Raw genomic sequence first — 199,400 nt, 5'->3', positions numbered from 1 at the left:
ACATGAGTCTGTATCTACATCATTACAATGTAGCTTTCGCTTTTTCCGACCTCCTATACCTGCATCACTATCGGCCACTAAGGCTTTCCCAAAGGGAATGATACAGGCTTACCCTGTTCCGTATGTCACGTAAAATGTCAGCTTAGATGCCCACTATAGTGCGGAGAGTACTGCGATCACGAAAGAATACTGTCCAACTTCTTTCCGACTCTCATTGCCATTTTGGCCACAGCGTATTAACCACTTCCGCTGCTTCATCACATAACGCACCTTGGATGGATTCACATACGTTCATCATACTGACTACCTAGCACTCACCCGACTTGTGGTTTTCAGGAGGAACGTCCTCTCACGATTCTTTTCCCACTCAGCCCAACGGCCAAGTTTCGTTACATTGTCCGAGCCGCTGCTTTATTCAGGCTCGTAGGTTCATCTGGTGATACAGACGGTTCACTCATAAAGCGGTGAACAACGCTTCATACGACTTCAGGTCGCACGGACAGAAACGAGTTAGTCAATTTGCCCTCTTTAAGCTGGTAGGTACTAGAAAAAGTATTGATAATTTTTTAATGAAGTAACTTTAGGGTATAAAAAGACCGCCACTATGGGCGGTCATTTAACAGTAATTCTATTAAAGAGATCTAATTCGTGGTGGCGAAAAGAATACTGTATTTATTCTTACAGTACTCATTGGTTATTTTAGTTCTTTGTATAGGTCTTATATACGCCCATATTAGTGTACTTCGTTTTGACTGAGTACCCTTCAGACAAAAGTCGATCATTGATAATAAAATAGGTGAGGGCTGTAACAATAAAACTGACGATAAAGAAAAATAACATTATTCGGTTTTGTACTTTTATTTTTCTTTTTGACCATGAGTATTTTGTTGCCTTTCCTGTTTTTATTATAGTAAAAAACATAGACCACGCATGTATCACTAAACCAATAATCATGATGCCACCAAGTGCATCTCCAATTGATAACTTAATGATAGGAGATAGGTTATAAGCAGAACTTAATGTATCTATCCATGAAGATAACAACCAACAAGACCCAGCAGTAAAAAAAACACAGATAAAGAAAAATTTTATCTTGGTTATTATCGATACCACTTCATCATTATGATTGCATTTTTCTAAGCGCATTAGTCAATTCTCCTGATACGTTTTTAACTTCAAAGAATCTATCAAGAATAAGACTTAGACCGATAGAAATTGCTGCAATTGCTACAATTGCAATTGCTCCACTGCCAACAGCAACAAACATTCCAACAATAAATTCCGCTCCATAAAGTGCGATAGCAGTTTTAATGAAGTCAGTCCCTACATTTCCGAACCAATCATAAAAATCATAATCATCATTAAAAATTAGATCATTAGTATTTATAGCGGCTGAAATAATCATGGTCATAGTACCAGCTTTTAAACCCGCACTAATACGCTGCGTTGGCGCTATCCCTAATTGAACAACTTTCGGATTATCTATCGCATAGGTCTTTTTTCCATTAACCTTGAAACGCATTCCTTTAATAAGAACATGCCGTAACATCTGCTGTCCATTATTTCGAGTGGCAATTGATACACGTGTTTTCCCTTTAATCACTGAATATCGCGCTGTCACACCAAAATCGCCAAAGGCTTGGGCTAACTTAACAGCCCCAAAACCAGTTGCTAAGTATTCGGCCCATGTTTTCGTTTTATCAATATCTTTCAGAATCAATGTTGATGGTATTTGACCTTTTTGATGATATCGATCATCAATCAAGTTTTTAATGGTATGGAATGAATCTTCTTCAGTGAGAAGCAACACAGCTTGATGATTCTTTTCTAATTCTTCTTGAAGTGTACATTGCCCAGTAAACACTTCATTCCCAGAGATATCATTCATTAGTTGTTCATGCTTGAGTGAACTTTTAGCATTGATTCGCTCAATTTCTTCAAGTGTTTTTTTCGCCCTAGCTTCTTTGGCTAGTTCAGATTGCTTAGCGCGTTCAGCCTGTTTTACTAAGCTGTCATGACGATTAAATTCTGTTGGCGGAGATAGCCATGTGAGAGAGTTAGCCATGTAAATTGAGAAGTTTGTTGAATTTGAATCATTATAAAGAATAAAGTGGCTAGGCAATAATTTGCCCAAAATTTTAATGTTAGAAAGATTTGAGCTAATTAATGCATGGTATAGCCATGATAACTTGCTCATTTTTGGACAGAAACTGCTTAGGTGATTTGCTCTATTTAGGCTTACATTTCACTTCGAATATGTGCCGCTGAGCGACACATATCCTTCTCTTTTTCTTTACAGCTCAAAGCCTAAAGAAACTTTTCAATAAGGATTTCATCTACATACTCCCCACGAACTTTTGCATGTTTTTTTGCAGTACCAACAACTTCAAACCCTTGTTTAAGGTAAGCAGTTAAAGCTCGCTCATTATCGCTACGAACGTACGCGAATAGCTTTTCATAACCCTTTTGTTTTGCAACTTCGAAAGTCGAGTTAAAAAGCTGTTTAGAGATACCTTTACCACGAGCACTTTCACAAACAAAAGTACCAATAATGCCTACGTGATCAAAAGATTTTGTATATTGTGCGAACGGCTCGATATTTTGAAATCCAATAACCTTTGAGTCACTCTCGGAAAAAGCAACTGTAAACACTCCATTCTCTGGGAAGTGAGTAATAAAATCTTTCTCTTCTTCAGGTGTAAAGGTCGTATCCAATACAGTGTATAAACCTTCAACAATGATTGGGTTGAGAACATTTGTGATCCCTTCAGCATCATCCAAAGTCACCTGACGTACAACTAATCCCATATAACTCAACTCCATATTATAATTTGAGTTATTTTTTACATGAGCTCATAACTATCAGCAACAATTAATTCCTTTTAAATATAAGCTCGATGTTATTTTCGGCTCATAACGCTTTTTGAAATTAAGAAATGCCTTTATTCAGTCTTATTAAAAACGAAATTCAATAGATAAAATCAGCATAATTCGTTATATGAGATAAAAAATAAACAATAGAAACTAATCAAAAATCACGTTAATACAATATGAATGAGTAATAGTTCTAACAAGAAATGGGGCACTTCTGATTTATGAAGTGCCAACGGTGCATTGTGATCACCAAGCGATTCTGTCGTCCCCTAACTACCAAGCGACTTTGCGCTTGCTTTATTACCGAGGGGAATTGACGGTCTCCACTTTACGTAATTCTTTGACTATCAATATGGGCTAGTCAGAGGTGTGTTGGATGCTAAGCTTCGCGCCTGCCGTCATGATCCCATTGCTGTCGTTATTGTTATATAGCGCACAACTTTCCATTGATAAACAGCCACACTGAATACAACTGCCTAACTGAGTTTGAAGTTGTTTTAACTCATGCATTTTATCTTCAAGCTTTTGATGCCAAAGGGTTGAAAGTTGTTCCCATTGTTCTTTTTTCACATTTTCGTTTAAGGGAATATGCGCCAAGGCTTGCTTGATTTCTTGTAATGTTAAGCCAACATTTTGCGCTGCTTTAATTACCGCTATACGGCGCAGAACAGAGCGCTTATAACGGCGCTGATTGCTCGCGGTTCTATAACTAAGAATGAGTTCTTTTTGTTCGTAAAAATGTAATGCCGAAACACTCACGCCTGCGCGTTTCGCAACTTGTCCTACACTCAATTCCATTTGATTCTCCACATTACATCGTTATTTGTTCTTGCAGCCAGCTTTTAAAGGCTCGATATTTAGGCCGTGTTTCCATTCCTTTCATGTAGGCAATATAGTAGCTTAAATCTGATGCTATCGCTGAAAAGGGGGTCACAAGTTGGCCTGTTGCTAATGGTTTTTTATTAACCGTTGGCGTCCGATAGTAATGCCTAATGAGTTTATTGCTGCTGTTATATACAAGTTACGGTGATTAAAGCGATAGGTTTTTCGGTAATAATCAATATCACTATTATTTACTGTTAGCTATGAGGGCCACGCTTTCGATTGTGTTCGATGTATAAATGTTGCAGCTTATAAGCCCGTTATATCTTTTTTAATTAATCCTAACTCTAAATATTTAATTCGATGGCTTACCGCACTTTGAGATACAGTTAAATATGATGCCGCTTTGGTAAAACAGAGCTCTCTGGCAGCAATATTAACCACATGCATATTTGCCATTTATTTATTGCTCAATCGTGATAGTTGATGCTGGGATTGCACAACAGCGAGTATTACCCCTTATTTTTTTTCTTGCTCTTTTCAGACAGATCCGTTGTCTTGTCTTTTATCTGATTGACACAACAGTTGCCAATCACGCCGTCTTTTTTCGCTTTAATAGAAAGTTGAATATATAAAAATATGATGAAAAACAGGAATAACACCAAAGAAATAACAATATAGAGTGGAAGTAATTCATCGTTACTCATTGCTTTACCTCATTAAATTAAAGTGAATATCATTTAATATAATAGATAAATGTAATAATGTTAGTTTATATTTACTGTAAAAGTGCAAACATAAAAATTAATTTTTTTAAATAGCTTTAGCTTTCATTATTAATAGGCTTGATGCCTAAACCGTCAAAATATGAAAAATATAGATGAGCATTGTGCTATCGCAACTTATTTAAGAAATGAAGTTATAAACTCGTACTACGGAAATATTGACTTTATCTAAGTAAATATCAAATAAGAGTGAATGGCGTTAATCGAGGGTATTTCTTATGTTTTGATTGTTTCTCGTCAGAACCATGTTGACAAGAAAAGCCGATCTTACGATCGGCTTTTTAAATAAAGGGCGAATCAGTTAAAGCTTGCCTTTAGCCACACCATACGGTGGTCGGAAGAAATATCTTTGCCTTTTCCTTTACCAATGCGTTCATCGTTCATCAGTAAGTATCCAGCTTCATTCGGTGCTGGCCAGTAAACACCAGAATCAACAATGTTTAGATTACTTGATGGGATAGCGTGATCCACTTGTAAACCAAACGTACTGGTTATGCGCTCTGGGTGTGGGTTATCTTGGCGACATTCACCACTTGGGAAGCAGTATTCAGCACCAAAGCTTGTCGGAACGTAAGCGCCATTAGTGGCTTCTTGATTCACACGCTGGTGCTTTAATAGGGTATCAATGGTTTCGATAAAACCGTCACCCGCTTCAGGATCGGCATTAAGATCACCCACAATAACAAACTTGGCATTATCAGCTAAACCGCCTTTTGTGCCTTTGTCATCATAAATAAACTCTGCACCATCAATGTAATCGGTCCAGAATTGAATTTCATCGCGGTTTTTTTGTTTATTGTTTTCTGTCACTGTGTCAAATACCGGTGGCGTTGGGTGCGACATTAAAATATGTACCACTTGCTCGCCTGATGCTGTCGGAATGATAACGGGTGCATCAACATGGTTTTTCGATGATAAACGGACTTGATTCCATTCAGCATCGGTGTACCAGTTATCACCACAACTCATACCTGCCGGAATTTTATTTTTATCATCGTTGCAGTTAGTAATGGTTGGGTTCGTTGCCGTTGGTAAGTCTTTCCACTTAAAGGTTTGGAATGTACGGGTATTCGCATCATCAATTTTAAATTGAGACATAAGCGCAAACGCATACTGACCATGATATTGACCAAAGCCCCACGCATCATTTGGACCGCTATTTATTTTACCGTCGTTATTAAGATCTAAGCCGCTCATTAAACCTGTGTTCGTGGCATAACTTTGGCTAAACGGGTAGTGAATGGGTGATAACGTATCGCCGCCATCAATGCTATTAAGGCTTTGTCCTACCGCTAAGTAGTTATTTTGGAATCCATTTAAAGCGGTAAGATCATCACCAGTACCGTCGTTATTGTATTCAGCCAGTAAAATAATATCAGGACGTTGGCTTTGAATAATGGCTGCAATGTTTCTGATTTGAATGATCTTTAGTGCTTTCGCTTTGTCGGCTTCACTTAGCGTATTTGCATTAAACCCATCGACTAATGTTTGTTGCTCCGAAGGCGTGGTTAGCATTTCATCGACCAGTTGTTCAAACGTAAAACGGTCGAATGATAAGTTGAATGTAGCAATAGAAACGTTGTTAACAGGGATAACATCATCATTGCTCTCAAATACACAGCCTGTAAGAAGAGCAGATGAAATAGCAACAGCAGCAAGAGTCTTAATTAGTTTCATTCAATAATCCATATTGTTGAAAGGAATTTAGGCGGTAAAGCGTCGAGCAGCATAGTACCTATTTAGTGATAAATAAGTGTGACAAGGGCACGATACTATGTAACTAATAGTGATGATTTGCTTTGTTTTTTCTTAAATTATGCTCGGTATCTCAAAAATGTTGTGAGGGGGGATAGTATGTGCGTCTTCGAATACTTAAAGAGATAAATATTTTGTGTCGTTTAAAACCGGAACAGTCTCTTTTTTTGTTCCGTTTTTAAATGGCGTAAAGCTCCTAAAATAAAATCATCAAATAACAGGAGCTAAATCATGAAATTTTATAACCAAATTAAAGAAATCATTAACTCATCAAAACGTCACGATAAAAAAACAGGATGGCTTGCTCGTTTGATATATATTAGTCCTGCACAGCGATTAGAAAGGCTGAACACTATTTTTGGCTCAGATCAGTTTTCTAAAGCCAGACCACTAACGCTTAGCCAGCAAAAGAAGTTTAATGATAATTATCTAAAGTAATGTAAGGATCTCTCTGTATGAGCCGACGAAAACTGGAACTATATGAAAATATATTTAATCGTGTCGGTCCTGGTAAAAGCAAGGTCACTATTGTAGAGATCGCCGCTTACCTTCATTGCAGTGAGCGTCATGCGAGAACCTTATTAAATCAAATGACAATATTAGGTTGGTTAACCTGGTCACCGACTGTGGGGCGAGGTAATAAAGGGATCCTCAATTGTTTACTGGAACCGATACAGGCGTGCCACAAAGAGATTGATAAAGCGAATGACAACAGCAATCTCGATTTGGTTTATAAGCTGGTAGGGTTTAATGGACGAGATACCGCCGCTGGCTTATGGCAATATTTATCACAAGCGGTGACAGAGAAACACAACACGATCCTGGCGCCTTTTCATCGTTGTATGAAAACGTTACATCCCCATTTTATTACCGAGCGTACTGAGCGCCACTTTATCTCTGAGGTTTACCAAACGTTAGTTGAAGATAAAGCGAATAAGCTGACAGGTAATCTTGCTCATTTTTGGGAAAGTAATAGCAATCATACCGTTTGGACTTTCTATCTTCGGCCTGAAACCCTGTTTCATGATTTATCTGTTCTGACGGCAGATGATGTTGTTGCAAGTTTTAAAGGGCTTATCCATTCAGCGCAATGGCAACGATTGTATGATCATATCGAAAAGGTTATTGCTGTTTCTTTTGATGTGGTTGAAATTCATTTATCTACCCCAGATCCTCTTTTTATTAAATTACTGTGTCGTGCTGAAACCGCGATCATGCCAAAACAGTTCGTATTTGCTAATGAATCACATTTTAGAGCCATTGGCTCGGGACCTTTCTTGTTAGCGGTAAATTCGAACAAACTATTACGCTTGCAACGCTTTTCACAATATAACCGTACATCAGCATTAATTGAGAAAATTGAATTTTGGATCCACGAGAGTTGGGCAGAAAGAAAGAAGTGTTATCAGAACTTTTTCTTTTTAAATGACAGTTTAAACGTGTATGAGACGGCCTGTGATTATGTCGGATCGTTTTATTGCTTGATTACAAATAAGCAATTACAAACGCAAGACGTTAAACAAAATCTAGCAGCGGCATTTTTAGGCGATCATAATCAAGCCGGTAAAAAATACCCTGTTTATACGATAAGTCATGAGAATAATCGAGAATGTCGAGAGTATTCAAAACAGTTAATGTCCTATTTTGATAAGCCTGAAATATTGCAGACGAAAGAAGTAAAGTTTGGTCAGTTTCTTGATGGCGTTGATGTGTCGATTTTAGGAATAAGAAAGGAAGATAACAAGTACACCAGTTGGTTTGCTTTTTTAACGTTATATCCGCACTGGGCATCGGTATTGACCTTTACCCAGCAAGATTATTTACAACAGCAGATTGCTGCGATCCGTATTGAAGTGGATGTGTTACGTCAACAAGCACTGATTAGTCACGTTATGACGTGGTTAGAGCAACAAAATATTTTATTTGAAATAAAGCGTGAAGGCTTAACCCTCTCGGTACCAGAGCAAATTCGAGGTGTGGAGATCAACGCCAATGGATGGTGCGATTTTTCTAAGTTGTGGATCAAACCAATGAAAGTGAAATCGGTTGTTACAGCGTCAATGGAAAGTCTGATCGCTAAATATTAATCAAAGAGTTATTAAGTAATAAATACATAATTATTTCTTCTTGACCTCAAGCTTACTTGAGGAATTAAAGTGCTCACATATTTTTAAACAAGAAGGAAAAAACAATGAAAGGATATGTAGAGCACATCAATATAAAAGTATCTCAGCCAGAAAAAACGATTCATTTTTTATTAACAGCGTTACCTGAATGGACGATTCGCGGGGAAGGGAAAATTGATAACTGGTTTGGTCAACCGATGCATTGGTATCACATTGGCGATCAGGATAGCTATGTGGCGATAGGATCTGGGGGGGAAGGCCAGGTTCCTGATTGGCAGGGAAATGCATCAGGCATTAAGCATGTTGGTATTGTAGTTGAACGTATTGATGATACGGTTGCAAAGCTGAAAAGTGCCGGTTATGAAGTGGATCATTGGAGTGCAGAGCATCCTTATCGTCGCAGTGTTTATTTTATCGATGATAACAATTTAGAGATCGAGTTTATTGAATATTTGACTGATGATCGTGCACTTAGAAATGATTACAGCCAATAAAGGTGAAATGAAATAAGAAAGGAGAGACCTTTCTCTCCTTTATGGATTGAATATAAGTAAAGCGTTATAAGTATACCTTTCCACGCAGATATAAAACCGCTGATCCGGCAATAATAATGCGATCATTATCGATCATTTTACACTGTAAAACCCCACCTCGTTGTGAGGCTTGGTAAGCGGTTAATTCTCGTTTACCAAGCTGTTTAGCCCAATATGGCGCTAAAGCTGTGTGGATTGAACCTGTCACTGGATCTTCATAACCGCCATTGGCTGGCCAGAAATAACGAGACACAAAATCGTATTGTGTCGATTGTGCAGTGACAACGATATCGTGAGGGGCGAGCTGTTTAAGCTGCTCTGCATCGCAAACCACATTTTGTACTGCTTGTTCATTGGGTAAAACAGCAATATAGGCCTGGCGATTTTTTAGCACCTTGGTGGGCGTAATAGATAATCCCTTGAGTAAGGCGGCTGGTGGTTCAACGTCTTCACCAGGTTGGCAAGGGAAGTTCATTTCAATATTGCCATTTGGGGCTTGTTTTACTGTCAGTGTGCCAACTTGCTCTGTGGTAAAAGTGATCTCGCCTTTAAGCTGGTAAAACTGATACAGAACAAAGGCAGAGGCAAGCGTTGCATGACCACAAAAGTCAATTTCAGTCAGAGGAGAAAACCAACGGATCGCATAAGTATTATCGCCCGTTGGTTTAATAAACGCCGTTTCAGACAGGTTATTTTCAGCAGCAATACGCTGCATTAATGAGACGTCTGGAAAAGTGGCAACGGGCATGATTGCCGCAGAATTGCCTTTGAAATGTTGGTCGGTAAAAGTATCGACAACGAAAATATCCATATCGTGTTTATCCTGCGTGTGCGTTAAGAATTGACCAGTATGTCTTGTCGGATCAATTTTTTGTTAATTTTAAATAAAAGTTCGCGTTCTTCATTTGTGAGTGGCGCAAAGAAGTCTTGATTGAGATTAGCAATACATACGGTGGCTTTTTGCTCGATATCTTTACCTTTATCAGTAATCACAAGATAGCGGGCTTTTTTGTTTTGCTCTGATTTATGCACGGTGATTAAGTCACGTTTAATACAGTTATCGATTAAACGTTTAGTCACTGAACGTTCACGGTGTAGTGCATCAGAGACGGCTTGCTGCGGCACTTCGCCCAAATAACTGAGCACGCGTAGTGCACCTAACATTTCTAACGTAATATCAAATTCCGTCGCCAAGGCTGAATTGGCAATACTACGAAATTGCTTGTAGGCTAATCCCATCGTAAAAGAGACACTCTCATTAAGAGAAGGGATATCAGTGTAGTTCTGTGACATGACGTTTCTTCGCCGTAGTAATGAAATAAAACAGAGCCAATATACCTAAAGTACAGCTAAGTTCCCATCCTCGAAGGAAAGTACTACTTAATCCTAACTCACTGTTGGTCATATAAAGTTGGATCGGTAGCATGGTTGCGAGCAAAATATCGGGATGTAACTCTTGGTGTGGCCCTTCATCGGTATAAATTTTGTGACTGATCATGTAAATCAGTACAAATAACCCCAAACCATAAACAATAATATTACTTTGATAACCAGCGATAAGTAACATAAATATCGCCGCAATAGCACACCCGCCGACTTGCGTAATAAAACGAGATTTAACGATTTTTAAATAGGCTTCTCGACTGGTTTGAGTTGCTGCTGCAATGACTGGCACCATACAAAATGCGCCAGAAATTAGATTTACAATCATTAAAAAACCCAGTCCTAAACCAATCAAACTCACTGATATCAAGCGTTGTTGAGCGGTGACAGGGGTTGTTTTCGGTTTGAAAAAGCCCGATTTTGGTTTCGGTGGTAGTAGCCAAAAAAACAGCTTGGTTACACAGATACTAACCACAATCGCTAACCCCACTTCGTGTAAACGTTGCGGCATATCCATATTGGTGTGTAGCGCAAAAACAATATTTAAAATCCAGTTAATTGTCGGCATAAACAATGCGCCCACTTTAGCGGGAGAATCTGCCCTTTTTCTTAGTTGGTCGAACAGTACGATACTGATCGTCCAAATAATAAAAGGGTGATCACTAAAAACTTCAGACACGAAAACCGCACTGTAAGCAGAGAGCAATACCAAAGCGAACGTTTTGCTTAATCCTTTCCAACTGTAGTCTTTTACTTTCGTTGCGATGATGATCGGAAATAAAGCAAAGTAAACATGTGAATTTACATGGAAAAGCTTTCCGAACATCATACAAATACACACAATTAAGCTAGTGCGTAGTGCATCTGTACTGATTAACTGTTTCATACTTTACTCACCTGAGTTGCTTCTTAGTAGATGTAGCGGAATAGGGCGATGAGATGGATCCAAGCATTGCTAAGCACATCTAAAATAGGATTACCATTAAGCACAATGACACTTGCGCGAGAGCCTGAAATCACATCTTGCTGTGGTACGTTGACGGCAATGCGAGTACGGATTTTTTGTTGTTCGCGGATCCAACGTGTGTCATTAGTAACGGTTGATAGTTGTGTCAATGGATTGCTCGCATCAAAAATAGCACGATCTTGATTTTCGATTTCGCCTTTAAATACTCGACCAGGTTGAGAATCAAAACTGATCAAGACATGATTTTTAGGTTGTAAATGGGCAATGCCTTTTTCGTTAAAGTCCGCACTTAGCCAACTGTTTTTTGCATTCACAAGAAAAAGGATCGGGGTACCTTTATTAACATAAGTCCCTGCATCTAATTGTAAATTGCTCACAGTGCCAGCTGTCTGTGCAACAACTGTAGTATTGGATAAATCCCATTCAGCGCGTGCTAATTTTGCTTGTGCGAGTTCAACGGCTGCGGTGTTTTCCTTACCTGATAGTGTCGCTTTGATTTTTAGCACATCAGCTTGTGCGGCAGAAATAGCACTTTTAGCGACATCAGCAGTACTGATCGCATCATCAAGCTCTTGTTGGGTCGTTAACCCTTTACGGCTTAATGCTTGGTAGCGATCCAATTTAATTTGCGCATTTTTCCACAATGTTTTTTTCTGTAGTACCACTTGCTGTGCAGCGACGAGTTGCTGCCATGTTCCTATATTGGCTTCTTTTGCTTGTTGCAATTCGGCTTGTGCTTGATCGACTGCAATTTGATAAGGCTTTGGATCAATAGAAAATAAAGGTTGGTTAGCATTAACGTGTTGACCGTTACTGATATAAACATGGGTGATATTTCCTGATACTTCAGGAGCAATGTTCACCACTGATTTATAGAAAGTGGCTTGTGTGGTAAATGGCGACACATTATCAGCCATTAAAAGGAAAGCTGATAATGATAAAGCGAAGCCGATTACGGTATATAAGAGAATAGAGTAAATGTTCGTTTTCATCACTTTTGTTACCTATACAACAAAACTATGAGGCGATTGTATACTTAGTAATGTTGTATGTGCAACATTAATTAGTGTTATTTATTTTAGTGATGGTGTTGAAAGAGGAGTTTTTGAGTGTGGGGGCGTAATAAATAGGATTCTAGCTGCTATATTTAATTGGGTAATTTGTTTTATAAATAGGACGTTAATAGCGTTTGAGTTTATTTTTGCATTTTTTTCTATATGTGAATTTGCCTAATTGGCGTTTATCTACCATATTTAACTTAACCTGTATTGAGATAGTTACTCGAGCTTACGGAGGATTGGAGCTGTTTTTAAAGACTCACGGATACAGGTATCAGTGATTATTAATAGACCTCTTAGACCCGTTATTGGTAGTCACTCAGTTGCATCGCGCAACATGTGAAAAGTAGACAAAGTAATACATGTAAGAGCAACAAAGTAACACCGTAAAAATTACACACGTAAAAGCTACATACGTAAAAGCTACACATGTAAAAGCTTCTAAGTGACTACTTAGTTGTTAACAATTTGGTAAGTGACACCTTTTAAAAATTTGCTTCTTCGCCAATATATAGCGGTCCGCACAAATATTGTGGGACACGGCAAGCTCAACGTAATGAGTGGCGAAGCGTAACAATATTGGTGTGCCGAGTAAGTACACTAATAGCAACACCAAGCCGCACTGCAATAGTGCGGCTTTTTATGTTTAGCGACTTATTAATAATTCATAAAATTACAATAATTATTAACTCTTCCTATTGAAAATTATAAGATATTGAAAATAAACTTAAAATAAATGTTATCCACAAATTCAGTGGGTAACTCTGAACTGTGGTTGTTTAAGGTGGTTGTTTTTTTGCCATTTAACATGACAATTTTAGTATGTTAAATGGCGTAATAGTTAGGAGCGAAATCTCGATGCGTATGGCGAGTAAAGGTAAGTGTGAATTGTCATAAAGATAAGTTGTGATGACCGTATAAGGCTTTTGCTTGTAAGTATTCTTGATTACCTTCTTTGATGTGTACTTGAGTCTTAATCACTTCTACTATCTGAATATTATGTTGAGATAAGTCTTTAACTTTTTTAGGATTATTGGTAATTAAGCGGACTTTGTTGATACCCAGTGCGTGTAATGCGTCGGCGGCTTCCTTGAAATCACGAAGATCATCATCAAAACCTAAATGGTTATTTGCTTCATAGGTATTCATGCCTTGGCTTTGTAATTGATAAGCATCGAGTTTATTGTATAAACCAATCCCACGGCCTTCTTGACGTAGATACAAAAGAATCCCACCAGATTGGCGCATTTTTTCTATCGTTTCATTGAGCTGCTCACCACAATCACAGCGAGAAGAATGAAAAACATCACCGGTTAAGCATTCAGAGTGCAGACGAACTAAAGGAACGCTTGCCGCAGTATCTGCTTGTTTAAAAATAATTGCGACGTGTTCTTTACCTGAGTTAAAGCCATGAAATGACAATAATTCAGCAGGGATATCACTTCGTTGCCCTATTTTAAAAGGAACTCGGGCTCTTACTGTGACCATAATATCCTCGTACTTCTATTTGAGTTAATTACTTTGGAAGGAAAATGGCTATGATTCAGTAGGTATAATAGCCATCATAATGTGTGAAGATAAGGTATCTAAGGTTCTATCTCTGCTAACACGTTGATCATTTCGAGTGCACTGAGGGCGGCTTCTGCACCTTTATTTCCCATTTTTGTTCCAGCACGTTCAATGGCTTGTTCGATGGAATCTACCGTAAGGACACCAAACGCGACTGGAATTTGATGTTCTAATGCAACTTGCGCTAAACCTTTATTGCATTCACCTGCAACATATTCAAAATGAGGAGTACCGCCACGAATCACAGAACCTAAAGCGATGATGGCATCATAACTACCTTGTTTCGCAAGTTGTTGAGCCAATAAAGGCAGCTCATAAGCCCCTGGACAATGTACAATGGTAATATTGGTTTCTTTAACAAGACCTTGGCGTTGTAGGGCATCTAATGCACCAGACAATAGGTTGTCATTGATAAAACTATTAAAACGAGAAACGATGATGACAACATTTGCGTGGGGTGCTGTGATCGCACCTTCAATAATATTCATGAAGCTTCCTAAGTGTATTTATAAAAACGAACGATGAATCAATAACATTTGAGTGTTTACTAGTTACAAATATATTCAACAACCTCAAGATCAAATCCTGATAAAGAACGATATTGTTGGTTTTGTGAAGACAGTAAACGAATTTTGCGTAGCCCTAGTTCAGATAAAATTTGCGATCCTAAACCAATTTGTCGGGACTGCGGTGTGGTAGGCAAGGGAGCAATCGCTTGGTGCTCTGAAGCTAACTGGTTTACTTGATTGATGATCATCGTAGAGGGTTCTATTTGGCTGATGATCACTAATACGCCACCGTCGGCTTGAATACGCTGCATGGCCGCTTGTAGGGACCATTGTGTGGCGCCAGTATGTAAAATATCTTTCAGTGTATCTTTGACATGCACACGGACTAAGGTTTCAGTATCAGGGTTAATATCACCTTTACATAAGGCGTAATGGAGTTGATTGTCAATGGTGTCACGGTAGGTGATCAAGTTGAACACACCATATTCAGTGCATAATTCACTCTCTGATAAACGTTCAATATGACTTTCTAGTTGGGTTCGATACTCGATTAAATCGGCAATTGTCCCCAGCTTTAAATTGTGCTTTTGCGCAAACACTTCAAGTTGAGGTCGGCGTGCCATTGTGCCGTCTTCATTAAGAATTTCCACAATAACACTAGAGGCTTCAAGCCCTGCTAAGCGTGCAACATCACAGCCTGCTTCAGTGTGACCGGCACGAATTAATACGCCACCATCTTGCGCCATTAATGGAAAAATATGCCCCGGCGAAACAATATTATCAGCACTGGCATTAGGAGCAACTGCTGCTTGTACTGTCTTCGCTCGATCACTGGCAGAGATCCCAGTCGTAACATCGGTGGCGGCTTCTATTGAAACGGTAAATGCAGTTGAGAATTTATCGTGATTATTTTGTACCATTAGCGGTAAATTTAACGTTTTACAGCGATCTTTGGTTAACGTTAAGCAGATCAACCCACGCCCATGTGTTGCCATGAAATTAATCGCTTCGGGAGTAATCATTTCAGAGGCAATGATCAGATCGCCTTCATTTTCACGATTTTCATCATCCATCAAGATAACCATTTTCCCCTGACGGATATCATTAATGATTTCTTGGGCGCTACTTAAAGTCATAACTGGTCCTTTTTATCAACAGCGTAAATGAGTTATACGATAAAACCGTGCTTCTCTAATAAAGACATAGAGACGTTAGTGTTTTTTTTGGATTCTTGCTTATCAATGCTGACTAATCGTTCGAGGTAACGTGCCACCATATCAGCTTCAATATTGACCTTTTGACCAATGGTTGCATTAGCAAGTGTTGTATTGGTTAACGTATGAGGAATAATGGTTAATTTAATGACATTCTGATAGACAGCATTGATGGTTAAGCTCGTTCCATCAATACAAATTGAACCTTTCTCTGCAACAAACTTCTTCAGGTGTATCGGTACCGTTATCCAAACCTCAATGGTGCGACCCTTTTGCTTTAATTCAATAATGTCGCCAATACCATCAACATGTCCGGAAACAATATGACCGCCTAAGCGTGTAGTGGGTAACATGGCTTTTTCTAGGTTGATATTTTGTCCGACGTGGTAGCTGTGAAATGCGGTACGCTTTAACGTCTCTTTTGAAAGATCGGCAACAAACCCAGTTGGAGTTAATTTAGATACGGTTAAACAAACGCCATTACTAGCAATGCTATCACCAAGTTTTACGTCCGAAATATCAAGCTTATTGGTATTGATAACCATTGAAATATCGTCATTATTACGAATAATGGCGCTGATATTTCCAATTGCTTCTATTATTCCTGTGAACATACTATACCTACAAAAAAACTCTATTTATCAGGTGCAAGCCAACTGTTACCCAATAAATAGAGTAAATATAATGAGTAATGACTGATTTAGATAAAAACCATCAGTAATGATATGAACGATTTTTAACTACATATAACTAAACGCATCAGAATACATTTTCCCGACATTGGCTTTTTTCTGAGTTGTAAAAATATCTTTTGCATTTCGGCTCATACCGAATGGCCCGCAAACATAAATATCAAATTCAGATAAGTCGGCAAAATCATCCATTACAGCATCAATAACATTGCCGATTTTACCGTCCCACTCTGTGTGTACATGCTCGACAACGGGCACATATTTCACATTGGGAAGCTGGGCTTCTAATGACTTAAGTTTTTGATCTGCATAAAGCAATTGGCGATTGTTCACACCCCAGTAAAGGTAGATAGGTTGTGATAGTTGCTTGTCAATACAATGATGAAGGATACTATTGATATATGATAAGCCTGTGCCGCCAGCGATAAGTAGCAGTGGCGATTCACTTTCATCACGTAACCAAGCATCACCATGTGGCGAATCTATCTTAAACTCGGTTTGATGAATAAACGCATCGTTAAAATACGAAATTGCTTCTATAGCAGTTTCTTTGACTGAGCCGCCAACATGCAATTCAATTAATTCATTACAGTTTGGGCTGTTAGCAATAGAAAAAGGCAGCTGTTTATTATTCAAATAGATAATAGCGTATTGCCCGGCTTTGAATTGAAAGCATTGGTCTGGTTTGATAAACACTTTAAAAACATGGCTATCAGATGCTTCAATTTTTGTAATTTTGCAATTAAAAATCATCATTCAGTCCTGCTACTTATTTCAAGCTGGTCGCCATCGATAATGAACAGCCTTTTTGTTCACGGGTATTTAAACGGCGAACAATTTCCACGGTTGTTCCTTGGTGTGGATCGGGCTCTTTGATGTTGTGCACAATGCCAATATCGTCTGTAACAATAAAGGTTGGGTAACTCGTCGATGATGCATCCATGTAGCTCATTAAGCCTTCCTGACCATCTTCAACAGGCGTCATAGTGACAGGATCAAGTGCACGAGCATATACCCATGGTGGAACATGTTTGCGTTGGCGGTTATCTTCAAAGAAGCAAGTATTTAGTTCTACTTGGTTAAAGGTGTCACGAATTTGGCTTTCGTGGAAAAGGTTGAAAGTTTCCATTAATAACTGATTAAAATCTTGACGATTAAGTGCTTCTTTTTGTTTTGTTTTCCAGCCGCCACCAGTGATGATGAACATGTGAGCGCCAGCATTAAATTCAATGTTGTGCTCTTTCATATAAAGCGCTAATAAATAAATAAAGTATGGAGGGCCAATTAAACAAATGCCTTTTCCTTTACGTTGAATAGCCTTTAACGACGTGATGGTTTGTTCAAAATCAATTTCATCTTCGTCTACTGTAAACGTCGTTGGGTATAACAATTCAACTAGGCTCATGACATATTTGAACCAAACATTTTTGGCGCTGAAGCGATCAGGTCCCATATTAACTAGCTCTAGTTGGTGTTCATGGAACTCACCTAGATACTTCATGCCGTAATTTACAGAGCCAAGCAGGCGTTCGATGCTTTGGCGATCACGGGCAATATGGCTTTTTATTCCACTTGTGCCGCTACTGGTGAACCAATTTTCAATATTAGCTTCATCGGCAGTATGTAGCTTAGCGTATTTGAACATCGAAGTAGGGAATACCGGAATATCATCGATTGATGTAATTTTTTCGTCTACACCTTGGGCATTACAATAATAACGGTAATCTTCATTATTTTTATAATGGTAGTGGAATGATTCCATTATAAATTTCTGCTTTAATTTTTCTTGTTCATCATAGGTTAAGTTAAGTGGTGATGATGAGAAAATAATATCATCAAGTTCTGAACTAACAATAATATCGTTAGTATCAACATTTAATAATGTAGTCATATTAAACCTTAATAAAAAAAATAATGGCAGTGTAATAAATCACACTGCCATTTATAATGACAATGATTGGCGAAGTCTTAATTTAAATTAACTTAATTAGTTAAGATTGTAATCTTTTCGATAATTGATAACTTGTTTATCAAAATTAATCATTAATGATTTTTTATCCTCTTGAACTTTCATTGATTCAAAACAAAATAAGAAATCGACTTTATTATCTAAACCTTGAGCAATATCAACAACGTGAGATAAGCACGTATCGTAATTTCCTGCCGCATTACTATTGATGATTTCATCAATCGATGCCTCTGCTTGGGTGTAACAGAGGTAATTTTCTAAGTAAATGCTTAGCTCAGCTTTGGCTTGCGTTGGGTTCTCATTCACATTGATAAATAACATTAATCGATGACGAATATCGGTGATATTGATATTAAACTTAGCCGCGGTTGTCTCGTAATGTTTTAATAAATCAATGCGCTTTTTTTGGTTATCATCCCACTTAAACAGAAGTGGCACCCCATATTTAGCTGCTTTTTCAACGGTTTCGTTGCTGGTGGCTAAAATATGAACGTTATTACCAATACTAACAAGTGGAGCTAGTTTCGTTTCATCATGATAACTTTTATCTATGTGGTATTCGCTAAATGCAACAACATCATAGATGGATGTATCTTCATGAATAATACGTAATGTTTCTAACGCATTATTCATGGTTAATGATGGATCTTGCTGTCCTACATGATAAAAATTAAGGAAGAAGACGCCATAATTCCATTTTGTCATTTTATTATCCTGAGACTTATTATTATAGATTTTTCTTGATTTTGTTATTAACCATATTAATAAGGTCGATGACAGCTGCTTTATTTTTCATAGATTCAAAAGATAACAATACATTCTTTGAACCTGTTATTTCTAAAGCATATTTAGTGGAGTCATAATATTCATCTTCTGTACCTACCGCGTGTTGCTTAATTAGCTCTTCAATTTTTTCTTCTTGATCTGCATTTGGGTAAGCTTCTGCAATATAATCGCGGATATAGTCACGCATTTCTTGTTTAGCAATATCGCTATCTGTATTTAGATTAACAAGTAATGGGAATTGGTGATCAATATTAGTAATATCGACATTATTTTCAGCCGCGACAGCTAAATAATGTTGATAGTAATTTTCTTTTTCAGCTAGGGTGTCACTCCAGCGGTAAGTCAGCGGCAGGCCTTTGATCGCTGCCCACTCAACCACGCCCATACTTGTAGCTAAGATATACTGTTTTAGGTTTTCTTTACTAATACAGTGTGGGTTGATAGAGATTTTTGGGAAGTTATAAAAGTCATTATTAGCATGACAGTAGTTAGTAGTAATACCATCATTTAAAATGTCATAACAAGCTTCAAATTGCTGTTGTTGACTATCGCGTTGGCGCTTAAAGAAGTCCATCTCGAAATCATTAACACAATCACTTAATCCTAGAATAAAACGTCCATCAGACATTTGATCAAGCAAGCTTGTTTCTTCTGCAATACGTACCGGATGGTGAGTTGTGATAACTTGATTCAATGAACCAATATGAAGACGTTCGGTTAAACCGAGTAAAAAACTTGCAGCTGTTATAGGAGCACCTACGATACCGTTTTTAGAAAAATGGTGTTCGTTAATGAAAGCGGTATTGAAGTGGTACTCGTCTTTATCGACCAATGCAACAGTGTTGATCATGTTGTCGAGTACGTCTTCAGATGTCATACCTTTAAGCTGAAAGTTTAGAAAGAATAATCCAAAATTCATGTTATTTTCCTTATTTATCATTTAATTCAAGATGTTAAATCTAGTGGTTTATTTCGGATCTTTTAGGTATGGTGCCACTTGTGTCATAAAGCGTTCCATAGAAGCAATGATTTCTTGCTCTGAACCGTTTGCTTCAAAACCAAGGGTAATATTTTTGATCCCTGTTGCATCAATATCGCGTTGCATGATTTCAATACATTTTTCAGGTGTGCCAACAGGGTTAAGGTTATTACTGTAATCAAGACGACGGCGGCTATCGGTATGGCCTTGTAATACAAAGTCACGCCATTGACCTTTGTGGTAGTCATAGCCACGAGTTTGGTTACTGTCTTTAAAGATATTTGTCGCATTTGTGTAAGAGTCATACCAGTTTGATAAGAAGTCACGACATGCACTTTCTGCTTTTTCTTGATCGTCATTAACAGAACAGATGAAGGTCATACTGTGGTCGATATTCTTAATATCGTGACCATGTTCAGTTGCAATTTCATTGTACAGTTCCATCTGTGCTTTTTTCTCGCTGGTCGTGATGATCCAACTTAGCACCATAGGCAAACCACGTTCTGCTAACCAAGTTGTTGTCGCGGCAGATTCGGCTGTCATACAAGTAGGGATTTTGTCTGAGTAGGCTTCTGGATAGACATTTACATCTTGGAATTCAATATTTTTACCATCAGTGTGTAAAACACCTGATTTTGAGCCGTCCATGATCATTTTATGGAAATCTTCAGTGATCGAACGGGAATCTTCCATCGTAACACCGAATACCCGGAAATCTTTATGGTATAAACCACGGACTACGCCAAAGTTAAAACGACCTTTTGACATTTGATCCAGTAGCATTAGATCTTCCATTTGACGGGCAGGGTGAGCTGTTGGAAGTACGATACCCATTGTGCCAACGTTGAGTTTTTTGGTACGACCAAGAATATTGGCACAAGCAACATATAGGTTACCGGTTAGGCCAAATTCAGTGAAATGGTGTTCAAGCGTCCAGAAGGTATCGAAGTTTAATTCTTCTGAAGCAACGCCAAGTCGAACAAAGCGATCCATGACTTCTTTATGAGATTCACCTGGTGGCTGGTATGAGAAACAAATATTGCCAAATTTCATTATATTTTCCTTTTAATGAATAAAATATGTATTGGTTTAAGCGCTAGCGAACATTTCGTTTTCAATTTTATTTTTTAAACGACGTTCATTAACTGTAATAATGGTGAGATCTTCAAAGTTTGGTTCACTAATATCGTCCGCTAAATCGAGTACTTCACTGTCTAAGCCTATTGCGGCTTTGGTTACCGATTGGTAGAAATTACGCAGGACGATCAGGTTCTCACCTAAATCATGTGATGAACCAATTAATGAGTAAATTTTGGTTTTATCTGAGTTGATATTTCCGATTAAGTGTTTCACTTCTTCTTTGCAGACCCAATTATCGCCATTTGAAACAAAGGCAATAAAAGGAATATCTAGATCTTTAGTTTTATTTACTGTTGAATCTAAAGTATCCCAACTATTATCAAAACAGTCAGTCACAAAGACTTTTGAGCCTAAGTTATAACCTTCGAAATTTAAATCTTCAGGGATATCATTAATTTCCATTTGTAGATAATCATAATCAAGTGCTTTCTCAAGTGTGCTTCTTAAATTAACAACACCAACAGCCGTAATGAGGAATGATAATTTAATCTCAGTAGCAACATCATAGGCAATACGAGCAGAAAGACTTGAAGCAATTAGTCCAATTTCATTAATACCACGATCATTTAGCCAATCAATGACTGTTAATAAACTTTGTTTGCCAACAGACATAGAAAACTGATTAATTTCACCACTACTTAAGCCAACATGATTTAATGAATCATAACGAATAACATGAAAACCATTATTTGCTAAATATTCAGCAAGGCCAGCGAAATGGTCCATTCGACGGGCAAAACCAGCTGCAATAACAATCGTATTATTGCGCTTAACCTCTTGATTTTTAGGCAGAGTTTCCCATACGCGGATGTGACGATTATCACCTAGGTTAATAACGTGATCAATAGGTGCTGAGGTTTGAGTATTGTTCATAATATTTCTCTTTTATGGTACAAAAACGAGGAATTTATCTTCTTCTAGGTAACGCGTTTGTTCTATTTTGACTGCGACATCTTTAGTGGTATAAGTCGATGGTCTTTCATGTGAAATATATTTAACAAGACGCTGAAGTGGACGCATACCGTCATGTGCGCCACCCACTCGAAATATATTATTCATACCTGATTCAATAATACGTTCCGCACCGTGTGCCGCTAATGTATCTCTATATTTAAATGATGCTTCCCATGGTGTAATTGAAACTGTTTGGGTTACATTATTTTGAAGATAGGGAGTAATTTCCGAAATATCTTTCACGTGATGAATATACGCAGAACGAGATAATGGTTGATTACCGAATGAACCCGCTGGAGATTGCGTTAATAACCAAGACTGCTCGTCACCTTTTTGCACTTTATATTTGGCAAATAAACATTCTCTTTCTGTTAAAGAAAATGCGCCCTTTTCATCGAAAGATTGATCGCCTTTGGGCAGTATGTCTTTATAGATGTTTAATTGCTGAGTTAGCTCTGCAAAAAAAGTATCGATATTGTCACCCATGTAATAGATATCTTGGGTAGAGAAACAAGCTTGTTGATCATAAAAACAGATGTCGTGAGCAACACCAATGGCAGCTGCTTTAATATCTGTTGGGTTATCAACAATCGAAATACTTTTCTTTGGACCAAATTTAAGAATATCAACGTGTGCTGGGGTATGTTTTGTTGCCCATTTGATTGCATCGTTACCCCCCCAAGCCACAACCACATCTGCACAGCTCATGATTTTTTGTGGAATAGTGATATCTTCACTATGTGACCAATACATGACTGACATAGATCGAGTTATTGGGTGGTCGGCATCGGTATCAATAAAACTTGAAGCCAGTGCGGTTGCGGTAAATGGATCAGCAGACGATGTTTTAATGATGCATTCGTTTTTAGTTAGAATAGCGCGCAGGATAGATGTCACACCAGACAGCGGAACGTTACCCGCTAATAAATGGATAGACTTGCCTTTTGGCAGCGCCTTGACATAGCAATCACCTTGGGGGAGCCATTCATCAACGATATGGCGAGAACTGAGATCATTTTCAACAATGTCATACAGCGCACTTTTGCTACATAGGATCATCGAAATCCAGTTCGCTTCTAGTTTTGCCATCTCAGGAGAGTAGCCCATGAATTTGACTAGATCGCGAATATAAGTAAGGCGACGGCTATAGTTTTCACTCTTCCATTTTTGCCCTACAGTATACAAGAAGTTAACTATCTTGTTGATATTTAAGTTATTTTCTATTTTTAGTGAGGTGATCGCCTCAGCATCAATGTCTGTAATGATAGGTACATTGACGGTGTTATTGTTAAGCGTAAGTTCGCGGACTTCATGTTCTGACGTGTCTCGAACTTCGCCTCCAATAATCAATGGGATCTTCTTAATCATGCAATCTCCGTTAACATGCTGTTAAATTCTATTCCTTTTAGGGATGCGTTAATGCCCCTTAGGAACAAAAATAAGGCTAGATGAATAATTATTACCATGTAAGTTGATTTTTATTTGTTTATAAATATTCGAGATTTTGATCACACTATAAAAACAATTATTTTTAACTCTTCATATCCACATCTATTATGTCTAGCTTTTTCGACATTTTTTCCGTCTTTTTTTTGGTCAATAATTGCTCATTTCTTGGTTTTTAATATTTTTACGGAGTGAGTTTAGGTATGTTTATTTGTGTTTTTTTATCGTTGAAATTTTATTTTTTTTTGTTTTTTTTTATTTTTACTCCGATATTTATCGAATTAAAATGTATTTCATTTTTTGTTTGTTGATAGGTTTGTATTTGTGGGGATAAATATTGCTACAAGTAAATAAAAAAGCAATATTTTGCCAATAATCACTGCTTTTTATTGCTTTGTTTTTTATTAACTATATGTTTTGTTGGGGTTTATTTTTGCTTAGTGTGCATGTTGTGGGGTTGAGGGGGTTATCATGCTCTGATATTTAAATGTGTAAAAAAAGCGGTGTGATAAATGGGTGATATTGATATTTCCCATTTTAATGTTATTGGTGATTTATAATTAATACAAGTGTGTGAATTATATTTCTATATTTAAATTTTTGTGATGATATTAAAAAAAATCTTGTGCTTTATTTGTATTTTAATCTCAAATTACTAAACTCTTGATGAATCTATTGGCATACATTAAGAAAAAATATAAGAGTCTAGAAAAGGAGACATTGATGTTTAGAGGTATTGTTCAAGGTCGTGGTGTTATTAAATCCATATCAAAAAGTGAAGATAGTCAACGACATGGTATTGTATTCCCTGAGGGTATGCTTGAGCTTGTTGACATAGATACTGTAATGTTAGTAAATGGTTGCTCCTTGACTGTCGTGCGTATTTTAAACGATACGGTGTACTTTGATATTGACCAAGCATTGGGTACGACAACATTTGAGAGTTTAAAGGAAGGTGATCAGGTAAATCTTGAGATCCACCCTAAATTTGGTGAAGTGGTTGGTCGTGGCGGATTAACAGGGAACATTAAAAGCACGGCATTAGTGACTGGGGTAGAAGAGGATGAAGCGGGTTTTTCAGTATTTATTGATATTCCTAAATCGTTATCTGAAAACTTAATGGTACAAGACGACATTGGTATCGATGGCGTTTCTTCGCCGATCACTGATATGTCAAACAGTGTTATTACATTGCATTACCCTCGTGATTTACTAGCCAATACTAACCTTGCGATGTTAAAAAAAGACGTGAAAGTGAACGTTGAAATTTTAAATGAATGGTAGTGATTAAATTCTGCTATTAAATATAAGCGCATTATTTTAATGCGCTTATTTGTTTTATTTTAAAGCAGTTGGCGCAGTATATAAGTACCACATACTTTGTGGTGTACAAAAAAAGGAGGTGGTGTATGGAAAAAAAAATGCCGACATTCCATGTCGAAACGTTAGACGAATCAAAAACATACCATCATCATGATTATCCTCAGATTATTATAGGATTAATGGGGCAAAGTGAACTGTCGATAGAAGATAGTTCACTTTGTCTTTCTTCTGGTATGGGATGCCGAATTAATGCCAATGTTAACCATGGTTTTTGTGGCGGACCTAACAACCAAGTTTTAGTGATGAATTTACCACCATTGATATCAATGACTGATGTGGAACAGTTCAGTAATGGCAATTTCAGCTTAGATGCACGTACTCATCAGCTTATTTCATTGTTAGCGATTGAATTAAAAGAACATGCTCAGGATAGTGTGTTATCACAATCGATCAGTAACACCTTACAGTGCTTAATTAATCGTAGCTTAATGAGCTTTGATGAAAAAAAAGTAACACGTCTAAATATGGCGCTTATTGATAGTTATATCCAGCAGAATATTCAGAAGAAGATCTCAGTGGCTGATCTATCCAGCATTGCTTTTTTAGCACAAAGCCAATTTTATGTCTTATTTAGAAAGCAAATGGGGATAACGCCACATCAATATGTATTGCGAAAACGATTAGAGTTAGCAAAGCAATTGATTGCAGAAACTCAAAAACCGTTATCGGAAGTTGCACAATTATGCGGATTCTCAAGTCAAAGCAGCTTTAGTCAAGCTTTTCGCCGTCTATACGGGACATCTCCCATACGATATCAGTTCTTTATTCAATAAGTTATAAGTAGCACTTAGCAGTAATATCGCGCTATATGGGTTAACTATATAGCGCTTTTTTATGTGTGAGATCTCGTATTATTCATTGTTGGAGAAAAAATAAAACATCCCGTAGGAATTCATAAGACGAGATAAAATTTTATCCATACTATCTACAGGCAATAACAGATTAATAACATGACAGTGTTGTTTATTATCATCTCACTGAGATGCCATAGAGGAAACCTGATGTTTAAAGCCGTTGATGTACTCCATTCTTCCTTTATAGAGAAGCCGTTAGCTCAATTATGGGCATTAATTTCACCACTGTATGCTGTTGATGAGTCTGAGTGGTTAACACAGTTGCTACCCTTAGCAGAACCTACCGATGAAGAACGTACGTATAGTGCAGCGCAAGCCAGTGAGCTTATTGCTCGTGTCCGTGCCGATAAAAATGCGGTGCAAATGATTGACGCACTGCTATTGGAATATAGCCTAGAGACCAAAGAAGGGATCTTATTAATGTGCTTAGCTGAAGCACTGATGCGTATTCCTGATCCGGCTACTGCTGATGCCCTAATTCGCGATAAATTAAGTGTTGCTGATTGGAAATCTCACCTTAAAAACTCTGATTCATTATTTGTGAATGCCTCAACATGGGGGCTCATGCTAACAGGGAAAGTAGTAACGTTAGATGCAAAACAAGACGGTACACCTACGAATGTAATTAACCGCTTGGTTAATAAAATGTCAGAGCCAATGATCAGACAAGCTATGCACCAAGCGATGAAAATCATGGGGCATCAATTTGTTCTAGGGCGAGATATTTCTGAGGCGATGAAAAACGGCAAACCTAAACGAGAGCAAGGGTTTACTTATTCATTCGACATGCTAGGTGAAGCGGCACTCACCGCTCAAGATGCCGAAAAATATTACCAAGACTACCTAACGGCGATTAAAGCGGTAGGCAAGGTCAATAGTGCCATTTCAGCTCAATCGGCTGGTCAATCATCAGATCCTACCGTATCCATTAAGTTATCTGCTTTGCATCCTCGTTACGAAGTCGCCAATGAAGCGCGTGTGTTAGAGGAAATGTACCATTCCGTACTTGAGCTATTAATTTTTGCCCGCGAGCATAACGTTGGGATCACGATTGATGCTGAAGAAGCAGACAGATTAGAATTATCATTAAAGCTATTTGAAAAACTGTATCGCGCAAAAGAAGTAAAAGGTTGGGGGCGTTTCGGTTTAGTTGTACAAGCGTATTCGAAACGTGCTCTACCTGTATTAGCGTGGCTTGCTGCCCTTTCTAAACAACAAGGTGATGTGATTCCACTTCGATTAGTAAAAGGCGCCTATTGGGATAGTGAACTGAAACTTTGTCAGCAAGCAGGCTTCAATGGCTACCCAGTTTTTACTCGTAAAGAAGCGACAGACAGCTCTTATTTAGCCTGTGCGAGATTTCTACTATCTGAGCCTTTAAAAGGGCTGATCTACCCACAATTTGCGACTCATAATGCTCACACGATCAGTGCTATTGTCGCGATGGCGAAGCATTCTTACTTTGAATTCCAACGCCTGCATGGCATGGGAGATGCGCTATATAACCATGTGATGGATATGCATAAAACACAGGTACGTATTTATGCACCAGTGGGAAGCCATAAAGACTTACTGCCATACCTTGTTCGTCGTTTATTAGAAAATGGTGCCAATAGTTCGTTTGTTCATCGCTTGGTTGATGCTAATTGTCCAATTGCCGATCTCACACAACACCCTGTTGATGTGCTTAAGCAACGTAAGACATTGCACAATAGCTTGATCCCATTACCGAAAGATATTTTTGGTTCTGAACGTAAAAACTCATCAAGTATCAATATTGATATTGAATCACAGTGGCAGCCATTTCATCAGGCAGTACGTGCCTTTGATAAGGTGAAGTGGAAAGCCTCGCCTATTTTAAATGGAAAACCAAAGGCTATTTTAGCTGCCGAGCGAGTTTGCGTGACGGCACCTTATGATCGTGAGGAAGTGGTGGGTGAGCTGATCTATGCCACACCATCACAAGTGGATACCGCAATGGCATCTGCCCATGACGCTTATGCTGATTGGTCACAACGTTCAGCAAGTGAGCGTGCAAATTACTTATTGCTATTGGCCGATAAACTTGAATTACATCAAGCAGAATTAGTGGCGTTGTGTCACCGTGAAGCAGGTAAAACCATCCACGATGCCATTGATGAAATTCGTGAAGCGGTAGATTTTTGTCGTTATTACGCAGAGCAGGCACAAACTAATTTTGCTAAGCCTAAACGCATCACTAGCTTTGATGGTGTCGATCAAGAGATGACCTATCATGGGCGTGGTGTCTTTGTTTGTATTAGCCCTTGGAATTTCCCGTTGGCCATTTTCTTAGGTCAAGTGTGTGCCGCTTTAGTTGCAGGTAATACCGTCGTGGCGAAACCTGCAGAGCAAACCTCATTAATTGCTTGCCGTGCTATTGAATTACTTCTGCTTACTGGCATTCCACAAGGTGTTATTCAAGTCGTAACGGGATTGGGGCGTGAGATAGGCCATCAGTTGACGTCAGATGAGCGTGTTGCTGGTATCGCCTTTACAGGTTCCACACCCACAGCGCAATTAATTAATCGTACCTTAATGGCACGTGACTGTGCGCCAGTCCCATTCATTGCCGAAACGGGCGGTCAAAATGCAATGATCGTTGATAGTACAGCACTACCGGAACAAGTCGTACGTGATGTATTACGTTCCGCGTTTGCCTCTGCCGGTCAACGTTGCTCAGCATTACGCGTCCTCTTTATTCAGCAAGATATTGCCGAACGTGTGATCACGTTAATCAAAGGGGCGATGGCTGAACTTAAGGTTGGGGATCCGCAATTACATGCTACCGATGTGGGGCCTGTCATTGATCGTGCGGCAAAGCAAAAGCTGCTTACTCATATTGAATCGTTAAAAAACCAAGCACGATTGATTTGCCAAACGCCGCTGTCAGAAAGCTGTGCGAATGGCGATTTTGTTCCGCCGACGGCCATTGAAATTAAACATATTAACCTATTAGAGCAAGAGCACTTTGGCCCAATTCTGCATATTGTGCGTTTTAAGGCGAGCGAGATTGATCAAGTCGTTAATCAAATTAATCAAACAGGATTTGGTTTAACAATGGGAATACATAGTCGAAATGAGCGTACCTATAGTGAAATAGCGTCACGCGCCAAAGTCGGTAATTGTTATATCAATCGCGATCAAGTAGGCGCCGTTGTTGGCGTCCAGCCTTTTGGTGGTCGAGGGTTATCAGGAACAGGACCAAAAGCGGGCGGGCCTCATTATTTGTATCGTTTTATGCAGTCAACGATTGCGCCAATCAATGTTACTCATCAATGCGAGATGGAAGGAGTAAACGATGAAAAATAATTCACAGTTAATGGCGTTATCTCCGCAATTACAAAAATCACTACAAAGTAGCATTTTTGCGTTTTCGGTATGGAATGATCTGGACTTTGAAACGCGAATCGCTATTCTACGCCGCTGGGCAAAATCGCTAGATAATCAATCTGCGATGATGGTGAATTTTCAGTGTAACAATGCACTGGAAATGGTGGCTGAAATGCAAGTAATGCCAGGGCCAACAGGTGAAAGTAACACGCTTTATTGTGTTGGACGCGGCGTATTTGTTGTCACTGCAAGCGATGACGTCGCTAACCATGTGGTGATTGCTCAAATCGCCACTGCATTGGTGTGTGGTAACAGCGTTATGTTGTGTTTATCGCCTGATCACCCTTTAAATACTGGTGCCATTCTCAGTCAGCTAGAGCCGGCAGGATGTGTCGCCAATGTACTTAGTGTTATTGAGGACATTGAGCTTGAATCGTTAATTCAAAGTGAAGAGGTTGCAGCAGTTGCTTATAGCGGTACTGCTGAACGTGCGTTGAGCTTAGCGCGTCAATTAGCGGCGAGAAGCGGACAGTTAGCGCAATTAGTGGCAGAAACCGATTTTGATCATCTACCTGTCATTGGTAGCCCAAGTTACTGTTTACGCTTTATCACTGAACGTACCAGAACCATCAATATTACAGCCGTCGGCGGTAATGCAACGTTATTAGAGCTTGGTTGTGGAGAAACCGACTGACCAGACCTTGCTTAATATGATAATAGGCCTTTGCCATGAACAAAGGCCACTTAACAGGAAGTACAACTTATGATTGAAAATAACTTCGCGATTACAGCGACCTTTGTAGCGTATCTACTAGGGATGCTAGCGATTGGTTATATCGCCTATAAACGCACATCGAGCTCCAGTGATTACTTTCTCGGTGGGCGTTCATTAGGTCCTTGGCCTTCTGCGATATCTGCAGGAGCATCGGATATGAGTGGTTGGTTATTATTAGGATTACCGGGATATGCATATATCGCTGGTTTTGAGTCATTATGGCTAGCTGGTGGCCTATTACTGGGGACGTGGTTGAACTGGCTGATCTGTGCTAAACGCCTGCGCACTTATAGTATAACAGCAGACAACTCACTGACTTTACCTGAGTTTTTATCACGTCGATTTGATGATAATTCAAAGCTTATCCAAACGATTTCCGCCTTCTTTATTTTGCTCTTTTTCCTTTTCTATACCAGTGCTGGTTTAGTGGCAGGCGGAAAACTATTTGAAACCGTCTTCGGTTTAGATTACACGCTCGCGCTATTTATCGGTACTTTGTGTGTTGTAACGTATACCTTATTTGGGGGGTTCCTGGCGGTATCTTGGACTGATTTAGTGCAAGGCCTATTGATGTCAGCTGCATTGCTTATTGTGCCGATCGCAGCGATGAATGCCGATCCCGTTCAGCTAATAGAAACGCTTCATAACAAGAACCCTGAATTATTAACGCTCTGGCATGATATTAAAGGCCAGCCATTATCATTTATGGTTATTTTGTCACTATTAGGTTGGGGGCTTGGTTACTTTGGTCAGCCTCATATCCTTGCGCGTTTTAAAGCGACACGTTCAAATAAAGACATTGGTACGGCGCGTCGTATTGCCGTGGTGTGGACGGCTCTGTCGATGATTGGTGCGTTGTTAGTCGGCTTAACGGGTATTGTTTATGTTGATGGCAACCTTGGTGGTGAGTTAGCGGATAGTGAAAAAGTCTTCATGTTGCTAGTGAATGCGATTTTCCATCCCGTGATGGCCGGTATTTTACTAGCGGCAATCTTAGCGGCGATCATGAGTACTGCGGACTCTCAGTTGTTAGTCTCTTCATCGGCATTGGCTGAAGATTTCTATAAACAAGTATTTCGTCCACAAGCGTCAAGCAACGAAATTGTTATGGTTGGGCGTATTGCGGTTATTGCATTATCAATTGTTGCCTTCGTTTTAGCATTAAACCCTGATAGCTCCGTTTTAGGTCTTGTGTCTTATGCTTGGGCGGGGTTTGGTGCGGCATTTGGCCCTGTATTGCTATTAAGTTTGTACTGGAGTGGGATGAACCGTTATGGTGCGATTGCAGGTATCGTGACAGGTGCGGTCACCGTTGTGGTATGGAAGCAACTAACAGGTGGAATGTTTGACTTATATGAGATCATTCCTGGCTTTATTTTTGCCACTGTTGCGGTTGTGGTGGTAAGTAAAGCAACGGGTCGTCCGTCAGAAGCGGTACAACAGCAACATCAGCAATATCAAAAAAATCTGGTTGAATTCGATTAATATTATCTAATATTACGCAAGAAAAATCCCTGTATCAGCTTTGCTATACAGGGATTTTTTTTTCGCTGAAAGTGCGCTGGCTATACACGTAATGTTTTAGTCAACGAGTGGATAAACACCGTTTTCATCATGTGTTTCTTTGCCTGTGATTGGCGGATTAAACACACAAGCCATCACCATTTCTTTGTCTTTATAAGCACGTAAATAATGCTCATCGTGTTTATCAAGAATGTATAGTGTACCTGGTTTAATTGGGTAAGTTTCGCCCCCAACAACTTCAATTTCACCTTCACCACTCATGCAGTAAACAGACTCTAAGTGATTTTGATAATGAATATGGGTTTCAGTGTTCTCAAAGATTGTCGTGATGTGAAAAGAAAACCCCATCTTGTCATCTTTAAGAAGCATACGAACACTTTCCCAAGTTTCAGAAGCTACACGGCGTTCACTGTCTCGACATTCATCTAATGTTCTAACAATCATTTTTCGTCCTTAAATTACGATGCTTTTCTAAAGTTTTTAGCAACAACGTGCTCAACCGCATTTTCAAAAATTGCTAAGCCTTGCTCAAGCTCTGCCGTTGTAATGGTGAGTGGGCTAAAGAACTTCACGACTTCATCATTAGGACCCGCGGTTTCAATCACTAATCCATTTTCAAAACAGGCTTTGGTGATTTGGCTAGACAGATCGCCATCATTACACTCAATACCAATCATCATGCCTCGCCCCTTTCTTTGCACAAACATATCAGGATGGTCGTGTAGGCATTTATCAATGACGTTAGCAATAATGTTTGAGCATGTTGCAACGTGTTTTTCTAGTTGGTCATCAGCCCAATAGGTTTCGAGTGCTTTCGTTGCTGTAATGAATGCGTGATTGTTGCCACGGAATGTGCCGTTATGCTCACCTGGGTTCCAAATATCGAGCTCTGGTTTGAATAGCACGATTGCCATTGGTAAGCCGTAACCACCAATTGATTTAGAGAGGGTAACCATATCTGGTTTAATACCTGACGGCTCAAAGCTAAAGAAGGTACCAGTACGGCCACAGCCTGCTTGAATATCATCAACAATCAATAAAATATCATTTTGTTTACAGACTTTTTCTAATCGTTGTAACCACTGGTTAGACGCAACGTTTAAGCCGCCTTCGCCCTGTACTGTTTCAATCAAGACAGCGGCTGGCTTGTCCATACCTGCTGAATTATCCGCTAGCATAGTTTCAAACAATTTAAGGCCATCAATGTCCGCATAACCTTCAAATGGAATACGAGTAACATTGTTTAAACTTGTCCCTGCACCTTGACGGTGATGTTGATTGCCTGTTGCAGCTAGCGCTCCAGCTGTACAACCATGAAAACCATTGGTGAAAGCCACAATAGAGCTACGTTTTTTCACTTTACGCGCAAGTTTTAGTGCCGCTTCTACAGCGTTAGTACCCGTTGGGCCGGTAAATTGAGTAACGTAATTAAGTTGACGAGGAGCTAAAATATTGCGTTCTAATGCTTCAAGGAAATTAGCCTTTGCTGTCGAGTGCATATCTAAACCATGAGTGATCCCATCTTGTTCGATATAGTCGAGCAAAGCCTGTTTTAAAGTAGGGTTATTATGGCCGTAGTTCAGTGATCCAGCACCGGCTAGAAAATCTAAGTAACGATCTCCTTGTTCGGTTTCAAGCCAACTCCCTTTTGCTTTAGTAAAAACGACGGGAAAACTGTTTGAGTAAGAACGAACTTTAGATTCCTGCTTCTTAAAAATATCCATGATATGGCCGTTATAATCCTTTCTGTTTAATTTGAATTAAAGGGATGCGATACAACAATTCCGTATCGTGCTTGCCTTTAAAATGTATATTCTTGTCTAAAAATGTACTGACTTCGCCATTGTTACCATTACGTGCATCAAGTTTATTAAATAACGCCCACGAAGCATTATTCTCTTCCGTAATGGTTGTTTCTATAGCGGTAATATTATTTAGAGAGTCTCGACTTAACAGGTTATCTAACATGGTAAAAGCGAGCCCTTTTCCTCGAAATTGAGGAGCTACGGCAACTTGCCATATAAATAAAGTATTTGGCTGATTAGGTTTTGGGTAACCAGAGATAAAACCTGCTATTTCACCACCATCATCTTTTGCTATAACACACGTATTACTAAAGTGAGTTGTTTGAAGAAAATTACAATAAGATGAATTGGTATCGAGAGGAGGACTGTTTGCGATCAACGTAAAAACGTCATCGCCATCATGAGCTGTTGGTGTTGAAAAAGTCCACTTTTGTATCTGGTCTTCACCTGTATCGGAAGTCATTACCGAAGGTGTTGATATGTCCATATTAAGAGTCTATTCCTTTGAGCTCTAAATAATTTGGTGGGTATTATTACCTATCAGGATGATAATTATCTGAATAAAAGTTGAATAATCGTAATTTATTTGAGCAAGATCTCGTTTATTAATGTACATAAATGAAAGTTAAGTGATTAGAGCTCTAAATTGTTTTGGTTGTTAAAGTATTCACGAAGAACCTTTTTAAAGACTTAAAAGCAATATTATGCATCTTGTTTTCTATTATTATGCTGTAACTAAGCTCGGCATGGTGTGACAGTTTGTGTCGTTATTTACTGATGGGGATATAAATAATAAATAGTGATTATACTTATGATGTTGATATTTATATGTCGTTGTGAGTGCATTTATATATAGATATATACCTTCAGGTATTGATTGAATATTTACTATTCTATTTAACGTTTATCGTTCTCTTGAATATACGATCATTCTGAAATGTCATTTCCCTTAATTATGCTCTTTAATTACTGTCGTTTTCATTTAAAAAGCGCATAGTATTTTCATCATTTCTTGATGGATTAAGGAAACTTATAATGTTAACTATGATTAACTTAGATATTGATAATGCCGTGGCTTTTTCAATTGATGGCAAAGTGACTGAAGATGATATGAAACGTATTTTGTTTGATGCTCAGGCGAAGACAGAATTACACGGTAAAGTTGTTATCTTTGAGCAGATTGACAATTTTGATGGGATTGAATTTTCAGCATTGCTAGAAGAAGTGCGCTATTTGTTTCATGCGGGAATATCACATGTAGCAAAAGTGGCTGTTGTTGCAGAGAAAAAATGGATAGAAAAAATCGTAAAAGTGGAAGATAATCTGTTTCGTAAAATAGACATTAAATTCTTCCTGCCAGAAGAAAAAGATCAGGCAATTACGTTTTTAAAACAGCAATAATACGATTGAAATTAACCATGCTTGAGAAGTGATAAAATGTTCAAGCATGGTTATTTATAATGGTATAGATACGGTATCGTTAGAGTATCTTAAGTTACATTCGCTTAAAGATAATGGAAGTGTTAATCCCGCCAAACGCAAAGTTGTTGCTCATAATATATTGGCAATCAAGGTTGCGACCTTCGCCACGAATGTAGTCTAAATCACCACATTCAGGATCAACGTTCTCAAGGTTAAGCGTTGGGCTGAACCAGCCGCCATGCATCATTTCTAAACTTAGCCACGCTTCAATCGCACCACAGGCCCCAAGGGTATGGCCTAAATAGCTTTTCAGAGAGCTAATTGGAGTGTTGTTGCCAAAGATACTCGCTGTTGCTTGGCTTTCTGCAATATCACCTTTTTCGGTTGCAGTACCATGTGCTGAAATGTAACTAATTTCACTTGGCGATAAATTTGCCTGTTGCAGTGCCATCTCCATACAAAGCTGCATGGTTTCTTTTTGTGGCTGTGTTACATGGGCGGCATCACAGTTACTCGCAAATCCTACCACTTCGGCATAGATCTTAGCGCCACGTGCAACGGCATGCTCGTATTCTTCTAACACTAATGTGCCAGCACCTTCACCAATTACCAAGCCATCACGATCCGTATCATAAGGTCGTGGTGTTGATTTTGGTTCATCGTTTTTAAGGCTCGTTGCAAACAGGGTATCAAATACCGCCGATTCTGTTGGGCAAAGCTCTTCTGCGCCACCTGCAACCATCACGGTTTGATAACCGTGTTTAATCGCTTCATAGGCGTAACCAATCGCTTGGCTTCCTGAAGTACATGCACTACTTGTGGGAATAACACGGCCACGTAATTCAAAAAATAAGCCGACATTGACAGCTGTTGTATGTGGCATCATTTGAACATAAGTTGTCGCGGTGATAGCACGGGTACTTTTCTCATTTAGCATTACACCAAATGCACTGATTGCAGGCGTACTACCGGTTGATGAGCCATAGGCAATACCCGTTTGACCGTTTGTCAGTACCTCATTGTTCAGTAACCCAGCTTGAGTCAGTGCATTTTCAGTCGCCAGTGTTGATAGTTTAGAAACACGCCCCATTGAACGGATTTTTTTACGGGTGTAATGCTTCGGTAATGTAAAATTTTCAATAGGAGCTGCAAGTTTGGTATTTAAGCCGTCATAAAGCTCATAATCTTGCATATAAATAGTGGCGTTTTCACAAGCACGAAGTTTAGGTTCGATATGTTCCCAATCGTTACCAAAGGCTGTTACACCCGACATACCAGTGACAACAACGCGACGACTCATACTAAACCTCCGTTTACCGAAATCACTTGGCGAGTCACATAGCCTGCAATATCAGACATTAAGTAACTCACCAGTCCTGCTACTTCTTCAGGCTCTCCCATACGACGAAGAGGCACTTGTGGGAGTGCGTGTTCTTTTACGTGCTCATCGACCATACCGGTATCAATCAGGCCGGGCGCGACACAGTTAACTGTAATTTTACGCTTAGCAAGCTCTAGCGCTAATGACTTAGTTGCGCCAATCACCCCCGCTTTTGCGGCACTGTAATTGGTTTGCCCTCGGTTACCGGTGATCCCTGAAACCGATGCTAAGGTTACAATACGGCCGCCTTTACGCTTTTGCACCATAGGCATTACACAAGGGTGTAACACGTTGTAGAAGCTATCAAGGTTCGTGTGGATCACGCCATCCCATTCTTGTTCTGTCATCGCAGGGAAGGCGGTATCTCGGGTGATCCCTGCGTTACTGACGACACCGTAATAAGCACCATGCTCGGCGATATCGGCTTCAAGCTGCTCGCGGCATTGCTGACGATCACTGATATCAAATTGAATAAGGCGACCATGGCCGCCAGCGTCAGTAATTGAGGCTAATGTTGCTTCTGCGCCTGGTTTATCACTCATGTAGTGAACGGCGATAGTGAAACCATCTTTAGCGAGCTGTATAGCAATTGCGCGACCGATCCCCTTACTGGCACCTGTTACGAGTACGTGTTGAGTCATGCGTTTTTCCTATTATTGTTATCTAGTTGCATTTGTTCTAATTGTGATTTTGAGGGAACAAAGGCATTGAGTTGACTGCTTGCGACGATTTGCTGATGACAAATGATTTTGCAGTCAAAAACAGCCATACCGTTATTTTCCATAATTTGTTCGGCATGAATGTCTAAAATTTCGTGTTCTTGAAATGCACTACATTCACTGTGGTAGCGACGGCAACCTAGCAGAAAACCAATGGGGGCATCTTCACCTTTTTTCCATGCGTGGAAACCAGACCAACCTGCGACGGTTTGCGCCATAAACTCGATCCCAACATAAGCGGGGATCGACTGTGTTTCTGAATCAAAGTAGAGGCAATGGCGACTGATCGCGACACGACAATGAATATGTTTTTCGCCCACATCAATCAGATCATCAACAAGGATCATCGGTGCTTCATGGGGTAAAAGTTGATGTAATGGAGGGCAATTAGTCATCGGTACGTCCAATAATAAGGCTGATGTTGTTACCACCAAATGCAAATGAGTTACTTAACATGACAGGTTTGGTGAATGCCGTATTTACAGGTGCTAATTGGATTGGCAGATCGTCTGCGACAGCACCATCATTAATTTGTGTTGGTAGCGGTAAGTCGTAACGCAGTAAATGCCAACAAATGGCTGCTTCAACTGCGCTAGCGGCACCTAGCGTGTGTCCTGTTAATGGTTTGGTTGAACTCACAGGGACTTGATTGCCAAAAACGCGTGCAATCGCTTTTGCTTCCATTGCATCATTTAACGGGGTTGCTGTTCCATGGGCGTTGATATAACCAATATCTTCAGGGGTAAGTTTGGCATCTTTAAGGGCTTTTCGCATTGCCATTTCTGCACCAGTACCTTCTGGGTGTGGTGCTGAAATATGGTGAGCATCAGAGCTATCACCGATACCGAGTAACGCAATATGAGGAGCGGGTTGGCGTTCATCAGGCGTGCGAGCTAGCAACATAAAAGCGGCACCTTCACCAATATTTATGCCGTTACGGTTATCACTAAAGGGGTTACATAAGGTGCTAGAGAGTGAATCTAAACCATGAAAACCGTTAAGCGTTAAACGACAGAGAGTATCTGCGCCACCGACAATAACAGCATCCACTACCCCAGCTTTTAACATACGCTTGGCAGATAAAAATACCCGCCCACTAGACGAGCAAGCGGTTGATAAGGTGTAACAAGGACCGGTTAACTGATAATAGTCAGCGATAAATTGCCCTGTATTAGAAGGCTCTTGCTGGTGGTAGTGATAGTCGGTTGGAAAATTTTGGGTGTTTTTTTGGCTGGTTAACGCTTGTTCACCATCGCTGATCCCTGAGGTGGTTGTTCCAACAATGACGGCAATACGATCATGACCATACTGGGTAATTGCGCCATGAATATCAGCTTCAATTTGCTGTAAGGCCGATAAAACTAAACGATTATTTTCAGTATTCTGATGCGGAAAAACGTTGTCATCAATGGTAGGTAATGGTGATGATACTTTACCTATGACAGTCTCAGAGCCGTCATTTAACCAGCCCTGAACTGGTTGCATATCAGGGCTCATTCCCTGACGTAAGCGTTGGTGGATAATGTCGTTACTACAGCCTAACGCTGAGTTAAACCCACACCCTCGAATATAGATTGGCTGTTTGTCGGCTATCTTTTGCATAGTGCTCGTATTCGGTTATTCAATGATGGCTGAGAGTTCGTTATTTTTCCGTCGATTGTAGTGTTTTAATGTCAATCGTATAGTGCTGTTGATGATGGGTGAAGATAATCTCACCTTTTAAAGGATTGGCATTTTTATAATCAATGTCCGCGATTATATCACCTTTACTATCAATTAGTTGTCGATGGTTTGGTGTTTGTTTTAATTGCCAACCTACTTGCTCTAATGGGGCTTGCCAAGCATTGATTGGCCACAGCGTGATCATGATATTAAATAATACTTGTTTGGGATCGGGTAATGTTGCTCCTAGCCCTGGCATCACGTACGTCTCAACTTTCTGATCTTGGTAATCTAAACTTAAAATACGCGTTCCCCACGAGGAAAAACCAGCTAAAGCGACACGTTTAGGATCAACTTGTAATTGGACGGGCAGTTGATGGCTTTTTTTATTCCATGTCGCAGTGATTAATTGGCTCGCCGTTAATGAGTAACCCAGTTGAGCAGGCGTCGGTAAGGTCACAAGCGTATTAGGTGCAATCTCAACTTGGTTTTGTTGCACCATTGGTTTAGTCGCACATCCCACTAACATCAGGCTAGCTATTAATAAAGTAAGCATACTGGTTGTACGTTTTCTTCTGTTTTTCATCGCTCGTTGCCTTACTTATTTGGGTGTTTGTGGTGTTCTTACTCGAGTCATTGCCAGTGGCGCGAGTAGCCAAGCGATAATGATACCTGTTAACACCGTGATACCAAAGCTGTGGATGGCTTGGGTTTCACTCAGTGCTAATAAGCCAAACGATAAGACCGTTGTTAATGCTGACAAGGTGATCGCGAGCAATGTCGTGATCCCTTGTTGGTGTCCTGTGTTAGGTTTTAGTTCAGCAAAAAAGAGGCTGTAATCAATACCGATACCCAAAATTAATATCAAGGCTAATAGGTTGAACAAGTTAAGTGGGGTGCCTGTTAAGCTAGTGATCGCAATGCCTGCTATCCCTGCAATTAATGATGGCGCGATCATTTTTACCCCTTGCTTTATGCCATAACGCCATGCAAGTAACAGATAAATGGCAAAGCTTGCCGCAATCAGTAGCCATGTGACATGTTCTCTATATTGACCAAAGAGCGATGAAATTTCATCGGCTTTATTGAGATATGTTAACCCATTATCGTGTTGTGCTAACTCTGCTATGGTGTGCTGTTGCTTGATGTCGTGCAGTAAAATGACAGCGCTATATTTACTTACACCTTGCTGATCTTTGAGTGAACCTAACCACATGAAGCGAAGAGGGGCAGAAACAGATGAGGCGAGGAAGTGCGTCATCGTTAACGGTTCAAAGGTTGCTGAAAACGTAACAGGTTTCGCAAGGTTTAAGCGTTGACTTAGTATTGCACCTTGTTCCTGATAAAGCTGTTTGACTAGTGCGAAATTGGCTTTTTGTTGGTCAAGTGTGGGGATATATTGGCCAAGGCTTTGGTAGCTTTTTAATGCTCCTTGTTGAATTAATCCATCCAAGGTGTGATCGGTTGAGGCAATTTTATTAAGCAGCGCTTGTTCACTATCCGCTTTCACTAACAGCATTTGTTGACTACTGCTTACTCCCGTAATCGCCTTAATGGTGGCTTCTTGTTGTTGTAATGATTCTGGAAGCGCTTGTAGCTGGCGAATGTCATCGTTGTAGCTCGCTTTAGTTAAACCATAGAGGGCTAACAGTGCTAATAGGATCGGTGTTACCCAGCGAACACTCGGCTGTTGCCAAATATGTAGCCAGCGACCTAATACGCTAGCAAAGGGAATCGACCGAGGTGGGCTAGGTTTAGCGGCAAGGGTTGGATACCAACACACCACAGTGGCGTAGGCGGCAGTTAAACCAATGGCTGAGAATAAAGAGAGTTGCTGCAACCCAGGGAAAGGGGCGACCAACATACCCAAATAACCAATTAGGCTCGTAATTAAACCGAGCGTTATCGCGCTAAAGATATGTTTTAAGCCTTGCTGTGAATCCCAGTGCTTACCTGCGGCTAACCTGTCGGTGAGGTAATGAAAAGCATAATCAATCGATACCCCAATTAAACTTGCGCCAAACACCAAACTAAACAGATGCACTTTGCCAAAAATAGCCACGGTTGTGACAAAGGCGGCAACTAAACCACAGGTGATAGATAACAGGGCAAGGGCTAAAGGCAAGGTGCTGCGATAGACCGCGATCAATAACACGATAATGCCCAGTAGTGAGCCTAATCCAATCGTACTGATTTCATCTTCAGCACTTTTTGTCCCGTGGGCGGCATAGAAAATCACGCCAGTTTGCTGAATATCTAATGCGGAACCTGCAAGTGAATACTTACTTTCTATTTGTTTTTCTAAAGCGTGTAAAGCGGGAAGTTTATCTTGTAATTCAATGTTATAGGCTGAGCCAGCGAGATTAGCGGTAATTAACGCGTAATGCTTACCTTGATACTCCGTGGTGAGAAAACCTTGTTTGAGACTGAATTTTCCCGCTTTGGCAGTGAGCTCGGTAAGGTATTCACGAAATAATAAGAATGGGTCGTTAGTAAGCTCTGTGCCTGTAATGCCAGAAAACGGGTTATACATGGCATTTAATACGTTTTGTGTTTGTTGCTCGGGATGTTCTCGCAGTCGCGTTTGTTGCTCTGGCGTGAGCAATTGAAAGCGTTTGGGGTAATACAGTTTGGCCCATGCTTGTTGCTGATCTTGACTGACTTTGGCATCAATATGGCTAAAGAGTTTTAGCGAAGGTAGTGCTTGGCTAAAATCGTTGGCAGCTTTAATCATGGTATCGCTGTTTTTACTGCCGACAACAAAGACGACTTTGTCGCTCATGCTGGTGGCGATATGATCAAACGCTTGTTGAGCAATAGGATCTTGGCGATTTTCAGGGAGCAGTGCCAAGATGTTCGTTTCGATAGGGAGCTGTTTACGCGCGGTGAGTTGGTAGCCAAGTGCGGCTACCAAAATCAACATAATCGCGAGCCATAAGCTGGCTAACTTAGAATTGGAAAACACGTTTTTCTTCTGATGTCAGAGTCGTTGGGGTGGTGGTTTGTTGGCTAAAGGTGATGAGGGTTTTATCTCCTCGAATTTCGTCTAGCTCTAGCTTATTAATAAACTGACCACCTTCAATTGAAATTTGACTAAAGACTTTATTTAACGGGGCTGCTTTAGGCGTAAGCACTAACTGCCATTGTTCATGGGTTTTACTGTCTTTTAAGGTTTTCAGTGATAAATCAAACTGCTCTTTAAGCTGTGAAGTATCGCCTTTAAACAGTGATAAGAATACGTGGCTAAAGTAAAATACCATTGGATTTTTACTGGCAGCCAGCACTTGTGCAGGTTGATTATCAAATTGTTGGCTGAGTTTATCTTGTGTTAGCACTAAAGAAACAGGCATAGGGGCTGTTTGATGCCACCATAATCCCTTTTTGGCTGATAAGAGAAACTGACCGCTAGAGATGAGTGGTTGATCAAACATGGCCATTTCACGTTGTTGGCTAAAATCACCGCGCACTAAAGGCTCTGAAGATAACTTTGTTTGTAATTGTTCTAGCGTTATTGCATGAGCTGAAATGCTGGTAAGTGCTAACATACACATAGTAAAGGATGCTTTTACCACGCGTTTTAAATGGGCACTAAAGCGAGAATGACTACACATTGTTGGCATGATATGCCTCCACTTTGTCGGTAAATATTTTAGGCGAAACAAAACACATTTCACGTTTGTCTATACTAACAGCCACTTGCATGGTGTATCCCTTCGTCATACGTGCGCCAGTTTCACCATCATAAATGACGTAATCAACCCGCAGACGATTTTCCCATTCAGTTAATGTTGCCGTCACTCGAATGGGGTGATCATAGGGAATCGCTTTTACGTATTTAACTCGGGTATCAATGATAGGCCACACATAGCCAGATGCTTCCATTTCACGATAACTGTAGTGCAATTTGTTCATTAACTGATGACGTGCTTCTTCAAAATAGCGAAAGTAGTTACCGTGATAAATAACGCCCATTGGATCGGCATCTTGAAAGTTTGTGGTGAGTGATAGCTCTGCACTAATCAATATCGGTTTACCTACTGTCATTTATTGATTTCCCAACACACATAAAATAAGAAAATATAAGTTATCAAGATGATAGTTTAAAAAACTATACTCACTCTGTATGTAGAGTGAGTATTTGGTTAATTTTTTACACGTGATAGAGGTTAGTAATACAACGCCCAGTGCTGCTGCTGAATCATATCAATGAACAGACGTAAATCATGTTCAAGCGGGCGATCTTCAATCACAGGTTCAAAGTGCTCTAACACGGATTGATTCATCTTTGTTAATGCAGGACTGAGGTGTGAAGCGTTAAGTTCATCATCACGTTTTCTCAGTTCAATGGCTTGGGTTGCTGCCAGTAACGAAGCGGCAGTCACCTGCTCTGTTAACTGTAATACACGTAAACAGTCACGTGATGCAATGGTTCCCATACTGACTTTATCTTGGTTATGACACTCCGTTGAGCGAGAGAAAACACTGGCTGGCATGGTGTGTTTTAATGCTTCTGCGGTCCATGCTGAAATCCCAATTTGCACGGCTTTAAAGCCATGGTTGATCGGCTTACGTTCACCAACGGCACCGGTTAAGTTAAAGGGTAAGCCATTATTAAACTTATAATCCATTAGTTGAGCCATTTGACGATCGAGTAGATCGGCAATATTAGCGACGGCTGTTTTTAGCGTATCCATTGCCATCGCAATATGACCGCCATAGAAGTGACCACCATGCAGAACACGCTCGTTATCACCGTCAATAATTGGGTTATCGTTGGCGCTGTTGAGTTCGTTTTCAATCATTTGGCGTAGCCAAGGCAGGCTGTCTTGTAAAACCCCAATAACATGCGGCGCACAACGGAGAGAGTAGCGATCTTGTAAGCGATCACTGTTACGAGGTGGACGTTCAGCTTGCAGATCAGAGCGTAACCAACTTGCGATTTGTTGTTGACCCGGGTGAGGTTTTACCGCAAACAGTGCCTCATCAAAGTGGAAATCATTACCTTGCATGGCAACAGAAACCATCGCGGTGATTTTGGTTGCCATTTGCGCAAGATATTCGGCGCGTTTGTAGGCGAGGCAGGCCAATGCGGTCATCACAGATGTGCCATTCATTAACGCTAACCCTTCTTTAGGGCGTAATTGGATTGGCGAAATGCCAAGCTCTGCAAACACTTCAGCGGTGGGGCGAATTTCACCTTTGTAGATAACATCACGCTCACCAATTAAGGTCGCTGCAACATAAGACAGTGGTGTTAAGTCACCACTAGCACCCACAGATCCTTCTTCTGGAATACGTGGCACGATGTCATGATTAATCAGCGTGACTAACTGGTTGAGCAACTCATGACTCACGCCTGAAACGCCTTGTGACAGAGAACATAAACGTGTGGCAAGGACTGCGCGAGCTTGAGGTTGCTGTAGCACTTCACCTAAACCACAACCATGAAAGCGTGTAAGGTGCAGTGGCAATTCGTCAACCAATTTAGGTGGGATCGCCACAGTACAAGAGTCACCATAGCCTGTGGTGACACCATAAATGACGCCTTCATCTTTTAATAAGCGTTCAAGAAATGCCACGCCACGATCAATCTTTTCATTAAATGCCGTGTCGTTGTTCATTTCTGCATGAGCACCATTGGCAATCGCGCAAACATCTTCAATTGTGAGGCGTTCAGCACCAAACTTAATGGTTTGTTGAGTTGTTGTTGAATTAGTCGTTGTCATTATTTTTTCCACTAAGCTGCCAAAAATTAAAAAAGTTATACCACTGCAATGGGGCTTGAATTGTGTAAGATTCTAGCCGTGATGCATAGTCTTGAACTGTTTGTTGTAATGCCGTTTCTCGTGTTTTACGAGGTAAGATCAAAGCATCGCTGAAGGGTTCGAAGTAAATATCAAAATGGGGATCTGCTTGGCTGTCATCACGTAAACCAAAGAGTAAATACACTGGCGCTTTCATGACCGAAGCCAGAATAAACGGGCCTTGTGGAAACGGGGCGGGTTTACCTAAGAAATCGGCCCATACCACACGTTGCTCTTTGGTGACCGACGTTCTATCACCGACAATCACCACCCATTCGCCTTGCTCAATTTTTTGCTGCAACATGATGGCAGTACTTGCGCTGAGCTCATTGACTTGAATAAGGTTCAGATCGGAATCAGGGTTAATGGCTTTTAATACCGCATTAAAGCGCTCTGCGTGTTCGGTAAAGACCAAAGCATTAACTTTTATATCGGGATGACGAGAACTTAACGCACGACAAAGTTCTAGATTTCCAAGGTGAGAGCCTAAAATGATGGCACCTTGTTTTCGTTTGGCGAGATCATCAAAATGTTCACTACCATGAATGGTTAAGTGTTGCTCTGAATAATCCCCTTTCCATGCCACAAGTTTGTCGAGCATGGTATGACCAAACGATAATAAATGATCATAGCTGTTGAGCTTTTTCGGCAAGGAAAGCTGATTTTCACTGGCGTAATGTTCAAGTTGCTCTAGATAATCTTCAGATGCTTTGCGAGCCGCTTTCCCTGTTAAGTAGTAATAGCCCATCACAGCTTTTAAGATCAGATTAAATGCTTTTCGTCCGAGCAGAGAATACACCGCAAGTAATGTTTTGATCCCTACAATGGTGCCGCGCTCGGCATGGGATGACCAATGTTGTTGATCGGGTGACTTTCGTTTAATCAGCTTAGGGATACGTGGCAACATGCCAAAAAATAGCTTGGTATGCATCCAACTAATTTTGACGTTATCCCACAATGCATCAAAGTGAGAGATGCCATCTTTTGGATAAATAACTTTGGTATCAATAAAACGAATATCGCCGTTATCCCAGTAAAAACGCACCATGATTTCAGTATCAAAATCCATTCTTAAACCAAGCTTGTTGTGATTAATCACATTCATCACGGCATCGATAGGGTATGAGCGAAAACCACACATACTGTCTTTGATAGCAAACGAAAGGGTTTCAATCCAGACCCAAATATGGGTGGCATAACGGCCATAAAGTCGCGATTTAGGGATTGATTCATCGTAAATCGGTTGGCCTGAAATCAGTGAATCAGGATAGTTTTTTGATTCATTGAGCAGCTTAGGTAACGCAGATAAATCGTGCTGACCATCGGCATCAATTTGAATTGCATGGGTAAAGCCAAGTGCTTGTGCCTGTTTTATGCCAGCGATAACCGCCCCCCCTTTACCTTGGTTTTGCGGCAGGGTGACAATGTTAATATTGGGGCGTTTGGCTTGTTCCGATAAAATTTTACGGGTGGCTAATTCACTACCGTCATCAACAATGACAATGGGATAATCATAATTTATCAACCCATTCACAACGGCAGGCACCGTTGCGCCATGGTTATAGCAAGGGATCAGAAAACAGGGCTTAAATTCACACATGTTGACGACCTAGCTTAATTTTACCTGATGAATGTTTATGTAGCGTGTTACTAGCATCGATTGAGGTATAGCTAAAATGCAGTTTTTGCTGATCGTCACGCCATTCAAGTGTGAGCGTGATGGTGCTATCTGGCAAGATTGGCTCTTGGAATTTAATCACATCCATACCGTTAAATAAGGTCGGCATATCAGAAAAGCATTGCTTGGCAAAATGTACTGCCCAGTCAATTTGGCTCACACCGGGTAATAACGGAAAAGCTGGGAAGTGCCCTTGAAAATCAGAGAGTTGGTTGTCAGGGCGCAAGGTGATCTCGGCCTTATAACCATCAATATGTTGAGCGAGTAATGTGGGTGTTCTATTGGTCATCATTATTATGCTTACTATGTCGAGGCGTCATCAGTAAATAACGATTCTAGATCGCTAACTAAACGCTTTCCTTGCGTATTTAAAGGAATGCTATCAACAAGGCGATAGCTGCGCGGAATACCAACCGGCTCAATCCATTGGCGAAGTTGTTGGCGCAGGAGCAACCAAAATTTCCCTTTTCCACGTTGCTGAATGTCTTTTTTTCCTTCATTTGAGAGTGTAATCACTGCGCCTAAAATAAGACGATTATTTTGCTCTAAGGGTAATACTGCGGCTTCTTCAATCCATGGTAACGAACACAGGCGCTGCTCAACATCGGTTAACGAAATACGTTTTTCTTCTATTTTAATAATGCGGTCGGTACGACCTTTTAAAATGAAATGATCGTTATCGATTTGTTCACAATGATCACTGGTTTGATACCACCGTTCTTGATCAATAAACGGCGATAAGATCTTAAGGCATTGCTCTGCATTCAGTGCGATGTCAATGACAGGGAAGCGTTGCCACGGCGTCGAAGCATCATGTTGCTGACGATAAGCAATCCCTCCGGTTTCCGTACTACCAAAGACTTCAAAAGGTAACTGGTTAAATAGTGTTTGGCATTGTTGAGCTGCCGCTAAGGGTAGCGGCCCACCAGAAGAGAAAATGGCGCGATAGTGTTGTGTTTTTTCCTCATTATCAAGGCGTTTTAGCAACGCAGGGCTGCTAATGAGCACACAATCATCACTGGCTTGTGCCATTACCTGCTCTGGGTAGATCAAATCAAAACGACTGAAACTACGATCGCAGCACAGCGGCCATAAAATACGGAACAATAAGCCATAGATATGTTGATGTGAAACGGTACTAACAATCGTGGTTTGCGCTAATTGTTGTCCCCATAGCATTTCTAACTGGGCAATTTCGTTATTTAATAATGCGAGGTTTTTAAGAATGGCTTTAGGTTTTCCGCTAGAGCCAGACGTAAATAGCGTCAGTTGAATATCAGCGAGCGTTAGTGGTTCAAATACAATAGGAACATTGAGTGAGGACTGCCAGCTTATAGTATTCAGCTTAAGGCTAATACACGATGCTGGGCATTGAATATTGTTATCGTGGAGTAAGCCATCAAAATGGTGACTAAGCTCTGCAAGTGCAGCTGGCTGGTGATTACCTGGTAACACCATGTGCTGTTTACTGTGGGCTAATGCCATAAAAGCAACAGCAAAGAAGTAGCTATCTTCACAACATATTGCCCATTGTTGTTGTTCATAGCTGTTTAGTTTTTCACTCAGCAAAGCAACATCGTTGTGAAACTGCTGCCATGATTGATGACCTGATGGATCAACAGACACCGGAGATTGGCGATCAGACTGCTGCATTAATTGAGATAACGGAATCATTGTTGTCGGCAGTATTAATGGTTTCATGGTAATTCCGGTGTTGAAGGTAGAACAAGTAGAGAGGAGCAATAATTAGAGATTGATTTCTCACTGTGATTTACGTTGAACAAATTGTCGTACAACCCATTCAATCGCAAACAGACTGCCCGCAAGAAGGTAGCTGATCAACCCGTTGTATAACGTCCATATTTGCAGTGGAAGAAAACAGGTCGTCAGTGCGATTGAACCATTAACAATGAAAAATACACACCATACTTTAGTGACATTGCGGGTATAGCGAACGCCATCTGGTGGTAAATCTGGCTCTTGCAGTCGTGCTAGTCGTTCAATGAGACTCTGTTTTTGCCATAAACTGGCACTAAACAGCCCAAGCATAAGAATATTGACGATCACTGGGTAATAAAGAAACCAGCCATGTTCACGAAAAATGCTGCCGAGTAAAGCGAGGATTAATCCCGCGCCACCGCTGAGCCATGCAATATACTTAAGTTCACGAAGCTGAGTTTGTTTCGCCGCGATAATGCGGAGTAAAAACAATACTGCCAGTAACCCAGCAACCACCCCTAACCCCCAACGGCTTAAACCATAGTAAACCGCAAGGGGGTAGGCGAGTAACGCTAATGCTGACACACCTGTCAGCAAACGCATCATCAATTATTCCTCAATAAGCTCGATCACTGCATCAACCACATCATCAACGGTACGGACAGTTTTGAACTCTTCAGGTTTGATTTTCTTACCAGTAATGTTTTGTAAATGAACGACTAAATCAACGGCATCAATACTGTCTAAATCAAGTTCAGTGTATAGATTGGTTTGCGGTTGAATGTCATCTGCATCAAGCTCAAACAGTTCCACAAGAACATTTTTCACTTGGTCAAAAACTTGGTTACGATTCGCTTCTGTCATTTTTTTTACGCTATTTTATGAGTTTTTATTATTAGAAATATAGTTTGCTAAGTTAGCAACTGATGCAAAATGTTCACGAGTATTGGTGTCATCTGCATCAATAACAATATTGTATTTTTTCTTAATCGCTAAACCCAATTCCAGCGCATCAATAGAATCTAAACCTAGGCCATCATTAAATAGCGGGGCATCTGTTTCAATATCATCAATGGTGATGTCTTCAAGGTTTAATGCATCAATGATGAGTGTTTTTAATTCGTTATGTAGTTGTTCCATAGTACCTACTTGTGATTGTTATCATGATGCTGAACAGTGTGTTGAGCAGGAAAAAGAGCATCATCAAGATAACGGTTGAGCTTACGTGCTGCTGTTGTGGCGGAATCACTACTTTCAAGAAATGATCCAACCGCTATTTTATCCTTTACTTCGACTAAGAAGAAAGGCTTGCTGTCGGGAACGCGATACCACTTTTTTTCTTTGGTTAAAAAGCTAGGTTCAACCGTGATATGAATAACACGGAGATCCGACGCTGTGCGAACTGCTATTTGTGCAGCCCCACGTTGTAATTTTGATTTTTTCCCCGGCGTAGTACGGGTGCCTTCAGGAAAAACTAATAAGACATTACCGCTACCTAATCGTTCACTACAGTCATCGAGCAAACTTTCTGGATCTCTATTGGGAATATAACCAGCGGCTTTCACAATGCCTTTCATAAATGGGTTATGCCAAATAGCCGCTTTTACCAAACAGTCGCACTGAGGAAGTCGAGAAGCGATCAGAACATAATCAATTAAACTGGGATGATTGGCCACAATAAGGCAATTTCTATCGTCCTCTAATAATTCTGTGTTTTCAAAACGGTAATCAATCGTGCCGCAAAAACGCATGGTGCGACAGAAAAAATCAAACGATTGTTGAATAATTTTCTGTATTTTAAATTCGCGCTGTTGGGTATTTTTTGCCGTTCGCGTCATTAACGGGAAAATAATGAAGGTTAAGGTAAGTGCGCCAACACCAAATAAACTAAAGCAAAATCCGGTTGCAACAATACGCCAATATTTATTCAGCTGTTGTGACAGAGTGAGTCTTGATGCTGTCACTTGTTTCGTACCCAATGCCAGTGGTTACGCTGATCTGACAGGCTAAACGCTTCGTTATCTAAAGCGAGATGTTTAATGACATCTAATGTTTGTGGATATCCCATAGCGACTTCCTTGCTGCTTCTGTCTGTTTCATTCCACTGTAGCGTGTAGCCATTACCTGCAGATAAGATAGCACTGAATGCGTAACCTTGATGAGGTTGGGTTTCAAATTCTTGATATTGTTCAGGTAATGGTTCATCAAAATCGACTAATAAAACCTGGTGGTCTGGATTTTCGCTTAGATAACACGCCGCTTCGATGAGTGCAGAGTGAAGCGTGTGCTCTGCTGCCGATAACGATGTCACAGGGATTGGCTGTTTAGTGATGATGGTATAAAGCCCTGCTGCTGTATTGTGAACCGATTGCGAGAAGGCGATGGGGGATGCATCGTCACCCTCAATGATCGATTCAACTAAATTAACAGTGCGGTGTAATTCACCATGACGGCTTGAGAAAATAATGTAATCAATCTGCTGTTGTTCTGAGATATGCAAAGCTGTTTGTAACGCCAATTTGGTTAAATTACTCATACGGCGTCGCATCATCGGCGGTATTTTATCAAACACGATAGGCTCTGGTGCTTGAGGCCAGTCTTGGGTTATTGCCCATTGCTGCCACTCAGCGAGAGATGACAAGCCAAGTGAGCGAGCTTCCCACTGGTTGATTGTAAAGTGCACAGAGTTCATGGTTAACCGTTTGCAATAAATATCGTGTTCTAATGAATGTGGCTTATGATAATAAAGTCTACCTGTGATTGAAAAACATATTTGTGTTGTTTATGGCATCTACCATGAAAAATATTATGTAATGTTTTCAAGGTGTCATTCATTCCAAAATGGAATGTCTATCTTGTTTGCTGCTATCAATCTAGATGATAATCTTTATTGACGATTAATTAAAACCATGACGAGCGTTAAATGAAAAAGACCCTAGTTAGTATAATGGCGAGTTTGCTGATTGTAGGTTGTACCAGCAAACCTGTCATGAATTTAAACGATGTCTATGTGCCGAGCACTGTCACTGGGCAACAACATTCTATTGATGATGTGCAAAAAGCGATATTAACCGCAGCAGAGCAACGAGGATGGAGCGCTCGAGTAATAAAACCTGGCTTGATTGTGGCAACCCTTTCTGTTCGAACTCATACCGCAACGGTCGACATTTCGTATTCAACATTAAGTTACAGTATTGATTATAAAAAAAGTCAAAATTTGGATTATGACGGCACAGATATTCACCGCAATTACAATAACTGGGTGATGAAATTATCTCGCTCTATCCAACAACAACTTGGTGTAACTATTCAGAACTATTAATAAAATTATCGTAATAAGTGCATAGCGAATGATATTAACTAATGACTGATAATTTGTTTTAAAACAATAAGAGTGAGTAAAGGGTCGATAGAATAAGCGGCAACTGTTTAACCTATGTAGGTGTCGTGTGACCGATTATTCTGTAGATCCTTTCAATGCTCTTGATGCAAAAACAGAAGCGCAAAAACTTGCTTTCGCTCCTATCGTATTTCAAACCGCTAAATCTCTGCGTGATCTTGGTATCTTAGCCGCATTAGATGAAGTAAAAAAAGATGGGTTGGATGCTGTTGCCATTTCAAAGCGAACAGGGATCAGTGAATATGGTGTAAAAGTGTTATTAGATATGGGCCTAAGCGCACATATTGTCACTTGGCACGCGCCAAAATACCGTTTAGCCAATCTGGGACATTATTTACTGCACGATGGTATGACTCGAGCAAATATCGATTTTACCGCAGATGTTTGTTACGCCGCGATGATGCACCTTTCTCAATCTATTAAAGAAAGCAAACCCGCAGGCCTTGTTGAATTAGGCGATTGGGAAACCATTTATCAAGGGCTATCTCAACTACCTATGGCCGCCAAAGAAAGTTGGTTTAATTTCGACCATTTCTATTCTGATCGTTCATTTCCGTTACTACTTGAACGTGTCTTTGCGAAAAAGCCTAAACGCTTATTTGATATCGGTGGCAACACGGGTAAGTGGGCGCAACAGTGTTGTGCGTATGATCCTGATGTGAACGTTACTATTATCGATTTACCACAACAAATTGAGATGGCACTTACGCAAGCCAAAGAAAAAGGGCTGGCAGAACGCATTTTGGGTGTAGGCACTAACTTACTGGATAAATCTCAAGCATTACCGCAAGGAGCGGATGTGTGGTGGATGAGCCAGTTTTTAGATTGTTTTTCACCGATGGAAATACTGAGTATTTTACGTCGCGTACGTGAAGCGATGTCACCTGATGCGGTGGTGTATATTTTAGAGCTTTTCTGGGATGCACAGCGTTACGAAGCGGCGACCTATAGCTTGAATGCGACCTCGTTATATTTCACTTGTTTAGCCAACGGTAATAGTCGTTTCTATCGCAGTGATGATTTTCTAGAAATCGTCAAAGAAGCGGGCTTTATTGTGACAGAGCGCGAAGACAATATTGGTTTAGGTCATACCTTATTAACCTTATCAGCCGCATAAACGAACCGAACTATTCATTATAAGCGATCATTTGCGTGACTTGCTCTCGGTTATTTTGTCTCACATATTGCTCGGTGTTAACTAACCACTGGGCAATATTGTGCTGATAACGAGGATGGTCGCCTGTCATGGCTCTCGCGTGGCGACAATCATCGAAAGCCATAAATTCTTTATTCCCCTTGAGCTGTTGATAGAGGGTCTCACCAAATTCAAACGGCACAACGCTATCTTCTTCACAGTGTACTACCAAGGCATGACTTTCCGGCACCCGATGTAGGCTCTGCTCTGCGGCATAATCATCTCGCATAATTACCAGTGCAAACCAATCATAGAGTTTACCAAAAGGGCTTTGGCTTAAAACAAACTGCGCTTCTTTAACATAACTGGTAAAGGGGGAGTCGAGAATAATACCGTCAATTTCAATCGGATTATCAGCCCAAGCCCGTAAAAAGATATTACTTCCAGTAGAAGTAGCGACAACAAATAATGGCTGGTGGTTATATTGATTGATGTAATTAAGGATCGAAATCGCATCAAGGTACGCATCTTTGTCTGTTGCCGTCCCTGTTGAGTGACCAAAGCCTGAATAGTCGAAAGTGATCACGTTAAAACCATAATCTGTCAGCCATGCGACTTTTTCTTGGGTTTGCTCCATTTGCCCACTGTTACCATGAAAGTGAACCACAGTACCGCGAAGATCAGGTGACGACATAGAAGAAGTATTCGTGGGATGATAATAGCGATAAGCAATTTTATTGCCAGAGAGCGAATCAAGCCAAACGACCTCTTTACTTGGCATATCATTATTTGATGGTGAGAAAAATGCTTGGTTGGCACAACCAGATATTACAGGAAGTAATAACAGAGTCAGAAGCAAAAAAGAGTTCATGGGCATCTTCCTGATTTTTCATGACGTATTTACAGTGTGTACGTCTTAAAACGAAAATGTGATCTCTCCTGTGAGAAAATAAAACAATGCCCCTAATTGCTGTTTTTTAAGATAAAGCGCTCCCCGTTGTATGGTGTGAAGAAATAACTTTGTTAAACTCTGCGCTGAAAATATATCCAAACCGATCGTTGCTTCTTATCTCACACCTGTCAGGTAAGACATTTACAGTGTTAATAAAAGGAAAAAGATGTTGAATAGTAGACAACGTACCCAAGTTGCAATTATTGGCGCAGGCCCATCAGGCTCTGTTGCAGCAGCGTTGCTCAATCAAAATAATATTGATGTTGTTGTCTTAGAGAAAAACACTTTTCCTCGTTTTTCTATCGGCGAAAGCTTATTACCTGCCTGTATGGAAGTGATAAAAAAAGCCAATATGCTCGATGCAGTAACAGGCGCTGATTTTCAATATAAAAATGGCGCTGCATTTCGCCGTCGTGATACCTATACGGCGTTTGATTTTCGCGATAAATTCACAGCAGGCGCTGGTACGACTTACCAAGTACAGCGTGGCAACTTTGATAAAGTGTTAGCCGATGAAGCGGCCAAGCAAGGGGTTGAAATTCGTTACCAACACAACGTAGAAGCAATTGAATGTGGGGACACTCGCTCCGTTATTACGGTTCGTGATGCGTTAACAGGACAAACCTATACGCTCGAAGCCGACTTTATTTTAGATGCCAGTGGTTTTGGGCGTGTATTACCGCGTTTACTCGATTTAGAGCAGCCGTCTTGTTTACCTGTGCGTCATGCCATTTTTACCCATGTGGTGGATCATATTGAAGATAGCGGTGTTGAGCACGATCGTGAAAAGATTTTAATTTCCGTTCACCCAACAAATGAAGATGTGTGGTTTTGGCTTATTCCATTTAGCAACGGGACTTGCTCATTAGGTGTGGTGGCAGAGCCTGAATTTTTAGCCCAATACGATGCTGATGAAAAAACCGCATTGCAGCAAATTGTGGCGCAAGAGCCAACATTAAATAAGCTGCTTAGCAAAGCTGAATACGCCAATCCTGCTGCGCAAATTGGCGGTTATTCTGCCAATGTAAAACACCTTGCGACGAACAACTATGCGTTATTAGGCAATGCAGGGGAGTTTTTAGACCCTGTATTTTCATCAGGCGTGACCATTGCAATGCAATCGGCAGATTTGGTTGTTAGCGCCTTATTGAAGCAATTAGCAGGCGATGAGGTTAATTGGCAGCAAGAATATGCCGATAAATTAATGGTAGGGGTAAATACCTTCCGTACCTATGTCGAAGGTTGGTACTCTGGTGAATTACAAAAAGTGATTTTCTATACCGATCCCGATCCTAAAATAAAACAAATGGTGTGCTCGATACTGGCAGGTTACGCATGGGATCAGAAAAACCCGTTTGTTGCTCAATCTGAACGCCGCTTAAGAACTCTCGCTGAAATTTGTAGTTAAGTCGCCTTGCGCCTATTTAAAGCCATATTCAATGGCTTTAAATAGTAATATTGTTTTTCATAAATAGAGCAGAAAAAGTGTGATTTTTGTCTTAATTTAATTAGATAGAAGGCGTATAACTAAGACATAAGCTATTTATGAGGAGAGTTCCGATGTTTCCAGAATACAAAGAGTTAATCGATTCTTTAAAAGGTAAAGAAGTTGCTTTTGATCGTCTATACAATAAACACAGCGAGCTTAACGCTGAAATTGAAAAGATGACAGCGAAAGACGGTTACGACGAAGATGTTATTGATAAGCTTAAAAAAGAAAAACTATTGCTTAAAGATGAAATCTTGGCTTATTTGAAAAGTGTAGAAGCTAAATAATCATTTATTAATCAACAATAAGTGAAAAGAAACAGAAAAGATAAGTGAGAGCTTTTCTTTTCTGTTTTTTATTTGTCTGAATATAGCAACCAATAACGAATGGCTATAGTGGACAGAGTACGTGACTCATTAGATAACCTGTATTTATCACACTGCGATCATAGCTTCGCCTAACACACTTTTGGACAAAACCTTCTTAGGCTTTCTATTCTATTTAGGCTGATAAGCATTAGAGAAAGTATTGGTAACTTCTTCACAAAGTATCTTTAGGGAACAAAAAGACTGCCACTGTGGACGGTCATTTAACAATAAAGCTATTTATGCGTACTAATAAAGTTAAATCATCAAAAGATATAGCAGTGATATCAATAAGAAATGAATCCTATGATCTTACTCCACCATTTTTTTTTATTAATCGGTATATCATAATCACAATTCTCTGGTAAAACACCAAGATACGGCCTGTCCTTTGACGGGAATAATATATTATATTGTTCCATCCTCATAATACAAAAAGGTGTACTTTGTCCTATATAATTACCATTTTTGTCAAATAATGTTATATATCTTTTACCTTCCAATCCTTGAATTAAAGATAATGGTGTTGTCATTGTTACCGGTGATAAAACTATTTTCCATTTTTTATCTGGACTAATTATTGTATGAGAATGACTATCATCAATGAAGGAAACTGGTGACAACACAGCCCACCAAAATAAAAAAAACGGAACTATTAATATTAAAGTTAATTTTAAATAATTTGCCATTATAATTTTACCGATTTATCCTTATTTAAAGGTTCCATCCATATAATGTCAGAGAAAACAATATAATCACCACCCGAATTATGTTTTTTCTGCCATGACCTAAAATCATCATTTTCAACAGGAACATAATCTGAAAACTCTCTTGCCAATAATCCAAATAGCCCTTGTGTATAAGAACTAATATAGATTGATGCTTTAGCTTTATCTAAAGTTCCCGATTTACTCCATATACCTAGTGGTTCTGATAAACCAAATTTAGTCCATTTACTATCCGATAAAAAATCGTAAGTATCCTTTAAATAAAAACCTATTTTCTCAACGATAAAATACGGTTCATTATCAAATGTTGTTGTGAATCCTGAGACAGCTAGTTTTAAAGTGGCATTACCAATCGCACCATACCAATCATCTATGGTGTCAAGTAAACTGCCAATAGTTCTTATATTAACCTGAGAGGTTGCATCAATTTCTAAGACATCTTCACTTCTTCTTAGAAAAACATTATTTTTACCATCCCAACCGTGCATTCTTAATCTTGCTTTTAATTGATCTTTCACGCATATCATGATTGAAGCCCAAGGTGATTGTACAGCAAAGCATGCATCGCCATAAGAAAAAGCATAGGAAAAACAAAAAATAGACATTGTGTTTTTGTTAATGATGTTACTAGTTTCAAAGTATTCAATCAGGGGCGGAGTTTGCGCATGAAAACCTAAAAGTGACGTTTTACTGACAGATAAAGTTGGCCTAATAAAACTAATCCAAAATCACATTAATACGATATGAATGAGTATTAGGTCTAACTCATAAAGGGGCGTGCGACGTGATGTCGTATGAAGCGCTGTTCACCGCTCAACGAGTGAACCATCTGTATCACCAGATGAACCTAGGAGCCTGAATAAAGTAGCGGCTCTGACAATGTAACGAAGGTTGGTATTTTCCAATCGGGATTGAAGTCGTGAGAGGACGATCCTCCTGATAACCACAACATCGGGTGAGTGCTAGGTAGTCAGCATGATGAACATAAGTGAATCCGCGTAAGGTGCGTTATATTATGAAACAGCGGAAGTGGTTAATACGCTGTAGCCAAAAGGCACGAGAGTCGGAAAGAGATTGCCCCATGCTCTTTCGTGATCGTTGAACTCTCCGCACCATAGCGGGCATCTAAACTGACATTGCGCGACATACGGAACACGGTAAGCCTGTATCACTCCCACTGGGAAAGTCTCTGCGACCGATAGTGATGCAGGTAGAGGATGTTGGAAAAAGCGAAGGCTGCATTGTAACGATGCAGATACAGGTCTCTATCTGGCACGAAAGTGAGCTGACTTCTAACTGGTCTTCCGTTGCAAGATAATTTGAAGAACTTTATTCAAGGAGAAACGCAAATGATGATTTCAAAAGAGATTAGTGCCTCTCCTGACAGTGCTCAATGGCAATCCATCAATTGGAAGGCCGTTGAATCCCATGTTTTAAAGCTTCAGATGCGTATTGCAAAGGCAACACGAGAAGGTAAACACGGCAAAGCGAAAGCGGTGCAGTGGATACTGACTCACTCACGCTCAGCAAAACTTCTTGCTGTTAAGCGGGTATCACAAAATAAAGGCAGTAAAACGCCTGGAATTGACGGCGTTATCTGGAATACAGATACGCGCCGCATGAAAGCAGTCAATCAATTGAGCAGAAAAGATTATAAAGCCAAACCGCTCAAGCGTATCTACATCCCCAAGAAAAACGGCAAGCTTAGACCACTGGGTATCCCCTGTATGGTCGATAGAGCGCAGCAAACGCTTCATCTTCTTGCACTAGAGCCAGTGTCAGAAACACTTGCCGACCCTAATAGTTACGGATTTAGACCAAACCGTAGTACTGCCGATGCAATCGCTCAGTGCTTCAAATGTCTGGCGCTAAAGAAATCTGCACAATGGGTTCTTGAGGGAGATATCAAAGCTTGTTTCGACAAGATCGGACATCAATGGTTAATGGATAACATTGCCGTCGATAAACGCATGTTGGAACAATGGCTAAAGTCTGGTTTTATGGATAAAGGGCTGTTCTATCGTACTGATGAGGGAACACCTCAAGGAGGGGTTATATCCCCAACCTTGATGCTAATGACTCTTGCGGGGCTGGAGCAGCACATAAAGCCTACCGCACTTAAAAAGGGTGCTAGAGCCAACTTTATTGGATACGCCGACGACTTCGTCGTCACCTGTGCTTCAAAGGAAGTGCTGGAGAACGATATCAAACCGTTGATTGCTGATTTCTTAGCAGAAAGAGGCCTAACACTCTCCGAAGAGAAAACGCACATGACTCATATCAGTCGTGGTTTTGATTTTCTAGGTTTTAACCATAGGAAATACAAAGGGAAATTACTCATTAAACCGAGCAAATCCAATACACTACTGTTCTTGACCAACTTGCGCGAACTCATCAAAAAGCACGCAACTATCCCCGTTAACGATTTAATTAAGTTAATAAATCCGAAACTAAGGGGCTGGTCGAATTACTATCGACACTGCGTGGCTAAACAGGTATTCGGATATGTAGGTCACAAGCTATTCCATACGTTATGGCACTGGGCAAAAAGGCGTCATCCAACAAAATCCAGAACTTGGATCGCCCTTAAGTACTTCATCAACCGTCAAGGCCAATGGCAATTTCACGGTTGGCAGAAGATCATGAATATGGACTGTCAGTTCAATCTGTTTCAAATAGCCAAGGTGCCAATAGAGAGACATGTGAAAATCAGGAGCGCTGCTACGCCTTTTGATCCTCAATACCAAGAATACTTGGCAAAGAGAAAATCAAAGAAGCAATGCCGTAACTCTTGGCATGAGCCTGCTCTCGCTGCTTTATAAGTTGCTGGGTGCCAATCGGTGCCTTCGTGAAGGCTTGAGCCTAGTGCGGTGAAAGTTGCACGCTGGGTTCTTAGAGGGACGACACTTGGTAACAGGTGTCGTCTACTCGACAGAAGTGCGCTAGAACAACTAACCACATTTAATGACATCGATATCATTATTCGGATTGGTTAAACAATATAGTAAGACTGTTGATTGTGATGGTTATTTAAAGAAAGGGAGAGGTGAGCAGCGAAGAAGAAATGGCATACCTTACTTATGTATTAGTTAAAGTGCGTATGCCAATCGGGTTACTTACAAAAAGTCTCAATATATAAGGCTTCTACTTTGTCTCTTGCCCATTGGGTTTTGCGTAAAAACTTTAAAGACGACTTAATAGAGGGATCGCTGTAAAAACAGTTAATTTTAATTCTTGCATCTAGCCCTTCCCATCCGTAGTGCTCTTGTAAACGTACAAGGATCTTTTCTAACGTCAAACCGTGTAATGGGTTGTTGATTTGTTCTTGGCTCATGATTGAGTGTTCCTACCATCGCGAAATCTGTCGACGGAGTTTAGCAGAATGCGCTGGTCTGGTTTAAGGTTTTCACAAAATTAAAGCCTATCTCGTTAGCTTATCGACTACAATCAGCTACCTATTTAGCAGCTAATTGAACAATAGTGAAGTAACGAGTCTTAAATGAGTTCCCAATGTGAAACCACACGCGGTGCTATTGTTTGGTTTTTACTGGTTAACTGAGACGGGCATAGTCCTGTCCAGCGTTTAAACGCGCGTGAAAAGGTACTGAGATCAGAAAAACCTAATTGCTGTGCAATGTCAGCTAACCCTAACTCTGAATTATCTAACAGGGATAACGCCATTTCTAATTTATAGTTTTCTAAAACCCCACGATAACTTGTTGATAAACATGCTAAACGTCTATTTAAGGTGCGAAAGCTGATGTCCATTAAACTTGCGATATGGTTGCCAGAGGCGGCCTCTAAATCAGGTAGGCTTCTGAGCGCACGGTAAACTTGATGAATCACATTGTTCTGCTGATAGTTTACGAGCTGATGTTTTAACTGCCATAAGCTGTTTTGATGGATCACCGGATCAGAATCGGTTAATGGCAAGGATAACGACTTTTTACTAAAAGTCAGGCGGATCAACGGAAAGCTATAGTGGCATTTTATATTCAGTGCAGATGACGCAATCAGGTTATCAAACAACGGTTGTTCGATACGTAAATTGGTCAGCGAGGGTAAATACGCATCACCTTTAAGTGTTTGTGTGCCCCACGTTTGCTTGATGACATTCAATAATAGCGCAAAGTGTAAAGCCAATAACGATAGGCTTTCTGTTGAATGTTTTGCGATCGGTTCATTACTTAATAGCCACAAGTTGATGTTGTCACCTTTATTTTCATCTAAATGAAAACGAATAGAGCTATTGAGTAATGCGCTGTAGTGGCACAGTGTATGTAATTGCGTGTAGCGATCTGGGCTCGTCCATAGCGCTAAACTATAGAAGTTAAAGGTTAAAGGATTTACTGACTGGGCTATTTTTGTAATTTGAGTGGATAAAGCATGATACTCAGGCGTGATAGTTGAGAGGTATTGCTTTAGCCACAGACCTTCAAAATGGGTCATGTCAAAGGTGTGATTCTCTTCAATATTGAAGTTTGCAAAAGGAATGACACTTTTCCAACCTGAAGAGACGGTATTTTTTAATGATGAGAGTTGAGATTTGACTTCCATTGTTACTTATATACCTCATAAAAGTTACATCTCAGAAACATACCAGCGTATTAAAAGACAAGATTAAATAGAGGGTACAAATTAATGTCACTAAATGCAGTTATCAGTTAGTTGATAATGTGTCTTTAAAGTAACAGCTATGTGTCTTTGTCTTTATTTTTTATCAGTAAATATGTATCATCGTTGTTTGGTTTATTTACATTAGCAATATTTGTAGCACATTAATATTGTTTATTTTGTGCTAATTCTACGTATGGAAAAATTGTTAATCTATAATTATAGATCAAACAGTCGATAAATTTTGTCGGATAGCTCTATTTTTATTACGATTCATTTTTATTATATATAACCTAATTGGTAAATATAATGGCTGAATTTAGCAATTCTTAACGTCTCTATTTTATATATAGCATTGGATGCATATGTTGACTTTTATATTTTAATTTTAATGTATTATTTATGTTCTTTTCTTAGGGCATATTATCGCTCGTAGTGATCGATATTTTAAATATAATGTTGTCTATTTTTTATGACTTCATATTGTCATTTACAACGTTGAAAATAGCTTTCAATGAGCGTTTGTTTATATTTATTGAGCTTAGAGGTGAACGTTTTTGGGTGCCGTTAAAGGCTTTTATTACCTTTGTTAATCAGCATCTTATTATTTCATTCTGTGATATCGGAATTTTATTAATAACGCTGTACCGATACCTTCTTTTAAAAAATAATTTGGCTATATATACAGTCAACTATTTTTATTCCCTTTTCTTCTTTTTTCGCCACAGAGAGCGTCCTGCTAGTGCTGATTGTTATGTTTTCTCTTCCTTGAACTCGCAGTGAAAGAGCAAGAAGACAAGCTTAAATCGCATGATTTTGCCGTTTTAAAATTGAAATTTATTGCAAAAAAAGACAATAAATAGCAAATAACCGTCAACTTTTATGGTTGATAATAATTATTAATACGCCGTGAGTTTTGTATTTCGCTCATTTTGATTATCGATGTTAATACATAATTATTCGCTTTGCTTACAATATAATCCATTCAGGCTGCAATCATTTACTTACTCAAAAATGAAAAACATTGATTTCATTTTTTTTAATAGCGTTAGTGATAACGATCACGTAAATTTTAATCATCAAGAGGTGGCGTCAAAGTTATTGATTTTAAATGTGTTGCAAGTTGCATTGATATAAATAACACTTTTCTGCTTCGGTATTTAATATTTATTTAACATTTTAGTTGATGAGATATTTGCTCTTGGTGAGGGAATTTTCTCTTGCGATATTATTCATTCCTTACGTTTGTGTAAATTTAATCACAAGTTGAAATAACCCGTAATAAGTTGAAATGGAGGGGGTTAGCAGGTTATTGCATAAATAAAGAGGATTAGAAATGAATACGAAATCTGGTTCTAGCGATATTTTATCTGCAGCAAAAGTAATAGTGATTGGGCAAATAATATTAGGTTTACTTTTTATTTTTTTTGCTTCTATTACGACTAATTGGTTTGGCGTTAAATCTTCAATTATTGGGGTGGCTATTGCAGTTATTCCTTCATTGTTAGGATTAAGTGCCGCTGCTTTTAAAATAAAAACAAATAAAGACATTAGTATTCGATATTTAGCCAAACTTAATAGTTTTATTAAGTGGGTATATACCGCGGTAATGATTTTAGCTGTTGTTCGTTTTATTCCAGTAAATCATGTAGCTATGTTATTAGCTTATAGCGTGACATTTTTAGGATGCTTTTTAACCCCGATACTTAACAAACCTCAATTTAGGATGACGTAAGGTGGAAGCAGTAACTACCGCTCACGAATATATTGAGCACCACTTAACATTCCTTACTGTAGGCCACGGTTTTTGGAGCCTAAATATAGACTCCATGTTTATGGTATGGGTGTTAGGTTTACTCTTCATCGGTGTCTTTAAATATGTTGTTAGCCACGGAACCTCTGGGGTTCCAGGTCGATTGCAATGTTTTATTGAGATCACTTATGAATTTGTAAACAACCTTGTTAAGGAAATTTTTCAGACGAGAAGCAAGATAGTCGGCCCTTTAGCGTTAACTATCTTCGTGTGGGTTTTCTTAATGAATATGATCGACTTAATTCCGGTCGACTTCGTTCCTGCATTAGCACGAGCACTGGGCTTTGAACATTTCCGTGATTTGCCTTCTGCTGATGTGAACGTACCGATGTCGATGGCGTTAGGTGTGTTTATTTTAATCATTGGTTACACCTTAAAAACTAAGGGACTTGTTGGCTTTATTAAAGAGTTAACAACACAACCATTTGAACACCCATTGTTGTATCCGGTGAACTTCGTTTTGGAGTTGGTGACATTAATTTCAAAACCAATTTCTCTTGGACTTCGACTCTTCGGAAATATGTATGCAGGTGAAATGATTTTTATCCTGATTGCATTAATGCCGTGGTGGATGCAGTGGGCGTTAAGCGTGCCGTGGGCATTGTTCCACATTTTAATTGTGTTCCTTCAGGCCTTCATCTTCATGGTACTAACTGTTGTGTACCTAGCGATGGCAACTGAAGAACATTAATAAATTAAGTTCGATTTAAGTTTTATCTATTAAATAAATTTTTGGAGTCATTCATGGATATTGTAAGTGCAGTTCTTTACGTTGCTGGTGCGCTTCTCATTGGTTTAGGCGCGGCAGGTGCGGCTTCTGGTATCGGTAATCTTGCGGGTAAATACCTTGAAGGTGTTGCACGTCAGCCAGATTTAACCCCTATGTTACGTACTCAGTTTTTTATCATGATGGGTCTTGTGGATGCGGTACCTATGATTGGTGTAGGTATCGGTCTTTACATCATCTTTGCTGTGGCTTAATAGCCAGAACTACCGTTATAAATCATAACGTTATTTAAATAGTGAGGATGGTATGAATTTAAATGCAACCATGCTTGGTCAGGCAATCTCATTCGTGATTTTTGTTTGGCTATGTATGAAATATGTTTGGCCACCGCTATCTGCGTTAATTGACCAACGTCAGCGCGAAATCGCTGAAGGACTGATTCATACCGAAAACGCGTCAAAAGAGCTTGAATTAGCAAAAGCTAATGGTGAAAAGCTTCTGGATGATGCGAAGAAAAGTGCAAATGAATTAGTCGAGCAAGGTAATAAGCGTCGCGCTCAAATTATCGAAGAAGCCCAAGCGGAAGGTGAGAAAGAAAAAGCTCGCATTATTGCTCAGGGCAATGCTGAAGTGGAAAGTGATCGTAATCGCCTTCGCCAAGAACTCCGTGCAGAAATGTCTGACATGGTGATTGAAACGGCGCAGAAACTGATTAATCGTAACTTAGACACAGATGCTAACCGCGATCTTGTTAATAAACTCATCAAGGATATGTAAGCGGAGAGCACATTATGTCAGATCCACTAACTATTGCTCAGCCCTATGCCAAAGCAGCGTTTGATTTCGCTCTTGCCAATGATGCATTGGAACAATGGGAGCAAATGTTAATTATCGCAGCAACGGTTGCTAGCCAACCCGTTATTGCTCAGCAAATTGAAGATAGCGAGCAGTTTGGCGAGCATGACTCATCAGCGTTTACTGACATGTTCTTGGGCGTTTGTGAGGGGCTGCTGGATGAACATGGCCAGAACCTGATCAGAGTAATGGCTGAAAATGGACGTCTAAATGTGATTGCGCAAGTTGCTGAATTGTTCCATGAGCTGAAAGAAGATCATGAGCGCATGGTAACAGCGATAGTAACAACAACCGAGCCGTTAACAGATGAGCAGAAAGCGAACCTGATACAGGCGCTGCAAAAGAAATTAAATCGCAGTGTTGAGCTTGATTGTCACATTGATGAGTCGCTAGTTGGCGGAATGCTAATCAAAGCCGGTGAAATGGTGATTGATGGCTCGCTAAAAAGCTCTATCAACCGACTTGCTACAAGCCTTCAGGCGTAATAGGTAATTAGATATGCAACTGAATTCCAACGAAATTAGCGATTTAATTAGACAACGAATCGCCACCTTTAACGTGACCAGTCAGGCACGTAATGAAGGTACTATCGTCTCTGTAAGCGACGGTATTATTGTTATCAATGGTCTTGCTGATGTTATGCAAGGTGAGATGATTGAACTTCCAGACAACCGTTATGCATTGGCACTTAACTTAGAGCGTCACTCTGTAGGTGCGGTAGTGATGGGTCCTTATGCTGATCTTGCTGAAGGCATGAAAGTAACAGGTACCGGTCGTATCCTCCAAGTGCCAGTAGGTAAAGGTTTATTGGGTCGTGTTGTTAACACCCTTGGTCAGCCTATTGATGGTAAAGGCGCGATTGACAACGATGGCTTTGCGCCTGTTGAAATTATCGCACCCGGTGTAATCGATCGTAAATCGGTTGATCAGCCAATCCAGACTGGTTACAAAGCGGTTGACTCTATGGTGCCAATCGGTCGAGGTCAGCGTGAGTTGATTATCGGTGACCGCCAAACAGGTAAAACAGCGATGGCGATTGATGCCATCATTAACCAGAAAGATTCTGGTATTTACTCTGTGTATGTGGCTATTGGTCAAAAAGCATCAACAATTGCTAACGTTGTGCGTAAGTTAGAAGAAAACGGCGCGCTGAAAAATACCATTGTTGTTGTAGCATCAGCGTCTGAAGCGGCCGCCCTTCAATACCTAGCCCCGTATGCGGGTTGTACGATGGGTGAATACTTCCGTGACCGTGGTGAAGATGCTCTGATTGTTTATGATGACCTGTCTAAGCAGGCTGTTGCTTACCGTCAAATCTCACTATTGCTTAAGCGTCCACCCGGCCGTGAAGCCTTCCCTGGTGATGTCTTCTACCTTCACTCACGTCTACTAGAGCGTGCATCACGTGTAAATGCTAACTATGTTGAGCGTTTTACTAACGGTGAAGTGAAAGGTCAAACAGGTTCATTAACTGCGTTACCTATCATTGAAACCCAAGCGGGTGACGTATCAGCTTTCGTACCAACCAACGTAATTTCGATTACTGATGGTCAGATCTTCTTGCAGACTAACTTGTTCAACGCAGGTTTACGTCCAGCGGTTGACCCGGGTATTTCGGTCTCTCGTGTTGGTGGTGCGGCGCAGACTAAGATCATCAAGAAACTGTCTGGTGGTATTCGTACCGCACTTGCACAGTATCGTGAATTAGCAGCCTTTGCTCAGTTCTCATCGGATCTTGATGATGCAACACGTAAACAGCTAGACCATGGTGAAAAAGTAACTGAGCTAATGAAGCAAAAGCAGTACGCACCTATGTCTGTCGCTGAGCAAGCACTGGCTATTTTCTCTGCCGAGAAAGGTTATTTGAATAACGTTGAGTTATCTCAAATCGGTGCATTTGAAGAAGCATTAATGGCATTTGCTAAGAGTCAGTCAGCTGAATTACTAGCAAAAATTAATGAGTCTGGTGATTACAACGATGACATCGAAGCAAGCTTGCACCAGCTTCTAAAAACATTCGTTGATACCCAGTCGTACTAAGCGACGAGAACATTTCCGTCCAAGTACGATGCAGTATGAATGTAGATAGGAGCTAACCATGTCAAATGCAAAAGAGATCCGCACTAAGATCGCCAGCGTGCAAAATACGCAAAAGATCACGAGTGCTATGCAGATGGTTGCCGCAAGTAAGATGCGCAAAGTTCAACAGAACATGGAAGCGACCCGACCTTACGCAGAGAACATGCGTAAAGTGATCGGACACGTGACTTCGGGTTCGTTGGAGTACAAGCATCCCTATCTTGAAGAGCGTGAAGTAAAACGTGTCGCTTACATCATTATTTCCTCAGACCGAGGATTATGTGGTGGCTTGAACATTAATTTGTTTAAGAAAGCACTGGCAGATATGCGTCAGTGGAAAGATCAAGGGGTGGAGGTTGATACCACCTTGATCGGTTCAAAAGCGATTTCGTTTTTCCATCGTTTCGGCAACGTGATTGCACAAACATCCGGTATTGGTGATGAACCAAAACTTGAAGATATTTTAGGCCCAGTTAACGCCATGTTGGAGTATTTCGACGAAGGCAAGATTGACCGCTTGTTCCTAGTTTACAACGAGTTTGTAAATACCATGGTGCAAAAGCCGAAGGTGGCACAATTGCTACCTAATCCTCAGCTTGAAGAAGAAGAGTTAGCGGATGCTAATGAATCAAGCCGCTGGGACTATATCTACGAGCCAGATCCAAAACCCATTCTCAACGAACTGATGCTTCGCTATATCGAATCACAGGTCTACCAAGGCACTGTTGAGAGTATCGCTTGTGAACAAGCAGCGCGAATGGTTGCGATGAAAGCAGCAACCGATAATGCGGGCGAGCTGATTAATGATTTACAGCTGGTTTATAACAAAGCCCGTCAAGCTGCTATTACCCAAGAGCTAAGTGAAATTGTCGCTGGGGCACAAGCCGTTTAAATAGAATTTTGAGGACATCAAATGAGTACTGGTAAGATTGTCAAAGTCATCGGCGCTGTCGTTGACGTGGAATTTGACCAAGATAGCGTACCACGTGTATATGATGCGCTTACCCTTAGTGATAGTGAGCATGCTGAATTAGTATTAGAAGTACAGCAGCAAATTGGTAGCGGTGTTGTTCGCTGTATCGCAATGGGTTCATCAGACGGTCTTCGTCGTGGCCTAGAAGTGGTAAATACCAAAGCACCGATCACTGTCCCTGTGGGTGAAGAAACCCTTGGCCGTATCATGAACGTGTTAGGCTCACCGATTGATGAATGTGGTGAAATTGGCGAAAAAACCAAATATGCCATTCACCGTGAAGCACCGTCTTATGAAGAACAATCTAACAGCTCTGAACTGTTAGAAACGGGTGTGAAAGTTATCGACCTTATCTGCCCATTTGCTAAGGGTGGTAAAATCGGTCTGTTCGGTGGTGCGGGTGTAGGTAAGACCGTTAACATGATGGAGCTTATCAACAACATCGCGAAAGCACACTCGGGCTTATCAGTATTTACTGGTGTCGGTGAGCGTACTCGTGAAGGTAACGACTTCTACTACGAAATGAAAGAAGCTGGGGTACTTGATAAAGTAGCCATGGTTTACGGTCAGATGAACGAGCCACCGGGTAACCGTCTTCGTGTTGCACTTACTGGTCTAACTATCGCTGAAAGTTTCCGTGATGAAGGCCGTGATGTACTTCTGTTTATCGATAACATTTATCGTTACACATTGGCTGGTACTGAAGTATCAGCACTGCTTGGCCGTATGCCATCAGCGGTAGGTTATCAGCCAACACTAGCGGAAGAAATGGGTGTACTACAAGAGCGTATTACCTCAACGAAGACAGGTTCTATCACCTCTATTCAGGCGGTATATGTACCAGCCGATGACTTGACTGACCCATCGCCAGCAACGACGTTCGCTCACCTTGATGCGACGGTTGTACTGTCTCGTAACATTGCCGCGCTTGGTTTATACCCTGCGATTGACCCACTAGATTCTACTTCTCGTCAGCTTGATCCACTGGTTGTTGGTCAAGATCACTACGATGTTGCGCGTGGTGTACAAACCGTACTGCAGCGTTACAAAGAGCTTAAAGATATTATTGCTATCCTAGGTATGGATGAATTATCTGAAGAAGATAAGCAGACAGTATCTCGTGCTCGTAAGATTGAACGTTTCTTGACTCAGCCTTACCACGTAGCGGAAGTGTTTACCGGTCAACCAGGTGTATTTGTATCACTTAAAGAAACTATCGCAGGCTTTAAAGGCTTACTAAGCGGTGAGTATGATGACGTACCAGAGCAAGCATTCTTGTACTGTGGCGCAATCGAAGAAGTGCTTGAAAAAGCGAAAAATCTTTAAGGCGTAAGGAGGCATCATGGCTATTGGCGTAACCGAAAACACGTTCCAACTCAACATTGTGAGTGCAGAAGGTCCATTGTTTTCTGGCCCAGCTCATGCGCTGGCAATTTCTGGCTCTGATGGGGAATTGGGTATACGCCCTGGTCACTCTCCTTTATTGAGCCGACTAAAACCTGGTGTGGCGAGTTTTGTCACTGATCTAAAGGATCCTGAAGAAATCCTTTATATCTCAGGCGGGATTGTTGAAGTTCAACCCTCTGTAGTAACTGTACTTGCCGATACGGCAATGCATGGGAAGGACATTGATAAGGCTCGCGCTGATGAAGCTCGACGCGCCGCAGAAGAAAATATCAACAAGCATGCTGATGATATTAACTTCGCTATGGCGGAAATGGATCTGGCGAAAGCAATGGCACAATTACGTGCAGTTGAATTAACCCAGAAACAAATGCGCCGCTAACCTTGATGGAATAAATACAGTGACCGTTTGTTGGACTAAATCACCATAGAAAGATAAGCGGATATTGTTTTATACCATCAAGGGGGCACTCCTTTTGCATAACCATCATGGTGTGAAAGGAAAAGTAATAGATAGAATGGATGTTATTTATTGCTGATGGTATCTCCAGTAAACCCATCACAATTAAAGCCCTTACTTTGTACCGAGAGTAAGGGCTTTTTCATACCGTTTTAATAGTATGTATTCATTTGTGCTCGTACTTTTTCAAGTTCTTGTTTTAACTTGTTAAGTTGATGCTGCTTTCGTTTCAGATCGTTGGGTCTATTATTTATTTCATCAATCTGATCAAGCTTTTCACGGCGCTCACGTGGGGTGAGTTGGTCATAAATTAAACTGTTTTTTAACTCGTTTAATTTCTCTTTTTGGTTATCAATTTCATGTTGCTCATAGCTCAATTCTCGTTCTGCACGAGAAACATTTTCTTGCGCTGTGTAGAGTTGCTGGCCATGGTTATAGCCTTTTACAAACGCTTGGGCGGTATTTTGCGGGCAGACACCTTGGTAAGACTTACCATGAGATCCGACAAAAAAGCCATGGCTTTCAGTACAGTAGCTGATTAGGCCTTTTTGATAACCGGCTTGATACTGAGAAAAGTCAGCGCGAACATTGTATTCCGAACAGGCAGAGCTACGTTCGTTAAATTGGGTTGAAGAGGCACCTTGAGAGCCATCCATGTAACCCAGTGCTTGCCAGTTAGCTGTTTGGCACTCTTGTTGATTCATGACAGAACATGCGCTCAATGTTGAACACAGCATGAGTGTTATTGTTAAATTCTTTATCGTCATAGCTAACTTGTTACAAAAATATAAAGATGGATACTCTAAAGGTATCGTTAATAAAGATAAAGGTGTATCTCCTCTAAAATAGTTAAAAACGTGGTGATCTGGATGGTTAAAGTAAACTTTATTTGTAAATAAGTGAGCGGAAATGATATTGGAAAAAAAAGGGGGGAGGACAGCAAAGATAGCCTTTACGATTGTCTTTCGAAAAGGCTTAACAGCGATGAATTATAAGCTGACGGCTAGGCGACAATAGGCTGTTTAAAGACGAAATAGCTCAATACGTAAATGGTTTTCATCTTCATAAGCAATGACAGATTGGAAGCCTGTGCTCTTATCGACAATTGAAGAAAATTGATCTTTCAACTTTTCGTCGCCAATAAAGAGTATTTGCGTTGCTTTGGTCATTAAACCATCTTCATCAAAGCTTGATGTTAGATCTTCATCGACAACACAGACCAAGACTTTGCCATAACGCGCATTAAGATCAATGGCATGTGCCAATGAATACTGCGCTTTCGTGTCCAGCTCTGTTTCGATCTCTTGAATCAGGGCAATAAACTGGTAGAGATCGGTTGAGCTCATTTGCTGCAAACGTTCGCGTTCTTGATTTAATGTTGCTTCGAAATCGGTATTTAGCCTTCTACCCATTTGTAGCCAGCTTTTCGTCGTCTTCTTTACTCGTCGATACTGGTGAGATTTGACGATTGGCTTTAGGTATTGAACCAATATATTATTTTTTTCTGCAAGGCTTAGTCGTTTATCTAGTTTTTTGAATTCTAGGTGCAGTAAAGCGTGAGTACTAACGTCTAATAATAGTTCTGATTGGTTCATTCGAGTACCGAGTTGAAACAGGTATTAACAATAATATCATACTATTACTGAGGTAATAGTAGCGTCATATAGTAGACTTTTTTTCAATGACGATATACTAGCATGTTTGTTATAAGCGTGTCATAAACAAACAGTTACTGATAAAAAGTTTATATTTATAAGCGTCACGTAGGGCTTACAGAGGATAAATGACATGAGTAAATAGCGTAAGGTTAAGGTTTTAAGTGTCGCAATAATGCCTATTATCGGTATTGAGCAATAGGCACTTACAATACGATGATTAATGCGCGAACATCGTTTTTTCCATGGGATTGAATGCGGTTAAATCACCCGTCGGATTTAGCAAATGCGGTAGAATTTTGGGTAGATTTAGCTCGATATCTTTATCTGTAACAGGATTAATTATTTTGTTATACCAGCCAAGTAAGCCTAATACGGCATAACCGATAGCGTCATCATTATCACGGTGTTCAAGAATGATTTGAAGAAAGCGCAGTATAGCCTTATCTGGTGTTTTTGCCTGTTCTAATGTTTCGTTATACACCGCAGTTGCTTCTGCGACTAGGCCTTCGTACTCAGTATCAATTGCGACCTTAAATGAGCCGCCATCCACAGTTATTTTCATTATAAACATACCTGTTAGTGCTAATCGCAGCATGGTATCGAATTTACGGCAGGCTTTTATTACGCTAACGCAAAAAACGTCTATTTATTCGCTTAGTCTTCGTTAGGATCTGAAAATGTAATATAAGCCACTTGTGCGGGAATTCTATGTTGATCAAAAAAAGCGAGCCAACGTAATTGGTGGTCTTGTAGTTTATCACCGGGTCCTTTGACTTCTACCCACTGATAACCCGTGTCATTAAACATGATCAGATCAGGCATTCCTGAGCGGTGGTGGCGTAAGTCTTTTAGTAATCGACGAAACATTACCGCTAATTGAATTGGTGGTATATGGCTTAAAGCCAATGTAAGTGCTTGCTGACTAAATAGCTCCCAATGTACCCAGTAGTTAGAGATCCCTTGTTTTGTCTCAAAGTGTGTTTGCCAGCCATCATAGTGACCTTGTTCAATCGCTTGTAAGCGTTCATCAATTATGTCTTTTCGCTTGAGGTAAAACTCTGAATTGAACATATCCAGTGGCGCTAATTGGTAAGGATTAATAAAGCTGCCTTTGATGGGGGCAAAGATAATATCCCACATTGCTAACCCAAAAAGGCTGTTGAGAAATTGGTTCTCAAGATAGAACACCGTCCAACCTTGAGACTCAAAATAGCCAGCAGTGCAGTGTTCAACCCTTTGGTGTTCAGGATTCGCAAGTTGCAGTTGTATCGCTTTGGGAGCAAACGTTTTTGGAGCTGTAAAAATGTGATTGACTGACTTTGCGAGCTTTTTCTCTAACCTCAGACTTACGCCGTATTCATCTTCATTTTTCGCATCATGCTGAATATTTTTCACGACATCGTAGGCTGCTTGGTATTGCTGCTGCGCCATGAGTATTCGTGCTTGTCGTTCACGGCTTGGTGTACGTTCAGTTTGACGAAAGAGAGCAAGTGCTGCGTCATATTGATGGTTTCGCTCTAAATCTCGCGCCATATGATTGATCAGTTTTTGGCGTTTGTTTTCCAGCGGTAACCATGTTGATTGACTCGGTAATGCCTGCGCAAGGGTTGTTATTGCCTTATAGTCTTTTGTTTCATGAGCTTGCCAATATAAGTCAGACAGTTGGGTTAGGGCCAGCCATTGGTCGACTTGTTCTGTGGTGTGGAACAGTTGCGTGCTGGCATCAATCCGGTAATTTTCAAATTTATGGAGCCCTAAATCACTTAATACAAATTGGCTAAGATCTTGATGGCTATTACCAAAAAACAGCAATAGAAACTTTGCGAGCAGTGTTTGTTGTTGCACCATAACAAGTGGCTCGCTAATGACATTAAGCAAGTATTCACTATCATCATGGCTCTCTAATTTAAATAGTATTTCAGCTTTCTTATCTGTTTTTTCAATAAGGGTTGGGAATAAACGCTGTAGTTCAGGTTTGGTATAGAGTGAGAAAATATCACTGATGCTGATAACTTGCTGCTGGAGAAGAACGGTGATTTCTTGGCTAATAAAATGAGCATTAATCAGCGTATCTTTGGCTAAGTCGATATTTGTAATTTCGTCATAATTAAGTTTGTTAAAACGAAATAAGATCCCTTTACGTGATAGTAAGCGGATCAGCAACATTTGCGCATCGGTTGAAAGCTGGTGGAAAGATTGCAGCCAGTGCTTTTCATCTGTACTTAATAATGAAGCATGATACTGCTCTACGGTTTTAAGTAACGCCTTAAAGTTGTGAAGGTAGTAGTCTTGTTCGAGTTCGATGGTTGCCATATAACTGCACTGTGTGATTGGACGGCTATGTTTATCTGAAAATCGAGTCAGTATAAACATAGCTGCCTTTATACCCAAGTGACTTCGATATCCGAAGCCATTAGAAAAGGTTAAGCCCAAATGCGCTTTTCACATCATGTAATACGAGCTGAGTTTCTTGATTGGCTTTTTCGGTGCCTTTTTTCAATACTTCAACTAAATAGGCTTTATCATTTAAGTATTCTTCACGGCGTTGACGAATAGGCGTGATTAAGTCTTGTAAGCATGCCTCTAAGATTTTCTTTGTTGTACCATCACCTAAACCACCACGTTGGTAATGCTCTTTTAGTTCAGCGACATAGCTTTGATCTGGATGAAAAGCATCAAGATAGGTAAACACTACATTCCCTTCAATATTCCCCGGATCTTCAACCCGTAGGTGGTTTGGATCTGTGTACATTGATTTCACCGCTTGGCTAATTTGCTTACTGTCTGCGCCTAATGTGATGGCATTTCCCATTGATTTCGACATTTTATTTTTACCGTCCGTACTCGGTAGGCGTGCCACATTACTCAATAGTGCTTGGCATTCGACTAAGATCTCTTTACCAGCGATATGGTTAATTTTTCTTACGATTTCATTGGTTTGTTCTAGCATGGGTAATTGGTCATCACCGACAGGGATCAAATTAGCCTTGAATGCCGTAATATCAGCCGCTTGAGAAATGGGATAAGTTAAAAAACCGGCAGGAATGGAACGACCAAATGCTTTAGATTGAATTTCATTTTTAACGGTTGGGTTACGTTCAAGTCGAGAAATCGATACTAGGTTTGAGTAGTACATTGTTAGTTCGGCTAACGCTGGCAGTGATGATTGTAAACAAATCGTGGTTAAGTTGGGATCAATACCGACGGCGAGATAATCAGCTACCACGTTTAAAATATTCGATGCGACTTTCTGTGGGTTATGCCCATTATCCGTCAGTCCCTGCATATCAGCGACAAGAATGGTTTGTTGGTACTGATGTTGTAGTTGAATGCGTTGCTCAAGGGAACCCACATAGTGACCAAGGTGAAGTGGACCTGTTGCACGATCGCCAGTAAGAATGATGTTAGTGTTTTGGGGGGATGTTGACATAATCTTCTCCAGAAAAGAATGGTTGCTACCGGAGAGGGATGAAACGAGATCTTGTCTGTTCATGGCAAACCTTCCGGCAGCGTATGAACATAAAAATAAGGTGTGTTAGTTCAGCGCCGCTCTAGTAAGAGCGCCACCAACAAAGAAAGAGGTGAGGTGTACTTAATCGTAATTTCATGGTTAAAACAATATCCCTCTAATCTTTTTCTAGCAAGCATTTTATGCTTTATCTTGTTTACTAAAATTGAAAACTAACGACTGATTTTTTGAATACACGTAAATAGTTAAAAGGTATAAAATGCAGTACATAAAGATTAAATCGAGGTCTAAATTATGTCATTTAAGTCTACTTATTTCTTTTTCTTCATTTTTGCATCCGTACTTTGGATCGGTGTTCCATTACTTGCTGTTTCCGTTTAATAAGTTTTATTTAATCTTTATTTTGGATGATTATTCTAATTAAAAAGGGGGCTGGCCGGTAAAATAAAGAATATTATTTCATGGTAAATAATCGCTCTAGCAAGGCTACCTAGGTGATTGTGTTGATATTATATTCACTAATGTTGATTTTTTATTCTTTATTTTGTGCTAGTACTCTTTTCTTTATCCGATAGTCATCTCATTTATGCAGATAAAAATACTAATCTGTGTAAGATATTCTCCATAATTCGCGATTTTTTTGTAAGAAATATGCGATTTATATGATGATTATTCTCACCTGCTTGTTTGATTCCCATTCTAAAAATAGCGTCATATCCTTCCTTATTGTTTTTTATCTTGTTGTTTATTTTGTGTTTTTTATTTTCTTGTTCTTTGTTGGCAAGTAAGTTGACTGTTATTTTTGCGATATGCAACGCTTGTTTCATACTCTTATGATTGGGGCTTTATTCAAATTTAGGATGTTGCTATGTTAAAAGTGTAAACAAAATGTAAACCTATAAATGTGAATTTTGTATATTCAAACAAGGATGTTGTATGAATAAAATTTTAATGACGGCAGCCATGCTTGGCGCATCAGGTAGCACCTTTGCTAGCTCTCTTGATGAGAAGATTAATGAGGTTGTTGCTCCTATTGTTAACCCTTTTGTTGGAATGATTTTCTCTTCCATTCCGCTTCCTTTTACGGATGTTAAAGCGCCATGGATTGTACTTTGGCTTGTTGTCGCTGCTGTATTTTTTACCGCTTACATGGGCTTTATCAATATTCGTGGTTTTAAACACGCCGTTAAAATTGTTAAAGGGGATTATGCTGATCCTAAAGACAGTGGTGATGTCACCCCATTTCAGGCTTTATCGACAGCGCTTTCTGGTACTGTTGGTTTAGGTAATATTGCAGGTGTTGCTGTTGCTGTGACAATTGGTGGTGCTGGTGCAACGTTCTGGATGATCCTTGCAGGCTTACTGGGCATGTCGACTAAGTTTGTTGAGTGTTCACTTGCCGTTAAGTACCGTACTTATAATCCAGATGGCACTGTCTCTGGTGGTCCTATGTACTACCTAAGCCAAGGTTTAGAAAAACGTGGCAATGCAGCATTAGGTCGTACGCTTGCGGTTCTGTTTTCAATCTTTGCGATTGGTGGCGCGTTAGGCGGTGGTAACATGTTCCAAGCCAACCAAGCGTATAAGCAAGTTGTTGGTGTAACGGGTGGCGATTTATCTTTCTTTGCTGATAAAGGTTGGTTGTTTGGCTTGATCCTCGCGCTATTGGTGGCATTCGTTATCATTGGTGGTATTAAGTCGATTGCTAAAGTAACAGCGAAAGTTGTTCCATTCATGGCGATTACTTATGTTGGTGCAGCAGTCGTTATCCTAGTGATGAACTACAATCTGATTGATGATGCCTTTGCCCAAATTATTAATGGTGCATTTACCGGTGAAGGTATTACTGGTGGTGTGATTGGTGTGCTAATCCAAGGCTTTAAACGTGCAGCGTTCTCGAATGAAGCGGGTGTGGGTTCAGCGGCGATTGCTCACTCAGCAGTTAAAACCAAAGAGCCAATTTCTGAAGGTTATGTCTCTCTGTTAGAACCGTTTATCGATACGGTTGTGATTTGTACTATGACTGCCTTGGTTATCATTATTACGGGTCAATTAGGTTCAGGCCTTGCAGGTGTAGAATTAACTTCAGCAGCATTTGGTAGCTCAATTTCTTGGTTCCCATTGGTACTTGCTGTCGCGGTTGTTCTGTTTGCTTTTTCTACCATGATCTCTTGGTCTTACTATGGCCTTAAAGCGTGGACGTACCTATTCGGTGAAAGTAAGAAAGCGGAGATGGCGTTTAAACTGATGTTCTGTACTTTCGTTGTTATCGGTGCATCAATGAACCTAGGTCCTGTTATCGACTTCTCTGATGCAATGATCTTCTCAATGGCACTGGTTAACATTGTCGGTCTATACATCATGGCACCAGAAGTAAAACGTGATTTGAAAGATTACCTACTACGTTTGAAAAACGGTGAGATCAAAGAACAAGGTAAAGCTGCAGCGAAACTTGCTAAGCAATAAGGTATAGCTGTTAAATAGAAAAATGCCGAGCAATATGCTCGGCATTTTTATGTTTGGGCTATTTGCAAGGAGTAAACGTTAGCTTATAACCTGATGCTGTTGATGATGCAGGCGTATAGGTTAGGTAACAGTTATCACGATTCATTTTATAACCGATGAAATGACCTTCATCGTTCTTTGCTTGTTCAGCAAATTGTTTAAAGGTGATTCTGTTTTCTCCTGCGTGATTGGTAATACGCCAATCAGTATTAAAATTATCAATTAAGTTCTTTAATGTGCCGCTATCATTAAGCGGATAGCCATAAGCAAAGACACAGTCATGACCAGGTTTGTTTGAGCAGCCAGGAATGTTCAAATCCGCACCATATACACCAGCACCGTCTGAACCGCCTTTGTTACGAGTTGCAACGTAAGGCTCATTCTCTAGTCCTGCAATGGCTAGTTTTGAATACGTTGAACTAAATGCGGATTTTAATGAGCCTTCAAGCCCTCGTAATGACGCATCTCTGGCATCATTGTGTAGGTTCATAAACTTAGGCGCAGCGACTACTGCTAAAATACCAAGAATAACAATAACAACGATAAGCTCTATTAACGTAAAACCATTCTTTTTCATCGGGGATAACTCATACATCATTCAACTTGAGTGGTGTTTTTTGTGGATTGTATTCCTAGGTGATATTTTGGCAATATAATTATCTATTATAGAGTATTATTTTGGTTTGTTATTCATTTTAAGCGCTATTTGTTGAATGCTAGTGAATACGAATTGCTTAACGTTTTAAAAGATAACCTTGATGTGACGAAACATTGATTTTAGTCGGTCAATGAAAAGAGGTATTAGCGCGACGTTAGATAAACAAATGGGGTGATCCTGTTGAAGTAGATTGTCAGCATGCCCATTAGCTGTTAGTGTCGCACCCCTTACGCATGCTTGCTAAATCAACATGCTGATATTCTAAAAACACGCTATGGTGTGTTAGTTGTATACAGGACATAATTTTGAGCCAGACTGCTTTTTCTACGTTAAACCTTAACCCTGATTTGCTCAGTAACTTAACGTCATTAGGTTACGACGCAATGACGCCGATCCAAGCGCAAAGCCTACCTTTAATTCTTGAGGGAAAAGATGTTATTGCTCAAGGTAAAACAGGTTCAGGTAAAACAGCAGCATTTGGCTTGGGATTACTACAGAATCTAAAAGTAAAACGCTTTCGTGTGCAGACGCTAGTATTATGCCCAACGCGTGAGCTTGCCGATCAGGTAGCGAAAGAGATTCGTCGCTTAGCTCGTGCAATTCACAATATTAAAGTTTTAACATTATGTGGCGGTACACCTTTCGGGCCACAGATTGGTTCATTAGAACATGGTGCGCATATTATTGTGGGCACGCCGGGTCGTGTAGAAGAACACGTGCGTAAAGGCTTTCTATGTTTAGATGAGCTAAATACGTTAGTGCTTGATGAAGCTGACCGTATGTTAGAAATGGGGTTTCAAGACTCATTAGATGCCATCATTGATGTTGCGCCAAGCGATCGCCAAACACTGCTGTTTAGTGCAACCTATCCAACTCAAATTGCTTCTATTGCAAAACGTATTATGCGTAACCCTGTTGAAGTGAAAGTTGAATCTAACCACGATAATAGCAGCATCTCTCAGCACTTTTATAAAGTAGAGAGTAATGATGAGCGCTTACGTGCTGTACGTTTGTTACTTAGCCAGCATCGCCCTGAGTCATGTGTGATTTTTTGTAATACCAAGCGTGAAGCACAAGAGATTTCTGATGATCTTGAAGATTACGGCTTTAGCTCAATTGCATTACACGGTGATTTAGAGCAGCGTGAACGTGATCGTACTTTAGTATTGTTTGCTAATAAAAGCCGTTCAATTCTAGTGGCAACTGATGTGGCTGCACGTGGCCTTGATATTGATAATCTTGATGCGGTGATTAACTATCACTTAGCACGTGATACTGAAGTGCATGTGCACCGTATTGGTCGTACTGGTCGTGCAGGTAGTAAAGGTATTGCTTGTTCGTTATTTAGCGATAAAGAACATTATAAAGTCGCATTACTTGAAGATTACCTTGATCGCCCAATCTCAGGTGAAGCGTTACCAGCCGAGCATCTATTAGATCAACCAACGTTCCGCCCTGAAATGGTAACGTTAATGATTGATGGCGGTAAAAAACAGAAAGTCCGTCCGGGTGATATTTTAGGTGCATTGACGGGTGAAAATGGTATCGCTGGTAATGATGTGGGTAAAATTAATGTTTTTGACTTCTGCGCTTATGTAGCAGTGAAGCGTGAAGTTGCACGTGCTGCATTGAAGAAGTTAGAAAACGGTCGAATTAAAGGTCGTAACTTCCGCTCTCGTCAATTACGCTAAGAGCTCATTTAATTGAATAAAAATTCTAAAGAAAAGCCGATAGTAATATCGGCTTTTTTATTATTCATTATTAATAAACCACGATAGAACAAAGTGTTTTATAAGAAATAGTGTTGGTATTGAGAGTAAATTAACTCACTAAGATAGTAAGAAAGTTGGAATGAATGTTCATCAATACACAAGGTACAGTCTCGCTCTTCTTCATCAATTGAGTTGATAGCTATCGCAATTGTTTTCCATAATTGTAATTCGCGACTTAGTGGTATATCAGCGATGAGTTTTTCATCACTATTGAAATTTATTGTTAAAATGGCCATGCGGAATAATACAGTGGTAAAGTTGAGCGATGATATGCATAATTATTCCTTTAAGCAATAGTTATGCGGTTTTTATGGCATTAATATCCCAAAATACCGCTTGCTTATCAGAATTTTTTGAATAGTTATTATAAATAAGCTGGTTGAGGTTATGAATATTTAGAGTTAGCTATTAGAGCCGTTTAAATAAGATAAGATGATAGAAAAAAAGCCGATGCAATATCGACTTTTGTAAAATAGGTTGAATAACTTCATTTAGAGATTCAGGAAAAGGCTATAAAAAATAATGTTGGTACTGAACATAAATGGTTTCACCTAGGTGTTGAGGCACTTTAAAAGAGTGATCATCAATACTTAAAAAGCTGTAGATGTCATTAGCTTCATCTTCTTCTTTTAAAGAAATTGCAACCATCTTCCAAAGTTGCAGTTCGTGAGTTGGAGGGATCTTAGCAATGAACTTTTCATTTGCAGCGAATGTAATATTTAATGTAGCCATACTGATAACCTTATAATCTTCCTGTGCAAGAAGAATAGCCCTAAGATACCCACAGGCAATTATTTATGTTTATAGCGTTATTGAGATCTCATTTTTTACTTTTGGTTGTTTGTTTCTAAGTGACTTATTTGCGTAAAAATGGCAACAAATAGTCTCGTCTCTTTATCTTATCCTTGTTTTGAAATCCTCATTTTTGTCATCTATTTGTTCTAAATATGAGCAACAAAATGATAAGGTTGAACTCAGCACCCATTTATTAGTCAGGTAGTGGCAAACAATAGCTTTAGTTATATTGGGCAGATAAGAATATAGCGAGCTATATTCGTTATATTTTAAAATCACATAAATAATGTGATGTGTATTAAGCTATAGAGTATGACCTCATGCATGAAGAAATGATTGGCCTAACTATCGCGGGATTAGGCGTTTTAGGCCTGAGCTGTCAATGGTTAGCATGGCGAATGAAATTGCCAGCTATTTTATTATTATTGATGGCTGGATTAATAATAGGGCCTGTGACAGGAGTATTTAACCCTAATATTTTATTTGGTGATTTACTGTTTCCATTAATTTCATTATCAGTTGCTGTGATTCTATTTGAAGGCAGCTTGACTCTAAATTTTGATGAAATTAAAAATGTAAGGCGTAATGTAAAATCTATTGTCACTGTTGGGGCAATCATTACATGGATGATCACCAGTGTCGCTACTCATTACTTATTGGATTTTAGTTGGCCATTAGCCTTGCTGTTTGGTTCTATGACAGTTGTAACAGGGCCGACGGTGATTGTGCCGCTATTACGTACCGTTAGGCCACAAGCCAAACTTGCTAATATTTTACGGTGGGAAGGGATTTTAATTGATCCCATTGGTGCAATTTTCGTTGTTATTGTTTATGAGTTTATCGTCTCTAGTAGCACCATCCATAGTGTTGAAGTTTTTGGTCTTATGTTGCTGGTGGGTCTGGTGCTCGGTGGTGTTGCAGGTTGGCTATTAGCGCATGTATTACGTCGTCATTTACTGCCAGAATATCTCCAACCGTTTGCTGTTTTAGCATTAGTACTTGGAGTATTTTCAGCGGCTAATGCGTTAGAGCCAGAAGCTGGATTATTGGCTGTTACAGTGATGGGCATGTGGCTGGCGAATGCGAAAGACGTCAATATTCAGCATATTTTGCACTTTAAAGAAAACTTAACAATCTTACTGATTTCTGGTTTGTTCTTGATCCTAGCATCACGCATTCAAATGTCTGATTTCCATGCATTAGGTTGGGGAGCTATCGCTGTATTTGTGGTGATTCAACTGGTGTCACGCCCAGTATCTATTTTCATTTCCACTATGTTTAGTCAGTTAGCCTTTAAAGAAAAACTGTTTTTAGCTTGGGTAGCGCCACGAGGTATTGTTGCGGCAGCTATTTCAGCGTTGTTTGCGTTAAAGCTTTCAAACGATGGGGTAGCAGGTGCAGAACTATTAGTCCCACTAACCTTTATGGTGATTATTGGCACAGTGGTCTTGCAAAGTTTAACTGCGCGACCAATGGCTAAGTTACTGGGCGTTGCGGAGCCTTCACCTAAAGGCTTTATTATTGTTGGTGCGAATGACGTTGCGCGCACTATTGCGTTAGCATTAAAAAAATATGATTGCCGTGTCGTGGTGACAGATTCTAATTGGGATTATATTCGTGCCGCACGTATGGCTGGGCTTGAAACCTATTACGGTAATGCCGTATCAAGCCATGCTGATGAGTATTTAGATGTGATTGGTATTGGCCATTTATTAGCGTTAACACCAGATAAGCATTTTAATGCAGTAGCAGCTATGCACTTTGAAAGTGACTTTGGTAGCCGTAATGTGTTCCGTTTGAACGGACGTCGGCATAATAGTGGTTTAGAGAAACACTCTGCATCTCAAGCGCATAATGGTGCTGCTTTATTTGGTGAAGATATTAGCTATAAGAAATTAGCGAGTTTGATTAACCAAGGTGGTGAGATTAAACATACTAAGTTGAGTGATAACTTTACGTTAGAAGATTACTACGCGCAGTATAAAGCAAGTCAACTTATTCCAATGTTTGCGATTGATCCTAAAGGTTATATTTATACATATACGGTTAACGATGAATTTGCTGTGAAGGCGGGATGGACGATAGTTTCTTTAATTAAAGAATTAAAAGTTTCAGAAGAAGTTAAAGATATAAAAACAGAAGTTTAGCTCTTCTAGCTATCATCATAATGATAAAGGCACGTTAAACGTGCCTTTTTCTTTTTCTTATATGTTAATATCTTCCACTTAGTTTTTAGAATATCGTGGCTTACCGTGAAACAAAAAATAAGAATGCTTATAAAAAATAAGCGCTTTCTCTTTGATCTTATAATATCAATTTTTCTTGTTGTATTATCGACCACTGCAATGGGAGCAAAGCACCACAATTACTTGTTATCATTATTGGTGTATTGTGTTGGTGTTATGATCCTCGCTGGATATAAGCAAGTAAAATACTGCTTGTTATTACCATTGTTTATTATAAGTTGGCTTTATTTACCAGTAGGTATGATTTATGGTCCACCTAATATTGGATCTGTTGCGTCATTATTAGATACGAACAAGCAAGAAGCATTAGAGTTTATTTCAAATATTCCATCGGATATTATTCCTTGGTCAGCCAGCTTATTTATTTTAATTCTTGTCTTTGCATTTAAGAAAACATCTTATCAACTTAAACATGATATTCCGTTAGTCATTGGATTGGTACTTCTCTATTTTTCACCTTATAACCATCTTTTTGTACGCGGCTATCAATCTGTTACTGATTACTTTGTGCAAGAAAAGGCACTTGAGGCTGCTTTCTCGCATAAAGTGAATTTGGATATTCAGCAGGTTACACCTCAATATCAAAACTATATTGTTGTTATTGGTGAGAGTATGCGTCGTGACTATATGTCATTATATGGTTATCCAGCGAAGACAACCCCGTACTTAGATACTGCCAATGGCTTGTTTTTAAATGGCTATATTTCAACGGCACCAAATACAACAACTTCATTACCACGTACGCTTTCTTTAAGCCAAGGGATAACGTTCAAGCCTAATATTAACTTTATTAATCTTGCTAATAGCGCAGGGTTTAAAACGTACTGGTTATCTAATCAAGGAAAAATAGGACGTTATGATACGCCTATTTCAAAATTTGCAATTTTAAGTAATGAAACGCATTTTTTGAAAAATGGCAGTTTTAATGGTTCAATTAATTATCAAGACTCCGATTTGTTACCTTTATTTAAACAGGCTTTGCTGGAACCAACGAAGCAGCATAAGTTGATTGTTGTTCATTTAATGGGATCACACGCAAAAATTTGTCGTCGAATAAAGCATGATGATTATCATTTAAAAGATAAACAACTGTCTTGTTATTTATCAACATATCGAGAATTTGATGCGCTAATGAAAAATATGGTAGGGATATTAAAAAATAGTCAGCAATCATATTCATTAATGTATTTCTCTGATCATGGCTTAAGCGATAAAAATAACAAAGGTAAAGATGTTTATTTAGTACACGGAGAGGATCATAAATCAAATTATGAAGTGCCATTCTTTATTTTATCAAGTGATAGCAAGCAACATGAGATGTTGAAAAAGCAAGTTAGTGCTTATCACTTTTTATCGTTATTTTCAGATTGGACTGGGATTGAATCAAAAAAAGTAATGCCATTAACTTTAGATCAGATACACGATAAAAATATTCGTGTGTTTAATTACAGCAAAATGGTTGATTTCAATCATCTAGCCCCCGATCCTGCGGTGAAAATATAAAGTAAACATTCGCTTATGTTTCGTTCTTTAATAGGTTAATGATTTTAATGAAGGCCAAGTGGGTAACACTTGGCCTTTTTCATACGCTTGATTAGGGTTTTTATCGTCAAATATAAATGGTGATGTATGTTGTTATAAATGTAGTCTATTTATCAACGAGGTTATTTTTGAGCATTAATGCAATAAAAAGGAAGAATTTTTTGTACATCAATAGTTAATTTTTGCTGCTTTTTCCGAAAAATTAAAGGATTGGATAGTTAATGGAAAAGAATTAAGGAAGTATATTTATATTATGTAAGTAAATGACTGTGATATTTATCAAGAAATAAAACAAAAAATAGTAATTTCAATTGTTACTTTACACCTTGTTCTTGTTACTAATGTTACATAACTTATTTTTAATAAGGGATGTTTGTAGAACAAATATCATAGTTAACATGATTATTTGAGGAGAAGATCTAATTTTTATTTATCGTTTTTATTCAGATTAAAAGATAATCAACCTATATAAATTAATAGTGTGAATTTACTTCAAAAATATAATGGATTTTATTTCTTATACTTGTATATGATTGTTACATTCCATACTTAAGCTGAATTTAAGTAGGTTTATTTATGTGATTTACTTCAATTTTAGTGTTTTTATTTGTCTTTAATATTCCCTCCGCTTATAGCGCAATACCAAAATACTCTACCCATAAAAATAATATTAATTCCATGTGGAATGTCTCTTTATATTAAAGGTGTAACAATGACGAATAATCCAATAGTAACTAAGAAAACATTACTTGCCGCAGTGATCGGCTCTTTATTATTGACTGCTGGCTGTAATAGTGATGATTCGTCTAGTTCATCGTCTGAAGAGAAAAAGAAACCAGAATTAGCCCTGCAGTTTAAAGACATTATTGATCGCACAGGTACACCAAAACACCTTGCAGAAGTTGGAGCGGGTAATCACATGGCTTATACGCCATTACATGATGACGGCGCGTGGCATGGTCACCTATTACCAGATTTAAAAGCAAATCCAGAAAATAAAGGTGGCTTTGGTGTGACGGCTATCGCTGAAGAATATAATACTTCGGTAGCAGAGTATTTCGATAAATTATCTATTTTAAAAGATGGTCAGCCTGTTGATTTTAAAGCTGTTGCTTACAGTATTCCGGGCGCGTTAATTCAAACATTAACCGCCGATGATATTCGTGTTGAGATGACATTGCAGTTTGTTTCTTCTCGTTCCTCATTGGTTGAGACGGCCGTTACTAATAATAGTGGTCAAGATCTTACGTTATTGTGGGACGGCAAATTAGTTGAACGTTTCTACGCCCTAGATGGTGTTGAAAAGCCAGTATGCAGTGAATTAGATAAAGATGATAAGCAAGAATGTTATGAAGCAACAGTCGCTGAACAATTACCTGATTTAACGCGTACTTTAACAACGGATAATCATGGGAATATTACTCTACAGTTTGGTAAAGAGCGTGATTCATGGTGGGTGAGAACCCGTGGTGATTCAGCTTTTTATATTGATCGCAGTATTGCCGCTAAAACAACAGTAAAGGGTTTGGAATATCAATCAACGTCAGATATTGGTAATGAAAAAGAAACCAAGATCTATACCGTCTTTAGTCATACTTTAACGGCGGATGAGTGGAAACAAGAGCAGCCAGTTGTGGCTGATATTTTGAAAAATCCTATTAAATATATGAATGCGACCACTAGTCGTTGGGAAAGTTACTTAAGTCATGGTTTAGTAAATGACAATGCAACGACAGAACAAGAGCGGGTTGCAGTGAAAGCGATTGAAACCTTAACTGGTAACTGGCGCAGCCCCGCTGGTATGGTAAGCCATGATACAGTAACGCCATCGGTAACCGCACGTTGGTTCTCTGGTAACTTAACATGGCCGTGGGATACGTGGAAACAAGCGTATGCAATGGCGCATTTCAATCCTGATCTTGCGATGGAAAACATTCGCACAGTGTTTGAACACCAAGTGAAAGCTGACGATGTGTTACGTCCATATGATAAAGGCTATTTGCTTGATGTGGTGGGTATGAACATGTCTCAGCAACGTGGAGATGCATTGGGCTTAACCGAATTTAATGATGCACAAACATGGAATGAGCGTAATACAAAACCATCACTGGCGTCATGGGCGGTATGGGAAGTCTACACAGCGCTGAAAGATAAATATAACCGTCCAAGTGATGCCAAAGCATGGCTTGAAGAGATGTACCCACAGTTAGTGGCATACCATGATTGGTGGTTAACTGCACGTGATACTAATAAGAACGGTATTCCTGAATACGGTGCGGCAGTGGATCCTGAGCACACGAAAGATGGCCAGCTTATTTACAAATATAAGTTAGAAGGCGATACAGAATGGCAAGTTGCTTATGGTATTGATAGTTACAATGCACTGTTAGAGTCGGGCAATTACGTTGCTATAAGCAGCCCTGCACAGACTGCAGCGTCTTGGGAGTCAGGTCGTGATGATGCCGCGGTATTTGGTTTTATCGACACTATTGCTGATGCGCAAGGGCTGACTGATTCTGACGAAATTGCTACCATCGATCAGCTAGGTCGTTATGCGAAAGAGAAGTACGAGTTTGATAATAGTTATAATATCAATGCTAAGGCTGTGACTTACCGTAATACTGATGCGGTTAATACTGCAAAACTGAATCTGGCGAAAAAAGATTGGCAGGTGAAGTTTAGTGAGAACAAAGACGCATCTGGTGAAGTGATTGGTTACTCACTGATGCAAGAATCGGTCGACCAAGCTTCATACTGGTACAGCGATAACAAATATCTTGCTCAAATTGCTGAGGTATTAGGTCATAGCGATGCCGCAGAAACCTTTACGCAAAAAGCAGTAGAGACTAGGGACTACATTAATAAATGTATGTTTGATACTGACACTGGTTTCTACTACGACATCAATATTGATAGTTCTGAAGCGAAAGAATTAAATAATGGTTGCGCGGGTAAGCCAATTGTAAAACGAGGCATGGGTGCTGAAGGTTGGTCACCGCTGTTTAATGGTGCTGCAACAGAAGTGACAGCTAAAGCGGTCGTTGCAAACATGATGGATACCAGAAAGTTTAATACGACAGTGCCACTGGGGACTGCATCGGCTGATAACCCAGCTTATGGTGCCGATATTTACTGGCGTGGTCGAGTATGGATTGATCAGTTTTATTTTGGTGTGAAGGGGATGGCGAATTATGGCTATACCAAAGAAGCGCATGAGATGGTAAATAAACTTTTTACTAATGCAGAAGGTTTAACTAAGCAGCTTCCGATTCAGGAAAATTACAACCCTGAAACAGGGGCGGTGCAGGGCGCAAATAACTTCTCATGGAGTTCTGCTCACCTTTACATGCTATACAACGACTTTTTGAAATAAGTCGTTCAGTGAAAAGTTAATTTGATTCAGCATTAATCCCCCTAATGTTGATAACTCCAACGCCAATACAGAGAACGTATTGGCGTTTTTTATATCAAAGCGGTGAAAACTGTATCTTGTTCTATCTCCTGTCAGGATGTAAACAGCTTATTTATTCATAATTCAACGCGTGAATATATTGCTTTGACCTTTTTTCGACATGGGTGCAGTTATCGTACATCTTCTATATTTACTAAAAGGTGAAAAGAAGATGGTATGAAAACGTCACTATCCATTAGCTGAATCTTTGTTTGCATTTAAGATATAAAGCAATTTATATAGTTATTGGTTAATTGTATGAATTTATAGATATAATTCGCCGCCAAAATGGAACAGATTCGCCAAGGTTGGCATGACGTTAATTGTGAACTGGAATGCCAATGTTCACGCCATACCAAATGATGATAAATACTCTTGGGAATAGACACATGAAATTTCGTTTAACGAGTGTGCTATATACGCTTTTAATCGCACTGTTTTTTACGGCGATACAAAATATTGCGTTATGGCGACATATCACTGAATTATTTGAAGCCAATCCGCCAAATAGTCTTATTTTTGCCATATCCATACCGATCTTTATTTGTGCGGCATTAAATATCATCTTTACCTTACTTATTTGGCCGAAGATATATCGTGTTTTGATCCCTGTACTGATTATTCTGTCGGCATTAGCAACCTATGGTATGTACAGCTATGGCGTATTTTTCGATTACGGTATGATCGTTAATATTTTTGAGACGAATACCGGTGAAGCGACCAGTTATCTATCGCTCGGTGGTGGGATATGGTTATTGGTTATCGGGATTATTCCTGCCATCATCTTTACGTCGATGAAAGTACAATTTAAGCCCTTTTTTAAAGAATTACTGTCAAAATTAGGATCGATTGTTGTCTCGTTGCTAGTGATTGGCTTGATTGCTGCTGGGTATTATAAAGATTATGCGTCTTTGGTTCGTAACCACTCTGAAATTAAGGCGCTGATTAACCCAACTAACTATTTGTCAGCCACTTATCGTTATGCGCAGTACCAGTTAATTGAAGCGAAGATGCCGTTTAAACACATTGGCACTGATGCGGTAAATGAACACGCTGTTATCTCTGAAAAAACAGGTAAACCGAATGTGGTGGTGATGGTATTAGGTGAAGCATCACGTTCGATGAACTATTCACTCAATGGTTACGATCGTGATACCAACCCTGAGCTGGCAAAATTGAATGTGATCAGCTTTAAAGATGTTAAATCTTGCGGTACGGCAACGGCAGCTTCTGTGCCTTGTATGTTCTCTGATATGACTAAAGCGAACTACAACCCAATGACCGCACGTCACCAAGATGGCGTATTAGATGTGATGCACCACGCGGGGATTGATGTGTTATGGAAAGATAATGATGGTGGTTGTAAAGGGGCATGTGATCGCATTAAACATGTTGAGATGAGTGCTGAAATTGATCCTAGCTTGTGCCATAACGGCTCGTGCTACGATCAAATCTTATTGAAAGGCCTGCAGCAATACATTGATGATGCGAAGCAAGATACCTTTATTGTGCTGCATATTATAGGTAGTCATGGGCCAACCTATGACGATCGTTATCCTGCTAAATTTAAAGTGTTTACCCCTACCTGTGATACCAGCGATTTGCAAAACTGTACTCAGCAGCAGGTAAAGAATACCTACGATAACACCATTGTTTATACCGACTATATCTTGAGCCAAGTGATTGATATGTTGAAGCAAGATGATCATCATGCCAATACAGCGATGTTCTATATGGCCGATCACGGTGAATCATTAGGTGAAGACGGGGTCTACCTTCACGGTTTACCTTATGCAATAGCGCCAAAAGAGCAAACCACTGTGCCATTGATTTTATGGTTATCGCCTGAATATCAGAAAAGCCAGCACATTAACCGTGCTTGCTTAGAAAAAGAAGCACAAGCCGGTGGATATTCACAAGATTATCTGTTCCATTCACTACTTGGCATGATGGACGTAAAAACCAACGTTTATGAACCTAAACTAGATATATTTTCACAATGTCGTAGTATTAGCGCCCATTAATGCAATGCTAGCTAACTGATTATAAATAGAGAGAAAAATAATAATGAAACCGGGTGCGACGGGAATAACTCGAATTATTAATGCCGCAGGCTATTCTGTTCAAGGATTGAAAGCTGCATGGAAGAACGAAGCGGCATTTCGCCAAGAGTCAGTGCTACTGGTGCTAATGACTGTGATTAGCTTTTTCTTACCGGTGACTGGGGTAGAGCGAGCAATCATGATTGCTTCATTGTTGTTAGTGATGATTGTTGAGTTGATTAACTCAGCCATTGAGGCAGTGGTTGATCGTATCGGTCCTGAACACCATGAGTTGAGTGGCCGAGCGAAAGACATTGGTTCGGCAGCGGTATTTGTTGCGATGGCACTGGTTGTTGTTGTGTGGGGCGGGATCTTAATTAGCTAGCGACGACACAAAATAATAAAACAGCACACTTAAAGAAATGCCAGAGTGAAAGCTCTGGCATTTTTGTATTTATATACCCAAGTGGCTTCAAGGTGCCTGATTCAGAGCGAGGTCACTGAGTCGAATTCAAGGAAGGCAACGAAGCGGAATAGCGAGCTCTTTCCAAGTTGTCTGACGCAATAAGTCGGCTCAGTGACACGCTCCCAAAGGGCGAGCGTCCTTAGCTCTCAGACTTTGTTAACGATTCTCAATGTAGAACCACTATATCTTCGAATCGTTGCCGCGCCTGAGAACTAAGGTCGTCTCGCTGAACACTGCATCTTGAAGTTACTTGGGTATAGGCATGTGCTTTATCGTTTATTTAATATCTGCTTTCTTATGAGTTAATGCCCATAGGTGCAGCATATCGGTTGCAATTGTTGCTGCTGCAAGGGATGTCATATCAGCGTGATCGTAAGACGGTGCTACTTCAACCACGTCCATACCAACTAAGTTAATACCTTCTAGCGCACGGATAATTTTCAGTGCTTTATCAGATGTTAAACCACCACACACAGGAGTACCTGTACCCGGTGCGAACGCAGGATCTAAACAGTCAATATCAAAGGTTAAGTACACAGGCATATCACCCACTTTTTCTTTGATAGTTGAAACGATTTGCTCAACCGACCAATCATTAGCAGTGCCAGCATCAATCACGTTAAAGCCTAAGCTGTCGCAGTGATCGGTACGAATACCAATTTGTACTGAGTGGTGAGGGTCAATTAACCCTTCTTTCGGTGCATGGTAGAACATGGTGCCGTGATCAAACTTACTGCCTTGATCATAAGTGTCAGTGTGGGCATCAAAGTGGATCAATGCCATTTTACCGAACTGCTTAGCGTGAGCACGAAGCAGCGGCAGGGTCACAAAGTGATCGCCACCAAAGCTTAACATTGCCTTACCTTGTTCTAATAGGCCGGTTGCGTGTGCTTCTAGACGCTCACACATTTGTGCGGCATCACCACAATCAAATACCAGATCGCCACAGTCAGCAATCTTGATAGTTTTAAATAAGTTAAATGTCCATGGCCAACGTTTACCTTCCCATGCTAGGTTGGTTGAAATTTGGCGAATCGCGCCAGGTCCCATGCGACTCCCAGAACGACCCGTGGTTGCCATATCAAATGGAATACCAGTGATCACCACATCAGCATCAGACTCCATTGGTGAGAAGTTGAGTGGTTGACGCAAAAAACCAAACGCATTTGCGTATAGTGAGTAATCTGGGTAGTTAGCTAATGTTGCCATGGTTCTCTCCAACAACAATCTTGGGCAAAGCCCTGTTAAGACATCCTATCACACAGGATTGACGTGATAGGGACCTTATTTAGTCTATAAATTAATTAGATAGCACGAACATCTTCGAGGTAAGTGTAACCTTCAAGACCTTCTGCTAATTCTTGTAAAATTGCATCACGTTCGTGAACAGTTAAATGTTGCTCAGCCATTGTTTGGTATTGGCGTAAAAACTCTTTCGAGTCTAAATGTACGTAGCGCAATACATCGCCAACACTATCACCGCGATCAATTTTTTCTATTTCATAACCACCGTCAGCACGAGTACGAACAACAGCGGTGTCGGTATCACCAAATAGGTTATGCATATCACCTAAAATTTCTTGATAAGCACCGACCATAAAGAAACCAATACGGTAAGGCTCTTCAGCTGACCATGTTGGAACCGGTAGTGTGGTTTCAATACCCTGGCTTTCAACATATTGATCAATGGCACCATCTGAATCACAGGTGATATCTAAAATAATCGCACGACGTTCAGGGGTTTTATCCAAATTGCTTAAAGGCAATACAGGGAAGATTTGATCAATACCCCATGCATCTGGCAATGATTGGAATAAAGAGAAGTTCACAAAGAACTTATCCGCTAAACGCTCATGCAACTCATCTAAAATCGGGCGGTGAGCTCGGTTTTTATCTGAGAGTTTTTTCTGTAATTCGTAACATAGGCGTAAGCTAACTTGCTCTGCCCATGCACGGTCGATAAAGCTGATCATCCCAACCCCAAATAGGGCGTGAACTTCGGCTAAATCGCTTTGGTTATCATGGTAGATCTCAACTAACGAGCGTTGATCGGAATGCTCAGAGAGCTCTTTCCACGACATCCACATGTTCTGTAGCACTTGTGGTGCATCTTCAGTAGGTGCACTAATGCTTTCTGGTTTGTAGCTTTCTACACCCACAACATCGGTGATTAAGACTGCGTGATGCGCCGTTAAGTTACGCCCAGATTCTGAAATAATGCGTGGCATAGCAATATCATATTCAGTACAAATATCACCTAATACATAAACAATGTTGTTTGCATATTCGTTAATACTGTAGTTCATTGAACAACTGCTTTGGCAACGGGTACCTTCATAGTCCACGGCCAAACCACCACCAACATCTATAGTTGTAATACCAACACCGATTTTTTTCAATTCTGCGTAAACACGGCCGGCTTCACCCACACCATTTCTTACATCACGAATGTTGGCGATTTGCGATCCTAAGTGGAAATGCAACAATTGCAGACAATCTAGCATATCGCGCTGGCGCAGTTCATCTACCACAGTTAAAACCTGAGATGCCGATAATCCAAACTTAGACTTCTCACCACCACTGGCTTGCCACTTACCTTTACCTTGCGAGGCTAAACGAACGCGTAAACCAAGACGAGGAGTAACGCCAAGCTCTTTTGCTTGCTCTAAGATAATGCGTAGTTCTGATAGTTTTTCTAGGACGATATACACTTCGTGTCCTAGCTTTTCACCTATGAGTGCAAGGCGAATGTATTCTTTATCTTTATAGCCATTACAAACAATGACTGAGCTCGCCTCTTGCGCCATAGCCAGCACAGCCATGAGTTCTGGTTTACTGCCCGCTTCTAAACCTAACTGACGTTGTTGCTTAGCGTATTGGCTTTTAAGAATTTCGCTAACGACTTCTTGCTGTTGGTTGACTTTGATGGGATAAACCGCAAGGTAGTCACCAGTATAGCCATAATTCTCAATAGCTTGGTTAAACACACTACATAAGCTATCGACACGGTGATGCATAATTTCTGGAAAACGCACCAATACCGGTAATGAGGCACCAGCGGCAATCAGTTCATCAGCAAGTTGCGATAAACCTATGGTATTGCCGGGAGCCTGTAAATTAGGACGTGCAACCACGGAACCATCTTGTGCAATATCAAAATAGTTTTGGCTCCAGTAAGGCGTATTATAAACGTCACGTGCGTTATTAATTGTCCACTCACTCATAGTCTTAATCCTTGCAAAGTACGCGTCAGTTTTTTAAGGCGAACAAAAGCCCTACAGAACTGCAGAAAATATAAATAAAATAGAAGGTTATGATTACTGACGTAATAAAAGTCAGGATCTAAAGGTTACCTTAATAAAAAAGCAATCCACATCTAACAGTAGTGTGTTGCAATTAATTACACGTAACTGGGACTATCCGAATTCGTTTCATCATTACTATTAATGAACATACGTGTCGATCGTCTAGATTGGGGTGGTCTGATGCTGTTGGCTGCGTTGTCGCATACTTTATTTAGACAAGAAAATGCCTGTAGGTATAGTGCTGCGAATAATTTCATTGTCATTTCCGAACAGGTCGTGCTGCTACTAGCACGGTATGACATAACGTAAAGAGAGGAATTCCAATCTCAGTCTACACCTCAAACCAAAAAGAGGGTGCTTGGCGATTAGACAATTGAATGAGGCTAACTGCAATCAAAAAAGATTTATCGTTATGATAAGAAAGATTAGCCATTAGGCTTTATACCGACTTTAATTGAGAAGAGCGCTAAAGTGCGGTAAAAAAACACTGATTTTTATTTTTATTGTATAGGCAGTATAATGCTTAACTGTATGTTGAATGCAGTCAGTATTAACAGTTTAGTATTAACATCTTATTGTTAGTTTGTGTATTTAAGAGCAATGAGCTCTTAATGGAAGGAGTAGTAACCTGTGGCAGGTGCAAGTTTATTAACTTTGTTAGATGATATCGCGACCGTATTAGACGATGTTGCTGTAATGACAAAAGTAGCAGCACGAAAAACAGCGGGTGTGTTAGGCGATGATTTAGCATTGAATGCCCAACAGGTAACGGGGGTACGTGCTGAACGCGAAATTCCTGTTGTATGGGGTGTCGCAAAAGGCTCATTTAAAAATAAGCTGATCTTGGTTCCCGCAGCGTTATTGATCAGCGTAATAGCCCCATGGCTGATTCAACCAATGCTGTTATTAGGCGGTTTATTCTTATGCTTTGAAGGTGTTGAAAAAATCGTTGAGAAATTATTTCATTCAGAGGCAAACACGGAAGATAAAGTTGATGTGTTAGCGCAAAGTGATGTTGATATCGCAGAGTATGAAAAAGAGAAAATAAAAGGGGCTATTCGTACTGATTTTGTTCTTTCTGCTGAAATTATTGTGATTTCTTTAGGGGTTGTACAAGATCATCCATTTTTAACTCAAGCCATTGTTGTCAGCGTAATTGCCGCGGTTATGACGGCAGGTGTTTATGGCTTGGTTGCAGGTATTGTGAAGCTAGATGATGCGGGTTTATATCTTGTAAATCATAGCGAACAAGCGAGTTTGAAAAACCGTTTTGGCTCGCTATTGGTGAACATAGCACCTTATCTTATGAAGGCTCTGGCGTTTGTCGGCACAATTGCGATGTTTCTTGTCGGTGGCGGTATCGTTGTACATACATTGCCGCATTCCCATGAAATTGTGGAGAACATTGTACAAGCTGTCAATTTGCCTGGTTCAGCGTCTATTCTACCACCATTAATGAACGGTATTGTGGGTGTTATTGCGGGAGCCGCGGTGGTTGCTGTGGTGACGTTGATTAATAAAATTCGCGGTAAAAAAACACACTAGATTGAGTATTTTTTACCTTTTAAAAGAGAAACTAATTGTAAAGCTTTGCTTCTTCTTACGCGAATAAATTGTAACATATTGTTTTTATTAGTCCATTCAGTGTAAATACAGGATTTGTGAGCAAAATGTTAATTTAACGTCCAAACTTATATCGTTGTAATAGCAGATTGCTTTATTGACGGAGGTTATATTGAAAAAGTATACAGTAGCATCTTTATGTCTAGTCGCAGCACTTGGTGTATCAGGTTGTGCGCAAAATCCATATGGTAATGCTTATGATGTCGGTGAGGCACGCACAGTACAAAATGTATTAACCGGTACGATCATCAAATTAGATGCCGTAACCATGAGTGGTGGCGGTGAAAATATGATTGGTACTATTGCTGGTGGTGCCATTGGTGCCATTCTGGGTTCGAAAGTTGGTGGCGGTAGTGGTTCTGATATTGCGGCTATTGGCGGCGGTTTAGCTGGCGCAGCTTTAGGTAATAAAGCGGGTGATGCAATTAGTCAGCGCAATGGCGTTAATATCGTGATTAAACTTGATAGCGGTAGAACCATTGCGGTTGTGCAGGAAGTCGATCCAAATATGATTTTCCGTGTAGGCCAACGTGTTGATATTTATCAGCAGGGTAATACGACACGCGTTGTGCCTGGCAACTAATCGCTAAAAATGAAATGTTTATCAATTTGAAAGGCAGTCTATCAGGCTGCCTTTTTTATATGTTGTGAAATTATAGTTGGATAAATATTTATATCGCTTACACGAGAAATAGACGCTACGCATTCTACATCCCTGCTGTTATTACCGTGGTATAGGCCATTATCGCGGCTGTACTGATGCGTGGTAAGCCTAAAAACGACTGATTACCTAATGTTGGTGTTATTGATTTGTACGATTATCTGGGGTGATCGTAATTACATTACCAATGTAACGTTAATGCGTTAATAACGTATAAAAAAAGCGACCGATTAGTCGCTTTTTGTTTAGGGTTGATGTGCTTGTCGATTAACGAATCGAGTTAAGCATAAACTCCATCACTGGATCGATATCCGCATCTATCTCTAGTGCTTTAGGTAAGTAATCGGGTTGTTTTAAGATCCCGCGCTCGATGAGTTCATCAAGCAGGGGCTTAAATTCAAAGCCAGTCTTACCAATAAATAATGATGTTAAATCTTCATTCTTATACGCTTGAATCGCATCTTTTAAGCCACGAAGATATAAGAAATCTTTAGTGAAACCACCACCACGATACACACGTGCCGTTACGGTAAATGCTTCATCATTACTGATGCCATACTCATGTTTTAAACTATTAAAACAATCGTTAAAGCTATCACCATTGACCATCATCTCTACAGCGACAACACGCAACGCCAATGTTTTTAGGCGGTGTAGTGGGAAGCTACCTGATAAGTGCTCACAAAGAATCGCAAGGCCTTCTTGTGTATGCGTATTACCAGGTAAACCCAGTTGTAGGATCTTCAATGGTTGACGTTCAGCATTGACTGACGTGACTAAGTGCACTCCCAGTTCGTGATGAATTAACGCATCTAAATCACCTTGTGTAAAACGACTGTTTGGGTTCACCTTGATCGTTTTACCACTGACCATTGCACGTGCAATTAGCTGTTTAGAAGAAACGATTTTACAAGGAATGTCGTACTCTTGCGCCGCTTCTTTAAACGCTTCTATTGCTTCATTGGCTGTGATTGTGGCAGGTTGCTGCTCTTTGTATTCACAAGCATGAAGAATAAATTTTGCATTAGCAATATCACGTTCATCAGGCTGACCGTAGTAACGTAATGAATTATATAAGAACTCATCAGTACCAATACTACAAAGTAGATCAATACGTACCGCTAATTGGTCGATAACTTTGCGATACATTTTTTGTACGTCAGCATCACGGATACCTTCTACGGGTAGTCGGTAAAGTTGCTCACGGAACTTGTATGGGTCTAAATCAAGTTGGCGATAAGTGAACTGTGGCTGATAGCTATGCGGCTTACTTAAAAAGCGTCGCTTTTCTTGCTTAAGGTTCGTTGGGTTGATGTAGCTAAGCGTATTGATACCACGAGCAATACGATATAGCTGTCGATCCAGTTTGACTACTTCTTTGGATAAGTTCGAAGCAAGCAGATCATTACCTGTTAAACCTTTGGCTTTTGTGCGTTTAGTGATAGTGAAAGCAGCATGTTCCGTTATCACGGTTTTCATGGATTCTTTCAACTTTTCAATCACTAATGGATACGCTTCGCCGCCTTCCTCATTCATGAATACTTTTTTTACTTCAATCGGTAGGATTAATGTGTTTTTAAAGTTTTCTTTAATGAAAGTAGCTTGGTAACCCATGCCTTTAAAGACATCGTTTTCTAATGCTGTTACTTCAAGGTTAGGTAGCTCTATGCTATTTAAACCTTCAAGCATGGCATCAATCTCTTTCCGCCAACGACGACAGTTAATTTGCTTAGTACCGACATTGAATGTTGGTGTTTTCTCGTCAATACGTTGGTAGTTATATGAATGGATGTCATATAACAAACATAACCCAAATTCTTTTTCTAATGTTTCAATAAGACATTTAAGAATACGATAGTAGCGGTTATGTTTTTCATGTGTTTCCGCACGCTCTTCTACCGTTAATGGCTCAAGCCATACTTTTTTACCCCACGCATCGTCATAGATGCAATTGCTTGGGTCACGGTTAAGATCGTATTCGTAACGTGAATCTTCACCCTGAAGAATGATTGGCAGAGATGAAATAAAATCGCCAGTAAATGGATCTTCTTCAAAGTAGCGCTCTTCTTCTGTTAGCGCACATTTTTCTTTTAACTCGCCACGAAGGTTGTGTCCATGATGAATGGCTGTAGCAATATAAGGCTGATATTCGCTAACACGAATTATCAAGCTGCCATCATCAAGTTCCGCTTCAAAGGGAGTCAGGCTGCGGATTTTCTCCAGAACCTCTAACTCAGTATGCAGCATCAGCAATCACCTTTCGAAAATCATTTTTACGTGCAATGCCGACTTCTTTCGCCATTACTACGCTCTCAGCAAAATCCAGGACATTACGTTGAAGTTTCACACGGTTAAGACGATTGATACGGGTAATACCGCCAGGGCTTAATACATTTACTTCAACCAGTTTGCCGTTAATAACGTCTAGTCCAACAAAGAACAGGCCGTCGCGCACAAGCTTAGGGCCAATGTGTTTACATAGGTTAAGTTCTTGCTTTGTTAGTACGTGTTTTACTTCACGGCCACCGGCATGAATGTTTGAACGTACATCGCCTTCTGCTGGTACACGGCGCATTGCACCAATAGGTTCACCATTAAGCAGTAGAATGCGAACATCGCCTTGTTCTGCACCTTCAATGTAATCTTGTAAGATCACATAGTTTTCATCGTCACCAATGTAGAAATCAAGTAATGATTTAACGCTTGATTTTGCACTCTTTTCAACCAAGATAACGCCTTTACCACCGTAACCATTTAGTGGTTTTAGGATCATGCGATCTTGCGTTGATTCGTCTAATACACGCTCTAAGTATTCACGGTTCTTTGATACGTGTGTTGCTGGAATATATTCATGGTTTGGATCGGGTAGCGATGCTGTATATAGCTTGTTATTAGCCACACGCAGACCATCAATATCATTGATAATGAAAGTATGCTCACGCACAGAATCTAAGAAATTAAGTGCCATGGTATCTAGAGGTGGGTTAGCACGCATAAAAATAACATCAAAGCCCGCTAATGGTAGCTCGGCTTTGTTAAATTCAGCTTTGCGGTAAAAGCTTGGAATATTGTTTGATACATCACCTTTTTTTAATACGTTACAGAATGCAATAGCCATGCTGTCACGCATAGTTAAGTTACTTGGTGTTGTTATAGCAACCGTGTGACCGCGGCTTGCGGCTTCATGGATAAGACGTAGTGTGGAGTCGTTTTCGGCTTCAACTTTGTCCCACGGATACATAACAAAACAAATTTTCATAGCTCTACCAAGAAAGTGCCTGTTTTACAGGCTATTAAAAAGAAATAAGCCATCGCACGAGAGTGGGATGGCTTCATTGTTACTCGATAAACAGAGGTGAGCCCTCTGATAGTAATTAATAGTCTAAATCGCTATCACTACCACTATCGGCATCATCATCGTCGCCGTATACGCCATTGTTGGGACGTTGCGACACGCATAAGGTATAACTGCGTGCTTTATGAGTGGTGTGGTTCAGGTATTTTAACCAACACTTACCAAATTCAGACACTGCTGCTTGCTGACCTAACACTTCAGCAAGGAACTGAGTTTCAGACTCATCGATTGGTTGAGTAGTCCCTTCATGTAAGGCACGCATAATACGTCCGTAATTTTCTAAGACGCTGGCTTCACTAATTGTAAAAACCCCCGAGCGATTAAAGCCACGTGGGAAATTTTTATCGTCGTAAAATTTACCTTCACTTCTCATTCATAAAGTCCTTGATGTGATTTGCGGTGATATTTATCCAGACTTGGTGAGTTGTAAATCAAACATTTTTTATCGTTCTAATGAATTTTTTTAATGATTTGATACCATAAATCATCATATCGTTTAAGATCTAGATTAAGCTCTTGCTTATTAGATATATAATGCTTAAATAGCACGATAATCACGCAACTTATCCTTCTTATTCTTGAGAATTTCGCTGTGGATACAGAATTACTAAAAACATTTTTAGAAGTAACTAAGACTCGTCACTTTGGCCGTGCAGCTGATAATTTATATTTAACGCAGTCTGCCGTCAGCTTTCGTATTCGACAGCTTGAGTCTCAGCTAGGTAACCCGTTGTTTTCTCGTCAACGTGGTAATGTCCATCTAACTGCAGCTGGTGAGCGTTTACAGCCTTATGCTGAAGCTATTTTGCAAACATGGGGGCGTGCGAAGCAGGATGTTGCATTAACAGATAGCCTCAATACCCAATTAGCCATTGGTGCATCTCCTTTATTCTGGGAGTTTGATGGGATTTCTGATTGGATTAACCATATCTATGCCAATATGCCTGGGCTAGCATTACGCTTAGAGTCGGTTAAACGTGAAGGGATGGCAAAACGCTTGTTTGATCAGAGCATCGATCTCTTTATTACCAGCGAACCACCGAAAATTGAAAATCTCAATGTACGTAAAGTTCGAGATTACCAATTACAGTTAGTGACTAATAAAAGTAATTGTTGCTTACATGATACGCGTGATATTCCACTTGTCTTTTTAGATTGGGGCACACGATTTTCTGTTGAGCACAGTCGTATTGCTGAGCTTCAGCGTACACCAATTATGCATACACATTCTGTTAAAATGGCGCTTGATTATATTTTAGCGAATGCTGGAGTTGGTTATCTGCCATCGCCTGTTGTCGAAAGTGCTAAGAAAAGAGGCTTACTTCATGTGGTAAAAGACGCGCCAGTTATGGATCAAAGCTTATATTTAGTATGGCGAGAAGATAACGAAAAAGAGGACTTGATCAACGCTTTGGTCGAAGTTCCTTTTAAGAATGTGACCGAAAACAATGGATAAGTTTTTTTGCTGATAAGCAGTAAAATATCTTGTTGTACAGAGAGCGAGTTCCTGAATTAGTCTTAGAAAAAATACGAACTAAGCAATAAATCAAGTGGAAAACAAACAAGGCAGTTGTCACTGATTTTACAAAAAAGCGACGTATTTTTGTCACAATAGAGCATTAATATTGCCTGTGTTCTATTTATTAATTACTTACTCTGGATGTAGTTCAGGAATCGCAAATGGCTAAGTTAGACCAAAAGTTTCACAAGGGCAGCAAATCAAAATTCAACTCTGAATTTAATGATGATTTTCAAGATTTGAATCAATCTCGTAACAAAAAGAAACGTCGTATGACACGTTCACGTTTTGAGAGTCCGGAGTACAGCGATTTCGATTATTAATAGTATTTAGTATCGGCAATAAAAAATTTAAAAAAAGGCGTATCCTAAGGGTACGCCTTTTTATTTAGCGGTTAATCACGCAAGGGATGATTACTTTTCTTCGCTTAATGCTGCGTAACGATGAAGTAATTCTGTCAGTACACTTATCCAACCAAATGCGTTGTCAGGCGCATTGGCTAAAATCTTTTCAACTTCAGCACAGTGCTGCTCTAATGTGACAGCTTCCTCTAGCTGGAATGAGATAGCGTAAAAATGCCAAAGAATTAAGCGTGTCATACGTTCAATATTTTGCTTAGCGTTATCCGATTCTGAAAATGCTTCCTTAACTTCACCCAAAGCAACCGCTGTCATGCGTAGCATTGCATCAAATTGTGCTGACTTAAGGCGTTCTTCACTATCCACTTCTTCTTGTTCAAAAGTGAATATTTCCTGCATTACATCTTCCGGCACCATGCGGCTGATTACGCGTAAGCTAAATTCTTCAAGCTCATGGCGAGGCATTGTTAATAGGCAGTTTAAAGTATAATCACGTTGCATAGCTATCTCATGGTACCTGTGCCCGATCGGAATTGATCGCTGGCTTTCTTAAAGGCGTTATTGTGGATGATTTGCGAATAAATTGCGACCCAAAGCCGGATGAATTAACCGCTTATTACGCCACAAAGCATTTGTCATGCCTAATGATACGAAATCAAACGCTGTCTTTTGAGGATAGGTTAATCTCATTATTACAGAGATAGATGTTCAACGAACGCGCCATATAAAATAATGTTTTTTGCCAGCCTTGATAAAAAAATCATACAATATAGAACTGACACTAGGATGACATGATCATTGATAATTAGGATTATGTTTAGCCCAACTATATTGATTTTATATAAGGTAGTAATTTAACAGCCATCTTATTTATCTTATTGTTTGATAATTATTTTTTAGTAAAGTCGTAGTTGTTAAATTGGAAAAATGAATGACATCAAATAAACATCAGCCTGATAATCAACAGGATAAGCCACAGCCATCATCAACGCGTAAATTAATTAAGCGTAGTATTCTTACTGTTGCCATTATTGGTGGCTTGGGCATGGCTTATCTTGGGAATAACTTAAACAAAACCATCAGTGAGAAGTTTTCAGGTCAACTGTGGCAATTACCTTCGGTGGTTTATGCTCGCGAGCTTGCCCTTCAACCAGGAGCGCCAGTTAGCTATAACTCGTTAGTGAATGAGTTAAAAGTATTGGGTTATCAAAAGGTCGCGAAGCCTGATCAAAGTGGTGAATATAAAGCGAATGGCTGGTCTGTTGAATTTGTTCGTCGACCATTTAACTTTAAAGAGGGTGCAGAAGGTGCTCGTCATGTTGTTGTGACATTCAACAGCGAAGGGATCAGCCAAATCAAGGATCTTGATACAAATAAAGAGCTTGGTTTCCTTCATATTGATCCTAAAATGTTGGGCATGTTAGAAGCGAAAAATGACCAGCAACGAATTTATCTCCCTGAAGATAAAATGCCTAAGTTATTAGTCGAAGGTCTGATTGATACTGAAGATCGTCACTTTTATGAGCATGATGGTATTTCTTTAGTGGGTATTGCTCGTGCTTTTGTCGCTAATATCAAAGCTGGGCACACAGTTCAAGGTGGTAGTACGCTAACACAGCAACTTGCTAAAAATATGTTTTTATCGAGTGAGCGCAGTTTATGGCGTAAATTTAAAGAAGCCTATATGGCGATTATCATCGATTATAAATATGGTAAAGAAGAAGTACTTGATGCTTACATGAACCAAGTTTATCTCGCTCAATATGGTGGACGTGGTATTCATGGCTTTGCTTTGGCATCTCGTTATTACTTTGATCGCCCATTGTCGGAATTGCGTCCTGATCAATTAGCACTGTTAATTGGTTTGGTAAAAGGTCCGTCTTACTACAACCCTTGGCGCAACCCTGAGCGCGCGAAAGATCGTCGTAACGTGGTATTAAAAATCATGTTAGACAATAAATTGTTAACGGATAAAGAATATCAAGCAGCAATAAAATTACCGTTGGATGTTCAATCAAAAGGACAACTTGCGAAACGTCAGCCTGCGTACTTTGATCAACTTAAACGTGAGTTAGAGCAAAAAGTAGGTGATGCTTTTGAAGAAGGTAAAGGCTTACGTCTGTTTACTTCACTCGATCCTCAATCGCAAAAGTTGGCTGAAGAATCTGTCGAGAAAATGATCCCGTTAGTGGAAAAACGTTCGGGTAAAAACTTACAAACCGCGATGGTGATTGCTGACCGTACAACAGGTGAAATTCGCGCTATGATTGGAGGAAGTAACCCTAATTTCCCTGGTTATAATCGTGCAATAAATGCACAACGTCAAATTGGCTCGGTAGTGAAACCTTCTATTTACTTATCAGCATTAGAAGACCCAGAGCAGTACACGCTTGCAACTTCACTCAAAGATCAGCCTCTTTCTATTAAGATGCAAGATGGTGCGGTATGGAGTCCTCGAAACTATGATCGTAAATATCGTGGTGAAGTGCCTTTATTTGTGGCGTTAGCCAAATCGTACAATGTTCCGACGGTTAATCTAGGTATGGCTTTGGGGGTTGAAAAAGTCTCAAAAACATTAACAAAATTAGGGATTCCGTTTGAAGAGATCCCTCAAGTACCGTCGTTATTTTTAGGTTCGATCGCCTTGTCGCCATTAGAAGTTACTCAGATGTACCAAGCCATTGGTAATAATGGCTATTTATCGCCATTAACGGCATTAAATGCGGTGGTTGATGAAGATGGCAAAGTACTCTACCAAAATTGGCCTAAAGCTTCATCGGTAGTGCCAAGTCAGGCTGCATGGTTAACTATGTATGCACTGCAAGATACGGTAAAATTTGGTACCGCACATTCATTGAATAAATTGTTCCCAAATAGCCATTTGGCAGGTAAAACGGGCACGACAAACGATGGTAAAGACAGTTGGTATGTCGGTATCGATGGGCGTGAAGTGGTAACAGTATGGATGGGACGTGATGATAATAAAACTGCCCACCTAACGGGTGCGACAGGCGCATTGCGTTTATATACTGATTACATTCAGCATCGTAAACCTGAGCCATTAATCTTAACTCAACCTTCAGAATTGGAAGGAGAGAAATATACGGTAGCGGCGAACGGTACCTATATTGAAGATTGTTCAGGTACAACACGAATGCCTATTTGGGATCCGAATGGTGATCTTAAACAAAACTGTCAGGTACAAGCTGTGAAGCAACAAGCGAAAGAAGTGCAGAAAAAAGTCGAAGGCTTCTTTGATAAGTTGTTTGATTGGTAATGATATTTTTTGTTTTGCCATTATTGGCTTAATATAAAAATGAAAGGCTAAGTGTTCGCACTTAGCCTTTTTTATATCTGTATGTTTTACACTGAAGATCGAACTGCTAAATCAGTTTGTCATACCCCATTTTAGCTCATCATCTAATTCTTCGATGGCATCATCAAGGTAACTTTCCACTTGCTCTTCAACTAAGCCATCGGGCTCTTCAAAGAAAGCAATATGGAAAATAGCATCACCTTCGTTAACTAAAGGCAATGTTTGCTGGCCAATGACGATCCCACCTTGTGGCGCAATAACAGGTGCTTCACTGCTGCCAGCAGGATCGCTAATAGTGGCGATGACTTGATCTTTCGATACCTTCTCCCCCAAGGCCACATGGGATCGAAGCAAGCCATCATAGTCGGCACGAATCCAACGGGTCGCTTTTGGCACCATTGGTTCAATAACTTTTTTGCTACGGCTAGTGCGCAGCATATTTAGATGACGCATTACCTTTAATACGCCTTGAACGCCAGATCCTACTGCATGTGGATCAAGACGTAACGCCTCACCTGCCTCAAATGTGATCACGGGTATGTTAAATGCTTCAGCAGCTGCTCGTAATGAGCCCTCGCGCAGACTTGCGTCAACGACAACTGGCGAGCCAAATGCCATTGCCATCTCTTTAGCTAATGGATTTTCAAGGTTAGCTCTAATTTGAGGTAAGTTAGTACGGTAAATTGCAGCGGTATGTAGATCGATAACATGCGATGCACGACGAACCACTTGATTAAAATATTGGTAAGCCATGCGTCCTGCAATTGAGCCCCGTTCAGAGCCAGGGAAACAACGGTTCAAATCTCGACGATCGGGTAAGTAGCGAGATTTATGAATAAAGCCAAAAACGTTAACTACAGGTACCGCAATAATCGTTCCGTGAAGTTTGTTTAAATCTATTTTTTCAATAACTTGACGTACAACCTCAATACCATTTAATTCATCACCATGAATCGCCGCATTGATTAATAATACGGGACCTGGGTGTTTACCATGAAGAATATCAACAGAAACCGAAAGAGGTGAATGAGTATAAAGACGAGCAATTTCTAATTCACAATTAATGTGTTTACCCGCGTCAATCGATAAGCCGGCAAATTCAAAAGGTGGCGTTTTCTTAGCCATAGATACTTCCTGTATTCGGTAGTGTATATAAGAATAGAAAATTGTTGGATGCCGATAACACAAGGAGGTCAATCATGGCGCATACAATGGCAAAAGAATAAGCGTAAATTCATTTTATAAATAGATAACATTGTCACAAAAATAGTGATGTTTACCGAGTAAAATGTTTCTAAATGTATATTTGTTGTTATATTAAATTGTTATTATCGTAATAGATACTTGTTGCGAGGTGTTATGTTTGAGCTGAAATAAAAGCACTTCTATTTAAGAAGTGCTTTTCGTGTGTTTTATGATGATTGAACTAAAGCTTGGTGTATTATTTATTCACACTTGCGATTTGGTTTTTATCTTGTTCGACCGATTGTTTAATTAAGCTATTATATTTAGCGACCTCGCTTTCAAACTCTTTCTTTTCTTTACGAGGAACAGACGCTGCCAATGGAATTTTTGCGGTCATTGGATTTACTGCTTTTCCTCGAATTAAGAATTCATAGTGAATGTGTGGGCCTGTTACACGGCCTGTGCTTCCTGATAGCGCAATTTCTTGACCACGTTTAACATGTTGGCCTTTCTTAACCAAAATACGGCTGTTATGTAAGTAACGAGTGCTGTAGTTAGCACTGTGTTTAATGACGACATAACGTCCCGCATAAGGGTGGTTAGTCACTAACGTTACAACGCCATCACCTGTTGCGAGTACTGGTGTACCTGATGGTGTCGCAAAATCCACACCATTATGTGGTTGGCGACGGCCTGTAACTGGGTGAATACGGTTTGGGTTAAATGGCGAACTGATACGGAAATGCTTCGACGCCGGATAAGGGTAACGAAGGAATGCACGTTGTAAGCTATCACCATTTTGGTCATAAAAATTTCCATCAGTGTGTAAATAGGCTGAAATTAAACGTTTACCTGAATAAATGCGGATCGCTTGTAATTCACTATCATTGGTGGCTTGGTTTTTAATATATTTGCGTTTAGTGACAACTTCAAAGGTATCACCTGCTTTTAAGTCTTTATTAAAATTCATTTTATCTTTTAGTAAAGACATGATTTCTAGAGTCTCACTGTGTGATAACCCCGCTTTACGAGTTGATGCGCTAAAGCTGCCATGAATTGTTCCAGTCGCAACTGTTTCACGCCATACCCCAGGTAATGTGATCTCTTTTACATCGAAATCGCCATCTTTAGTACGAATGTAATCAATTCGCTGCGCTAAACTGAACTCAAGCTCTAATTTATTCAGCTGGTGATCACTTTCATTAATCCAAAAACGTAATATATCGCCGGGTTTTAACTTATCAATTTGAAGCGTGTTTAAATCGGCTTCCATAATCGATTGGACATTAGAATAGGGGATCGACAGTCGTGAAAAAATCTCACTTAAGGTATCGCCTTTTTTGATCTTATATTCATAACTCGGCGGTATGTCGACTGTCTTTTGCATTGCTTTTGGTGATAATGCAGGGAGAACAACTTCAGGTGTGGTTGAAATGGGTAGCTGTACTTCCGTCTGTTTATGAGGGGTTGATGTTGTATTAATAGATAAAACTGCAGCTACAGTAATGAGAGAAATACCTGCAAGGCTAATATAGCGAAAATTAATAAATTTGCTCAAGATTGTCGTTTTTAACGTAGACATAAATCTGGAATGCTCGTCAGTTTTTTATTTTTAGTGAGTGCAATCGGCACTAGCTTATTTTTGCGATGGAGTATAAAAACATAGCTTTTCTGAACCGTAAATGAACTAATGTTGTGATTAGTAATTCTACGGTGTATTTTTATTAAAAGTAGATAATATCTTACATAAGTTAGTTATTTTACAATGTTTTATATTTTTACTGTTTAAATGATAGACATTGTTCCGATGATTTATTGACAATTGTTATGGGCCTAAAACCATTCTTGTGTTGGTGTTGATATAATATTCGTTACGTTATTGACTAAAAGCCCAAGGCTGAACTGAATGATTCAAAACTTGGGCTGAAGAATGAGATTATTTATTTCTATGTTCTTCTCGATAGCGGTTGTTGCTTCGGCTTATACGGGTTTCTTCCCACCGGTTTCTTTCTAAATGCCCTTCCTTATGCCCTGTGGTTGATAAGTAATTATTGTTATTTATTGTCGTCAACACATGGCTTTGTTGTTGCTGATTGGAATTTAATTGTTGAGTATGGTCCAGATACTTAATCGTACTATCTGTGATCTGTTGGGTATATTGTGGAGAACTGGCGGTCATGGCAAAAGCTGATAACGAATGCAGTGTTAATGATAAGACTAGAGTCGTGATAACGCGTTTCATGGTTGTCTCTCTATATTAAGAAGGACACAGTAAACGATATTTCCTCTGAATTAAGCATGATGCAAGTATTCATATTTCATTCATAATTCAGTGACATTTTATTAAAAATAAATACGTTATTATTCACAAATGCTTTTTTTTATGATTCAGCATACACTAGATGTTTTATTCGAAGGTGTATTGAAACCATGAACCACGATTTTCAAGAACAAGCATTTATGATGCGTGCACTTTTATTATCTCATCAATCATTACCAGCCTGTCGCCCGAATCCTCCTGTTGGATGTGTATTAGTTAAAGATGGTGAGGTTGTGAGTGAAGGATTTACTCAGCCGCCAGGGCAACACCATGCTGAAGCGATGGCGCTAGCTAATTATGACGGTCCTTTTACGGATGTTACTGCTTATGTGACATTAGAACCGTGCTCATTCGTCGGACGTACCCCTTCTTGTGCACATACATTGGTTGAACGAGGTATTAAGAAAGTTGTTGTTGCAACGCTGGATCCAGACAGTCGCAATAGTGGTAAAGGTATCGCGGTTTTAAAAGAGGCGGGTATCGAGGTTGAAGTTGGGCTTTGTGAAAATGAAGTGTTAGATTTTATTGAGCCTTACTTAATTAGAAATTGATAACATAAATAGAAAAACCCAATTAATAAAAATAGACTTTCATTAATTGGGCTCTTAATCTTTTTATATTATTCTTATTTAAATAAGAACTTTATCTCAACTAAATAGGCTTATTTAGTTGATGTTTTGTGGTGTAAACGAGATGACTCTTTATGGTCATGCTCTTTAGTTTTATGATGACGATGCTCATCATGTTCATGACGATCGCCATGAGTTTGTTCTGGGTGCTTATGACCTACAGGATCACCACCATGTTGTGTATGTGGGTGACTTTTCTCATGATCACGCATTTCATGATGATCACGGTTATGTTTATGCTCAGCACCGTCATCGTAACGACGTTCCATTTTTTCATGCTCGAACTCAGCGCCATGTTGATGACCGCCTTGTGAACCTTTGTGCTCTTGACTATTAAAATGTGCCATAACTAAATCCTTTGATAAACAGCGTTAAAAATAAGTTGGTGTCTGTCTATGGATTTAAATTTACGCTTAATTTAAATATTGAACAATACACGTTTTTATAATCAAAAGTTTTGTTTTTGGTAATTGCTGATATAACGAAATAGGTCTATTAATTAAGGTTTATTCATTTTAAGTGTTAAATGTTCTACGTAAGAAATTAATTAATCTTTACATGTATAAACAAAAATAAAATTGTCAAAATATGCAACTTGACATAGGGTGATTAAATGTCTGAACAGAGCTTAAATTATGTTTTTTAACACCTATAAAGTCACATCACAATCAGTGTTATCTAATGAAGATAAGGTTAATTTAATCAATGACATACATGAACTAATAAGCCGGAGATTTGCTGGTAAAGGGATTAAATTAATTAAAGACTTATCAACTGAAGGGCACTTAAAGTTGCGTTTTGAAGTGAATGGGGAAGAGCTATTACAGCTTAATGTCTCTAATCAGTTGCTTTGAATATGTAACATTTAGTACATTTTATGAAAGTAAAAAGCCGAGCTTTAAAGCTCGGCTTTTTCATGATTATTAAGCGATTATGCTAATAATTCTTTTGCTGTTTCAACAATATTATCTGTTGTAAAGCCAAACATTTTAAATAGCTCTTCAGCTGGTGCTGATTCACCAAATGTTGTCATACCGATGATACGGCCATCGAAACCAACATACTTGTACCAGAAATCAGCAATACCAGCTTCAATAGCAATACGTGCTGTTACATCTGAAGGTAATACGCTTTCACGGTATGCGGCATCTTGCTTGTCAAATAGATCTGTTGCAGGCATAGAAACAAGGCGTACCTTACGACCTTCAGCCGTTAGTTGCGCGTAAGCTTCGGCTGCAATACCGACTTCTGAACCTGTTGCAATTAAAATTAGCTCAGGTTGACCTTCACAGTCTTTAAGGATGTAACCACCCTTAGCGATGTTAGCTACTTGTGCAGCATCACGATCTTGTTGTGTTAGGTTTTGACGAGAGAAGATTAGCGATGTTGGGCCATCTTTACGCTCGATTGCGTATTTCCAAGCCACTGCTGATTCAACTTGGTCACATGGACGCCATGTGCTCATGTTTGGTGTTAGGCGTAGAGAAGCAATCTGCTCTACAGGTTGGTGTGTAGGACCATCTTCACCTAAACCGATGGAATCGTGCGTGTAAACTTGAATGTTCTGAATTTTCATCAGTGCAGCCATACGCATTGCATTACGTGCATATTCCATAAACATTAGGAATGTTGCACCGTAAGGAACAAAACCACCGTGTAGTGCCATACCATTGATGATTGCAGTCATACCAAATTCACGTACACCGTAGTGAATGTAGTTACCAGAAGCATCTGTTGGAGTGATTGACTTAGAGCCAGACCACATGGTTAGGTTTGATGGTGCAAGGTCTGCAGAACCGCCCATGAATTCAGGTAAAATTTTACCGAATGCTTCAAGTGCGTTTTGTGATGCTTTACGAGAAGCAATATTTGCAGGGTTTGCTTGAAGATCTGCAATAACTTCCGATGTCACTTGTTCCCAGTTTGCTGGTAGCTCGCCGTTCATACGACGTTTGAATTCAGCAGCTAATTCAGGGTAAGCAGCAGCGTATGCGGCAAACTTCTCATCCCATGCAGCTTCTTTCACTTTACCTGCTTCTTTCGCATCCCATTCAGCATAGATTTCTGCTGGGATTTCAAATGCGCCGTAAGTCCAACCTAGGAATTCACGTGCTGCTTTAATTTCATCAGCGCCTAGTGGAGCACCGTGACAGTCGTGAGAGCCAGATTTGTTTGGAGAACCAAAACCAATGATTGTTTTGCAACAAATAAGTGTTGGCTTACCTGTTTCAGCTTTAGCTGCTTCAATTGCTGCATTAATTGCTGCTGCATCATGACCATCAACAGCAGGGATGACATGCCAGCCGTAAGATTCAAAACGCTCTGGCGTATTATCAGTGAACCAACCTTCAACGTGACCATCGATAGAAATACCGTTGTCATCCCAGAATGCGATCAGTTTACCAAGACCTAATGTACCTGCTAGTGAACATGCTTCGTGAGAAACACCTTCCATTAGACAGCCATCGCCAAGGAAAGAGTATGTGTAGTGATCAACAACGTCATGACCTTCACGGTTAAATTGTGCAGCCATTGCTTTTTCAGCAAGTGCCATACCAACCGCATTAGTAATACCTTGGCCTAAAGGACCTGTTGTTGTTTCAACACCTGGCGCGTAACCGTATTCTGGGTGACCCGGTGTTTTAGAGTGAAGTTGACGGAAATTCTTCAGATCATCGATAGAAAGATCGTAACCTGTAAGGTGAAGTAGCGAATAGATAAGCATTGAACCGTGGCCGTTTGATAATACAAAACGGTCGCGATCAGCCCACTGTGGGTTTTGTGGGTTGTGATTCATGTGACCACGCCAAAGTACTTCAGCGATATCTGCCATACCCATAGGTGCGCCAGGGTGACCAGAATTTGCTTGTTGTACACCATCCATGCTTAGAGCACGAATCGCATTCGCTAACATTTTATGTTCCATAGTGTTTCCACCAAATATATGAGATTTAAACTTAAGAAAGCGGCAAAGGCCGCTTTCTGGAATACTTAATTAAGCGATTAAAGACGCTCTGCAATCATAGCTTCAAGTTTACCTTGGTCAATTGCGAAGTTACGGATACCTTCCGCTAGTTTCTCAACGGCCATTGGATCTTGATTATGTTCCCATAGGAACTCAGCATGTGTCATTGCTGCCGGACGATCTTTCAGATCAGTTGTTGCTTTTAGTTTCTCAACAACCTCACCTTGTGCTTCTTCTAGTTCTTGAAGAAGTTGTGGACTAATCGTTAAACGGTCACAACCTGCTAGTTCAAGAATTTCACCAGTATTACGGAAGCTTGCGCCCATAACTACGGTATTGTAACCGTGTTCTTTGTAGTAGTTATAGATATTCGTTACAGAAATCACACCTGGATCTTCTTGTGGTGCAAAATCACGACCTTCTTTCGCTTTGTACCAGTCCATAATACGACCAACGAATGGCGAAATAAGGAATACGCCAGCTTCAGCACAAGCACGAGCCTGCGCAAAAGAGAATAGAAGCGTTAGGTTACAGTTGATACCTTCTTTTTCTAGGATTTCCGCTGCACGGATACCTTCCCAAGTAGAAGCTAGTTTGATTAGGATACGATCGTTGCTGATACCAGCATCGTTGTACATTTTGATAAGTTGACGTGCTTTAGTAACACTGCCTTCTGTATCGTAAGAAAGGCGCGCATCAACTTCAGTTGAAATACGACCTGGTACAACGTTAAGAATTTCTTTACCAATGTTTACTGCAAGCATGTCGCAAGTATCTTGTACTTGTTGTGCTTTATCATCACCTTGCGCTTTTGCGTAAGCGATAGAAGCATCTATAAGTGGTGCGTATTCAGCGATTTGGGCCGCTTTTAAGATCAAAGATGGGTTAGTTGTCGCGTCTTCTGGTTGGTATTTTTTTATGTCTTTAATATCGCCAGTATCTGCTACAACAGTAGTTAGTGCGCGTAGTTGTTCTAATTTTGTGCTCATATCTATTGACCTTATCTATAGGGCTCATGCCATGCCAGCCACTATTTATAACGTGAAATGCTGTCATGCTCAAAAGAATTTATTACTTATTCTTAACCTGTTCATACAAAGCCATTTACACACACTGTGAGCGAATGGTTTATGTAAGAGCATTTGATAAATCGATAATTGACTTTTTCCGTGTTTTTGTCAATTCAAAATGCGAATAAATCCTGTTTGGATCCCAATAAAAGTGGGGCTAATTTAAGTTAGCCGCGAGATATTGCTCCCGACTACGATTACTTTAGTTTTTAATGCTGATCATATGATCTTTAAGTTGAGCATGTGCTCATTCTTGAGAAGGTAAACGAATAAAAATTCTACAAAAACAAATAGGGTAAAAACATCTAACGTGTTCTAAAGCGATAATAAAAAAGCCATTAACACTGAGTTAATGGCTTTTTTTACTTAGAGATGATCAAAAAACGACATTAGAAATTGTAGTTAACACCGACATAATACATCGTTGTTTCTGAATCGATGTTTAAATCTTTATCATTGTCCGCTTTTTCAAGATCTGTTGATAAGTAGTCAATTCCTGCACGAAGATCGATATGTTCAGCAACGGCAAAGTTAACACCCGCACCCGCAGTCCAGCCAAAACCATCAACATCAATATCGTGACGGTTCATATTGCCGATGCCATCGTAATCGCCATCCACAGCAACGTAAGCAACACCAGCTTTCGCAAATAGGGATAACTGATCATTAATTGGCATCATTACGCGAGGAGTCAGAGTTGCGTAACCTTTTTTAATGTTATCTTGTTCGCCAGTTTGGCCTAATGTTGCTTCTAGACCAAGATTTTCAGTGAAGTTGTAACCACCGTATAAGCCGTATGCAACTACATTTTCGTCGTAGTTATGTTCCCAATGGTCAGCTTTAAGATCCGTTGTTGCATTACCAAGGCTTGCACCTACGTATGGACCTGTCTGATCGGCAAGTGCTACGCCAGATGCTGTTGTAAGAACAAGTGCTAATGGTAATAGAATCTTTTTCATCATAATTTCCTTTATGTTTTTATTGGTTTTTCAAGAGTTAATACTCTAACTCTTGAGTGTCACTAACTGCTGATGGGGAGAATATGATGCATTCACAAGCTAAATGTCATGGAATTGAAAGGTGTTTTATTGCGAGGGTTGATTTGACTTTGAGTTAACAATTTACGGACATGACTCAAACAAAACGTACACCGATTGCATTGGTAGTGAATGAATGACATTAAAATACATATTTATAAGCAAGTTTTATTGCTTTTGGTGAATGAGTATTCAATGCGCGTTATCTAGAAAAACTGAAAGTCAAAAAATAGTTTATATAATTACTATGAATTCAATCGCAAATTGACATATGTTTCGTGCTACAAACCTGACGCGTATTTTTTATCCGGTATGGTACCTATTACTCAAAAAAGCGTAGTTACGTTTTTGACTGTTGTAATGGGGGAAAAAATGGGATTGATGATCAGATATTTTCGGTATTGGCTTTTTTTGTTGGCTGTAATGATTTCAACGTTTGCTGCAGCAAAACCCCAATATATAAATCCAATACCACTTGCCCAACTTATTAATACGCCAGTTTCAAAAGTTAATGAACAGACTTTTGAACTGCCAGTGATTACTTGGGGCGCAGATATTAATACGATTTATGCGAATGGTAGCCAATCGATCACCTCAAGTAATTCTCTTTTTTCTAGTTATGGACTGAAATTTAGATTAAGTCGAAATGATAAATTTTCAGATCAGCTCACGAATTACTTATCAGGAAAAACGCCATACCTTCGCGGAACATTAGGGATGGTTAATGCTGCTTCTGATTTACTTGTCAGCAACCCTTCTGTTACCCCTATTATTATTCATCAATTATCTTGGTCATCAGGTGGTGATGCTTTAGTTGTTAAACCAACTATTCGTACCGTGGCAGATTTAAAAGGTAAGACGATTGCGCTTCAAGCGTATGGTCCGCATGTGGATTATATGGGAGCTGTATTAAAAGATGCAGGATTAACACCTGATGATGTCACCATTAAATGGTTGCCCGATCTTACTGGAACGAATAATAGCCCAGCCAGTGCGCTATATGAAAATGATGTCGATGCTGTATTTGTAATTCTACCTGATGCGTTAGCACTGACATCGGGGGGAGCTGTAGGTACTGGATCTGAAGATTCGGTTAAAGGCGCGAAGATATTAATGTCAACTAAAACGGCTAACCGAGTGATAGCGGATGTTTATGCGGTGCGAGCGGATTATTTTAATAGCCATCGCAGTGACGTAATGAATTTTGTAAAAGCGTTAAATAGCGCAACAGATGAAGTGAAGGTTTTGTTTAATAATGCGAACGCTCAAAACGCAAAATTGACACCGTTATTGTCTTATTCTGCTGATCTGTTGCTTGATTCTCCCGATGCAATAGAAGATATAAAAGGGCTTTATGCTGACGCAGAGCATTTAGATATTAACGCTAATAAGCAATTGTTTAGTGACATGGCGTACCCAAGAAATATTACGAAAGTCAGTAAAGAAATCCAAACGACGTTAAAGCGACTCGGTTTAACGTCAGCTTCCTCACTTCCTCAATTAGCAAATTGGGATTTTACCCAATTAGGTGCTGATATTGAGTTTAATAATAAATCACGTTTTAACAGTGAGCGTGTCGCTTCAGTGGTTGCAAAGAAACAGCAACAGAATTCATTGGCAGATGGCGAACTGTTTTCTTTTGAAGTCGCTTTTCAGCCTAACCAAAACAACTTTAATTCGTCGCTATATCAAACAGAGTTTAAGCGTGTAATTGAATTGGCCTCTACTTATGGTGGTGCGGTGATCACTGTTGAAGGTCACAGTGATCCTTTGAAATATTTACGCTCTAAGAAAAAAGGCGAAACCGGTGTGGTGTTAAACCGCATTAAACAATCCAACCGCAATATCAGCTTATCGCGTGCGCAAAGCGTTAAACAAAGCGTATTAACATACGCTACCGATCAAGGCATTGCTTTAGATGCGAGTCAGTTTGCTTTAGTTGGTCATGGTTTTGGTAATCCAAAAACAGGGATGTGTGGCAATGAACCTTGTGCTCCTGCAACTGAATCTGAGTGGCGATCAAATATGCGTGTCGTCTTTCGTATTATTCAGTTAGAAGCTGAATCTGATGTATTCCAACCTTTATAAGTGGGCATGATATGAGATTTATAATTTATTCTTGCTGCCTTATTGCTTTTGCTGTGGTGTTTTTTAAACCGAGCTCTGGGGTTAACTCGACAGGATCAAAAGACAGTAGTGCACAGATAAAAAAAACAGATGCATCAAGTGGATATGGATTTGACGCATTAAAAAATGATTGGCCAGCATTAAATAATGATAATGCACTCGTTTCCGATAATTGGCTGGCGACTAACTACCTACTAATTTTTGATGGTAGCGGTTCGATGGATAATACTAATTGTGGTAATGGGCAAAAGAAAATTGTCGCGGCAAAGCAAGCAATACAAACTTTTATTAACGATATTCCTAATTCAGCCAATGTCGGGTTATATGTTTTTGATAATAAAGATGCGTCATTGCGTGTACCACTTGGCAATAATAATCGAGCGACATTAAAACAAGCGATTTATGACGTAACAGCTGGTGGTGCAACACCATTAAAAAGCTCTCTAGATTCGAGCTACGCAGCATTAGAGCGTCAAGCCAGTAAACAATTGGGTTATGGGGAATATAACGTTGTGATTGTTACCGATGGTGATGCAAGCCAGGGAGAAAACCCACAACCTGCGATTAATCGTATCTACCGTGACTCACCCGTTACCATTCATACCATAGGCTTTTGCATTGGTGAGCAACATGCGCTTAATGCAAAAGGGATCACCTATTACCAATCGGCTAATAACCCAGAAAAACTGTTAGCAGGGCTAAAAAATGTATTAGCAGAATCTGCAGAGTTTGATGTCGCTAGTTTTAATTAAGAAAAAGGTCATATATGCAAAAGCATAGTAAGTTTGCTCTTTTTATTTTAGTGCTAGGGGTAATGGGTTTAATTAGCTATAAGTTTTTACAGCCCCATATTGATGATCATGTTTATGCTGATACATCGGATGCGCGTAATACCAAAGGTGTAATAAAAATAGGGATGGATAACTGGGTTGGCTATTACCCACTATGCTCTAAAGAAATGCGACGATTATTACGCAATGAAGGTTATCGTTTATCTTGTATTGATGATGGTGCTAATTACTCCCAACGTATGGAAGGTATAGCTAACGGTGAATTAGATTTTGCCGTTGCAAGTGTGGATGCTTATATTACATCTGGTAAAGTATACCGTTACCCAGCCAGTATCGTAGCTGTCATTGATGAGTCACATGGTGGCGATGCTATTGTCGCGAATACCGATGTTGTTACGTCGATTAATGATTTGAAAACGAATAAATCCTTATCGATTGGTTACACTCATGATTCACCCAGTGAACACTTACTGAGCGCGATATCTTCTCATTTCGATCTTAATCTTTTTAAATCTAACAATGTTAAACGAGTTGCGACTGCTGGCTCAAGCGATGCGTTATCACAATTAATCGAAGGCAAATTAGATGTTGCTGTATTGTGGGAGCCTGACGTGTCAACCGCGCTTGCCGAAGGTAATTTTGAAACCATTATTAGTACTGATGATACGAAAAACTTAATTGTTGATGTACTTCTTGCCAATAAAACCGTGATTAAAAATAAGCCTGAAATACTTGATCGCGTATTAGCAACCTATTTTAAGGTACTTAAATATTATCGTGATAATCCTAATGTATTAGTTCAAGAGCTCGAAAGTATTACAGACTTACCGAATACTCAAGTTAAGCAGTTGCTTAACGGTGTACGATGGATAGGGCTCAACGACAACGTCTCTGCTTGGTTTAGTCAATCCCAGTTACTACTCGATACCATCGATAGCACTATTACAATTATCAATGATACATCAGCAACGCCACAACAGTGGTTACCCAATAATGATCCTTATAGGATAATACATTCCCCTCCTATTCAAACTGTACAACAAACACTTAATGATATTGCTTTAAATGAACCATCACACAGGCCAGTTAGCCAAGTATTTGCTGCATTAAGTGCAAAGCAATGGGCACATATGAGTGAAATAGGCACGTTGAAAACCCGTCCAGTTATTTTCTCTAGTGGTAGCGAGCGACTGACACCAAACGGTCAGCAGCAACTTAATCTTACTGCTGAAAGTTTATCGCATTACCCGAATTTTCGAATTCTAGTTGAAGGTCATACGGGTCTACGTGGTGATAAAGTGTTAAATATCGAGTTATCAGCCAAACGCGCAAAGGCAGTAAAAAGCTATTTAGTTAATCAACTCGGCTTTGAAGCCAGTCGTATTCATGCTGTTGGTAAAGGAAGTGATGAACCATTAATTCAATTAAGTGGGGAAAGTCAGCGCCGTTATGCCAATAGATTAATGCGCGTTGAAATTGCGTTGATGAGTGAAACTTATTAAAAGGAAGTAGATTGGATATTCTGTCGCCTCAAGCTATTAAAAATCAGGTAATTTCAAACAGTATTCAACACCCGATTGTTATATATAGTGGTGTGGTGGGCGCGATTGGAGCCGTATATAGCTTATTGTTCTCTGGTGAGTTATTGAGCTGGGGAGTCACGATTGCAGCTACTGCATTATGCTTTAGTAAATTACTGTGGGGATATAAGGTTAATTATAATTCTCATGCTAAGGCTATTGTTGAGAAGTATCATCGCAGTTTATTACAACAACGAGAGCAAACGCTGGTTGATTTAAAGCAAGAGCTAAGCCAAATAAAACAGCAAGATGCGCTAAAGCAAGTTGATCAATTAGGTTTAAAATTCAATGCGTTCCAGCAGGTATTAGATAGGGTCTTAAATAAAGACGAATTAGCGTACTCACGCTATATCACAATGGCTGAAGCGGTCTTTGTTGGAGCGTTAGATAATTTGCAGACAGTGATTGTAAATACTAAAGCCGTCTCAGGTATTGATATTGACTATATTCAACAGCAACTCAGTGTTCTTAATTGCCAATTAACACAAATCACATCGCCTCAAATCTTATTAGAACAAAAAATAGATGCTTTGCAGCATCGAATTGTTATCTATAAAGATGCTCATCAGCATATCACAACCGTATTAATCGAAAACGAACAAGCAATGACAGAGCTTGATCGTGTCACAACGCAACTTTCTCAAATATCGCTTCTTTCATCGCAGCAAGGAATGGAATTAGAAACGGCAATGGAAGAGTTACGTCTACTTGCACAGCGCGCACAAAAATACAGTACTCGTTAAGGATGAACAATGGCACAGGAAAATACGACTCTTATAGTAGCGACGCCTGATACGGTAAAACAAGCCTTAGATATTCCAGTATCAGTTCCTGAAACTCACGATAAAATCAGTACGAAAGTAGAAGAAACCGTTTCAATGTTATTAGCTATCGGCGAACGTGATTTAACGCAGCAACGAGACATGACAAACTTGATGACCTCTTTAGGTGAAGATAGTTGTCGTCAGTTAGCTCAATGTAGCCAGTTATTGAAAACCCCATTGCATACGTTAGTTGATGATGCTCAAGATGGTGGTGGAACAGCAAAAAGCTTATTAGACTTGCAACAACAAGTGAATGCGGTTAACCCCAATCGTACTGATTTTACCATGGGCACGATACGACGTTTACTCAGCTTTCTTCCTTTTGTTGGAACCCCTATAGCGAAATGGTTTTCACGTTATCAAACGGCAGAAGGGGTGATTAAGGATATTGTGCAATCGCTTAGAGGCGGTCAAGCACAATTACAACGTGACAATATCACGCTTGAAGCCGATCAAATTCGTTATCGTGAGCTAACATTTCTGCTTGAAGATTATGTTCGTTTTGGTCAATTGCTTGACGAGAAAGTAAATCAAACAATCGAGACAGCCCAAAATACAGAAACCAAAGTTAAGTTTTTACAAGAGCAGGTGTTATTTCCATTACGTCAGCGTGTGATGGATTTGCAGCAAACATTGGCTGTTAATCAGCAAGCGGTGATTACCACTGAAGTTATCATGCAAAATAACCGCGAGCTTATTCGAGGTGTTGATCGCGCGATAAATGTGACGGTATCTGCGCTTGAAACAGCGTCAGTCATGTCGATTGCACTTCAACATCAGAAAAAACTATTAGATGCGACCCAAGCTGTTAATGACACTACTAATGATCTGATATTACAAACCAGTGAGCAACTTCGAGATCAAGGGGTCAGTATCCAAAAACAAGCTTCTGAGAGCCAATTAGATATCAGTAAGTTAAAACAAGCCTTTTCAAATATTAATGCTGCATTAAATGATATTAGCCAGTATCGAGTTAAAGCTTTACCGCAAATGGCACAATCTATTTTAGAAATGGATCAATTAACCGAACAAATGGAAAGCCGTATTAAAGATGCTGAAAAGGGCAAAGACATTCAACAGAACTTGTCTCAGTTAATTGAACTTTAATCTTTGAAAAGGAATTTAAGATGGAAAATGGAATCAAGAAAAATTTACTACCAGCGAACGGCACGCATTGGAAAAAATGGTACGTACCGTTAGAAGAAGAAAATGCCACCATTAGAGAATGTTTAGCGACTCAAGCTCCAGTGGCTGCTGGCAGCGCAGATATACCATTGATTGTGAGATTAATTGAGAATCCTAAGTTTGATATCCCTGGGATCAATTTATTTAATGGCGCTGTTAGCTTAGAAGATCATGATGTTATTCACCTTTTATTAGGGCGGGGAATGCTACCGAAAGATGAGGCATTTGTTATTGGTTTTACGATGGGCTCATCAAATCGAATGTCAACGGCAGAAAAGAAGATGTACGCGTTTGCTGCTAAATATTTATACCCAGGGCCGTATAAATTTTCTGATGATGATATTGCTGTATTTAAGAAAGCGGCGCATCTTGGATACGTTTCTGACTGTCAGCCATTAGATACCATTAATTGTGCAGAACTAATGGATTTAAGTTTAAAAGAAGCGCGTCAGCGAGTCGGGATAGAACCTGATTTACTGGCGGCTTATTATCAGATTGAAAGTCAGCGTTTTAGTCAATTTGAAGAATGTTTACGTATAACACCTCAAGGTCGAGAAAAACTTGAAGCACAGATTAATGCTGAAAAATTAGCAGGATAAATAAAATTAGAACTTTTTGTGTATGATATTTAAGTAAAAATGCGCGCTAAAGCCTGTTTTTTAAACGAATGGTGGATTTGTTTAAAAATAGGCTTTACAGGTGAGTGATTGCTAGGTATTATTCGCGGCACTTACGGAGAGATGGCTGAGTGGTTGAAAGCACCGGTCTTGAAAACCGGCATACGTTTATAGCGTATCTAGGGTTCAAATCCCTATCTCTCCGCCATATTCTAGAGATTCGATTTATCGGGTTTCATAAAGAATTGGAGCGGTAGTTCAGTTGGTTAGAATACCGGCCTGTCACGCCGGGGGTCGCGGGTTCGAGTCCCGTCCGCTCCGCCAATACAACGAAGCCCCGTCAGAAATGACGGGGCTTTTTTGTATCTAAAATTTAAGCTGTTGTTGGCATGTATTGATGCACCTAGCCGAGGTCGAGAGTCCCGCAGGAATGTCCGCACTGCTTTTCGCTAACATAATGCTGTCTTAGTGTGGTGATCTTGTTAATTAAAAAATACCGCTAACCAAATCGTCAGTTTATTTGGTTCTGTCCAACTTACGCGGTGCTTTTGGTGAGCTGGAATATAAAGGTGATCGCCTTTTTCTATACGTTTAATTTCACCATTGGTAAAACTCACTTCAGCTCTTCCTTCTAATACGATAACCCATTCATTTTCAGATTGATCGTACCATTCATCTACTGGTGTTATATGTCCTTGCGAGACAATGCGCTCAATTCGTACCGAATCGGTTTTAAGTAAGTCGGTAAACTCTTCATTATCAAGTTTAGCGGGTAATTGACTAAAAATATTCATCATGTCTGTTTTCCGTTAACAGGTGGTTGAAGCAAGTTTTCAAGTTCTCAATCAATACTGGTATGTCATCAATGGAGGTATTACCAAAGCCAAGTACAATACCCTGCCAGTTTCGAATAGTATTCGGCAGCTCATAATAACTCAGTGGTCGTACAATAATATTGTGCTGAAAAGCCTCTTCACAAAATTGTTTTTCACAGACGTTCTGGTGCCATCTTACGGTAATATGAAGCCCCGCAGCTTGACTGATCACTTCCCATTGCTGGCCAAAACCGTCTTTAATACTTTGGAGCATTTGTTGATGTTTTGCTTGGTATAGCCGGCGCATTTTCCGAATGTGACGAAGCAAGTGTCCGTGATGAATAAACTCCGTCATTGCTAATTGAAGCTGGGCTTGCGTTTCACCGCTGAGAGCATCTTTTATCTCAAGGTAACGAGGAAGAAGAGCTTGAGGGACGACCATATAACCAAGACGAATACTGTTGCACATCACTTTACTAAAAGTACCAATATAGATGATATTCACATTGATATTGGTTTGAGCTGCAAGTCCTTGTAAGGAAGGATAAGGGCGGTGAGCATATTGAAATTCACTGTCGTAATCATCTTCAATAATGGTCACATTATGTTGGCTTGCCCACTTTAGTAATTGGATCCGTTGAGAGATATTAAGTGTTGTGCCTAATGGATATTGGTTGCTGGGGGTAATGTAAATGGCTTTCGCTTTTGTTTTCGATAACTGTTGAAGGTTAATTCCATCGAATGGAGTCACTGAAAGCGGTGCTATTTTTACATTGCATAAGTTAACCACTTTACGCATTTGAGCATAACCGGGATTTTCAACAAGGACTATATCGTTAGGCTGAGTGCTTGCCATTATTGCCATGATTAATGCTTGTTGTGCCCCCGATGTTGAAATGATCCTATCGGCGGTGACATCGACAGAGCGTGATGTTTTCAAGTAATGCGTTAATACTTCTCTAAACTCCCACTCACCTTGTAGATCGTTACAACCAAGAAACTGTGTTCGATCAAACTGTTGTAGATAAAGACGTTGCCACTTTTTTCTAGGAAATGCGGCAAGATCTGGTACGCCAGGAGCAAAGGCATTATTCGTTGTGTTTATTTGTTGTTTGGTTGTGGGTTGTTTAAGTGAATCTTCACTGCTCGTTGTCGTGAGGTAATGATCTGGTAGGGTGGCTGCGACATAAAAACCGCTACCTGCTTGGCTACAAATATAACCTTCAGCAACAAGTTGGTCGTATGTGGCAATAATCGTATTACGACTGACATCGAGTATTTGTGCTAGATGACGAGTTGATGGCAACTTACTGTTCTTCGGCCAATATCCTTGGGTGATTTTATCGCGAATAGCATTAAACAAACTCTGCTGGCGCGAGCCTTGATGATGGCAAAGGGTTAAATCTCCGGTATCAATTAATGTCAAACTGGATCCATCCATTATTCAAAACTGGCTCTTACCTACAGTACCAAAGTTTGATGTTATGTCTATCAGAAGGAAGTGTAATTGTGGAACAATAGGAGAGATTGCGATGTTATCAAGCACAAATAGAACGACGATAAAGAAAAATCCGAATAAAGCCGTTTTCGAGACAGAAAAGCTCTATCAAATAATTGACGAAAGCTTACTTGCACATATTGCTATTGAGCAAAATGAGCAACCTATTGTTATTCCGATGCTGGTATGGCGAGTTGATAATAATATCTATGTCCATGGGGCTAAAAATAGCCGTTTAATTCGCGCGTTAAAAATGGGGAAATCTTGCTGTTTAACATTTACGTTATTTGATGGTTGGGTACTTGCACGTTCTGCATTTCATCATAGTGCCCATTATCGCTCAGCAATGGTCTTTGGACAGTTTGATGCTATTGATGATAACCAATATAAAAATGCGTTACTGAACCACTTTATTGAGCAAATCGCACCGGGACGAAGTGAATGTGTACGACAAGGTAATGAAAAAGAACTTACTGCGACGGAATTACTCATGATGCCATTAACAGAGGCGTCAGTAAAAATTGGCTGTAATGGAGTAAATGATGATGAACGAGATATGGATTTATCCGTTTGGGCAGGAATTATTCCTTATAAAACGGTGATTGGCCCATTACAAGATGATGAGAAAATGGCCAGTGGAATCGATCAACCTGATTATTCTTTAGCGTATGGAAATCGATGGTATAAATAAACACGATCAGAAAAACTAAGTCCAGATATAGATTACTGGACTTAGTTTTCGGAGTATTAGCAAGATCGATTTAGGTCAAATTATGCTTGATGATGCTTTCTTTGACCTTCTGTCGTTAAACGTGCATTACCATGTGAATGTGCACGACGTTTGCCTTTACATGTTTTCATATCGCCCTTAGCCATTGTAAATCCTTAATTATTAATAGAACAAAGAAGATATTTGTATGATAAATATTTTCTTTATTAGTGCAAGTGACAGCTTTGCAGCTAAGTTATTGATACTGTAAATTAAATTATACAAAGTTCGCGTCTTTAATAAGAAATAATGGCAATTGTTTTCGCTATTTAATAAGCAACAAAAGAGAATTAAGGAATGTGCTCATTAGATTGAAAATAACGCTAGCGAGGAGATGAAAACTAGCGCTAATTATTTTAAGTCATTTCTTAACGAGTAAGAAAAAAAGCCTGATAACTTAATGCTGGAAGGCGTTATCAGGCTTTTGTTACTCTATTCTATATAAATTTATTCCTCCCAGCGTACCAATGTATCGCTAGGCCAATCATGTCCAATATCCGAGTATTTTTGCTCGAGTACATGACGTTTAATTTTAAGGGTTGGTGTTAAAATACCATTCTCAATTGACCAAGGCTCTTTGATCATTAACACACCTTTGATCTTTGCGTGAGACTCTAGCTCGCGATTAATCGTTTCTATTACATGATGAACGCGTTTCTCGTAACGTTTACGATCAAAGTTAGGGAAGTGATGCGGGAGTGCTAATAAAATAGGGGCTGGCATTCCAGAACCGACTAAACACATCATCTCGACGTTACTAAGTTCAAACAGACGTTTCTCAATTGGTACGGGCGAGACGAATTTCCCTTTAGCCGTTTTGAAGGTATCTTTTTTACGACCTTGGATGGTGAGGTAACCATCTTCATCAATAAAACCGATATCACCAGTATGTAACCAGCCTTCGCTATCAAAGCTTTCTTTGGTTGCAGCATCATTATTGTAATAACCGGCAAATAGGCCTTTACTACGTACTAATATCTCATCATCTGCGGCAATTTTCAGTTCAACGCCTGGGCCTGCATTACCAACACTACCGACTTTGTCACTACGGTATGGGTGGTTTAATGTGCTATAGGCAAAAGATTCTGTCATACCCCAAGCTTCGGTAATATTGAGGCCAATACTTTCATACCAACGTAATAAACCCGCAGAAACGGGAGCAGAACCACAGCCTAATACTCGCGCTTCGTTAAGCCCTAAACCATCAGCGAGCTTGCGCTTTATTAAGCCAGAAATAAATGGAATCTTAAGTAACAGATTCAGTTTGGCTGGTGGTAGTTTCTCTTGAATTCGTTGTTGGAAAAGCGTCCATAAACGCGGGACAGAAACAAAAATAGTAGGGCGGTGCATTTTTACATCATCGATAAAGGTATCAAGAGACTCAGGAAATGCCACTTGAAGACCAGACATGATGGATGAACCAAAAATGTAAACCCGCTCAGTTATGTGTGCGAGTGGGAGATAAGAAAATAACCGCTCTGTTTCACCTAATCCAATATGATTGATTATTTGATGTGATGCCCAAGCAAAAGCGCCATAGGTCAGCATCGCGCCTTTAGGAAGTCCAGATGTGCCCGATGTATAAACAATCGACATTAATTCATCATCAGTATGTGCTGGACGTTCCTTGCTTGGGGCATGTTGTTCAATCAGCGTAGAAAAATTATATTTCCCTTCAGGTGTTCCTGGGTAGCTAAAAGAGATCGTCGGTATATCGGATAGCTTTTGTGTCACGCTATTGATGGCATCAGGGCTATCAAGTTTACCGATAATCACTAATTTACTGTCACTATGAGTAATGCAATGCTCAATGGTATCAGCCCCAGCTGTTGGGAAAATAGGAACACTGATATAACTACCTAGCATCATGGCCAAATCACAAATAAACCATTCCGCACAGTTTTTAGAGACGAGAGCAATACGCTCGCCCGGTTGGATCCCCAGTGCACGAAAGGCGCTGACTAGACGTAAAGCCTTATCTGCAACATCTGCATAGGTGTAGTCAACAAATTCACGGTTGATAATTTGGCGAAGATAGATATCAGTAGGACGTTCTTCTGCCCATTGTAGGATCATGTCATTGGGTAGCAGTTGAGCCATATTAGTTTCCCTTAAATGGTTTGCTACAAGGATGAAATCGTTCGATGACATCGTTTGTTATTATAATGTTAAATTTAAAGCGTATTTTAGGTGCTAGTCAAGGTGTTGCGTAAGGAAAATCAGTGAGCTAAACAGACAATATTTTAAGTTCTGGTGAGTGACTCGGGTATTTATTATTATAAAATCAATCAATTATTTAAAACGCTTGTATGAAAACAATTCTGATTATTTATAGAATAAATTAATGACTTTGTATCAGATTTGTTAACACGATCATGTTTGTTTTGTTGTTGATAAAGGCGATAATAAAAAAGTACTTTTATTGTCGCTTAAAAAGATGACAACTGAATGTAATTTTGCGCCTTTTGGTAGAGTGTTTGATAACGCGATGACGTGCGATCTTGTGATTCACAAATACTGAGTAAATCTTCAATGAAATAACCTAATGCTCGGTTTTCGATGGTTTTGATTTGTTGCTGTATTATTAGAGGTAAATCATCGTAAATGGAAGCTGCACCAAAATCGCCAACCAGAATATTGGCATGCTCATCAAAGAGGACGTTATGGGCATAAATATCACCATGAGCCACACCTTGGTTTTGCATATGTTCAATCACGTTTGTCATTTGTGACACTATTTTTGTGATTTGCTCAATGGTTAACGTAAAGCCGTTAGGAAAGGTATCGCGCGTACAGGTTTCAAACGTTGGTGGTAAGCCTAAGTTTTTAAAGTGCGCAGGGATTAATGCCATAACCAGCGCTAAATGTTTGGGGTCTGTAACGTGTGCTAATGACTCTACAAGGTTTGGGTGACGGCCTGTTTTGAGACAAGCGTTTAATTCATCTTGCGGGTAACCGTCAGACGTCACCTCACCTTTAAAAACTTTAACTGCGATATCTGCTGCCAGTTGATGGGTATTATTTTTCCATTCGGCTAATGAAATAACGCCAGATGCGCCTTGCCCTAGCACTGATCGTAACGTGTAATCATTCGGTACCACTTCAGGCAATGTATTGTTTACCTGCTGATGGCGATTAAAATCATTACCAGAAAAGGCCAGCCACGCGAGTTTTGGCAAATTAAGCAGTTGAGTTGGAAATGTTTGTAAGCGGTTAGCAGATAAACGGATTAACTCTAAATTATGTAGTTGATCCATTGTGGTTGGCAATTCTGTGAGTTGATTACCTGCTAATGCAAGTTTCTGCAGGCGGGGGCGTAATCCTAAACTTTGTGGTAATTGAGCGATATTATTATCGGTTAAAATCAGCCACCGCAGTTTTTGAGGTAACGATGTTTCATCAACGGTAGTGATCTGGTTTGATTTAAACCCGATCATTTCTAAGTTTGGGCAAGCCCCTAAGACCTTCGGTAACTCGGTAAAGCAGTTATTTGACATAAACACAATGCGCAGCTTGGTTAGCTTGGCAAAGTCGTCAGGTAACTGGCTCAGTTTGTTATCCGTTAAATCTAGGATTTCCAAACTATTTGCTAGCGAAAGAATTTCGAGAGGAAATGTGGTTAATTGCTGCGAAATTTTTAGTCGGGAAATATGCGCCAGTTCACCAGAGCGTAGTTGTTCTAACGTATGCAAAATCTGTATACCTAATTATATGAAGAGTATTGTCTCTATTGTACCTTGTGTAGGGTGAATGCCAATTAACGAAATAGCGATAGGTATTTTAATGACTTATCTAGAAGTGTAAATAATGTGCAATATTTTGTTGTAAAATGTCCACACTATCGGTTGCGCCACGGCAAAACGCCAGTACACTAGCGCCTACTTTTGATGATATCTGTTACTGATTTCGTTTATTTCCAAAGATGACACTGCAAGTACCGAGGGTTTTGTGTTTAAAATAGCGTTATTGCCATTATTGGTTATGTTCACTGCTGTTACTGATGTTCAAGCAGCTTATTCGTACTCAACTTACCCTCCTGCAGGTACACGAACCGTTGATGATGTAATGAAGCGTTACTCTCCTTTCGTTGAGCCAAGGATGAAACGTTATTTTGAACAAGCTGGTTTATCTTACCCTCCGAAAAATATTGCACTCTTTGCGATGAAAGAAGAGATGTCAGTAGAACTTTGGGCAGAAGAGAAAGGTAAGTGGTCTTACGTTAAGCGTTACAATATCGAGAAAATAAGCGGTAAAAAAGGACCTAAACTACGGGAAGGTGATAAACAAGTTCCTGAAGGTATTTATCGTGTTTCTTTATTGAATCCCAATAGTCGCTTTCACCTTTCGATGAAGCTAGATTACCCGAATGCTTTTGATCGTAAATACGCAAAATTAGAAGGCAGAACGTCTCCAGGTAGTAATATTTTCATTCATGGTAAACAAGCATCGACAGGCTGTTTAGCCATGGGCGATTATAGTATTGAAGAACTATTTTTACTCGCCCAAAGAACAGGGCTTGAGAATATTGAGGTGGTTATTAGCCCACACGACCCGAAAAAAGGGAAGTTGCTGGCGTCAGTGAATCAACCGTTTTGGACCCAGATCCTTTATCGTAATATTGAACAACAAGCGAAAAAGTTTGGTCGCTAATTGGTGGACTGTTCTATTTAGTAAATGGCTTGTAAAGTAAATAATTACATTTGATTTGGCGCTTTTTAACCAGATACAACATGATGTCGCTAAAAATGTGAGTTAGCGCTAGTTAAGGGAATCACATTTTGTAATACTAATACTAGCCACTGATTTCAATGAAGGATAATTATTGAAATCGTACTGTTGCATAAAATGATTACAATAGAGTCAACTCATTATGCCAAAGCGAAGTAAAGAAGATACAGAGATAACCATTCAAACGATTATGGATGCTGTAATTGATCAAATTCTTACCTTAGGTTACGACAAAATGTCATACACCACGTTAAGTAATCAAACAGGGATCTCTCGTACCGGTATTAGCCATCATTTCCCAAAGAAACAAGACTTTGCGCATGCACTTGATGGGCGTATCTATCAGCTGTTTGTAGATAAGCTTGATTTAACAGACGATTTAGCAGCATTTTCTGCAAGCTGGTCAGTTGCGCTTGATGATGAAAAATTCCGTGCAATTTTACGCTTACTCTTCCATCATATTTCTTCTGCAGAAACATCACATGAGTTTGCCCACCGTGGAATTGAACGCTTATTTACTCTTTGTGAGCAGCGTTACGGTCAGCAAAGTATTGATGAATTAGAACGCTTATTAGGGCGCTCGTTGATTCGTTTAGCTCGATAGATCATTATTTGGGTATTTGTTTAATCAATACTATGATGTGATCCCATATTAAACCCGCTTGACAGTGGGTTTTTTTATATCTTTAGTAATAACAATAACGCAATAAGAGTATGCTGTTATTATTCGCATTATCTGAATAATATTCATACAGTTTATCGATAAAGCAAGATGGCTCTATACATAAAAAATTGTTTTGTTTTAGAGTTATTGCTCTAGAATAAAAAAGCATTAAGAAAAACTGGTATCAAAGGGTTACCTTATGAGAATAAAACCATTTATGGTTAAACCACTGGCTATCGCTTTGCTAGCGATCACACCGAGTATTTATGCATCACCCATTGCGTTTAGTGATGCGTGGCATACTGTCGTGACGAAGAATGATGGTTTGGCGGCCGGACGTTCAAGTGTTGAGCAAGCAGAGTACATGCAAGATGCGGCAAGTGACTTATATTTGCCAACTGTGACGATTGGTGCAAATTACACCCGTTTGGATCAAGATGTAAAACTGTCACCTTCAGATTTATTTGGCAGTATGCCTGTATCATCCACAGCAGCGGGGCAAGAATTAACAAAAATTATTGCCGAGCTTACTAAAGTGACAGGCCTAGACCTTAATTCTGCACTAACGTCAACGATTGCAGATCGTGATGTGCTAACCAGTTCTGTTCGTGCTATTTGGCCTATTTTCACTGGTGGTCGTATTAGTGCGGCACAAGATATTGCTAAAGGACAAACAGAAGAAGCGAAATACATGCTTGCCATGATGCAACAGGCTAAATTTGAAGATTTATCCCGCTTTTACTTTGGTGTTGTTTTAGCAAAAAATGTTGTCGAAACACGTAAAGAGGTTGAAGCAGGGCTAAAACGTCATTACGAACATGCGCTTAAACTAGAGCAGCAAGGTCAAATTGCAAAAGTTGAACGTCTACAAGCAGAAGCGGCTTACGATAAAGCAAAAGTTGACGCACAAAAATCAGTGCGTGATTTAGAAATTGCGCAAGTTGCGCTAACAAGACTACTGCAGCAATCGAGTACCACTGTACCTACTACTAATTTGTTTATTAATAGTTCTTTACCGCCCATGTCGGCGTTTATAAATAAAACGTTAGCAAGTTACCCTGGTTTACATATTTTGGATGCTAAGCGTAAACAGGCTGATGGCTTAATTGATGTAGAGAAAGGCAAGTATTATCCAGAAGTCTATTTGTACGGTGATTATAACCTTTACGAAAGCGACTCTCTTGCCGCTAAAATGGCACCTGATTGGGCTGTAGGTATTGGTGTTAGTGTTCCGCTTCTCGACAGCTCTGGCCGTTCAGGTAAGGTAAAAGCCGCGCATTCGATGGTGACACAAGTGAATCATTTACGTGCGCAAGCTGAGCAAGATCTGACTGTGTTAGTTGAGAAAACCTATCGAGAAGCTAATCAAGCAGTCGAAGAATATAACGGTTTACAATCGAGTCTTGCATTAGCAAAAGAAAATATTCGTCTACGAGAAAAAGCGTTTAGCCAAGGGTTATCAACGTCACTGGATGTGGTTGACGCTGAACTGTATTTATCCGCCGTTAAAACCCAGCGACTTGCTGCGGCCTATCAATATGTTATGTGTTTAACTCGTTTACTTGCGGTAAGCGGTGAAATGAACACCTTTAATAATTATCAGAAATATCAAGGTATAGAGGTTTAATTGTTATGAGTAAGTTGAAGTCTATAGCAGTAGCGGTTCCTGTAATTGCTGTTGTGGGTTGGTTGGGTTACACCTTCTGGCATGCTTACCAGCCTCAACCTGAACGTATGCAAGGTCAGATTGAAGCGCAGCAATATAATATTTCCTCAAAAGTACCGGGGCGTATTGACCAAGTACTTGTTCGTAAAGGCGATGAAGTTAAACCGGGACAACTTATTTTTACCATTTTAAGTCCGGAAATTGATGCCAAGTTAGAACAAGCAAAAGCGGGTGAGCAAGCGGCTGGTGCGTTGGCAGAAGAAGCGGAAAAAGGCGCGCGACGTCAGCAAATTGCAGCTGCAGAAGATCAATGGCGTAAAGCGACGGCGGCGGCGAAATTGATGAAAACGACTTATGTCCGTGTCAATAACCTTTATAAAGATGGCGTGATTGCAGAGCAAAAACGCGATGAAGCTTTCACACAATGGCAAGCGGCACAATATACCGAAAGTGCAGCATACCAGATGTATGAGATGGCCAAAGAAGGTGCACGAGTAGAAACGAAGCGTGCAGCACAAGAGAAAGTGAAAATGGCTGCAGGAGCAGTGGCCGAAGTAGAAGCGTATGTTGCTGATACCAAGATCTCTAGTTGGCACCAAGGGGAAGTTTCACAAGTGCTGCTGCATGATGGTGAACTAGCACCACAAGGTTTTCCTGTGGTGAATATTATTGATATTAACGATGCGTGGGCTGTCTTTAATGTGCGAGAAGATAAGCTAAAAGATTACCAAGAAGGTAAAGAGTTTAACGTAACCATTCCTGCATTAGGTGATAAAACCTATTCATTTAAAGTAACACACGTTGCGGTAATGGGTGATTTTGCTACGTGGCGTGCAACAGACACGGCGAAAGGTTTTGATATGCGTACGTTTGAAGTGGAAGCACGTCCAACACAACCAATTGATGGCTTGCGCGTAGGCATGAGCGTGATTGTAGAGCAGTAATATGAATAGCTTTCAGTATGTGAAGCAAGAATGGCGAAACATATGGAAAGATGGCTGGTTACGAGCATTAACACTGTGGTTACCTGCGGTGCTATTTCTCACTATGTGGGCTATTTTTTCTACGGGTATAGCGCATAACTTACCTGTTGGTGTTGTCGACCTTGATCATAGCCAGTTGTCTCGTCATTTTACTCGTTATGTGGATGCCAGCCCGACAATGGCTGTTACACGTCAATTCACGAGCCCAGATCAGGGCAGTGAAGCGATGCGAGCCAATGAAATCTATGCCATGGTGGTGATCCCAGATAATTTTGAAAAAGACACCAAGCTTGGTTTTTCGCCACAGATCACCACGTTTTATAATGGACAATTTATTTTAATAGGTAAATTGATCAACTCTGCAATGCTGCTGGCTGAAGGCACATTCAATGCAGGGGTTGAAACCGTTAAGAATATGGCGACAGGGGCACCAGTGCCGTTGCAAGCGATGGGGCAAGCGGTGCCTATTCGTGGGCAAATTACACCGTTATTTAACAGTAATAGCCATTATGGACAGTTTTTGGTTTCTGCCATTATCCCGTCTATCTGGCAGATCTTGATTGTGGCCACAACGGTATTAGCTATTGCCTATGAAGCGAGAACACAAGGACTATGGAAGTGGTTACAAACGTCACCTGTTTCTAAGTTACTGGGTAAATTAGCTGCTTATACTGGGTTATTTTTGATCCAAGGCTTGCTGTTCTTGTGGTGGATGTACGTAGCATTGGATTGGCCGATGCATGGTGATTGGCATATCTTGATTGTCGCGCAATTGTTAATGGTGCTGGCGTGTCAAAGTATGGGGGCTTTTATCTATTTCCTTGCGATGGAAGTACCACGTGCCATGAGTTTTGCCGCGGCATTTACAGCCCCTGCCTTTGCCTTTATGGGGATCACTTTCCCTGCCACTGATATGCCTGTAATTGCCAAAATGTGGCGTAGCTTACTACCTGTAAGTCATTATATTGAAGTGCAATTACAGCAAGTTGATTATGGGACGGGGTGGTATCAGGCATCTCATCAATTGTTTGTTTTGTCGTGTTTTATGGTTGCAATGGTATTAGCAGTGATGTTGATGTTATTCCATCGCCGTAAAGCATTAAGTGGCGATGCTGTAAAAGGGGATGCCTAGATGAGCTGGTTAAATTTATTTAAGCATGAACTAAAAGCCATTTTTACGAATGTTTCTTTGGTGTTTACAGTATTTGGCGGCGTAGTTTTTTACTCGTTCTTATATCCGCTACCTTATAGCAATGAGATCCCTCGCGATCAGAAGGTTGCCGTGGTTGATCTTGATCAAACCCAGATGAGTCGTGAATTGATCCGTATGGCTGATGCCACACCCCAGGTTCATATTACTCAGCACTTAGGTAGTATTGATGCGGCAAAACAAGCGTTACTTGATCGTCAAGTAGAAGGGATTTTAGTGATCCCCCATGATTTCTACAAAGACGTGATGTTAGGGACTAGCCCAACACTGGCATATGCAGGTAATGCGGCATTGTTCTTGGTATACGGTACCATTGTGGAAGGATTAAGCGCTGCAGGCACTGATTTAGGTGTAAAGGCGAAGATAAACCATCTTGTTTTAAAGGGGGATAACTTCGTTCAAGCGACCGAACAGTACAGTGCAATGAAGTTAAACATGCGTCCAGTGTTTAATGTCACGATGGGCTACATTAATTATGTTGTTCCTGCTGTTTTTGTATTGATCTTACATCAGACATTGTTAATTGGTGTCGGTATGGTCGGTGCATCAGAAAATGAAGCGCGGGCGGCAGGTAAAAGTGGTTATTGGTCTGAATATCCAGTATGGATGATTATGGCGGTAAGGGCGTTTATCTTTGTCGTGATTTATTTGGTTTTAGCCGCGTACTATTTCGGTTTTACCTTCACCTATTATGGAGTAAATCGACTGGCGTCTATTCCTGATCTTTTTGCCATGACGATTGCCTTTTTGTTAGCGGTAATCATGTTGGGAATGGTATTAGGACAGTTGATTCCACGTTCTGAGTTAGTCACGCTGGTGGTGTTATTAAGCTCATTACCTTTAGTGTTTACCGCAGGCTTTATTTGGCCAACCTCTGAATTGCCAACATTACTACGAGAGTTAACCCAGTTAGCACCGTCAACGGCTGCTATTAATGGTTTTCTTGGTTTAAATCAGATGGGCGCAAGCTTTGCTCAAATGATTGGTTGGTGGCAGCAATTATGGTTACAAGCATTAGGTTTTGGTGCTTTAGCATTTTGGTTAATGTCACGAGCACGAAAGGCAAGTCGTTAAGCCAATAATAATTCAGCAGAAACAAAAAAGGTCACCATTAGGTGACCTTTTTTATATCAACAGCAAACTAAATATTAGTCAGCCATTTCTGCATTGTGGTAAACGTTTTGTACGTCATCACAATCATTCAATGCATCAAGGAATTTCTCGAACATTGCGATGTCGTCGCCAGCCAATTCAGTCATTGTCTGTGGAACGAAAGAAATTTCTTCAACATCTAATGTTACTTCTGGCATTGTTGCTGCAAGTGCATTTTTAATTTTGAAGAATTCTGTGTGAGGAGCGTAAACAGTGATCACGCCATCTTCACATGTGATGTCAGTCACATCAGCATCTTCCATCATTAGATTCTCAAGAACAGCTTCTTCATCTGTGCCTTTGAATTCAAATACTGCTTGGTGTTCAAACATGTGGCCAACAGTACCTGGGCTACCAATTTTTGCATTGTTTTTAACGAATGCTTGGCGAACGTCCATGAAAGTACGGTTGTTGTTGTCAGTTAGACAGTCAACGATAACCATGCAGTTGCCAGGACCAAAACCTTCGTAACGTGCTGTTGAGTAATCTTCACCGCCGCCACCTTTAGCCTTATCAATTGCTTTTTCGATAACGTGGCTTGGCACCTGATCTTTCTTCGCTTTTTCAATAAGACGGCGAAGTGCTAGGTTAGCATCTGGATCAGGGCTACCGTTCTTAGCACAAACGTAGATCTCTTTACCGTACTTTGAGTAAACTTTGATCTTAGCGCCTTGGGTTTTTGCCATAGACAATTTGCGTACTTCGAACTTTCTTCCCATGAGGAATCACTCTCTTTTACTATGTGTGACGGTCAATTTTGCAAGGATTTTACCAGTAACCCTCCTATTATTACTAGCGTGATCTGCTATTTAGCATAGAAAAGCGTCTTTTTTCTCACTTGATTGACGGTGAGGATCTCGGAAAAGTTACATCTTTTTTATTACTGTGATAATGCGTTGATCTTTAATTAACAAATTGAAACGCTATTTAAATGTTTATTAGACCGATAAATCCCATAGGGTAAGAAAGTTTCTTGATAGTAATTCAGTAAATATAAAGTGTTTAATATTAGGTTTCTTATATTGCGGTAATTAATTGAGTATTATTTTATATAATTCTCATCATGTAAGAATTTAATTTGCAGTATGGTTTTTTATTGGTTAAAAGTAATTATCATACAAAAAGAAGAAGCCAACACCGTGACAAATTCACTCAGTGCTAATGAAAAGCTGTTGCAAGTATTAATTCACATTGCAGCTTCACCTTTCCCTCTGCAAGCTCAGCAGTTAAGTGTCGAAATGAATATGCCTATTAGTAGTTTATACCGCTACTTAGCATTACTAAGAGATTGGAATTTAATCGAAGAAAATCACGGTCAGAATACATACAGTGCCGGGCCTGCGGCATTGCAATTACAACGTAATTTTCAGATTAACTCACCATTACCAGATGGTGTTCGACCGATATTGAAACGTTTGCAGCAACAAACGGGTGAGATGTCGGCATACATGGTGCCTGTTGGCTTTAATGCTTTGTGTGTCGATAGCATTGATAGTCCATACACTTTACGTTGTAGCTATGAAAAAGGGCAGAGCCAACCTCTTATCCGTGGTGCTTCATCAAAAGTTATTTTGGCGCATTTACCCCTTTCTCGCCAATTACGTATTTTGAAGCATTACGAGATCACAGAGAAAGAGCAATTAGACGCATGGTTAACAGAGCTTGATCTGATTAAACAAGATGGTTTTGCTATTAGTACGTCTGAAATTGACCAAGGTGTTTCTGGTGTGAGTGCGCCCGTTTTTATCGGTAATAAAGTGGCTGGCGCAGTGAGTGTCATGGCACCAGCTGAACGTATCAATAGCCGTAAAAATAAAATTGTTATGTGTGTCTTACAGGCTGCTCGCGCTTTACCACCACAACATTAAATTACAACGTTTTTGATCAAAGGAAGATAAACGTATGTTTGTAGATCATTTAAAAAAATTATTTAAAACTGATGATGTTAAGTCTCGTATTCCACATCGATCACATACGTTAATTTCTCCTTATATTGATCAACGAGAACAAGGGATTGTTTTACTCGGCATTATTTCTGATCTTAGTATTGGCTGGAATCGAGGTCGACAAGGGGCGAAGGAAGGACCAGCAAGTATTCGACGTATTCTTCCCAGTACACATTCGCATTCAAAGCTGCCCTTTTATGATGCTGGCGATATAGAACTGGTTGATGACGATACAAATTTCTCATCATTAAGTGATAAGCAAGCGCAAGTTGTACATGGTTTACTCCATTCTGGGCATTTCCCTATAGTGTTAGGGGGCGGTCATGAAATATCTATTGCAAGTTATCAAGCGTTATCTGATTTTGCCGATGATAAAGCAAAAATACATACCGAATGGCAAGTAGCTAAATCGATACCTGATAATGTTGTTGCTTTATCGGCGACGCAAGAAGATCCAACGATGAGTTATCAGCCTTGCCAAGCGCGTGTTGGGATCATCAATTTTGATGCACATTTTGAGTTGCGACCAACCTTGTCTGTTCGTTCTGGTTCGGCTTTTCATTCTGCATTATGTTATAGCAAGGAGCATCACCGAGATTTTCATTACCTTGGTTTAGGTATATGCGATCGTGCTAATTCACAAGCAATGTTTAAATTGGCTGAAGATTTGGGGTGTGAGTGGTTGCTTGATAACCAAATAACATCACGCAATAAAAAAGCAGTACAAACCAAAATTGATAAATATATCGATAGTGTTGACGTTATACAGTTAAGTATTGGGCTTGATGTATTTTCTGCATCTATTGCACCTGGTGTGAATATGACCCAAATGCAGGGGGTTGGTTTACCTATGGTCGAATGGGCAATTAAACATATTATGGCAAGCGGAAAAGTAAAGTTAGTTGATATCGCTGAGCTCAATCCTGAATATGATTATGCTAACCAAACCGCGAAATTAGCGGCAAAGTTGATTCAACTTATATCTCGATGCTTATAGTATAATAAGCCACCATATATAACAGATGGTGGCTTATTATTAATGATGTATGTCAACCATTAAACTCATCGTGATAGCTCATTACCATATTATTAATGTTATCCATTAAGGTATCGTATTTCTCATTATCTAAGTTGGCGAGAGATATACGAATGGACCATTGAGGAGCATCAAAACCAGCTCCTGGCATCACGATGATCGCATTTTCTTGAGCGAGTCGTACAACAAAATCTAGTGCGTTGTACGTTTTGGTTAACCACGTTAAGAATTTCTCACCATAAAGTTCATTAGCAATTCGTGCTATATCAATCTCAACATAATAAAACACGCCATTAGGATTATCTTCTGCAACCACTGGTGTACCTTTCATATGTTCCATTAAATGATGATAGCGGTCGCGAATGATATTTTTAGCGTCTTGTTTGTACTGCTGTTCATTGTCCATGAGTGAGAATACAGCAAAAAGTGACATTTGAATTTGCTGCGGTGTTGATAGCCCAGCAGTATGGTTTAAAGCTACTGCTCGACTATCTGAGACCAAGCGATCAATAAACTTCATACTATTTGGATCTAAATTAATATTTTTGTAGCGTTCAAACAGTGTATGTTTAACTTCATTTGATTGTTTTCTTAGTAACTCATCTAAAATATTATCAGGTTGGATACCGATAACACCTAAACGCCATCCTGTTGCACCAAAATATTTAGAGAATGAATAAACAAGTATCGTATTATGAGGAACGATCATTGCCAGTGAGGTAAAGTTATCGGCAAACGTGCCATAAACATCATCAGTGATAATAATAAGATCTGGACGTTGTTTAACAATATTTGCAATTTTAGTTAGCGTTTCATCACTCAATTTTACTGAGGGTGGATTGCTAGGGTTCGTTACAAAGAACGCTCTAATGTTTGGATCTAGTAATTTATTTAATTCAGTATCGGATATTTGCCAGATAAGATCCTCACTAGCTTCAATCTCAATACGGTTTAGCGCATAGTCTTCAAGATCCGGAATTTCTATATAAGGCGTAAATATCGGTGTTGCAATCGCAATACTATCACCAGCACATAATAAGCGATTACTTTTTAAGGTATTAAAGATATAAACAATCGCCGCAGTGCCGCCCTCAACAGCAAATAAATCAAATGGGCTTTGTGGCAAAGTATTTTGATTATCGCAAAGCGCACTACTTAAATATTGTTGTATAATGCATTCTGCGTGTTTAAGCATTCTATCTGGAACAGGGTAATCATCACCTAGTACCCCATTGGTCCATTCAAATACAATCTCGTCAGGATTAATCGCTTGATTCGTCTTAAGATAATCAATAGCATTGAGTAAAAATGTTAACCCATGATTATTTTGATTTTCTGTTTTAAAACAAAATTGTTGTAAACGTTGGAAGATGCCAAGCTTATCTGCTGTTCCGCCAAAGTTATCATAATTTTTAAATTTTAAGTTAGCTTCACTCAGTGCAAATAACCCTAATTGAAAAAAAGCCTCACGAGGTAAGGTTGCTACCCAATTAGGATTGCCACGACCAGCGTCTATTAGGGCAATGTCGGATTGCGATGAAGCCAATGTTAGTAGTGTGTTTTTAATTTCAAAAGGACTCAGTTGACTGAGTTTTTGTTCATCTAAGGCATTCATAATTTATATTATTGATCAGTTAGTTAAAGTTAGAAATAACTGGCTTATAAAGAGCCAGCAAAATATTTGTTATACACAGATGACTGTGAGTACGTGTATTGGAACACTATTACCTTTTTCTATCAAAGTGGAAAATCAGGGGTGGCTCTGCGACTACCAGCAATTAACGCTAAGGTTTAATTGGATTTTTCTTTTGTCAATTACAAGACCTAAAGATATTGATAAGGATAGTGAAATTAATGCGTAGGCTTTTAATTACTCCGTAACTACGTTCATAAATTCATGTTGAATAAATAGCTCATTTAAATTACACCTAAGGTTTAAAGTTATATAGCAACAAAAAAAAGAAGTTAAATATCATTAATATTGCGATAGATAATTTTTATACTGTATTCAGTGAATAATAAATAATATGAAAGTGTTTTATTTTTTATTAATATTTAAATAAATAATCTTGATAATTGTTAATAACGTTAAAGTGAAAATTTTGAGTGGCATGAATTGAAATTATTATATAGAGTCTATAATTAAGATAGAGAGCAATAACACTGTTATCGCTCTCTATCTATTTTTAGCTCTTCAGCATTTGCCAGTATTTTTGGTAAATATTGACAGCACTACCAACATCATTAGTAAACTCACCTTTATTTACTTCCTCATCTGTTGGGAAGATCATCGGATCGTTTTGTAATTCTTTAGGTAAGAATGACTTTGCTTGCTTATTTGGCGCAGGGAAACCGAGCTCTTCAACCAATTTTGCTTGGTTTTCTGGACGCATAAAGAAATCAATAAACTTAAAGGCTAAATCTTTATTTACGCTGCCTTCTGGCACAATAAAGTTATCCATCCACAGAATCGATCCTTCTTTAGGATAAACAAATTTTAGCTCTGGCATTTCTTGTTTTGCTAAATAAGCATTACCGTTCCATTGCATCCCGAGCATCGCTTCACCCGTCACATAAGGGACATGTGGTGCGTCTGAGTTATAGACAACAACGTTAGGACGTAAGTCGCGCAGTTTCTCGTATGCTTGTTTAATTTCAGCTTCGTTTGTGCTGTTAATGCTATGGCCCTGTGCTTTTAATGCCATACCAAATACATCACGAACATCGTCTAATAGCATGACTTGGCGTTGGAAATCAGTATTCCATAAATCATTCCAGCCCGTTACCTGATCGTTTTTAATACTATCTGAGTTATAAGAGATCCCTGTCACACCCCAAACATACGGAAGTGAGTAATCGTTTTTAGGATCAAATTGTTGGCCTAACAAACCAGGATAAACATCTTTTAAGTGATGCATTTTGGATTTGTCTATTTTGGCTAACATGCCTTCACGCGCCATCTTTTCAATAAAATAGGTTGAAGCAAAAACCACATCATAACCTTTGTTATCCAGCAGTTTTAATTTGGTATACATCGCTTCGTTATTATCGAAAGTCGAATAGTTGACGGTGACATTGTATTCTTTCTCAAATGCTTGAATTACATCTGTTGGCATATATTCAGCCCAGTTGTAAATATTAAGCACAGCATCATTTGCCGAAACATTAAATGCTGAAAGTGCGAATGCTAGTGTTGTCACCCCTTTAAAAACTTTTTTCATTTCTATTTCCCTAAATGACCAGGTAAGTCAGTGAGTAGCGGATAATAGAGTTAACATTAAGCATGTCAAAGTTAATCGGCGTGATATATGACCACTATCACAGTAATAAATCCCTTGTTGTTGCATTAATAGCGTGACATTATCCGCGCGATTTTTTCTCTGTTCTTATCTATAGGCAATTGGAATGTCCATGCGTAGTCAATATATTGATAGTTATTACCAAGCAACAATTAATGCATTACCTGAGCAACCAGCACTCGAACAACAGATAGAAGCTGATGTGTGTATTATTGGTGGGGGTATGACAGGTTTGAATGCTGCCATCGAATTACGTCAGAAAGGTTTTTCGGTTGTCGTTCTTGAATCTCAGCGTTTAGCATGGGGGGGATCTGGCCGTAATGGTGGGCAGTGTCTCGTTGGTTACTGTTTGGGGCTGCGTGAAGTCGATGAGACCTATGGCCCTGAATGGGGAAAACAATTATGGGATCTCTCTTGTGAGGCGGTTGATATTGCACGCGAGCGTATTGAAACATTCAACATCGACTGTGATTTTCAACAAGGCTATATCGAGCTGGCATTGAAAAAGAGCCAAGAAGAAGAATTAAAATCTTGGTATGACTTAAAGCAGACTCGTTATGATTACCCAAGTGCAAGCTGGTGGGAAAACGAACAAATTCAGCAAGTAGCGCATACCGATCGTTACCTTGGTGGGTTGTTTGATTCAAACAGCGCACATATGCACCCATTAAATTACACCTTAGGTTTAGCCAGTGCTGCAATGTCATTAGGTGCTTCGGTATTTGAAAATACCCCTGCGACTAAAATTGAAAAAGGCAATCCACATATTATTCATACCCCAAAAGGTCGTGTAAAAGCGAAACAAGTGTTATTGGCGTGTAATGCATATTTAGACGGGTTAAACCGTAAAGCACAAAGTGTCGTTTTGCCCGTTGCTTCTTATATTGCAGTAACAGAGCAATTAGGTGATCGTCAGCCTATTTCCAATATGATGGCAATGTCAGACTTAAATAACAGTCTTGATTATTACCGTCCGACACCTGATGGGCGTATTTTATTTGGCGGTGTAAATCACCCATTTAATGGTGAATACAGTGATTCAGCGGAGCGTCTACGTCAACGTATGATCACGGTATTCCCACAGCTAAAAGATGTGAAAATGGAGTACCACTGGGGCGGCTTATTTGCGGTCACTCGTTCTTACATGCCTCAAATTGATCACTTGGGGAATGATATTTATGTTGCTCATGGATACACTGGTCATGGCGTTGGTTTAACCAATATTGCAGGTAAAGTCATAGCAGAAGCAATGTCTGGTACAGCAGAGCGTTTTGATGTGTTTGCTAAGATCAAGCATGGCTGGATCCCAACACCTGAAGTGCTACGCAAGCCAGCATTAGCAATGGCGATTTGGAAAGCGAGAATTGAAGATTCGTTAGGAAAATAGCTGAAATTTACGGTGTAAACTGCATTATGTGCAAATAATTTTATTTTCTTACCGAACTATGACGACTTTTATGCAAAAAAAGTTACAATGACCTCTTACTTTCTAGTGAACAGGAAATATCATGATTGAACGTTTGGAAACGGGTGCTCGAATGAGCCGTATTGTAAAACATAACGGAACTATTTATCTGTGTGGTCAAGTTTGTGCTGATGCAACAAAAGATATTACAGAGCAAACACAGACAATGCTGGATAAAGTTGAAGCGTTATTACTACAAGCGGGAAGTGATAAAGAGCATATGCTTTCTGCAACGATTTATATTAAAGATATGAGTATGTTCGCAGAAATGAATGCAGTATGGGATAACTGGGTTCCTGAAGGTCATGCACCTGCGCGTGCTTGTGTGGAAGCGAGCATGGCACGTGATGCTTTATTGGTTGAAATATCAGTAGTTGCAGCTGAAAAATAAGATTATATAAAGATAGGGCGTTTTAGATTATAAACATCCTAATTAGGCTCAATAAAATGGCATCAGTGATGGCAATATTGAGCCTTTTTTATGTCTACTGCTAGCTCAGTAACTGTTCTAATGTTATTGGTGAAGAGGCAAGCCCTAATCGTTGCGCAGGAGTTAATCTGTATTTATCTTGGCGACAAAGGTTATGCCAAGCACGATAAATATCAAGCAAGGGTATTAATCCTGCTGGGCGAAGTTTACGTCTTGGTTCGTTGATCAGCTGGCTAAATTGGTCTTGAAAACGGTTTTGATAAGCTGAAATTGCACGATATGTTGCGTGTTCTAGCCATTGTTTATCTTTTGAGGTTTCTCCACCAAGATGGCAGATCCCTTTACTTGCGTTCTCTAAATGAGTAAAAGCCCACCTATCTTGCCACCAACCTAGTAGGACAATATCGACATTTTCAGGTTTATCGCCGTGTAGCCATTGTTCATCTTCAAGAACATAAACAGGATCAATTCGTTTCTTTTTAATATGATCAATAAAAACTGAAATACAGGCAGAGCGAAGTAGTGTTTCTTGAGGCATAAAAACCGCAAGATAGTCGCTATGTTGGAACATTTGCTTTAAATAAAGGTAGTGGCTATATACGGTGTATTGAGGGTGGATCAATGTTCCTTTTGTTGGGTAATTAATGAGCCTGCCATCAGTCAATGGATTTTCCATATTGGATCGACTAAAAATTTTCCTATAGGTTGTATCTACTCGCGCTAATATTCCTTGCGGGATAAATGTTTCTGTCAGCGTTTGATGTGGTGTAGAGAGCGCCATATAGCGAGCGTTATCTTGATAAGCATCATGGTGCTCTTGTGTTGATTCCACGGTTTCTTGTTGATAATTAATATGCTGAGCAACAACATACCCTGACTGCGCTTCTGCACTGGCAACCCATAGTACACCGTTCATACTTTTCTCTTGCAACGCTTTTATATTGGAAGCCAGTTGTACTTTATGTTGGTGCTTAAACAAGCGTTCATCAAACAGAGCAAGTTGGCGGCGACACCTTGCTGCGATGTGGTTTAATTGATCATAAAATGTTTTTGGATTTATCTCTAAGCGACGACAAATATCTCGCACGGGATAACCAGTAAATAATAACCCTAAGAGTTTTTGTTGTATAAGATGTTTATTATTACTACCAGACCAACGATCAACAAATGTTTGGTCGCATGCTTTACAACGATAACGTTGCCTGTCACCACTAAAGCCAAATGCGTGATATAAATGTCTATGTGTTAATGCTGAAAACACGTTATTTTCACAGGCGTTATTTGTGCATTTAGGAAGATCGCCGCTTTGTTGGGTTTGGTAACGTAGCGCTTCTTCTACAATATCTTGGTTATTCAATAAAGGAGGAAAAGCACCACATTCACGGCATACCAATATCGGACGATTTTTGTTTGCCTGTTGTAGCACATAGTCATTTGGATTATGTGAACCAAAGTTCTTACAACTCAATGTCTTACAGTGATTAAACTGATGGCCATTAAAAGCCAAAGGTAACTGCTCAATGGGGTTTGCTGTTGTAAGAGATGTCGACATAATCAAACCTTATTTTTGAGGGGTCTTAACAATGAGTATAAATATATTATCAAGGTTGTTACTAAGCAGGCGTGGGATTTGTGAGAAGGGGCTGAGTAAATAGTACTCAGCACTGTCAGAGAACAATACGTTTCAATAATATGTTACCTATGATTGTGTAAGACGCCACATTTTACATTATCGAGCTGGTTTCTATTAATTGAAGGTATTGATTAAACTAACATCCCTTTAGTTTTTATCTTTGTATAGAAATAAGCGGTCAACATATCGGGGAAGAATGCCTCCCGCTTATGGAGTATTTATAACGAAATTGCTGTTTCTAGTGCGATATTCATCATTTCATTAAATGACGTTTGACGATCTTCTGCACTGAGCTTTTCACCACGTTTGATATGATCAGAAACCGTTAAAATAGTCAGTGCTTTTGCACCTAACTCTGCAGCAACGCCGTAAATACCAGCGGCCTCCATATCTACGCCAAGGATACCGAGCTTTTCCATTTTATCGAAAAGATCGCTTTCTGGACTGTAGAATAAATCAGCAGAGAAAACATTACCGACACGAACAGGTACTTTCTGTGCTCGTGCTTGATTGACAGCAGTTTCTAATAAGTGATAATCCGCAATTGCTGCAAAGTCATGATCTGAGAAGCGAATACGGTTAACTTTCGAATCTGTTGAGGCGCCCATACCGATGATCACATCCATCAGTTTTACATCATCATGGACAGCGCCACAGCTACCAATACGGATAATATTTTTAACACCAAAGTCTTTAATTAATTCGTGGACATAAATAGAGCATGAAGGGATACCCATACCATGCCCCATAACTGAAATACGTTGACCTTTATAGGTACCAGTGTAGCCATACATACTACGTACATCACAAACACGCTTAACATCATCTAGGTAAGTTTCAGCAATATACTGAGCACGTAGAGGATCACCAGGCATTAGTACTGTTTCTGCAAAATCGCCAAGCTCTGCGTTAATATGTGGGGTAGCCATATATTGCTCCTAGATTTTAATAATTAACAAAGGTTATTGTTGCGTTTCAATGGAAGCAGTTTATGAGAGCAGGATGATTATTCTCGCGATCAATATCACATAATTTAGGCTGTTTTAGATAAAATAGTAAGTTGTTTACTAATTCTGTTGAAAAAGAGAGGGTGGACTTCTTTTTTGATAGTTGATTACGCAAATTTTGCCGTAAGAAAACCCAAATGATTATGATGCATGGCTATTTTGATCACTTTTGTTTTTAGGTAAAATGAATCAATATAATTAAAGCGAGCATAATTGATGTATAACCTTACGTTACTGTCTGATGGTGAAAGAACACGTATTGAATTAGATAAGCAGGCAGCTTATACCGTATGGAAAGTAAAAAACGGTAAGGTTGGCTATGAGGCATTTGCTGAACTTATTAACAATATTGACGATGATGATGAGCGAGATTTCTGTGAGAAATCAGTGACCAAATATAAACATCAAATGGGTGTTAATTAACGGTTCAGCATTACTTTTATCGGAATTTGGCTACTGCAATGGTAGCCGTTTGTTTACCTTTCGCGAAAATTCTCCTTTTTAAGAAAAGAATAATATATTCTCAGATATGCTTTAAAGACTACCTTTTTATCGTGAGACAAAAGATGAAAAACATAGTCTTAATTTGTGATATTGATGTAAAAAAAGGTAGTAGTTTTTTGGATTTTTTAATTCAGCTACCGGATTCAAACAAACACTTCATTTTATTCGCACGATCTATTTCAGATGACGCTTATTCTGTCTTAAAATCAAAAAACTATACCTATTCCGCTTTTGCAAATTCCGCCCAATTATTTGCTTTACTACTACGTTATCGTCCTCATCTTATCCATTTCCATTTTTATGGTATTGGTCACCTTTATACATTTATTGCCCGCATTTTTTGTTCGAAAGTTGTGCTTACCATGCATAATTCACCACCAAAACACGTTGAGATAACAGGATGGCGTCGATGGAAGCAATGGGTTCTTGGTATGCCAATTACTCGTCTTTGTGCGATTTCACCTTTTATTCAGCGATGGTTAGAAGCGTTTATGCCCTCTGAAAAAATAGTGCTGATTAATAATGGTATAAATTTATCGCGATTTAACTATAAAAAATTACCGCCAATTACGAATAAATTACGTTGTTTTTATATCGGAAGTTTGAGTGCAGAAAAAGGAATCCACTACTTATTAGATCTCTTTTCTCAACCAGAATTAGCAACGATTGCACAATTAGATATTTATGGGGATGGAGAACTGTCTGAGCAGGTGAAGCTCACAGCCTATCGAGAAAATTCGATTTATTACCATGGGCGTTCAGCAAAAATTGAGCAGGATTTACAACACGCACATATTGTATTAATGCCATCTTGTTGGCAGGAAGCTTTCGGATATGTCGCCGTTGAAGCAATGGCAGTAGGGCGACCAGTTATCGCTGAACCTATCGGTGGGCTTGCCGAGATTTTTACCGATAAACAGCAGGGTTGGTATGTGTGTTTTGAACAAAGAGATCAGGTACAAAAATTGCTTCAGTTTCTTTATAGCCAAAATAAATTGCTTGAATGTGTTGGTTTAGCTGCGAGAAGAAAGGTAGAACAAAAATATGATATCGCAATACAAATCGCCCAAACTCACGCATTGTATTCATCTTTGATTGGACAATAAAGTGCTTTAAATAAGTCGTAAAGGTGGTGATTAATGTTAATAACGCATCGAATTCGTGCTTATATCAAACAACAAAACACGCCATTAAGCCGATTGTTATACCGAGTTTCAAAATGGTTCGTTTATGGTCAACTGCCTGATTTAGCATGGATATATCGGCCTATTTATGTTCTTTATCGATTAGCGAGTTTCACTTTCCAACGCTTATTGAACATTTTTCTATATCTTCCTATGTTACAGGCACGGTTAGAACATTACAGCCCTGGGTTGAGTTTAGAAAATGGCTTCCCTTTAATTCAAGGGCCGATAAAAATTTATATTGGTAATAATACTTGTCTAAACGGAGCCCTGAGTATTCACGGCCATCCTGATAGTGGTTGTTGCGAAATAAGAATAGGTGAAAATTGCTATATTGGTTGGCAAACCGGAATTTCAGTTGGAAGGAAAGTACTTATCGGCGATAACGTTATGATTGCAGGAAGAACGAGCATTAATGCTCATAGCGGTCATAGCCCGGGTTTAGACAGGTATGAACCGCCAGTAATGGCTGATTTAGTGATTGAAGACGATGTATGGATCTGTACTGGTGTCAATATTGTAAAGCCTGTCACTATTGGACGTGGCTCAGTTGTTGCTTCTGGATGTGTCGTCACTAAAGATGTGCCGCCAAATGTATTGTTTGCAGGTAATCCTGGCAAAGTCATTAGGATGTTAAGGGGGAATGAATGAATATATTTTATTTTAGTTACTTTTCCCCACCGTTATTAAATGTTGGTGCAAACAGAAGTCGACGATTTAGTGAGTCTTTAACGCGTTTAGGACATCGAGTGGTGGTCTTTCGTGAAGCCCGAGATCATCGGTTTGCTAATGTTGATAATAAAAATAAGATAGAACTTCTCGCAGATATCGTTCCTGTATCTTCATGGAATATTGATTGGTGTTGGAAATGGCCAACAATTATTCACAAACAATGTTATCGTTTAAGACATTGGCGCTCACCAGAAAGAGATGGTGATATTGCTAAAAAGTATTGGTTGATTGATATGCATTGGGGCTGGATATTCCCTGCTCTTTATAAAGCATGGCAAAAAAGTAAATCGATTAAACCGGATGTGATTGTTGTTTCTTGCCCTCCTTTTAGTAGCGCTTTAATTGGTAGGCTGCTCTCAAAATGGCTCAATGTTCCTTTGGTGTTAGATTTTCGTGATGCGTGGTCGCAAGCGAGTTATTTTTCCGATGAAAATGACGTTAAATCTGAACAAAAAATAATGCAGCAAGCGAGTGCTTTAATAGTGACGTCGATGGCTGATTATCACACTTATCAATCTTTATACCCCCAACATAGTGTTCGTTATATCCCTAATAGTTATGATCAAATCCTTGATCATGTTTCCGATAATCATAAGGTGTTGACCCTTGGTTATAGCGGGACATGGGATGGTTTTAGGCGCAGCGCAAAAGGCCTATTTAAGCAATTAGCACAGTGTGATTTTCCTATTCGCCTTATCAATGTAGGTGATGTTCAAGATGAAATGATGCAGTTGATACGCGAGTATAAATTAACCGATAAGGTTGTAATGATAGGTGCTCAACCAAAAGAAAAGTTACACGATATTTTATCGCAATGTGATGTGTTATTTATTCAAAAAGGTAAACCAGATAAAGGTAAAGCGGATACGCATTTAGCGACTAAAGCGATAGATTATGTGGCAAGTGGCAAGCCGATTTTAGCCGAATTACCCGATGGTGAAACATCAGATTTTTTAAGACGACACGCCACACAACTTTATGAAGTGTCAATAGAAGAGCCAGCGATCTATTTAGATCAACTAAGACATTTATATCAATTGTTTGAGCGTAATAAATTAAGCGTAAAAAAACCGTCTTCTGATTTTTACTACCAGTATGGTTGTGAAAAATTAGCGTCTGACTTTATTCAGGTATTAACAGATGTCACAACTTCTAGCTTTACTGAGCGAGTTAAAACATAACGGTGCTGTTGTACTACCGGAATGTATTACAAAAGATGAATTAGTTAAAATGCAAAGGATCTTTCAATCTCAATTGGAGCGCCCTGCTTTTAACTCATGGACAGGGTATGCGCAAACGGATAGAAAACGATTAATGGTCGAACAACTATTAACATTAGATTCTCATTTTTGCCAACTGCCCTTAATGCCATTAATTAATAGTCTTATTGTTGAATATTTAGGGAAAGATGTTTGTTTGCAAGAAGCGAAAGGCTGGCAAAGTCTTCCGTTTAAAGACAATTTTCATCCACTACATCGTGATGAATGGTATTGCACTGAATATTATCAATCTAAGTCTATTCCAAGATCATTAAAATTAGCTTGTTATCTTGATGATGTAGAGTCAGGAGCATTTGCGTTTGTTGCTGGTTCTCATCGGCATCAGTATCAGGGGCAAGTAGGGGAGTTGCACCATCAAAAAACTGAAGATTATGAATTAAAAAGAGTAATTGGTAAGGCTGGAACGCTCTTTTTGTTTGATCCAGAGTGTTTACATCAACAAAGTTATCCAAATTTGACAGCAAGAAATGCGCTGTTTTATCACTTTTTTTCTCCTTCTGTGGTGTTGTCAAATAATTTCACGCAGTGGGGGCGCTTTCAACGTTTGTTGATAGAATCAAGCTTTTTATCGGGACTAAATCATCAGCAATTGGCTTTCCTTGGCTGTTCTCGGCAACCTTGCAATGATATTCCGGATATACAGCATTTTTTGAGCTTAACTAAGCCGTTGAATATAGCAGTGCGTTCTTTGAACGAAGCGCACTTTTTGTTCGAGAAAATCAAAGCGAGATTCTTTGGTAGATAGAGTTAATGGTGGTGAGTCATCTCTTTCGATTATTTTTGTTATTAAATAATGCTTAAATAACAAATAACGTTGTTTTGATAAGCGATTTTTTCATATTATAGTCCATTATATTGATGAAAATACGATCAGTAATCAATGAAACGAGTAGTTGCTGTATTTACCTATTCTTCTTGGTTATAGGGTAGTAAAGGTGTGGTTACAGTATTGCAAGTATGTATGGATATTGTCGAATAGTAATGAATTCAGTTATACAAATATCACAATTAATCGATATTAAACAACACATTAATTACAAAAAAACATTATATATGACGATAAAATGAAACTTAGAACATTATCTATCGAGTAAGAATGCTTATTGGATAGTTATTTAGTATCATTATCGTAGTAATTGATTTAATGGTGAACAACGTGAAAACAACAGATTTTTCGGCAGTAGATGATGATAACGGTGATGTTATGCTTTCAATGCGTGCAGAGCAGCGATCTCAATCTACAAAAAAGTCGTCGTTAACTGCAAAATCATCGAGTCAAGCAGGGGTAGCAACGAGATCTAAACGTTTAACGGATTGTCCTGCTTGTGAAGGTATTGTGTCTCGTCGTGCACATTTTTGTCCTCACTGTGGTGAGCCTGATCCTTCTCGTCATATGCAGCGCTCTAAATGGGTATCGCGATTGATTTGGACTGCAATTATTGCGGCGGGTTGCTGGTATGCCTATGACCAATTAATGCCATGGGTTATTGAACGTCTGAAGTGATTTTTTAGAAAATTTATAAAAAAACCGACACGAATGTCGGTTTTTTTTTATCTGTAGCATTTGATTAACTAAGTTTGTGATAAGGTAATTTCTTCAATTAGTTAAAACCAAATGTCATACCAGCAGCAACGCCCACATTATGATTAGAGTTATATGATGTATCTAACGTCATAATAGTATCAGGCGAGGTATTAATTTTAGCGGCTAATGCAATAGCATCTTGATCGCCATAGTAACCAAGTCCCATACCAATATTATATTTGCGGTTTGGTTTAACTGTGATAGCTGCCATTGCCATAGCAGATGCAACTCCCGCATCTTCTCTATGTTGTAAACCTTCTAATTTCTCATTAAAAGTATTTGAGAGTTGATTTATACGTTGATCTGTATAGTTATTAGCACTCTGCAATGTTTGCTGCGACTTTTCATCCGTATACTGTTTCGAACGGTTGTAATATTCGAGCACATGGCTGTTGGTGTAGTTCACAGACTCTTGATGTAACTGACTAATATTATTTGCATTTGTATGAATTTCTGTACTGTTTGTTGTAATGTTTTGGCTATTGTTACCTATAGCTATTTTGTTGTTGTTAACACCGACAGTATTTTGTTTTATGCCACTGCTGTTATCTGCTATTTCCGTTTTATTGGTCGTAATGGCTTGGCTATTGTTAGTGATATTATTGGCATTATTACTAATGCTCGTTTTGTTATTTGTAATTGATTGCGTATTTGAACGAATATTCGTCTCATTATTGGCAATTGAATTTTTATTAACATCAATAGCTTGTGTGTTTTGGTGGATATTAGCCGTATTGTTTTTTATATCACCAGCATTGTTTTTTATATCACTGGTATTGTTTTTAATGTTATTAGTGTTATTGCTAATATTTTCACTATTGTGGCTTATTTCACCTTGTAAGGCATCCTTTGCCTTAGTTAATTGGCTAACATTGACTGCGTCAGTAGCATTAATACCTGCGCTAACATTAGTAAGACGACGCGTTAGATCTGTATCTGTTACTTGTATTTTCCCGTTAACGATTTTTCGGTTGACGACTTCACCACCAAAGCTCACCGTATTCTTTTCTTCTGCTTTGCTGTTATTACCAATAGCAATACTGTTATTTGTCGCATACGCCTTAGTACCGATAGCAAGCCCATCATTAGCATAAGCCTGAGTACCAATAGCAACGCCATTATTAAGTGAGTTCGTGCTAGTACCAATAGACTCTGAATTATCTTTAGCGTGACTGTAATCGCCAACAGCAAGAGAATAATTACCAACGTTGACATTAGTGCCAAGTCCAACGTTATGTGAACCTGTAATAACAGGGGATGAGCCAACAACAGTATTATTATATTGATCATTTGGTAGCTGTGATTCTGTCTTATTTATAATAACATTACTACCTGATGTACTTGTAGCATCCTCTTGTACACTAGGTTGCGAGACAGACTGTGGTTGAGCTAAAGAGTTATTCTCCGTAGTTACTGCATGTACATTATACGCTACAAATAGCGGTATCGAGTAGAGTAGCTGTTTCATTTGACTATTCATTATTTTTAACCTATTAGTGATCATTTACTGAACAGTATAGTCAATAAAATGCCAGGTAAACATTTCGCGATGCAAAAATAGAAATCATTAATAGTGGTATATGCTTGAAAGACTTCAAAGTGTTTGTTTTAGAACCTGAAAGTTATCATTTATTCGAGCTGCCAATGAGCCTGTGATCTCTAGAAGAGTCACAGTAAAACAGCTCTATTACTGCTTTGAAGTCTCGTTTAGTTTTGAAATAAGCATCGTTTCTGTTGAAGAGTTAGTGTGATTTTCATGGCTGCTGAGCATGTTCCCTATCTTAACGAAAACAACACCTTCAATGATCATGGGTATATAAAGTCGCTATGAGTACATCGTCACTAATATTGTTATTAGTGACGATTTGAGGAAAGTAAGGATTAATGTGTTTTTTGCATACCACGAGTTTGATTCATGGTACGAGAACCTGCGGTACCATAGGTATTAATGTCGTATCGATTTGGTGAGTAACCAATACGCGAACGATAACGGCGATCAAGCTCTGATAAATTAATACCATAGTTTTGATTTAATTGTTTAATAACAACATTGATCTCTTTTTGAGAACTATTTTGATTACGTAAGTAGTAGTATAAGTTTTCAGCACGTTGTTGGTTCATTATAACCTCTCATAATGGCTACATAAGGATATTTAGTGGTGGTGCGAAACACCTGCTAAATTAATTACAGCAACACCTACTGCAATAATTGCCATCCCAATCCATACTTTAATATCGATGTGTTGTTTATAAATAACACTTGAAATGACTGTAACAAGTGCAATAGCAAGACCTGTCCACGAAGCATGGACAACACCTACTGGAATATTTTTCATTGCTTGAGCTAGAAAGAGAAAGGCAGTGATATGGCCGAGAATAACAACGGCACTTGGTAGTGGATTGGTAAAACTGTCTGTCGCTTTTAATGCGACATGTGATGTAGCCTCAGCCAAAACACCTAATAGAAGAAATAACCAACTCACAACCAAACTCCAATCTAATTCGTAAATGAGGTTGTATTATAATTGTTTCTGAAATAATGATAATTGCACGGTAATGAAAATTACTTTTACCAATGGGTAATAATTATTATTCCAAACAGGAATGCTGACGGTATAGCTAGGTTCTGCAGTAAACTATTAAGGACTTAAAACAGATAGGTAATTGTAGTGCTTCAAGATCGCGCCGGACAAATGACAATATTTCATACTCTTGTAAAAAGTGGCAATTTCACTATTGCTGCGCAAAAACTCGGGGTATCAACATCGCATGTAAGTAAACAGCTGGGTTTATTAGAAGCAGAGCTGCAGGTGAAATTAGTGCAGCGAACAACACGTAGCTTTACTTTGACCGATGAAGGTATTGAATACGCGAAATATTGTGAGCAGTTAGTCTCAGCGGTGTTAGATGCTGATGCGATGATGGCAAATATTCGTGATGAGGTATCAGGTACTTTACGCTTAGGCTTATCTCAATCTTTTGGCACAATGCATATTATCCCTGCAATAGAGCATCTTCGCCGACAATTTCCTGATCTTCATGTTGAAGTCAGCTTATTTGATCATCGTGCAAATATGGTCGATGAAGGGCTGGATTTATGGATCACCAATATCGAAAATATTCCTGAAGGTTACGTAGCGCAACGATTAGCGGATACCCGTTTTATTGTTGCGGCATCTCCTGAATATCTTATTCACCACCAAGCACCTAATCATCCTAGTGATTTGCAGGATCACAACTGTCTGGTTTATCAAAATAGACAAATAAATCACGGCACCTGGTCATTTTTACGCGATCAAGAAGGCTTATGTGTCACAGTATCAGGAAATTATCGGGTTGATTTAGCAGAAGCGGTTCGTGATGCATGTGTGTCTGGTTGGGGGATTGCCTATCTTGCAACGTATCTTTTAACGGATGAATTCAAAACCGGAAAGCTGATTCAATTACTTAATGATTGGGAAGCCAATCAGGGCATGCACTTTTATGCGGTGTACCCAAGCCGTAAGCATCTGCCTAAAAAGATCGTCGCTGCCATTAGTTTTTTTAAGCATTATATTGGTGAAACGCCGTATTGGGATGAAAATCTCTCAAATTATGTCAACCTGTAAGCATGCAGAGTAATCTTGCACCATTGCCACTATCGTAAAATTGGTTCTGTTATAAAGTCTTATCAACATACCAATAATGTTAAATACTGATCGAGGAGATAATGAAATGACAAAGTCTCATGGAATTAAAATCGAAATTGATAACAACGGTGATGAGTTTTTTGTTGAATTAAAAGCGACTGGTAAATTAACCCATCAAGATTATCAGCTAATTACACCTGAAATTGATGATGCATTAGCCGATGTCGATAAACCCATTGTTGATGTGTATTTTGATGGTACTGAGTGTGATGGTTGGGATATACATGCGGCTTGGGATGATCTAAAGCTAGGCTTAAAACATGGTAAGCAATTTCGTAAAGTAGCGTTATATGGCAATAAACATTGGCAAGAAGTTGGCGCAAAAGTAGGGAATTGGTTTTTATCCGGTGAAGTGCGTTATTTTGATAACTCAATCGATGCATTAAATTGGTTAAAAGAAGAATAATTGCAGCAAAATATTGTAAGTGGTGCGTAGAATATTGCCACCACTTATTACGGTGTTAATTTCATAGCAAGATCGAGTTTTGTTTTCGTTTCAGTATATAATCACATCACTATTGGAATGATGATAAGTTTTAGCCTTTCGTAGGCTTAACGCTTAAATACAATGAAACAGGATGAAACAGATCGGTTTATGAATAAGACATTGCTTGCGAGCGTATTACTTAGTGCTCTTTTTTCTTCAACAACTTTTGCCGCAGAAGAATTATCAACAGAAAATTCAGCTTATACCCCGAGTGAGCCGCTAGTTTTAGAGCCTGTGGTTGCCACACCTGAAAATGGCTTATCACCAATTGAAGATGAAGTGCCAAAATTTGATGACACAATGCACTATTTCGTAGGGTTAACAGGTGGAATGGCTGATATGAGCTTTTCTCTTGTTCATGCAACGTCTTCTTCAGATAAGGTGTCTGCACCTTCACCTGACGCAAGCGGTTTTGCTGGCGCTGATATCGGTTTTTATACTGCTGGTGGTAATGGAAGAATTTACTATAGTTACCAGAAAATGAGTGGTGAATCTGAGTTTGATAATAAAAAGATCGCCGATACTGACGTCACTCTTCATTTATTAAGTGCAGATTATATCTTCCGAGCAGATAAAGCGATTAACCCATTTGTGGGTGCGCATGTGGGTTATATGATTGCTGAAACAACCAGCGAAAAATATGGTTCTTATAAGCAATCAAACCCTGTGCTTGGTATTCAAGCGGGTGTTGCTTGGCGAATTTCTGACCATTTCACGACAGAAATTGGTGCCCGTCACACCGCGAGTCAACGTAAAGATCAGAATTATTGGTCTGGTTCAAAAGTTGATCCTACAGAAATCGTATATCCAAATACTCAATCTGATCTAAAGAGTATTACGACGTTCTACATCTCAGCGAACTACCGTTTCTAGTTCTTCTTAAAAGACGGGTATTAATGAGAGCAGTGATGATAATCATCGCTGCTTTTTTATATCTTGTATTTACTGATTTTGCTTGTTTACTCATTGCGTCAGCAGCGTATAATGCATTCCCCTAGAAACGACAACCATTATCAATAAGGACTTCACTTTGAAGCTATTTGTCAGAGATCTCACTGTAATTGATGCGTCATACCTATGTACCGATCGCGGTATGGTTGGCGAAAGTTGGATTCTTGATGTGGTGATGTCGGGCGAGTTAAATGAAATGAGCATGGTGCTTGATTTCAGTCGTGTTAAGAAACAGATCAAACAATTAGTTGATCAATATGTTGATCACCGTTTAATTGTGCCTGCTAAATCTCCAGCAATTCACACTGCCGCGACTAAAACGGGCTATGCGACAGTCGATCTTCTGCGAGAAGATAAAAGTATTCACTTACATTGTCCTGAGCAGGCTTTCTGCTTTATTGATGCAGAGACAGTAACGATTGAAAGCGTGACTGAGCATGTTTACCACGTGCTAAAAGACAATCTACCTAAGAATGTACAAGGTCTTGAAATAACACTTCGTCACGAAGCCATTCAAGGTGCTTTTTATCATTACAGTCACGGTTTGAAAAAACATGATGGTAACTGTCAACGCATTGCACACGGTCACCGTTCTCCGATTGAGCTTATTGTTAATGGCGAGCGCAATGCTGAACTAGAGAAGCAATGGGCGAAGCGTTGGCAAGATATTTACTTAGGCTCAGAAGAAGATGTATGCAGTGTCAACGAACTGAATTTAAGTGAGTGTGCCAAATCGGTATCGGATGAAACCCACTATGGTTTCCGCTACACCGCACCACAAGGTGAGTTTGAACTGGCGATTGCTCGTTCAGAAACAGAAATGTTAGCCACCGATACCACTGTTGAATTACTTGCCAGTTATATTGCTGAAAAGGTTAAACCAAGTTTATCTGCTGCTGATTGCCTTGATGTTGTTGCCTACGAAGGGGTAGGTAAAGGAGCCATGGCAACCTTGTAATCGCGTTACATTACGCAATAAAAAAGCCTAACTTACTGAGTATTACTATATTAAAAGTGATACTAGCAATGTTAGGCTTTTTTTGTGCCTAATTTTTCAGCGCTAAACATTAAAAAATGAGACTAACGCCACTTTTTATAGCTTAAGTCTCTAAAAAATCAATATTTTATTAGTAGACTGAAGGTAGACGTCGTAACGAGAGGGATCGATTATGTCAGTTAAACCTCTAACCAGTGACAAGCTGTATCGCGTATCAGCGCTAAACGGATTGAGTGATGAGTGTAAGTCAACCAAACACCTTACACCATTAGATGAAATAGTAGGACAAGAGCGAGCACAACAAGCGGTTGAGTTTGCGATGTCGATTAAGGAAAAAGGTTACAATATCTATGCGATAGGTCGTAATGGATTAGGTAAACGCACCATGGTGATGCGCTACTTAAATCGTCACGATCCTAATGGTAACGCCAATACATTGTATGACTGGTGTTATGTTTCAAACTTTGATGATACCCGTTGCCCTAAGGTGCTAAAGCTACCTGCAGGTCAAGGTAGTGCATTTAAAAAAGATATTGAACAGCTCATGAAGCGCTTAGTAAAAGCGTTTCCAATGGCATTTGATAATGAGCTTTATATTAGCCGAGCTGAAAAGTTAAAAACACAATTAGCGCAGAAACAAGAAAATGCGTTAATGACAATGAAAAAGGGCGCAGAAGAGCGAGGTGTTGGCTTAACCATTACTACCCAAGGTGATTATCAGCTGGTGGCGATGAATGGTGAAGAGCCGCATACCGAAGATTCATTTGCTGAATTAAGTGATAAAGAACAACAAACGTTTGAAGAGACGATCAATGATCTTGAAGTTGAGCTGCGTGGTATTGTTCGTCAGTTAACGGAATGGGAAGAAAAGTACTCGGATAAGCAGCAAAAGCTTGATGAGGATATTGCCAAAGATGTGACTGCGCATTGCATTAAAGATCTGAAAGCGAAATACAGTAAGCTGCCTGAGATTAAAGCTTACTTATCAGCAATGTATAACGATATTCTAGAAAATATTGATATTTTCTTAGAAGAAAGTGAAGAGCAAGTCGCATTAGCTTATGCATCGTTAGACAAGAAAATGCCGCGACGTTACCAAATCAATGTACTTGTTCATCAAGATGTTGATCGTAAGTTTCCTATCGAGGTTGAAGAGAGCCCAAACTACCACTCTATTTTTGGCTATGTTGAAAATGCGACGTTCAAAGGAACCGTCTTTACTGATTTCTCTTTGATCCGTGCAGGTAGTTTACACCGCGCTAATGGTGGCGTGTTAATGATGGATGCGGTAAAAGTTTTAGAGCGCCCTTATGTTTGGGATGGTTTAAAACGTGCACTGCGTGCGCAAAAGTTGAATTTAAGTTCACTTGAGCGAGAAGTGACATTGTCTGGCACCATTTCATTAGAGCCAGAGCCGATCCCATTGAATGTAAAATTGATTTTGTTTGGTGATTATCAAACCTATCAGTTACTACAACATTACGATCCAGAGTTTAAAGAGCTATTTCGTGTCACAGCAGATTTTGAAGATGATATGCCGCGAACAGATACCTCTGAAGAGCAATATGCTCGCTTTATTGCCAGTATCGTTCATGATGGCGATATGCTCCATTGTGATCGAAAAGCGATAGCAAGGATCATTGAATACAGCTCTCGCCAAGCGGATGATCAGCATAAGCTGTCATTACATTCTGCTGATATTGCGAACTTACTACGTGAGACTAATTACGTTGCGAAATCATCTAACGCGACCATGATCCGCAGTAGCCATGTTGAGCAGGCATTACAAAATCAAGAGCAGCGTGTGAGTCGCTTAAAAGATCATGTGATGCAAAGCTTTGTTACAGGGACGACTCTCATCGATGTTGATCATCAAGCCATCGGACAGGTTAATGCATTATCTGTGATAGCAACGTCTGATTATCGATTTGGGGCACCAAGCCGAATAACTGCAACTACAGCGTACGGTAGTGGTGAAGTATTTGATATTGAACGTAGTGCTGAACTGGGCGGAAGTATTCACTCGAAAGGTGTGATGATTCTCTCGGCATATCTAGCATCAGTATTTGGTAAAACAGCGAAGATCCCATTAACAACACATCTTACCTTTGAGCAATCTTACGGTGGTGTAGATGGGGACAGTGCATCAATGGCCGAAGTATGTGCGATTGTTTCTGCTTTCTCTGGTTTACCGCTACGTCAGGATATCGCCATCACAGGTTCGATGAACCAATTTGGTGAAGCGCAGCCGATTGGCGGGGTGAATGAGAAGATTGAAGGTTTCTTTGATGTGTGTGCGATCAAAGGAAGAACCGCTAATCAAGGGGTGATCATTCCACAATCTAACGTACATAACTTAATGCTACGCAAAGATATTGTAGAAGCAGTAGAAAAAGGTGAGTTCCATATTTGGGCGATTGACCATGTTTCTCAAGCCATTGAGATCTTCACCGGTAAACAAACGGGGACTGATGCAGAGCAAGGCATATATCCAAATGATACTGTCTTTGGTATTGCGCAAACTAAGTTAAATGCATTAAGGCGATAATTACTTTATCTCTTGTTGCCGTTTATCAATGTAAAATAAAAGCCGCATATATTGACTCTGTTGAGTTGAACATATGCGGCTTTTTTATCGTGATAAATCACGTTTGATTATTTTTGCGGCTCCAATTTGAGTTTTTCACAATGTTCATTCACTTCATCGAAATGACGTAGTGTCTTTTCACTCGGTTGTTCACCTTTAAGGCTGACAATAACCAGTGCTGCTGATGATAAAATAAAGGCGGGTATGATTTCATAGACGCTAAATAAGGTTGAGTTCGGCCAAGCAGCATGTGCAGCTATCCAAGCAATAACGACTCCTGCACCAACAACCATACATGCGATAGCACCGTGGGCACTACAACGACGCCAAAATAGCGAGAATAATACAACAGGTCCAAACGCAGCACCCATGCCAGCCCAAGCGTGTCCAACAATAGATAAAATCGTGCTTTGTGGGTTACTAGCAAAAATCATCGCGACTAACGAAACAGCAACAACAGATAAACGTCCAAGGACAACTTGTGATTTCTCGCTCAGTTTGATGCTGAAAAAGTGAGTGATATCTTCTGTTATCGCACTCGATGAGGCTAATAACTGAGCCGCAACAGAACTCATTACGGCAGACAATACAGCGGCAATAAGGATTGCAGCGATCCATGTTGGGAATAAGCCTTTCGCAAGCTCTAAGAATATCATTTCATTATCAAAGTGATGAGCGGTGCCAGAGTAGTACATTGCGCCAGTAATACCAACTGCAAATGCGCCAACTAAAGAGACAATCATCCAACTCATACAAATTTTACGAGCAATACTCATACCTTTGACATCCCCAATTGCCATAAAGCGAACAAGAATGTGTGGTTGCCCAAAGTAACCTAATCCCCATGCCAGTAATGAGAACACGCCAATAGCGCTCGTATTTTCACTAATAACGGAAAAATAATGGGTCGGTAATACATCAGGTGCAATGGCTGGATCCAGGTTATACCAAGTTACGACTGGCGTAATGATGAGTGCAAAGAACATCAATGAACCTTGGAAAAAATCGACCCAGTTAACGGCTAAGAATCCACCTATCGCGGTATAAACCATTAAGAATATGGCTCCAATCCAAACTGCGGTAGTGTAAGGAATATCAAATAAAGTTTGAATTAAGAAAGCACCACTAACAAAACCCGCAGCAGCATAAAGAGTAAAGAACGTGAGTATAACGACAGCAGTCATAAAGCGAAGGGTGCGGTTACCACTACCAAATCGCGTATCAAAATAAGAGGGAATAGTTATCGCATCGCCGACGTTTTCGGTATAAATACGTAACTTTTTTGCTACAAAGCGCCAGTTTAACCATGCACCAATGGTTAAACCAATAGGTAACCAAATTTGATCTAAGCCTGAAACAAAAACTGCACCGGGAAGGCCGAGTAATAGCCAACCACTCATATCAGATGCACCAGCCCCGAGTGCAGTCACACCAGGGCTTAAACTACGACCACCAAGAACATAATCTGAATTACCTTCCGTCTTTCTTGCTGCGAAAATACCTATAGCAAAAATAATGCAAAAATAGATCGCGAGAACGACATAATAAGTAAACATTGAATTTCCTGTATTGCTTTACCTGTAAAGCCAGCCAATTAATTGGTTTGGGTGTTAGGAGTACAAGTACATTTATTTTTTGTTTTATTTAGATAGCTCAGAAATAATTATTTCATAGTTTTAGAATCTGACTAACCCGTATAGACACTGTAATAAAGTGCTTCATTCTAAATAAAACATGAAGATTGCTCTGCTAAATAAAATACGGGTAAAAAATGTGTTATACAAATAAATAACCCCGTTTTGGTTATAAAGTGAACTATTTTGTGTAAGATTTTATAAAAGTATGTATAAATATGTATGGGTTTAAGGTGAAGGGGGTGATGATTGAAAATTATTCATCGTTATTATAATCGATTATTTATCTGTAGCATTGAGTATAAATAAACGAATAAGGTTGAATTTATTGATACCATTATTTTAGTTATTAAAACTATAACTAAAAACGATTGTTTTAATAGACATTAAATTTATTCCGCTAATTTAAAGGTATGCCTGTGGTTTATTTCCACAGACATTTTTTATGTAAAACTAACTTCAGCATTCGCAATAATTGTAGAAGAACAAGCAAGAATATAGCCTTGTTCGATTTCTTCTTTTGTTAGTGGCTAATTTTATGCTGACGGTATCGTCTGTTTCCTGCCATTTATCAATACAAATTAATAATAGGGAATGGCTGTTTGTCCAGTTAGCTAACATATATAAGCTCTTATAAGATAAAAACTCCCCTCATTTAGATATGGAGCAATGAGGGGGGATCAAAATGTTATGCGTTAAGGATCGTTTTTAGATCGTTTTCAACGGTTGTGATTGGGCGCATATCAAATTTATCTTGGATAATTGCAAGTAGGTTATCGGTCAAAAAGGCAGGGGCGGTTGGACCGGTATAAATTCCTTTAACACCTAGCGCAAATAGCGTTAGTAAAATCACAATGGCTTTTTGTTCAAACCAAGACAGTACCAGCGTGAGTGGTAGCTCATTGATGCCACAGTCGAACTCTTTAGCCAATGCCAAAGCAAGTTGAATAGCAGAATACGCATCATTGCACTGACCAACATCAAGCAGGCGAGGAATACCATTAATGTCACCAAATTGGTTTTTATTGAAGCGGTATTTGCCACATGCAAGCGTTAGCATTACCGAGTCTTCAGGCGCTTGAGCTGTAAAATCGGTGTAGTAACTGCGTTCCGACTTATCGCCGTCACAACCACCAACAAGGAAAAAGTGACTAATATTGCCTTTTTTTACTTCATCAAGCACAGCAGGCGCTGCACTCATAAGCGCATTGCGGCCAAAACCAATTGTGATCATGTGTTCGATTTCATTATGTTTGAAACCTTCTAATGCGAGTGCACAATCAATCACTTGGCTAAAATCATCACCGTCAATATGCTCAACGCCAGGCCAACCAACAATACTACGGGTAAATAAACGATCAGCATATTGACCGACATTCGGGTTAAGTAAGCAGTTTGACGTCATTACAATAGCACCAGGGAAGTTGGCAAACTCTTTTTGCTGATTTTGCCAAGCACTACCGAAGTTACCGACTAAATGTGGATATTTTTTTAGCTCTGGATAACTATGAGCAGGTAACATTTCGCCGTTTGTATAAACGTTAATAGCTTTCCCTTCTGTTTGCTGAAGGATTTTTTCTAAATCATGTAAATCATGACCAGAAACTAAAATACATTTACCTTGTACAGGTTTTACGTTTACTTGTGTTGGCTCAGGGTGACCAAAGGTGGTTGTTTCGCCGGTATCGAGCATTTCCATGATGGTGTAATTCATCAAGCCAATACGCATTGAGCAATCTAATAATTGATTAAGATCGGTAGGATCAGTACCTAACCACGCCATGATTTGATGGTATTCTGCGTAAACATCATCATTGGTTTGCCCTAAAACACGGGCATGCTCTAAATATGCCGCTGCACCTTTTAAGCCATACAAGCACAATAAACGTAGGCCAATCACATCTTCATCTAGGGTATCGTGACCACGGTTAACGGCAACTTGCGGAGCAATCGCCAGAATTTCAGCCGCTGATAGGGGTAATTCAAATTGAGCAACAGCAGGTAATACAGGTAAAGCTTCTGCTTGTAATGTTGAAGCGGTGATAACAAGATCTTTTAATTGAGCCTTATAACTTTGCGCTTGCTCTGCAAGTTCAATGACACGGGCAGGATCAAAGTTAACATTCGTTAGTGTGGCGAAAAATGCACGTGGTGCCCATTGATTAATTTCATCATTAATAATGTCAAAACGTTTAGCCAACTCTGCCCAATAAGATACCCCCTGTAGGGTATAAACAAGGACATCTTGTAGATCTGAAACTTCTGCTGTTTTACCACACATACCAGCGGCAAATGCGCAGCCTTTTACCTGTGGGGTTTGAATCGTTTGTTCACATTGAATACAGAACATGGAAAGTCTCCAGCATTAGTTTATATAGTTATAAATGACAAGATTGTCGTATTACTAATACTGATAGCACTAACTGTGCCATGTTTAAGTTGCTGAATTTTATTGGAAATTTTTATATGGTTACGTTATTGATGTAATAAAAACATCGATCTCTGTTGTTATTATTACATCAGATAATATTAGGTTTGATTAATGGATATTAAATTTTTTACCCATCCGGTAAAGATTGCCACGATCCATTTGCAAGAATTGTGCGGTTTTTGACCAGTTTTTATCCATTTTGTCATAACTATGGCTGATCAGATGCTTTTGATAATCTTCAACTAATTCACGCATCGGTTGTGATTGCTGTGGGAAAAGTGATGATGTGTTTTTTACATCATCGATTGTGGTGGTGTTATCAAAATAGTGCTCTGTGATTGTTTGCTCACCATGTTGAATTGCTCGTAATGCCGCACGCGTTAAGCTGTGTTCTAATTCTCGAATATTACCCGGCCATAATTGCTTCTCAAGTAGAGCAAGTGTTTTAGGGTGGATATGGAGATTGGGCACATTAAATTGTTGGCGTACTTTTTCTAATAAATAGCCTGCAAGCACAGGAATGTCGCTCAGTCGCTGGCGCAGTGGTGGGACAAATATTGGGAAGACATTAAGACGATGGTACAAATCGGCTCTAAAATTACCGTTTTCTATTTCCTGCTCTAAATGACGATTAGTAGCGGCAATAATGCGAACATCAACATGATGATGACGATCACTCCCGACACGTTGTACGTCACCTTGCTGTAATACGCGAAGTAATTTTGCTTGTAGCGACAGTGGTAATTCACCTATTTCATCTAAAAAAAGGGTACCACTGTCAGCAAGTTCAAATTTGCCGGCTCGATGGCTATTCGCGCCTGTAAATGCGCCTTTGACATGTCCAAATAACTCACTCTCTGCGAGGTTTTCTGGTAGTGCGGCACAATTTACATAGATCATAGCTTTATCTGCACGATGGGACTGAGCATGAATAGCGTGTGCGACAAGCTCTTTACCCGTACCTGTTTCACCACTGATCAACACAGCATAATTGGATTGGGCAACCGTTGATATATTGGTTTTGAGTGCATCCATCTCGGAGCTAAATCCAATCATCTCATTGTGTTGAGATCGTGCTTGTTGGATCAAGGTTTCATTGAGTGACTTTTGTTTTTTATTCTGTAATTTCAGTGCATTGAATTGGGCAATATTACGGACAGTAGCAGCAGCAAGAGCAGCAAATGTTTCTATCGCAAGGTTATCGATATCATCAAATGCACCCACCGCCAAAGAATCTAAGCTCAAAACCCCCACTAATTGTTCATCAACATACAAACTACACCCTAAGCAGTCGTGAACGTTTATTTCTGTATCAACATTAATTAATAAGCCATCAAACGGATCGGGAAGGGGTGAATCAGCGTCAAAGCGTACAGGTGTTTTACTCGCCATAATTTTAGCTAAGCGAGGGTGAGAGCTTGGTAAAAAACGTCGCCCTAATACGGCAGACGATAACCCTTTAACGGCGACAGGGGTAAGAAAACCGTGTTGATCAAGAACAAATAGAGCGCAAGCATCACAAGGAAAGACTTGTTCTACACCATCAATTAAAGATTGGTAATGATGATCACTGGCCAGTCGAGTACTGAGGTTAAGAGCAATATTCAGCAGTGCAGCGTCGATATTTGATTGCATAAATAGAATATCTATATGTCGTTTGATTATCTGTTGTCTTTATTACAACAAAATAGAGATCGTTAAGGCTTAATCTAGAACAACAAATTAGCTCATAAGATGTATTTTATATAAATGTTTATTTTTTGAACGGAATTGTCGATAGGGAAAAAGTTTTTTTAGTGACTATTTACGTGAAAAAAAACGCCAAAAAAATAATGAACTACCATTTGTAGTGATTGATTTGTGACGCTGATTTTGAATGGAAATCATCGTTTGGACTGTTAGCAGGAATAAAATCCATCTATTACTTATTTTTAAAAAAGCAATTTTTTATAATCAACTTATCTTACTGACGACAAATATTATCGAGTTTTTCATGATCCGCGCTTATGCTTACTTATCTAAAAAGTATCCATTGATACATAAAGTTAACATTTTATTTGTCTTGATTCTGTTTCCTCTTTTTATCTTTGCTAAAGCCTCAACCTATAAAAGCAAATATTTAGGCGATAAATAAAATGATGGCGTAGTGAGTAAAAAAAGACCCAGTTATCTGGGTCTTTTTAGTTTTGATGATTACTTACCTTGCCAAATGCGTTCACATTCAGCAGAACCATTGGCTGCGATGGGCTTTTCAAATAGCCATTGCAGTGGTGCTACTACAGGACTCGTCGTAAAGCGCACTGATGTTTTTATAATAGCGGACAGTGGTACATCAAAATGGAATTTATTAAAGGTACCATGAACATCAACCGGTGTTTGTAAGCTGAAAATCTGAGCTTTTTTCGATTTTGGCGATAAATACAGATTAAAATCACGATTTTTATAACTTGCATTAAAAGCACCATGGACTTGAATACGGGAAGTATCAAGCAATAAATCACGTTGCGTCATGTTGCCATTTTTGACATTAAAGCCACCGGCAACGCAATTTAATACGGAATGATCTTTAGTCACAAATTTAGGTAATACAGCATCGGCTAAACTTACCGCCCATAAATCAATTAAGTTAGCTTGGAAAGCTTTAGGCCAAGCCGCAAAACCGATAAAACCGTTAGCGTTATTCATTAGGCTATCTGGAGTATTGGCGAGACTATTAAGATTAAATTCAAAGCTGATCTTACCGTTCATATCGGTTTTTGGATCGATTCGACGAGCAATAATACCGTAGTCAAAGTTCTTCACTAATCCATTAAGATGGATATCAAACAGCTCTTTTTGTGCTTTAACCGAGCCTTTAATATCAATATTTCCGCCTGGTAATTTAATGTGCAGCGGGTTTAAACTCAGTAAACCATTATGTAATGTCCAGTCTAATTTTCCTGCACCTAACCAGTCTTTACCTGAGCGTACTTCACCGACATTGAGTTTGAAATTAGCATTCAGCTTATTTAAACCTTCAGGGCTAAGAACAGGTACGGGTTTATCGACTGTTTTTGCTGGTGTTGTATTCTCTTTGCTGTCTTTAGGTAGCCATGCTTGCCAATTTTTAACTTTAAAATCGTTAATTTGGATGAACGGCGCGCGAAGATTTAATGAGACGGTAGGGCGATCTTGGCCTTTCATTGGGGGTAAGAAATCACCGTTACCTTGTAATTTACTGCTCCCAACCTGAACCAGCATATTACGCAAATGGTAGCCGACTTTATCGGTTGAAAGGGATGCAGCAACCGTCACAGGGCCATACGGTGGTAGCTCAAGACCAGTAAACGCATTAAAGCGATCTAAGTTAGGCGTTGTTGCCTTAAAGGTTAAATTCAACTTTTGTGGATTAATCGGTAGCGATACATTCGATTCTGCATTAAGTGCAATATCACCCACATTAGCCGTTAAGGTAACAGGCACCGATTTACGCCCATCATTGGCTTGTTTCAGTGATACAGAATCAATCTCAATGTTAACGGGCTTATTTGCAGCTTGGCCTGAAATAGTCAAGTGAGTTGCGGTATCAGGACCTGTAATAAACTTACCCTGACGAAGTGCGACATTAAAGGCTTTGCCTGTGTAAGTATCTGCAACACGCAGTTTACCGCCGTTTAATTGTGCCTCGACTTTAGCCTGTTCCATTAACTCAAGCACAGTACGACCTGATAACGACAAAGATAATTTAGCGCTGTCGAGTGTCATACCAAGATCATTGGTTACATTGAACTGTTTTAATATTTGACCAACATTCGGCTTATCCACCCCTAGATGGAGTTGAGATTGGATAGCGTTATTATTGATATCCAGTGAAATATCACCTTGATACAAACTTCCCGCATAGCGAGCACTAAAAGGGGCGGGTTTTAATTTACCGTCACGTAACTGGCCACTAAATTGGGTGTCATCAATTTGTTGATTTGCCCACAGCATTTTATTGATGCCAAGTTTGACATCAGCATCGGCAATCACGACTTTATTGCTAAGTAACGGCATATCAAGATTGACACCTTGAGTTGGCACTGTTTGCTCTACGGTTGGTACTTTTTTGCGATCAACAAATTGCCCTAGCTGATTGAAATTTAGGGTATCAAATTGTGCATTAAGGATTAAAAATGGCGTTTTAGTATTTTGCTTCCATTTAAAATCGACCTTACCTTGGCTTTGCATTAACGCCATCGTGGGGATATTTAATGTTAGCCAATCACCGGTATTGGTGAGTTTTCCTTTGAAATCGATTTTGCCATGCATCGATGCACGTGTACCCAGCCATGGGCTTAGTTTGCCTACATCCTTGCTGTGTACGGTTAGGTTTAACCAACTGCCTTTTTGCCAATTAGTTTTTACAAATTCGCCTTGTGCTTTTATGTCAACAACAGGGCTGGAAAAGTGCAGTGATGGCATCCAATTACGGTGGTTAATAATATCGGATAGTGTGCCTGCTTTAGCTGTGATCTTAACGGGAATATCCATGATCTGACCTTGGATGTCAGAGCTAAAGGGTTGCTCCATACCAGAGGTTAGTGCTGCTTTATCAATGGCAAAAGAGGCTTTGGCACCCCAATCAATATGCGCTTTATCAATATTGAGCGAGAGCTGGCTATTATCAATCCAGTCTTGAAGTTTAGTGCCTTGAGTCGTCAGTTGTAGTTGAGCCTTATCAAGATGCCCTTTGGCATGTGGGATCCCTGAGATCCAACCTGCCATTTCACCTAATTGGGAGTCTTTAGCGCCTAATTTCACATCAACGGTTGATGTCCATTGGGTGGCATCAATATCAGCCGTGCCACGAAATGGCACATCGGCAATATTGGCAGTCATTGGGGCGTGAAGTTTACCTTTATCGCCTTCCACTTTAAGCGAGATATTATTAACAGGTGTACCTAAGCCTTTGATCTCATCAACGGATAGATCAAGGTGGGTTTCTGTTTTAACCAGCCATTGATCTAGCGCTTTTTGTAGGGGCGATTGTTGAGGGGCTGCCGCTGCATAACCGACACCGTACATAACCGGAGGCTGGGGTTGTAACCATGGACGCAGATCGATTAACGGAATATTTAGCTTACCGTTAATATGATTAAGATCTTTGGCGTTTTGAGCCAATGAAATATCAAGGAAACCTTTAGCAGACGTGATAGGGCTCGTTAGCGCGATATCAGCCAATGAAATGCCTTTGCTAGACGCCGTAATTTGGGTTGTTAATGACATTGGTGCAGCATGACGCAAATCAATATCAAGCAGGGATTCAAGCTGCGCGGTATCAACCCAATCAAGTTTTACGTTGGCTGTTGACGGCGTACTACTGTGGAATGGATGAATATCTGCATCAATATTGAGTTTCGCCCCAGCAAAGCTGCCTGTTGCGTCTAATTTACCTTGCTGCTCATTGATCAGGGATTCTAAATCACCGGCCAGTGAAACATCATATTCATTGCCCATGGCATTACCTTTCGCTTGTAATAGCCATTTATTCGGTTTGGTTAACGATAATTGATCTAAATATACGTTGGCATACTGTCCGGTATGTTGATCTAAATAATCAACCGATACTTTTTCCGCTCGAATATTATTGCTCAGTGCCAGTTTAAACAGTGTTGATTGAGTGGTTTCTTTCGGTTTTTCACTGGTTTGCTCGGCAAACACCCAGTTCGCTTTGCCTTGATTATCTTTTGATAGGTGTAATGAAATATCTTTGAGATCCAGATAGTCAATCTTTAGGGTATGAGATAAAAGAGGCAAAACAGAAATTTTTGCACCAATGTAGCCTGATTTCAGCATCGGCTCCCATTTCATTGCTTTAGTGTTGGCAACGGTGACGTCGCTTAACTCAATTTCAGGGCTAAATGATAGGGTCAGTGACATGTCACCACCAATGGTTGTTTCACGATCTAAAGTAGAACTTAACCATTGGTTGATATCATGCCGGTGGTTAGCTAAATCGATCTTAACCCCATAAGCGAGTACCCCAGTTGCGGCAATGATAGGGGTGAGTATGGCAATAGAAGTCCACTTTGCCACTTGTTTTAGTTTGTTTTTCTTTGGTGGCTGAACCGGATTATCCTGTTTTTCAGAGGATGAGTCCGTCTCTGCTGGAATGTGTGATTGCGTCATAATTGGTCAGATTTTCTCTAATGAAGGCGTGCAGCATGCTGGCATCTTGCGAAAAAGCGATGATTAATCGGCATTGCAGATTACTGGCAAAGATATACTGCCCAAATAATATAGTCAGACAGTATAGCAAAAATAGGGTTCCCTTATATTACGCCGTTAGAGGTAACAAAAAATAAATTCAGCGATTTAGCTCTTGTTGTAAGGCAATGCAAATGATGTCGGTCAGCGTTTGTTGTGCTGCAAGGTGTAAATTGAAATGCTGATTCGCAATGCTATGCAGTGGTGGCTCACAAATTATATTGAGCTTCATATCTGCAAGCGAGTTAAGCAGTAAATCGTCGGGTGTGCTTATGACAATAATGCCAGCGCCATGAAGCTTAGCGGCATGGGCTGTAAGTTGTAAAATAGGTTGTTCACTATTATTGCTGATCACAAAAAGCACGTCTTGCTCTGTTAGTGTGTTGGCGATGGTACTTTGCAATGCATGATCTTTACTGTGAATAACAGGTAAACCTAAGGCTAGCAATTTATCATTAAAATCACGGGTAATAATGGCATTTGCTCCCAGTCCGACGAGTTGAATCCGTTGGGCTTGGCTTAATCTTGCTGCAATATCGGTCAGTAATTGAGTATCGATAGCTTTGGTTGTATCAATAATGGCATTGGCTTTTTGTTGCGCCATTTTACTTAAGCTACTCGCAAGCGTGTTATTGGGCTCTGGTTGAGTCGATAATTGATTTAGCACATTACCGCCGATGGTATTGTGCCTTGCTAATTCTTCACTGATCGCCATTTTAAAGGCAGGAAATCCTTTAAAACCAATACGCTGAGTAAATTTTACAATACTCGATTGACTAACATTGGCCGCTTTCGCAAGCTCTTGTGATGACAGTGAAACCACTAATTCAGGTTGTGCTAAAACCAAGGTCGCAATCTTTTGACCATTAGGGGAGAATTGTGATTGTAGGTTGGCGATTTTATCAAGTGCAGTCATAGTCATAACAGTTCGAGCATTTATCTTGATAATAGCCTGAAAAACACTGAGTTACCGTGATATTTACAGCGTTATGTTAATCGCGAACAAGAATCTAGAGCCTGATACGCTTGTTGAATATGATGAATAAAGAACGAATAAACTAGGATGAAAACCTTGAAGATTGATCTGACCCAACTCGTCACAGAAAGTCGCAATACGGCAAGCCAAAATATCGATATGTTATCCACGGTTGAGATGCTAAAGGTGATCAACAATGAAGATAAAAAAGTCGCGTTAGCGGTTGAACAAGTATTACCTGAAATCGCCATTGTCGTTGATGCTATTGCAGCGGCTTTTCAACAAGGTGGACGTTTAATTTACGTAGGTGCAGGTACATCAGGTCGATTAGGTATTTTAGATGCCAGTGAGTGCCCGCCAACCTATGGTAGTAAGCCAGAGCAGGTTGTTGGCTTAATAGCTGGTGGCCATAAAGCGATTTTAAAAGCGGTAGAAAACGCAGAAGACAATCGTGAAATGGGCGCACAAGATCTGATTGATCTGAACTTTAACTCAAAAGATGTGTTAGTGGGCATTGCAGCCAGTGGACGTACTCCTTATGTGCTTGGTGCGATGGAATATGCCAAATCACAAAATGCGATGGTCGCGTCTATTAGTTGTAACCCACAAAGCCCAATGGCTGTTGTTGCCGATGTCGCTATCACGCCAGTGGTTGGGGCAGAGGTTGTAACGGGATCATCACGTATGAAAGCAGGGACAGCGCAAAAGTTAGTGCTAAATATGCTGACAACAGGGGCGATGATCCGGGTTGGTAAAGTGTATGGCAATTTAATGGTGGATGTGGAAGCAACCAACGCTAAGCTGGTTGAACGCCAGAAAAACATTGTGATGCAAGCAACCGAATGTCGCCGTGAAGAAGCAGAACGCGTATTAACTGCCTGTAATGGTCATTGTAAAACCGCGATTGTGATGATCTTAGCTGGTGTTGATGCTCAAACAGCCGCAGACTTATTAGCGAAAAATAACGGATTTACTCGCCAAGCCATCCAAGCCTAATGATACAAAACACAAAGCCCTATCTCGATGGTCGATGATAGGGCTTTGTTAGTGCTATAGGCGGTTATAAATTTTGAAATTCTTTTTGGAAGTTCAGCACTTTTTCTAAGTATCGGCGCGCTTCAAGTTTTGGGTGCTTATTTGTGAGCGCCCAATAGGCTTGATTGGGTTGCAATTGATTGAGCTTATCCATGGCTCGCTGTCTATCTGAATCAAAGGTTGATAACACGCCACCTGCACCACTGTTATAAGCGGAAATCATACTGTAATGCTTAGTGGTAGGATTTCGCACATCCCTTAAATAGCGGGTTTGTAAAATGTGCAAATAAGCGGTCCCCGTATCAATGTTGTTAGCCGGATCAAACAGGTAGTCTTTGGTTGGTATCCCCGGTTTGTTCTTCACCAGTTTAAATACATCCGCCCCTGCTGTTTTCGGGATCACTTGCATTAAACCGTAAGCCCCTGCGTGGCTGACAGCAAACGGGTTAAAACTACTTTCAGTTTTTACCACCGCATAGATAAGATCTTCTGAAATACCGTATTGGCGAGAAGCTCGCTTAATTAAATCCGCATATTGGTATTCACGTTGCTCAAGGTGATCACTCACCATATCGATTTCAACATAGTAAGCTGTGCCTCGTTTGAGTGGCTTGGTGTGCAGCTTATTTTCAATCAGATAATCAGCAAAACGCCCAGCGCGCCAAGGCCATTGAATATCTTGGTTATCATGATCTTTAACTTGCCCCAGTAAGAAAGGCTTACCGTTAAGGGGAATTGATTTGTCACTGAACAAATCCACTTGAGAAGGATCGGCTGGCATCAGCAAGGTTTCTTCAATCGCTTTTTTCAGTGTGGCTTCGGGGGCGTATTGAGCAACCGTTGAAACGTAAATTTTCCCGTTATCAAAATCAATGTGCGCACGTGTACGATAACCATCAAAGTATTTCACATAACGGTGTTTTCCTGCTTGCAGGTATTCGTCATCGCCCCATTGCTTTTTCACTTGCACACCAAGATAAGCCAATAAGGCCTGCATGGCTTGCTCATTATTCACATTACCAGTGCTTATATTCCCGCTATGATTGGGATAAGTGGGCTTGCAGTTATAGAGACATTCAACTTGGTTTGATGAACACCCAGCGGCAAGTAAACAGGTTGTAATAATGAGCAATGCTTTTTTCATGGTTATCCTTACCACATATTTCCGTGATTAATGGGTATTGGCGGCATCACGGATAGCTTTATTAAGATCAGACGTTAAATTATCGACAAATTTATGTTGTTCTGCACGTTGTTTACGTTCACGTGCTTGTTGAGCGAGATAGTTATTCCAGTGGTTTTCTACATCGTCATCATCTTTGATGTTGTTCCATCCCTTTTCGAGGTACTCTCGGTTTTCTTTTCTTTCTGTGAGCTGACGTTTCGGCTGTTAAATACTGTTTTTCCGCTAAGCCATTACTCACTGAATGTAGCGTGTCGACGAGAACTTGGCCTGAGTAGATGTTGAAAAAATGCTTACAAATGCAATTAATAACCAGAAATTATGTTTCATTATCGCTCTATATTTAACAAAAAGTAAAATATAGAGTTTCCATTTTGAGAGGAAGAATTCAAGATTATTTTTACCGTGTATTTTACTACTACCATTAATCGCCACTCTGGATGAGTCATACGGTAGGCGTCGCTTACATGTTGTTACAAAATCTCAATTGTTATTCGCAATGGTTGTGGTTGAATAGCGCGACTTTAATTTTAAGAGGTATAAAATACATATGGACGACCCCACGAGTTGTTCTCTTTTCCTAAACTCCTTTGTTAAGGAGTCTATTCAATGCTAGATCTTTTCCTTCAACCTGAAGCAATGATGATATTTGCGACCTTATTTGCCTTAGAAGTGGTATTAGGTGTCGACAATATTGTGTTTATTTCAGTGCTATGTGAGCGATTACCAGAACATCAACGAAAATTAGCCCGTAACCTAGGTATTGCACTAGCAGTTGCTGCGCGTATTGGTCTTGTGTTCTCAATCAGTTGGGTAATGTCATTAACTCAACCGTTATTCTCTATTGCTGATTCTCCGTTCTCTGGTCGTGATTTGATCATGATTGGTGGTGGTGCATTCTTATTAGCGAAAAGCTTAAAAGAATTGTGGATGTGTTTCTCTGGTGCTCATCACCAAGAAGCCAGCAAAGTACGAGCAGGTATTGCTTTAGTCTTGCTGCAAATCGTAGCGGTGGATGCGGTGTTCTCTATGGACTCTGTGATCACAGCGGTAGGTATGACAAGTGAAGTCCCACTGATGGTTGCTGCAATTTTAGCGTCAGCAGTTGTGATGGTACTGTGTGCTGAGAAGATCAACGATTATGTATTGCGCTATCCGGGCTTGAAAACATTAGCACTACTATTCTTAGTAATGTTAGGTGGTATGTTAATGGCTGAAGGTTTTGCGATTCATTTGAATAAAGGATATGTGTATTTTGCGATGGCATTTGGTTTATTAATTGAAACCTGCCACATCCTATTGAAAAAGCGAAATAAGACAATTATTCGTCGTATCTACCCACAGCAATGTGGCTGGGCAGTTAAAGTAAAATAACCGCGTATTCGACAGATAATATAAAAGCAGAGCCTATGTGCTCTGCTTTTTTATTTTTGCAGTATAAAACCTTCATCGTTTATTTATTACTGTTGGTTTGTAACCAAATTGCATTGTTATATTTAACTAAACGAAAGTCTTTTCACACGTATAATATGAGTCATCACAGGCTTAATTTTTAGTGTCCTAACTTATTTTTGCCCCTTTATTAGATATAGTAAATACTCATTAACAATCTATTTATTTACATTTCCCTTACTTAAACTTATCCGGTGTTTAGTGGCACAAGCCCTGAAAATTTCAGGGCAAGTTGATATTAGCTAATCTCAGGTTTATTGTTGTGTGGGCCAAGAAATCGATCACCATTGAAGTGAATCATATGGTCAGGATTATCAGCAATCCAAACCTCAGTCTCCCACGCAATATCAGCAGCGTTTTTCCGAAACTCTGCTCTATGAGGAAAAGCCGTGACATAAACACGCCCAACAGTACAATCCTCAAGAGCTTCTTCCAATTCAATCCATCGTTTGGGGCTTACAGGTCCGTGACTTGTTACAGCTTCAATTAAAAACAACCATTGACGTTTTTCATCATAAACAACCACGTCTGGTAGTTTGTCGTGAGACATTGGAGGAACTTTAAGTGATTCTAGATACTCAGTTTCTAAAACCATATGTTTTCCCCCCTCATCACGGCTACTTGCTGTATCACCGATATAGAGAACTTTACCACCCTCACCTACAAATCTAGGGCAAAATTCGTGAACAATATCAGCGTGAAGTTGGTTGTGAGCTCCCGGTGATAGTTTTATCTCATTACCATTAGGTAATTGAACAGGAATCTTTTCTTTATTGATAGTTCGCTCGTACATAGCTTGCAGAGTAGGAACTTCATCAAGGAATTTTTGAACCAATTCTTCCCAATCTCCATTAGGGTAAGCATGTAGAATCTCGATTATAGGCTGATTTAATGAGTAGTTATTGTCTTTGCTATTCGTAGCTCTAGCAGGGTTATCTCGATTTCTATCGACGATCTGAGCTTGATCAAATTGGTGTAACGTTTGTCTTCTAATTGTTTCGCGAGAGTTTGGTTTGTAATCTTTACCATACTCAGAGCGAATAAAATCCATAATATTAACGGTCGGGAGAAGTGGTGAATTTGCCACACTCCAATCGTCATTTGGTTTTACATTAGCAAGAGCCAGAAAGACCCAAGCGGATCTATCGTTGTATTGCTGTCTTGGTAAGCCTAGAGCTTTGAGAATTTCTTTAGCTTGTTCTAGTTTTTTATCTCTCATTTTATTGATTTATCTGCCATTAAACTAACAGGTCCCACAATGTAACCTATGTGCAGGTTTTTTTCTTCCTTTAGTGCAGGTTTTTTGCGATACTGCAAAGTCAATGAATTACTGTATAAATGATCAAGTATGACGGAATTGGCTCAAAAAACCCCCCTCAATCTAAATGACATTGCAGATGTAAATCGTGTTGAAGCAAATGGAAAACTTGACGAAAAACTTAGAGGTAAGTTAGGACAGTTTATGTCTTCTTCTTCCGTATCTATGCTCCTTGCAGATATGTTTGAAAATATTGAAGGTGAACATCGTTTATTAGATGCAGGTGCAGGTGTTGGATCGTTAACGGCTGCTTTTGTAGAACGAGTTAAAGGTAATGCTACAAGTATTGAGTCTACTTGTTTTGAACTATCAAGCGTAATGAGTCATTACTTGGGTGATACTTTAGGTCAATGTTCAAATACTTGTGAAGAGAATAACGTGGAATGGAGTCAAACAGTAATTGAAGAAGATTTTATTCAACATTCTGTTCAAAGGCTTCTTAGTGAGGGTTTTATACCTAACTACAACAAAGCGATTCTAAACCCACCTTATTTAAAAATCGCAGCTAAAGGCGAAGAGCGTAAAGCTCTAAGGCAAGTCGATTTTGAAACAGGTAATTTATACTCGGCATTTGTAGGGCTAGCGATTAAGTTACTAGAAGATGGTGGTGAGCTTGTCGCGATCACACCACGCTCATTCTGTAATGGCCCTTACTTCAATGACTTCCGTAAGCTGCTACTAGATACTTGTTCGCTAAACAAAATACACGTTTTTAATAGTCGTAAATCAGCATTTAAAGCAGATAAAGTTCTTCAAGAAAATGTTGTGTATCACTTAACGAAAGGTGGGCCCCAACGAGACACTGTGATTGTTAGTTCTAGCTCTTGTGCAGAAGATCCAAAGCTATTTGTTTATGAAGTGCCTTTTAACCAAGTAGTAAGTGAAAATAATCCAGACAGATTTATTCACATTATCACTGATGAAGAGGAACAGAATGTAGCGACTAGAGCTGGCGGTTTACCATGTTCACTTGAAGATCTTGGTATTCAGGCAAGTACTGGTAAAGTTGTAGACTTCCGAACTAGAGAAAATTTAAGTACTGACTTTGTTGATGGTTCAGTTCCTTTGATTTTTCCTCAACACCTACAAAGATGTGCGATTGAATGGCCCGTTGAAAATGCTAAAAAGCCTAATGCATTGCTGAGCAATGAAAGTACCGCTAACCTTATGGTTCAGAATGGTACTTATGTTCTTACACGCAGATTAACAGCTAAAGAAGAAAAACGTAGAATTGTAGCTTCAATCTATACGGCTGATGTAGCAGACGTTGAAGTCGTAGGTTTTGAAAACAAAACTAACTACTTTCACGCATTAGGAGAACCATTACATGATGATCTTGCTAAAGGTCTTTGGGTATTTTTAAATAGCTCGCTCGTAGATAAGTATTTCCGTCAAATGAACGGTCATACCCAAGTAAACGCTACGGATCTGAGAACATTACGTTACCCAACCAGAGAACAACTTATTGATATGGGTAAAGCTTATGATTTTGAAGAGTTTAACCAAGAGTGTGTAGATCATATTATTGAGCATTTTCTTTGAGTTGTTTTAGTAGTAGATAAATGACAAATCACTTTCCCAGTTTTAGTTTTAATCGAAAACTGGGATTTTTTGTGTTCCATACTTGAAGTTATTCGTCGTCGACTAAATTAGTAAAATCAGCGACAAACTGTCCAAAACTTTCACAGTTAACACTTCGTAACTCAGAAGTGCGCCAAAGTTACTTAGGACAAATACTCTACACATTTTAGGGGGCGTGCGTATTCCCTACTAAAACTTATTCGATTGAGTTGATAACTGTTTATTCTCGTCATTAGGCGACATCTTGCAGCCTAACTTTCCATCATGTGTCATAACTTATTGATTATAAGTTGAGTTAGTATGAGAATGATACATTGCCGAAAGATGTCTATTTATCGTTTAATAAGCGTTATATGGTTTTTCAAGTTCAGAGGCATTTATGGATTTGGGTTTAATTTTCTCAGAGTTAAATAATAACTCTGAATATCGATTTCATCTGGCAAAACAATCGCCAGAAGGAACTCGTCCTATTGATGTGTTGGCTCGAAGTCATGAAGAGTGGACTGGTTGGCAAATTTATAGAGGGACGAAAAAGGAACGTTTTGTTAAAGACAAAATAGTAAGCTTTGCCCAAATATCTGGCTCAAAATTTTTGTTTGGTGGCATTTTTGATATTACTAGCCGTGATTCAAAGCACTATGAGGTAAAGTTAAGCAGTCAGTTTTCTGAACTTATTGGTCGCCTAACAATTGATTACCAAGGCGATAATACGAGGGGGACGGTCTTCACGCCTGATTATATTTTCTCACACTCAAAAGTATCGTCGCTTTCACAACATTCATATCAGGGTGAGCGCTTTAAATCTTATGATGACGTAAACCATAGTTTTGAATTAATGAGCATAGTTATAAAAAATGAGCTCAATGACTGGAAAGTAGCGTTAAGTAGTGTTTTTGGTGTTTACTTGCTAACTGATACTAAAACAGGAAAGCACTATGTTGGCTCCGCTTACGGATCCAATGGTATCTGGGGGCGTTGGTCTGACTATATTTATGGCTACCACGGAAATAATAAAGAGCTAAAAGAGCTTTATGCCATAAATACTCGAGACTACTTTGAAAAACACTTTAAGTTTACAATTCTTGAAGTTCTATCTTCATCTCTGACTCCAGAGCAAGTCATTCAGCGTGAGAGTTTATGGAAATCAAAACTACAGACTGTAAAGTTTGGGTACAATGCGTCATAAACCATATAAAAAATAAGGATTTAGCGTTGCGTAGCCAACGCTAAATCCAAGCCCGAGCCTCTATATAAGTAAATTGTGCGATCTGCTCTAGAAGGGTGCGGCCTTGATGCTTTTCTCAAGGCGAGCACGGTCTTCGAAAGGCAGAGGTTAGACACGTAATCAGATACGACCTGCACGTCAGTTTTACTATTTGCCATACCTGAAGTTATCCATGATTTGATAATATTCGGTTTTTCGAAAATGATTTCTGTCCATATGTGAGTTAGCTATTAGGCTAACTCACATATTAGACAAACTTGTTATGTTATGTGGCTATGCATCATGCATAAGATTATTGCTAAACCCTGATCGCCTATTGGTTCTCATGAATAATTCTGATTAACTTTGCAGGTGTTCCACCATATAGAGAGTCAGGTGGTACATCGGTATTAACCACTGAGTTAGCGGCAATTACAGAACGCGCACCAATGGTCACACCTTTATTGATCACAACATTGCCCCCAATCCATACATCGTCCTCAATCGTAATAGGATCACAAATGGTTTCCCAGTTACGGCGATTGAGATAGTTTAGATCATGGCTAGCACAGTAAAGCTGGGTGTTCGGGCCAATCATTACGTTATTGCCAATAATAATTTTAGCGCCATCCAACATTGTTACGTTCATATTGATGAAGGTCTTTTCCCCAATCGAGATCGTTTTACCGAACTCACAATAAAAGGGGGAGCGGATGTGACTCGATGCAGAAATCTTTCCCATTAGCTGTTGAAATAGTTCATGACGCTGAGAGTCATCTGTACTTTGGTTAATGGTCTGTAATAAGTTCGAAGCATTTTGACGAATCTGGTTAATACAGTCTGCGCCGCCGTCAAAGTCTTCACCGGCAAGCATTTTTTCGAATTCAGTCATGTTGTCTCTCAACGTGCTATAGAGTTATTTGAAATAAAAACGTTATGTTTACTTACTGATTTAGATTGTTATTGAGTAAGTAATCCCCAAGAAAATAGAGCCAATCTACCCAAAAGATGAAAGCAATGGCTAAGGGTTTATTTATGTAGTGAATCCCAGTCAGAGAAATAATGAATTAAATAGTCTATTGCCAAGCGAGCACGCGCAGGAAGAAAACGTTGGTTTTGATATACGATCCAACTGCTATTACCTTTACCCCAAAAATCTTGCAGTATCGGAATAAGCGAACCTGAATCTACCCCTTTCGCTAGGCTACTTTTAGGCATGTACGCGATGCCTAGCCCTTCTTCGCATGCCGAGATAACAGCATTAGAGTTATTGCTTTTCCATCGACCGTGAACACGGGTATTAATTGTGTTGCCATCTTTTTCAAAGAGCCAGTGGTCATTATTGGCAATAATACAGCTATGTTGTTTCAATTGGCTAGGGTGAGTTGGCTCTCCATAACGGGCTAAATAGTCTTGGCTGGCAACCGCAGCCATAGGGCGATCAACGAGTTTTCTCGCGACTAAACCTGAATCTTTTAGTGCCCCGTAACGGATCGCAAAGTCGATACCATCTTCGATAAAATTCACCATACGAGAGTTAAAATCCATCTCGATAGTAAGATCTGGGTAAGACTTCGCGAATGCCATTAGCGCTGGAGCGACATGCTCTTCGGCAAATGCACCAGCAGCGCTGACGCGTAAGGTTCCACTCAGCGTTATTTGCTGTGTGTTTACGCTTTCGCTGGCTTGTTGTAACCCATTTACCAGTCCTCTGCATTGTTGATAATACAATTGTCCAGCATCGGTTACATTGACCTGTCGGGTTGAGCGAGCTAATAAGGCGACACCTAATCTCTCTTCTAACCTTGAGACTTGTCGGCTAACGTGGCTTGTGCTGCAACCGAGCTGTTTAGCCGCAGAGGAAAAGCCATGGCTTTCAGCGACTGCAACGAATTCAATGATCCCATCGAAACTATTCATAGACCTTTATCTTTGCTATTTAACAACAATGATTTGCCAATTTTCTATATTATCAGCCATATTGAATTGAATTAACATGTTTTTGAACTCAATCATTGAAGGAAAAGACAATGAAAAGGATCCTGATCCCTGTAACGAATCATGCAACTCTGGGCGATACTGACCAAGCGAATGGCACTTACTCACCAGAGATAACGCACGTTATTCATGAGCTGACTGCCGCTGGTTTTGACTATGACATCGCATCGATTAAAGGGGGTAAAGCGCCACTTTATGGTACGGATATCGAAGGTGATGAGGTAAACCGCATTGTGTTGGCGGATGATAATTTTCAGAACCGAATCAATAACACGATCCCCGTCTCGCAAGTGAATATTGATGAGTACGATGCGGTATTTTATCCAGGTGGCTTTGGTCTGCTATCTGATCTTTCCACCAATACTGATTTTGCGCAATTAGCTGCAAAACATTACGAAAACGGTGGCGTTATAGCGGCGGTATGTCATGGCCCAGCGGCATTGCTTCCTATTACATTAAGTAATGGTGACAGCCTACTTGCATCTATATCGGTAACGGGCTTTACACGTGAAGAAGAAATCGATTTCGGTACGATTACGCATATTCCATTCTTACTGGAAGAGGCGCTTTCAAGAAAGGCAGCGCGATTTAGTAAAGTACAGCCTTGGCAAACACTGGTTATCGTTGATCAACGAGTGATTACAGGCCAAAACCCGACCAGTGCTCACGGCGTTGGAAAGGCGTTAGTGACATCGCTGACGTAATTAGATTGTTGATAGGGTTTAAAACGTACCTGATTTGAAATAGCACATGGGTTTGAGTTATTGACTAACATGGTATTTCGTATCGGTACTGCAAAATATCATAGCCTAGTAATGTTTGTTCTATCATGGGATGCAAACATTACAGGCTATGCTTTTGCTGATAAAGCGTGTTTAAATTTAAGCGAATTTTCTACGTTCAATAAAGAAATGAAGCAGTGCCATACCGCCATGACCAATTAAGTATGCTTCAATTAAACCTGTCAGAGATTTATGGATCTCCCTCACATCGTTGGCATAAGGTGAGTGACTTAACCACAGCGCCAGCCATATCAGTGCTGCGGCTTCAATTAAGATCAACGCGCCAATACCTAATCCTTGAATAATATTCCCTAAGCCTTTTTCTCTTGGCTCGGGTAATTTACCGTGGTGTAGTTGTCTTAAGTCATCGAATAAAACGGCATTGTCACCAAAAAGGTAAGGGAAAAATTGACGAAATGATTGTTTAACTAACATGTAGCTAATCATTGCGAGTGTGACGACAACGGTCAATATGCCAAGAATAATATGTACCCATAAGAAGAGGGTAGAGAAAACGCCACTTTCGATTTCACCGGCATGGGTCATGTGCACTAAATTACTATTTAAGATCTGTAAGATCACTAAAGCGGCTAATGAAGTATGAATATGGCGCAGCCCCGTATTGGGAAAGTAATGTTTGATGTAGCGCCAAAAAGAATGAAGTAGCGGCATAGTGAACCTTAATCAGATGGTATAAAAAGAAGATGATTGATAAGGGAAACTTAGCATAAAGGAACAAAATAGACAGAAAGAAAGTAGATGAAAACGCGTAAAGTAAATATGCATTTTTAATGCGTAAATAGCTTAAAAAGGATCGAGAGATTTCTTTTTTAGCTCTGTTAATACGGTGTTACACTATTGCTGCCAACACATATTGTCATGGAGAGAGTAGTGAGCACACCTTCAGAAACACCACAATTATCCCAATTAAATGTCTTTCCCGTAAAATCAATAGCAGGTATCAGCCAATCCAAAGTTTGGGTCGAAAAACAGGGGATCAGCTTTGATCGTCGTTTTATGGTTGCGACCCTATCAGGCGATATGATCACGGCACGCAAATCCCCCGAGATGGTAAAAGTGAAAGCCGCGTTAATTGCCGATGGCATCGTACTGAGCTATGAAGGTAAAGCCTGTTTAGTATTGAAGTATGCTCAATTTGCTATGGCAGAAGCATCCTCAACCGTGTGGGCAGATACATTCATCGCCTATACCACGACGGAGCAAGCCAATGCATGGTTTAGTGACGTACTAGGGCAACCTGTTCAGTTGTTATTTACGGGTGAGCAATCAAACCGTGTGCGTCCTAAAATTAGTCAAAATGTGAGTTTTGCTGATGGTTATCCGTTATTAGTGATCAGTGAAGCCTCGCTTCAAGCGCTTAATGCGCGTAGTAGTGAACACCACACCATGGATCAGTTTAGAACCAATTTAGTGGTGAGTAATACGGAAGCGTTCGCAGAAGACGGTTGGAAACGTATTCGGATCGGTGAAGTAGAGTTTGAAGCGGTCAAACCTTGTGCTCGATGCATTTTAACTACGGTCGATCCTAAATCAGCAACGTTTAGCGAAAGTAAAGAGCCGTTGGTTACGATGGCAAAATTCCGCTCAGATGAAACGGGTAATGTCTATTTCGGACAAAATCTTGTGGCACTTAATGAAGGTATTATTTCTGTTGGTGACACCATTGAAATATTAGAAACGAAACCGAAAGAAATATATCCAGATAATAGTGAACAAAAATTACAGCTTACGTGTGTCGAGCGTGAAGATATTGCGCAAGATTTCACTACATTTTGGCTAGAATCTCATCAAGAAAACCAAGCGTTACCGACTTATTTACCGGGGCAACATTTACCTATTCAGTTAGAAGTGAATGGTGAATATATTTCTCGTCGCTATACATTATCTTCTAGCCCATCACGTCCTGGGCGTTATGCAATATCAGTAAAACGAGTTAATGACGGTCGCATCTCTAATTGGTTACATGAGCATTTTCAAGTCGGTGATACATTGGTGTCTGAATCGCCGAGTGGTGATTTTCACCTAGGGGTACATACGGATAAATTATTATTGCTCTCGGGGGGGAGTGGTGTAACGCCAATGATGTCGATGCTACGATATTTATCCGATCATGATTTAGTGCGTGATGTAGTGTTTTATCATCAATGCCGTACTGAAGCTGATATTCCTTATTTAGAGGAATTACGCGCAATAGAAGAGAAGCATCCTTCTCTTGATTTACGTATCGTATTAACGCAACCCAAACGCGACTGGCAAGGTGAATCTGGACGACTAAGCATTGGTCATTTAGCCATGATGAGTGATTTAGATAAACGTCAGGTATTTGTTTGTGGTCCTGATGCCTTTATGTCGTCGGCGAAAAAGTTATTGCTCAATATGGGCATGGCAGCTTCTCGTTATCACCAAGAAGCGTTTGGGCCTGTACGTCATGCACTCGAAGAAAAAAAGACGGTCGAATTATCAATTGATGGACAGCTTTTCCAAGGGAATAACCAAGCGACGTTATTAGAGCAAGCAGAAACGGCTGGTATTAAGATGGATTATAGCTGTCGTGCTGGTTTTTGTGGGGTTTGTAAGGTCACAGTGAAATCTGGAGAGGTAGAACAACCAGAGGTTCCAGCACTTTCATCGCAAGAGCGTGCTGAAGGAAAAGTACTAGCATGTTGCTGTGTGCCTAGAAGTGATCTAGAAATCATTAAATAGTGAGCTACAGGTAATTTAGGAGGCGATGTCGATGATTATAAGTCAAGGTGATATTGATAAATCATCGCTTACCTTAAAACGTTGACGGGTGAATACAAAGGTCAACAATTGCAATAACTTTGTTATTTAGATGGCTTCTTATGTACTTTCAACTGGAAGGTAAGCATAGAAGCCATTTTTATATATTCAAAATAAAAAGTTGGTTTGAAAGAATATTATTTTGAGTTCTATTGCTGAAAAGGTTTTAAATGTGGAGTATGCTGCTCGCGCAAACGATTACAATAGAGTAAGGATCTCGTATGTTTAGCAAACCTCTTATCGCACTTTCTATCACTTTAGCTATTTCAGGGTGTGCTACAACGCCTATCGTTCAACACCAACCTTTTACGCTAACGGTCGCACATATTAATGATACCCACTCTAATTTTGACCCCGTAAAATCGAGTTTTAAAGCTGACGATACCAAAGTTTATAACGAGTTTGGTGGCTATCCTCGCCTGCAAACGATGGCGAAAGAATATAAAGCTGAAGCTAAAAAAGAAAATCAAAGCTTACTGTTCTTACACGGTGGTGATGCTTGGCAAGGTAGTGCTTACTTTAAGCTAAACCACGGCGCAATGAACGCCGATATGCTAAGCAAAATGGGCTTAGATGCGATGGCATTAGGTAACCATGAATTTGATTTAAATAATAAAAAATTAAATGCTTTTATCGGTAGTGTTAATTTCCCTGTGCTTGCAGCTAACGTAGATGCTAGCCAAGATGCTGATTTGAAAGATCAAACTAACTTACGTCCTTACCAAATTTTTGCTTTTGATGGCAATAACAAGACAGTCGTTAAAGATATTAACCACTTACCTAAAGATAAAAATCTTGTTGCGGTATTTGGTATTGCCTTAGATAACATGGCAAATATTGCACCTAATACGGGTGATGTGAAATTTTACGATATGGTGAAAACGGCACAAGCCACCGTCGATATGCTAAAGAGCAAGGGGATTGATAATATTATTGCGCTCACGCATATCGGTAATGCAGTAGATCTTGATGTTGCGTCAAAAGTTAACGGTATTGATCTTATTGTTGGCGGTCACTCACATACGTTATTAGGTGACTTTGCTGACTTGGGTTTAAACAATAATGGTATATATGCCCAAATGGTGAAGAACCCAAATGGTACAACGGAAACATGTGTTGTTCAGGCGGGTGAGTATGCTCAAGCGATTGGCCGAGTAAATGTAAGCTTTGATGCGAACGGTGACGTGGTAAAGTGTGCAGGTCACAATACCTTATTGAGTAACGATGAGTTCTACCATCATGCCGATCGTAAACAAAGCGATATGTTTACCCCTGTACAAACGGCAATCGTTGAAAAATTCATCGACAATCATGAAAAAATCACGATCACAGATGAAGATGTTTTATTACGCCAACGTATTGATACTAAATACAAACCAGCAGTAGATAAAGCGTACGGTAAAACTATTGCTCAAGTGCCGGTAGAAATTAAACATGAACGACGTCCTGGCGATCGTGGCACAGATAAGCATGGCTCAGATGTCGCGCCTATTATAGCTGAAGGCCAATATTACTGGGCGAATGAGCCTCAAGTTCAAAAAGTAACGGGTATGAAAGTGGACTTTGCTTTGATCGGAGCAGGTGGCATTCGTACCAATATTGAGGCGGGTGAATACCGTGAAGGTAATGTGTCATTAGAGCTTTTACCGTTCTCAAACTTTATGTCTGTAGTACCACTTAAAGGTGCTGTGATTAAACAGTTATTACAACAAACGGTTTCTGCAACGCTGCCTGAAGGCGCTCATGCGGGTAAATTCCCTTATGGCGGTCATATTCGTTATAGCTTTACCGAAACAGCAGCAAATAAAGCAGGCAAGCTTAATAATGTTGAGGTGATGACTGGCACAGAAAAGAACCCAATTTGGACGCCAATTCAAGATAATAAAACCTACAATGTTGCAGTAAATAATTATAACGCAACGGGTAATGATGGTTGGACACCTGTTTATCAAGCGCAAAAGGATCACTCTGGACGTGTCGATTTAGCCTATGTTGATGGCAAGTTAACAGGCTTTAAGGTTAAGAACATTGAAAAAGTAGGCGACAAGTACCAAGTAAATTACCAAGGAGCTGCGCCAAACTGTAAAGCCGCCAATATGCGCTGTAATACAGATGCTCAAGCTGTGATTGATTATATCCAGCAAAGTCGTCCTAACCTTGTACCGCTAAGTTATGAAGTTGTTACGCTAGATCGCGTACAAAAATAAACCTTTGCGGTTTTAGGTAAATAAAGTAGGCGCCCTACATGTGATTAATAAAAGCGGTAGGGTGCTTTTTATTTTTTGGAATCGTCTAAAAAAGACAATGAAAATGCGGTTTTCACGAAATATTAATAGAATATTAACTGGTTTATTCGTGTTTAACCTTATGATATATATTGCTTTTGTTACCCATAAGATTAAAAAATAAATTATTTAAAAAATAAAGCTATACAATTCCCTAAATATCATTACTATAGTCCTCGGCCTGTAAGTCAGACCTATTTATATGTAACATTATGTTTTAGAAAATCTTCGCTGTAACGCTATACCAGTGTCATGAAGCTTTCCACTCATAAGCTATAACGTAAATAATTCTTTTCTGGCTACAAACGCATTTTTGCGAATTATTTAAAAAATATTGGAGACTCTCATGTCTAAATCAACTGGTATCGTTAAGTGGTTTAACGAAGAAAAAGGTTTCGGTTTCATCACTCAAGACAACGGCGGCGCTGACGTATTCGTTCACTTCCGTGCTATCACAGGCGAAGGTTTCAAGACTCTTGCTGAAGGTCAAAAGGTTGCTTTTGATATCGAACAAGGTCAAAAAGGCCCTCAAGCTGCTAACGTTGAAAAAGCTTAATTCTTTTTTACGTTAAAAGTTTAAAAAATGCCGACATTATGTCGGCATTTTTGTATCTGTTATTCAACATTACGTATCTAAGAATCTCTACTATATCTCTCTACTTACCACTATTTCGTCTTTCGTTATTTTATTTTGAACGAAACTGTTTGAGTCCGCTATCTTGCTTCAATACACTTAACGTTCGTTTTTAGTATTTTGGGTGCAATGGATGCAATCAGAATCATCTCAAAATCACATTGATATATTAGCCTTTAATCAATTGCGTTCAGGCTTTGAATCGCATAGTGATTGCTCGCTTTCTGCTTGTATAAAACAAGGGCAACACCTTGCAATATCTGGCGTTTCTGGTTGTGGTAAGAGTAGCTTGCTACAAGTGATTGCTGGGCTTAAAGCTCCTCAGTTAGGTACTGTTACCTTCAATAAACAATTGATTGATGTAAAAGCATTCAACTTTTGGCGTCAAAACATTTGTTACTTGCCACAACAAGCCGTTATGGGCGGAGAATGTGTACGTGATGTCTTACATCTTCCTTGGCGTTTAAAAGCCATTACTCATTTTCCTGTACCTAACGATGAGTTGTGTTTATCTGCTTTATCACAAGCGGGTATTACGGTGTTATTAGACAAGCCTATTGATACTCTTTCTGGGGGCGAAAAGCAGCGTGTAGCCATCGCTAGAAGCATATTAATGCAGCGCAATGTGTGGTTGATGGATGAGCCCACATCCGCCCTTGATCCTTCAGGGCGAGATCGAATTATTCAATTGCTTTCTGAGCTAACAATTATTTGTGTTTCTGTATCACATGATCCTGTTTGGTTAGCAAGTGCAACACATGTGCATGCTATGTCGTTAAGTAAGGATGAGTGTAATGTCTGAATCAATCAATAGTACTTTGGATATTCATTGGCTGGCGATGGCGGGCTTCTACCTGTTATTACTTATCCCCATGTTCTTGTTTCAGCGTTGGCAATTAGGGTTAAATCGCACTTTAATTAATGGCGTATTACGCATGACACTTCAGTTATCTGTTGTGGGTATTTATCTTCATACCTTGTTTGGTTTGCAGAGTGTGGCAATAAATATGCTGTGGCTAACAATCATGGCATTAGTGGCAAGCTATACGATTTGTAAACGGGCAGAGGTGAATGTAAAGCGTGTGTTGCCTGCGGTAATAACAGGGCAGTGTGCTGCATTATTGGTTGCTTTGCCTGTCATGCTGATAGGGGTGATTCAAGTCGACCCTTGGTGGCAAGCACAGTATATGATCCCAATTGCGGGAATGCTGCTTGGTAATAGCTTAATGGCAAATGTATTAGCCTTATCTCGCTGGGGGAGCCTATTAAAAGATAACCATCATGAATATCAGTATTACTTGTCATTAGGCGCTCCTGATCCTGCCTTGCCGTTTATACAGACAGCAGTAAAAGCAGCATTAACTCCCCAATTAGCCGCGATGATGACATTAGGGATTGTCAGTTTACCTGGAATGATGACGGGACAAATTTTAGGTGGAGCGGCACCGCTGGTGGCAGTGAAATACCAACTAGTGATTATGGTAGCGATTTTTATTTCTGGCGTAATTTCGGTAGCGACTACCTTGAGCATTGTTAGGCGGGTAACATTCAATGCTTATGGTGAGGTGCAATAAGTACTATTTCCGACAATAAAAAAGCAGCAATTAAGCTGCTTTTTTAATTAAGATTGTTAGTGTTCACTTAGTTAATTTCGCTAATCGGAAAAATTTCACTTGGTGATACAATTTCATCTTGTGCTGCAATGGTTTGTAATTCCCATTCGCCACGTTTATGTGTTTCTTTTAACACTGCGTAGCAGGCATTGTGCGCATGTTCAAAAGCCTGTTCTGGTGTCCAGTCTTTCAATAGCCCTGCAGTAAATAATGATGAGATCAAATCACCGACACCTACTGGCTGTTTATCAAACTTAAGATGCGGACGCTGTGCAAGGAAACAACCCTTTTGCGTTGCTAACATCATCGTAAACTTATCATCAGATATACTGTGTAAGTGCTTAACCAGTACCATTTTTGGGCCCATTGTTAAGGCTTTTTGACATGCAGTAACAGCATCAGCAAGGTTATGGATTTCCATACCGACAAATTGGCTTAGTTCAAATTGATTCGGTACGATAGCATCAGCAATAGGCATTACATCATTAATTAGGTATTCAGCAATACCATCGGCAACAATACAGCCTTTTTCTGGGTCACCCATTACAGGATCACAGATATAAATCGCATTAGGATTTTGCTGTTTAACTTTTTTCACAGTATCGATAATAGCAAGACATTGCGCTGCACTACCTTGATAGCCTGTCAATACAGCTTCGCAGTTCTTTAATTGATCAATGCTTTCAATACCTGCAACAAGCTCACTAATATCATCACCAGAGAAAGCTTTGCCCGTCCAACCTTCTTTATATTGGGTGTGATTAGAAAATTGCACAGTATTAAGCGGCCATACTTCAAATCCCATACGTTGCATAGGAAAAACAGCAGAGCTATTTCCTGCGTGACCATACACTACATGTGATTGAATAGATAGAATACCTTTCATCGAAGTTCCTTATAACCTTCGGTCTCTTTAAGCATACTTTACCCTTGCTTATATAAGAAACCTAGTCATTTTATATCGTAATTATTCCTTTCATTTATGCAGATTAAAAAATAGACGATTATTTATATTATTATCGACTTATTTTAGATGAGAGTGTGTTATTTATAATTGAAGATTGTTTTATTATAGGTTTTTTCCTCTGTTGTCGTTTGTTTTTTGACCGTTTTATGGTTTTTATAATAAATAAAAAACGATATTTTTTTATTTAAAAAACAATGAGTAAGGTTTTTATTCAGTGGTTACCCACAGTTTTTTACAAAAAAAAGACATAAAAATATTTACAGAATAAAATTTAGCGTTTAATGTCTGTCTCGTCTGTTACTCGGACCTCATGTGTTTTTTTTATCAAAACGTCATTTCTAACATTGTTATTCGTTATTGTTGCAAACGATAGGCGCAATGATCGGCTAAAAGAAGGGTGATCTTTTAGCTCAGAAGTAGTAGGTCAATGAGTAAAACGATAATTACCGCAATTATTATTAATTGGTGGTTTTAACTATTCGAACTCAAATTGATAGCCACAAACAAAACCGCTAATTTAAAGCGCTGTTTGGGCTGAAAGGAAATATAACTATGACTTCACAAACAGGTATTATTCGTAGCTTCAACCCAGTAGAAAAGATTGGCTTAATTACAAGCGATCTTGGTGGCGATATTCGTTTTGACGCATCTCAAGTATGCAGTCATTCACAGCCTTCATCTGGTAGTATGGTTGAGTTTTCTCTAGACGATTCAAGCAATAAGCTAAAAGCAGTAAAAATTCGTTTCATCTAAAAACGATAAATTATAACTCATACTTTCTATAGATTATGAGAATAACATTCAGCCTAAGAAATAATATAACTATTATATCTTGGGCTGTTTTGTTTTATGGTATTAAAAATTAACTGTTCATTACTATTAATGATTTCTTTATATAAATACATTTAGAATAGATAAGTTTATGCTTCGCTACTTTTATATAAATCAGTTATCTCAAGGTGCTTACGTTCACTGGTGATATTTAGTTTTGAAAGGATGATAAAGAATTGTCTTTAATATCATATTTTTTCTACTGTGCTACATGTTGAACTCATGTAAACAGGCAACCGAATCAAAAAATTGTTATTGGATGAACGTCAGTTAAAAAAAATCCCGAGTTTAACTCGGGATTTTTTTGTGTATCAGTTTTAATGGTTACGCCATGAAATGCGTTAAAAACTGGGTAATTGGCTCTAGGTAATTTTGGAATATCACTAATGAGATTAAGCCACTAATTACGACCCAGATCAGTCCAAAGCGTAGGCTGACGATAGTACAAACAATCGCAGCGAGTACTTTCGGGTTTTCAAGGTTAAAGGCAAAGTTTGAACCTTTACCTAGAATTTCTACTGCAATGATTGCTGGCAATACTGTTACAGGAACAAAGCGTAATGTCTTTTTAAAACGCTCAGACATATTGAAGCGTCCTGCCATACCAATAACCGCGAAACGGATAACAAAAGTGGCTACCGCCATGACTAATGATAAGTAAATTACAAATTCATTACTTAAAACGATATGTGTATGAGAATCCATAATAGTAGCCCTTATTATTCAGCAGTTGCGTTAATTGGTTGAATATTTATTTGCTTTTTATCTTCTTTTTCCATTTCGTGACGAACTTCTTCTTTCAGCTCGGCTTCCATATGCTCAGTTGATAAATCCATTTTGTAGCCTGCGTACACACCAACGACTGCTGCTATAACTAAACCGAGTGAGTAAGGAAGGCCTGAAAGTAAGATCCCTGTGACTGTTGCGACCACTGCGGCAACAATACATTCACGATTTTTAACTTGTGGGATAACGATGGCAATGAAGGCGGCAACCATTGCAAAATCTAAACCGTAATCGGCGATGTGAGGAAAATACGAACCAATCATGGCACCAGAGAAATCAGCAACAACCCAGTTCACCCAAAAACCAAACATTGCCGCTAAATAAAACCAATGACGCCCTGGTTTTTCATGTTTCATCTCACCCACGGTTGCTGCGTATACCTCATCGGTTAAGCCGTATGCCATTAGTGCGCGTGTTGGCATGGAGTATTCTTTTACATATTCAGACAGTGACGCGCTATAGAGAATGTGGCGTAAGTTGATAACAAAGGTGGTTAACGCAATCACTATTAATTCAGTAGAGGATTGCACCAGACCAAGCGCAACCATCTGTGCTGAGCCTGCAAAAACAGTCAGTGACCATAACGTACTTTGTAGAACGTCCATACCTGCGTTAATACTGATTGCCCCCACAATAAATGAAAATGGGAATGCCCCTACGCAGAGCGGGAAGATTGCCTTTAAACCTGCTTGTATAAGTTGTTTTTTCATGCGGCGCCTATTTGTTCTGTGTCGTTAAATGAAAAAAAATTTGCAATTAAGCTGAGTGATTATCTTTTTTTGCTGCCTTATTTGTCTGCAAATATATTTTAATGCAATATTTTATTCAATCATTTTTACTATCAAGCTATTAATATATTTTCATATAGTGGCGGTTTTTTGATGCTATTTTTCGTTTATCTCTTTTAAAACAGTGTTTTGCGTAGGTTGTTTCATTTTTGGAAGTATTGATCTTGATATTAGATGCAAAAAAAATTGCAAGTTTTGATTTTTAAAGGTTAAACTAAATTTGAATTTTCGATAGCGAGATAAAAATCATGACAAAAGTAATCACATCTAAATCAGCACCAGACGCAATTGGTCCATATTCACACGGTAATGCATTTGGCGATTTGATCTTTACATCTGGTCAGCTTCCAGTATGTAAAGAGAAAGGTGGCATTGTAGATGGTGGTATTGCAGAACAATCTCGCCAGTCATTAGTTAACTTACGTTCAGTTCTTGAAGCGGGCGGTGGTGACATGGATACAGTTTTAAAAACAACATGTTACCTAGCAAATATTGAAGACTTTGCTGCTTTTAATGCGGTTTATGCTGATTTCTTTAAAACAGAGTGCCCTGCACGTAGCTGTTTTGCAGTGAAAGATTTACCAATGGGTGCACTTGTAGAAATTGAAGCGATTGCACACCGTAAATAATTAGATCTGCATTAAACAATAAATATAAAACCGTTAGGGGTTACTTATGAATACACAATGGCAGCAATACAAAGATATCATTAATACAGTTGTTAAACCTGCGTTTGGTTGTACAGAGCCGATCTCAGCCGCATATGCATCAGCTGTTGCCGCTGAATTGCTTGGACGAGAGCCTGAAGAACTAGACGTTAAGGTTTCTGATAACCTGTTTAAAAACTCTATGGGTGTTTTTGTTCCTGGTACTGGCCGTATTGGTTTACCTATTGCTTCTGCTGCTGGTGCTATTGGTGGTAACCCTAATGGTGGTTTAGAAGTACTTGTAAATATTAAGGCAGAAGATGTCGAGAAAGCACAGCAGCTGATTGATAACGGTAAAATTAAAGCAGGTCGTAAAGACGTTGAAGAATTTATTTACTGTTGTGTTGAAGCAAAAGTGGGTGACGATGTTGCGATAGTTGAAATTAGCGGCGGTCATACACAAGTTGTGAAAAAAATGCTGAACGGCAAAGTTGTGTTTGATGCGTCTTCTGATGTCAATACGAGTGAGAAACCAAAATCAACGGCGTCTGTGTGTGAAGGTGTCGATATCTCAATCAAAGGTATTTATGAGTTTGCTACCAGCGTTGATTTTGAAGAGATTAAATTTATTCTCGAAGCGCGTGATTTAAATAGTGCGTTATCAGATGAAGGTTTAAAACATGCCTATGGATTACAGGTAGGCAGAACGATTCAAAAAAGTATTGCTAAAGGTCTATTTGGCGATGGTTTAATTAACAATGTCGTCATGCGTACCGCTGCGGCATCTGATGCTCGTATGGGTGGCGCAACTCTGCCAGCAATGAGTAATTATGGTAGTGGTAACCAAGGTATTGCGGCAACGATGCCGATAGTTGGAATCGCTAAACATTATGGCTCTTCTGAAGAGCAACTAGCGCGCGCGTTAATCATGAGCCACCTTGGCGCTATTTATATGAAATCATTCTATCCGCCACTATCACCGTTCTGTGGTAATGCGGTAACAAGCTCAGCAGCTGCAATGGGCATGGTTTATTTAGCCGGTGGTAATTTTGAGCAAATGTGTTCAGCGATTCAAAATACCCTAAGTGATACTACAGGTATGTATTGTGATGGCGCGAAATCCACGTGTGCTATGAAAGTTAAAAGCTCAACAAACTCTGCGGTAATGAGCTTTTTAATGGCGATTGAAAATCATGAAGCACAATCTCAAGGCATTGTTGCTGAAGATGTTGAAACAACTATTCGTAATGTCGGTAAGATGGTTCGATTTGGTATGGTAAATACTGATGCAACAATCATTGATATTATGTCGGCATAAGTAACAAGAATTATAAGCGCCATTGCGAGTAATCATGTTTATCGCAACATGATTACGCAATGGCTTTTTCTATTTGTGGAAAGCCGTACTGTTTTTCTGAATGCTTCTTTATTTTCATTTAAAAAGAAAAACGTAGATACTCTGAATGTATTATTATTGATACAATAATAGCAATGAAGTCATTGGGAACGTTATGTTCAAATAGGGGATCAAGCGTGAATGAATTAACCGAAAGCGATTACGATATCCTCCGTGCGATGGAGAATATCGTTGATGGTATTGCGGCAATGTGGGGAGAGCATACAGAAGTGCTACTACATTGTTTGGATGCAAATAATCCATCAATCATTAAAATTGCGAATGGTCATATTACAGGGCGTGAAGTCGGTGCACCAATCACGAATATTGCGTTAGTAAAGCTGAATGAAGGTAAAGATGTTTCTGATGCTTACATTACCAAAAGTCCTGATGGTAAAACATTGCGATCGTTAACTACCATTATTCGAAATAAACAAAATAAAGCGATTGGTATGTTATGCGTAAATTCTAATTTAGACGCACCGTTTCAGTCGATGATGCAAAGTTTGTTACCTAATATCCATTCGCATTTTGAGTTTGGAGTAACATCAGAAACGTTTGCAAGAAACAATGATGAAATGATGCACAGTTCAATTGAAAATGTGCGAGAACAAGTGGTGAATGATAGCAGTATCCCACCATCGAAAAAAAGCCGTGAGATAGTAACTCGTTTACATGAATTAGGCATTTTTGATCTAAAAGACAGTGCACAAATTGCAGCGAAAGGATTAGATATCTCTATTCATACCATCTATCGCTATCTTCGTGAGATTCGTGCCCACGAGGTATGATATAGACATTGTGAATGTCCTTTTTAATATGCCTTCAGGTAATTTCTTCGGAGGCGTATAAACCTATTCCAACCTCCTTTTTTCTCTCTTGTTTTTAGTCTTAAGTTTTACAATACCAATATTTTCTATTCGAACTTTCCTCAGGTTTTAATATTCTATTAAAATTTTTGTTCACATCAAAAAACTCTACAACAAATTTGCGAATTAAGAATATTACTAAAATTAAGAATGCCTTTTTTTTATTTTCTTTAAATTTCAATTGGTTAATTACTGGCATTTTTTTTGCCTACTAAATATAAGCTATTTATTGGTCTCATATTTAGAGGAGAAATCAATGTCGGTAAAAATTTTACCAACAATATTATTGTTTTTTTCTCTTTTGGCTTTGATTTTTTCGTCTCCAGTTAAAGCCGGGCATTCAAATCACGGTGATATGCGCTGGAAGTTTTGTTTTTTTAACGAAGGGCGTGATATTCCCGCGGGTGAAACGATACCGTGGTCGTTCTATATTTTTGAATACCAAGCAATGGATACTGATTATTGTACGATGGCAAATCTTAATTGGTCTTGGGATAGCACAATGGGAGGCGGTCACGACATAGAAGGTCCAATACCAAGGGGAACGGTGAAATGTTCAAATAATCGTATTTCTCATGAAATAAATGTAAATGGTTCTGTTCGCGCACTTGTTGCTGGTCGTCATGTGGGGTGGAGCTTTAATGGGGAAGGTTCCCATAATGAATGGTGGCATGATTTCACCAAATGGGAAAACAACTGTGCTAACGCTGGGAATCCGATTGAGTTTTTCGATGATCATTCGATGATTGATAGTCAAGATTACTCTGAGGCTAATATTAATCGAAATACCATCAAATACTGGCCAAACTATACCGCTTATGATGAGGGTGACGATTACCCACGAGCCGAAGATACCGGAAACAATTATCACGGTGATGGAAAAGACGACATAGATGATCCTTATCATATGTTCATCACTGTTTTTGATACATTGTCAGGGTATGAGCTTTGGGACTTATCTGATGCGCCATCTCCTTATGTGACAGATCCAAATAATGGTGGTCCCTCTCACAAATTGTATGATCAAGATAACGATGGTGTTACTGATTTACGATTAGGGTCGTGTTGGGATGGTGATGATTGGATAAGCGATGGCGTAACCTTAAATAGTTCGGCGACCTCCGATGATAATCAAGTTGGTTATACTCTTAATGGGACCTGTTCTGGTAATGATACAGATGATGGTGTTACTTTCCCATCCGGTACAACCTTTGAAAAAGGAGGCAATATAGAGTTCATCGTTAATTGGTCTTACGACAGTGATGCCCCTGGTGTGAATACAGACTATGGTATCGCCGCTGTTTGGATCGATTACGATAAAGATAACGATTTTTCCGATGAGATGGTTTTATTAAGTTACCCGAGATTTGATGTTTATCCTTCTAACAACACAGGGCTCCACTCACTTGCAATTCCTGAATCTGCGCTAACAGGTGATGTTTATCTCCGAGTAAGAATTTGTATTGAAGATGCTGCTAGTCAGTGTACTCAGCCATTAATGTCTCCAAATGCTCCCTACCTTTCTGGTGAGGTTGAAGATTACAAAATTACTATTGTAGAGAGTGCTGATTATGGTGATGCACCCGATACGACATCAGGCACAGGTACTAACGATTACCAAACTTTATCTGCAAATTCAGGAGCTTCTCATCTTAAAAAAGATATTGATAATGATGGTACGGTAGATTTAATGTTGGGTACCAGTTGGGATACTGATGATGGGACGTTACAAAATGCCGATGCAACAGCAGACGATAATAATGGCTCTGATGATGAAGACGGTATTGCTTTAAATAGTTCAGTACGAGCAGGGCAAACTGAATATATTACGATTACAACGACGAAAGACTTCGATTCAGGGTTAAACGGTTTACAAGTTTATGCTTGGGCTGATTGGAATCAAAATGGTGTTTGGGAAAATAGTGAAAAAATAGTCGATAGACCCTCAGCTGTTGCAAATAGTCAAGCATACGCTTTTACAATACCAACGGGAGCAATGGTTGGAAATACATTCATCCGTGTTAGAACCTGTTCTAGTGACACTTCATGTAACTCCCCAACAGGTAGTGCTGATGATGGTGAAGTTGAAGATCAAAAAATTCAAGTGCTTTCCATCTATTCTTGTGACCTCTCACCGCTTTCTGATGCAACACCAAACGCTAGTCATGGCAGTCCAATTACCAATACTGTTATCTCAAGCTCGCCATTAGTCTTAAAACATCTGGTGACAGGGGGAGTTGCATTACAAAAAGACGGACAGAGGCAAAGCTATGCTTACAACAATATAAGTTGTGGCTCTACAGCTCCTTTCTTGTGGTTATCTGATGGGGTCTCATCATCAGGAGTTAGCTGTGGGGCGAGTAAAATGAGAGGCTTTACTATAACCGACGTGACAGGTTCAGGGGCAGCACTAGATCCTTTCACTGTATGGTCTACTCGGTACTGGGATAGAAATAGTAATAATAATTACGATGGCAATGATATTCGTGTAACAACACGTATTAGTTATGTTGCTGGTGAGCTTTTCTATGATACGAAATTTTTGCTTGAGTCAGCTAACGGTTCTAATACAAATAATATTTTAGTCTCTGTTGGCTTTGATACGTATTTAAGTGGTGGAGATAATGGGGGTGCGTTTGCTGTCCCTTATAATGCAGCCAACTATCAACCTGATGGTTCCGGTCAATATAATGTTGTTGGTGTAACAAAAAATTATTCTAATAGTGACCAATTTATGGGGTATCTGAAATTAGATACGTCTTGGGTCAATTACTTCTCAGGACATTATGGCAGCCCTAGAAATTTGTTGAAGAGTAGTCCTTATACATTAAACAATGAGTTGAATACGAATGTAAATACCGATAATGGTATTGCTGTTCAGTGGAACTTTGGCGCCGTTAATATGTGTGAGGAGCACAATGTTAGAATGCTCTTCTCAACACTGGGTGAAGCCGTTGTTCACGCGTTTGAAAATGACCTTGGTGATGCGCCTGATCCAAATAGTGGAACAGGTACGGGGAATTATCAGACGACCGCGGCAAATGGTGGTCCTGCTCATAGAAAGTATGACTATGATAATGATGGGCAGGTTGATTTAATCTTAGGGGATATTTGGGATAACGATTTAGGTACATTACAAAGTGCGACAGCCAACGCCGATGATGAAGATGGCGCTGATGATGAAGATGGCGTGACCTTCCCTGCGATATTCAAGGCAGGGCAAACGATGTCTGTTGATGTGAAAGTATCTCGTGATCCCCAAACGAATTTATCAGGCGTTTATGTTAAAGGTTGGGTAGATTGGAATCAAAATGGCGTGTTTGATAACAGCTCAGAAGTGATTTTTTCAGCGGGTGATACAGGTAACGCCTCTAGCCTAATAGGTACCAATACTTTTTCTGTCAACGTCCCCAATAATGCCCTTAGTGGAAACACGTATATGCGTGTAAGGGTATGTTCTCAAACTGCAGGCTGCCAAAATACGATGATAGATACTGGCAGTGTCAGTGACGGTGAGGTTGAAGATTATTTAATTACAGTAGAGCCAACCAGCATTTCTGGGTATGTTTTTAACGATGATGGATTCGGTGGTGGTATTGAAAACAATACCATAAAAGACGGTTTTGAAGCTGGTATCAGTGGTATTGGCGTAACACTTTATAATCAAACTCAGAATAGTTGTTTGTTTGTTCAAACGTCTAATGGCAATACCGATCAAAATAATGATGGCGTTGTTGATGATTTAGATAAAGGGTACTTTGAATTTGAAATTACCCCGGGCGATGCCTATTTTCTTTATGAGACAGCACCTCTGACTGTCGCACCCAATTGTGGGGCTGGCCCTCCTTCTCAAGGCACGGTTATTGATGGAACAACTATCACAAATGCTCAAATAAGAGATCCCTCTGGCTATATATCGACGTCACCTAATGTGATTGAATTAGGTACGGTCAATGATGATTTATCGAATCAAAATTTTGCCGATAAGGCATATCAATTTACATTTGGAGTCTGTTCTTCAGAAGCGTATCTGTTTAAAAATGCCCCATCAGATATGTATGAAATTAGCCTATTAAATGGTACCGAAACTGTAGTAAATAATACTCAGGATATAGTTATTACTGGTGTCGGTCACAGTGTTAGGCAGAATATTTTATGGGGTATGAATGCTGGCGATATTATTGCAATTGATCGTTCAGGAAGTGAAATCTTTAGGTTTGACGTACCTGGTATTTTCTGGGCAGCAAACAACCCTAATAATCAAATTCAATATTTAGCGGGTGATGTAACTGACGATGATATATTGATCATGATGGATTCTCAACATAATGGCCGTCGTGTTCATTTCTTTGATGTAAACCCAAACTCTCCAACCTATAAAACTCAGCTAGGTATGAGCGACACACTTGGTCCTATTGATCTTGGTGATATTGCTATAAATCCAATAGATAAATCAATTTGGACTATTCGATGGTATAACATGACGCTCTTTAGGATCGACGTTAATCTGAATAATTATACGGCATCAAAAACCCCGATGGGATCAATAGATAATATTCCTCGAGGAGGAAATAGTGATGGTCCGGGGGCGCTTTATTTTGATGATAATGGATCACTATATGCGAGTATTAATGGTACAGGGGAATTGTGGAGGATTGACATTTCCTCACCCGCTTCACCAAACTTAAATGCACAGCTAGTTGGAAACGGTGTAACTGCAACGGTTAACGATGGTGCTCGGTGCCGATATGCAGAAACTTCTGCCATAGTCACTACTGATACATATAGTCAGCTTTCTGGTTATGTTTTTGAGGATGATGGCAATGGTGGTGGTGTTGCTGACAATGGTACAAAAGAGAGTAATGAAAACGGTATAGCTGGCGTAAATGTTCTCATCTATGAATATGATCCGAGTAACGGAAATAGAAGTTGTTATACGGTGTCAACAAGCGATGGCTCTTTTGATGTCGATATCGGTTACTGGAGTAAAACAGTAACTAATGGGCATGAATACACTGTTTTTGAGGCCGGACAACTCACCTCCGCGCCTGATTGTAGTAGTGGGCCACCAACATTTGGTACTGTTAGTACGCTTGATGGCTCTGTAAGTAATAATTCTATTTCTGATCTAAGCGGATATATTTCTACATCAACAAATACAATTTCTCTTGGCACCGTGACAAGTGAACAATCGAATGTCAATTTTGCTGACAAAATAGTATCAAACCTATTCTCATCATGCCCAGTTAAAGCATATACAGCCCTTAATAATGCTCCGAATAATCAATGGGGGCTATTAGGTATGCAAACGGGATTGATATCGCCATCACCGATTGACGACCCTTTTTCTGCCTTAGGCTTTAGTATGCGTCAACAGGTGATTTGGGGCGTAAACAATACGACAAATACGATTCAGGCTTTAGACGCTAGCGGAACGGTCATCGCAAACCTCAGCAGTGTTTCAATGGCCTCTGGTGAAATTACTGGGGGGGATGTCACCAATGATGATGTATTAATACTCACAGTAAGTGACAACACGTCAACAACGATTTATCTATACGATGTTAATCCAGCCTCTGAAAACTATTTACAACGTATTGGTAGTCAGAACTCCAGTTCATCAAATATGTTTCATGACATAGCGATTTCTCGCACCGGGGAAATTTATGCTGTTTTTGTTAATGGACAAGTAAATAGAATAACGATTAACTTTACGACGGGTACTTTTACTACATCAAGCGTGGGTAGCCTCTCCAACAGCTTTAATCGAGACTTTGATTCTTTGTTTATCGATGTCGACGATAACTTATATGGATTAAGTGGGGCTGTAAATGGTGGTAACGGTAATGGAACGTCAACCATGGATATGGTTTGTTTCCAAGCCAGTAATCCATCGTCGACGGCAGTTTTAGTAGGTACATCAACGGTATCTATAGATGATGTTTCTACCGATGGTGCA

At 39.6% G+C, this 199,400-nt stretch carries 174 protein-coding genes, 2 tRNA genes and 1 pseudogene (1 of these 177 cut by a window edge); 81 read left to right on the top strand and 96 right to left on the bottom strand.

Annotated features, from left to right (window positions below):
- Positions 1-699: 699 nt before the first annotated feature.
- From C9J46_RS06155 to C9J46_RS06125, 7 genes are all read right to left on the bottom strand, one after another.
- On the bottom strand, positions 700-1,146 hold the full coding sequence (locus C9J46_RS06155) for a hypothetical protein (protein ID WP_107207434.1): 447 nt from the start codon (positions 1,144-1,146) through the stop codon (positions 700-702).
- Positions 1,121-2,197 carry a hypothetical protein gene (locus C9J46_RS06150; RefSeq protein WP_107207433.1) on the bottom strand — a complete coding sequence of 359 codons (1,077 nt, stop codon included), beginning with the start codon at positions 2,195-2,197 and terminating at the stop codon, positions 1,121-1,123. The genes C9J46_RS06155 and C9J46_RS06150 overlap by 26 nt, the downstream gene beginning before the upstream one ends.
- Positions 2,198-2,307: 110 nt before the next feature.
- A complete protein-coding gene (locus C9J46_RS06145; RefSeq protein ID WP_107207432.1) occupies positions 2,308-2,808 on the bottom strand; it encodes a GNAT family N-acetyltransferase in 501 nt (166 codons plus the stop codon).
- Between the two features lie 423 nt (positions 2,809-3,231).
- Positions 3,232-3,672 carry a redox-sensitive transcriptional activator SoxR gene (gene soxR / locus C9J46_RS06140; RefSeq protein WP_107207431.1) on the bottom strand — a complete coding sequence of 147 codons (441 nt, stop codon included), beginning with the start codon at positions 3,670-3,672 and terminating at the stop codon, positions 3,232-3,234.
- 333 nt (positions 3,673-4,005) lie between these two features.
- Complete coding sequence (locus C9J46_RS21750; protein ID WP_233217700.1) at positions 4,006-4,155, bottom strand: LysR family transcriptional regulator; 150 nt, start codon at positions 4,153-4,155, stop codon at positions 4,006-4,008.
- Positions 4,156-4,208: 53 nt separating this feature from the next.
- The gene (locus C9J46_RS06130; protein WP_107290671.1) at positions 4,209-4,403 is read right to left on the bottom strand and encodes a hypothetical protein; all 195 of its coding nucleotides are present in this window, start codon (positions 4,401-4,403) and stop codon (positions 4,209-4,211) included.
- 375 nt (positions 4,404-4,778) lie between these two features.
- Positions 4,779-6,158 carry an endonuclease/exonuclease/phosphatase family protein gene (locus C9J46_RS06125; RefSeq protein WP_107290670.1) on the bottom strand — a complete coding sequence of 460 codons (1,380 nt, stop codon included), beginning with the start codon at positions 6,156-6,158 and terminating at the stop codon, positions 4,779-4,781.
- Positions 6,159-6,467: 309 nt separating this feature from the next.
- On the opposite strand from C9J46_RS06125, the gene C9J46_RS06120 reads away from it, so the two are divergent.
- The 3 genes from C9J46_RS06120 to C9J46_RS06110 all read left to right on the top strand — a co-directional run bounded on the left by C9J46_RS06120 (position 6,468) and on the right by C9J46_RS06110 (position 8,856).
- Positions 6,468-6,674, top strand: coding sequence for a hypothetical protein (locus C9J46_RS06120; protein ID WP_107246556.1), 207 nt, complete (start codon positions 6,468-6,470; stop codon positions 6,672-6,674).
- A gap of 17 nt (positions 6,675-6,691) precedes the next feature.
- Entirely contained in the window at positions 6,692-8,323 is a 1,632-nt protein-coding gene (locus C9J46_RS06115) for an SgrR family transcriptional regulator (RefSeq protein WP_107290669.1), read from the top strand.
- Positions 8,324-8,427: 104 nt separating this feature from the next.
- Complete coding sequence (locus C9J46_RS06110; RefSeq protein WP_107290668.1) at positions 8,428-8,856, top strand: VOC family protein; 429 nt, start codon at positions 8,428-8,430, stop codon at positions 8,854-8,856.
- 64 nt (positions 8,857-8,920) lie between these two features.
- On the opposite strand, the gene C9J46_RS06105 is transcribed toward C9J46_RS06110, so the two are convergent.
- From C9J46_RS06105 to C9J46_RS06035, 15 genes are all read right to left on the bottom strand, one after another.
- Positions 8,921-9,706 (bottom strand): PhzF family phenazine biosynthesis protein, encoded by a 786-nt coding sequence (locus C9J46_RS06105; RefSeq protein ID WP_107207425.1) that lies wholly within the window; start codon positions 9,704-9,706, stop codon positions 8,921-8,923.
- 23 nt (positions 9,707-9,729) lie between these two features.
- Positions 9,730-10,188, bottom strand: coding sequence for a MarR family winged helix-turn-helix transcriptional regulator (locus C9J46_RS06100; protein ID WP_107207424.1), 459 nt, complete (start codon positions 10,186-10,188; stop codon positions 9,730-9,732).
- Complete coding sequence (locus C9J46_RS06095; RefSeq protein WP_107207423.1) at positions 10,169-11,164, bottom strand: DUF2955 domain-containing protein; 996 nt, start codon at positions 11,162-11,164, stop codon at positions 10,169-10,171. The genes C9J46_RS06100 and C9J46_RS06095 overlap by 20 nt, the downstream gene beginning before the upstream one ends.
- A gap of 23 nt (positions 11,165-11,187) precedes the next feature.
- A complete protein-coding gene (locus C9J46_RS06090; RefSeq protein WP_107246552.1) occupies positions 11,188-12,237 on the bottom strand; it encodes an HlyD family secretion protein in 1,050 nt (349 codons plus the stop codon).
- A gap of 957 nt (positions 12,238-13,194) precedes the next feature.
- Entirely contained in the window at positions 13,195-13,791 is a 597-nt protein-coding gene (ribA, locus tag C9J46_RS06085; protein ID WP_107207421.1) for a GTP cyclohydrolase II, read from the bottom strand.
- 98 nt (positions 13,792-13,889) lie between these two features.
- Entirely contained in the window at positions 13,890-14,360 is a 471-nt protein-coding gene (ribE, locus tag C9J46_RS06080; RefSeq protein ID WP_107207420.1) for a 6,7-dimethyl-8-ribityllumazine synthase, read from the bottom strand.
- 59 nt (positions 14,361-14,419) lie between these two features.
- Positions 14,420-15,517, bottom strand: coding sequence for a bifunctional 3,4-dihydroxy-2-butanone-4-phosphate synthase/GTP cyclohydrolase II (ribBA, locus tag C9J46_RS06075; RefSeq protein WP_107207419.1), 1,098 nt, complete (start codon positions 15,515-15,517; stop codon positions 14,420-14,422).
- 32 nt (positions 15,518-15,549) lie between these two features.
- Positions 15,550-16,209, bottom strand: a complete 660-nt coding sequence (locus C9J46_RS06070) for a riboflavin synthase (RefSeq protein WP_107207418.1) — start codon at positions 16,207-16,209, stop codon at positions 15,550-15,552.
- A gap of 126 nt (positions 16,210-16,335) precedes the next feature.
- Entirely contained in the window at positions 16,336-17,043 is a 708-nt protein-coding gene (gene fre / locus C9J46_RS06065; protein ID WP_233217699.1) for an NAD(P)H-flavin reductase, read from the bottom strand.
- 13 nt (positions 17,044-17,056) lie between these two features.
- Positions 17,057-18,178 carry a long-chain fatty acid--CoA ligase gene (locus tag C9J46_RS06060; protein WP_107207416.1) on the bottom strand — a complete coding sequence of 374 codons (1,122 nt, stop codon included), beginning with the start codon at positions 18,176-18,178 and terminating at the stop codon, positions 17,057-17,059.
- Between the two features lie 96 nt (positions 18,179-18,274).
- Positions 18,275-18,961 (bottom strand): LLM class flavin-dependent oxidoreductase, encoded by a 687-nt coding sequence (locus C9J46_RS06055; RefSeq protein ID WP_107207415.1) that lies wholly within the window; start codon positions 18,959-18,961, stop codon positions 18,275-18,277.
- Between the two features lie 22 nt (positions 18,962-18,983).
- Complete coding sequence (locus C9J46_RS06050; RefSeq protein WP_107246550.1) at positions 18,984-19,961, bottom strand: alkanal monooxygenase; 978 nt, start codon at positions 19,959-19,961, stop codon at positions 18,984-18,986.
- 48 nt (positions 19,962-20,009) lie between these two features.
- Entirely contained in the window at positions 20,010-21,074 is a 1,065-nt protein-coding gene (locus C9J46_RS06045; RefSeq protein ID WP_107207413.1) for an alkanal monooxygenase, read from the bottom strand.
- Positions 21,075-21,110: 36 nt separating this feature from the next.
- Positions 21,111-22,034, bottom strand: coding sequence for an acyl transferase (locus C9J46_RS06040; protein ID WP_107207412.1), 924 nt, complete (start codon positions 22,032-22,034; stop codon positions 21,111-21,113).
- Between the two features lie 12 nt (positions 22,035-22,046).
- Positions 22,047-23,483, bottom strand: a complete 1,437-nt coding sequence (locus C9J46_RS06035) for an aldehyde dehydrogenase family protein (protein ID WP_107207411.1) — start codon at positions 23,481-23,483, stop codon at positions 22,047-22,049.
- 801 nt (positions 23,484-24,284) lie between these two features.
- On the opposite strand from C9J46_RS06035, the gene C9J46_RS06030 reads away from it, so the two are divergent.
- The 5 genes from C9J46_RS06030 to putP (C9J46_RS06010) all read left to right on the top strand — a co-directional run bounded on the left by C9J46_RS06030 (position 24,285) and on the right by putP (C9J46_RS06010) (position 31,409).
- Positions 24,285-24,845, top strand: coding sequence for a hypothetical protein (locus C9J46_RS06030; protein ID WP_158259298.1), 561 nt, complete (start codon positions 24,285-24,287; stop codon positions 24,843-24,845).
- Between the two features lie 125 nt (positions 24,846-24,970).
- Positions 24,971-25,717, top strand: coding sequence for an AraC family transcriptional regulator (locus C9J46_RS06025; protein WP_107207409.1), 747 nt, complete (start codon positions 24,971-24,973; stop codon positions 25,715-25,717).
- Positions 25,718-25,945: 228 nt separating this feature from the next.
- Entirely contained in the window at positions 25,946-29,128 is a 3,183-nt protein-coding gene (putA, locus tag C9J46_RS06020) for a bifunctional proline dehydrogenase/L-glutamate gamma-semialdehyde dehydrogenase PutA (protein ID WP_107290667.1), read from the top strand.
- Positions 29,118-29,843 (top strand): aldehyde dehydrogenase family protein, encoded by a 726-nt coding sequence (locus C9J46_RS06015; protein ID WP_107207407.1) that lies wholly within the window; start codon positions 29,118-29,120, stop codon positions 29,841-29,843. The genes putA and C9J46_RS06015 overlap by 11 nt, the downstream gene beginning before the upstream one ends.
- Before the next feature lie 69 nt (positions 29,844-29,912).
- On the top strand, positions 29,913-31,409 hold the full coding sequence (gene putP / locus C9J46_RS06010; protein WP_107207406.1) for a sodium/proline symporter PutP: 1,497 nt from the start codon (positions 29,913-29,915) through the stop codon (positions 31,407-31,409).
- A 96-nt stretch (positions 31,410-31,505) separates the two neighbouring features.
- On the opposite strand, the gene C9J46_RS06005 is transcribed toward putP (C9J46_RS06010), so the two are convergent.
- From C9J46_RS06005 to ectA, 3 genes are read right to left on the bottom strand one after another with little or no spacing between them, the layout of a single operon-like run.
- The gene (locus C9J46_RS06005) at positions 31,506-31,892 is read right to left on the bottom strand and encodes an ectoine synthase (protein ID WP_005366605.1); all 387 of its coding nucleotides are present in this window, start codon (positions 31,890-31,892) and stop codon (positions 31,506-31,508) included.
- 14 nt (positions 31,893-31,906) lie between these two features.
- Positions 31,907-33,172 carry a diaminobutyrate--2-oxoglutarate transaminase gene (ectB, locus tag C9J46_RS06000; RefSeq protein WP_107246547.1) on the bottom strand — a complete coding sequence of 422 codons (1,266 nt, stop codon included), beginning with the start codon at positions 33,170-33,172 and terminating at the stop codon, positions 31,907-31,909.
- A 10-nt stretch (positions 33,173-33,182) separates the two neighbouring features.
- A complete protein-coding gene (gene ectA / locus C9J46_RS05995) occupies positions 33,183-33,740 on the bottom strand; it encodes a diaminobutyrate acetyltransferase (RefSeq protein WP_107207404.1) in 558 nt (185 codons plus the stop codon).
- A gap of 548 nt (positions 33,741-34,288) precedes the next feature.
- Here ectA and C9J46_RS05990 point away from each other — a divergent pair.
- Positions 34,289-34,654, top strand: a complete 366-nt coding sequence (locus C9J46_RS05990) for an STAS/SEC14 domain-containing protein (RefSeq protein ID WP_107288060.1) — start codon at positions 34,289-34,291, stop codon at positions 34,652-34,654.
- Between the two features lie 94 nt (positions 34,655-34,748).
- On the opposite strand, the gene C9J46_RS05985 is transcribed toward C9J46_RS05990, so the two are convergent.
- The 17 genes from C9J46_RS05985 to C9J46_RS05905 form a co-directional block, all read right to left on the bottom strand.
- Complete coding sequence (locus tag C9J46_RS05985) at positions 34,749-35,975, bottom strand: beta-ketoacyl-ACP synthase (RefSeq protein ID WP_107207402.1); 1,227 nt, start codon at positions 35,973-35,975, stop codon at positions 34,749-34,751.
- Positions 35,972-36,697, bottom strand: coding sequence for a 3-ketoacyl-ACP reductase FabG2 (locus C9J46_RS05980; RefSeq protein WP_107288059.1), 726 nt, complete (start codon positions 36,695-36,697; stop codon positions 35,972-35,974). The genes C9J46_RS05985 and C9J46_RS05980 overlap by 4 nt, the downstream gene beginning before the upstream one ends.
- Positions 36,694-37,170: a hotdog family protein gene (locus C9J46_RS05975; RefSeq protein ID WP_107207400.1), complete on the bottom strand. Its 477-nt coding sequence runs from the start codon at positions 37,168-37,170 to the stop codon at positions 36,694-36,696. The genes C9J46_RS05980 and C9J46_RS05975 overlap by 4 nt, the downstream gene beginning before the upstream one ends.
- Positions 37,163-38,377, bottom strand: a complete 1,215-nt coding sequence (locus C9J46_RS05970) for a beta-ketoacyl-[acyl-carrier-protein] synthase family protein (RefSeq protein ID WP_107246545.1) — start codon at positions 38,375-38,377, stop codon at positions 37,163-37,165. Before C9J46_RS05970 ends, C9J46_RS05975 begins: the two co-directional genes overlap by 8 nt.
- Positions 38,378-38,417: 40 nt before the next feature.
- Positions 38,418-39,023 (bottom strand): DUF3261 domain-containing protein, encoded by a 606-nt coding sequence (locus C9J46_RS05965; protein ID WP_107290666.1) that lies wholly within the window; start codon positions 39,021-39,023, stop codon positions 38,418-38,420.
- A 15-nt stretch (positions 39,024-39,038) separates the two neighbouring features.
- Positions 39,039-41,402 (bottom strand): MMPL family transporter, encoded by a 2,364-nt coding sequence (locus tag C9J46_RS05960; RefSeq protein WP_107290665.1) that lies wholly within the window; start codon positions 41,400-41,402, stop codon positions 39,039-39,041.
- On the bottom strand, positions 41,386-42,057 hold the full coding sequence (locus C9J46_RS05955; RefSeq protein WP_107207396.1) for an outer membrane lipoprotein carrier protein LolA: 672 nt from the start codon (positions 42,055-42,057) through the stop codon (positions 41,386-41,388). The genes C9J46_RS05960 and C9J46_RS05955 overlap by 17 nt, the downstream gene beginning before the upstream one ends.
- Entirely contained in the window at positions 42,041-42,481 is a 441-nt protein-coding gene (locus tag C9J46_RS05950) for a thioesterase family protein (RefSeq protein ID WP_107207395.1), read from the bottom strand. Before C9J46_RS05950 ends, C9J46_RS05955 begins: the two co-directional genes overlap by 17 nt.
- Before the next feature lie 122 nt (positions 42,482-42,603).
- Positions 42,604-44,163, bottom strand: a complete 1,560-nt coding sequence (gene hutH / locus C9J46_RS05945; RefSeq protein ID WP_107207394.1) for a histidine ammonia-lyase — start codon at positions 44,161-44,163, stop codon at positions 42,604-42,606.
- Positions 44,150-45,841 carry a glycosyltransferase gene (locus C9J46_RS05940; protein ID WP_107261727.1) on the bottom strand — a complete coding sequence of 564 codons (1,692 nt, stop codon included), beginning with the start codon at positions 45,839-45,841 and terminating at the stop codon, positions 44,150-44,152. Before C9J46_RS05940 ends, hutH begins: the two co-directional genes overlap by 14 nt.
- Complete coding sequence (locus tag C9J46_RS05935; RefSeq protein WP_107290675.1) at positions 45,834-46,208, bottom strand: 3-hydroxyacyl-ACP dehydratase; 375 nt, start codon at positions 46,206-46,208, stop codon at positions 45,834-45,836. The genes C9J46_RS05940 and C9J46_RS05935 overlap by 8 nt, the downstream gene beginning before the upstream one ends.
- Positions 46,209-46,222: 14 nt before the next feature.
- Positions 46,223-47,620 carry an AMP-binding protein gene (locus C9J46_RS05930; protein ID WP_107290664.1) on the bottom strand — a complete coding sequence of 466 codons (1,398 nt, stop codon included), beginning with the start codon at positions 47,618-47,620 and terminating at the stop codon, positions 46,223-46,225.
- A 60-nt stretch (positions 47,621-47,680) separates the two neighbouring features.
- On the bottom strand, positions 47,681-48,244 hold the full coding sequence (locus tag C9J46_RS05925; RefSeq protein WP_107246535.1) for a hypothetical protein: 564 nt from the start codon (positions 48,242-48,244) through the stop codon (positions 47,681-47,683).
- Positions 48,245-48,247: 3 nt separating this feature from the next.
- The gene (locus tag C9J46_RS05920) at positions 48,248-48,502 is read right to left on the bottom strand and encodes an acyl carrier protein (protein ID WP_107246534.1); all 255 of its coding nucleotides are present in this window, start codon (positions 48,500-48,502) and stop codon (positions 48,248-48,250) included.
- Between the two features lie 15 nt (positions 48,503-48,517).
- Positions 48,518-48,778 (bottom strand): phosphopantetheine-binding protein, encoded by a 261-nt coding sequence (locus tag C9J46_RS05915; protein WP_045148502.1) that lies wholly within the window; start codon positions 48,776-48,778, stop codon positions 48,518-48,520.
- Positions 48,779-48,783: 5 nt separating this feature from the next.
- A complete protein-coding gene (locus tag C9J46_RS05910) occupies positions 48,784-49,602 on the bottom strand; it encodes a 1-acyl-sn-glycerol-3-phosphate acyltransferase (protein ID WP_107290663.1) in 819 nt (272 codons plus the stop codon).
- The gene (locus C9J46_RS05905) at positions 49,599-50,330 is read right to left on the bottom strand and encodes a beta-ketoacyl synthase chain length factor (protein WP_107290662.1); all 732 of its coding nucleotides are present in this window, start codon (positions 50,328-50,330) and stop codon (positions 49,599-49,601) included. The genes C9J46_RS05910 and C9J46_RS05905 overlap by 4 nt, the downstream gene beginning before the upstream one ends.
- Positions 50,331-50,561: 231 nt before the next feature.
- Between C9J46_RS05905 and C9J46_RS05900 the strand changes: the two genes are divergently transcribed.
- Together C9J46_RS05900 and C9J46_RS05895 are read left to right on the top strand one after the other, a co-directional pair.
- The gene (locus tag C9J46_RS05900) at positions 50,562-50,960 is read left to right on the top strand and encodes a hypothetical protein (protein WP_107290661.1); all 399 of its coding nucleotides are present in this window, start codon (positions 50,562-50,564) and stop codon (positions 50,958-50,960) included.
- 127 nt (positions 50,961-51,087) lie between these two features.
- Entirely contained in the window at positions 51,088-52,155 is a 1,068-nt protein-coding gene (locus tag C9J46_RS05895) for a methyltransferase (protein WP_107290660.1), read from the top strand.
- Positions 52,156-52,165: 10 nt separating this feature from the next.
- Here C9J46_RS05895 and C9J46_RS05890 read toward each other — a convergent pair whose 3' ends face one another.
- The gene (locus C9J46_RS05890) at positions 52,166-53,044 is read right to left on the bottom strand and encodes an alpha/beta hydrolase (RefSeq protein WP_107290659.1); all 879 of its coding nucleotides are present in this window, start codon (positions 53,042-53,044) and stop codon (positions 52,166-52,168) included.
- Positions 53,045-53,291: 247 nt separating this feature from the next.
- On the opposite strand from C9J46_RS05890, the gene C9J46_RS05885 reads away from it, so the two are divergent.
- Both C9J46_RS05885 and C9J46_RS05880 read left to right on the top strand, forming a co-directional pair.
- Positions 53,292-54,533 carry an NAD(P)/FAD-dependent oxidoreductase gene (locus C9J46_RS05885; protein WP_107290658.1) on the top strand — a complete coding sequence of 414 codons (1,242 nt, stop codon included), beginning with the start codon at positions 53,292-53,294 and terminating at the stop codon, positions 54,531-54,533.
- A 152-nt stretch (positions 54,534-54,685) separates the two neighbouring features.
- The gene (locus C9J46_RS05880) at positions 54,686-54,901 is read left to right on the top strand and encodes a DUF465 domain-containing protein (RefSeq protein WP_107207383.1); all 216 of its coding nucleotides are present in this window, start codon (positions 54,686-54,688) and stop codon (positions 54,899-54,901) included.
- A 365-nt stretch (positions 54,902-55,266) separates the two neighbouring features.
- On the opposite strand, the gene C9J46_RS05875 is transcribed toward C9J46_RS05880, so the two are convergent.
- Positions 55,267-55,668: a DUF6201 family protein gene (locus tag C9J46_RS05875; protein WP_107207382.1), complete on the bottom strand. Its 402-nt coding sequence runs from the start codon at positions 55,666-55,668 to the stop codon at positions 55,267-55,269.
- Complete coding sequence (locus C9J46_RS05870) at positions 55,668-56,225, bottom strand: DUF6402 family protein (protein ID WP_146144066.1); 558 nt, start codon at positions 56,223-56,225, stop codon at positions 55,668-55,670. The genes C9J46_RS05875 and C9J46_RS05870 overlap by 1 nt, the downstream gene beginning before the upstream one ends.
- 831 nt (positions 56,226-57,056) lie before the next feature.
- Here C9J46_RS05870 and ltrA point away from each other — a divergent pair.
- Complete coding sequence (gene ltrA, locus C9J46_RS05865; RefSeq protein ID WP_107288191.1) at positions 57,057-58,529, top strand: group II intron reverse transcriptase/maturase; 1,473 nt, start codon at positions 57,057-57,059, stop codon at positions 58,527-58,529.
- A 290-nt stretch (positions 58,530-58,819) separates the two neighbouring features.
- Here ltrA and C9J46_RS05855 read toward each other — a convergent pair whose 3' ends face one another.
- Both C9J46_RS05855 and C9J46_RS05850 read right to left on the bottom strand, forming a co-directional pair.
- On the bottom strand, positions 58,820-59,041 hold the full coding sequence (locus C9J46_RS05855; protein WP_005366553.1) for a VF530 family DNA-binding protein: 222 nt from the start codon (positions 59,039-59,041) through the stop codon (positions 58,820-58,822).
- A 161-nt stretch (positions 59,042-59,202) separates the two neighbouring features.
- The gene (locus C9J46_RS05850) at positions 59,203-60,264 is read right to left on the bottom strand and encodes a helix-turn-helix domain-containing protein (protein WP_107290657.1); all 1,062 of its coding nucleotides are present in this window, start codon (positions 60,262-60,264) and stop codon (positions 59,203-59,205) included.
- 1,393 nt (positions 60,265-61,657) lie between these two features.
- Here C9J46_RS05850 and C9J46_RS05845 point away from each other — a divergent pair.
- The 9 genes from C9J46_RS05845 to C9J46_RS05805 are packed head-to-tail and all read left to right on the top strand — an operon-like array spanning position 61,658 to position 68,554.
- Positions 61,658-62,056, top strand: coding sequence for an ATP synthase subunit I (locus C9J46_RS05845; protein WP_107207378.1), 399 nt, complete (start codon positions 61,658-61,660; stop codon positions 62,054-62,056).
- A gap of 1 nt (position 62,057) precedes the next feature.
- The gene (atpB, locus tag C9J46_RS05840; protein ID WP_107207377.1) at positions 62,058-62,825 is read left to right on the top strand and encodes a F0F1 ATP synthase subunit A; all 768 of its coding nucleotides are present in this window, start codon (positions 62,058-62,060) and stop codon (positions 62,823-62,825) included.
- A gap of 53 nt (positions 62,826-62,878) precedes the next feature.
- The gene (gene atpE, locus C9J46_RS05835; RefSeq protein ID WP_004730405.1) at positions 62,879-63,115 is read left to right on the top strand and encodes a F0F1 ATP synthase subunit C; all 237 of its coding nucleotides are present in this window, start codon (positions 62,879-62,881) and stop codon (positions 63,113-63,115) included.
- Between the two features lie 52 nt (positions 63,116-63,167).
- Positions 63,168-63,638: a F0F1 ATP synthase subunit B gene (atpF, locus tag C9J46_RS05830; protein ID WP_107207376.1), complete on the top strand. Its 471-nt coding sequence runs from the start codon at positions 63,168-63,170 to the stop codon at positions 63,636-63,638.
- A gap of 14 nt (positions 63,639-63,652) precedes the next feature.
- Positions 63,653-64,201 carry a F0F1 ATP synthase subunit delta gene (locus C9J46_RS05825; RefSeq protein ID WP_107287967.1) on the top strand — a complete coding sequence of 183 codons (549 nt, stop codon included), beginning with the start codon at positions 63,653-63,655 and terminating at the stop codon, positions 64,199-64,201.
- Between the two features lie 13 nt (positions 64,202-64,214).
- The gene (atpA, locus tag C9J46_RS05820) at positions 64,215-65,756 is read left to right on the top strand and encodes a F0F1 ATP synthase subunit alpha (protein ID WP_105061588.1); all 1,542 of its coding nucleotides are present in this window, start codon (positions 64,215-64,217) and stop codon (positions 65,754-65,756) included.
- Between the two features lie 58 nt (positions 65,757-65,814).
- Positions 65,815-66,687: a F0F1 ATP synthase subunit gamma gene (atpG, locus tag C9J46_RS05815; protein ID WP_107207374.1), complete on the top strand. Its 873-nt coding sequence runs from the start codon at positions 65,815-65,817 to the stop codon at positions 66,685-66,687.
- A gap of 21 nt (positions 66,688-66,708) precedes the next feature.
- Positions 66,709-68,094, top strand: coding sequence for a F0F1 ATP synthase subunit beta (gene atpD, locus C9J46_RS05810; RefSeq protein ID WP_107207373.1), 1,386 nt, complete (start codon positions 66,709-66,711; stop codon positions 68,092-68,094).
- A gap of 16 nt (positions 68,095-68,110) precedes the next feature.
- A complete protein-coding gene (locus tag C9J46_RS05805) occupies positions 68,111-68,554 on the top strand; it encodes a F0F1 ATP synthase subunit epsilon (protein ID WP_005366515.1) in 444 nt (147 codons plus the stop codon).
- Positions 68,555-68,784: 230 nt separating this feature from the next.
- On the opposite strand, the gene C9J46_RS05800 is transcribed toward C9J46_RS05805, so the two are convergent.
- From C9J46_RS05800 to C9J46_RS05775, 6 genes are all read right to left on the bottom strand, one after another.
- Positions 68,785-69,336, bottom strand: a complete 552-nt coding sequence (locus C9J46_RS05800; RefSeq protein WP_107287965.1) for a DUF2799 domain-containing protein — start codon at positions 69,334-69,336, stop codon at positions 68,785-68,787.
- 318 nt (positions 69,337-69,654) lie between these two features.
- Complete coding sequence (locus C9J46_RS05795; RefSeq protein WP_107207371.1) at positions 69,655-70,227, bottom strand: DUF2913 family protein; 573 nt, start codon at positions 70,225-70,227, stop codon at positions 69,655-69,657.
- 280 nt (positions 70,228-70,507) lie between these two features.
- Positions 70,508-70,852 carry a hypothetical protein gene (locus C9J46_RS05790; RefSeq protein ID WP_107207370.1) on the bottom strand — a complete coding sequence of 115 codons (345 nt, stop codon included), beginning with the start codon at positions 70,850-70,852 and terminating at the stop codon, positions 70,508-70,510.
- Between the two features lie 92 nt (positions 70,853-70,944).
- A complete protein-coding gene (locus tag C9J46_RS05785; RefSeq protein ID WP_233217698.1) occupies positions 70,945-72,663 on the bottom strand; it encodes a VRR-NUC domain-containing protein in 1,719 nt (572 codons plus the stop codon).
- Positions 72,664-72,703: 40 nt separating this feature from the next.
- On the bottom strand, positions 72,704-73,720 hold the full coding sequence (trpS, locus tag C9J46_RS05780) for a tryptophan--tRNA ligase (RefSeq protein ID WP_107290655.1): 1,017 nt from the start codon (positions 73,718-73,720) through the stop codon (positions 72,704-72,706).
- A gap of 623 nt (positions 73,721-74,343) precedes the next feature.
- Positions 74,344-74,586, bottom strand: coding sequence for a hypothetical protein (locus C9J46_RS05775; RefSeq protein WP_107290654.1), 243 nt, complete (start codon positions 74,584-74,586; stop codon positions 74,344-74,346).
- Between the two features lie 109 nt (positions 74,587-74,695).
- On the opposite strand from C9J46_RS05775, the gene C9J46_RS05770 reads away from it, so the two are divergent.
- Positions 74,696-76,225: a sodium:alanine symporter family protein gene (locus C9J46_RS05770; protein WP_107207366.1), complete on the top strand. Its 1,530-nt coding sequence runs from the start codon at positions 74,696-74,698 to the stop codon at positions 76,223-76,225.
- A gap of 58 nt (positions 76,226-76,283) precedes the next feature.
- Here C9J46_RS05770 and C9J46_RS05765 read toward each other — a convergent pair whose 3' ends face one another.
- Positions 76,284-76,841 carry a type II secretion system protein gene (locus C9J46_RS05765; RefSeq protein ID WP_107290674.1) on the bottom strand — a complete coding sequence of 186 codons (558 nt, stop codon included), beginning with the start codon at positions 76,839-76,841 and terminating at the stop codon, positions 76,284-76,286.
- 386 nt (positions 76,842-77,227) lie between these two features.
- On the opposite strand from C9J46_RS05765, the gene dbpA reads away from it, so the two are divergent.
- Positions 77,228-78,613 (top strand): ATP-dependent RNA helicase DbpA, encoded by a 1,386-nt coding sequence (gene dbpA, locus C9J46_RS05760; protein ID WP_107290653.1) that lies wholly within the window; start codon positions 77,228-77,230, stop codon positions 78,611-78,613.
- A gap of 98 nt (positions 78,614-78,711) precedes the next feature.
- On the opposite strand, the gene C9J46_RS05755 is transcribed toward dbpA, so the two are convergent.
- On the bottom strand, positions 78,712-78,930 hold the full coding sequence (locus C9J46_RS05755) for a hypothetical protein (RefSeq protein WP_107261330.1): 219 nt from the start codon (positions 78,928-78,930) through the stop codon (positions 78,712-78,714).
- A gap of 274 nt (positions 78,931-79,204) precedes the next feature.
- A complete protein-coding gene (locus C9J46_RS05750) occupies positions 79,205-79,426 on the bottom strand; it encodes a hypothetical protein (RefSeq protein WP_107207363.1) in 222 nt (73 codons plus the stop codon).
- A gap of 383 nt (positions 79,427-79,809) precedes the next feature.
- Between C9J46_RS05750 and C9J46_RS05745 the strand changes: the two genes are divergently transcribed.
- The 5 genes from C9J46_RS05745 (at position 79,810) to C9J46_RS05725 (ending at position 89,155) form a co-directional block, all read left to right on the top strand.
- Positions 79,810-81,636, top strand: coding sequence for a sodium:proton antiporter (locus C9J46_RS05745; protein ID WP_107207362.1), 1,827 nt, complete (start codon positions 79,810-79,812; stop codon positions 81,634-81,636).
- Positions 81,637-81,834: 198 nt separating this feature from the next.
- The gene (locus C9J46_RS05740; protein ID WP_107290652.1) at positions 81,835-83,238 is read left to right on the top strand and encodes a phosphoethanolamine transferase; all 1,404 of its coding nucleotides are present in this window, start codon (positions 81,835-81,837) and stop codon (positions 83,236-83,238) included.
- A 751-nt stretch (positions 83,239-83,989) separates the two neighbouring features.
- Positions 83,990-86,650 carry an alpha-glucosidase gene (gene ygjK / locus C9J46_RS05735; RefSeq protein ID WP_107290651.1) on the top strand — a complete coding sequence of 887 codons (2,661 nt, stop codon included), beginning with the start codon at positions 83,990-83,992 and terminating at the stop codon, positions 86,648-86,650.
- Positions 86,651-87,117: 467 nt separating this feature from the next.
- Positions 87,118-88,752: a phosphoethanolamine transferase EptA gene (gene eptA, locus C9J46_RS05730; protein WP_107290650.1), complete on the top strand. Its 1,635-nt coding sequence runs from the start codon at positions 87,118-87,120 to the stop codon at positions 88,750-88,752.
- Positions 88,753-88,795: 43 nt separating this feature from the next.
- On the top strand, positions 88,796-89,155 hold the full coding sequence (locus tag C9J46_RS05725) for a diacylglycerol kinase (RefSeq protein ID WP_008988692.1): 360 nt from the start codon (positions 88,796-88,798) through the stop codon (positions 89,153-89,155).
- A gap of 357 nt (positions 89,156-89,512) precedes the next feature.
- Here the strand turns inward: C9J46_RS05725 and speB are convergent, their stop codons facing one another.
- Both speB and speA read right to left on the bottom strand, forming a co-directional pair.
- Positions 89,513-90,445, bottom strand: a complete 933-nt coding sequence (gene speB, locus C9J46_RS05720) for an agmatinase (RefSeq protein WP_107207358.1) — start codon at positions 90,443-90,445, stop codon at positions 89,513-89,515.
- A gap of 95 nt (positions 90,446-90,540) precedes the next feature.
- Complete coding sequence (speA, locus tag C9J46_RS05715; RefSeq protein ID WP_107290649.1) at positions 90,541-92,460, bottom strand: biosynthetic arginine decarboxylase; 1,920 nt, start codon at positions 92,458-92,460, stop codon at positions 90,541-90,543.
- Positions 92,461-93,171: 711 nt separating this feature from the next.
- Between speA and C9J46_RS05710 the strand changes: the two genes are divergently transcribed.
- Both C9J46_RS05710 and C9J46_RS05705 read left to right on the top strand, forming a co-directional pair.
- A complete protein-coding gene (locus C9J46_RS05710) occupies positions 93,172-94,086 on the top strand; it encodes a DUF808 domain-containing protein (protein WP_107207356.1) in 915 nt (304 codons plus the stop codon).
- 190 nt (positions 94,087-94,276) lie between these two features.
- On the top strand, positions 94,277-94,747 hold the full coding sequence (locus C9J46_RS05705; RefSeq protein ID WP_107207355.1) for a glycine zipper 2TM domain-containing protein: 471 nt from the start codon (positions 94,277-94,279) through the stop codon (positions 94,745-94,747).
- A gap of 345 nt (positions 94,748-95,092) precedes the next feature.
- Here C9J46_RS05705 and C9J46_RS05700 read toward each other — a convergent pair whose 3' ends face one another.
- The 3 genes from C9J46_RS05700 to maoP form a co-directional block, all read right to left on the bottom strand.
- Complete coding sequence (locus C9J46_RS05700; protein ID WP_107207354.1) at positions 95,093-97,072, bottom strand: flavohemoglobin expression-modulating QEGLA motif protein; 1,980 nt, start codon at positions 97,070-97,072, stop codon at positions 95,093-95,095.
- The gene (gshB, locus tag C9J46_RS05695; RefSeq protein WP_107207353.1) at positions 97,059-98,084 is read right to left on the bottom strand and encodes a glutathione synthase; all 1,026 of its coding nucleotides are present in this window, start codon (positions 98,082-98,084) and stop codon (positions 97,059-97,061) included. Before gshB ends, C9J46_RS05700 begins: the two co-directional genes overlap by 14 nt.
- A 115-nt stretch (positions 98,085-98,199) precedes the next feature.
- Positions 98,200-98,553: a DUF413 domain-containing protein gene (gene maoP, locus C9J46_RS05690; RefSeq protein WP_107207352.1), complete on the bottom strand. Its 354-nt coding sequence runs from the start codon at positions 98,551-98,553 to the stop codon at positions 98,200-98,202.
- A 219-nt stretch (positions 98,554-98,772) separates the two neighbouring features.
- On the opposite strand from maoP, the gene hdfR reads away from it, so the two are divergent.
- Both hdfR and C9J46_RS21640 read left to right on the top strand, forming a co-directional pair.
- Positions 98,773-99,636, top strand: coding sequence for an HTH-type transcriptional regulator HdfR (hdfR, locus tag C9J46_RS05685; protein WP_107290648.1), 864 nt, complete (start codon positions 98,773-98,775; stop codon positions 99,634-99,636).
- A gap of 224 nt (positions 99,637-99,860) precedes the next feature.
- Positions 99,861-100,022, top strand: a complete 162-nt coding sequence (locus C9J46_RS21640) for a hypothetical protein (RefSeq protein WP_198038485.1) — start codon at positions 99,861-99,863, stop codon at positions 100,020-100,022.
- 90 nt (positions 100,023-100,112) lie between these two features.
- On the opposite strand, the gene C9J46_RS05680 is transcribed toward C9J46_RS21640, so the two are convergent.
- Positions 100,113-100,559 (bottom strand): exoribonuclease R, encoded by a 447-nt coding sequence (locus tag C9J46_RS05680; RefSeq protein ID WP_107246486.1) that lies wholly within the window; start codon positions 100,557-100,559, stop codon positions 100,113-100,115.
- A 430-nt stretch (positions 100,560-100,989) separates the two neighbouring features.
- On the opposite strand from C9J46_RS05680, the gene mrcB reads away from it, so the two are divergent.
- Positions 100,990-103,335, top strand: a complete 2,346-nt coding sequence (gene mrcB, locus C9J46_RS05675) for a penicillin-binding protein 1B (RefSeq protein ID WP_107290647.1) — start codon at positions 100,990-100,992, stop codon at positions 103,333-103,335.
- 111 nt (positions 103,336-103,446) lie between these two features.
- On the opposite strand, the gene C9J46_RS05670 is transcribed toward mrcB, so the two are convergent.
- The 3 genes from C9J46_RS05670 to C9J46_RS21485 all read right to left on the bottom strand — a co-directional run bounded on the left by C9J46_RS05670 (position 103,447) and on the right by C9J46_RS21485 (position 106,801).
- Complete coding sequence (locus tag C9J46_RS05670) at positions 103,447-104,499, bottom strand: succinylglutamate desuccinylase/aspartoacylase family protein (RefSeq protein ID WP_107207348.1); 1,053 nt, start codon at positions 104,497-104,499, stop codon at positions 103,447-103,449.
- A gap of 316 nt (positions 104,500-104,815) precedes the next feature.
- Positions 104,816-106,141, bottom strand: coding sequence for a peptidoglycan DD-metalloendopeptidase family protein (locus C9J46_RS05665; RefSeq protein ID WP_107207347.1), 1,326 nt, complete (start codon positions 106,139-106,141; stop codon positions 104,816-104,818).
- Positions 106,142-106,495: 354 nt separating this feature from the next.
- Positions 106,496-106,801 carry a hypothetical protein gene (locus tag C9J46_RS21485; protein ID WP_146144065.1) on the bottom strand — a complete coding sequence of 102 codons (306 nt, stop codon included), beginning with the start codon at positions 106,799-106,801 and terminating at the stop codon, positions 106,496-106,498.
- Positions 106,802-106,989: 188 nt separating this feature from the next.
- On the opposite strand from C9J46_RS21485, the gene C9J46_RS05660 reads away from it, so the two are divergent.
- Positions 106,990-107,430 carry a bifunctional diaminohydroxyphosphoribosylaminopyrimidine deaminase/5-amino-6-(5-phosphoribosylamino)uracil reductase RibD gene (locus C9J46_RS05660; RefSeq protein WP_107246481.1) on the top strand — a complete coding sequence of 147 codons (441 nt, stop codon included), beginning with the start codon at positions 106,990-106,992 and terminating at the stop codon, positions 107,428-107,430.
- Between the two features lie 110 nt (positions 107,431-107,540).
- Here the strand turns inward: C9J46_RS05660 and C9J46_RS05655 are convergent, their stop codons facing one another.
- The 4 genes from C9J46_RS05655 to C9J46_RS05635 all read right to left on the bottom strand — a co-directional run bounded on the left by C9J46_RS05655 (position 107,541) and on the right by C9J46_RS05635 (position 112,502).
- Positions 107,541-107,855 (bottom strand): hypothetical protein, encoded by a 315-nt coding sequence (locus C9J46_RS05655; protein ID WP_045083097.1) that lies wholly within the window; start codon positions 107,853-107,855, stop codon positions 107,541-107,543.
- 584 nt (positions 107,856-108,439) lie between these two features.
- Complete coding sequence (gene tkt / locus C9J46_RS05645; protein WP_107207344.1) at positions 108,440-110,434, bottom strand: transketolase; 1,995 nt, start codon at positions 110,432-110,434, stop codon at positions 108,440-108,442.
- 77 nt (positions 110,435-110,511) lie between these two features.
- Positions 110,512-111,462 carry a transaldolase gene (gene tal, locus C9J46_RS05640; RefSeq protein ID WP_107207343.1) on the bottom strand — a complete coding sequence of 317 codons (951 nt, stop codon included), beginning with the start codon at positions 111,460-111,462 and terminating at the stop codon, positions 110,512-110,514.
- A gap of 470 nt (positions 111,463-111,932) precedes the next feature.
- Positions 111,933-112,502, bottom strand: coding sequence for an outer membrane protein (locus C9J46_RS05635; RefSeq protein ID WP_107207342.1), 570 nt, complete (start codon positions 112,500-112,502; stop codon positions 111,933-111,935).
- A 501-nt stretch (positions 112,503-113,003) separates the two neighbouring features.
- Between C9J46_RS05635 and C9J46_RS05630 the strand changes: the two genes are divergently transcribed.
- From C9J46_RS05630 to C9J46_RS05595, 8 genes are all read left to right on the top strand, one after another.
- Complete coding sequence (locus C9J46_RS05630; RefSeq protein ID WP_233217705.1) at positions 113,004-114,668, top strand: ABC transporter substrate-binding protein; 1,665 nt, start codon at positions 113,004-113,006, stop codon at positions 114,666-114,668.
- Positions 114,669-114,679: 11 nt separating this feature from the next.
- Complete coding sequence (locus C9J46_RS05625; RefSeq protein WP_045148438.1) at positions 114,680-115,459, top strand: VWA domain-containing protein; 780 nt, start codon at positions 114,680-114,682, stop codon at positions 115,457-115,459.
- Positions 115,460-115,473: 14 nt separating this feature from the next.
- Complete coding sequence (locus C9J46_RS05620; RefSeq protein WP_107290646.1) at positions 115,474-117,000, top strand: phosphate ABC transporter substrate-binding/OmpA family protein; 1,527 nt, start codon at positions 115,474-115,476, stop codon at positions 116,998-117,000.
- 11 nt (positions 117,001-117,011) lie between these two features.
- Entirely contained in the window at positions 117,012-117,821 is an 810-nt protein-coding gene (locus tag C9J46_RS05615) for a hypothetical protein (protein WP_107290645.1), read from the top strand.
- A gap of 9 nt (positions 117,822-117,830) precedes the next feature.
- Positions 117,831-119,009: a toxic anion resistance protein gene (locus C9J46_RS05610; RefSeq protein WP_105061550.1), complete on the top strand. Its 1,179-nt coding sequence runs from the start codon at positions 117,831-117,833 to the stop codon at positions 119,007-119,009.
- Positions 119,010-119,029: 20 nt separating this feature from the next.
- Positions 119,030-119,686 carry a hypothetical protein gene (locus C9J46_RS05605; RefSeq protein WP_052955886.1) on the top strand — a complete coding sequence of 219 codons (657 nt, stop codon included), beginning with the start codon at positions 119,030-119,032 and terminating at the stop codon, positions 119,684-119,686.
- A gap of 135 nt (positions 119,687-119,821) precedes the next feature.
- Positions 119,822-119,912: transfer RNA gene (locus C9J46_RS05600), tRNA-Ser, on the top strand.
- A gap of 39 nt (positions 119,913-119,951) precedes the next feature.
- Positions 119,952-120,028 (top strand) — tRNA-Asp (locus C9J46_RS05595).
- A gap of 158 nt (positions 120,029-120,186) precedes the next feature.
- Here the strand turns inward: C9J46_RS05595 and C9J46_RS05590 are convergent.
- Positions 120,187-120,501: a cupin domain-containing protein gene (locus tag C9J46_RS05590; protein ID WP_107207341.1), complete on the bottom strand. Its 315-nt coding sequence runs from the start codon at positions 120,499-120,501 to the stop codon at positions 120,187-120,189.
- Positions 120,485-121,960, bottom strand: coding sequence for a PLP-dependent aminotransferase family protein (locus C9J46_RS05585; protein ID WP_199190629.1), 1,476 nt, complete (start codon positions 121,958-121,960; stop codon positions 120,485-120,487). Before C9J46_RS05585 ends, C9J46_RS05590 begins: the two co-directional genes overlap by 17 nt.
- A gap of 91 nt (positions 121,961-122,051) precedes the next feature.
- On the opposite strand from C9J46_RS05585, the gene C9J46_RS05580 reads away from it, so the two are divergent.
- Positions 122,052-122,708 carry a pyridoxamine 5'-phosphate oxidase family protein gene (locus C9J46_RS05580; protein ID WP_107207339.1) on the top strand — a complete coding sequence of 219 codons (657 nt, stop codon included), beginning with the start codon at positions 122,052-122,054 and terminating at the stop codon, positions 122,706-122,708.
- Positions 122,709-122,788: 80 nt separating this feature from the next.
- Here the strand turns inward: C9J46_RS05580 and C9J46_RS05575 are convergent, their stop codons facing one another.
- The 3 genes from C9J46_RS05575 to C9J46_RS05565 form a co-directional block, all read right to left on the bottom strand.
- A complete protein-coding gene (locus C9J46_RS05575) occupies positions 122,789-122,893 on the bottom strand; it encodes a 30S ribosomal protein THX (protein ID WP_005366407.1) in 105 nt (34 codons plus the stop codon).
- A 340-nt stretch (positions 122,894-123,233) separates the two neighbouring features.
- Positions 123,234-124,886, bottom strand: coding sequence for an AMP-binding protein (locus C9J46_RS05570; protein ID WP_107207338.1), 1,653 nt, complete (start codon positions 124,884-124,886; stop codon positions 123,234-123,236).
- A gap of 329 nt (positions 124,887-125,215) precedes the next feature.
- Positions 125,216-126,478, bottom strand: a complete 1,263-nt coding sequence (locus C9J46_RS05565; protein WP_107290643.1) for a leucine-rich repeat-containing protein kinase family protein — start codon at positions 126,476-126,478, stop codon at positions 125,216-125,218.
- Between the two features lie 256 nt (positions 126,479-126,734).
- Here C9J46_RS05565 and C9J46_RS05560 point away from each other — a divergent pair, with 256 nt between their 5' ends.
- The 6 genes from C9J46_RS05560 (at position 126,735) to C9J46_RS05535 (ending at position 133,111) form a co-directional block, all read left to right on the top strand.
- A complete protein-coding gene (locus C9J46_RS05560; RefSeq protein ID WP_107207336.1) occupies positions 126,735-127,436 on the top strand; it encodes a murein L,D-transpeptidase family protein in 702 nt (233 codons plus the stop codon).
- A 220-nt stretch (positions 127,437-127,656) separates the two neighbouring features.
- Entirely contained in the window at positions 127,657-128,118 is a 462-nt protein-coding gene (locus C9J46_RS05555; RefSeq protein WP_045083083.1) for a TetR/AcrR family transcriptional regulator, read from the top strand.
- Positions 128,119-128,377: 259 nt separating this feature from the next.
- Positions 128,378-129,805, top strand: a complete 1,428-nt coding sequence (locus tag C9J46_RS05550; protein ID WP_107246466.1) for a TolC family protein — start codon at positions 128,378-128,380, stop codon at positions 129,803-129,805.
- A gap of 5 nt (positions 129,806-129,810) precedes the next feature.
- A complete protein-coding gene (locus C9J46_RS05545; protein ID WP_107207334.1) occupies positions 129,811-130,788 on the top strand; it encodes an HlyD family secretion protein in 978 nt (325 codons plus the stop codon).
- Between the two features lies 1 nt (position 130,789).
- A complete protein-coding gene (locus C9J46_RS05540; RefSeq protein ID WP_107207333.1) occupies positions 130,790-131,959 on the top strand; it encodes an ABC transporter permease in 1,170 nt (389 codons plus the stop codon).
- Positions 131,960-133,111 carry an ABC transporter permease gene (locus tag C9J46_RS05535; RefSeq protein ID WP_107246464.1) on the top strand — a complete coding sequence of 384 codons (1,152 nt, stop codon included), beginning with the start codon at positions 131,960-131,962 and terminating at the stop codon, positions 133,109-133,111. It begins immediately after the preceding gene.
- A gap of 74 nt (positions 133,112-133,185) precedes the next feature.
- Here C9J46_RS05535 and C9J46_RS05530 read toward each other — a convergent pair whose 3' ends face one another.
- Positions 133,186-133,908, bottom strand: a complete 723-nt coding sequence (locus tag C9J46_RS05530; RefSeq protein WP_005366395.1) for a YebC/PmpR family DNA-binding transcriptional regulator — start codon at positions 133,906-133,908, stop codon at positions 133,186-133,188.
- A gap of 366 nt (positions 133,909-134,274) precedes the next feature.
- Between C9J46_RS05530 and C9J46_RS05525 the strand changes: the two genes are divergently transcribed.
- Positions 134,275-135,057 (top strand): IclR family transcriptional regulator, encoded by a 783-nt coding sequence (locus tag C9J46_RS05525; protein WP_107207331.1) that lies wholly within the window; start codon positions 134,275-134,277, stop codon positions 135,055-135,057.
- 34 nt (positions 135,058-135,091) lie between these two features.
- Entirely contained in the window at positions 135,092-136,132 is a 1,041-nt protein-coding gene (locus tag C9J46_RS05520; protein WP_107261308.1) for an arginase family protein, read from the top strand.
- A gap of 52 nt (positions 136,133-136,184) precedes the next feature.
- Here the strand turns inward: C9J46_RS05520 and C9J46_RS05515 are convergent, their stop codons facing one another.
- Both C9J46_RS05515 and C9J46_RS05510 read right to left on the bottom strand, forming a co-directional pair.
- Entirely contained in the window at positions 136,185-137,786 is a 1,602-nt protein-coding gene (locus tag C9J46_RS05515; protein WP_107261305.1) for a bifunctional aspartate transaminase/aspartate 4-decarboxylase, read from the bottom strand.
- Positions 137,787-138,357: 571 nt separating this feature from the next.
- Entirely contained in the window at positions 138,358-139,392 is a 1,035-nt protein-coding gene (locus tag C9J46_RS05510; RefSeq protein ID WP_107206798.1) for a PotD/PotF family extracellular solute-binding protein, read from the bottom strand.
- A 190-nt stretch (positions 139,393-139,582) separates the two neighbouring features.
- Here C9J46_RS05510 and C9J46_RS05505 point away from each other — a divergent pair, with 190 nt between their 5' ends.
- On the top strand, positions 139,583-140,857 hold the full coding sequence (locus C9J46_RS05505; protein ID WP_369917484.1) for an NAD(P)/FAD-dependent oxidoreductase: 1,275 nt from the start codon (positions 139,583-139,585) through the stop codon (positions 140,855-140,857).
- Between the two features lie 121 nt (positions 140,858-140,978).
- Complete coding sequence (locus C9J46_RS05500) at positions 140,979-141,326, top strand: RidA family protein (protein WP_005366374.1); 348 nt, start codon at positions 140,979-140,981, stop codon at positions 141,324-141,326.
- A 100-nt stretch (positions 141,327-141,426) separates the two neighbouring features.
- On the opposite strand, the gene C9J46_RS05495 is transcribed toward C9J46_RS05500, so the two are convergent.
- Positions 141,427-142,917, bottom strand: coding sequence for a lactate dehydrogenase (locus C9J46_RS05495; protein WP_107290642.1), 1,491 nt, complete (start codon positions 142,915-142,917; stop codon positions 141,427-141,429).
- A gap of 299 nt (positions 142,918-143,216) precedes the next feature.
- Positions 143,217-143,927, bottom strand: a complete 711-nt coding sequence (gene deoD, locus C9J46_RS05490) for a purine-nucleoside phosphorylase (RefSeq protein ID WP_107206794.1) — start codon at positions 143,925-143,927, stop codon at positions 143,217-143,219.
- 294 nt (positions 143,928-144,221) lie between these two features.
- On the opposite strand from deoD, the gene C9J46_RS05485 reads away from it, so the two are divergent.
- From C9J46_RS05485 to C9J46_RS05460, 6 genes are all read left to right on the top strand, one after another.
- Positions 144,222-144,428, top strand: a complete 207-nt coding sequence (locus tag C9J46_RS05485) for a DUF3283 family protein (RefSeq protein WP_045083072.1) — start codon at positions 144,222-144,224, stop codon at positions 144,426-144,428.
- A 131-nt stretch (positions 144,429-144,559) separates the two neighbouring features.
- Positions 144,560-145,615 carry a glycosyltransferase family 4 protein gene (locus C9J46_RS05480; protein ID WP_233217697.1) on the top strand — a complete coding sequence of 352 codons (1,056 nt, stop codon included), beginning with the start codon at positions 144,560-144,562 and terminating at the stop codon, positions 145,613-145,615.
- A 33-nt stretch (positions 145,616-145,648) separates the two neighbouring features.
- Positions 145,649-146,344 (top strand): acyltransferase, encoded by a 696-nt coding sequence (locus C9J46_RS05475; RefSeq protein WP_107206792.1) that lies wholly within the window; start codon positions 145,649-145,651, stop codon positions 146,342-146,344.
- Positions 146,341-147,606 carry a glycosyltransferase gene (locus tag C9J46_RS05470; RefSeq protein ID WP_107261926.1) on the top strand — a complete coding sequence of 422 codons (1,266 nt, stop codon included), beginning with the start codon at positions 146,341-146,343 and terminating at the stop codon, positions 147,604-147,606. The genes C9J46_RS05475 and C9J46_RS05470 overlap by 4 nt, the downstream gene beginning before the upstream one ends.
- On the top strand, positions 147,566-148,450 hold the full coding sequence (locus tag C9J46_RS05465; RefSeq protein ID WP_107290640.1) for a phytanoyl-CoA dioxygenase family protein: 885 nt from the start codon (positions 147,566-147,568) through the stop codon (positions 148,448-148,450). The genes C9J46_RS05470 and C9J46_RS05465 overlap by 41 nt, the downstream gene beginning before the upstream one ends.
- Positions 148,451-148,861: 411 nt before the next feature.
- The gene (locus tag C9J46_RS05460) at positions 148,862-149,209 is read left to right on the top strand and encodes a hypothetical protein (RefSeq protein ID WP_233217695.1); all 348 of its coding nucleotides are present in this window, start codon (positions 148,862-148,864) and stop codon (positions 149,207-149,209) included.
- Between the two features lie 97 nt (positions 149,210-149,306).
- Here the strand turns inward: C9J46_RS05460 and C9J46_RS05455 are convergent, their stop codons facing one another.
- The 4 genes and pseudogenes from C9J46_RS05455 to C9J46_RS05440 all read right to left on the bottom strand — a co-directional run bounded on the left by C9J46_RS05455 (position 149,307) and on the right by C9J46_RS05440 (position 151,773).
- Positions 149,307-150,770: a YadA-like family protein gene (locus C9J46_RS05455; RefSeq protein ID WP_158259300.1), complete on the bottom strand. Its 1,464-nt coding sequence runs from the start codon at positions 150,768-150,770 to the stop codon at positions 149,307-149,309.
- A 114-nt stretch (positions 150,771-150,884) separates the two neighbouring features.
- Positions 150,885-151,026, bottom strand: a pseudogene (locus tag C9J46_RS21745) (IS630 family transposase); the annotation flags it as partial.
- Between the two features lie 145 nt (positions 151,027-151,171).
- Positions 151,172-151,411 carry a hypothetical protein gene (locus C9J46_RS05445; protein ID WP_107206787.1) on the bottom strand — a complete coding sequence of 80 codons (240 nt, stop codon included), beginning with the start codon at positions 151,409-151,411 and terminating at the stop codon, positions 151,172-151,174.
- Positions 151,412-151,443: 32 nt separating this feature from the next.
- The gene (locus C9J46_RS05440) at positions 151,444-151,773 is read right to left on the bottom strand and encodes a multidrug efflux SMR transporter (protein ID WP_107206786.1); all 330 of its coding nucleotides are present in this window, start codon (positions 151,771-151,773) and stop codon (positions 151,444-151,446) included.
- A gap of 186 nt (positions 151,774-151,959) precedes the next feature.
- Between C9J46_RS05440 and C9J46_RS05435 the strand changes: the two genes are divergently transcribed.
- From C9J46_RS05435 to C9J46_RS05415, 5 genes are all read left to right on the top strand, one after another.
- Positions 151,960-152,898 carry a LysR family transcriptional regulator gene (locus C9J46_RS05435; protein WP_107290639.1) on the top strand — a complete coding sequence of 313 codons (939 nt, stop codon included), beginning with the start codon at positions 151,960-151,962 and terminating at the stop codon, positions 152,896-152,898.
- Positions 152,899-153,004: 106 nt separating this feature from the next.
- The gene (locus C9J46_RS05430; RefSeq protein WP_045083064.1) at positions 153,005-153,385 is read left to right on the top strand and encodes an STAS/SEC14 domain-containing protein; all 381 of its coding nucleotides are present in this window, start codon (positions 153,005-153,007) and stop codon (positions 153,383-153,385) included.
- A 189-nt stretch (positions 153,386-153,574) separates the two neighbouring features.
- The gene (locus C9J46_RS05425) at positions 153,575-154,339 is read left to right on the top strand and encodes an outer membrane beta-barrel protein (RefSeq protein ID WP_233217693.1); all 765 of its coding nucleotides are present in this window, start codon (positions 153,575-153,577) and stop codon (positions 154,337-154,339) included.
- A 157-nt stretch (positions 154,340-154,496) separates the two neighbouring features.
- On the top strand, positions 154,497-155,375 hold the full coding sequence (locus tag C9J46_RS05420; protein ID WP_107261936.1) for a 6-carboxytetrahydropterin synthase: 879 nt from the start codon (positions 154,497-154,499) through the stop codon (positions 155,373-155,375).
- 211 nt (positions 155,376-155,586) lie between these two features.
- Positions 155,587-157,962, top strand: coding sequence for a Lon protease family protein (locus tag C9J46_RS05415; protein WP_107206781.1), 2,376 nt, complete (start codon positions 155,587-155,589; stop codon positions 157,960-157,962).
- A 107-nt stretch (positions 157,963-158,069) separates the two neighbouring features.
- Here the strand turns inward: C9J46_RS05415 and putP (C9J46_RS05410) are convergent, their stop codons facing one another.
- From putP (C9J46_RS05410) to C9J46_RS05380, 5 genes are all read right to left on the bottom strand, one after another.
- Positions 158,070-159,557: a sodium/proline symporter PutP gene (gene putP / locus C9J46_RS05410; protein ID WP_107288086.1), complete on the bottom strand. Its 1,488-nt coding sequence runs from the start codon at positions 159,555-159,557 to the stop codon at positions 158,070-158,072.
- Positions 159,558-160,323: 766 nt separating this feature from the next.
- Entirely contained in the window at positions 160,324-161,985 is a 1,662-nt protein-coding gene (hcp, locus tag C9J46_RS05400) for a hydroxylamine reductase (RefSeq protein WP_107290638.1), read from the bottom strand.
- A gap of 189 nt (positions 161,986-162,174) precedes the next feature.
- Positions 162,175-163,701, bottom strand: a complete 1,527-nt coding sequence (gene norR / locus C9J46_RS05395) for a nitric oxide reductase transcriptional regulator NorR (protein WP_107246445.1) — start codon at positions 163,699-163,701, stop codon at positions 162,175-162,177.
- A gap of 558 nt (positions 163,702-164,259) precedes the next feature.
- Positions 164,260-168,216, bottom strand: coding sequence for an AsmA family protein (locus C9J46_RS05385; protein ID WP_107290636.1), 3,957 nt, complete (start codon positions 168,214-168,216; stop codon positions 164,260-164,262).
- Positions 168,217-168,394: 178 nt separating this feature from the next.
- Positions 168,395-169,216: a MurR/RpiR family transcriptional regulator gene (locus tag C9J46_RS05380; protein WP_233217692.1), complete on the bottom strand. Its 822-nt coding sequence runs from the start codon at positions 169,214-169,216 to the stop codon at positions 168,395-168,397.
- A gap of 150 nt (positions 169,217-169,366) precedes the next feature.
- On the opposite strand from C9J46_RS05380, the gene murQ reads away from it, so the two are divergent.
- Entirely contained in the window at positions 169,367-170,266 is a 900-nt protein-coding gene (gene murQ, locus C9J46_RS05375; RefSeq protein WP_107290673.1) for an N-acetylmuramic acid 6-phosphate etherase, read from the top strand.
- A 64-nt stretch (positions 170,267-170,330) separates the two neighbouring features.
- Here murQ and mltC read toward each other — a convergent pair whose 3' ends face one another.
- The gene (mltC, locus tag C9J46_RS05370) at positions 170,331-171,449 is read right to left on the bottom strand and encodes a membrane-bound lytic murein transglycosylase MltC (protein WP_107246442.1); all 1,119 of its coding nucleotides are present in this window, start codon (positions 171,447-171,449) and stop codon (positions 170,331-170,333) included.
- A gap of 648 nt (positions 171,450-172,097) precedes the next feature.
- Between mltC and C9J46_RS05360 the strand changes: the two genes are divergently transcribed.
- Positions 172,098-172,862: a TerC family protein gene (locus tag C9J46_RS05360; protein WP_045083054.1), complete on the top strand. Its 765-nt coding sequence runs from the start codon at positions 172,098-172,100 to the stop codon at positions 172,860-172,862.
- Positions 172,863-173,178: 316 nt separating this feature from the next.
- Here C9J46_RS05360 and C9J46_RS05355 read toward each other — a convergent pair whose 3' ends face one another.
- Positions 173,179-174,159, bottom strand: coding sequence for a BsuBI/PstI family type II restriction endonuclease (locus C9J46_RS05355; protein WP_107290635.1), 981 nt, complete (start codon positions 174,157-174,159; stop codon positions 173,179-173,181).
- 129 nt (positions 174,160-174,288) lie between these two features.
- On the opposite strand from C9J46_RS05355, the gene C9J46_RS05350 reads away from it, so the two are divergent.
- Entirely contained in the window at positions 174,289-175,800 is a 1,512-nt protein-coding gene (locus C9J46_RS05350) for an Eco57I restriction-modification methylase domain-containing protein (protein ID WP_107290634.1), read from the top strand.
- A gap of 418 nt (positions 175,801-176,218) precedes the next feature.
- Positions 176,219-177,025, top strand: a complete 807-nt coding sequence (locus tag C9J46_RS05345; protein WP_107290633.1) for a GIY-YIG nuclease family protein — start codon at positions 176,219-176,221, stop codon at positions 177,023-177,025.
- Between the two features lie 352 nt (positions 177,026-177,377).
- On the opposite strand, the gene C9J46_RS05340 is transcribed toward C9J46_RS05345, so the two are convergent.
- Positions 177,378-177,935 carry a sugar O-acetyltransferase gene (locus C9J46_RS05340; RefSeq protein ID WP_045150568.1) on the bottom strand — a complete coding sequence of 186 codons (558 nt, stop codon included), beginning with the start codon at positions 177,933-177,935 and terminating at the stop codon, positions 177,378-177,380.
- A 137-nt stretch (positions 177,936-178,072) separates the two neighbouring features.
- Complete coding sequence (locus tag C9J46_RS05335) at positions 178,073-178,963, bottom strand: LysR family transcriptional regulator (protein ID WP_107290632.1); 891 nt, start codon at positions 178,961-178,963, stop codon at positions 178,073-178,075.
- A 110-nt stretch (positions 178,964-179,073) separates the two neighbouring features.
- Here C9J46_RS05335 and C9J46_RS05330 point away from each other — a divergent pair, with 110 nt between their 5' ends.
- Positions 179,074-179,745 carry a type 1 glutamine amidotransferase domain-containing protein gene (locus tag C9J46_RS05330; RefSeq protein WP_107246434.1) on the top strand — a complete coding sequence of 224 codons (672 nt, stop codon included), beginning with the start codon at positions 179,074-179,076 and terminating at the stop codon, positions 179,743-179,745.
- A gap of 177 nt (positions 179,746-179,922) precedes the next feature.
- Here the strand turns inward: C9J46_RS05330 and C9J46_RS05325 are convergent, their stop codons facing one another.
- The gene (locus tag C9J46_RS05325) at positions 179,923-180,495 is read right to left on the bottom strand and encodes a cytochrome b/b6 domain-containing protein (RefSeq protein ID WP_107290631.1); all 573 of its coding nucleotides are present in this window, start codon (positions 180,493-180,495) and stop codon (positions 179,923-179,925) included.
- A gap of 207 nt (positions 180,496-180,702) precedes the next feature.
- Here C9J46_RS05325 and C9J46_RS05320 point away from each other — a divergent pair, with 207 nt between their 5' ends.
- The 5 genes from C9J46_RS05320 (at position 180,703) to C9J46_RS05300 (ending at position 187,118) form a co-directional block, all read left to right on the top strand.
- Entirely contained in the window at positions 180,703-182,547 is a 1,845-nt protein-coding gene (locus C9J46_RS05320; RefSeq protein WP_199190630.1) for a hybrid-cluster NAD(P)-dependent oxidoreductase, read from the top strand.
- Positions 182,548-182,846: 299 nt separating this feature from the next.
- The gene (locus C9J46_RS05315) at positions 182,847-184,832 is read left to right on the top strand and encodes a bifunctional UDP-sugar hydrolase/5'-nucleotidase (protein WP_107287497.1); all 1,986 of its coding nucleotides are present in this window, start codon (positions 182,847-182,849) and stop codon (positions 184,830-184,832) included.
- 424 nt (positions 184,833-185,256) lie between these two features.
- Positions 185,257-185,466, top strand: coding sequence for a cold-shock protein (locus C9J46_RS05310; protein WP_006644751.1), 210 nt, complete (start codon positions 185,257-185,259; stop codon positions 185,464-185,466).
- Between the two features lie 211 nt (positions 185,467-185,677).
- Positions 185,678-186,346, top strand: coding sequence for an ATP-binding cassette domain-containing protein (locus tag C9J46_RS05305; protein WP_107206764.1), 669 nt, complete (start codon positions 185,678-185,680; stop codon positions 186,344-186,346).
- Positions 186,339-187,118: an ABC transporter permease gene (locus C9J46_RS05300; RefSeq protein ID WP_233217691.1), complete on the top strand. Its 780-nt coding sequence runs from the start codon at positions 186,339-186,341 to the stop codon at positions 187,116-187,118. Before C9J46_RS05305 ends, C9J46_RS05300 begins: the two co-directional genes overlap by 8 nt.
- Positions 187,119-187,185: 67 nt before the next feature.
- Here the strand turns inward: C9J46_RS05300 and pdxY are convergent, their stop codons facing one another.
- Complete coding sequence (gene pdxY / locus C9J46_RS05295) at positions 187,186-188,043, bottom strand: pyridoxal kinase PdxY (RefSeq protein ID WP_107206763.1); 858 nt, start codon at positions 188,041-188,043, stop codon at positions 187,186-187,188.
- Between the two features lie 633 nt (positions 188,044-188,676).
- Here pdxY and C9J46_RS05290 point away from each other — a divergent pair.
- Positions 188,677-188,877: a hypothetical protein gene (locus tag C9J46_RS05290; protein ID WP_006644747.1), complete on the top strand. Its 201-nt coding sequence runs from the start codon at positions 188,677-188,679 to the stop codon at positions 188,875-188,877.
- A 402-nt stretch (positions 188,878-189,279) separates the two neighbouring features.
- Here the strand turns inward: C9J46_RS05290 and C9J46_RS05285 are convergent, their stop codons facing one another.
- Both C9J46_RS05285 and C9J46_RS05280 read right to left on the bottom strand, forming a co-directional pair.
- Positions 189,280-189,660 (bottom strand): AzlD domain-containing protein, encoded by a 381-nt coding sequence (locus C9J46_RS05285; protein ID WP_107206762.1) that lies wholly within the window; start codon positions 189,658-189,660, stop codon positions 189,280-189,282.
- A 14-nt stretch (positions 189,661-189,674) separates the two neighbouring features.
- Positions 189,675-190,451, bottom strand: a complete 777-nt coding sequence (locus C9J46_RS05280; RefSeq protein ID WP_107206761.1) for an AzlC family ABC transporter permease — start codon at positions 190,449-190,451, stop codon at positions 189,675-189,677.
- A gap of 326 nt (positions 190,452-190,777) precedes the next feature.
- Between C9J46_RS05280 and C9J46_RS05275 the strand changes: the two genes are divergently transcribed.
- The 4 genes from C9J46_RS05275 to C9J46_RS05260 all read left to right on the top strand — a co-directional run.
- Positions 190,778-191,158, top strand: coding sequence for a RidA family protein (locus tag C9J46_RS05275; protein WP_008989716.1), 381 nt, complete (start codon positions 190,778-190,780; stop codon positions 191,156-191,158).
- Between the two features lie 46 nt (positions 191,159-191,204).
- Positions 191,205-192,494, top strand: a complete 1,290-nt coding sequence (locus C9J46_RS05270) for a serine dehydratase subunit alpha family protein (protein WP_107206760.1) — start codon at positions 191,205-191,207, stop codon at positions 192,492-192,494.
- Between the two features lie 215 nt (positions 192,495-192,709).
- Positions 192,710-193,363, top strand: a complete 654-nt coding sequence (locus C9J46_RS05265) for a transcriptional regulator (RefSeq protein ID WP_107261998.1) — start codon at positions 192,710-192,712, stop codon at positions 193,361-193,363.
- A gap of 334 nt (positions 193,364-193,697) precedes the next feature.
- On the top strand, positions 193,698-199,400 hold the 5' portion of the coding sequence (locus C9J46_RS05260; RefSeq protein WP_107290629.1) for a GEVED domain-containing protein. Its footprint extends 10,923 nt past the window's final position; 5,703 of the gene's 16,626 nt are visible here — the first part of the coding sequence; the start codon lies at positions 193,698-193,700; its stop codon lies off the right edge, out of view.

The sequence above is a fragment of the Photobacterium sp. GB-36 genome, assembly GCF_003026135.1.
Lineage (GTDB): Bacteria > Pseudomonadota > Gammaproteobacteria > Enterobacterales > Vibrionaceae > Photobacterium.
The sequence above is the reverse complement of the archived record's forward strand: the minus strand, read 5'-3'. Positions and strand labels throughout refer to the sequence as shown.

Bases quoted from the DNA above. Each gene is read 5' to 3' on its own strand.
- atpA (WP_105061588.1), top strand. From the start codon at position 64,215: ATGCAACTGAATTCCAACGAAATTAGCGATTTAATTAGACAACGAATC.
- C9J46_RS05445 (WP_107206787.1), bottom strand. From the start codon at position 151,411: ATGAACCAACAACGTGCTGAAAACTTATACTACTACTTACGTAATCAA.
- C9J46_RS05470 (WP_107261926.1), top strand. From the start codon at position 146,341: ATGAATATATTTTATTTTAGTTACTTTTCCCCACCGTTATTAAATGTT.
- C9J46_RS06050 (WP_107246550.1), bottom strand. From the start codon at position 19,961: ATGAATTTTGGATTATTCTTTCTAAACTTTCAGCTTAAAGGTATGACA.
- C9J46_RS05575 (WP_005366407.1), bottom strand. From the start codon at position 122,893: ATGGCTAAGGGCGATATGAAAACATGTAAAGGCAAACGTCGTGCACAT.
- C9J46_RS05940 (WP_107261727.1), bottom strand. From the start codon at position 45,841: ATGTGTGAATTTAAGCCCTGTTTTCTGATCCCTTGCTATAACCATGGC.
- putP (WP_107207406.1), top strand. From the start codon at position 29,913: ATGATTGAAAATAACTTCGCGATTACAGCGACCTTTGTAGCGTATCTA.
- ygjK (WP_107290651.1), top strand. From the start codon at position 83,990: ATGACGAATAATCCAATAGTAACTAAGAAAACATTACTTGCCGCAGTG.
- ribE (WP_107207420.1), bottom strand. From the start codon at position 14,360: ATGAATATTATTGAAGGTGCGATCACAGCACCCCACGCAAATGTTGTC.
- ribA (WP_107207421.1), bottom strand. From the start codon at position 13,791: ATGGTCACAGTAAGAGCCCGAGTTCCTTTTAAAATAGGGCAACGAAGT.
- C9J46_RS05360 (WP_045083054.1), top strand. From the start codon at position 172,098: ATGCTAGATCTTTTCCTTCAACCTGAAGCAATGATGATATTTGCGACC.
- C9J46_RS06145 (WP_107207432.1), bottom strand. From the start codon at position 2,808: ATGGGATTAGTTGTACGTCAGGTGACTTTGGATGATGCTGAAGGGATC.
- putP (WP_107288086.1), bottom strand. From the start codon at position 159,557: ATGTTTACTTATTATGTCGTTCTCGCGATCTATTTTTGCATTATTTTT.
- C9J46_RS05515 (WP_107261305.1), bottom strand. From the start codon at position 137,786: ATGAATGCCTTAGATGAACAAAAACTCAGTCAACTGAGTCCTTTTGAA.
- C9J46_RS06150 (WP_107207433.1), bottom strand. From the start codon at position 2,197: ATGAGCAAGTTATCATGGCTATACCATGCATTAATTAGCTCAAATCTT.
- gshB (WP_107207353.1), bottom strand. From the start codon at position 98,084: ATGAAAATTTGTTTTGTTATGTATCCGTGGGACAAAGTTGAAGCCGAA.
- atpE (WP_004730405.1), top strand. From the start codon at position 62,879: ATGGATATTGTAAGTGCAGTTCTTTACGTTGCTGGTGCGCTTCTCATT.
- C9J46_RS05905 (WP_107290662.1), bottom strand. From the start codon at position 50,330: ATGAACTCTGTGCACTTTACAATCAACCAGTGGGAAGCTCGCTCACTT.
- C9J46_RS05900 (WP_107290661.1), top strand. From the start codon at position 50,562: ATGAAAAAGACCCTAGTTAGTATAATGGCGAGTTTGCTGATTGTAGGT.
- C9J46_RS05925 (WP_107246535.1), bottom strand. From the start codon at position 48,244: ATGATGCGTTTGCTGACAGGTGTGTCAGCATTAGCGTTACTCGCCTAC.
- C9J46_RS05980 (WP_107288059.1), bottom strand. From the start codon at position 36,697: ATGACTCAACACGTACTCGTAACAGGTGCCAGTAAGGGGATCGGTCGC.
- C9J46_RS06120 (WP_107246556.1), top strand. From the start codon at position 6,468: ATGAAATTTTATAACCAAATTAAAGAAATCATTAACTCATCAAAACGT.
- C9J46_RS21640 (WP_198038485.1), top strand. From the start codon at position 99,861: ATGGCTAAGTTAGACCAAAAGTTTCACAAGGGCAGCAAATCAAAATTC.
- C9J46_RS05955 (WP_107207396.1), bottom strand. From the start codon at position 42,057: ATGCCAACAATGTGTAGTCATTCTCGCTTTAGTGCCCATTTAAAACGC.
- C9J46_RS05590 (WP_107207341.1), bottom strand. From the start codon at position 120,501: ATGATGAATATTTTTAGTCAATTACCCGCTAAACTTGATAATGAAGAG.
- C9J46_RS05990 (WP_107288060.1), top strand. From the start codon at position 34,289: ATGTTAACTATGATTAACTTAGATATTGATAATGCCGTGGCTTTTTCA.
- pdxY (WP_107206763.1), bottom strand. From the start codon at position 188,043: ATGAAAGGTATTCTATCTATTCAATCACATGTAGTGTATGGTCACGCA.
- C9J46_RS05495 (WP_107290642.1), bottom strand. From the start codon at position 142,917: ATGTCGACATCTCTTACAACAGCAAACCCCATTGAGCAGTTACCTTTG.
- C9J46_RS05660 (WP_107246481.1), top strand. From the start codon at position 106,990: ATGAACCACGATTTTCAAGAACAAGCATTTATGATGCGTGCACTTTTA.
- C9J46_RS05885 (WP_107290658.1), top strand. From the start codon at position 53,292: ATGTTGAATAGTAGACAACGTACCCAAGTTGCAATTATTGGCGCAGGC.
- C9J46_RS05775 (WP_107290654.1), bottom strand. From the start codon at position 74,586: ATGAAACAAGCGTTGCATATCGCAAAAATAACAGTCAACTTACTTGCC.
- C9J46_RS06115 (WP_107290669.1), top strand. From the start codon at position 6,692: ATGAGCCGACGAAAACTGGAACTATATGAAAATATATTTAATCGTGTC.
- C9J46_RS05790 (WP_107207370.1), bottom strand. From the start codon at position 70,852: ATGAAAATAACTGTGGATGGCGGCTCATTTAAGGTCGCAATTGATACT.
- C9J46_RS05890 (WP_107290659.1), bottom strand. From the start codon at position 53,044: ATGAACTCTTTTTTGCTTCTGACTCTGTTATTACTTCCTGTAATATCT.
- C9J46_RS05700 (WP_107207354.1), bottom strand. From the start codon at position 97,072: ATGCTGCATACTGAGTTAGAGGTTCTGGAGAAAATCCGCAGCCTGACT.
- mrcB (WP_107290647.1), top strand. From the start codon at position 100,990: ATGACATCAAATAAACATCAGCCTGATAATCAACAGGATAAGCCACAG.
- C9J46_RS05290 (WP_006644747.1), top strand. From the start codon at position 188,677: ATGACTTCACAAACAGGTATTATTCGTAGCTTCAACCCAGTAGAAAAG.
- C9J46_RS05610 (WP_105061550.1), top strand. From the start codon at position 117,831: ATGGCACAGGAAAATACGACTCTTATAGTAGCGACGCCTGATACGGTA.
- C9J46_RS05510 (WP_107206798.1), bottom strand. From the start codon at position 139,392: ATGAAAAAAGTTTTTAAAGGGGTGACAACACTAGCATTCGCACTTTCA.
- C9J46_RS06025 (WP_107207409.1), top strand. From the start codon at position 24,971: ATGGAAAAAAAAATGCCGACATTCCATGTCGAAACGTTAGACGAATCA.
- C9J46_RS05680 (WP_107246486.1), bottom strand. From the start codon at position 100,559: ATGCAACGTGATTATACTTTAAACTGCCTATTAACAATGCCTCGCCAT.
- C9J46_RS05750 (WP_107207363.1), bottom strand. From the start codon at position 79,426: ATGGCTACATTAAATATTACATTCGCTGCAAATGAAAAGTTCATTGCT.
- C9J46_RS05970 (WP_107246545.1), bottom strand. From the start codon at position 38,377: ATGCAAAAGATAGCCGACAAACAGCCAATCTATATTCGAGGGTGTGGG.
- C9J46_RS05425 (WP_233217693.1), top strand. From the start codon at position 153,575: ATGAATAAGACATTGCTTGCGAGCGTATTACTTAGTGCTCTTTTTTCT.
- C9J46_RS06100 (WP_107207424.1), bottom strand. From the start codon at position 10,188: ATGTCACAGAACTACACTGATATCCCTTCTCTTAATGAGAGTGTCTCT.
- putA (WP_107290667.1), top strand. From the start codon at position 25,946: ATGTTTAAAGCCGTTGATGTACTCCATTCTTCCTTTATAGAGAAGCCG.
- ltrA (WP_107288191.1), top strand. From the start codon at position 57,057: ATGATGATTTCAAAAGAGATTAGTGCCTCTCCTGACAGTGCTCAATGG.
- C9J46_RS05745 (WP_107207362.1), top strand. From the start codon at position 79,810: ATGCATGAAGAAATGATTGGCCTAACTATCGCGGGATTAGGCGTTTTA.
- C9J46_RS05740 (WP_107290652.1), top strand. From the start codon at position 81,835: ATGGGAGCAAAGCACCACAATTACTTGTTATCATTATTGGTGTATTGT.
- C9J46_RS05605 (WP_052955886.1), top strand. From the start codon at position 119,030: ATGGAAAATGGAATCAAGAAAAATTTACTACCAGCGAACGGCACGCAT.
- C9J46_RS05455 (WP_158259300.1), bottom strand. From the start codon at position 150,770: ATGAATAGTCAAATGAAACAGCTACTCTACTCGATACCGCTATTTGTA.
- ectB (WP_107246547.1), bottom strand. From the start codon at position 33,172: ATGGATATTTTTAAGAAGCAGGAATCTAAAGTTCGTTCTTACTCAAAC.
- C9J46_RS05380 (WP_233217692.1), bottom strand. From the start codon at position 169,216: ATGACTATGACTGCACTTGATAAAATCGCCAACCTACAATCACAATTC.
- tkt (WP_107207344.1), bottom strand. From the start codon at position 110,434: ATGGAACATAAAATGTTAGCGAATGCGATTCGTGCTCTAAGCATGGAT.
- tal (WP_107207343.1), bottom strand. From the start codon at position 111,462: ATGAGCACAAAATTAGAACAACTACGCGCACTAACTACTGTTGTAGCA.
- C9J46_RS05500 (WP_005366374.1), top strand. From the start codon at position 140,979: ATGATTGAACGTTTGGAAACGGGTGCTCGAATGAGCCGTATTGTAAAA.
- C9J46_RS06070 (WP_107207418.1), bottom strand. From the start codon at position 16,209: ATGTTCACAGGAATAATAGAAGCAATTGGAAATATCAGCGCCATTATT.
- C9J46_RS05850 (WP_107290657.1), bottom strand. From the start codon at position 60,264: ATGGAAGTCAAATCTCAACTCTCATCATTAAAAAATACCGTCTCTTCA.
- C9J46_RS05270 (WP_107206760.1), top strand. From the start codon at position 191,205: ATGAATACACAATGGCAGCAATACAAAGATATCATTAATACAGTTGTT.
- C9J46_RS05545 (WP_107207334.1), top strand. From the start codon at position 129,811: ATGAGTAAGTTGAAGTCTATAGCAGTAGCGGTTCCTGTAATTGCTGTT.
- C9J46_RS05845 (WP_107207378.1), top strand. From the start codon at position 61,658: ATGAATACGAAATCTGGTTCTAGCGATATTTTATCTGCAGCAAAAGTA.
- C9J46_RS05800 (WP_107287965.1), bottom strand. From the start codon at position 69,336: ATGAATCAACAAGAGTGCCAAACAGCTAACTGGCAAGCACTGGGTTAC.
- ectA (WP_107207404.1), bottom strand. From the start codon at position 33,740: ATGGACATATCAACACCTTCGGTAATGACTTCCGATACAGGTGAAGAC.
- C9J46_RS05930 (WP_107290664.1), bottom strand. From the start codon at position 47,620: ATGAAACCATTAATACTGCCGACAACAATGATTCCGTTATCTCAATTA.
- C9J46_RS06035 (WP_107207411.1), bottom strand. From the start codon at position 23,483: ATGATTAAGAAGATCCCATTGATTATTGGAGGCGAAGTTCGAGACACG.
- C9J46_RS21485 (WP_146144065.1), bottom strand. From the start codon at position 106,801: ATGAAACGCGTTATCACGACTCTAGTCTTATCATTAACACTGCATTCG.
- C9J46_RS05525 (WP_107207331.1), top strand. From the start codon at position 134,275: ATGGTTTTTTATTGGTTAAAAGTAATTATCATACAAAAAGAAGAAGCC.
- deoD (WP_107206794.1), bottom strand. From the start codon at position 143,927: ATGGCTACCCCACATATTAACGCAGAGCTTGGCGATTTTGCAGAAACA.
- C9J46_RS05335 (WP_107290632.1), bottom strand. From the start codon at position 178,963: ATGAATAGTTTCGATGGGATCATTGAATTCGTTGCAGTCGCTGAAAGC.
- fre (WP_233217699.1), bottom strand. From the start codon at position 17,043: ATGATGATTTTTAATTGCAAAATTACAAAAATTGAAGCATCTGATAGC.
- atpG (WP_107207374.1), top strand. From the start codon at position 65,815: ATGTCAAATGCAAAAGAGATCCGCACTAAGATCGCCAGCGTGCAAAAT.
- C9J46_RS05415 (WP_107206781.1), top strand. From the start codon at position 155,587: ATGTCAGTTAAACCTCTAACCAGTGACAAGCTGTATCGCGTATCAGCG.
- C9J46_RS05305 (WP_107206764.1), top strand. From the start codon at position 185,678: ATGCAATCAGAATCATCTCAAAATCACATTGATATATTAGCCTTTAAT.
- C9J46_RS05520 (WP_107261308.1), top strand. From the start codon at position 135,092: ATGTTTGTAGATCATTTAAAAAAATTATTTAAAACTGATGATGTTAAG.
- C9J46_RS05280 (WP_107206761.1), bottom strand. From the start codon at position 190,451: ATGAAAAAACAACTTATACAAGCAGGTTTAAAGGCAATCTTCCCGCTC.
- C9J46_RS05505 (WP_369917484.1), top strand. From the start codon at position 139,583: ATGCGTAGTCAATATATTGATAGTTATTACCAAGCAACAATTAATGCA.
- C9J46_RS05765 (WP_107290674.1), bottom strand. From the start codon at position 76,841: ATGAAAAAGAATGGTTTTACGTTAATAGAGCTTATCGTTGTTATTGTT.
- C9J46_RS05875 (WP_107207382.1), bottom strand. From the start codon at position 55,668: ATGGCAAATTATTTAAAATTAACTTTAATATTAATAGTTCCGTTTTTT.
- C9J46_RS05770 (WP_107207366.1), top strand. From the start codon at position 74,696: ATGAATAAAATTTTAATGACGGCAGCCATGCTTGGCGCATCAGGTAGC.
- mltC (WP_107246442.1), bottom strand. From the start codon at position 171,449: ATGAAAAAAGCATTGCTCATTATTACAACCTGTTTACTTGCCGCTGGG.
- C9J46_RS05585 (WP_199190629.1), bottom strand. From the start codon at position 121,960: ATGGATGGATCCAGTTTGACATTAATTGATACCGGAGATTTAACCCTT.
- C9J46_RS06045 (WP_107207413.1), bottom strand. From the start codon at position 21,074: ATGAAATTTGGCAATATTTGTTTCTCATACCAGCCACCAGGTGAATCT.
- speB (WP_107207358.1), bottom strand. From the start codon at position 90,445: ATGGCAACATTAGCTAACTACCCAGATTACTCACTATACGCAAATGCG.
- soxR (WP_107207431.1), bottom strand. From the start codon at position 3,672: ATGGAATTGAGTGTAGGACAAGTTGCGAAACGCGCAGGCGTGAGTGTT.
- C9J46_RS05325 (WP_107290631.1), bottom strand. From the start codon at position 180,495: ATGCCGCTACTTCATTCTTTTTGGCGCTACATCAAACATTACTTTCCC.
- C9J46_RS05655 (WP_045083097.1), bottom strand. From the start codon at position 107,855: ATGGCACATTTTAATAGTCAAGAGCACAAAGGTTCACAAGGCGGTCAT.
- C9J46_RS05985 (WP_107207402.1), bottom strand. From the start codon at position 35,975: ATGAGTCGTCGCGTTGTTGTCACTGGTATGTCGGGTGTAACAGCCTTT.
- C9J46_RS05475 (WP_107206792.1), top strand. From the start codon at position 145,649: ATGTTAATAACGCATCGAATTCGTGCTTATATCAAACAACAAAACACG.
- C9J46_RS05965 (WP_107290666.1), bottom strand. From the start codon at position 39,023: ATGAAAAACAGAAGAAAACGTACAACCAGTATGCTTACTTTATTAATA.
- C9J46_RS21750 (WP_233217700.1), bottom strand. From the start codon at position 4,155: ATGGCAAATATGCATGTGGTTAATATTGCTGCCAGAGAGCTCTGTTTT.
- C9J46_RS06060 (WP_107207416.1), bottom strand. From the start codon at position 18,178: ATGACTACATTATTAAATGTTGATACTAACGATATTATTGTTAGTTCA.
- C9J46_RS05275 (WP_008989716.1), top strand. From the start codon at position 190,778: ATGACAAAAGTAATCACATCTAAATCAGCACCAGACGCAATTGGTCCA.
- maoP (WP_107207352.1), bottom strand. From the start codon at position 98,553: ATGAGAAGTGAAGGTAAATTTTACGACGATAAAAATTTCCCACGTGGC.
- C9J46_RS05950 (WP_107207395.1), bottom strand. From the start codon at position 42,481: ATGACAGTAGGTAAACCGATATTGATTAGTGCAGAGCTATCACTCACC.
- C9J46_RS05795 (WP_107207371.1), bottom strand. From the start codon at position 70,227: ATGAACCAATCAGAACTATTATTAGACGTTAGTACTCACGCTTTACTG.
- C9J46_RS06040 (WP_107207412.1), bottom strand. From the start codon at position 22,034: ATGAACAATACTCAAACCTCAGCACCTATTGATCACGTTATTAACCTA.
- C9J46_RS05315 (WP_107287497.1), top strand. From the start codon at position 182,847: ATGTTTAGCAAACCTCTTATCGCACTTTCTATCACTTTAGCTATTTCA.
- C9J46_RS05300 (WP_233217691.1), top strand. From the start codon at position 186,339: ATGTCTGAATCAATCAATAGTACTTTGGATATTCATTGGCTGGCGATG.
- C9J46_RS05855 (WP_005366553.1), bottom strand. From the start codon at position 59,041: ATGAGCCAAGAACAAATCAACAACCCATTACACGGTTTGACGTTAGAA.
- C9J46_RS06055 (WP_107207415.1), bottom strand. From the start codon at position 18,961: ATGACAAAATGGAATTATGGCGTCTTCTTCCTTAATTTTTATCATGTA.
- C9J46_RS05880 (WP_107207383.1), top strand. From the start codon at position 54,686: ATGTTTCCAGAATACAAAGAGTTAATCGATTCTTTAAAAGGTAAAGAA.
- C9J46_RS05825 (WP_107287967.1), top strand. From the start codon at position 63,653: ATGTCAGATCCACTAACTATTGCTCAGCCCTATGCCAAAGCAGCGTTT.
- C9J46_RS06155 (WP_107207434.1), bottom strand. From the start codon at position 1,146: ATGCGCTTAGAAAAATGCAATCATAATGATGAAGTGGTATCGATAATA.
- C9J46_RS05755 (WP_107261330.1), bottom strand. From the start codon at position 78,930: ATGGCCATTTTAACAATAAATTTCAATAGTGATGAAAAACTCATCGCT.
- C9J46_RS06005 (WP_005366605.1), bottom strand. From the start codon at position 31,892: ATGATTGTTAGAACATTAGATGAATGTCGAGACAGTGAACGCCGTGTA.
- C9J46_RS06095 (WP_107207423.1), bottom strand. From the start codon at position 11,164: ATGAAACAGTTAATCAGTACAGATGCACTACGCACTAGCTTAATTGTG.
- C9J46_RS06110 (WP_107290668.1), top strand. From the start codon at position 8,428: ATGAAAGGATATGTAGAGCACATCAATATAAAAGTATCTCAGCCAGAA.
- C9J46_RS05635 (WP_107207342.1), bottom strand. From the start codon at position 112,502: ATGAAAAAGATTCTATTACCATTAGCACTTGTTCTTACAACAGCATCT.
- C9J46_RS05430 (WP_045083064.1), top strand. From the start codon at position 153,005: ATGACAAAGTCTCATGGAATTAAAATCGAAATTGATAACAACGGTGAT.
- C9J46_RS05665 (WP_107207347.1), bottom strand. From the start codon at position 106,141: ATGTCTACGTTAAAAACGACAATCTTGAGCAAATTTATTAATTTTCGC.
- C9J46_RS05975 (WP_107207400.1), bottom strand. From the start codon at position 37,170: ATGACTAATTGCCCTCCATTACATCAACTTTTACCCCATGAAGCACCG.
- C9J46_RS06125 (WP_107290670.1), bottom strand. From the start codon at position 6,158: ATGAAACTAATTAAGACTCTTGCTGCTGTTGCTATTTCATCTGCTCTT.
- C9J46_RS06105 (WP_107207425.1), bottom strand. From the start codon at position 9,706: ATGGATATTTTCGTTGTCGATACTTTTACCGACCAACATTTCAAAGGC.
- C9J46_RS05805 (WP_005366515.1), top strand. From the start codon at position 68,111: ATGGCTATTGGCGTAACCGAAAACACGTTCCAACTCAACATTGTGAGT.
- C9J46_RS05915 (WP_045148502.1), bottom strand. From the start codon at position 48,778: ATGGAACAACTACATAACGAATTAAAAACACTCATCATTGATGCATTA.
- C9J46_RS06030 (WP_158259298.1), top strand. From the start codon at position 24,285: ATGTTTAGAGGTATTGTTCAAGGTCGTGGTGTTATTAAATCCATATCA.
- C9J46_RS05465 (WP_107290640.1), top strand. From the start codon at position 147,566: ATGTCACAACTTCTAGCTTTACTGAGCGAGTTAAAACATAACGGTGCT.
- C9J46_RS06130 (WP_107290671.1), bottom strand. From the start codon at position 4,403: ATGAGTAACGATGAATTACTTCCACTCTATATTGTTATTTCTTTGGTG.
- C9J46_RS05630 (WP_233217705.1), top strand. From the start codon at position 113,004: ATGATTTCAACGTTTGCTGCAGCAAAACCCCAATATATAAATCCAATA.
- C9J46_RS05320 (WP_199190630.1), top strand. From the start codon at position 180,703: ATGGAGAGAGTAGTGAGCACACCTTCAGAAACACCACAATTATCCCAA.
- eptA (WP_107290650.1), top strand. From the start codon at position 87,118: ATGAAATTTCGTTTAACGAGTGTGCTATATACGCTTTTAATCGCACTG.
- speA (WP_107290649.1), bottom strand. From the start codon at position 92,460: ATGAGTGAGTGGACAATTAATAACGCACGTGACGTTTATAATACGCCT.
- C9J46_RS05555 (WP_045083083.1), top strand. From the start codon at position 127,657: ATGCCAAAGCGAAGTAAAGAAGATACAGAGATAACCATTCAAACGATT.
- C9J46_RS05340 (WP_045150568.1), bottom strand. From the start codon at position 177,935: ATGACTGAATTCGAAAAAATGCTTGCCGGTGAAGACTTTGACGGCGGC.
- C9J46_RS05620 (WP_107290646.1), top strand. From the start codon at position 115,474: ATGCAAAAGCATAGTAAGTTTGCTCTTTTTATTTTAGTGCTAGGGGTA.
- C9J46_RS05535 (WP_107246464.1), top strand. From the start codon at position 131,960: ATGAGCTGGTTAAATTTATTTAAGCATGAACTAAAAGCCATTTTTACG.
- C9J46_RS05550 (WP_107246466.1), top strand. From the start codon at position 128,378: ATGAGAATAAAACCATTTATGGTTAAACCACTGGCTATCGCTTTGCTA.
- C9J46_RS05935 (WP_107290675.1), bottom strand. From the start codon at position 46,208: ATGACCAATAGAACACCCACATTACTCGCTCAACATATTGATGGTTAT.
- C9J46_RS05785 (WP_233217698.1), bottom strand. From the start codon at position 72,663: ATGTTTATACTGACTCGATTTTCAGATAAACATAGCCGTCCAATCACA.
- C9J46_RS05310 (WP_006644751.1), top strand. From the start codon at position 185,257: ATGTCTAAATCAACTGGTATCGTTAAGTGGTTTAACGAAGAAAAAGGT.
- C9J46_RS05725 (WP_008988692.1), top strand. From the start codon at position 88,796: ATGAAACCGGGTGCGACGGGAATAACTCGAATTATTAATGCCGCAGGC.
- C9J46_RS05330 (WP_107246434.1), top strand. From the start codon at position 179,074: ATGAAAAGGATCCTGATCCCTGTAACGAATCATGCAACTCTGGGCGAT.
- C9J46_RS05580 (WP_107207339.1), top strand. From the start codon at position 122,052: ATGTTATCAAGCACAAATAGAACGACGATAAAGAAAAATCCGAATAAA.
- C9J46_RS06090 (WP_107246552.1), bottom strand. From the start codon at position 12,237: ATGAAAACGAACATTTACTCTATTCTCTTATATACCGTAATCGGCTTC.
- atpF (WP_107207376.1), top strand. From the start codon at position 63,168: ATGAATTTAAATGCAACCATGCTTGGTCAGGCAATCTCATTCGTGATT.
- atpD (WP_107207373.1), top strand. From the start codon at position 66,709: ATGAGTACTGGTAAGATTGTCAAAGTCATCGGCGCTGTCGTTGACGTG.
- hcp (WP_107290638.1), bottom strand. From the start codon at position 161,985: ATGTTCTGTATTCAATGTGAACAAACGATTCAAACCCCACAGGTAAAA.
- C9J46_RS05485 (WP_045083072.1), top strand. From the start codon at position 144,222: ATGTATAACCTTACGTTACTGTCTGATGGTGAAAGAACACGTATTGAA.
- C9J46_RS05530 (WP_005366395.1), bottom strand. From the start codon at position 133,908: ATGGGAAGAAAGTTCGAAGTACGCAAATTGTCTATGGCAAAAACCCAA.
- C9J46_RS05540 (WP_107207333.1), top strand. From the start codon at position 130,790: ATGAATAGCTTTCAGTATGTGAAGCAAGAATGGCGAAACATATGGAAA.
- C9J46_RS06015 (WP_107207407.1), top strand. From the start codon at position 29,118: ATGAAAAATAATTCACAGTTAATGGCGTTATCTCCGCAATTACAAAAA.
- C9J46_RS05625 (WP_045148438.1), top strand. From the start codon at position 114,680: ATGAGATTTATAATTTATTCTTGCTGCCTTATTGCTTTTGCTGTGGTG.
- C9J46_RS05285 (WP_107206762.1), bottom strand. From the start codon at position 189,660: ATGGATTCTCATACACATATCGTTTTAAGTAATGAATTTGTAATTTAC.
- C9J46_RS05670 (WP_107207348.1), bottom strand. From the start codon at position 104,499: ATGGCTAAGAAAACGCCACCTTTTGAATTTGCCGGCTTATCGATTGAC.
- C9J46_RS05350 (WP_107290634.1), top strand. From the start codon at position 174,289: ATGACGGAATTGGCTCAAAAAACCCCCCTCAATCTAAATGACATTGCA.
- norR (WP_107246445.1), bottom strand. From the start codon at position 163,701: ATGCAATCAAATATCGACGCTGCACTGCTGAATATTGCTCTTAACCTC.
- C9J46_RS05345 (WP_107290633.1), top strand. From the start codon at position 176,219: ATGGATTTGGGTTTAATTTTCTCAGAGTTAAATAATAACTCTGAATAT.
- trpS (WP_107290655.1), bottom strand. From the start codon at position 73,720: ATGTCAACATCCCCCCAAAACACTAACATCATTCTTACTGGCGATCGT.
- ribBA (WP_107207419.1), bottom strand. From the start codon at position 15,517: ATGACTTTAAGTAGCGCCCAAGAAATCATTAATGATATCCGTCAGGGG.
- C9J46_RS05385 (WP_107290636.1), bottom strand. From the start codon at position 168,216: ATGACGCAATCACACATTCCAGCAGAGACGGACTCATCCTCTGAAAAA.
- C9J46_RS05355 (WP_107290635.1), bottom strand. From the start codon at position 174,159: ATGAGAGATAAAAAACTAGAACAAGCTAAAGAAATTCTCAAAGCTCTA.
- hutH (WP_107207394.1), bottom strand. From the start codon at position 44,163: ATGACAACGACTAATTCAACAACAACTCAACAAACCATTAAGTTTGGT.
- C9J46_RS05570 (WP_107207338.1), bottom strand. From the start codon at position 124,886: ATGGCTCAACTGCTACCCAATGACATGATCCTACAATGGGCAGAAGAA.
- C9J46_RS05920 (WP_107246534.1), bottom strand. From the start codon at position 48,502: ATGACAGAAGCGAATCGTAACCAAGTTTTTGACCAAGTGAAAAATGTT.